Consider the following 226237-nt stretch of genomic DNA (forward strand, 5'->3'; position numbering starts at 1 on the left):
AGCTGGACTTCGGTCAGTCGCTGCGCACCGGGGAACCCGCCGCCGAGATGGCGCTGCGCGCCTTCCCCGCCACCCTGCAGCTCGCCGCGGCGACGATGATCCTCGCGATCGTCATCGCCATCGTGCTCGGCAGCTGGGCGTCGCTGAAGCCGAACGGCATCGCCGACCGCATCGTGAGCTTCTTCTCGATGACGGCGGCCAGCGTGCCCGACTTCTGGGTGGCGATCCTCGGCATCTGGATCTTCGCGATCACCCTCGGCTGGCTGCCGACCTCCGGAACCTCCGGCGCTCTCGTCTGGATCCTGCCGGTCGCGACGCTCATGCTGCGACCGGTCGGGGTGCTCGCCCAGGTGATCCGCGGGTCGATGGTGACCGTGCTCGGGCAGCCGTACATCCAGGTCGCCCGCAGTCGCGGCGCCGGCCAGATGCACATCGTCTCGAAGCACGCGCTGCGCAACGCCGCAGCACCCGCCCTGACCGTCGCCGGCGACCTGACCGTGGGCCTCATCAACGGCGCGGTCGTGGTGGAGTCGATCTTCGGCTGGCCGGGCATCGGCAAGCTCATGATCGACTCGATCCTGCAGCGCGACTTCGCGGTGCTGCAGGCCGCGGTGCTGATCACCGCTCTGGCGATCTTCGCCCTCAACATCATCATCGACCTCGGTTACGCGCTGCTGGATCCCCGCGTGCGGCCGACCTCGGGAGCCAAGGCCCGTCGCCGCGGTCCCGGGGCACTCTCCGACACGAAGGCAGAGGTGCTGACGAATGTCTGACAACGCATCGACCGTCACCGTCCTCACGCAGAAGGCGCGCGGAGCCCGCTCGTCGGGTCGCGCCAACCTCTGGCAGCTGCTGCTGAAGGACAAGGTCGCCACCGCCGCCGCCATCGTGCTGTCGTTCATCGTGCTCACCGCGATCATCGGTCCGCCGCTGTTCGGCGAGATGGCCCAGCGACAGGACCTCGGCGCGCGCAACATGCCGCCGTTCAGCTTCCAGCTCGGCTGGGAGTACGTCCTCGGCAGCGACTCGCTGGGTCGCAGCCTGCTCGCCCGCATCATCACCGCGGCGGGGACCACGCTGGGTGTCGCGGCGGCCGCCGTGGTCGTCTCGGCGGTCGTCGGCTCGATCTGGGGCATGTGGGCCGGATTCCACCGCGGATGGCGCGAGTCGGTGTCGATGCGCATCGCCGACGTCATCATGAGCTTCCCCTCGCTGCTGCTCGCCGTCGTGATCCTGTACGTGTTCAACCCGAGTGCGGCCAACATCGTGCTCGTGCTCGCGATCACCCGCATCCTCTCTACCTGCGCACGGCGCGAGCGGATGCCGCCGAGCTGCGCTCGAGGATGTTCGTCGACGCCGCGACGAACTTCGGAGCCACGAACAAGGCCATCGTCTTCCGGCACATCGTCCCGAACGTCCTGCCCACGCTGGTCACGCTGGCGACGCTGGAGTTCTGCTACGTGATGCTGGCGGAGTCGTCGCTGAGCTTCCTCGGCATCGGCATCCAGCCGCCCGATGTCAGCTGGGGCCTCATGGTTTCGCAGGGACGCCAGTACCTCGCCGAGGCGTGGTGGCAGTCGGTGCTCCCCGGTCTCGCGATCGTCATCACCACGGTGTGCGCGAACGTCCTGGCCGCGTGGCTGCGTCTCGCGACCGATCCCGGTCAGCGCTGGCGTCTGCAGAGCAAGAAGCGCCGTCGCGTGATCGGCTCGATCGCCCCGCGTCGCTGAGTCCGCGGTGACGCCGCTCGAGTTCGTGCTGCTGGGGGCCGTCATCCTCGTCGCCGGCTGCCTGCAGGGCTCGATCGGCTTCGGAATGGGGATGCTGGCCGCACCCTTCATCGCCCTGATCGACACGACGCTGCTGCCGGTGCTCGTGATCATGCTCGCCATGGTCGTGACGCTGATCGTGGCGGTGATGGATCGCGCGGCGCTCGACCTGCGCGGGGCCGGCTGGGCGTTGGCGGGGCGGGTGCCCGGGACCGTCGTCGGCGCGGGTCTCGTCACCGTGATGTCGACGACCGTGCTCTCCTGGGCGGTCGCGGTCGTCGTGCTGCTCGGAGTCGTCGTCTCGCTGCGGGGCTGGCGCCCGAGAGTGACGAGGACGACGCAGGCGGTGGCCGGGGCACTGTCGGGTGTCATGGGCACGACCACGTCGGTCGGAGGGGCGCCGATGGCGATCATCTGGCAGGGCTCCGACGGGCCGCGGCTGCGCGGCACGATGTCGGCGTTCTTCCTCGTCGGATCATCGCTGTCGCTCATCGCCCTGTTCCTGTGGGGGGCGGTGCCGACGCACGCCCTCGCCACGGCGGCCTGGATGGCGCCGTTCGCCGTGGGCGGGGTGGTGCTGTCGCGCTTCGTGAACCGGTTCCTCAACCGTCGGCGCACGCGCGCGATCGCACTCGGCGCATCCGCTCTGGGCGCGGTGACGCTGATCGTCACCCGCCTCGTCGAGCTCTTCTGACCGGATGCCGCCGCGCTCCGCCCACGGCCAGCCGCCTCAGCGCACCTGACGCTCGAGTGGGAGGCCCGCGTCGAGCAGGTCGATGTTGCGGGCGATGTCGGCGGCCCGCGCCGTGAAGACCTCGCGGGCATGGCCCGAATGGTGCGGGGTGAGCACGACCCGATCGAGCGTGGCGAATCTCTGCACGACGGGGAGCCTGCGCGCCCTGCGGCGCCTCCCACCAGACGTCGATCGCCGCTCCTCCGATGCGTCCCTCGCTGAGGGCCGAGAACAGCGCGTCCTCGTCGATGAGCGCCCCGCGGGCGACGTTGATGACCAGAGCGTCGGCGTTCAGCTGCGCGAGCGCGTCGGCGTCGATCATCCCTCGCGTGCTCTCGGTGAGCGGCGCGGTGACGACGACGACATCGCTCTCCCGCAGCAGCGGATGCAGCTGATCCTCGCCGTACACCTGATCGAGCAGCTCGGTTCCGGGGCCGCCCGCGTCCGGATGCCGGCGCATCGCGACCACGCGCATGCCGAAGGCCTTCGCGAGGTGGGCGACGGAGCGACCGATCTCGCCGTAGCCGACCAGTCCGAGGGTGCTGCCGGCGAGCGAGCGATGGTACGGGGCGCCTGCCGTGGCGATCGTGCGCCACTCCCCGACGCATCTCGGCATCGGCGTCGATCGTGCGACGGCGCAGCATGAGTGCGGTCATGATCACGTGCTCGGCGATCGCGGCGCCGTGGTGACCGGTGTTGCACAGCGGCACACCCTCGGGCACGGCACCGGCTTCCACCCGGTCGACGCCCGCACCCGTCGCATGCACGAGTCGCACGTGATCGGCGCCGACCATCTCGGCGACCGTGAGTCGCGAGCAGATCACCACGTCGGCGCCCTCGATCGCCACTCGCGTCGAACCGGGCACGTCGAGGTCGGCGAACACCCACTCGTGCGGGCGCGCTGTGCGGCGCAGATCGTCGGCGAACGCCGACATGATCGGATCGGTGACCGCGATGCGCAGCGGCGCGTTCACCAGCGGGGCTCTCGAGCACGTATCCGGGATCGACGCGCTGCATGTAGCCGGTGTCGTCGCGCTCCCGGATGCCGCCGTCGAGGTACTGCCTGTGCAGCCGCGCGAGCGCCTCGGGGTCGAGCTCGACGCCGAGTCCTGGCGCGGTCGGCACCGCCAGCGATCCGTCCCTGAAGGTCAGGGCGCCGGGGGCGATGACGTCTTCGTCCTCGCGCTTCCACGGCCAGTGCGTGTCGCACGCGTAGCCGACGCCGGGGGTGGCACCGGCGAGGTGGGTCATCGCGGCGAGGCTGATGCCGAGGTGCGAGTTCGAGTGCATGGAGAGCCCCCACCCGAGAGTCTCGGCGAAGCCGGCGAGCAGCCGGGATCGTTCGAGACCTCCCCAGAAGTGGTGGTCTGAGAGCACGATGTCGATCGCACCGAGGCGCACGGCATCCGCGATGTGCGAGAACGCGACGACGCACATGTTGGTGGCGAGCGGCAGGTCGGTGTGGCGGCGCACCTCGGCCATGCCCTCGAGACCCGGGGTGGGGTCTTCGAGGTATTCGAGCACGTCCTTCAGCGCATCGGCGACCCGCAGCGAGGTCTCGACGGTCCAGGCGCCGTTCGGATCGATGCGCAGGGGGTGGTCGGGGAACTCCTCGCGCAGCGCGAGGATCGCGGCGATCTCGTCGTCGGGCGCGAGGACACCGGCCTTGAGCTTGAGCGCTGTGAAGCCGTAGGCGTCGACGATGCGACGGGCCTGCGAGACGATTCCGTCCGGCGTCAGCGCCTCGCCCCATTCGTCGGATGCCTCACCCGGATGGCCCGCCCACTTGTAGAAGAGGTAGCCGCTGAACGGCACGGCATCCCGCACGCGTCCGCCCAGCAGCTCACTGGCGGGCATGCCGAGCAGCTTGCCGCGGATGTCGATGGCGGCCACGTCGAACGGCGAGAGCACGCGGTCGCCGGTGCTCGTGCCGGTGACCATGCCCGACATGCCATGTCCGCCCTGCACCCCGTCGCCGGCCACACTGCGCTCGACCCGCGCTCGCAGGTCGTTCGTGGCGAACACGTCGCAGCCGAGCACGGCGTCGGCGGCGACCCGCAATCGCTGCAGGTGCGCGCTGTCGCCGTAGGTCTCGCCGAGTCCGACGACGCCCGATTCGGTGGTCACCTGCACGATGGCGCGCAGCGCGAGCGGCTCGTGCACGCCGACGGTGTTGAGCAGCGGCGGGTCGTGGAATGCGACCGGCGTGATGCGGACGGACCGCACCGCGTTCTCGGACAACCGCGTGGCAGCCGGGACAGACAGCAGGAGCTCTTCGGACATCACGCCTCCGTTGGTGAGACTCCGGGACTCCGCTTCGACGGATTCCGCGTCATCGAGTTTCTCCGACACTATGGTGGGGACAGATGCGCTGACAAACCAAAACTCGCACTGATTGATGTCGGGAGTGGATCGATGATCTCGCTGGTACAGCTCGAATGCTTCATCGCCGTCGCGGAGGAACTGCACTTCGGTGCGGCCGCGACCCGGCTCAAGATGACGCAGCCGCCGCTCAGTCGGCAGATCCAGCAGCTCGAGCGCGAGCTGTCGACGAGACTGTTCGATCGCACCAGCCGTCGCGTCGCGCTGACCCAGGCCGGGCGCGCGCTGCTGCCCAACGCGCGGCGCCTGATCGACCTCGCGGCGAAGGCGGTCTCGGACGTGCGCTCGGTCGGCGAGGGCGCCGCCGGAACCGTCACGATCGCCTACACCGCGATGGCCGGGCAGGCCGTGGTGCCCGATCTGCTGCGGCGCGCGTCGGCCGAGCTGCCCGGCGTCACCCTGCTGCTGCGCGAACTCGTCTCGCTCGACCAGGTGGAAGAGCTCGAGAAGGGCACGGTCGACATCGGCCTGATGCGGCCACTGCTCGCCCGACCGCAGATCAGCAGCCGCGCGGTGTACCGCGAGCGGCTGGCGGTGGCGCTCCCCAGCGACTCGGCACTGGCGCAGCGCGCCGAGCCCGTGAAGCTCATCGACCTCAAGGACGAGTCGCTGCTCATGTACTCCCCGAGCGGCGCGCGCTACTTCCACGACCTGCTGCTGTCGATGTTCGTGGCGAGCGGGGTGCATCCGCACATCGTGCAGTACGCCGGGCAGGTGCCCGCCCTGCTGGCGATGGTCAGCGCCGGCATCGGGTTCACGCTCGTGCCGCAGTCCGCCGAGCGGATCTCTCCCGACACCGTGACCTTGCTGCCGATCAGCGAGGCCGATCCGTCGTCGCGGGTGAACAGCGTCGAGCTCGACATCGCGTGGAACTCCGAGTCGCACAATCCCCTCGTCGAGCGTCTGCTGAATCTGATCGACGACGTGGATCACGACGCCTGATCCATGCAGTGGGCGCATTGCCCAATGCCGATGTAGTGCTTGATCGGGATGAATCCCCACGCCTAGCGTGAACGAGAAGATGATCAGTGCTGATGACACGACCCGTGCTCGACGAGGAGGACGCATGCCGAAGGACATCGCCGCGACCGCCGATGAGTCCGCCCGACCCAGCGAGGCCGTGAACCCGACACCCGGCGGCCGACCCGCCGCGCGTGACGACATCCTGCGCGTCGAGGATCTGCGCGTCGCCTATCGGATCGGCGACCGCGAGGTCGATGCGGTGCGTGGGGTGAACCTCAGTGTGGGCCGCGGAGAAGTGGTCGCGATCGTCGGCGAATCCGGATCCGGCAAGAGCACGGTCGCGCAGTCGATCATGAACCTCCTCGCGCCGAACGCCGAGGTCACCGGCGGGCGCATCGAGTTCGACGGCGAAGACCTGATCCCGCTGAGCGAGCGCCGCTGGCGCAGCATCCGGGGCCGTCTGATCGGACTCGTGCCCCAAGACCCCGCGCTCTCTCTCAACCCGGTGCGACGCGTGGGGGTGCAGGTGGCGGAGCCGCTGCTCGTGCACGGACTCGCGACCAAGCACGACGCGCATGATCGTGCCGTCGAACTGCTCGAGATGGCGGGACTGACGTATCCGGCCGAGCGGGCGAAGCAGTATCCGCACCAGTTCTCGGGCGGCATGAAACAGCGTGCGCTGATCGCGGGAGCGCTGGCCGCGCAGCCGAGCCTGATCATCGCCGACGAGCCGACGAGCGCCCTCGACGTCACCGTGCAGAAGCAGATCCTCGACCACCTCGCGAACCTGACGCAGGAGCTGGGCACCGCGATCCTGCTCATCACCCACGACTTGGGCATGGCGGCCGAGCGAGCCGACCGGGTCGTCGTCATGAAGCAGGGCGAGATCGTGGACTCCGGACCGGCGGCGCAGGTGATGACCGCGCCGACGCACGAGTACACCCGCAAGCTCATCGCCGCCGCACCACGGCTGAGCGCGCATGAGCGGCGGACGGCATCCACCCAGGCCCGCATCGAGTTCGGCGGCGAGCCGATCGTCCGCGTCTCCGAGCTCACCAAGGTCTTCCCGCTGCCCAAGGGCGAGGGCGAGCGCCGCTCGCTGACCGCCGTCGACGCCGTCTCTCTCGAGGTGCGGCGCGGCGAGACGCTCGCCGTGGGCGAGTCGGGGTCGGGCAAGAGCACGCTCGCGCGACTCGTGCTGCGGCTGGAGGAGCCGACTTCGGGATCCATCTCGTTCGCCGGCGAAGACATCACCCACCTCAAGGGCGAGAAGCTGCGTCAGCTGCGGCGGCGGTTCCAGATGGTCTACCAGAGCCCGTTCGACTCCCTGAATCCGCGCATGACGATCGAGCAGCTCATCACCGAGCCGCTGCTGTCGTTCGGCGAGGGCGATCGGTCGTCGAGGTCGAAGCGCGCCGTCGAGCTGTCGGAGCAGGTCGCTCTTCCCGACGGGATGCTGGGTCGGTTCCCCGACGAGCTGTCCGGCGGCCAGCGGCAGCGCGTGGCCATCGCCCGCGCTCTCGCGCTTGACCCGGAGTTCCTCGTGCTCGACGAGGCCGTCTCGGCGCTCGACGTGTCGGTGCAGGCGCAGATCCTCGCGCTGCTCGACGAACTGCAGCGCGAGCGCGAGCTGAGCTACCTCTTCATCACGCACGACCTCGGTGTCGTCGCCGAGACCGCCGACCGCGTCGCCGTGCTCAAGCACGGCAAGCTCGTGGAGTGCGGCGATGCCGCGCAGATCTTCACGAGCCCGCAGGAGGAGTACACGCGGATGCTGATCGAGGCCGTTCCGGCGTTCTCCGCCTGACGCTCGCCCTCGGTTCGACCGCGCGTGAGTGGTCACTTTCGCATCCCGTACGGCCACTTCAGGTGCATTACTGACCACCCACGGCACAGGCATCAGGCGCCAGGCGAGGCACAGCGGCGACAGTTCACTTCGCGCTCCCCGCGCGTTCACCTCGGACGCCTATCTTGAGTGCGGTCGCGCGAACGCGGCTAAGAATCAGACAGATCGTTGTACGTAAACCACAACATCGCGGTAAAGTCGGATCAGACATACCTCGATGACGAGAAAGGCGACCATGGTCGACATCCGAAAGAAGCGCTGGTCTCTCCTGGGAATCGCTGCGGTGGCGGCCGTGACCCTGACCGGCTGCGCAGGCGGCAGCACCGAGACCGATGGCGGCTCGAGCGACGGCGGGTCGGATGCGACCCTCATCGTCTACACCAACTCGAACAGCGACGGCCGTGGTGAGTGGATCACCGAGAAGGCCGCGGATGCCGGCATCGACATCGAGATCGTGGGCCTCGGCGGCGCCGACCTCACCAACCGCATCATCGCCGAGAAGAACAACCCCGTCGGCGACGTGGTGTTCGGTCTGAACAACATGTTCTTCGAGCAGCTCAAGGCCGAAGAGGCGATCACGGCGTACGAGCCCGAGTGGAGCGGCGAGGTTCCGGCCGATGCCGGCGACCCCGCTGACGGCGCGTTCTGGCCGCTCGTCGAGCAGGCCATCGTCACGGTCTATGACGAGAACACCATCACCGACGCCCCCTCCGATGAGGAGGACCTCTGGACCGACGAGGAGTACGCGGGCCGCTACGAGGTCAACCCGGCGCTCGGCCAGGCCACCCCGCAGCTCGTGCTCGCCAGCATCCTGTCGCGTTACCTCGACGAAGACGGCGACCTCGGCGTCAGCGACGAGGGCTGGGACCTGGTGAAGTCGTACTACGCCAACGGATCGCCCGCGGTCGAGGGCACCGACCTCTACGCCCGCATCACGCGTGGCGAGATCGACTACGGCGTGCTGCCCTCGAGCGGCATCGCGGCGCGCGACGAGGAGTACGGCACGAAGACCGGCATGATCGTGCCCGACTACGGCGTGCCGTATGTCACCGAGCAGATCGCGCAGATCAACGGCACCGGCAATGAGGAGAAGGCCCAGGAGTTCATCGACTGGTTCGGCAGCGCCGAGGTGCAGGGCGAGTTCGCGGCCGAGTTCAACTCGATGCCCGTCAACGAGGGTGCGGTCGAGCAGGCCAACCCCGAGGTCGTCGAGCTCATGGGCACCCTCGACCGTCAGGACATCGACTTCGGCTTCGTGAGCGAGAACCTCGGCGCCTGGGTCGAGAAGGTCACGCTCGAGTACATCGGCTGATTCTGCACGACACCACCCTCCTCTCGCACTAGCCGGAAAGACACCATGATCCGTTTCGAAGATGTCGAGGTCGCGTTCGGCGATCACCGCGCGGTCTCGCACCTCGATCTGGAGATCCAGGAGGGTGAGTTCTTCACCCTCCTGGGTCCGTCCGGATGCGGCAAGACCACCGCCCTCCGCACACTCGCCGGGTTCGTCGAGCCGACGGGCGGTCGCATCCACATCAACGGCCGTGATGTCACTCGCGTGCCGAGCGAGAAGCGCGGCGTGGGGATGGTGTTCCAGAACTACGCACTCTTCCCCAGCATGAACGTGCGCGAGAACATCGCGTTCGGCCTCTCGATCCAGAAGACGTCGAAGGCCGAGCAGCGTCGCCGCGTCGACGAGATCGCCGACCGCACGGGGCTCGCTCCGTCGCAGCTCGAGAAGAACGTCTCGGAGCTCTCGGGCGGGCAGCAGCAGCGTGTGGCCATCGCCCGCGCTCTCGCGCTGACCCCCAGCATCCTGCTGCTCGATGAGCCGCTGTCGAACCTCGACGCGAAGCTGCGCGTGCAGCTGCGCGAACAGCTGAAAGACCTGCAGCACGAGGTCGGCGTGACCACGGTCTACGTCACGCACGATCAAGAAGAAGCGCTCACCCTCAGCGATCGCATCGCCGTGCTCGACGCCGGCACGCTGCAGCAGGTGGGCACTCCCGAGGAGATCTACGACCGCAGCGCGACGCCGTTCGTCTGCCGCTTCATCGGCGAGAACAACCGTCTCAGCCCGGCGCAGATCACGAGCCTCGGCGGCGGACTCGACGCCACGGCCGAGAGCTACGTGCGGCCCGAGAAGCTGCACCTCGCCGAGGCGGGCGACAGCTCGACGGCATCCGCGTCGCTCGCCGGCACGATCGTCGATCGCACGTACCACGGCAGCCACAGCGTCTACACGGTGACGGCAGAGGATGCTGCGCTGCGCGTCAGCGTTCCCGCTGCGGCGAGCGCGCGCCAGTGGGACCCCGGCGACGCAGTGCGGGTCGACGTGGACCCGCGCTGGATCCTGCAGTATCCGGCGGCGTGACATGTCGGATGCTCGGAACCCCCAGAACCCCTCACACCCCGCGGTCCCGCCCTCAGCGGCCGTGACCGGAGAAGCCGGCTCCTTGACGACCAAAGCTGTCGTCGAGGGTCAGACGGCGGGACCGCGGCTCAACAAGAGAGGGCGCCCCGGCAGCGTGAAGGCGATGCTCCGCTCGCCCCTCGCGTGGATCACGGGCATCATCGTGATCTGGTTCGCCGCCGCGTTCCTCGTACTTCCCAACGCCGCCCTGCTCGGGGTCACGTTCTTCCCCGACGGGCAGTTCAGCATCCGTGCCGTCGAGAAGCTGTTCGGCAGCGAGCGTGCGCTGAAGACCCTCGGCAACAGCTTCCTGCTCGCGGTCACGCTGTCGATCACGGTCAACGTGGTCGGTGTGTTCATCGTGCTGGTGACGAAGTACTTCCAGGTGCGCGGGGCGAAGATCCTCTGGCTCGGCTATGCCACGACCCTGATCTACGGCGGCATCGTGCTGGCCGCCGGCTACAACTTCATCTACGGCCGGTTCGGGTTCTTCACGAACATGATGGTCAACTGGTGGCCCGACATGGACCGCGACTGGTTCTCGGGATACTTCGCGGTCGTCTTCGTGATGACGTTCGCGACCACGACGAACCACATGCTGTTCCTCTCGTCATCCCTCGGCAAGGTCGACTACGCGTCGATCGAGGCGGCGAAGCTCATGGGAGCGTCCACCTGGACGATCCTGCGCCGCATCGTGCTGCCGGTGATGAAGCCGATGCTGTTCGCCGTCACGGTGCTCACATTCCTCATCGGACTCGGGGCGCTGACGGCTCCGCTCGTGCTCGGCGGACCCGACTTCCAGACGGTCGCGCCGCTGATCATCGACCTCTCGCGCAGCCCCATCACGCGTGATATCGCAGCTCTCCTGGCGATCGTGCTCGGCATCGCGACGATCATCCTGCTCGCGGTCATGAACCGCTTCGAGAAGTCGGGCGTGTACTTCTCGGTCGCGAAGGTGGCGACGCCGATCCAGAAGCAGAGGATCCGCAACCCGTTCGCGAACGTCGTCGTGCACGTCATCGCCTACCTGCTGTGGGTGATCTACCTGATCCCGGTCGTGCTGATCGTGATCTTCTCGTTCGTCGATGCGCGCAGCATCCTCGCCGGGTCCATCACCCTCGACAGCTTCACGCTCGACAACTACATCACCGTGTTCTCGAGCGCCGAGGCGATCCGTCCGTTCATCGTCAGCGTCGTCTACAGCGCCGTGGCCTCGCTGGTCGTGGTCGGCGGTCTGCTGTTCGTGGCGCGGATGCTGCAGAAGCACCGCAACCTGCTGACCACCGCGATCGAGTACGTGCTGCACATCCCGTGGATCCTGCCGATCGTGCTGATCGCGCTCGCCCTGGTGACCGCGTTCGACGAGCCGCGGGCGATCGTGGGCGGATTCGTGCTCACGGGCACGCCGATCCTGCTGCTCATCGCGTACATCTGCGTGAAGATCCCGTTCACGCTGCGCCTGCTCAAGGCCGGGTTCGCGTCCGTTCCCGATTCGCTCGAAGACGCCTCGCGCATCCTCGGTGCGAAGTCGCTGACGACGTTCCGCAAGGTGCTGGTGCCGCTGGTGCTGCCGACGGCCGCGGCGATCACGGCGCTGAACTTCAACAGCCTGCTCGACGACTACGACGCGGCGATCTTCCTCTACCACCCGCTGTTCAAGCCGCTCGGTGTGGCGATCCAAGAGAGCACGCGCGGCGAGAACAATCTCGACGCGATGCCGATCACGTTCGTCTACACAGTTCTGCTGATGATCATCATGGGTGTCACCATGTATCTCGTGTATGGACGAGGTTCGCGCGCCGGAGCGCCCCGCAAGGCCAAGAAGGCGCGCGCGTGAGTGGTGCATCGCCTTCGGATGCTCCGGGGCTGCGTGTCACGGTCAGCGATGTCGCGGCGGCCGCCGGGGTCTCCCGGGCCACCGCGACCAGGGCGTTGAAGGGCGAGGGGCGCTTCGCTCCTGAGACGCAGGAGCGGATCCTCGCCGAAGCCGAGCGCCTCGGATACGTGCGCAACACAATGGCCGCCGAGCTCGCCGCCGGCCGCACCGGAACCGTCGGACTGATGCTGCGCGACGCGAGCAACCCGGCCTACGGTCTGCTGTTCTCGCGGCTGCAGGATGAAGCACACAGGCGTGGCCTCGACCTCGTGACCGTGACCATTGGCGCCGACGAGCAGGGCGCCGAGCAGGTCAACGCGCTGCACCGGCTGCTCGGCATGCGCGTCGCCGGACTCATCGTCGCGACCGGTGGCATCACGGCCGCGCAGCTCGAGCCGTTCGCCGACCAGGTGCCGATCGTGCGCGCGGGGCGGGTGGAGACGGCCGAGGGGATTCATACCGCGCACTACGACGATCCCTCGCATGGGCGGATGTTGGCGTCGCATGTTCTGCCGTTGGGGCACCGTCGGGTCGTCGTGCTCTCCGGCGCGGAGGACGTGTCGTTCGCGGAGCATCTGCGGGCGTCGGCGATGGAGTCGACGTTGGTCGCTGGTGGGGCGTCGGTAACTCGGGTGTCTGCGGGGGCTGCCCCGACCGATGGAGTGGATGAGGCGCTGGATGCCGTGCGCTCCGGAGCGACCGCCGTCATGTGCGCGTCCGACTATCGGCAGCTCGCGGTCATGCGCGCTTTGCGTGCTGCGGGGTTGTCTGTGCCCGGCGATGTGAGCGTGACGGGGTGCGACGGCATCCTGCCCGGTGCCGACCTGCTGGGGCTGACGACACTGCGGATTCCGGTCGAGGCCGTCGCGGCTGCGGCTGTGGAGACGATGCAGCGGTTGCTCAGTTCTGATGCTGATTCGGATTCGTCGGAGACCGTGCGGCAGCCGTTCGTAGGAACCCTCGTGCCCGGGTCGACTGCCGCTCCCGTCTGACTTCTGTCCTGTACTTGTTCGTCGTCTCACTGGAAGAGAAATGATCCTCACCGAGCACTCTCGCCCATCGCACACCTTCGTGCACATCTCCGATACGCACCTTCCCGGTGAACGCGCGCCGCTGTATGGCAGCGGCGCGGATGCCGATGCGAATCTCGCTTCTGTGTTGTCGCGGTTGGTGTCTTCGGGGCTTCGCCCTGACGCTCTGTTGTTCACGGGGGATCTGGCTGACCGGGGCGACGCGTCGTCGTATCGGCGGTTGCGGGAGCTGGTCGCGCCGGCGGTGGAGGCGCTGGGGTGCGAGGTCGTGTGGGCCATGGGCAACCACGACGAGCGCGGGGCGATGCGGGCGGAGTTGGGGCTCTCTCTGGAGACGCCGGTTTCCGGTACCGCAGGTGCCGGTTCGGATGCCGTGGTCGAGGTGCGGTGGTTTGGCGGGATGCGGGTGATCGTGCTGGATTCGACGGTTCCCGGGCAGCACTGGGGTCGGGTCGATGAGGCGCAGTTGGAGTGGTTGGCGGCCGAGCTGGCTACGCCCGCGCCGGCGGGTTCACTGCTGCTGATCCATCACCCGCCACTGCCGACGGTGCTCGACCTTGCGGTCACTGTGGAGTTGCGTGAGCAGGCGGCGCTGGCCGAGGTGCTGGCGGGGTCGGATGTGCGCGGGATCCTGTCGGGCCACGTGCATCACCCGTCATTCGGGACGTTCGCGGGGATTCCGGTCGCGGCCGCGTCGTCGAGCGCCTACGGGCAGGATCTGGCACAGCCGGTCGGAGCGACGCGTGGCCAGGATGCTGCGCAGGGGTACAACCTCGTGCACGTGTATGACGGGACGATCGTGCACTCGGTCGTGGGGCTCGAGGTCGGAGCGGATGTGGGGGAACCGGTGGCGGCGGAGGAGGCCGGGAGAAGGATCGCTGGGCGGGGGATTAGCTGGCGGGAGCGACCCCTCGGTCGTTGAGCGGGTCAGATGTGTCACGGGACGCGAGGCGGTCAGAGCGGTTGGGTCATAGTCGCACTGATGGCAGGGCCCGTGCCCTGGTCAGTCTTCCGTCAGCCGCCAACAAACCCGGACATGACAACAGCGAAGCCGGCGGCTTCGCACGCAGCCGCGAGGTCCGCGGTGGGGTCATGCGCTCCTAACGCGAAGGCCCCGAGAAGCGATTGCCCATCAGGAGCCGCCTCTTTCACGGCGTCGACCGCGTCGGCTATCGGCCCGTGGTCGGCACTAGGGGTGTTGCTGAGAACCCGAGAGGCGAGGTCCGCCCACAGGTCCAGCTCGTCCTGACTCATGCGATCGGTTTCGAACGCGGCTCGCGAGTTGTAAAGAATGGTCCGCACGTCGCCTAGCGCCGCACAGGTTGCTTCATCATCTGCGGCAGTCGACGTCGGTGTGGGTGTCGGCGTTGCTGTCGAGGGGTGCGCCGTCGAGGTCTCGTCCCCTAGGTTCGGGGACGAAGCGCAACCGGTCAGACTGCCGAGCACCAAGACGACGAAGGCGGCGCCATAAAGCGGGAGGCGGCCGGTTCGAAGGAGCGACATGGCTTCAACTTACTCGTCCGGCCGGCAGCGGCAGGACGCCATGAGGGTAGAGGATGTGCGGTAGCTGGTGTCGTAGTGCAGGCATTGGATAGCGTGCGGTCATGTGGAAACGCACAAACGTCCTCACGGTCGCCCTCGTCTCTGCCTTCTGCACTGCAGCGCTCGTCGGGTGCACGGCCTTGGCTCCAGAAGCTGTCGAAAAACCAGCGACGGTCACAACAGCGGATGGTGCAAGCGCGGAGCCAGGGCCCAGCGGGACGCCAGTGCCCGAAGAATCGCCAGAATGCCGGCTGCCCCGCGGCGATTCCACGATCTTGAGCGATGAGCTGCTTGATGTGGACCTATACGCGGCCATGGCCGATTTCGGCGCGCGGGCGGGAGCTGAAGGCACAGTGAGCTACGCGGAGGATGGGACTCTCGCTTCGTACTTGGTCGCACCGGGGATTCCAAGGATGCAATCCGCGATCGGCTCTGCGTTGGGCACTACTCGTTCGAGGCGCTGAATGCGGTTCGACGCGGCAGCTTGCACTCGGTGGAGCCGACGAATCAGGCGTACCTGACACCGCTGTATGCGGGCGACACGCTGAATCTCAGCCCCTACACGATCACGAGCGTCGGAGACGTCAACGGTGAAGTTCACTCATACGACACCATGTTGATCCTGCCCCCACAGCGTTGAGACTCCAACGGCCCTGCCCCGCAGCGGGCGGTAACAGGCAGATCAGTGGCCCCAAGACCGCGCAGAGTCAACCACCTACGCATCACTTCGAGCCGTGCGAAGTGCTCCCAACGCGCGCAGTGACTCCCGAAGTCCCGCCACTCCCGTGAAGTGATGCGTCAGCATCCCGAGCTCCTCCGCCCCGACGAGCTTGCTCGCCGAATCATCGGTGAAGAACACCTCCTGCGGTGCGAGCTGCATCTCATCGAGCACGTGCTGGAACGCCCGCGCGTCGGGCTTCGTCCACCCGATCTCAGCGGAGTTGAAGACAGACTCGAAGTGAGAGCCGAGGTTGATCGAAGCGACCTCGTCCGGAATAGTGTCGGTCCCGTTGGTCAAGATCGCAGTGCGGATGCCGTTCGCTCGCAGTTCATCGACAAGGTCGAGCACCTCCTCGTCGACGCGGAAGGGCTGACTCCCCCATCCATCGGCAGCCTCAGCGTTGCCGAGCTCTTCACCGATCCGCTCAACCCACTCGCGGCGAGAGATGCGGCCGGTCGTCACCTGCTCGAGATGGTGTGGAGCGAAGGCGATGGCCTCGATGGAGCCTGGTTCGAGTTCGTGAGCTCGCTCAATACTTGCGACGTTCTCCGACTCGAAATGACGGACGACGCCATCGAGGTCGAAGAGCACGGTACGGATGGAAAGCACCGGATCACCATAGCTGTCCGCCAATCCGCGCACGACAGCTCTCAGATGGACCGAAGTTGCTGAAGCTTCGCCGAAGCGAGGCTATACGCCTCTTGCCCTGACAACTTCGGCGCGGGGACGCGGATCAGCCGGTACCCCATTGCGGGTGCCACGAGATCTCGCAGAAGGTCGTTGTACGCGCGCTGGCGCGCTCTCCCGAAAGGTCCCGGGAAACCCTTCGCAGTCTTGGAAGCGCGGTACTTATCAGCCACCGATCTCCACTCCCGGCAGAGTTCGAGGTACTCGGTCTCGATGTCGCTTGCAGCGCCTAGAGACTCCCGAATAGTCAGTGCTCGGAACGACGTGAAGTGCTGGACTTCGTCGACCTCAACCATCGTTCCTGACGCCACATGGAAGAGGTCGCTCGGAAGAGTGCGGAGTTGCTTTGATCGCTGTTCTCGTTCGTCGCCCCCGAGTTGTTCGAACACTCGCTGCAACGCGGGCTGAACAGCCGCAGCCTGCGGCGGGAGTTCGAGGTGGCCGTGCGTGTTCAGCCATTCGACCCGCGGCGTGCGGACGAGTGCAATCCCGTCAGCACTTGCCATCGCAGATACCGCAGCTTCGACTTCACCGACGGGCATAGCGTTCCTTCCTCGTTCTCACTGCTCGGAGTGAAGCGAAAGGCTCCGACCCGGTTGATCGCGGGGTCGGAGCCTTTTGACCGTAGAGACGAATTACGGCTGAATGAATGCCTCATCAGCGAGGATGCCAGGCTGCACCCGGACGAGGAAGGTCTCCCCGTCCGGCACGAGGAACGCCTGCGATCCGGTGGCCGAAGCGTCGGTGTACAGCTCGTCGAGGCCCATACCGTCCGTAAGCACCACGAGAGCGTCATAGCCGTTGACGACGTTCCCGGTCGAAGTGACGAGGTCGAGCATCACCTCGGCCGCGTAGCTAGAGTCAGCACCCTTGTACGTCACCGTGTAGTTGACGATCACGTAGTGCGAGCCTGCCGGAGCCGGCTCGTTGAACTGATTCGCCTCGGACACGACGGCGTTTCCGTCGGGGTTCACCGAGTTGACGACGACACTCCAGTCGCTGTTACTGATCTCCGTCCCCACCGGAGCCGGGTTATCGCGAGAGCCCTGAGCGGCCTCCGCAGGTGCCTCTTCGGCCGGCTCCTCGGCTGCGTCCTCCTCGGGCTGCTCCGACTCGGCGGGCTGGCTGACCGTGGTGTCACCACCTCCGAACGCGTCATTCGCCGCGTTCGCGATGACTCCGAGGAACACGACGACACCCACGATAGTTCCGATGATCGAAACGATGAGTCCGACGATGCCGAGCCACTTCTTGTCCCCCTTGAGGAACAGAGAGACGATGCTCAGCACGAAAGCGATCGGCAGCAGGATCCAGCCGACGATGAGCGCGCCGGGGATGCAGGCGAAGATGAAGCCAACGGCCGCGACGATTGCGGACGCGAGGGCAAGCACGTTGAGCTTCTTCTTCGTCGGAGGCTCAGCGGAGGCAGGGTCGAGGGTCGCGACGGGAGCCCGAGTCTCGGCCTCGTCGGCGAAGTTCCCCCATTGCTGACCATCCCACCAGCGCTGACGGCCAGAGCCGTCGTCGTACCAGCCGGCGGGAGTTTCAGTCGGTGTTGTCATGCGCTCATCCTGGCAGAATGCTGTGAGCGATTCGGCTCGCGTTGCAGGTTCGTTACGAGCGAATCGGTCGATCCCCTGAACCGTGATTGAACCTAAGGGCAAGCGGCGGAAGCTCGGCCCGTGCGATAGGAATCTCCCGTCCTCGTGAGGCTTGTCGAGCGAATCAGCCAAGATCGAACCATGACCAACCTCCCCTACCTCAGCCTGTTCGCCATGCCGAAGCCTGTCCGCATCACCGGACGCAGTTCGAGCATCACGAACTCCTTCGTGAACGGCGTCATTCCCGTCGTGGTTCCGACGGAGGCCGAAGTGCGGGAAGCCCTGAAGATTCTCGGGATGCTCGAACGCGTGACCTGCTCCTACTGCGGCGACACGAGTACCGAGTGGGATCACCTCCGCCCACTCGTGGAGCGCCAGCGGCCCACGGGGTACATCTCTGAGATCCACAATCTTGTGCCCGCGTGCGGGAAGTGCAACCAGAGCAAGGGCAACAAGCATTGGCTCACCTGGATGCGCAGCACCGCTCGGCTGTCGCCTACGGCTCGGGGCGTCGCTGACGTCGAGGAGCGGATAGCGCGACTGCAGGAGTATGAGGACCGCGGCGTTCCTACAAAGATCGACTTCGAAGCAGCCGCTGGCGCTGACCTGTGGGAGAAGCACTGGGCCCACCACAAGAAGCTGCTGGCGCTCATGCGCGTGGCCGACGAGGAAGCTCAGGAGATCCGAGTGCGAGTCCGAGCAGCCTACGCCGAGCAGCGCGCTGCGCTCGACTGACGCAGCCACCCCGATCGCTCGCGGCTTGGCCCCGGATGCGCGAACAATGTGCGCTCGGGACCAATGCGGCGATCGAAGTGCCGATCGTTACGGGAGGACGATGACCTTGCCTGAGATCGGCCCCTCAGCCGCTTCCGCGTGAAGCGCCGGAAGCTCAGTCAACGGGATGCGACGAGTGACCTCAAGCGCGAGTACCCCGCTATCAACCAGCGCCACGAGCTCGGCAAGCTTCTCCGCATCGCTCCGTACGAACACAACCACAGACCGCACTCCCCGGCTGGCATCATCCGGCGCCGGCATCCAGGCCGTGGTGCTCACCACGACTCCCCGTCGCGCACGAGTCGCACCAGAGCGGTGAACTCGTCCGGCTCGATGGGAGCCAGGTTGAGCAGGAGGTCAACCTGCTCGGTGACGGCTTCCAGAACGTCGGTCTCGGTGTGGTCGATGATCTCGTCGGCGCCCGCCGCACGCACGGTATCCGTACTCCGCGGGCTGGCCGTCGCGATGACGTATGCGCCCGCACGCTTCGCCAGAGCGATCGCGTACTTGCCGACCACTCCGCCGGCACCGACGACGAGCACTCGCTGACCGGCATCGAGGCCGCCGTCGTCGAAAAGAGCCTGACGCGCGGTCAACGCGACCGACGGGAACGCCGCAGCATCCGCGAGCGGCACACTGGTCGGTGCCGCGACGAGCGCGTCCGCCGGGGCGATGACGTACTCCGCCGCTCCGCCGTCGGTTGCCATCGGCAGGAAGGCGATCACCGCGTCACCCACAGTCAAGCCTTCGGCTCCGTCACCCAGGGCGTCGATCGTTCCTGAGACGTCGTATCCGGGGATGTGCGGGAGCACCACCGGGATCGGCAGGAAGCCCGCGCGCATGCCGTTGTCGGCGGCACTGAACGCGGATGCTGCGACGCGCAGCCGCACTTGACCGACGCCCGGGGTTGGCTTGTCGATCTCCTCGTACTGCAGAACCTCGGGGCCGCCCACTTCGTGGAACAGTACTGCCTTCATAATCTTCCCTCTCGTCAAGTACTTCGAATTCGAAGCACTGGGTTGAAGGTAGCACTGCTTCGAATTCGAAGCAATACGTATACTGGAACCATGAGCACACGACCCCCTCAGCTCTCCCCGACGGAGCTCGCGGCCTACTTCGCCTTCACCGAGGTGAGCAGCCTGCTGCGGCATGCGGTCGAGAAGCAGCTGCGCGACGTCGGCAAGCTCAGCTACGTGCAGTTCCAGCTGCTCGCGCGGCTCGGCGACGCTCCGGATGGGTCACAGAGGATGACGGATCTTGCGGATGGAGTCGTGTACAGCCGGAGCGGGCTGACGTATCAGGCGCAGTCCCTGGAGGAGCGCGGGCTCGTCCAGCGTGGACCGTCACCGGAGGATGAGCGCAGCACCATCGTCGCGATCACGGACGAAGGGCGGGATGTGCTGGCGAATGTGTTCCCGGGGCACATCGAGGCCGTGAAGACGCATCTGTTCGAGTCGCTCAGTGGGGCGGATGTGGAGATGCTTGCGCGGGTGATGACTCAGGTTAGCGGGCACCTTCGGGCGGAACCGCCGCGGAGTGCTACCCCGCGAACTCGCACCACGAAACCGAACTAGCCGGCGGCGCGTCGTGAGTGGCAACGGGCTTCGCGAACACGCTCTCCGGAACCTTCGGAGGCATGGGCGGATGCGCCGTCAGCGGAAAGAGTCACTGAACTTCATCTTTCGGCTTGCGGGATCCCTCATCTTCGGCGTAGCGGGTTCTGGTTGTGGAAACCACCGCCCTCAAAGTCTCAACCACGCGAATACCGTACGCAGCGACTATCCGCAGCAAGAGGAACGATCCGACCACAAGGAAGATGATCACGAGAGTGGCCATCACTTCGCTCGTTGCCCCGAACTCACTTGCCAGGATCAGAGCTTCTTCGTGAGTGGCAATCGTCACCGCGCCGGAGTCGGCGATCGGGTTCTGGAGCAAGTCCGCCCGAACCTCCAAGGTAGTCTTGAAAGCATTCAAAGCTACGGCCGACAGGCTCAACGCTATTACCGGCAGAACTGATCTTGCGCTAACCCCGCGGGTAACCCGGTTGCGGTCCGCGATGCTTACATCCGCTAGTCCGGCCTGAAGCGAATTCGAGTCTCGGCTGACGTTGCGTGCTCGCCAAATTTCCAGCCCGATCGATAAGACAGCCGCCAGTAGGGAAGCCCAAGCACTTATCTCCGCCATCACAAATGTGATCCTATCTTCGTGTCCAGCGCAATCATCCACTACCCCGCTGCCCTGCCCCCCCCCCCCCCGCCAGGGGTGCGGCAAGATAGGGCAGAGACCACGAACAGCATCGGGAGCAATCAGATGAATGTCTGGGGCGTGCACAACAACGTACTCACGAATGAACTCATTGATGAGGGGTTCATCAGCATCGGTTGGGATGAGCTCGGCTCACTGACCGACATCAGCGGCGGTCGAGAGGGGATCAAGTCCAGGCTCAGCGAGCTCACCCCCGATGCGAAACCGCGTTCGATCGCAGGGCAGGCGGGGGTGCTCGTTCGCTTCCGTGATGAAATGCAGGTCGGCGATGTCATCGTGGCTCCGTTCAAGCCAAACTCCACGATCAACATCGGCATCGTCACGAGCGCGTACTACTTCGAAGCCGATGCGACGGTCCATCGGCATCGTCGCAAGGTCGCATGGAAGCAGCTGGGTCTGCCGCGGACCGTCTTCACACAGTCCGCGCTCTACGAGATCGGTTCCGTTCTCGCAGTGTTCCGCATCCGAAACCACACCGATGAGTTCCTCGCGGCACTCAACAGCACCGGCAGGTCACTCGAGCAGGTCTCTCAGGCCGTCGAGAGGAAGATCATTGAATCGCAGACGGCAGACGACACTGACGATGAGCCGCGGGCGTCTCGCATCGAGCGCCACACGCGCGACTTCGTCCTCGAAGCGCTCCACAAACGACTAACCCACCAGGAGTTTGAGGACTTCACGGCAGCTCTTCTCCGCGCCCTGGGCTACCAAGCCCGCGTGACGCAATACTCGCAGGACGGTGGTGTCGATGTCATTGCACATCGTGATCCGCTCGGCGTTGAACCGCCTCTTATCAAGGTGCAGTGCAAGCACCATACGGGCACGGTCGGCTCACCTGAAGTACAGCAACTCATCGGTACACAGGGCCTGGGCGAGCTGTCGCTCTTTGTCACCTTGGGCTCTTACACGCGTGACGCTTTGGCGATCGAACGTCAGCGTCCTGGACTTCGGCTGCTCACCGGCGAGGACCTCGTGACGATGGTGCTGGAAAACTACGAAAAGCTTCCGCAGCGTTGGCGGGCGGAGATCCCGTTGACAAGCGTGCTGGTTGTGTCGGATAGCGCCGAAGCCTGACCGTTCGTGACAGAAGCTTCATCGAGCCGCGAGACCGCGGCTCGGACGTAGCTCCTACGCTTCCACGGGCTCGTTCACTTAAGTCTTTTGTTGACCTTGATCGGATTCGATGTCCTGTCGAAGCTGGCGACTATGCCCTTCGAGTAAAGCGCATCGAGAAGCGCGATGCTTGCCGATGAACTCGGCACCTTGGGTTTGTCGCGTCCGACGTATGTGAGCTTCAGGTACTCGCCACCGAGCGCACGCAAGACGACGAACACTTGTTCTGCTGTCGCGTTGATCAAGTACGGCCGCAGGAGCGTCAGTACCTGATCCGCCGGCGCGTGATTGGCGGCCATCTGAGCCACAACTGCGTAGCTAATGGTAATCCCGAGGCCGGCCGCCAGCCGTGCCAATTGAAGGAGCCCCGCAGGACCGCCATGCGGTGCGTACTCGTCGGCGTGTTTGACGATTTCACGCTTCACCGCGTCGCTGACGGCAGAACTCGCGAGCAGCGGTCCGAGATCGCCCTGCACCAGCTCTGGGGTTATCCACTCTCGAAGATTCGGGGAGGAGCGAAGCACGCCCTCTCTTGTCACCCAGTCGGTAGCGGCGAGGTGCTGATACGTGGCGGCACTGGCTGAGATGACGTTCCGAGACCGTAGCTCTGCGAACAACACACCGCGCTCAGCGGCCAGACTGCTGGCAGCGATGTAGTTCTTCAGATTCAGACTCTCAGCAAGCTTGGCACGCAGAACCGGCCGGAGCGTCGTAGCCGCAGATATTAGCGTTTCGGCCAGGTCTCTCTTCACCACCTCGTCGGCGTCGTCGAGTTCGGTGATCGCCCCCGCGTCGAGGACAATCGCCAGCGCAGCATCCACTCCTCCGATGTGAGCCACGTAGGCCGTCACATTCGCGAGGGTCGCCGGGAAGCGGTTCGCCTGCGCAAGTGACACCCACGTCTCAGTGGGAACGTCGTCGAGGTCCAAGATCTGACTCTCAGGTGACGCGGCAGCGACAACCGCATCGACGAACGTCGGCGCCGCGTCCTGTATCTCGACGATCACCGCTGCGAAACCTGCCTCCGTCGCGTTTGAAGGAGATTCACCTCCGATGGCAGAGAGATAGGCGGGGAGTTCCGCAAGCGCTTTGCGAAAGACGTACTCTCGAGACTTCTCGCGGATCTCGTCCAGCCCGAGTCCAACATCCTCGCCGAGGGCGGCGTGTAGGTTCCCCGCGTTCATCTCGTAATTTCCAAGCCGAACAAATGCCGAACGCATGCGGTCGCTCAGTGGCGTCAGGTCAGGGATGACGATCCCAGCTTCTTTGAACAACGACGCGATGCGGCCCGCCGCTTGCACGGTGAGCTCGTCGGAGACGGCGGCCGGGAGCTCCGAATAGTTTGCCGCCAAGAACTTCTTGGCCGCGTCATCAACTCGCTGTTTCGGCCGATCCGCGAGGCGTGCCAGGCACCCGCTTACAAGGGCGCTCCGCGCTTCGTCGTCGAGCTCGGCTTCACCGATGAGGTAGGTGAGCACGCGTGGACTGACACCGGTGAGCCGGGCAATCAGTCGGTCGGCGTGGGCGCCACTGGCTAGGTAGCTCTGCAAGAACCGGATGCTGTCAGCGTCGAACCGCGCGAGCGCTGCGATCATGACGCGCGCCGAGGGTTTCTTAGTGCCGAGAAGGTGATCGAGGATGTGCACGTTGTAAAGGGCAGGGTCGGAGAGAGACGGCTCACCTCGTTCCCTAATGACCGCGTCGACATCGGCGGGATCGAGCCGGAAGTGCTCATCCATGAGACCGCTCTCGACATGATGAATGATGAAGTTCGTCGCTGCAGGGCTCACTCGGTCACCGTGGAATGTCGACGTGTACAGCGTGAAGTTGCGGTCGATGAGGCCTGCCTTCAAAAGCTCAAACGCGAGGCCACGAGTCAACAGCTTCTGAGCGACCGTCTCAAGCGAAACTTGCTCCCCCTCGAAGCCCCCGAGAAACTCGGGACGCTTGATAAGATCGGCCATGTCCGCTTTGCGCAGGAACGCCAGATTTTCCTGCAGCTCTGCGATCTTCTCGTTCGCGGCATCGCGGTCCGCTTCTTTCCAGGCAGTCGGGTCGAGCTTTTCCCCGACGAGCGCCTCGATATCCGCCTTGTTCAGGGTGATCTGATTCCCGCCGTAATACGGGTTGTGCCAGATGACGGCAGCGGACCCATCTCCTTCGGCGAGCGACTTCCAGAACCCTGCCGAGTGGAAGTAGTCAGCCGTGCGCGCGCTGCCGGCGAATTGGTAGGCAGCGTTGGCTGGCTGCATTGCCGTCGCCCTCACCATCATCCCGATGCGTTCGATCAAGTGCTGGCCCAGGCGCGGCGCTCTCGCCGTGGCACTGCCGGCCCGCGTGAGCTCTTGGCGCAACGCGCGGAGCTCGCGCTCGACCCGGGCTACGTTCACGCCGACGAGAGACCGACTGATTCCGTACAGCCGGTCGAGCTTGCTCTTGCCGAGGCGGATCACCTCGAAGTCGCTGAGGTGGGTGCTCTTGTAGAGCATCATTGCGAATAGGTGGGTCTCGCTCAGATCTAGCTTGTCGCCGTCACCAGAGAAGATCCGGCCGCGGAAAACCACGAACTCGTTGCGGACGTTCTTCAGGAGGCGCATGTCTGGGACGAAACGACCGGCAAGATCGATCAGGTCGTTTGACACTTCGTGCGTGATGCCCCGAAGGATCTGCGTCGTCAGGTTGCGCGCGCTACGGTGCGTGATAAATGGCACCACTGGGATAACCAGGTCGAAGAACTTCGTCCGATTCGCGCGCACCGATTCCGCCTGGGCCGGATCTTCGAGGCCCGTGGCGGCGGCGTCGGGCTTGCGCCCCTCAAGTTCGAGGCCGATGCGGTCAAAGATGCTGTCTTTGATCGCGTAGATGAACCGGACCGGGCGGTTCTCGATCTGCGGCGCAGTGTTCAGAAGCGTATTGAGGGAACGGAGGGTCTCAAAGATGTGCGAGTCGTTGAAGCGGTCGATGTCCTCAAAGATGACCACGCGATGCTTCGAGGTCTCGAAGAAGTACACGATCTCGTCGAGGTACTGGTCGAAGTAGGACACGGACTTCTCATCGAGAGTCACCGCAGCGGGCCCGGCGGAGAACTGTCTAATGTGGACACGGCCGTGCAGCAGCCAGCGGGTGAGGTAGGCTGCCCCGCTCGAGACGAGAAAGGCCCCGGGGTAAACCCACAGTCCGATCTCACCCAGCGGCTCGAGAGTCGTGGCGGTAATTGCACCCCATCCGGCAATGAGAAAGATGAGCGTGAAGACGAGCCCAGCTAACCCGGCGAGTGCGGCCTCGCGCCGCTGGTTGAACCGTTCGATGCGGCGGAAGCGCGAGCCAGCAGCGTTGTCGGGCTCCTCCCGGTAGAGCAGCTGCTTGACGATCTCCTGTTGAATTCGGTTCGTCGGAGTTGTTGCTTGTCGCGGCACCGATTCATCGAGGTCTGACTGCTCAATCGGAGCGAGCGTCGACAAGGACAGCTCGACCACTTCATCACCTTTGAGCCTCGAGACTTCCTGGATAATGCTGCTCTTGCCGACACCGTAGTTACCTGAGAGCGCGATGTTACGTATGAGGGGGCTATCCAGCGCCTTGACTATGGCGTTCGCATACTGTGAGTGTTCCGACTCCATGAAGTTCGGCGTGAGCGCGACCAGGTCCCACTCGTCGAGCCGCCGAGCCCCGTCACCTACATTTGTACTATCAGCGGCGGTCGATTCACTCGCTGTCATGTTTTTCCTGATTCGCATAGGTAACCCCGATTGTGACAGCGAAGTCCGAAACGACAGTCAAGCAGGGTAGAGCCGAACGCGGACTTGTTGCTCCGGCTTGCGGTCCTGCGTCACGCGCGGAGGTGTCGCCGGACAGCCATTTCGATGATCATGATCGCCCGCATCGATCGGTCAGTCTGTTTTAAAGACCGTCGAACCCAGGCAGCCCGACTGCGCCGAACTGCGCAGCACGCAGCTCCTCCTGCGTGGACCTGGTATGTGTAACACTCTGGTCTGCGTATGGGTCCGGCACCAGTCCATCGATCAGTTGCCCCGCGAGTACCTGCTCGAGCGCGCCTGCCTGCTTCGGTTCAAGATCCACTAGGAGACCGATCACGTTCAACAAGTCAATGAGATCTGCGGTGTACTCGGGGAGCCAGGTTGTCGGTTTGAATCCGTCAAGCACCGATTCGCGTCGATTCTGCATGGTGGGCTTTGTGCGATCGTACTTTCGGCTGGAGAACCACCTGTCGATGATCCGCGTTCCATCAATCTCGTATCCGCGGATGGCAGGTGTCACGTTCCCGATCGCACCGGCACCCACATAAAGCGTGCTGGAGGATTCATCGAACGAGAGTTCGTTCGGAAACTCCTCCGCTTGCGAAGGCATCGGCGAAGCAGCGAGTGCGTATGGCGCGCGATCCGCGGGCAGGCGGGGCGCCCCGCCGCTCGACGTGAAGTGGTCGCCCTTCGCTCCACGAGTTCCGTAGGTGTGCAGGAACACCACCTCGCGTCCCAGCGCTGCCACGCGCTTAAACAATCCGACGTCAGCCGTGAATGGAACGCGCACGCCTGGCCTCGACAACTGCTGCTTAAAGCGATCTACGTACGCTGACTGACTCGAGATCCCGGCAGCGTAATAGAAAACATCGTCGGGCGCCACGTCCTCCCCGTAGACATCTTTGAGGGTGGCAAGGAGGTCCGGGCGAACGTTGCTCGTCCAAGGGTTCGGGAACCTAAGCGGGTAGACGCGGCCGCCGCGATTGCCGTAATGATGCATGTCGGGCGGCGTTGCCGCGATCGATACGGCAGGACCGCCGCGCGGCGGCTCCTCATTGGGTGCCGTCATGAACGCCTGCTCGTCGCCCGCAGATGCCCATAACGAAGGATTCGGCCGGTTGATGACTCGCTTGTCCGGAATGATCCACTGCCGATCAAGCGATCGGAAGCTGTAACGGATTGGCGATTCCAGCGAGTCTGATTCGCGTACTGAATCGTGTTGGTCTGCAAAACCCGGCAACCCACCAACGTTTCGCTTGTCGACTCGCCGATCGGTCGGGTGCTCGAGAAAGAGCTCTCGCTGCACGTTCACCTCCACAGCCGACAGGAGATGCTTGGTCCGCTCGTTGAGCGTGTACGCGTCCGGGGCAACCGGCCAGGTGCGGCCGATCATCGCGCCGGATCCGTCGTACGTGAACAGATCGCCCAGCGCCGGATAGTTAGCCCAGTCTGAGTTATCGAGCGGGGCGAACGGAGCTCTTGAATGCTCTGAAGCCTCGAGCCACCCGTCGTCATCCAGCCGAACCTCGAGAAGCTCAGCAAACTTTTGCTTCCTCTGTCCGGCGGCCAGCGAACGTACGAGCACTCGACCAACGCCAGGATCCGAGTCAGGTCGGCGAACGGCCATGACAATGCAAACCGCGTGCTGCACCTGCTGGAAGACTCGGGATGCAACTGGCGCCTGATGTCCCTCCGGAGAACATTCGATCACGTAGACGTCGGTTGCTTGCTCCCGCAGTTTCGCGCGCATCTGCTGGAAACCCTCGCCGTCGAGCCAGCCGGCAGCGGTGATGAAGCTGACAATCCCCGGTTTGTGGCGCGGCACCGAATCAAAAGCTTTCCAGGCAGCCCAGCGCCAAAAGTAGACGTACAGGTTTCGGAGATTCTTAACGTGCGGCCCCACGCCCCATGACGGCGGAGGTGTGTAGTCGCGGAGAGGCGCGGCACCACTTACCCCACCGGTCTCAATCCAGCCCCCGAGCCCCGCTGCCTTCTCCTTGTATGGGGGATTTCCCAGAATCACCATGATCTGCTCGTCGCGCTTGATCTTGTCTGCTGCGCGTCGCGAGGCCGCAATGGGCTCGTAGAACTGCCCGAGCTGCCCAAACAACTCACTCTCTTGGTAGGGGTTCGACAGCGTATCTGCGACATAAGTGCGCAGATCGCCGGCCAAGGCGGTGCTCCCGAAGGATTCCAGCTCTGCAAGCAACCGGAGCTGCGCGACGGCGAAAGGGCCGAGCTGAATCTCGAAGCCAATGACGCGGGAAAGCAGAGCTGTGACTGCTGGCCCTTGTCCCCCAATTCCATAATCGGTGGCGTATCGTTCGGCGACGACACGAAGGACCTCGAGGAGGTAGGTCCCAGTTCCCATCGCGGGGTCGATGAGACGAACGGTGGGATCCGCGAGACCGCCAGTGAGGTCGACGAGATCACGCAGAGCCTCATCTGCAAGGTTCGTCATGGCACGCACGACCTCGGGCGGGGTGTAGTAGGAGCCAGTTTTTTTCGGAGAGCAGGGTCATACTCTGCGAGGAAATGCTCGTAGAAGTACAACCATGCATCGGTGTTTCCACGCTCCAGCAGGTGCCACTTCACGGCCGAAAAGACGCGCTTCATCGTGTCAATCGCTCCGACCAGACTTGACGTCTTCTCCGCGGCGTCACCGAGAATCAGAAGGGCACGGCCGATTAGCGAGTTGGAGTCGCCAAGCTTCTTGGCGACCTGATCAGTCGGTAGCTCAAGCGAGATCCCCTTCGCCTGCGCGATTAGGAGTCCAAACGTCACCGCCTGGGCGTACCCATCCGCGAACTGCTTGTCGGTTGCATCGGGGAAGAGGAGGTGGCGCCAGTCTTTGGCTGTCTTCTTAAGAATCGCGTCACCACCGGAGAGTTCAAACTCAACATCGTCGCGAAGAAAACGGCACAGCCGTGCGGATACGGAGGCGAGTTCAGACGCCGACTTCGGGGCAATCGGCGCCCAAGAGTAGAACTTGTACAGCAGTGACTCAAATTCCGTTGGCGCGGCAAGTGAAGCCCCGGCCACCTCGACGTCATCGTTGAGAGTCAATACCGACCCAACTCGCTCACCGTTCTGCCAGAGACTCCACTGCTGCCCATCCGTGTAGATCACATTTGGAAGCAGTCTCAATCGTTCAAACTGAGCTACGTCGTGCTTCGTCTTGAATCGCCGTGGGTCCGCGCCCTTGCCGAGTGCCTTAACCTCGACGAACCCGACCAGCAATCCAGCCCGATCGACCGCGAAGTCAGGTCTCGACGCTACTTCGGGCATCTTCACTTCGCCTACGACAGCGACGTCATCGAACCCGAGCGCGGCGGCGCTGGAAATGAGGAAGGCTTCCACCGGTGGACGGAGCTGTTCTTCGGGCTCGCCAGACACCGCATGTAGGGCGAGCTTTGACTTGAGTCCGGCGCCGAGCGCTGATACTGATTCCCCGAATGTCACCACAACTGCAAACGTAGCGGGCGGTCCCGACACGGCCTTCCATCGTGCTCGGGCGTGTCCCCTGAGCCAGCTGCCTTCGAGTAAACCTTCTTAGCGTCGAGGTGGCACACATGCCGATCAGCCCGCGTAATCAAACGGCCGAATCGACTTTGTAGGCATAAAACGCGATTCGGATTTCTGGATTCGCGGGCGATCGTTGGAGTTGAGGACAGGTGCTGCCCCATCAACCACATGGGATCGGACGGCGTGCAAGCTGGCGACGCCATCGCCATCCGCCAACCAGGCCGACACCGCCGTGGACAACGCCCGCAGGTCAGCGCCAAGATCATCCGAGAGGGCACGGCAACATCCGCTCCGGGCAGACTACCGTCAACAAGAGCTTCCCCGAGGATAGCGACCTTCGACCCACACCCCCGTTAGATCGTCTGCTTCGACACCCCGGCGGACCCCGCGAGCCCTTCGATGGTCACGGCCCCGTAGCCACCGGCCGTCAGGGCGCGCGCATCGCATCCAGAACGAACCGGCGCGCTTTTCTGCTGCGAGGACGAGGCACCTTCCGAGCGCACTCAGGCGTACACTGAGACATAAGTAGACGCACCGTTGCGTAACCCAAGTCTCAAGGAGCTCGACCATGGCCCTCACCGCACACTCCACCATCGGCGACTGGATGAACGACCCGACCGGCGGGCCACTCATCCGCGGACTCTTCGAGCAGACGGGCGCCGACCCCGAGCTCCTCACCCCCGTGCTCGGCCTGCCGCTGCAGCAGCTCGTCGCGATGAGCCAGGGCCAGCTGCCCCAGTCGGTCGTCGACGACCTCGTGCGCGCTGCCAACGGCGGCGAGATCCCCGAGGCCGACGAGTCCGAGGGCTGGACCGAGAAGCCCACCAGCGGACGTTTTGCCGGCAAGACCGTGATCGTCACGGGCGCAGCATCCGGAATCGGCAAGGCCACGGCATCCCGCGTCGCCCGCGAAGGCGGACGTGTCATCGCATCCGACATCGCCGCCGACAAGCTTGACGCCCTGAAGGCCGAGCTGCCGGATGCCGACATCACCACCGTCGCGGGCGACCTCACGAAACAGGAAGCGATCGACGCCGTCATCGCCGCCGCGGGCGACCGCATCGACGCCCTAGCGAACGTCGCCGGCATCAACGACGACTTCTCCCCCGCGGGCGAGACGACGGATGCCGTCTGGGACCGCGTCATCGCCATCAACCTCACCGCCCCGTTCAAGCTCATGCGCGCGGTGCTGCCGATCATGGAGAAGGCCGGCCGCGGCTCGATCCTCAACGTCTCGAGCGAAGCGGGTCTGCGCGGCAACTCGTCGGGCAACGCCTACACGGCCAGCAAGCACGGCATCATCGGCGTCACGAAGTCCGCGGCGTTCATGTACGGACCGAAGGGCATCCGCGTGAACTCCGTCGCACCGGGCGGCGTCGCCACCGGCATCCCGATGCCCCCGCACATGTCGGAGTACGGCTCCGGTCGCCTGGCCCCGTTCCAGCAGGCGATCCCGACGGTCGCAACCGCCGAGCACCTCGCGGCGTCGATCACATTCCTGCTGTCAGACGACGCCGTGAACATCAACGGTGCGGTTCTGGCATCCGATGGGGGATGGTCGGTGCAGTAAGCCGGCCGGCCGCCCCTCGGCGGCACGCATGCCTGGCTGCCGTGAGTTACGTGCTGACGTCGGTACTGTGACTGAGGGGAAAGGGGTGCTGGATGGCCGGAGAAGTATTGGATGACAGCTTCGCCAGTGATGACGTAGAGCTGCTGGCTCATGGATACGCTTTCGTTGGCGCAGTACATAGCCTCGTTCAGGCCTCGAAATCTGCCACGAAGCCGGATCTGATCTTGGCTGCTGCGTGCCACTCGTTGCGCGACGGAGACAAAACCACCGATGAGCTTCGAAGTGTGGTGACTCGTGTTTGGCCAGGCGCTCGGGTTGGGGTCGAGGACGTTGAGACGTCGCTCTCGATGGGCGCTGAACTCGGACTACTCCACCTCGTGACGGGACTCGACGAAGCAAGACTTTGGCAGCTGACCCCGAGGGGCGTGGACGACGTACAGCGTCAAGTGGATTGGGTTAGCTCACTCCGCGAGCGCACCGCCGCAGCGCTGCGGATAAAGGCGAAAAGTGATCTCGGCCTCAATATCAATCCCCCGCAGGCAGAGTTGTGGCTGGAGCGTATTGTCGGTGCACTGATTGCTGGCATCACCGCGTCCCAGGACGCGTATCTCGGTCGAGTGGACCATCTCGTGGGTAAGCGACTCTCGCCTCGCAAAGTGGACCGAAACCTTGTCTTGTCTCACCTTGATGACGTCCAATCCGAAGCGAGCATCATCGAGTTCTTGAAGGCGTGCACCGTCTCGGCGCTGGACCCGCTCGATCCGTTTGGAGACGAACTGGTCTCGCACATCACCACTGGGTGTGTCCTCCATTCCTACGTGGCGGGTCGTGAGTCAGCCGCAGTGCTGGACGCGCTCGGATCTCCCGTAAACCAGAGGGCCCTAATTGACACGCCTGTGCTGATCGAGCTCATTGGACCGTCTCGGGTGAGCCAATCTGTCACCGTCACCATCACGACCGCGGTGGAAGCGGGATGGGATGTCGTGGTCTGCCAACACTCCATCGATGAACTTATCGGCGTCATCGAACTCGAGGTGCCGCAGATCCGCGAACAGTTCGCTCAAGCTCATGCCCGCGGGATAAAAGAAGAGTGGTACGCGAGTCTCGCGCCGAACCAGCTTCCATCGTTTGCGATCGAGGTGCTCCGAGACGGCACATACAAGTCGATCGACCAGATGGTCGGCGCGGCCAAGTCGATCGCCCAACGACTTCAAGGCTTGGGTGTAACCGTCCGTGAGCACTTCAACGATAACGATCGTCCCAACGTGGACCGTTGCAGGGTTGCTCTCGAACGAGAGGTGGCGGGCACCCATAGAAGTAACAACGCCATCCAGCGCGACGCTGAGTCCATGGCCCTCATCTGGCGCCGTCGCCGACGACAAGAAACCGGCAGCCGCTGGCCCGGCGGATGGATAATCACCCCGGACCGGCACCTCTCAGCTCCGTATGCCGAGATCGCCCGCGGGGATCGCGTCGCACTCACGCTGAGCGTCTCGCAGTGGAGCACGCTCCTGTCCGTCACGGTTCCCCCCGTTGACGTCGTGGGTCTGGCCGAAGCGGCGGCTTCGCAACTAGTAGAAGAGGCGATGTGGCTGCTCCCATCTCGCTTCCCAAGCGACGTCGCGCTTGAGCTTGCGGAGCGTCTATCCCCTGAACGCGGGGGTTCAGAGACGGATATTAGGTACGCACAGATGACCCTCGATCTTGCTCTCGACGCGGAACACTCAGAGCGAACAGCCAATGCCATCGCCGCCGATGTGCTTGCTGCAAGGGTTAAGCGGCAGGAACGAATCGCCAGGCTTCAGGTCGAGGGTGCCGATGCAGCGGTCGCTGATGCGGAAGCGTCGCGAAAAGCAGCGGAGGCACTCGCGGAGGCACATGCAAAGGATGCGCGCTCTGCACGCGAGGAAATCCAGTCATCGAACACTCTGGTGTCGAACCTCGAAGTTGAGCTTGCTTGGCATCGCCTCCGACTAAAACGAGTACTCGTATCGGTCGGGATCGTCGTTCTAGGGGTGCTTGCGATTGCGACTGCTTTCTTCCTAAAGGCGTGGCCTTTGGTCATCGTGGTGATGGTTGGGGGACTCGCGTTCGGGTGTTGGGTTCTCTACCAGTGGTGCCGCTCGGAGACGGCTAAGCTTGGTCGGATCATCTGGGCCGCCATCGTTCAAGGGCTCGGTCTCGTCTCGGCCGTAGTGGGACTCGTCGCGGATCTCGGCGGTGGGAAATGACGGGTCGTCGGCTCGCAGCGCGGCGTCAGCAGTCCCCTGCGAGCGGTTGTTGTAGCGTTATTTAGAGGCGTCCGAGACGCTTCCATGACAACCACGACGAGACAAATCTGGTTACGAACGTTCGCCGAACATCATTATCGTGCAGAGTGCGCCGCCGATCTGCTCGGGCATTGCCCGGTCCCACCAATCGGCGCGGCAGACGTCGCCCGGCTCGACGCGAGCTGCCAGCCTCTCTGACTGGAACCATGACGACAGTTCGAGGGCGACCTGGTCACTCGCGAACGCCTCGAGGGGCTACTGACGATCCCGATAGTCTCGCAACAACCGGTGAACATAGCTTCGGAGACTCTGCTCCCCAGCCAGTTTAGGTAGTACACCTTCGTCGTACTCGACCCCTGGCGACCCGGCAAGCAACGCAATGGCAGACGACTTCGCGATGGTGCAAACGAACGCTTGTGCCTTCGCCGAGGAGTCTCGCTTCAGCCCGAGGAACTCGCGGCCAGTGCCAAGCTTCACCGCCTTAGTCCAGTACTTGGCCTCGATGACCAATAGCGCCGATTTGCTTTGAGGGTCGACGCTGGCCGCGCGACTCCGGTCGGCGTCCTTCTGCGGGATCACCATGACATCTGCCTCGTGCAGAACCTTCGATCTCCCTACGAAACGGATTCCAGTGTGGACCTCCAACGGGGGCCTGCTCCCGACTGTCAGAACGGCGTGAGTGAAGGGCCCGACTGACGATCCGACGGAATAGATCCGCCCTGGGCTGCGTCTGAGGTGGAACCGCTTCGATGGTCCAGCATTGTCTCTAATCTCGACGGTGTACCCCGCGATCTTTGCAGCCTGCAGTATCAGCCCGAAAAGGTACGCCTCATACAGGTCGTCTCCAGCCGTCGTCGAGGCGGACATCGTCGTGGGGAGAGCCGCAGGAAGTTGATCGCGCAGATTTTTCAGTAGATCTCTTGGGGTTGAAGGCGTCGGAATCGCTGAAGCCACGATCAGCGCCTCCGTCGACGAGAACGCGAACTGAGTCGTTCGTCCTGCGGTTCGAGCCACTCAGCCCGAGAGACACCGGAAACCTCTCGTAGCTCTCGAAGCGTCTCGAGAACCTGTGTTGCCGCGCTCACTCGAGCCTGGTCGGGCTCAGTCACGGTGGAGTATGAATCGGCAGCCGCCTCAGGAGGCAATCTCTCAGCGAAGTCTGCGACGTCGTCGCTGAACAAGATCGTTGAACCGCCGTCTCTTGGCAGGAACTCGCGCGCCATATCTACAGCGCCCTGTTCGACGTCAAGGGTTCCAACCACCGCCATCTCCACGAGATCCAATAGGCCGGAGAGCTGTTCCGTAGCCGTGAGACTGCGTCGACGAACATCACCAGGCAGGAGTTTCTCGGTCTTACGCCGGCGGGCTCCGCTTGACGGGTCCTCCGTAGCGACTTCGACAATCCGACCGTTTGCCACGTCGTCGAGGTGCTGTTCGACGATTGCGCTCAAACCCACGTCGGGTGTTCTCAGGAGGCGCACCAATTCGTTGACCATCTGACGGGCTTCGTCTTCGCCCATCACTCACCCCTATCCCGCTGCCCGAGCGGTCGCCTTACGAATATAATCACTGCGGCGGTCGCTCTCCTAAGATTCATCCCGCACCCGCTCCGACCGTAGCGCCCAAACGGCAAGTCGACAACAGGTGCGCAGCTGCAGCATGCGATATCGCGTAACAGCTCCTGCCTACTGCTATCCGGCTCCCCGCCTAAAGTGGCTCGCATGAAGAAACTCCCCGCGCTCGCGACGCTCGCCGTCGGCATCCTCCTGCTCTCCGGATGCTCTCAGGCGTCGACCATCGCTGCCTGCGGCCAGGTCGCCGCTCAGGCCGCGCAGGTCACCGGCGTGATCTCTAGCGTCAGCTCGCCGACTCCCGAGGCCGCGCAGGCAGCGCTCGACGAGGTCAAGAACGTCGCCGAGAACATCCGCGGTGTCGACGGACCCGAGGAGTTCGTCGCCCTCCGCGACTCGTGGACGACTAGCATCGACGCATTCGCCGCCGAGGGCGAGAAGGCCATCGCGGGCGATATGACGGGCCTGGACACAGCGACAACAGAGATGCGCACGGCGACCGATGCGATGCTCGCCTACTGCACCCCGTAACCGGAGCCCGTCACTCTTCCTGCTGAACGCTCATAGCGATCTCGAAGCTGTCACCGATCACGCGACCTCCGTCGAAGACGGGGTCTTCATCGAGCGTCTCGAGCACGCGAGGATCGCTCGTGACGGCAGCGGTTCCGCGGTCACGCGCCTCGCGAGACGGCCAGGTCGTCACCGTGACCACGACGGACTCCTCGGCGTTCGTGCCCGCGAGATCAGCGATGCTCTTCAGCTCCCCCGGCTCGTACGATGCCCCGTCTGCGTGAAAGTCACCCGGGTCGGCCGAGTCGCTCGACTGCCAGTAGTCCACGACACTGATCGCACCGTGATCGCGGTAGACCTCCGCCATGCGCTTCGAGAAGTCCAGGTATGCGGCCTTGCGTTCCGTCGGCACCGGAACGACGGTGATGTCAGCGATGACCATTGTCTGCTCCAGTCCTCAGCGGTGAGTGTCCGTCGCCAGGGTATCCACCGTCGGCCTCATCCGAACAGACGTGTCCTACCGCGCGATGCCTCGCAGCAACCGCGTCACTGTCTCATCGACGCGCTCGGCGCTCAGCGGCTGACCGATGAGCGCGGCGTACGACGCCATGGCGATGAGCTGGTCGGCGATCGCGTCAGCATCCACGTCGGCCCGGATCTCGCCTGCCACCTGTCCGCGCGCGATCCGTTCAGCGACCCACGAGCGGATCGGTGCCGCGAGCCTCTCGTTGAGCGCCAGCCCGAGTTCGTGGTCGGTGGCGGTCACCGCGATCAGCGCTCGGGCGAGTGCCACACCCTCGGGCTTCGCGAGACCGGCCGACATCGCCGAGAACCAGGCGTGCAGGTCGGCCCGGATGTCGTCGCTCATCCCGACGGCGGGGTCGGCTCCTGGCAGGTCTCCCTCGAGCAGCGCCTCGCCGAGGATCGCCGCCTTCGACGGCCACCACCGGTAGATGGTCTGCTTGGCAACTCCCGCGGTCTCGGCGAGCCCCTCGATCGTCACCGCTTCGTAGGTACCGGCCACGACGGCTGCGCGCATCGCCTCGAGCACGGACTGGCGCGCGGCTTCACTTCGGGGACGGGGCACCTGAACAGGCTACTCACTACGAAACCCACTGAGCCGCGTCTACTAATGGGGAGGTACGAACTCGCGAAGTGTGGACTAGAACTCCGCATCGCGCGCGATGCGCGCGATGCGGCGCTGATTCCCTTTGGTTGACTCCCAGGGACGAATAAAATTGCTCGCGTCCATGGCGTCTGTCTCGGGCGCGCTCGATTCGAACTGATAGCCCGAGCGCTTCCATGGATGCCGAGCTCGGTGGAACGCGTAGAGCAGGGACGGTCGCGAATACCACCGTCCACGCGCCCTAGAAGATCTCCAGAGGGCGCGTCTGACAGGACTCCCCATGTGCCGTTCAACTCATCTGCCAGTTGGGAGACGAACCAACTGTGCGTATCGCCGCGTCGGCATTGCTCCGCTCTGAGCAAGAACGCGAGGACGACTAGAGCATCCTGCGCGTCGCGAAAGTTGCCTTCAGGGAGTTGATCGATCGATAGGTTCCAACCGCCCTCTTCGCCAGGGCTGGCAAACATGACTTGCTCAGCTGGCAACCGGCCGGCCAGCCACAGAATGCTCTGGTAGTGCCGCGCGACATCTGGACCAAAGAGCGCATATGCCTCCCTGAGCGTCCACCTTCCAGTGAGGAGCGCATCACTTGCGTAAGCAAGAAATCGAGCGGTCTTGGATACCGTGCCGCGCTGATGACGAGTCCACTCCCAGGAGTCTGCGAAGATCTTGTCTCTCTCACCCGATCGATAAGACTCGAGCCGACGCGTGTGTTCGGCGCGTTCTTCTGGAGTCGCCTCGTGATAATAGTGGCCCGAACCGAGCACAAACATGAGTGCGCGGTTCCACTCTGGGCGCATGTCCTCCCATTCGCGACGAATACCCAGCAGGAAGCTTTCCTTCTCTGTTCGGTGAGTGCCGCGCGCAACATAAAATGCGGCAAGCGCCACTAGGACGGTGGCTAGACCAACACCTGCCTGGACGAGAAGCTCCACGACTGCGAACTCGCTCGCCGGATTATCATTCACGCGGATAAAGCTATCGCCTAGACCCGCGAACGTCGACTCGCGATTGGGCCCCGAAATCATGCGGTCGTTCGGATCGCCTCGTGGACGCGCTTCGCGGTCTGATCCGCGGGCCATGAGCTTCAACGGCGTGGAGTCGTTGGCCGGTCGTTACGCCGCGCTCTTAAGCGCCAGGTTGAGCCAACCGATACCGGTTCGCGACCGCTCCCGAACCGAACTCACGGCGGTCGATGAGCTCGAGCCGGGTGCGTTCGCTCAGTCCGTCGAGGAGTCTCGGGCCGTGGCCGGCGATGATCGGATGCACCACGAAGGTGTACTCGTCGATGTGCCCCCACTCGGCGAGTGCCAGGGGAAGAGTCACCCCGCCGACAGACAGCCCCTCACCCGGCTGGTTCTTCAGCTCACGGACAGCCTCAGCCAGGTCACCCCGAACCAGCTCGGCGTTCCAGTCGACGGCATCCAGCGTGCTCGAGACGACGCGCTTCGGCACGCGGTCGATGGCCTCGGCGAACGGGATCTCCCACTCGCTCATCCAGTCGGGCCACTGACCGGATGCCGGGCGACGCCACGCGCCCTCCATCATCTCGTAGGTCGTTCGGCCGTAGATGACGGCATCCGCCCGCTGCATCTCGGCGGTCCAGAAGCCCATCAGCTCCTCGTCGGGAGCGACACCCGCCTCGTGGTGAACACACCCGTCGAGCGTGACGTTGATCGAATAGCGCAGTGGTCTCATCTAGCCGATCTCCTTCGATGCGGGCGGTGGATGGTACGGGGTGGGACTCAGAGTACCGACGGGCTGCCGCTGAGGTAACCGTGCTGTCGCCGAGGTGGCCGCCGCGAATATGGTGAACGCATGCCCTCCAGCCAGCCTCGCGTCATCTCCGTTCGGGGCGGTCGCGTACGTCCCACTGGGTCGTGGCTGTACGTCTGGCTCGACTCCGCCACGGGAGAGATCGTTCACGTGGGTGGCACAGGGTTCGATCCGGAGTTGCGGGCGCATCTGCATCTGACGGGCGACGACCCGCAGCTCGGACGAGTGCGTGTCACAGTGCCTCGATCCAATGAGCGCGACTTCGACGTCCTCGCCTTCGAGCTGAGTGAACGAATCGACCGGCCACGTGCGAAGGAAGCCCTCACCCTCCGCCTCCTGGACTCCTTCAACGAGGTCGAACACCGAGAGCAGCCGTCGAGCGAGACGAGCGAAGTCATCGATTCGACTGCTCAAGAGGTGGAGAAGTATGTGGACAGCTTGCCAGGGAGCACGGACGGCTGATTGCTCGTCGCCGCGAGCTCCACTGCGTCAGTGATCCACTTCAACCCCCTGTTCAGCACGCGTCAGTCGCCTAACCTGACCGGCATGTTGAAGATCGTGTCGATCGTGATCCGCGTGGACGACCTCCCAGCGCAGTCGCGCTTCTGGCAGGCGGCCCTCGACTATGTCGAGCGAGACCCGGCATCCGATGACTGGGTCGTGCTCAAGCCTCGCGATGCCGACGCTCCCTGCATCGCCCTCGACGCTCACCACTCCGAGCGGGTGCTGCCTCCGCGCATCCACCTCGACATCTATGCCGAGGATCAGGATGCCGAAGTGCGCCGCCTCACCGAGCTCGGCGCCAGCGAGGTGCATTGGGACAACCTGCCGGACGATGCCGACTACGTGATCATGGAGGACCCCGAGGGGAACCGGTTCTGCGTCGTGGACCGGCCGGACTGGGTGGGCTGGGAGCGCCCGACGGCGTGACGCGGCTTCTCGAGCTGTGATGCGACCAACCCCTGTGTGCCGTTGCTGCTCGGCGCCCTACCCGGACAGGCCATTGTCACGTTTCAGATTCGGCTGTTGCCGCCCGGCGATCCGAACCGATATACAGGTCGAGGCGCTCTGGGGGCGCCGGCGATTCGTCGCCTCATCGTCGAGGGGAACTCTCATGTCACAGCCGCCTGCCGCCTGGCATCCCGATCCGGAGAATCCGCATCAGCTGCGCTGGTGGGACGGCCATCGTTGGACCGCCTCGACCGCTCCGTCCCCGGCGGCTGTCGCGACGACGCAGATCGCGTCCGCCACCGCGCCGGCACCCGCACCCGCACCCGCGAAGCGCAAGACCGGTTGGCGCACTGCCGGGATCATCGTCGCCGCACTCGTCGTCGGCGGCGTGCTCGCCCGCCTGTCGCCGATCGCGATCCTGCTCGTCGCCACCGCCGTCGTCGGCATCGCTCTCTATGTCATGATCGCGCGCCCCTCCCGGCTCTAGGACTCCGGTCGCGGATGTCGGGCGTGATCGCCCTCGGCCTGGCCGCTCTGCTCGTCACCGGCGGCGGAATCGCGAGTGCCAGCAGCGGCACTGCCCCGACGGCATCCGAGCCTCAGACCTTCGCCGCGGTGACGACGTCGGCTCCGACGCCGACGCCGACGCCCACTCCCACGACGACGACGTTCGAGACCGCGACCGAAGAGGTGCCCGTGCCGTTCACGGCGACCACGGTCGACGACCCGCAGCTCGACCAGGGCGCCACGGCGCTCGTCGCCGCGGGCGTGAACGGCGTGAAGGTGATCACCTATCGCCTGACTCTGGTCGACGGCGTCGAGGTGTCGCGCGAGGTCGTCAGCGAGGCGATCTCCGTGCAGCCGGTGAACGAGGTCACGGCGATCGGAAGCAAAGCGCCGGCACCGGTCGCGGCTCCGGCGCCCGCTCCCGCCCCCGTGCCGCTCGTGCAGCAGGGTGGCGGAGGGTGCGACTCGAACTACACGGGAGCGTGTGTTCCGATCTCGAGCGACGTCGACTGCGCCGGCGGCAGCGGAGACGGACCCGGATATGTGCAGGGCCCCGTGCAGGTCGTCGGCTCGGACATCTACGACCTCGACCGCGACGGAGACGGCATCGCCTGCGACTGAGCGCTAGTCCACCGGGCCGAAGACCTCAGCCCAGGCCTCGAGGATCTCGCCGTCGAGCCCTGCCGCGTCCGACCCCGAGAGGGTCGTGACAGAGACCATTCGTCAGCGCCCGGAGTAGCGCTGCGCCGGTCGTCCCTCTTCCGCCAGCGCCTGTCGATGAGACGTCAAGGCCGACCGCACGGCCGTGTAGATCACGAGCCACAGGATCAGGATGCCGATCAGGAACCCGGCGACGTAGAAGAGGACGATGGTGAGGAAAGGATCCATGGCGTCAGGATAGCCACCGGGGTGCGCGGCGCCTCTAGCCCCGGCAGCTAGTCCCCGAGCTCCAGCGACCGATAGAAGTAGAACGCCCGCTCGCCGGAATCGGGGTCGACGCCACTGAATCCGTGCCGTTCGTAGAAGCGCATCGCCGCGGCATCCGATTCATCGACGTTGATCTCGATCGCCGCGACGCCGAGTTCCCGGCAGATCTCGACCATGTGCCGGAGGACCGCGCCGCCGACACCACCACCGCGGCGCGCGGGCTCGACGTACAGCTCATCGAGCAGCGCGACCGGCCCCTCCGACCACACATTCGGACGCAGGGTCACGAGCGCGAGACCGACCGCAGGATCACCGCCGAGCACTGCGAAAGTGGAGGTTCCGCCCAGCAGGGTCCGCAATCGCCCGGCGAGCACCTCGACCCCCGGAGTCTCGGTGTCGAACTCCGTGTTGAAGGCGTGCAGGAGTTCGGCGAGACGGGCGGCGTCGTGCGGGGTGGCTCGACGTGTGGCGGCGGTCATCGGATGCCTTTCTGGGGTCGAGGGCTTCGGCTCGGACGGACGGCGGCAGTTCCGCCGGTTCACAACTCCGGAAGAGCGAGCGGGCCGACGCATCGGTTCCCCGGGTTCCGGGGCCGAGCCGCCGGACGCACCCGCTTCTTCCGGAGTTGTGAACGTGAACCTCCGTGGGCCACGCTCGACGATCCGCGAGAAGGCGATCAGGCGCTGTCGGAATCCGCCTTCCGCGATCCGGCCTCGAGCACATCTCCGGCCGGCAGCTCCTGGTGCCCGCCGAACTGCAGACGCATCGCCGACAGCACCTGGTTGGCGAACTTGTCTTCATCGCGTGAGGCGAAGCGCTCGAACAGCGACGCCGCGAGCACCGGCACGGGCACGCCGACATCGACGGCGGCCTTGACCGTCCAGCGACCCTCGCCCGAATCGGAGACCCGGCCGGCCAGACCGTCGAGGTGCGGATTCTCGGCGAGCGCGGCAGCGGTCAGGTCGAGCAGCCACGACGAGATGACCGATCCGCGGCGCCACAGCTCGGCGACCTTCGACGTGTCGATCGGGAACTGGTAGAACTCCGGCTCTTCCAGCGGAGCGATCTCCGCCGAGTGCTCGGCCTCGCGCACCCCGGCATCCGCGTTGTGCAGCAGGTTCAGCCCCTCGGCGATCGACGCCATGATGCCGTACTCGATACCGTTGTGCACCATCTTCACGAAGTGCCCCGCACCCGACGGTCCGCAGTGCAGGTAGCCCTGCTCCTCGGGGGTGAGGTCTCCGGTGCGGCCCGGCGTGCGCTCGATCTCGCCGACACCCGGAGCGATCGTGCGCAGCACCGGCTCGATGCGCTGCACGGCCTCGTCGGGTCCGCCGACCATCAGGCAGTATCCGCGGTCGAGTCCGAACACCCCACCGCTCGTGCCGACATCGACATAGTGGATGCCGCGCTCGCGGAACGCCTTCGCCCGACGGACGTCGTCGCGGTAGTTCGAGTTGCCGCCGTCGATCAGGATGTCGCCCTCGTCGAGCACCTCCGCCGCCTGATCGGCCACCATGCCCGTGAGCGAGGCGGGCACCATCATCCACACGGCGCGCGGCGCCTCGAGCTTCGACGCCAGGTCGGCCATGCTGTCGGCGCCGGTGGCTCCCTCGGCGACCAGTGCCTGCACGGCGTCCGTGTTGACGTCATAGACCACGCATTCGTGCCCCGCCCGCATGAGGCGGCGCACGATGTTGGCGCCCATCCGGCCGAGTCCGATCATCGCCAGCTGCATGAGAATCCCTTCGTCTCAGCCCCGGTGGGCCGAGTCGGGGCAATCCTGGCACGGGTACTGATGACGCTCAATGGTGTTGCGGAGTGGCGTGGGGTCGTGCCGGGGTCGTGCGAAAGTGACCCCGCTCCCGGCTCGACTCCATGCGGGGTCAGTTGTGCACCCGAAACGGTGGTTTCGGATGCGGAAGTGACCCCGCTCGCGGTTCGACTCCATGCGGGGTCAGTTATGCACCCGAAACAGCGGTCTCGGATGCGGAAGTGACCCCGCTCGCGGCTCGACTCCAGGCGGGGCCAGTTGTGCACCCGAAGCGGTGCCCGCTCCCAGCATCCGGAGCCGCGCGCGAGCCCGGTGTCGCCGACGGGTGGAAGGATTGAGACATGACTTCCCCGCGTTCGACCAGATCACGCAAGACGACCTGCGCGCTGCGGGCAGCGTCAAATGGACGGCCTTCCCCGACACGATCGGCGCGTTCGTCGCCGAGATGGACTTCGGCCTCGCCCCCGCGATCACCGGCGCGGTGAAGGATGCCCTCGACCTCGGCGTGACCGGGTACCTGCCCGAGAAGCTCGCGAAGGACCTCTCGGCGGCCACGGCGCGCTGGTACTCCGACTCGTATGGGTGGGAGATCCCCGCCGAGCGCGTGCACCACGTGCCCGATGTGATCGCCGCCTTCGAGCTGGCGATCAAGCACTTCACCACCCCCGGCTCGGCCGTGATCGTGCCGACTCCTGCATACATGCCGTTCCTGCTGGTGCCGCCGATGCACGACCGTCGGGTCATCGAGGTGCCGAGCATCGAGGTCGACGGACGCTGGGTCATGGACCTGGATGCCGTCGCCCAGGCCTTCCGCGACGGCGGCGAGATGCTGGTGCTCTGCAACCCGCACAATCCGCTCGGCACCGTCGCGACCCGCGACGAGCTGCTCGCCATCGCGTCGGTCGTGACGGATGCCGGCGGACGCGTGTTCGCCGACGAGATCCACGCGCCCGTCGTCTACACCCCGGCCCGGCACATCCCCTACGCCTCGGTCTCGGATGCCGCCGCAGCCCACACCCTCACCGCGACCTCCGCCTCGAAGGCGTGGAACCTCGCGGGCCTCAAGTGCGCGCAGATCATCCTCTCGAACGACGCCGACGCCGAGCTCTGGGAGAGCCTGGGATTCTGGGCCGGACACGGCACATCGACGCTCGGCGTCATCGCGAACATCGCCGCTTACACCGGCGGGCGCGAATGGCTCGACGACGTGGTCGACTACCTCGACGGCAACCGGCGGACGCTGGCGCAGCTCGTCGACGAGAAGCTCCCCGGCGTGCGGATGGTCGTGCCGGAGGGCAGCTACATCGCCCTGCTCGACTTCCGCGAGACCGGGCTGACGGGCGATCTCGGCGAGTGGTTCCGCGAGCACGCCGGAGTCGCGATGACGGACGGCGCCGCATGCGGTGTGGCCGCGATCGGGTACACGCGATTCGTCTTCGCGATGCCCCGTCCGGTGCTGGTCGAGGCGGTCGAGCGGATCGCCTCGGCGCTGCGCGACCGAGGCTGAGCCGCAGTTCGGCCCGCCGACCCCGGCGCGTGCGGGGTCAATAACGCATCGGAACTCAGCGTTTCCGGTGCGTTTTTGACCACTCACCCGCCAGGAGATGCGGAACCGACCACGTATCCGCTGGGCAGCGTTCTGCTCCCACTCCCCAGGACGCCACGAGGAATACATATACTTATTCGCACGCAAGACAGCGCCGCAGGACGCGAATCCACCCGCTACTCACATAACTAAAGATATAAATAGATTTAATCTGCATTCCGGGCTACACTCGGCGATGTCGCCCAGAGCGGGGCGACCTCAGGTTCACCGAGGAGCATCGTGGCTCAGACCCATTCGGACTTCATCCATTCCGTCGCAGAGCGCGTACGAGCGCGGACGGACGAAGCGACAGCGGCGATGTTCGAGCGTTGCTTCGAGAACACCCTCGGCACGACCCTGCGCGAGATGCCGGACGGCACGCTGTTCATGCTGACGGGCGACATCCCCGCCATGTGGCTGCGCGACTCGACCGCCCAGCTCGGCCCCTATCTGCACTTCGCTGCGGAAGATCAGACGATCAGCGACATGATCACCGCGGTCTCGCGCCGACAGATCGAATACGTGCTGCTCGACCCCTACGCCAACGCCTTCAACGCCGAACCCGACGGCAGCGGACATCAGAGCGACCTCACGGAGCAGTCGCCGTGGATCTGGGAGCGCAAGTACGAGGTCGACTCCCTCTGCTACCCGGTTCAGTTGGCCTACGACCTGTGGACCACCACGGGACGCACCGACCACCTCGGCGACTCCTTCGCCCGCGCCGCCCGCACGATCATCGGGCTGTGGCGCACCGAGCAGGATCACGAAGCCCGATCGACCTACCGGTTCGAGCGCTTCGACTGCCCCTCGACCGACACGCTCGTGCGAGAGGGCCGCGGCAGCGAGACGGCGCCGACCGGCCTCACGTGGTCGGCGTTCCGCCCCAGCGACGACGCCTGCGAGTACGGCTACAACGTGCCGGGCAACATGTTCGCGGCGGTCGAGCTGCAGCACATCGAGACCATCGCGACCGAGGTGCTGCACGACCCCGATCTCGCGGCGAGCGCCCGCGACCTGCGTGCCGACATCCAGCGGGGCATCGAGCAGCACACGATCGTCGCGAGTCCATCGGGCGACGACATCTACGCCTATGAGGTCGACGGTCGTGGCGGCATCCTTCTTCTCGATGACGCGAACGTGCCCAGCTTGCTCTCGCTGCCGCTGATCGGCTGGTGCGGCACCGATGATCCGCTTTACCTCGCGACCCGAGCCTTCATCCTGAGCACCGCGAATCCGGTGTACTTCACCGGCATTCTCCCCTCGGGCACCGACGCGAGCGGACTCGGCAGCCCGCACACCCCTGTCGACCACGTCTGGCCGATCGGCCTCTGCATCGAAGCGCTGACCACCGACGACCGAGCCGAGAAGGAGCGCATCCTGCGGCTGCTGCTCGAGACGGATGCCGGGACCGGCCTCATGCACGAGTCATTCCTCGTCACGGATCCGACGGTGTTCACGCGCGAATGGTTCTCGTGGGCGAACGCGATGTTCTGCGAGCTGGTGCTCGACATGACAGGACTCCGCACAGTCGAACGGCGACCCGAGCCCCGCGCGCCCCTCACGGAAGCGCGGCCGGCATGAGCGCCCCGACCGCGGCTGCTCCGGCATCCGTCGACGAGCCGCTCCTGACGAGCGACCCGGAACCGCGCACGCGCCGCAAGTCGCGCAACCCCAGCGCAAAGCAGATGACGTGGAACGCCTGGCTGTTCCTTCTCGTACCGGGTGTCCTCTTCGTCGTCTTCATGGCGTTGCCGATCGTCATGGCGCTCGTGCTGAGCTTCACCGACTACGCGATCGTCGGCGACTTCGAATGGCTCGGACTGGAGAACTACTTCCAGATCGCGGTGGACCCGTTCTTCTGGATCGCACTGCGCAACACCGCCTATTACACGCTGCTCTACGTGCCGGCGGGACTCGTCGTCGCGCTCGGGACCGCCCTGCTGCTCAACCGCCGCCACCGCGCGGTGCGCCTGTTCCGCACGCTCTTCTACATCCCGGTCGTCGCCTCGACGGTGGCCACCGCGACGATCTGGTTCTGGATGCTGAACCCGCAGAACGGTCTGCTCAACGTGGCTCTCAGCTGGTTCGGCATCGACGGACCCGCGTGGCTCTACGAGTCGCAGTGGGCGATGATCGCGATCGTCATGATGAGCGTGTGGGCCGGGTTCGGCGCCAACATGATCATCTTCCTCGGCGGCCTGCAGGGAGTGCCCGGCGAACTCTATGAAGCGGCCCGCCTCGATGGCGCGAACGCCTGGCAGCAGTTCCGCTTTGTGACGCTGCCGTCGCTGACCCGCACGACATTCCTCGTATCGACCCTGCTCATCATCGGGGCCTTCCAGGTCTTCGACCAGGCCTATGTGCTGACCAAGGGCGGGCCGGGCAACTCGACCGTGACGATGGTCTATTACATCTACAACAAGGGCTTCGGCGCGCTCGAGATGGGCTACGCCTCGGCTCTGTCGTTCGTGCTCTTCCTGATCATCCTCGTGTTCTCGCTGCTGAACGCGAAGCTCAACAACCGGAAGGGCGCCTGATGACGAACACGCTCAGCGGTGGCCGTGCCATCGAGACCGCACTCGCCGCCGGCACCCCGGTCGCCCCGCCCCTGCCGTCGCGCCGCAAGCCGACCACGCGCAAGCGCGTCGCGACCGTCGGCTGGTACATCGGCGTCATCCTCATCAGCGTCGTCACCGTCGCCCCGCTCGTGTGGACGATCTCGACCTCGTTGAAGCCGGCCACCGAGATCCTCTCCGGTGCGCTCAACCTGATCCCCGCGAACGCGACGCTCGACAACTACCTGCAGGTGTTCGACGAGGTGCCGTTCGGTCGCTACTTCGTGAACTCGCTCGTGCTCGGCATCGGCGGCGCGGCGACGAACATCTTCTTCGGCGCTCTCGGCGGATACGCCCTCGCCAAGCTGCAGTTCAAGGGACGCGCTGCGGTCTTCGCGGTGTTCCTCTCGTCGCTCATGATCCCCGGCATCATCACGATGATCCCCTCGTTCCTGATCCTGCGCTCGATCCCGTTCGCCGGCGGCAATGACGTCTTCGGACAGGGCGGACTCGGCCTGATCAACACCTATTGGGCCGTCATCATCCCCGGTGCCGCCGGAGCCTTCGCGGTCTTCTTCATGAAGCAGTTCTTCGAGACGCTGCCAGACGAACTGGGCGAAGCCGCCCGCATCGACGGCGCGAGCGAGTTCCGCATCTTCGCGATCATCTACTTCCCGCTCGCGAAGGCGGGGCTCGCTGTGCTCGGAATCATCAGCTTCCAGGCCGGATGGAACAACTTCCTCTGGCCGCTGATCGTGCTCAACAGCCAGGACATGATGACCGTCCAGGTCGGCCTCGCCTCGTTCGTCAACAACTACGAGACCGCATACGGCCCCCTCATGGCCGGCACGGTGATCGCCAGCCTGCCCGTGCTGCTGGTGTTCCTCTTCGCACAGCGCTACATCATCGAGGGCGTCGCCCACGTCGGCTCGAAATAGCCCACCAGCCGTCCCTTCCCACCGCACGCATCCCACTCGTCACACCCACCACACCAAGGAGATTTCAATGAAGAAGCACCTGAGAATCCTGACCGTGTTCGCCACGGCATCCCTCGTCGTGACCGTCGCCGGCTGCGCGTCCGGCGGAGACGCCGGTGGCGGAGACGGCCCCGAACCCGTCGTCATGTGGGGCTCGTGGTCGGGCGACCAGGTCGACCAACTCGAAGCCCAGGCCGAGCGATTCAACGAGTCGCAGGACGACTATGAGGTCTCGTACGTGCCGCAGGAACTCGTCGAAGAGAAGCTGCTCACGTCGCTGGCCGGCGGTCAGGTTCCCGACGTCGTGCTCTGGGACCGCTATCAGACCTCGCTCTACGCCCCCAAGGGAGCGCTCGCCCCGATCGACGAGTTCATGGAGAAGGATGCCGTCGACACGAGCATCTTCTACGAGCCCGCGCTCGGCGAGATGGAGGTCGACGGCGAACTCTACGGACTGCCGCTGCTCGTCGACAACCGGTCGCTGCTGTTCAACCAGACCCTGCTGACGGATGCCGGAGTCGAGGCGCCGACCAACTGGGACGAGCTGAAGACCGCAGCCGAAGCCCTCACGGTGAAGGACGGCGGCAAGCTGACGCAGGCGGGTCTCGACCTCAGCGACCCCGGTCTGTTCAACATGTATCTCGCACAGGCGGGCGGCCAGCTGCTCAACGACGACGAGACCAAGACGGCGTTCAACAGCCCCGAGGGCCTCGAGGTGCTCAACTTCTGGCAGAGCCTGCTCGATGCCGGCGTCTACGAACAGGGCTTCGGCGACACCGGAGACTCTTTCGCCGAGAGCCGCACGGCGATGAAGCTCGACGGCCCGTGGGCGCTCTCGACGCTCGACCAGGTCGACGGTCTCGAGTACGGCGTCGTGGAGCCGCCGGCCGGGCCGAACGGCGACAAGGGCGCGTACATGGGCGGCTTCGGACTCGTCATCCCTGAGGGTGCGAAGAACGCCGAAGGCGCATGGGAGTTCATGAAGTGGTGGACGACGGAGGCCGAGAACGGCGTCGCATTCGGCGAGATCTCGGGCTGGATCCCCGCGAACATCGACGCTGCCAACGACCCGTTCTTCACCGAAGACGAGCACTACGCCGCCTTCATCGAGACGATGAACTACGCCCAGACCCGCCCCAACGTGCAGGGCTTCTCCGACGTCGAGGGCAAGGCACTCGTGCCCGCGCTCGAGCGCTTCCTGTCCGGCGAGATCTCGGCCGAGCAGGCCCTGAAGGATGCCCAGGAGCAGGGCGACCAGCTGCTCGAGCAGAACCGCTGAGCCGGCGCCCTCCCTCTGTTTACGAATCGACCTCAGGAAAAGGACACATGATCAGCACTTCCGCGCAGACCTGGTCGGCCCGTGCCGACATCGCGCAGCAGAGCCTCGACCACTTCTTCGGTGCCCCCGGCATCCAGTTCCTCGCGAACAGCCACCCGCGCGACCGCGGCAACACCGAGGTCTTCAACTACTGGTGGTTGGCCCACGTGATCGACGCCCGCGTGGACGCGTGGCTGCGAACCTCGGACGACGCCTGGATCGATCGGGCGGTCGCCGCCCGCGACAATATCGTGGAACGCAACGGCGAGCAGCTGTTCAATGACTACTTCGATGACATGCTGTGGTTCGCCCTCGCACTCGAGCGGGTGCACCGGGCGACCGGCGAGCAGCGATACCTCGACGAGGCGGTCGCCATCTGGGATCACGTCATCGCCGAGGGCTGGAACGAGACGCTCGGCTGGAGCCTCGCGTGGCGCAAGCAGCAGCTCGCGTACAAGAACACTCCGGCGAACGGACCTCTCGTGATCCTCGGGGTGCGGCTGAGTCGTCTCGACTCGACACGCGACTACCTGTCGTATGCACGGCGGGCCTTCGACTGGCTGACCGCGACTCTTGTCGGCGACGACGGCTTCGTCGAAGACGGCATTAACCGCACGGGCGACGGCACCGTCGACACACAGTGGCGCTTCACCTACAACCAGGGGCTCTACGTCGGCGCCGCAGTCGAACTCTTCGGCGCGACCGGTGACGACGCGTTCCTGCAGCGGGCCGTGCAGACGGCGACCACCGCCGTGCGGGAGCTGAGCGACGGAACCGTCTTCCCTGACGAAGGTGACGGCGGCGACGAAGGCCTGTTCAAGGGTGTCTACTACCGCTACCTCGGGGAACTGCTCGGGGTGCTCGCGGGGGTGGAATCGTATGAGGTGGAGCGGGTCGAGCTCGAGCAGTTCCTGCGCACCGGAACCGATGCGTTGTGGCAGAACGGGGTGGTCGACGGGTACTTGCGACCCGGCAATGACTGGTCGCAGCCGCCGGTGGAGTGGATCCCCTACTCGACCATGGTCAGCGCGATCTTCGCCGTCGAGCAGCGGGCACGACTCGATGCCCGAGAGGCCGGTACAGCTGATGTGGGCGGAGCGGCTGCGGCGGGTGCGGGCGTCGCAGCGGTGAGTTCGGCGAGCGTGGCGCGCTGACGGCATCCGATCTGAGACCATCTCGGTGATCCGCCCGTGAGCTTCGGCCTGCGGGCGGATCTTCTCGTCTGGGACGGGGCGGTCCTCCGCGTCGGCGATCCACAACTCTGGAGATCCGGGCAGGATTCACCCCGAATGGCTCGATTCAACCGCCCCCGGCGCTTTCCTCCGGGGTTGTGAACGCGCAGTCGGCGAGACGCGATGAGTCAGGAGCGCGGAGCAGCCGACGAGGCGCCGACCACGAGCTCTGTCGACAGCACGACCTTCTCGATCTCACTCGGGGCGCTGATCTGGCGCCGCACCGACTCGACCGCCTTCTCGCCCAGCGTGCGTTGCTCCTGACGGATGTGGGTGTAACGGAACAGCCGGGTGTCGAACGTCGCATCCGGGTGGTCGAAGCAGACGATCGAGATGTCGGTCGGCACTTCGAGGCCGAGGCGATGGCAGGCTTCGCGGAGCATCAGCGCGATGTTGTACTCGGCCGCGACATATCCGGTGATGTCGGGATGCTGCTCGACGAACTCGACGAGTCGCGCGATGTCCTGCTCGATGGTGTCGTCACTGCCGGGCACGGTCGAGCCGATGGTGCGCAGCTCGGCACTGTTCTCGAGAGGCAGGTGATTCGAGGCGTGCGCGTGGATGTAGCCGTTGCGCCGATCGTCGCTCGACGAGACGTGGCTGGTCGAGCTCACGAAGCCGATGGTCTTGTGTCCGAGTTCGAGCAGGTGCTCGGTCGCGGCGCGACCGCCGGCGAGGTTGTCGGAGCACACGGCCGAGACCGGGATGCCATCGAACAGCCGATCGAGGATGACGACGGGGAACTTCTTCGCGACCAGTTCGAGAGCGGCCGGAGGAATGTACTCCGACGAGCTGGGGAGCAGGATCAGGCCCTCGACTCCGGCGCCGACGAGCGCGCGGATGCAGGCGTCCTCCTCGGTGAGGTCGCCTCCTGAACGCTTGAACACGACGTGCGTGTCGGCGCCGGTGGCTGCCAGGATGCCCTCGATCACCTTGTTGCCGAAGGTGTCGTCGAAGCTCGTGATGACGCAGCCGATGAGCGACGGGATGCGGTCCGATTCGGTCTGCGCGCGGGCGGATGTCAGAGGTGTGGGCGCAGTCGGCTTTGCGCTCGTGACGACCGTGCCGATGCGGGGACGGCGCATGATCATGCCGTCGCCGCGCAGCAGTTCGAGGGCTCGCTTCACAGTGATCGGGCTCACCTCGAACCGACTCGAGAGCTCGGCCTCGGAGGGCAGTCGATCACCGACCGCGTACTCCCCCTGCGAGATGGACTCACGCAACGCTTCGTACACCCGCTTGTAGAGCACGCTGGTCCATTCGTGTCAGTCAATAGTTATATTTAATTTACAGGCTGTACGGGGCGAATGTCCCTCACTTCGTCCAGCGCGGACCTCGGAGACGCCGGACCGATGGCCCAGCGCACGGCAAAATCCTCGTCTCGTCGTGGGAACCGGTGCGGGTAGGAGGGCGCTTGCGACGGCGCGAGCGCCCTGCGGGGTCAGTTCCGCACCGCAAACCGACATCTCGCATGCGGACCTGACCACTCACCCGCCAGGAGATGCGGAACTGACCCCGCACCCGCCGTCACGAGGCGACGAACGACGCGTCACCGAGTGCGAACGGCATCCCCCATCGCCGCGAAGGCCTCTCGCAGGACCGGCCGAGGTGTCGCGAACACGATCCGCACGAAGTTCTCGTATCCCCGTCCGAGCAGCGCGCCCTCGGTCAGCACGACGCCGGCCTCCTCGCGGAAGTACGCGGCCGGCGGGCCGGGGATCTCGAGCGCCGTCGTGTCGATCCATCCGATGTAGGTCGCCTCGGGCTCGCGATACACCGCGCCGGGCAGGTGCTCCGCGATGAGGTCGCCGACAAGGCGGCGTGATTCCGAGAGATACCCGAGCACGCCGTCGAGCCACGGCTTACCCTCCCGATATGCCGCCGTCGACGCCACGACACCGAGCGTCGCGGCACCGTGCTGCACCGAGAACCCGAAGCGGCGGTACAGCTCCTGGTCGGCGTCGTTCGAGGTGATCAGTTGCGCGGTCTTGAGGCCGGGGATGTTCCACGCCTTCGACGCGCTGGTGCCGGTGACGGTGTGGGCGGCGGTCGCCTCAGACACCGACGCATAGGGGATGAACGGTCTCCCGTCGAAGCGCAGCGGCGCGTGGATCTCGTCCGCGAACACCCGCCCGCCGTGGCGTTCGACGATCTCCGCGAGCGCCTCGAGCTCGGAGCGGTCCACGACGGTGCCGGTCGGGTTGTGCGGGTTGCAGAGCACGAGCGTGCGGGCACCGGCGGCGAATGCCTCGTCGATGCGCTGCAGGTCGTGGTGCCAGCGCCCGTCGATGTCGACACCGGGGATCTCGATCACCGGATGCCCGACGGTCGGCAGATATGTCAGGAACGGCATATATGCCGGAGTCGGCACGATCACGGGCGATCCGGCGGGGGCATACTCTTCGACCGCAACCCTCAGGGCCGCCATCACGTCGGAGACCGGATGCACGCGTTCCGGATCGACGGCCCATCCGTATTCGCTGCGCATCCATTCGGACGTCGCGTCGCCGAGTCGGGCGGCGAGCGGCGGCGACAGGTATCCGAGGTTCTCCTCGTCGATCGCGTGGTGCATGGCGTCGGCGATCACCGGCGCGACGCCGAAGTCCATCTCCGCCACCCATGCGCCGATGTGGCCGGGGTGCAGGCTCCACTTGCGGCTTTCGGGCCGGTCGAGGTCGAACCTCGTGCGGGAATCGAACGGATGCGGGTCAGTGGGCGCGCGGTGGTCGGTCATGGCAGGCGTTCCTCAGCCCGCGAGCCAACATCGAACGGCACCGGCGCGGCGGGTCTGGATCTCGGACACGCGTACTCCTTCTCAGCGGGAGCTTCCACCCTAAGGAAGCGACGGATCGGTCGCGAGTCGCATGACGGCGGGTGACGATGAGGCTGCAGGGCGAGCCGGCTCCGGACCCCGACTCAGGCGTTGAGGAAGGCCACAGCCGCTCGCACCAGTGCCGCGTTGTCGGGTGCCGTCCGTCCATCGGGCAGCTGCAGGGTGTCTTCGAGGCCGATGCGCGAATCGAGGCCGAGCTCGACGGCCAGGGTGAAGGCCGGCCAGGCGGACCGCTGCTCGCCGTGCAGCAGGATCGGAATCTCCGGGTCGTCGAGGCGCACGTGCGCGATCAGCCCCTCGGCGTGCCGCCGCACGACATCCGCCGCCTCGTCAGGCAGCTCGACCAGCACCCGCAGCGTGTCGTCGTGAACGGGCGAGCGCTGCCAGGCGTCGAGTCCGGTGGCATCCCAGATGCCCGCCTCCACGCGGATACCGCGGCTCACGAGCAGCGCCGCGACCTCGTCAGCACCGGCTTCGTGCCAGTTCACCGAAGCGAAGTCGGGCACGACGCTCCATTCGCGGATCGCCGCGAGGCGCTCCCCGACATCGGGCTCGATCCATGCACCGGTCGTCACCCCGACCTGCACGCCAGGGCACGCCGAGCGCAGTGCTCTCACCCACCGGTCGACATCGGCGGCACGCAGACTGTCGTCGCCCGCGGCATCCTTCGGGTGCACGTGGATCTCGCGGGCACCCGCCGCGACGGCACGCGCGGCGTCGGCGCCGGCGAGGGTCGTGTCGGCGGTGAGGGCAGGATGCTGCGCCGCGGGTCGCGCACCGTTGAGGCACGCCTGCAACAGCATCCGCCCGTGTCTGTCGTTGCCGGTCACCGGCCCTCAGTTCATGAGATCGCGCGGGTGCCAGTCGTAGAGGTTGCCCGTGCCCGACGGCCCCTCTTCGACACGCACGGTGTGCTTGACCTGACGTGCCGTCGCGGCACCCCGACCGACTCGAACCGCCTCGGCCTCGGTCTCGAAGCTGGACCCCAGAGTGCGGGATTCGCCCTCGATGCGGTTGAACCAGATCCCGTCTCGCTGGAACGTCTCGATGTCACCTGCGGCCATGCCACATCCTTTCGATCTGACTCTTTTCTACCCGAGGCCGCCGACGCTCGAGGAGGGCCTTGACAGCCTCCGCGCACGCGCTCGCCCGGCGCGAGAGCACGCGAATCATCGACCGCATCCACTTCTTCGTCCATACGTCAACCCCGATGACGCACTCCCGTCAGCCGTGGTTATGTCGAACGATGCATGACCCGGGTGCATCTGCAAGGAGCAAGTGATGACGCTGGAAGTGATGTCGCCGACGGCGGCACTGCTCGACGGACGGTACGTACTGCACGACCGCGTCGGACGAGGCGGCATGGCGACCGTGTACCGCGCCGAGGACACCCACCTCGGACGCATCGTCGCGATCAAGATGATCCACGAGAGCGACGGTCCGGTCGCCTCGATCGAGCGCGCGCATACCGAGAAGGCGCTGCTCGCCTCGCTGAGCCACCCGTCGCTCGTGACGCTGTACGACGCGCAGCTCGTGCCCGGTCGACCGCAGTACCTGGTGATGGAGTTCGTCGACGGGCCCACCCTCGCCGCGCGCATGGCCGAAAGCCCGATGACGCCGCGCGACGTGGCCCGCATCGTCCGCGATCTCGCCGAGGGACTCACCGCCGTGCACGCGGCCGGGATCGTGCATCGCGACATCAAACCGTCGAACGTGCTGCTCGCGCACGCCCGGTCCGGCCGCCCGGTCGCGGCGAAACTCGCGGACTTCGGCATCGCCTGCTCCATCGAGGACACCCGCCTCACGACGCCGGGGATCGTGCTCGGCACACTCACTTATATGGCACCGGAGCAGCTGCGCGACGCCGACCCCGGAACCCCGGTCGACATCTTCTCGCTCGGACTCGTCGCTCTCGAGGCGCTCAGCGGATACCCCGGCTACCCCTCCCTCGCTTCCGGACGCGCGGCTGCAGTCGCTCGCCTGCTCAACCCGCCGACCATCTCCGACACGGTTCCCGACGAATGGCGCGACCTCCTCACCCGCATGACACGCCTCGAGCCGGAGGAACGCCCGACCGCCGTCGAGGTGGCGCGCGCCGCCCGGGCTCTGCTGCGCGACTACGCCGCGAACAGCAACGGCACCGCCGTCGCCGCGGCGGCTGCGGCCATCGTCGCATCGGCCGGCACGGAGCCGGCGGTCGACGCGACACCGGGGGCGGCGGGCGCGGAATCGGATGCCGTCGCCGCCGCGCCAGACGCGGGCGCCGGAATCCAGCCGGCGCGTCCCGCATCCGCTGCCTCATCGGCGAGCGTCGACGCGGAGTCGTCGGCCCTCGACGCTGATTCCGCGCCGACCGGAGCGACCGCTGTGATCCCCGCGACCGAGGTCGCGGATCCCGCACCCCGCTTGCGGACCCGCGACCGCACCCGCCCCGGCACACGCACCCGCACCCGCGTGATCGCCGGCGCCGCCGGGCTTCTCGCCGCCGGAGCGATCGTCACCGGCATCGCGGCGTTCAGCGCGCCACCGGCATCCGAGCTGGGACGCACCGCGTCAGGCCTCGTCGCCCGCACGGCATCGACCCCGGCGGAGACTTCGCCCATCGACACCCCCGCAGTGCCCGTCGAGGTGGTCACGGAACCCGTGGACCCGGGCAACAACGGGAACTCGGAGAACTCCGGCAACTCGGGAAACAATGGGAACTCCGGGAACTCCGGGAACTCCGGGAACTCCGGCAAGGGCGACAAGGGCAAGCCGGACAAGGGCTAGGCGCGTCGCGCTCCGCAACTCCGGAAGAACGTGACCGATCGCGCCGAGACCCCCGGTCTCGGCCCGATCGAGCGCACATCTTCCTGAGTCCTGAACGGCGCCCGCCTCAGCCCGCGTAGGCGGCGCGCACGTCGAGCACCCAGGTGACGCCGAATCGGTCGGTCAGCATGCCGAATCCGGGTGACCACGCCGATGCGGCCAGCGGCTCGACGATCGAGGCGCCGTCTGCGAGGGCGTCCCAGTACCCGGTGAGCTCGTCGAGCGAATCGGCGCGCAGCGACTGGAAGAACGTGCGGTCGGTGACGGTCGTCCCGTTCTGCCTCGAGGTGGTTCCCGCGGTGGCGTCAGCGTCGTCGGCGCCGGGGATGTCGTATGCCATCAGCCGGAAGCCGTCGGCGTTCTCGACCTGGCCGAACACGATCTTGTCGGCGCCGGGAACTCCCGCCGGCATGCCGAAATCCGCGTAGGTCGCCCGCGTGACCTCGCCGCCGAAGACGGACTGGTAGAAGTCGAGCGCCTGGCGCGCGGTGCCGCGGAAGTTCAGGTGGGTAGTGGTCGCGATGGACATGGGATCTCCTCGATCTGTGTGGGCGGCGGATGCCGGTGAGACCAACACTCACAGCAGAAGAGGTCAGTTTCGGTCCTCTACTCGGAGCACAATGGAGTCATGACCGGCAGCTCCTCTCGCATGCTCGCCCTGCTGTCCCTGCTGCAGACGGCTCGCGATTGGCCGGGGCAGGTGCTCGCCGACCGCCTCGACGTCACACCCCGCACGGTGCGACGAGACGTCGACCGACTGCGCGAGCTCGGCTACCGCATCAGCGCGATCAAAGGACCGGATGGCGGATACCGCCTCGCCGCCGGTTCCGAGCTGCCGCCGCTGCTCTTCGACGACGAGCAGGCCGTCGCGATCGCCGTCGCGCTGCAGAGCGTGCCGGCCACAGGGATCGACATCGACGAGGGCGCGGCTCGTGCGCTGGCCACCGTGCGCCAGGTGATGCCGTCGCGCCTACGGCACCGGGTCGACGGCATCCGCTTCGCCGGGGTCGAGAACGAGACGCGCGTGGATCCGGCGGTGCTCGAAGCCGTCAGCGGTGCGGTGCGAGACCACCACGTGCTGCGCTTCGATTACGGAGAGAACCATGACCGCCCGGCGCGGCGCACCGAGCCACACGCAGTTGTCGCCCGGGAGGGCCGCTGGTACCTGCTCGCGTGGGACCTCGAGGCCGATGACTGGCGCACCTTCCGACTTGACCGGATGACACCGCGCATCCCGACCGGCCCCGCTTTCACGCCACGCGAGCTGCCCGCCGCCGACGCCCAGACCTACCTCGCAGCTCGGGCGAAGGGATCGGATGCCGCAGACCGCTGGCCGTGCATCGGAGAGCTCGTGCTCGATCTGCCCGCCCGCGAGGTCGCGCACTGGATCGGTCGCGACGGCACCGTCGAGCCGATCGACGACAGCTCGTGCCGCGTGACCGTCGGATCGTGGTCGTGGGTCGGCATCCTCGCGTCGATCGCCCGCTTCGACGCGCCGTTCCGCGTCGTAGCACCGCCCGCGCTGGCGGACGCCGCGACCGCCCTCTCGCGACGCCTGTCCGGCGCGGGCGAGGCCCGCTGACCCGGTCAGGCCTGACCGTATCCGAGACCCCGCACCCCGAGTCGCCGAGTGCTCACAGATCGATCTGCGTACGCCGCGCCGCCCCCGCCCCGCGGTGCGCGGTCACCTCGATCTCGGCCTTGTACTCGCCCGCGAGCGGGCTGCGCGTCATGGTGAGCGCCGGGTCGATGCCGCGGAACGCCTCGCCGAGCACTTCGATCGTCTCGTCCTGATCGGACGCATCCGGAACGAAGACCTGAATCCGGACGACATCGGAGAGCGATGAATCCACGGCGGCGAGCGCCCGCGCGACGGTGGCGATCGCGAGACGCAGCTGCTCTGCCGCCGTGTCCGGCAGGGTCCTCGTCTCGTAATCGATGCCGGCGGTGTTCGAGACGAAGATCCAGTCGCCGATCGCGACGGCCCGCGAGTAGCTTGCGAGGGTCTCGAACTTGCTGCCGCTCTTCACGCTGGTGATTATCAACGGTTCCGTCTTTCGTGTCAGTGGCCCTGGAGGACCGGATAGTCGTCTGCGAGGACAAGATCGTCGGCGCGCGCCTGAGCACGGCGCCGGTGGTGACCGAGCGTGAACAGGGGGTGCTGCAGCGCGCTCGACCCGCTCTCGGCGAGTTGCGCCAGCACTCGCCCGTAGGCGGGCGAGAACTTGAAGCCGTTGCCGGAGAACCCGGCTCCGATGATGGTCCGGCCCGACTCGGAGACGTCGAGGATCGGGACATGATCAGCCGTCGCCGACTCCGGGTGGATGGACGACCGGACCACCTCGGGCAGGATGCCGGGGAACATCCGGGTGGCGATCGCCGTGCATCTCCGCAGTTGCTCACGCGACAGTTCGCGGGGATCTGTGTCGGGGTCCTCGATCGTGTCGATGCGGGTCGTGGGGGCGATCTTGACCGAGTAGCCGTCGAGTGTGGGGACGCCGAAGGCATGATCGCCGTCCAGGTCCCGCATCCAGCATGGGAAGCGGTCCGGGGTGAACTGGCTGATGTCCTCCGGCATGAACCACGTGAGCGGTATGGCGATCGCGCTCACCAGATCGCGCACCTCCGGCACGATCCTCGTCGTCCACGCACCGGTCGTCACGATCACCTTCTGCGCGTGGACGATCCCCTCGGATGTCGAGATCACGACACCGCTCTCGCGCTCATCGATGCCGAGCACCGGAGTGTTGTACAGGATCTCCGCCCCGCGCCTGATCGCGGCCCGCTGCGCGGTCGCCACCGCCAGCTCCGAGCGCAACCCGCCGCCCAGCAGGTCCATGATCCCGATGTCGCCGTCTTCGACGGTGAACTGCGGATACTCCCGGCGAAGCTCTGCGGCGTCGAGGAACCGGTGCGGCAGATCGCCCTCCACGATCGACCGCTGCGTGGACTCGAGGAATGGATGACCCTCCGGCGCGATCGCGAGGACGCCGGTCTTCAGCAGCAGCTGGCGGCCGGTCTCCCGCTCCAGCTCGGTCCACAGCGCCCTGGCCTCGAGAGCAGCGGCCGTGTAGAGCGCGCCCTCCTTGTTCGCCGCACGGAACAGACGCGACTCGCCGGCGAAGGCCGCGTGGCCGTGCGCCGGTCCGTACTGCTCGATGCCCAGCACGGACATCCCCGTCGATCTCGCGAGGTGCCACAGCGCCATCGATCCCATGGAGCCTGCACCCACCACCGCGACGTCGACGGTCCGGATCACCTCTGCCGCACTCATGCGAGAGCCGGCTCGGTCCACAGGTTCAGCTTCTGGCCGATGCCGCGCTCAAGGGCGTTGCGATACACCTTCGTCCCCCACGCGACGTCCTCCACCGGCATCCCGCCGACCGACATGATGACGATCTCGTCGTCGCTCTGCCGACCGGGCCGCTTTCCGGAGACGACATCGCCGATGTCGACGAGCTCGTCACGTGAGAGCTCCCCGGCCTTCACGAGATCCATCCACTTCTGCCCGACCATCGGAATGTACTCGAACGACGGCTTCGGGAACTCCTCGTACCAGGTCTCGTACAACCCGTACGCATCGACGACCTTCGTGATGTCGCTGTCCAGCAGCGAGTCGTCGGTGTTGCACAGGGACGGCATCGCGAAGAACGCCCCCGGCGTGATCCACTCCCGCTGGATCGTGGGGTAGCTCTCCGAGCCGCCGGCACCGGTGCCCGTGGTGCAGAAGCTCACCAGGTCGCTGCCCCGGACGACGTCTTCGATCGAGTCGACGACTTCGATCGTGGTGATCGTCGGGAACTCCTCGCGCACCCACTCCTGGAAGCGCGCGAGGCTCTCCGCCCCTCGCCCCTTGATCTTCAGCGTGTCGATCAGCGGGCACGCATCCATGAAGGCCAGGAGCACCGTACGTGCCATGACGCCGGGCCCGGCGATCCCCGCGACGCGCGAGTCCTTGCGGGCGAAGTGCCGCGCACCGACCCCCGGCACGGCGCCGGTCCGGTACGCCGACAGCAGGTTCGCCGACATGAACGCGAGTGGCGCCCCGGTGTCGGTGTCGTTGAGCGTGAACATGAGGATCGACCGCGGCAGACCCTTCTCGCGGTTGGCGATGTTGGATCCGTACCACTTGACGCCAGTCGTCTGGAAGTCTCCGCCGAGGTACGCCGGCATCGCCATGAACCGTCGATCCTCAGTGGGCACCGGCATGTTCGGGAACGGCGACGCCTCAGGGAACGTCATCATCGCGCCGTGCGAGTCGTTGCTCTCACCGGTCATGCGGTAGTCGCCGGCGGCGAACAGTGCGAACATCTCCTCCATGGTGTCGACGCACTGATGCATATCGGTCACTCCGGCCGCGATCATGTCGGCTTCGGAGAGGTAGAGGAAATCCACGTGGGGCAGGGGCATGACGGTCCTTCTCGTCGAGGGGGTGGGGGAGAGTGTGTCGGTCGCGCTCATGGTGCGCCTCAGCCGGCGATGGCGTCGGTGAGCTTGACGTATGCCGCGGGCCTGCGGGCTCTGAGCCACGCGGCCTGGGCGTACCCGATGAGGGGGAAGACGATCACCAGCCCGAGCAGACTCCAGCTGACCGCGCCGAACACCGGGGCGCCTGTGGCATCCGCATCGCCGACCATGATCGGGAAGTAGACGACGATCATGACCACGGAGAGCACCAGGCCGATGAAACCGAGCACGGGGGCGATCACGGTGTTCCAGATCCTCCGGTCCTTGCGTGTCCTCGCGAAGTAGACGATGACTGCGATCGAGGTGACCGCCATCAGGAGGGCGATCGCCACGGTCGCGACCCCGGCGAACCAGGTGAACACCTGCAGCACCGGGTCGAGCTGCAGAACGGCGAACAGCGCGACGAGGACGATCGCGGTGATGCTCTGCACGAGCGAGGACACGTGCGGAGACATGTGCCGGGGGTGCACGGCGCCCACCCGGTCGGGCAGCACGCCGGCGCCTGACATGGAGTACTGGTAACGGGCGACGACATTGTGGAACGACAGCACGCAGGCGAACATCGCGGTGATGAGGAGGATGTTCGTGATGATCTCGCCGGTGGCGCCGAGGTACGCCGACATCGTGCGGAGGATGAGCGTTCCCGGGTCGGCCGCGGCCTCCTCCAGGATGTTCGAGGGACCCCACGCCATGACGAGGCCCCATGAGGCGAGCGTGTAGAACACGCCGACGCCGATCACGGCCATATAGGTGGCGCGGGGGATCGTGCGGTCGGGATCGCGCGCCTCGCTGCGGAAGACGGCGGTCGCCTCGAACCCGATGAAGGCGGCGATCGCCATCATGAGGCCGACGCCGGGGGAGCCGCTCGCGACGTTCTTCGGCTCGAACGGAGCCAGGCTCAGACCTTCAGGGCCGCCGGAGATCACGACCGCCGCTACGAGAAGGAGGACGATTCCGACCTCGGCGCAGAGCAGGACGCCGAGCACTTTGCTGGACAGATCGATGTGGCGATAGCCGAGGAACCCGACGAGCGCGACGACGGCGATCGAGTACAGCCACCACGGGAGCGTGATGCCGAACCCCTCGAAAGTGAAGCTCAGCACGTAGCCCATGTACCCGTACACGGACACCTGGATCGTCGTATACGTGAGCATCGCGATCCAGGCGGACGCGAGACCGGTCGAGCGTCCGAGGCCGTATCCGACGTAGGTGAAGAACGCCCCGGGGTTGGGGACGTGCTTGGCCATCGCGGAGACGCCGACGGCGAAGAGCACGAGAACGACGGCGCTGATCGCATACAGCGCCGGGAAGCCCGCCCCGTTGCCGAGCAGGATGCCGAGTGGGGCGGACCCGCCGATGACAGTCAGGGGCGAGGCGGCGGCGACCACCATGAAGACGATCGCGGTAGCACCGAGCGATCCCGACAGGACCTTCTTCGGGGAGGTCTCGGTGGCGCTGGGTTGAATCTGGACCATGTGCAAACCCTTCTGAGAGAAGCGGAGTGGAGCGGTTCCCCCACCCTGCCGCGGCAGGATTTCCCACCCGTCTCGCCGGAGTGACGTCTGCGTTCGCCGCGAACGGGACGCCGGAACTCCGGCCGTCTCATTCGGGTGACATCTGCGTGAAACATCGCAGACGCGCTCCGGCAACAGGCCGCTCGTAGCCTCCTCCCATCACGAGACAGGCGGAGGCCCCATGTCTGCACTGGAAGAGGCGATCGAGCGCCCGCAGACCGTGCGCTCGTTCGCCGCCCGCTCGCCGTTGCACGGACTGGACAGACACACCGTGGGTTTCGCCGACATCCTCGCGCAATCGGTCGCGGCCGTCGCCCCAGCCGCCGCCTCGGCGATGGCGGTGCTGCTGGTGGCGGACCTGGCGGGCGGCGCCACCGTGCTCGTGATGGCCCTCGCCATGATCATCACGTTCCTGGTCGCTCGGACGATCAACCAGTTCACTCGTCGGTTCGCCGCCAGCGGCTCCCTGTACACCTACGCGGCGCGCGGACTCGGCGCGGCGGGCGGACTCGCGACCGGTGCAGCGATCCTCGTCGGGTATGCCTTCATCTCGATCTTCGCTCTTCTGGGCGGCGCCCATTATGCGACCATGCTCGTGACCCGACTGTGGCCTCAGCTCGCCGCGACGCCGATCGCCCTGGGCGCTCTCGTCGTCGAAGCAGCGGTGCTCACGATCGTCCTCGTGCGCGGCATCCGCCTCTCATCCCGGGTCGCGCTCGTCGTCGAACTCATCTCCGTCGCGCTGATCCTGTCGCTGATGATCGTGCTCCTCGTGCACATCGGGCCGCTCCAACCGGCGGCGATCTTCTCGGCCGACGGCATCTCCGTGGCCGGCGTCGCCGGCGGTGCCGTTCTCGCGATCACCGCGTTCGTGGGGTTCGAGAGCTCCGCGACGCTCGGCGTCGAGGCCCGCTCGCCGCTGAAGAACATCCCTCGCGCCATCGTGTGGAGCGTCGGCGTCGCCGGAGTGTTCTACCTCATCGCCGCCTACACGCAGATCGCAGGAGCCGCCGCGATCGGGGGACGGCATCGGTCGCGCTCCTCGACGATCTCGCGTCGCGTTTCGGCCTCTCCGCATGGGCCGCCGTGGCGGACGTCGGCATCGCCACCTCGGGTCTGGCCTGCGCGATCGCCTCGACGACCGCCCTCACCCGTATCGTGTTCGCGCTCGCCCGCGACGGCGTCCTCCCCGCCCGACTCGGCCGCACGCACGGGCGCCACCGCACCCCGATCGGCGCGGTCGTCGTCGCGGTCCCGCCGATCGTCCTCGCACCGCTCGTGATCGTCGCGGCCGGCGTGTCACCGTGGGACGCGATGAAGGCCGTCCTGCTGATCTCGGCAGCGGGCTACATCGTCGCCTACGTGCTGGTCTGCATCGCCGCTCCCCTGTTCCTGCGCCGTATCGGGGAGGTCACCGTCGGTTCCATCATCGCCGCCGTCAGCGCGGCGGCGGCGCTTGCGGCATGCCTGACGGTCTATCTCGTCGCGGAGGCGGCCGCGGGAAACCCCGGGGTCTGGTTCGCCCTCGGCTTCGCCCTGATCGCCGCGGTACTGATCCGGTGGCGACGGCGCTCGCCTCTCGGCGAGGTCGGGCGCTACGACGAGCCGGTCGCCGCCCACGTTCTCGGCGGCGTGGCCCGCACCGGCGGCGGCAGCGCACACGGGGGCGAACCGGGGGACGCCGACGGATGACGGCTGGCGACGCGGTATCGATCACGGCCCGACAGCCCGCCGCCATCCACAGCGCGCTGTCGATGCTGGAGGCCGTCGCTGCGATGGGTGCCGGCGTCACAGCGCGGCAGCTGGCCGACCGGCTCGGGATGCCGCGTGCGACCACCTATCGCCTGCTCAACCTGCTGGTGCAGGACGAGTACCTCGTCCGGACGCCGGATCTCACCGGATTCGCCCTGGGCACAAAGGTGGCGCTGCTGGCCGGCAGCATCGGCGTCGAGCGCATCCCGCGCGCCGCACGGGACGTCCTCGAGCGCACCAGGGCGAGCGCGAGGGCGGCATCCACCTCGTGCTCTATCGTCACGACCGGGTCGTCGTCGCCGATGAGGACCCCGACTTCCCCTCTCGAATCGGCAGGGCCTGCAGCAGGAGCCCACCCGCTACGCCCTCGGCCTGCTGCCCCTGGTCGTGCGCGGGGAGACCGTCGCCGGCGACCTGGTCTCCGAACTCCGCTCGCAGGGGGTGATCCGCGCCCGCGACGGTCAGCGTGGCTGCCTGGTCGCGCCGATCACCGATGCCTCCGGCACGCTCGCCGGAGCGCTCTCCTACTCGGGCCCGCGCCGGCAGATCGACAGCTCCGACTCGATCGCGCTCTCCCTCATCGCGGCCGCACGGGAGCTCGGGCCGCTCCTGACGTAGACCCCGCTGTCCGCCCGGGCCGATGGCCACGGCATCCCCCGGTAGACTGGCCATGCCCCGCCGGCCCCTCATCTAGGAGTGCGCGTGACCACCGCCCCTGCACCTGCCCACAAGCACGTCCCCGACTCCGTCGAGAACGCCACCGCGACTCCGGAGAAGGAGCAGCCGTACGCAGCGCTGGGCCTCAAGGACGACGAGTACGCCCGCATCAAGGAGATCCTGGGCCGCCGCCCGACCTCCGGCGAGCTGGCGATGTACTCGGTCATGTGGTCGGAGCACTGCTCGTACAAGTCGTCGAAGAACTACCTGCGCCGCTTCGGCCAGAAGGTCTCCGACGAGATGAAGGAACGCCTCATGGTGGGCATGGGCCAGAACGCGGGCGTCATCGACGTCGGCGAGGGCTGGGCCGTCACCTTCAAGGCCGAGAGCCACAACCACCCCAGCTTCATCGAGCCGTTCCAGGGCGCCGCGACCGGCGTCGGCGGCATCGTCCGCGACATCATCTCGATGGGCGCACGTCCGGTCGCGGTCATGGACGCCCTCCGCTTCGGCGCGATCGACCACCCCGACACCGCTCGCGTCGTGCACGGCGTGACCAGCGGCATCAGCTTCTACGGCAACTGCCTGGGTCTGCCGAACATCGGGGGCGAGACGGTCTTCGACTCCGTCTACCAGGCCAACCCGCTCGTCAACGCGCTCGCGGTCGGCGTGCTCCGCCACGAGGACCTCAAGCTCGCCAATGCGACCGGCGTCGGCAACAAGGTCGTGCTGTTCGGCGCCCGCACGGGTGGCGACGGCATCGGCGGTGCCAGCATCCTGGCATCCGACTCGTTCGACAGCACCGGACCCACCAAGCGCCCCGCGGTGCAGGTGGGCGACCCGTTCGCCGAGAAGGTGCTCATCGAGTGCTGCCTCGAGCTGTACCGTGACGAGCTGGTCGAGGCGATCCAGGACCTCGGTGCTGCCGGCATCTCGTGCGCGACCAGCGAGCTCGCGGCCAACGGCAACAGCGGCATGAAGGTCTCACTCGACAACGTGCTGCTGCGCGACCCGTCGCTCACGGCCGAGGAGATCCTCATGTCGGAGTCGCAGGAGCGCATGATGGCGATCGTCGCTCCCGAGAAGCTCGACGCGTTCCTCGCCGTCGTTCAGAAGTGGGACGTCGAGACGTCGGTCCTCGGTGAGGTCACCGGCGACGGCCGCCTCATCATCGACTGGCAGGGCGAGCGCATCGTCGACGTCGACCCCTCGACCGTCGCGGTCGACGGCCCGGTCTACGACCGCCCGGTCGCGTACCCCACGTGGATCGACGCACTGCAGGCGGATGCCGCTGAGAACCTTCCGCGGTCGAACGACCCCGAGGTGCTTCGCGAGCAGTTCCTCGACCTGGTCGCCTCGCCGAACCTCGCCGATACCCGCTGGATCACCAACCAGTACGACTACTACGTGCTCGGCAACACGGCCCTGTCGTTCCCCGATGACGCCGGCATGATCCGCGTCGACGAGGAGTCGGGACTCGGCTTCGCGATCTCGACCGACGCCAACGGACGCTACTGCCAGCTCGACCCGTACGCCGGTGCGCAGCTCGCACTCGCCGAGGCGTATCGCAACGTCGCCGTCACGGGTGCCGTTCCCACCGCGATCACCGACTGCCTGAACTTCGGCTCTCCCGAGAATCCCGAGGTCATGTGGCAGTTCGGGCAGACCGTCGACGGTCTCGCCGACGGATGCTACGAACTCGGCACCCCGGTCACCGGCGGCAACGTCTCGTTCTACAACCAGACCGGCGACGTGCCGATCCACCCGACCCCGCTCGTCGGCGTGCTCGGCATCATCGACGACGTCTCGCGCCGCATCCCCTCGGGATGGCAGGACGAGGGTCAGAACATCTACCTGCTCGGCACGACCTCGACCGAGCTCTCGGGTTCGGCGTGGGCCGAGACCGTGCACCAGCACCTCGGCGGACTGCCCCCGAAGGTCGACCTCGCGGGCGAGAAGCGCCTCGCGGGTCTGCTCGGAGCCGCCCGTGACGAGTGGCTGATCTCGTCGGCGCACGACGTGTCGGAGGGTGGCCTCGCGCAGGCCCTCGCCGAGGGCGTCTCGCGCTTCGGCGTCGGCGCACGCGTCTGGCTGAACGAGATCATCGAGCGCGACGGTGTGGATGCGGCATCCGCCCTCTTCTCGGAGTCGACGGGCCGCGTCATCGTGACCGTTCCGCGTGAAGACGACGTCAAGTTCCGCGGACTCTGCGAAGGCCGCGACTACCCGGTGATGCGCATCGGCGTGACCGACTCCGAGGGCGACAAGCTCGAGGTGCAGGACGTCTTCACCGTGCCGATCGCCGAGATCCGCGAGCGTTCGCAGGCCACCCTGCCCGCCGCCTTCGGCCCCACGGTCACCGAGCCGGTCAGCGCATGAGCGGCGACGGTCTGAGCGAGGACTACGGCGATCTCGGCGAGAAGCGCAATCGCCGTATGCGCATCGTCGCCTGGACCGTCATCATCGCCCTCATCCTGGGTGGCGGCGGCGCGACAGTCATCACGCTGATCCTGGGCTGAATCGAGTTCTTCTCGGGTCTCTTTCCGACGCTGGTTCGGGGTGCCCGGCGGCACTCCGGCGAACCCGGCCCTGTGGCTGCGTGTCGGCGACCGGGTCCGAACCTGCGCCCGGCCGGCCTCGCGGCATCCACTTCTGCACCGGCATCCGTCATCCGGGTTTCTTCACAGTCCCCGGAACTCGGCCTCGCAATGTAGGTACCCCCGCGAAGGATCCGAGGCATCACAGATCCATTGGGGGATGCCATGACCGAAGCCAAGCTCGACCTGATCGCCAAACTGCTCGCCAAGGCCGAGAGCACGACGCCCGAAGAGGCCGAGGCTCTGACCGAGCATGCCGAGCGCCTGATCGTGAAGTACGGGATCGAGCAGGCGCAGATCGACGAAAGACGGGGACTCCTGGGGCAGACGCGCGAGCAGATCGTCACCGAGAGGATGCTGTTCCGCGGCGTCTACGCGAAGGACCTTCGTGAGATCGGCATCGGCGTGGCCTACGGGCTGGGTGCGGTGCGCCCGATCCTGGCGGAGTACCCGCCGATCGCCGGCCTGCTGCTGGTCGGGCACTCGTCGGATGTGACGCAGGTGCAGACGCTGACCGCCAGTCTGCAGGTGCAGGCCACGGTCGCGATGCGTGCGTGGTGGATCGCGCATCGCGATCTGTATGCCGGCCATCGCGAAGGGGTGAGACGTCGAGCGCGCAGCGGCTTCCTCCGGGGGTTCGCCGCGGGTGCCATGAACCGGATCGAGGAGAGTCGCCGCGCTGCGGTCGAACAGAGCGGCTCGGGGACCGAGCTCGTTCTCACCTCGCGCCGGAGCCGAGTGGACGAGGCGGTCGACGAGATGGCGACGACACACGCCCGGCGACGCCGCGGCGCGGATCCCGGCTCCTTCGCGCACGGCCACCGTTCGGGCATGGAGGCTCAGACCGGCGGCGACAGAGCGGTCTCGGCGCGATGACCACGCACGCGCCCGCTGCTGCTATCGCGAGAAGAGGAAGCGCGTCAGCCGAACGATCGCGTCGGTGTCGTGCTCGTCTCGAACGAGGGACTCGACGATGATCGCCCCGAGGATCGCCCGTCCCAGCTGCTCGACCGGTGCGTCCGGGGCGAGCTGCCCGTCGCGGATGCCGCCGCGGATGCGCTCGGCGAGGTACTTCTCGACGCCGAGGCTCTCACCGAGGTGCGCGCCGACTCCGGCGTCCTCGGTGGCGGCCGCCACGAGCGAGCGGAGAAGTGCCCCTCCCTCCGGCGCTTCGAGGATGGACAGCACGCTGCGCAGCCAGGTCTCGACATCGTCGGCGAGGTCTCCCGTGTCGGGAACCACGAAGTCGACGGGGATCAGGCGGCCCTCGGCGAGGCATTCGCCGATGAGGGCTCCGCGCGACGGCCACCACCGATAGATGGTCTGCTTGCCGACGCCGGCCTCTTTCGCGATTCCCTCGATCGTGAGACGGTCGTACCCCTGGTTATGGAAGAGGCGTGCGGTGGCGTCGAGGATCGCTTCGCGGGCAGCCGTGCTGCGCACGGGTCCGCTCCGATGCTCGTTCACCACACGTTCAGGATAACCACAGAACACTAGACGAGACGCCCCGTATGATCTATTCGTCTGAAGGAGATCGTTTTGGCTTCACTGCTGTTCCGCCTGGGTTCGTTCGCTGCACGCAAGGCGTGGACGGTGATCGTCTCGTGGGTCATCATCCTCGGCCTGGGTGTCGGCGCGTTCCTCACGCTCGGCGGCACGCTGAGCAACAGCTTCGACATCCCCGGCACCGCCTCCGGCGCTGTGACCGACCAGCTCGCCGAGAAGCTGCCCGACACCGCCGGCGGCACGGGCACGGTGGTCTATCAGACGACCGACGGCTCGGCTTTCACGGAGCAGCAGAAGCAGGAGATCTCCGCGCTCGCGAAGAGCGCCGAAGACCTCGACGGCGTGGCATCCGTGATCGACCCGTTCGACGCACAGCAGCAGCAGGCCGTGCAGGCGCAGGATCTCGCCGACGGCAAGGACCAGATCGAGGGTGGCCGGGCGCAGCTCGACGCCGGTCAGGCGCAGCTCGATGAGGGTCGCACGCAGCTCGAGGCCGGTCTCGACCAGCTGACCACGGCTCGGTCGCAGGCAGAAGCGGGCGGCGCTCCGGCCCAGCAGCTCGCAGCACTGGATGCGCAGATCGAGGCTCTGAACGCGCAGGCAGCCCAGCTCGATGCGCAGCAGAAGACCATCGACGACTCGCGCGCCGAACTCGATGCGAACGCCGAGAAGGTCGACCTCGGTTCCACGCTCCTCGACCTCACGAACGGCATCGGCGTCGTCTCGGAGGATGGCTCGACGGCCATCGTCAACGTCTCGTTCGAAGACCCCCGTCTCGAACTCTCCGAAGAGGTCAAGCAGGGCACGATCGAGCACTTCGAGTCCTCGCCGATCGAGGGCATCGAGGTCGACTTCGGCACCGACATCGCGCAGGGCGTGCCCGAGATCTTCGGCGTCGGCGAAGCGATCGGACTCGCATTCGCCGCAGTCGTGCTGATCGTCATGCTCGGCACACTCATCGGCGCAGCACTGCCGATCGTGACGGCCGTCGTCGGCGTGGGCGTCGGCGTGACCGCATCTCTCGCCTTCTCGGGCGTCGTCGACATGGCATCCGTCACCCCCGTGCTCGGCGTCATGCTCGGTCTCGCCGTCGGCATCGACTACTCGCTCTTCATCGTGAACCGGCACCGCAAGCAGCTGCTCAACGGTGTTCCGGTTCGCGAATCCATCGGCCTCGCCACCGGCACCTCGGGAACGGCCGTGGTGTTCGCCGGCACCACGGTGATCGTCGCGCTGCTGGCCCTCAACGTCACCGGCGTTCCGTTCCTCGGACTCATGGGCACGGTCGGCGCGGTCTGCGTCGGCGTCGCCGTGCTCGTCGCCATCACGCTCGCCCCCGCGATCCTCGGCCTCGTCGGAACACGACTGCTCAGCGGCAAGGCTCGCTCCACGATCGGCCAGCCGCACGCCGCGGGCAAGCCCGTGAAGCGGATGTCCACGCTCCGCGCGATCGTCACCGTGCTAGTCAGCGTGATCGCACTGCTGATCGTCGCGATCCCGTCGATGTCGATGCGCCTCGGACTGCCCGACGGCGCGAGCGAACCGTCGGATTCGACCAGCTACCGCGCCTTCCACATCGTCGACGAGCAGTTCGGCGAAGGGGCGAACGGTCCGCTGCTCGTCACAGCCACCCTCGACGACGCGGTGAGCGACGACGACCTGCTCGCCACGCAGGTCGAGATCGCCCAGAAGATCGCCGACCAGGACGACGTCGTGGGTGTCGCCCCGATCGCGAACTCCGACGACAACACTCTGCTCGCGTTCCAGGTGCTCCCCGCCGAAGGCCCGAACAGCGCATCGACCGAGAAGCTCGTGCAGGACATCCGCGCGCTGCCGCAGCTCGACGGCGGCATCACCCTCGGCGTCGCCGGGCAGGCCGCGACCAACATCGACATCTCTGAGGCACTGGCCGCCGTCCTGCCGCTCTACCTCGTGGTCGTGGTCGGGCTCTCGCTGCTCATCATGATCGTCGTGTTCCGCTCGCTGCTCGTGCCGATCATCGCCACCGGTGGCTTCGTGCTCTCGCTGTTCGCGACCTACGGCCTGATCGTCGCCGTGTTCCAGTGGGGCTGGGGCGCCGACCTCATCGGCCTGGACAGCCCGGGGCCCATCCTCAGCTTCCTGCCCGTGATCCTCGTCGGCATCCTGTTCGGGTTGGCGATGGACTACCAGCTCTTCCTCGCCTCGGGGATGCGCGAGGCGTACGTGCACGGAGCCTCGGCACGGGATGCCGTCGCGCAGGGCTTCCGGGCCGGACGTTCGGTCGTCGTCGCCGCGGCACTCATCATGGTGTCGGTCTTCGGCGGATTCATCTTCTCGGAGTCGACCATCATCCGCTCGATCGGCTTCGGCCTGGCGTTCGGTGTGCTGCTCGACGCCTTCGTCGTCCGGATGCTGCTCATGCCGGCGCTCATGCACCTGCTCGGCCGGTCGGCCTGGTGGCTGCCGCGGTGGCTCGACCGCATCCTTCCGAACGTCGACATGGAGGGCGCAGCGCTCGAGCGCGAGCACCCGGGCGTCAGGACCGACACGGTTCAGGTCGTGGCGAGCTCGGAGACGCCTGAGGCGCGCTGACGTCGCGGCGGTGACTGTCGCTCGGATTGCCGCTCGGCGTCCCTGCGAAGGAGATCTCGCACAACGAAGGAGCCCATCCGAGGAATGCTCCTTCGATGCGTGAGATCTCCTTCCGCGCCTGAGATCCCTTCGGTATGTGAGATCCCTTCGGTGCGTGAGATCTCCTTCCGCGCCTGAGATCCCTTCGGCGCGTGAGATCTCCTTCCGCGCCTGAGATCCCTTCGGCGCGTGAGATCTCCTTCCGCTGACGTCGCGGCGGTGACAGCCGCGCGGCGTCCCTGGGAAGGAGCTCTCGCACAACGAAGGAGCCCATCCGCGGAATGCTCCTTCGGTGCGTGAGATCTCCTTCGGCGCGTGAGATCCCCTGAGGGCGATGCTCCCGCCATTCGTGACGCAGCCCGCCGTCTGCATCACCTCACCCGGATGCCCGGGTGGGTCCCCGGGACGCGTGGGTCAGGCGACCATCCCGCGCCAGATCGTCTCGACCGCAGCCCGCAGGCGAGCGGCCACCGCAGGGTCGTCCATCCGGTCGCCGCGCACGACGATCTGGTAGTACGCGGTGCCGGCTATCGCATCGAAGCACGCCTCGACATCGAGGTCGGCCCGCAGCTCGCCACGGGAGATCCCCGCGCGCAACGCGTTCAGGAGCGGCACTCGCCGCCGCGACACGTGCGACTGCCAGTACGCCTTCTGCAGTGCGCGATCCGACATGACGAGTCGGATGCGCTGCCGGAATCGTTCCTCCGCATAGCCGGATGCCGCGACAGACAGCGCCACCCCGGTGTCACCGAGCCCGAACCCGTCGAACAGCGCCTCGCGCAGGTCGACATGGTCCGGGTATTCGGGCGGAATGGTGCGTCCGACGTCGAGCGCCGCCGCGATCAGCGTCGTGAGCGACGGCCACCGCCGATACAGGGCAGCGCGACTGACTCCGCTCCGCGCGACGACGCGACTGACCGTGACGTCCTCGCCCGCATCGATGATCTCGAGCGTCGCGGCGACGATCTGCCCGTCCATGTCCTCATCGCGCGGACGGCCGGGGCGGCGGCGGACGGCAGCCCCGGCATCCGACGCGCCCGCAGACTTCGAGCCCACAGACTTCGCGCCCGCAGACTCCGAGCCCGCAGTTCCGACGGCGACCGGAGCGGCACCGACAGCGTCACCCGCGCTCGCGACGCGAGCCTCCAGCTCCACGGTCGTCACGCGGCGAGCGCCCGCTCACGGAGCCGCGCGACAGTCGCATCCGACAGTCCCGCCGCTCGCAGCGGAGCGAGTGCATCGCCGTGCTGCGCGCGGAGGGTGTCGAGCAGGGTGCGCATCGACACCTCCATCGAACCCTCCAGCAGCGACGACGTCGCACCGGCGGCATCTGCGTCGAAGCCGAGCGCCTTCCACATCGCGCCCATCACGGGTGCGGTGCGCTGCATGATCGCGACCATGTTGCCGCCGGTGAGGGCGTAGTCGGCGACGATGTCATCATCAGCCGCGCCGAGGGCGAGCAGCAGCATCGCCGCCACGACTCCGGTGCGGTCGCGCCCGGCCGCGCAGTGGAACGCCGCGGTTCCCGGCGTGTAGGCGATCACGTTCAGCGCGGTGACGAGCTGGGGTGCGGCGACCTCGACCATGCGCAGGTACATCCGGCCCATGGCGTCGTGGCTGAGCTCGGGAGCGTCGCGGTTCATCGACTCCCCGACATCCGCGATCAGCGGCAGGTGGTGGTACGCGACCGGGTAGTCGGCGAGCGGACCCCGCCCCGTGACCGAGACCTCGAGCGGCGAGCGCAGGTCGATGATCGCGGTGAGCCCTGCGGCTACGAGCTGCGACGCGATCTCGGTCGTGACGTAGGCGAGGTCATCCGTGCGGATCGCGAGACCATCCCGCAGTACTCCCCCTCGATCGGGATGCCGCCGAGGTCGCGCAGGTTCACGGGGGCGCTGAGCACCAGGTCGATGTCGGCGATGGTCATGTGATTCTCCTTCGGATGAGGGCGCTGCCCTGGTCGATCGCCGTGACGAGCACGATGATGCAGATGATGATGGCGCTGAGGTGGCCGTAGTCGTACATGCGCATGGCGGTGGTCAGCTCGAGGCCGATGCCACCGGCGCCGACGAGGCCGAGGATGGTCGCGCCGCGCACGTTGCCCTCGAACAGCAGCAGCGTGTAGGACGTGAGCAGCGGTGCGCTCTGCGGCAGGATGCCGTACTGGATGACCTGACGCTTCGAGGCACCGACCGCCTCCATGGCGACGACGGGTCCGCGGTCGACCTGCTCCATGGCCTCGGCGAAGATCTTGCCGATCGACCCGATCGAGCCGAGGGTCATGGCCAGGATGCCGGCGAACGGACCGAGTCCGACAGCCGAGACGAACATGAGCGCGAACACCAGGTCGGGCACCGAGCGGATGATGTTCATGACCCAGCGCGTCGGGTAGTAGACCCACTTCGGCGCGATGTTCGACGATGCCCCGAAGGCGACGAGCAGCGACAGCACGGCTCCGAGCACGGTGCCGACCACCGCCATCTGGAAGGTCTCGAGCAGCAGCGCGAGGATCGTGCCGATCTTCGAGAAGTCCGGCGGGAACAGGCGCGACAGGAACTCGCCCATGTTGACCGCGCCGTCGCCCAGCTTGATGAAGTTGAACTCGGCGCCGTTGAACGACCAGATCAGCAGCAGGGCGGCGATCGGCAGCCCGAGCAGGAACCTCGCGCGCGGCACCCGGAACGCCCGCTCGAGCCGCGAGCGCTCGGCAGGGTCGAGGGTCGGCCTCGAGATCGAGCGGTCGGTCGTGCCGGCGGCGGGGCCGGCTGAGCCTGCCGACCCTGCCGTGGAGCGGGGGTCAGTGGTGAGCGTCATCGTCGTGCTCCTCGTCGTCGTAGAGCGGCGCAAGGGCCGCGTCATCCAGCTGCGAAGTGGCGCCGGCGACCAGCATCCGTCCGTGCCGCAGGCCGATGATGCGGTCGCTGTGCGCGAGGGCCAGCGGCAGCACGTGCAGGCTGACGAGCACGGGGATGCCGTCTTCGGTGGCGATCTCGCGCAGCAGACCGAGAACGGAGTCGGCGAGCTTCGGGTCGAGCGACGCGACCGGTTCGTCGGCGAGGATCACCTTCGGCTGCTGCATGAGAGCGCGGGCGATCGCGACGCGCTGCTGCTGTCCGCCCGACAGCGAGCGAGCAGGCTCGTTGGCCTTGTGCGCGATGCCGACGCGATCGAGCAGCTCGAGTGCGCGGCGACGGTGCGCGCTCGAGAAGCCGCCGACCAGATTGATAGAGCCCGCGCCGTGCAGGGCTCCGGCCAGCACGTTCGTCATGACGCTCAGACGCGGGATGAGGTTGAACTGCTGGAACACCTGGCCGACATCCGACCGCAGGGTGCGCAGCTCGCCGCGCGCGAGATTGGTGACGTCGTGGCCGGCGACCCGCGCCGACCCTGCCGAGATCGGCGCAAAGCCCGTGAGACTGCGCATCAGGGTGGACTTGCCCGACCCCGAGGCGCCCAGCAGCGCGACCATCTCGCCCGGGAACAGGTCGAGATCGACGCCGTCGAGCACGGTGGTGGTGTCATACGCGACGCTGAGGTCGCGCACCGTGACGAGCGGCAGGGCCTGGCGCAGCTCGGCGGTCGGGGTGCGGAGCTCTTCCGCCGTCGGCGATCCCAGACCATCGGATGCCGTCTCGGCGCGTCGGGCGGCGACATGCCGATCGGCGGACGCACCGCGCGCGTTCTCCAGTGAAGCGACGACGGGTGCGGGACTCGTCACTTGAGGTCCTTGAGTTCGACACCGGCGACCGCGGCGATCTCGGCGAACGAGGCGAACGACGCCCCGTCGGGGTCGACGGTCTGCTCGGCGGCGGCGAAGGCGCCGTACGCTCCGAGGCGCTCGGCGTTCTCGGGCGAGAAGACCTCGGCGATGCCCTCCTGGATGACCTTGCGGGTCCCGGCGTCGAGCGACTGACGTCCGAGCACAGCACCCTGGATGTCCATCGCCGGGCTCTCACCCACCGCACGCCACTCCCCGTCGGCGAACGGGAACATCGGCGCGCCAAGCTCGGTCAGCATGACGGCGGTGCAGGCGGCATCCACCTGTCCCTGCTCGAGCGCGGCGAAGCTGCCTTCGTGTCCGCCGGCGAAGATCGCCTCGTAGTCGGTGCCCTGCTCGAGACCCGCCTCATGCAGCATGTACACCGGCATGAAGTAGCCCGAGCTCGACGCCTGGTCGGCGAAGGCGACGGTCTTACCCTCGAGGTCCTCGACGGTCTGGATCGGCGAGTCGTTCAGCACCACACAGGTCGAGACGGGCTTGCCGTCGCCCTGGAAGGCGACGAGCGCGTCGACCTCGCCCGTGTTCACGGCGAGCGCCGAGGGGAAGCCGCTCATGATGCCGATGTCGACGTGGTCGGCGCGGATCGCCTCGACGACGCTGAGGTAGTCGGGAACATCGGTGATCTCGACGTCGCGGCCGGTGGCGTCTTCGAGCAGCTCGGCGAAGACCTCGACGGGGTTCTCGGCTGTGGGGTCGTCACCGACCGGGATCGTCGCGATCGTGAGAGGAGCGTTCGGGTCGGCGGGGGCCGCTTCGGCGGACGGGCTCTGGCAGCCGGTCAGGGCGAGGGCGGCGACGCCGAGGAGGCCGACGGCGGGCAGGGTGAGGCGGCGCATGATGACCTTTCGGGAGGAGGCGTTCCCGAATTCCGAGAACATGGGTATTCCAACTCGCGAAGGTGACAGGCAATTACGAGACCGCCGTACTCGAAACGGAACGCTGAGTGAACGGCTGGTGTCGGAGGTGCCGCCTAGAGTGTGCGGATGACGTCGGATGCCCGCTCACGCCTCGAGATGCTGCGCGCCGAGGCGACGGCGCGGGTCGCATCGACGGCGGCGACCCTCGCCGAGCTGATGCACGATCGCGAAGGCTCGAACGACGACGACGAGCACGACCCCGAGGGCGTCACGCTCTCGTCCGAGTGGTCACGGCTGACCGGGCTCGCCGACGCGGCGGCATCCGAACTCCAGCAGGTCGACGACGCGATCGCACGACTGGATGCCGGCGCCTACGGCGTCTGCGCGCACTGCGGCAGGCCGATTCCCGAGGCGCGACTCGAGGTGCGCCCGTTCGCCACGCACTGCGTCGCCTGCGCGGAGAAGCTCGGCCTCTGATCGGCGCCCCGCAGAACTGGACGCCGCAGACCCTTACCCGCCGACGACCTCGGCGATCGCCCGACCGAGCTCGACCGTCGTGGCGGTGCCTCCGAGGTCGGGGGTGAAGGGCGCAGCATCCGCTCCCCTGCTGAGCACGTCTTCGATCGCACCGAGCACGGCGGCCCCGGCATCCGGATACCCGAGGTGCTCGAGCATCATCGCACCGCACCAGATCTGGCCGATCGGGTTCGCGATTCCCCGCCCGGCGATGTCGGGCGCCGAGCCATGCACGGGCTCGAAGAGGCTGGGGAACAGCCCCTCCGGGTTGATGTTGGCGCTCGGTGCGATGCCGATCGTGCCGGTGCATGCCGGTCCGAGGTCGGAGAGGATGTCGCCGAACAGGTTGCTCGCCACCACGACGTCGAACCAGTCGGGATGCAGCACGAAGTTCGCGGTGAGGATGTCGATGTGGAACTGGTCACGCCGCACATCGGGGTAGTCCGCGGCGACCGCGGCGACCCGTTCGTCCCAGTAGGGCATCGAGATCGAGATGCCGTTGCTCTTCGTCGCGGACGTGAGATGGCCGCCGCGCTTCTGCGCCAGGTCGAACGCATACCGCAGCACGCGGTCGACACCCGTGCGAGTCATCACCGTCTCCTGCAGCACGAACTCCCGCTCGGTGCCCTCGAACATGCGCCCGCCGATAGACGAGTACTCGCCCTCGGTGTTCTCGCGCACCACGTAGAAGTCGATGTCACCGGGCTCGCGGCCGGCGAGCGGAGAGACGACGCCGGGCATGAGACGGCACGGTCGCAGGTTCACGTACTGGTCGAACGCACGCCGGAACTGGATGAGGCTGCCCCAGAGGCTCACGTGATCGGGCACGACATCGGGCCAGCCGACGGCGCCGAAGTAGATCGCGTCGAACCCGCTGAGCGTCTCGAACCAGTCCTCCGGCAGCATCCGCCCGTGCTTCTGCCAGTAGGCGGCGCTCGCGAAGTCGAACTCCTCGAACTCGAGCGCGATGTCGAAGCGGGATGCCGCGGCACGCAGCACCCGCAGCCCCTCGGGCATCACCTCGGTGCCGATGCCGTCGCCGGCGATCACGGCGATGCGGTGCGTGGTGGTCATGGGATTCCTTCCGGGTACGGACAGAGGGGACGGAGGAGCGAACCTCAGAGCACGTCCCGCTCGGCGGGGTGGTGGCAGGCCACGCCGTGGGTGTCGCCGTGGTCGACGAGCAGGGGCACGACCTCGGCGCACACGTCGGTGGCCTTCCAGCAGCGGGTGCGGAAGCGGCATCCGGACGGCGGCGAGACCGGACTCGGCACGTCACCCGTCAGCACGATGCGCTCCCGCGCCCGCTCGGCTCGGGGGTCGGGCACGGGGATCGCCGACAGCAGCGCCTGGGTGTACGGATGCAGCGGCCGCTCGTAGAGCTCATCGACCGGTCCCTCTTCGACGAGCTTGCCGAGGTACATGACCCCGACGCGGTCGCTCAGGTGTCGCACCACCGACAGGTCGTGCGCGATGAAGAGGTAGGTGAGACCGAGGTCGCGCTGCAGATCGTCGAGCAGGTTGAGCACTCCGGCCTGCACGCTCACATCGAGGGCGCTGACCGGCTCGTCGAGCACGATGACCTCGGGCTCCACCGCGAGAGCGCGCGCGATGCCGAGCCGCTGGCGCTGACCGCCTGAGAACTCGTGCGGAAAGCGATCGGCGTGGGCCGGGTTCAGCCCCACCTGCGCCAGCAGCTCCTCGACCCGCTGCTCGTGCCGTCCACGGTGCAGCCCGTGGATCACGAGTGGTTCGGTGATCGTTGCCCGCACGGACTTGCGCGGGTTGAGCGATGCGTAGGGGTCCTGGAACACGAACTGCACCCGACGCCGCAGCGCCCGCAGCCGCCCGCCCTCGAGGCCGGTGATGTCGTCGCCGCCGAGCCGGATCGTGCCGCCGTCACTCGACTGCAATCGGGCGACGCTGCGCCCGAGCGACGACTTGCCGCACCCGGATTCGCCCACGAGGCCGAACGTCTGGCCGGCATCGATCGAAAGGCTCACATCCGACACGGCCTGCACGACGTCGCGCGTGCGTCCGAACAGCCCTCCGCCGACCTTGTACTCCTTCACGAGCCCCTCGACGGTCAGACCGGTGCCTCCTCGAACGACCTCGCTCACGACGCGATCACTCATGACACGACCTCCTTCTGCCATTCGTCGACCCGCACGCATGCGGCCGTATGCCCGGCGCCCACCTCGATCGGCGGTGGCACCACGGCATCGCAGAGCCCCTCGACCGCATGGGCGCAGCGCGGTGCGAAGCGGCATCCGCCGGGCCAGGCTGTCGCCACCGGCGGTTGCCCGGCGATCTGATAGAGCCGCTCGTCCCGAGACGAGCGGCGGTCGAGCCGAGGCAGCGAGGCGAGCAGCCCCGCCGTGTACGGATGCGCGGTCTCGTAGAACAGCGGGTCGACGTCGGCCGTCTCGACCAGCCCGCCCGCGTACATCACCAGCACCCGATCGGCGGTGCCGGCGACGACGCCGAGGTCGTGGGTGATGAGCAGCACGGTCGTGCCCGTGCGCCGCTGCACCTCGCGCAGCACCTCGAGCACCTGCGCCTGCACCGTGACGTCGAGGGCGGTGGTCGGCTCGTCGGCGATCAGCAGGTCGGGCTCGTTCGCGATGCTCATCGCGATCATCACACGCTGCCGCATGCCGCCCGAGAACTCGTGCGGAAAACGGTCGACCCGCAGTTCGGGCGAGGGGATGCCGACGACGTCGAGCAGCTCGACGGCCCGCGCCCTGCGCTCGGCCGCCGTCGACTCGGGCCGATGCACCCGCACCGCCTCGATCAGCTGCTCGCCCACCCGCATGACCGGATTCAGCGCGGTCAGAGCATCCTGGAACACGATCGCGATGTCCTTGCCGCGGATCTCACGCAGCTCGGCATCCGAGAGTCCGACGAGCTCACGCCCGCGGAGCTTGATCGATCCGGTGACGACGGCCTTCTTCGGCAGCAGCCCCATGATGGCCATCGCCGTCATCGATTTGCCCGATCCGGACTCGCCGACGATGCCGACCGTCTCTCCGGTGCGTAGAACGAACGAGACACCTTCGACGGCTCGAGCGAGGCCGGCATCCGTCGGGAAGCTGATCGCGACGTCGTCGACCTCGAGGAGGATCTCTGCGGTGCTCATAGATTCTTCCCCTGCGGGTCGAGGGCGTCACGGAGTCCGTCGCCGATGAAGTTGACGCACAGCACCGTGACGAGGATGAACAGGCCGGGGAAGTACAGCAGGTACACCTGGGGTGTGCCCACATAGCCCGCGGCCTGACTGAGCATCGAGCCCCAGCTGGTCTGGGGCGGCTGCACACCGAACCCGAGGAAGCTCAGGGTCGACTCGGCGATGATCGACGACGCGACGGCGAGGCTCATCGCCACGACGATCACGCCCGCGAGGTTCGGCAGGAGGTGCGAGACGACGATGCGGAATCCGGATGCTCCGATGCCGCGCGCCGCGTCGATGAAGTCCTTCTCCCGCAGCGACAGCACCTGGGCGCGCACGACGCGGGCGATGTACGTCCACCCGAGTGCCGTGAGCGCCAGGACGATCGTCGTCGGCGAGGGCCCGAGCCCCTGCAGGATCACCGCGAGCAGCGCGATGGCGGGGACGATGAGGAACAGGTCGGTGATGCGCATGATGAGCTCGCCGACCCAGCCGCCGACGTACCCGGCGATCGCCCCGAGGGCGGTGCCCACGACCGTCGCCAGGAGAGCGACGGCGAGGCCGATCGCGAGCGAGATCTGCCCCGCGAAGAGGATCTCGCTGAGGTAGTCGCGGCCCAGTTCGTCGGTGCCGAGCCAGTGCTCGCCCGACGGGGGCGTCGGGCCGAGCAGCAGATCCTGCTGGCCTTGCGGGTACGGGGCGATCCAGCCGGCGCCGAAGCACGCGATCAGCAGGATGGTCAGCACGACGAGACTCGTCACCGCGAGTCGGTGATGCAGGAACCCTCTGAGCAGCTGGCGGGTGGGCGCCTTCTGCGGATCCTGCTCGGCGAGGATCTCCTCACGTCCGGCGATGCCTGCACCGCTCATGACAGCCTCACTCTCGGGTCGAGCACCGCATAGGCGATGTCGGCGATCAGGTTGCAGACGACGACCGCGACGGCGACCACGACCATCCAGGGCAGCAGCACGTAGACGTCGCCGGCGACGAGCGACTGCAGGAACAGCCGCCCCATGCCCGGGATCGCGAAGATCTGCTCGGTGACGACGAGACCTCCGATGAGGATCGCGGCGTCGAGGGCGACGACGGTGACGAACGGCGCCATCGAGTTCCGCACCGCGTGCCGCCAGATCACCTGACGACGCGGCACCCCTTGGCTCTGGCCGTGCGCACGTAGTCACTCGACAGGGCGTCGAGCATCGCCGCCCGCCCGAAGCGGCTCCACGATGCGACGAGCGCGATCATGAGGGCGGCGACGGGCAGGATCAGGTGCCGGATGTAATCGATCACGCCGGTCTCGCCCGGCGAGTGCAGCCCGATGAAGAAGAGCGGCGGCTCGCTGAGCCCGAACGCCTCCTTGGGCCATACCGCGAACGTCTGGATGAGGATGAGTCCGAACCAGAACGCCGGCATCGCGATGCCGATGTACGAGGCGCCGGTGAGCAGGTTGTCACCGAGCGAGTACTGGCGGACGGCCGAGTAGACGCTGATGCCGCCGGCGATCAGCACCGCGATGATCAGCCCCCAGAAGGCGAGTTGCACTGTCGGCCACAGCGCATCGCCGATCAGCGGCAGGACCGGGGTTCCCGTGCGGGTGCTGAGGCCCCAGTCTCCGACGATCAGCGACCGCAGCCACAGGAGATACTGCTCGGGGATCGACCGATCGAGACCGAGCCTCTCCACCTCGCGGGCGATCACGGCCGGGTCATGCGCCTGGCGCAGCTTGGCGAGCGGATCGAACGTCGAGCGCACCGCCCAGAACAGGATGAACGAGGCGACGATGATCACCGGGATCGAGTACAGCACCCGTCGTGCGATGAAGGTGATCACGTCGCCCCGTTCCTGTCCTGCTCTGCCTGTCCGAGCCGGCTCAGCCGGCCAGGCCCCACTCGGCCAGGTTCCAGAACGGGCCCTCGACCGGGTTGATCTGCAGCGGGCCGCCGACCGTGTCGCTCCACAGGAGCACGTTGGGCACGGCGTCCAGCGGCAGTGACGGCACGTTCTCGGCGATCAGGGCGTCGGCCTCGTGGGAGGCGGCGATGCGCGCATCCGGGTCTACCTCGCTGTCGACCTGCGCGAGCAGGTCGTTGAGGCCCGGGATGTCGGTGCGGTAGAAGTTGATGCCGGAGAAGCCGTTCGCCTCGCTCGGGATGTTGACCGATGAGAACGTCGAGCTGAGAGTGGGATCCGGGAACGTGTCGACCAGAGCCCAGATACCGGCCTGGAAGTCGCCCTGCGGGGCGATCGTGCCGAACAGGTCCGCGGGCGTCACCTGGTCGATGGTCATCTCGAATCCGGCATCCGCGAGCTGCGACTGCAGCACCTGAACCGTGAGGTCGCGGCGCTTGTTGCCGGCGAGGGTCTTGATCGCGAACGTCGCCGTCTCACCGTCCTTCGCCCAGACGCCGTCGGAGTCCTTCGCCCAGCCGTCGCCCTCCATCAGCTCGTCGACCTTGTCGAGGTCGAGTGAGTACTGCGAGAAGTCGTCGGCCGCGAACGGTGCGACCATCGGCGAGTTGAAGCTCTGCTGGGCCTCGTCGATGCCGAGGCTGCCGAACAGGCGCTTCACGATGGCATCGCGGTCGATCGAGTAGGCGAGTGCCTGGCGCACGGCGACCGAGTCGAAGGGAGCGGCCGAGTTGTTGAGCCAGATCGCCTCGAGGTTGCCGCTGCGGGCATCGACCTGCGACTGGATGCCGGGCAGCCCTGCATCGATCTGGTTCAGCGCATCGAGCTGCGGCGAGGGGTAGAGCGCACTGACCTGGCCGCTCTTGAGCGCCTGGAACGCGGCGGTCGTGTCAGGGAGGAAGAGGAAGGTCACCTTGTCGAGGTGCGGCTTCTCACCCCAGTAGTTCTCGTTGGGGACGAGCGTCACAGAGGTGCCGCGCGTCCATTCGTCGATCTTCCACGGACCCCCGCTGAAGTCGTAGCCGTCGGCCATCAGCGCGTTGCGGTCCTGGCCCTCGAGCAGGTGCGCGGGCATGATGCCGTAGACGCTGAAGAGGGTGCGCCATCCGGCGTAGGGCGAGCTGAGGGTGACGACCGCGGTGGACGGGTCGGTCGCGTCGACCGAGGCGATGCGGTCGTAGCCGGTCTTGTCGAAGATGTCGTCGCCGTCGCGGATCTGCAGCGCCGTGTACTCGAAGTCGGCCGACGTGATCGGCTCCCCGTCCGACCAGACCGCGTCGGGATTGATCGAGTAGGTGATCGTCTGGGTGCCGTCGTCCGCGACCTCGACCTCGGGCTCGGCGGTCACCAGGTCAGACGGCACCGGCACCCATTCGTCGTCGACCTGCCGCGTCTGGAAGACACCGGGCAGCGTCGGGATCTGCATGATGTACGTGCCCCAGATCGACCCGCCGCAGGTGGCGATCCAGTCGGCGCAGTCGGGCTCCTGCTCGGCGCCGATCACGATCTCGCCGCCGTCGACGACCGCGACCTCACTGGGCTCCGGCGTGGTGCCCGACGACGAGCAGGCGGTGAGCGAGCCGATGAGCGCGGCGACGGCGAGAGCGGCGACGAAGCCGCGACGGGAGGCGGGTGCAACAGAGCGAAGGGGCGATTTCGACATGGTCGGATCTCCTGTGATCGGGCTACTGAGGGACACTTCGGGCGTGCTGTCGTGCTGTGGTGGTCTGACTCTAGGACTGCCCAGAACAGATAGCAAGCCTTTTAGTCAATGTTCGTGACTAGAGGTGAGATCAGTGATCCCAGCGCCCTCCCGAGAGCGTCCGCAGAGCGAGCTGGTGCATGCGCCGCTGGTCGACCCCGGCCGCTTCGAGACCGGTCGGCTCGTGCCCGCCCTCGAAGATGTCGAGCACGACGTCGCCGCCCTGCGCGCCCAGTTCGTCGACGTAGCGCTGCACCCCGATGATGGGCGTTCGGGTGTCGATGGATCCCTGGTTGATCCAGACGGATGCCGTCACGTCATCGAGGTAGGAGATCGCCGAGAAGCGCTCGACCATCTCGGGCGGCACCCATGAGCTCCACACCGATCGCACCGCCGGATTCATCGCCGCGATCGCGGCCGTCCAGTCGGCGACGGCGACGTGCGCGAGCCCGCCGGCGAAGAGGTCGGGCAGACGACCGACGCTCAGGAGCGTCATGTGACCGCCGTACGAGGCGCCGGTGATGAAGGTCGAGACCGGGTCGGCGAGCCCCTGCTCGCGCAGCCATGCGATCGCCGCCGCGACATCCTCGATCTCGCGGTCGCCTCCGGCTCCCCAGAATCCCTCGCGGAACGCCCGACCGAAGGTGACGGAACCGCGGTAGTTGAGCGAGGCGTACGCGAAGCCGGCATCGAGCCACGCCTGCGCAGACGGGTTGTACGAATCGACCGTCACGAGCATCGGTCCGCCGTGGATCTCGAGCACCGTGCCGCGCGGCTCGGCACCCTCGGGTCGCGCCCACCAGAGCTGCACGCGGGTGCCGTCTGCGCTCTCGACCATCGCCGAGGCGAGCGGATGCCCCGCCGGAGCGGGCGCGGGTTCGATCAGACGCGCGGTGCCATCGGCGGAGACCTCGTCGATGTGCAGTGGCACGTCCCATGACGACCGGACGGCCCGGATCGCGCCGTCGGGTGCGTAGTACGACGCCCACTGGAACGGATGCAGGTCGGCGACGTCGGGGTCGGCGAAGCTGCCTCCCTCGAGGACCGTCCTCACCAACCCGTCGCTCTCATGGATCTCGATCAGGCGATGGATGCCGTCCTCGACGTGCACCGCGAGGATCCTGCCGGTCGGCGAGTGCCAGTCGACCGGGATGACCTCGCCCGCGAGTTCAGGGAGGTCGAAGTCCTGGCGCTCGCCCGTGCGGACGTTCCAGATCGCCGATCGCGAGAAGCCGCTGCGCTCGGTGTTCAGAAGCAGTCGGTCATCACCCGCATCCGCGGCGAAGCGCACTCCGCGCACGGGGCCCGCCGGGAGGTCGTCGAGCGTCGCCACCGTCTCGCCGGTCGCGCCGTCGACGACCGTGAGCATCGGGCGCCGGATGCCGGGGTTGTGCGCCGTCGTATCGACCGAGACGAGCGATCCGTCCGGCGAGATCTGCCCGTACCAGGCCTCGATCGGGTTCGAGTAGACGACCCGTGGTTCGCCCCAGGGTGCTGCGGGGATCACGAGCACGTGGAATCCGTCTTCGTCGACCACCGTCACGACGAGGTGCGAGCCGTCGCACGACGACTCGAGCCCTCTGACCACGTAGGGCGCACAGCCGGGGGTGAGGGCGACGCGCTCGGAGCCGTCGACGGCGAAGGCGACGAGACCGCCGACCTCAGACCCCCCATCGTCGTCGAGGTCGATCACCCACTGGCCGTCGGCGGTGAGGATCGCTCCGACGCTCACGGGGAAGGGCAGCAGGTCGCCGGGTGCCGACGGCGCCCGCCAGACACGGCCGCGCGCACCGTCGGGGTGGTTCTCGACGAGCAGCGCCAGGTCTGTGTCGCCGGGCACCGGCCGCGCCGTGAGGAGGTAGGGCACGGCGAATCGTGCGTCGAGCACCTCATCGGACGGAATTGCGGGGACCTCGAGCATCCTGACTCCTTCTGACCACGTTGCCAATGGCGTTGACTATAACAGTGGCTATCGGGCACCGCCAGGGTTGTCGCATTGTCGATGCCACTGACAGACTGGCTGACAGCGGTGCGGTACCGTGATGTCTGCGCGGTCGACAGGGCCGCGGACTGCGAACGGAGTTCTCGATGGCGACGACACGGAAGGCCGCTGATTCAGCGAAGGCGAAGGCCCCAGCGAAGACAGCCGCCCGGCCGCGGCGAGCGCGGGACTCGCTGAGCCGGGAGATCATCGTCGCCGCCGCGGATCGCGTGGTCGAGCGCGAAGGCCTCGACCGACTCACCTTCCAGTCGATCGGCGAGGAGCTCGGCGCGCACCCGACGTCGATCTATCGGCACTTCCGCGACAAGGACGAACTGCTCCTCGCCTTGATCGACACCCTGCGTGCCCGCTCGTACAGCGGAGGCATGGTGGCGACCGACGACTGGCTCGCCGACCTCCGCACCCAGGCGCACCTGATCCACGACCACTACATGCGCTATCCCGAGTTCGCTCTGCAGATGGCGCTGCGCCGCCCGACCGACTTCGCGTCGATGGAGTTCTCGATCGGCGCTCTGCGCCGCGGCGGCTACGACCGCGAGCAGTCCGCCCTCTACGCGCGGGCGCTCGGCCAGCTCATCCGCTCGGCATCCAGCATCCAGGCCGCCCTCACCGCACTGCCGGCCGACGTGCAGGATGCCGATGAACTGACCTGGCAGATGGACTACCGCCGGCTCGACCCCGCCGAGTACCCCGAGATCGTCTGGGCCGGCGACGCTCTGCCCGGCATCCGGGATCCTCGCGCCTGGGAGACCGCGCTCGACCTGCTGCTCGAGAGCATCGAGCGGCACGCACCAGGAGCCTGACTCAGCGCCGTTCTCGCGGCGGTCCCGCGGTGCAAGGAGTGGGCTCGCGCGTGGCGAGTCGTGGGCTCGCGCGATGCGAAGGAGATCTCACGCAACGACGGAGCTCCTTGCTCTGATCTGACCTTCAGATCGGGAGATCTCCTTCTGAACGCGCGGGTGACCGTGCGGATGCGGAAGCCGCCGCCCGGGAGGAGGACTCGTCCTCCGGAGGAGCATCCGGGCGGAACCCTCCTCCCGAAGCGCAGTTCTCCTCCCGAAGCGGCGACGTGACCCAGAACGGATGCTGCGTCAGCCCTCGCGCGCACCGACCAGGTCGTCGAGCATGCCGGCCAGCAGGTCGACCCGTTCGAGCATCGACGAGATCGACACCCATTCGTGGTCGGCGTGCGCCCCGCCGCCCCGGGGACCGAGTCCGTCGAGGGTGCGGGCGCCGACGGCCGCGGTGAAGTTGCCGTCCGACGCACCCCCGGCCGAGACCGCCTCGACCTCGGGGTGGCCGAGGGCATCCGCGACGCGGCGAGCGCAGGCGAGCAGTTCCGCCGACACGCTCTCCTCCATCGGCGGACGATTGATGCCGCCGAACACCTCGACGCCGACGTCCTCGGTGTGGGCGCCGAGCGACTGCATCCGCTCGTCGACGCGTTCGAGCTCATCGAGGGTCCACGCGCGCACATCGACGCGCAGTTCGGCGTGCTCGGGGATGACGTTCGTGACGGTTCCCGCCTGCGCGACGGTCGGACTCACGGTGGTTCCCCGCTCGTCGTCGGCCAGCAGCGGCAGCGCGAGCACCTGGTGGGCGAGCTCGACGAGGGCGCTGCGGCCCTTCCACGGTTCGAGTCCGGCGTGCGCCGCACGACCGGTGATCGCCAGCCGGTAGATGCTGCCGCCCCGGCGAGCGATCTTCAGCGCGCCGTCGAGGCTGGGCTCGAGCACCAGCACCGTGCCGGCCCGCGCCGCCTCGCGTTCGATCAGCGCACGCGAGGTGGTCGAGCCGACCTCCTCGTCGCTCGTGAGCAGCACGGCGATCTCGCCGCGGCGCGCGACCTTCTCGAGCGCCGCCGCCATGATCACGATGCCCGCCTTCATGTCGAAGACGCCGGGTCCCGTGGCGCGGTCGCCATCGAGGCGGAACGGACGCTCGTCGATCGTGCCCGCCGGGAACACCGTGTCGAGGTGTCCGATCAGCAGCACCGAGGGCGTCTCGCCACCGGGCCACAGCAGATGCGGGATGCCGTCGACCGTCTCGATCACCCCCGTCTCGCCCAGCACCGGGTCGAGCCACGAGCGCACGAGGTTCTGCGCGGCGGCGAGGCCGTCGGCATCCCCCGTCGGAGTCTCGATCATGACGAGCTCGGCGAGACGCTCGGTCTCGCGGTCGCGGGCGGTCACGAGGCCATCTCCACGCCGGCGAGGAAGCGTCGGAGCGCCGCCGTCGTGGCCGTCGGCGCTTCTTCGGCGAGGTAGTGGTCGGCCTCGATCGGTTCTCCCTGACCTGCTCGGCATAGTGCGACCACGTCTCGACCACGTCGAAGTTGCGGCCGACATAGCTGTGCGCACCCCAGAGCGCGAGCACCGGGCAGGTGATGCGTCGCCCGTCCGCCCGATCGGCACGGTCGTGGTCGAGGTCGACCGTGGCGGCGGCGCGATAGTCGGCTCCGCTCGCGAAGACGGTGTCGAGGTCGAAGCAGCGCAGGTACTCGTCGAACGCCTCGGGCAGCGCATCGCCGTCATGCCGCCGGCCGGTGAAGCGGCTGCGCAGCCAGGTCTCGCGCTCCGCGGCGATCAGGGCCTCGGGCAGACCGTCCGAGCGGGCGAGGAAGAACCAGTGGAAGTATGCCGTCGCCATCTCTCGGTCGACGTTCTCGAACATGTGCAGCGTGGGGACGATGTCGAGCACGGCCAAGGAGGTGACGGCATCCGGATGATCGAGGGCCAGTCGGTGTCCGACGCGCGCTCCCCTGTCGTGCCCGACAACCGCGAACCGCTCGTGACCGAGCTCGCGCATGAGGGCGAGCTGGTCGTGGGCCATGTCGCGCTTGGCGTACGAGGCACCGCGCGGCTTGGCCGAGTCCCCATAGCCGCGCAGGTCAGCCGCGACGACGGTGTGATCGTCGGCGAGCGCGCCGGCGACGGCATCCCACATCACCTTCGTCTCGGGGTACCCGTGCAGCAGCAGGACGGCCGGGCCGGTGCCGCGGATGTCGGCGGCGATCCGGATGCCGTCGCAGTCCACCGCGACGGATGTCGGCGTGCGGGAATGGGTCATCTTCGTCCAACTCTCGGAACTCACTGCACAAGTCAATTGCATTGACTATAGCAATGACCAAGAATTTGGGAAGAGATGTTCGCCGCCGATACCCACACCGCCACACAGCCCGAGAAGTAGGCTGAGGGCATCATGGACGAGTTCATCCAGGGCTTCTGGAACTTCGCGGGGCACTACTGGTGGCTCGTCTTCCCCATCATGGGCATGGCCGGCGGCGCCGCGAAGGCGTGGGAGCGCAACTCGAAGCGTCGCCACGAACGTCGCATCGAGACCCTGCGACTGAAGGCCGAGATCAAGACGGCTCAGCTCGAAGCCCGCACCGGAAGGGCGAGGCAGGCGGGACCGGCGTTCGTCGACACTCGTGCTTCCGTCGCACCGAACACCCTGCTCGAGCGGCTCTTCTCCGAGCACGACGAGATCACCGCGCGGTGGCTCGACTACGAGCTCGACGTCGCGAAGCTCATCGCCTTCCCCGCCATGAGCGACGGACGCCAGCCTCTGGTCGCGGCGTTCCTGCGGGCCAAGAGGACGGCGGATGCGCTGCGCCCGCTCTCCGCTGACGCAGCCGTGACGGAGCAGCAGGTGTCGGAGTACCTCGACGCCGTCGGCGCGTACGCCGTCGCATTCGAGATCGCCGAGAAGGATGCCCGGCGGCTGCGCGACTCGACCTTCACCGAACCCGAGCGCAAGCGCCTCGACCGCGCGCAGCAGCTGCTCAAGGTCGCCGTCGACGAGTCAGCCACCCAGGCCGAGCGCAACGTCGCCTACCGACGAGTGCGCGACGAGCTCGAGGGCCTGATCCTGCTGAGCGACGAGGCCGTGCAGGTGCTCGAGAAGCAGGTCGCACGCGAGCTCCCCGCACATCCGTCGACCCCGGCCGAGAGCGCGAGCACCGCGGCATCGACGACACCCGCCCGCGCCGGGGCCGTCTCGGATCCGGAGCCCGAGAAGATCCGGCTGCCGTCGCCGACGACGGCTCCCGACTCCCCGGCCCGGACTGACGCGTCTGCACCCCTGCGCGCGAACACGAACGACGATGGCGAGAATCCCCGATGATCACGAGATTCGAAGAGCTCGACTGGCAGGAGACCCCGATCGGCGAGCTGACGCTGCGTCGCCGCACCGAACCCGCTGTCGGCCAGGAGATCTACGAGGTCAAGCTCGGTGACGAATACCTGATGTCGAGCCTGTTCACGGTTGCGGAGGAGGAGCTCTCGAATCTCGGCCTGGCCGCTGTCGCCGGCGATGACCTCTCTGTGCTGGTCGGCGGCCTGGGTCTCGGATACACGGCGGTCGCGGCGCTGCGCGACGACCGGGTGGCGTCGCTCACCGCGGTAGACCGGCTCGACGCGGTGATCGGATGGCACCGACGGAAGCTGCTGCCCGTGTCGGCGGAACTCGTCGACGACCCGCGCACGAGCCTGGTCGAGGACGACTTCTTCGCCGTGGTCCGCGCAGCGCCCCGGAGGACCACCGCGGCTACTCCGCGATCCTGCTCGATGTCGACCACTCGCCGCGCCACCAGCTCGACCCCACGCACGCCGACCTCTATACCGCGGCCGGCCTGCGCGCACTCGACCGGCACCTCGCCTCCGGTGGCGTCTTCGCACTGTGGTCGGATGATCCGCCCGACGATGCCTTCATGGACGAGATGCGTGCCGTGTTCGACGACGCCGTCGCCCACGTGGTCGACTTCGCGAACGCGGTCACCGGGGGGACGTCGTCCAACACCGTGTACGTCGGGCGCAGCCGCGGCGCGGCGGAGCCGACGTCGTGACCCCGAAGACGGTGGTCCTCACCGGCGCATCCGACGGGATCGGTGCGGCATCGGCACGCCAGCTCGCGGCATCCGGCCACCGACTCATCGTCGTCGGACGATCGGTCGAGAAGACACGCGCTGTCGCCGCGGACACCGGGGCCGAGTGGTTCACCGCCGACTTCGCGCGACTCGACGACGTGCGCGAACTCGCGACGAAGATCGCGGATGCCGTGGGCGACGGCGGCATCGACGCGCTCGCGAACAACGCCGGCGGCATCTTCGGCGATCAGACCCCGACGGTCGACGGCTTCGAGAAGACGCTGCAGGTCAATCACCTGGCGCCGTTCCTGCTGACGAACCTGCTGCTGCCGCAGCTGCGCACCGGTCGCGCGGCGATCATCAACACCTCGAGCGTCGCGCACCGGCTGTTCGCCAAGCTCGACATCGACGACCTCGACAACCGCAAGGACTTCAGCGCGAACCGCGCCTACGGCGATGCGAAGCTCGCGAACGTGCTGTTCACGAAGAGCCTGCACACGAAGTTCCACGGCGAGGGACTCAGCTCGGTCGCCTTCCACCCCGGCACCGTGCAGACCAACTTCGCCTCGGACTCGAACACGCTCATGCGGTTCGTCTACCGCACCCCGCTCAAGCGCCTGCTGCTCATCAGCAGCGAGAAGGGCGGCAGCACGCTCAGCTGGTTCGTCGAAGGCACCCCGGATGACACCTGGATCTCGGGCGAGTATTACGACGAGCGCGTTCTGACCCGGCGGGTGAACCCGATGATCGAGGATGCCGCACTGGCCGAGGCCCTGTGGCAGAAGAGCGCCGAACTCGTCGGGATCGACGCCGCCTGACCGCATCCTGATCGCCGGCCGTTCGCCCCGCTGTGTTGCGACCGGAACCACGAGCGGACGCAGCCGGACCGGTGGATCGACCCCCAGCAGGCAGGAGTATGCTGGCACACCGGGTCACATGACCCCTTCAGAGCGCGAGAGGCGGTGATGGCGATGTCCGGTGATAGTTGCGACGCCGCCTTCGTTGCGTCGCGTCTGACGGCATCCGTGCGTTGAGCTCCGGCTCCGCACCTGCACGTCCTGCTCCGCAGCCGTCGGCGGCGTCTTCCGCCCCCTGACGAATACTGCGCACGCCCCTCTGACCCGGCGTGCGCCTGCGAGAACGGAGCCAGCCATGGCCCTCATCGACAACGGCGTGTACGTCCACGGACGTCGCGTGGAGACCCCGAAGAACCTCGACGAGACCTACCGGTCGCTCGATGCCCACGGCGGCATCGCCTGGATCGGCCTCTACCGCCCGAGCCCTCAGGAGGTCGCCTCGGTCGCGCGCGAGTTCGACCTGCATCCGCTCGCCGTCGAGGATGCCCTCTCGGGTCACCAGCGGTCGAAGGTCGAGCGCTACGGTGACACGCTCTTCGCCGTGCTGCGCCCCGCCCGTTATCGCGACGAGCAGGAGTCGATCGAGTTCGGCGAGCTGCACCTGTTCGTCGGCCCCGACTTCGTGGTGACCATCCGGCACGCCGAGTCGCCCGACCTCGTGGGCGTGCGTCGTCGCATGGAGGCGCACCCCGACCTGCTCGCGATGGGCCCCGAGGCCGTGTTCTACGCGATCCTCGACGAGGTCGTCGACGGCTATGAGCCCATCGTCACGGGCCTGCTGAACGACATCGACGAGATCGAGGACCAGCTCTTCGGCGACAGCGACGACGACGCCCTCTCGCGGCGCATCTACGAGCTCTCGCGCGAGGTCATCAACTTCCAGCGCGCGGTGCACCCCCTCGCCGGGATGCTGGAATGGTTGCGCCGCGGATCCGAGAAGTACCGCATCGATGAAGAGCTGCAGCGCTCACTCCGCGACGTGCTCGACCACGTCATCCGCGTGAACGAGCGGGTCGACTCGTTCCGCGCGATCCTCGAGAACGCCCTCACGGTGCAGTCGGCTCTCGTCGCACGCCGGCAGTCGGATGCGAGCCTCGCCCAGAACGACGAGATCAAGAAGATCTCGTCGTGGGCGGCGATCATCTTCGCGCCCACCCTCGTCGGCACGGTCTACGGCATGAACTTCGACGTCATGCCCGAGCTGCACTGGGCGCACGGCTATCCGATGGCGATCGGCGCGATGGCCGCCTTCGCGGTCGCCCTCTACGGGGTGTTCAAGTACAAGAAGTGGCTGTGACCCCCGGCGGGCTCAGCGGTCGTCGCCGCTGAGCCTGTCGAGCAGCTCGTCGAGATCGTCGAACTCCAGGACCTCGACGTCAGCGGCATCCCGGTCGCGCACCTCGATGTTCGCGACTTCGAGGTCGTCGTCGAGCTGCACCAGGATCCGCGAGTCCGGGAACTGCTTCGGCGCATCGAAGGCGATCAGCACGGCATCGGCGAACACCACCACCGAGGTGGCTTCGAGGTCGTCGCGCAGGTCGACCTGCTCGATCACCGGCTCGTCGTCGACGGCCTCGTCGATGTCGTCGGCGACCTCGTCGATCACCGCCCGCCACCGGGTCTCGGACACCGACAGGATGCGGGTGATCGCCGCGATCAGCGCGTCGTCGTCGAGGGTCTCCTCGTCGTCCTCCAGCTCGGGGTCGACGTTGACGGTGACGACCGCGCCGGCGGCATCGATGGTGGCCCGCCCGTAGACGAGACCGTTCTCGGCGACCGGATCATCGAGCAGTCCGCTGTCGACGATGCGGGCGAGGAGAGTGTCGAGCAGTGGGGAGGACATGGCACCAGTCTTCCACTCTCGCCGCCGCTAGGCTCTAGGGCGTGCCGAATGCTGACTCCGCTGCCTCCGCCGCATCCGACCTCCGCCGCATCGCGGCCTCCCTCGCGGGAGCCGAGCCGCTGAACTGGGTCATCACCGGAGACTCCATCACGCACGGCCTGCTGCACACGCAGGGCGGGCGCAGCTACTCCGAACATCTGCACGAGCTGATCCGCGGCGAGCTCGGGCGTGTGCGCGACATCGTGATCAACACCGCGATCAGCGGCAACCGGATCATCGACATCCTCGACGACTGGGACCGCCGCGTCGCGTCATGGCGACCCGATCTCGTGACGCTGATGATCGGCACGAACGATGCCTCCGACGGCGGGCCCCGTGTCGTCATCGGAGCCGACGACTACGCCAGCTCACTGCGCGAGTTCGTCGCGCGGGTCAGGGCGCTGGGGGCCATCCCCGTGCTGCAGACCCCGCCGACCATCGACACGGCGAACGCGCCCGAACGCGCCCGGATCGCGGAGTTCGCGGATGCCGTGCGCACCGTCGCGGCATCCGAGGACGTGATCCTCGTCGACCAGCACGCGCGCTTCACCGAGCTGGGCAACGGCGGTGTTCCGTGGGGGCTGATGGGCGACCCGTTCCATCCGAACGCCGCCGGTCACGCCGCGCTGGCTCTCGAACTCGCGAACGCCCTCGACATCTGCCCGCAGCCCGACGCCGATCGCACCCTGCCGCTGCTCGAGGCGCAGGTCGCGATGGCGCGCCTGAACGGCTGATCGCGGCGGTCGCCCCGCCCGGGTGAGATCACCCCCCGCAGCGCCCCGAACCCCAATACGCTGAGCGCATTCGCAGACGACAGCGGGGGTGGCGACGTGTCTCATGTGGTGGCGACGGGCGCAGGCAAGGCCATGATGGAGCGGCGGAACGATCCGACGCACGACTACATCCTCGGGCTCACCCGCAAGGAGAGACCTCGAGTGCTGTTCGTCGGCACGGCGACGGGCGATGACGCGGCATACATCGTGAGCTTCTACGCGACGTACGACTCGGACCGCTGCGCACCGCATCATCTGCCCCTCTTCCACCGATCGGTCGACGACCTCGCCGGTTTCGTGAAGGGGTTCGACGTCATCCATGTCGGCGGCGGCAACACCGCGAACATGCTCGACGTCTGGAAACGCCAGGGCCTCGACGAGATCATGCGCGAGATGTGGGAGGACCCGAACTCGAACGTCGTGTTCACCGGAGGCAGCGCCGGCGGCATCTGCTGGTTCGAGGGCGGCACGACCGACAGCTACGGTCCGACCCTGCAGGTGCTGCCCGAGGGGCTCGGATTCCTGCACGGCAGCTTCTGTCCGCACTACGACGCCGAGGATCAGCGGCGACCGCTCTTCCACGCGTCGCTGCTCAGCGGTGAGCTCGCGACCGGATACGCGGTCGGCAACCTGCAGTCGCTGCACTTCGAGAACTCCGACTTCGTCACGGCGATCAGCCCGGTCGAGAACCCGCTCGCGCTGCGCGTCGAGGCGATCGGCGGCAGGATCGTCGAGACCGAGCTCACGACCGAGATCCTCACGGCATCCGCCCCGATCACGAAGGGGCCGTCGACGTGAACGACAACGTGTGGATCCTGATCGCCCAACTGATCGTCGTCATCCTCGCGATCTACATGGGCACCCGCACCAGCGGGATCGGCCTGGGCGTGTGGGGACTCGTCGGCGTCGCCGTGCTCATCTTCGTGTTCAGAGAGGCTCCCGGCAACGCCCCGGTGGATGCCGTCTTCATCGTGATCACGGTGATCACGGCCGCATCCACCATGCAGGCGGCCGGCGGCATCGACTGGATGGTGTCTATCGCCGCCAAGGTGATCAGACGCAAGCCGAAGTCCGTGGTCTTCCTCGCCCCGGCGATGTCGTTCCTCTTCACCGTCGGCGCCGGCACGGGCAACATCTTCTACCCGCTGCTGCCCGTGATCTACGACGTGTCGTACCAGCAGAAGATCCGCCCCGAACGAGCGCTCTCCGTCTCGGCGGTCGCGTCGCAGGTCGGCATCCTCTGCTCCCCCGTCTCGGCGGCGACCGCGTCGATGGTGGTGCTCCTCGCGCCGCAGGGAGTCGATCTCGGCGGACTGCTGCTGATCATGTGGCCCGCGTCGATCGCCGGGCTCTTCGTCGCCGCGCTCGTCATGATGCGCCACGGCAAGGACCTCGAAGACGACCCCGAGTTCCAGCGGCGCCTCGAGAGCCACCAGATCCAGCCACCCACGGTCGACGCGCACGACAGCAGGCTTCCGCGCACCGCAGTGCTGTCTGCCACGCTCTTCCTGATCGGCGTCGGCGTCATCGTGCTCTTCGGGCTCTTCGAGGGGCTGCGCCCCGTGATCGGCACCGACGACGCCGGCGACCCGGTGCGTCTGAGCGTGACCGTGATCATCGAGGTCGTGATGGGTGTCATCGCCGCTCTCATCTTCGTGTTCTGCAAGGTCAAGGCCGCGGATGTGCCGAAGCAGCCGACGTTCCCCGCCGGCATCGTCGGCGCGATCGCCCTGTTCGGCATCGCGTGGCTCGCCAACACCTTCGTCGCCGCCAACCAGACGCTGATCGTCGACGGCCTCGGCTCGGTGGTGTCGGGATCGTCGGCGTTCCTCGGAGCACTGCTGTTCGCCCTCGCGCTGTTCGCTGTCGCGATGCTGACCACGAGCCAATCGAGCGCGACCAACGCGATCGTCCCGATCGGCATCACCATCGGGCTGCCCGCACCGCTGCTCGTCGGGCTGTGGCCGTCGACCATGGGCATCTACACGCTGCCGGCCAACGGCAGTCAGGTCGCCACCGTCGCATTCGACCAGACCGGCACGACGAAGATGGGCAGGTTCGTCTTCGACCACTCGTTCCAGCTGCCCAACCTCGTCTACATCGGCGTCGCGATCGTCGTCGGCGTGACCCTGTCGTTCCTGTTCTCGTGACGTGAGCGCGCGCTGACATGCCGGACGTGCTCGACCGCTCGGCCCTGCGCCAGTTCCTTCTGGGAGTGGCGCAGGGCATGAACGCCTCGGCCGAGTCGGTCGACCGCATCCGCGACACGATGACAGAGGTCGTCGAGGCCTATGGCGGCGACGACACCGACTTCGTCGTGCTGCCGACCATCATCCTGGTGGAGACCGGCGACGACGAGGAGTCGCGAGTCGCGATCCGGTCGGCGACCAATGCCTCGTTCCGCTTCGACCAGATCGCGGCACTGTACGAGCTGATCGCGCAGGCGCGCACCGCCTCGGTGTCGCCGCTCGACGGCATCCGTCGCCTGAACGAGATCGGGGCGATGCGTCCACGGCTGGGCTGGGTCACCCGCACGTTCGGGCATGCCGTGCTGACGACCGGCTTGGCGCTGCTGCTCGCCCCCACCTGGCAGGGCGCGATCGTCGCCTTCGTACTGGGTGCGGGCATCGGGCTGCTCAAGCTCGTGCGCTCGCCCACCCTGCAGCTCGTGATGCCGATCGCCGCGGCGTTCGTGTGCGCCGCCGCGGTGTTCCTGCTCGCGGAGGTCATCGAGATCGGCGATCCGATCCGGCTGCTCATCGCCCCGCTGGTCACCTTCCTGCCCGGAGGCGTGCTGACGACCGCGACCGTCGAGCTCGCGGCGGGGCAGATGATCTCGGGCGCCTCGCGTCTGATCTACGGCTTCGTGCAGCTCGCCCTGCTGGCATTCGGCATCCTGGCGGCAGGCACCGTCGTGGGTGTCGAATCGCGCTCCTACGAGCCGCTCGAGGCGGCATCCTTCCTACCGTGGTGGGTCGCGCTGATCGGCATCCTGGTGTTCGCGCTCGGCAACTATCTGCACTTCTCGGCCCCCACCTCGACATTCGGGTGGGTGCTGCTGGCGCTCGTCGTGGCGTACATCGGACAGTGGGTCGGCACCGCGCTGCTCGGCGCGACCCTGGGCGGATTCGTCGGGGCCGTGGCGATGGCACTCGTGGTGTTCTGGATCGCCTCGCTGCGCCGCGGCGTCCCGGCGCAGATCACGTTCCTTCCCGCGTTCTGGCTGCTCGTCCCGGGCGCTGCGGGACTCGTCGGACTCACCGAGGCCGTCGCCACCGACAGCGGCCTCGCCGACTTCATGGCGGCGCTGCTGTCGATCATGTCGATCGCGCTCGGAGTGCTCATCGGCACCGCGCTGTATCGGGTGGTGCACCACGGGGCCGAGGAGATCGTGCAGTTCGCCGTCGCTCCGCCCACGGTGGTGTCCGAGGCGCCGCGGCGGTTCCTCGACCGGCTGCTGCCCTGGCGGCGCGCTCGCGACTGAGCCGCGCTCGCGCTCAGCCCGCCCGCGGATCGCTCAGCCACCCGGGCGGCAGCAGCCCGCGCAGCACGAAGCGCGACCGTCAACGCGGCCACCGGGAGGCTTCCGAGAAAGTTCAGTATTCGGTGTTGCTAAGTACCGGTACTCAGTGTTACTTTGTACCGGTACCCAGCAACACTGAGTACCGAACCAACGAAAGGAGGCTCTCATGGGCAAGCAGATGACCGAGATGCTCAAGGGCACACTCGAGGGCATCGTCCTGGCACTCCTCGCCGAGCAGCCGGCTTACGGCTACGAGATCACCAGCCGCGTGCGCGACCACGGATTCACCGACATCGCCGAGGGCACGATCTACGCACTGCTGGTGCGCGTCGAGCAGAAGAAGCTCGTCGACGTCGAGAAGGTGCCGAGCGAGAAGGGACCGCCCCGCAAGGTGTACTCCCTGAACGCCGCAGGCACGCAGGAGCTCGAGGAGTTCTGGAAGACGTGGAGCTTTCTCTCCGAGCACATCGAACAGCTGAACACGAACAGCACGAACACGAACAACAAGGAGAACTGACATGGCCGCCAAGTGGATCGAAGCGCTCACCGGATCGCTCGAGCAGAAGAAGCAGTACCGCGATGCGAAGAAGCGCATCGACGCCCTCCCCGAGCCGTATCGCACGGTCGCCAACGCCCAGCACCGCTACACGATGTACTACGGGGGCATCACCGACGGCGACATCCTCGTGCAGATCTTCCTCGACCTCGCCGATCTGTGGGAGCGCGCCGCCATAGACGGCACCCCGATCGACGACATCGTCGGCGACGACCCCGTCTCGTTCGCCGAGACCTACGCCGAGGCGTACGGCGGAACCCACTGGATCGACAAGGAGCGCGCCCGCCTCGTCACGGCGGTCGACGACGCGAAGAAGAAGGAGTCACGATCATGAACGCACCAGCGATCGCCGTTCGCGGCATCGAGAAGTCCTACAAGGACCTCCACGTGCTGCGAGGCGTCGACTTCGAGGTCGAGAAAGGGACGATCTTCGCCCTCCTCGGCTCGAACGGCGCCGGCAAGACGACGATGGTCCGCATCCTCTCGACGCTGCTGAAGTCGGATGCCGGCGCAGCCACCGTGCAGGGGATCGACGTGGCCGCCGACCCGCTCGGCGTGCGTCAGCGCATCAGCCTCACCGGGCAATTCGCCGCAGTGGACGAGATCCTCACCGGACGCGAGAACCTCGTGCTCGTCGCCCAGCTGCGCCACCTGCACGACCCCGGAACGGTGGCCGACGAACTGCTCGCGACGTTCCGGCTGACGGATGCCGGGGGCCGCAAGGTCGGCACCTACTCCGGCGGTATGCGCCGCCGACTCGACATCGCGATGAGCCTCGTCGGGAATCCCGAGGTGATCTACCTCGACGAGCCGACCACCGGTCTCGACCCCGAGGCCCGCATCGAGGTGTGGGACGTGGTGAAGAAGCTCGCGAACACCGGCACCACCGTGCTGCTCACCACGCAGTACCTCGATGAGGCCGAGCAGCTGGCCGACCGCATCGCGATCCTGCACGAGGGTCGGATCATCGCCAACGGCACCCTCGCCGACCTCAAGCGGCTGCTGCCCGCGGCGAAGGTCGAGTACGTCGAGAAGCAGCCCACCCTCGAGGAGATCTTCCTCACTCTCATCGGACCGAAGTCGGGTTCGACCACCGGAAAGGAGAACGCAGCATGAGCACGCACTTCGCCGCCGATACGGCGACACTCACCGGCCGCTCGATGCGGCACATCTTCCGCAGCCCCGACACGATCATCACGACGGCGGTCACCCCGATCGCCCTGATGCTGCTGTTCGTCTACGTCTTCGGCGGGGCTCTGCAGACGAGCACCGGGGTCGACAATTACGTGAACTATCTGCTTCCGGGCATCCTGCTGATCGCGATCGCGTCCGGCATCGCCTACACGGCGTTCCGGCTCTTCACCGACATGCAGAGCGGCATCTTCGAGCGCTTCCACTCCATGCCGATCGCCCGATCGAGCGTGCTGTGGGCGCACGTGCTCACATCACTCACCGCGAACGCCATCACCCTGGCGATCATCTTCGCGGTCGGGTTCGTGATGGGATTCCGCACCGGGGCGAGTGTCTGGGCCTGGCTCGCCGTCATCGGCATCCTGATGCTGTTCACCCTGGCGCTCACGTGGCTCGCGATCATCGCGGGGCTCAACGCCAAGACGGTCGACGGGGCGAGCGCGTTCTCGTATCCGCTGATCTTCCTGCCGTTCATCAGCTCGGCCTTCGTGCCGACCGACACGATGCCGGGTCCGGTGCAGTGGTTCGCCGAGAACCAGCCGGTCACCTCGATCGTCGACACCATCCAGGCGCTGTTCGCCGAGCAGCCGGTCGGCACCGACATCTGGGTCGCTCTCGCCTGGTGCGTCGGCATCCTGGTCGTCGCCTACGTGTTCGCGATCATCTCGTACCGCAAGAAGGTCAGTTGAACGTCTGCAGTGAGACGGAACGCTCCGTCCGGGCCCCGCGCCCGGCCGGAGCGTTTCGCCGCGCTCGGCGTCGGCCTCATGCGGGAGGAGATCTGCGATTCGGAGGGTGAATCTCGGCAATGTGCCCTCCCGATCGCAGATCTCCTCCGGAACGCCGAAGGGAAGGAGAGACGGAAGGCCGGACGGAGGATGCCGGGGATCAGCGCCGCGGCCGATCATCGACCTTGACCAGCGTCCGCCCGCGGAGGGTGAACACCGCGCCGTCCTCATCGACGTTGAGATGGGGTCCGCTGTACCAGCCGCCGTTGATGCCCGGCACGACCGTCGTCACCTCGAAGGTGCGAGGGTCGATGCGGAACAGGTTCGTGTCCGAGATGCCGTAGACCACGCCGCGGGCCGCCTTCATCGCCGCGAATCCGGGCACGAGGGCCGCGAGGTCTCCGGTGTGGACGATCGCCCGCCGCGGTCGATCGATCACCACCAGTGCACCCTTGATCGAGAGCGCAAAAAGGTACCGCCCGTGAGCGGCGAGCGCGGCGATGCCGTGAGGCGCGCCCGTCTCAACCCGCCAGAGCTCACGGTGCGCCAGCGGGTCCCACGCGACGATCGTCCCGCGTGGCCCCGTCTTCTGCGCGTTGTCGCCGCCGAGGTACGCGACACCGTCGACCGCGACGACCGCGCGCACCAGCTGCATGTCGTCGATCGGATTGATCGCATGCGTGCTCGCTCCCGTCCGGGGGTCGAACGTCCATAGCGAGCCACCGCCCTCGGTATCCGCCTGGGCGGCGACGAGGAGCAGCCGATTACGGTCGTCCCAGTGGGTGTCGAGGGGGCGATTCTGGGCTGACGGGAACGCCGCGACACGGTGGATCGACTCCCCGGTCCGCGGGTCGTAGGCCCAGATCCCCTGGGCGTTGTACTGCCCCGTGTAGAGCACGCCACCGATGACCTCGGCATCCTTCGCCTCTCCCGGCGCTCGCAGATTCACCGCGCCGCCTCGGCGCAGATCGTGCCGCGCGATGCCCCCGTTGCCTCCCACGTAGGCGAACCCGGCACCGACGGCGATTCCCATGCAGGTCTGCGCGCTCACCGGGGCGCCCGCCTCGCCCAGGTCGTACTCGGCGCGCACACCGCCGTCGAGCTCGAGAGCGGCGACGAAACCGTAGCCCGAGACGACGACGAGCCCATCGTCGTGCACGTCGAGTCCCCAGATCTCGCCCAGGTCGACGGGCACCGGAAGCTGATGCACCGCATCCTCGCCCGGCGTCCACCGCAGCACCCCCGCGTCGTTCGCGCAGTAGACGTCGTCGCCCACGACGGCGAAGTTCTTCGCCGTCGTCCCGATCGCCGTCACCGCGCGGTACGAGGTGTGATCGGCGAGGGAGATCTCCGCGATCTTCGTGGGCTCCACCGCGCCCGCCGTCGACGCCAGCAGCCGGTCCCCGGCGATCGTGAGCTCGCGGATGCTGGGGTCGTTCACCATCTCCGTCGGCGTGATGTCCGTGAAGGTCGCCGCCCTGCGGTCGAAGGCGTAGAGCGCTGCCCTGCTCGTTCCGGAACCTCCCCGAGCGTGCTTCCGGCCCCGAAGAACACCGTCTGATCGGTCGCCGCGACGGCGCGCGCGAGCGTCGCCTTGGCGTCGGGCACGCCGAGGTTCGTGATCGCTCCCGTCGACGGGTCGTACTGCCACAGCGCCGGAGCACCTGTGCCACCGCCGCCGACTGCGAACAGGGTGCCGTCCGGCGCGACGGCGAGATCGCGCACGTCGCGGTCGCCGATACGGCCGATCGCCACAGCGGGAGCGGCGAGATCGGTCAGATCCCAGCGATAGAGGTTGTTCGCGCTGGGGGCTTTCTGCAGGATGCCGGCATAGAGCAGCTTTCGCGCCGGATCCACCGTCAGCGCCTGAATACTGTGCCCGGTCGCGAGCGTCGTCGAGTGAGTCACAGCGGCGGAGGCGACGTCGAAGGCCAGTATCCCGGTCGGCTCGAGGTTGCGGGATCCGATGTAGCAGATGCCGTCGAGCAGCACCCCGCTCATCAGGGAGTACTGCATGATGCCCGGCCCGATCTCGGTGATCGTGGTGCCTGCGCGCCCCGTCGGGAAGAGAGTCGGGGAGGCCTGCGCAGACTGCGCGGAGCCGACGCCTGCGGCCGCGGCGAGCAGCCCTCCGGCCCCGGCGAGCAGGACTGTGCGGCGGGTCAGCTTCAGGGGTTCGGACATGGGGACTCCTTGCGTTCGTCGTCGAATGTCGGGGAGGAGGCGCGCGCGGTCAGGCGGTGATGGCCAGCAGTTCGGGTTCGACCTCATACGCGAGCGGTTCATCGCGAGTGATCCGTCCGAGCTCGTCGAGCATCGCCCGCGACAGGCGCTCGAGCTCCACTCCGTACGACCCGGCGATGTGCGGCGTGAGCAGTGCATGGTCGGACGAGTACAGCGGGTGGTCGGATTCGAGGATCCACGGCACCGTGACGTCGAGTATCGCGAACAGCTCGCCGGCGAGCACGCGTCTCGTCAGAGCCTGCTGGTCGACGATCTCTCCGCGAGCCGTATTCACCAGGGTCGCCCCGCGCGGCATGGAGGCGATGCCCGCGGCATCCACCAGATCGAGCGTCGACGGCAGCGACGGCGCGTGCACCGAGACCACTCGGCTGGTACGCAGCAGCTCGTCGAGCGACACCGACGTGACGCCCAGGGCCGCGGCGTCGTCCTCCGTCAGATACGGGTCGTAGACGACGACCTCGAACGAATATGCACGCAGCATGTCGATGACCATCCGACCGATCTTCGACGCGCCGATGATGCCGACGCGCTGACCGAAGTTGCCCAGTCCGGGGAATGCGGCCTCGATGTCGAACTCGTCCTGCACCCGGCCATAACGGCGAGCGATCGGCAGCACCTGCTTGCCCGCGAGCACGATCATCGCGACGGCGTACTCGGCCACCGGCACCGCGTTCGCCGCGGCGGCGGAGCTCACGCGCACACCGCGCTCGAGAACGACGGGATCGAGATACGGCTTGACCGTGCCCGCCGCGTGCAGCACGGCCTCGAGGCGAGGGGCCTGGTCGAGCACCGAGGCGTCGATGCGCGGCGCTCCCCACCCGGTCACCAGGACTTCGGCCTGCGCCAGCACGGCGCGGGCCGGGTGGGAGGTGAACTCGGTGAGGACACCGGCGACATCGGCGATGGTCTCGTAGTCGCGCATGACCCTCTCGGGGAACACCCGCTCGCGCACCGACGCCGTCATCGCGAAGGCGATCACGGGGCGCCGAGCGCTCACTTGACGCTCCCAGCCGAGAGGCCGGATCGCCAGAACCGCTGCAGCATCACGAACGCGATGATCAGGGGGAGCACGGAGACGAACGAGCCGGCGATGACGAGCGTCGAGAACTCGGGGTTCTGCTGCACCTGGCTCTGCCACAGCGCGATGCCCACGCTCGACGGGAAGAGATCGCGGTTCTGCAGCATGATCAGGGGGAGCATGAAGTTGTTCCAGATGGCCACGAACTGGAACAGCGCGATCGTGACGAAGCCCGGCACCAGCATCGGCATCCCGACCTGGAGGAAGCTGCGGATGGGCCCCGCCCCGTCGACCCTCGCCGCCTCGAGCGTCTCGGCGGGCAGATAGCCCGAGGAGAACACGCGGGCGAGGTAGACGCTGAAGGGGTTGCACAGTGTCGGGATCAGCACAGCCCAGATCGTGTTGGTCAGGCCGATCGATGCGGCAAGCAGATACAGCGGGATCACCGTGGCCGTGTTCGGGATGAGAACGCCCACGAGCACCGACGCGTACAACCCGCGCTTGCCGCGGAACTCGAACTTGTCGAACGCGTACCCGGCCATCAGTGAGACGAACCCGCCGACGACGGCTCCGATCCCCGCGTACAGGATGCTGTTTCCCAGCCACCGCACGAAGATGCCGTCATCCTGGGCGAGCAGTCGCTGCAGGTTCACGACGAGATCGCTGCCGAAGGCGAAGGCGTTGCCCGAATAGAGCTCCCCGCATCCTTCGTCGCCGCGAACACCAGCCAGAGCAGCGGCAGCACCATGTAGGCGGAGCCGAGCACCAGCAGTCCGTTGACGCCGACCTTCGCGGCGGTGCGACGTCCGCTATGCCGCGGGCGTGTGTCTGTCGAGGTCGTCGAGCGACGAGAGTGCGATGTCGGACGATCGATCACGGCGGTCATCGCGTCGGCTCCTTCGAGGTGAATCGGGTGACGACCCACGACAGCAGACCGGCGAGCAGGGCGAGGATGATCGAGGCGGCAGCCGCCTGCGGCAGGTTGTTGCGGTTGAACGCCGCGTCGTAGGCCCACATGTTCGGCACCCAGGTGCTGGTGACCGCGGTCGTGGCGGACGAGAGGATCTTCGGCTCGGTGAACAGCTGCAGCGAGCCGATCACCGTGAACAGCAGCGCGACACCGAGCGCGGGCCAGACCAGAGGCGTCTTGATCGAGAGCGCGGTGCGGATCTCCCCGGCACCGTCGACCTTGGCCGCCTCGAGGATCTCACGGGGCACCGCCTGAAGCGCGGTGAACAGGATGATGACGTTGTAGCCCGCCCACTCCCACACGGCGATGTTGACCATCGACGGAAGCACGAGCTGCACCGACAGGAAGTCGATGCCGATGCCGCCGGACTCGAGCGCCTTGACGATCGGGCTGACGCCGGGCGTGTAGAGGTACGCCCAGATGAGTGCGGCGATCACACCGGGAACGGCGTGCGGCAGGAAGAGCAGCAGCTGGAACGCCCGTTTGGCGTAGGCGACTGCCGAGTCGAGCAGCAGCGCCAGTACGAGAGCGACAGCCAGCAACGTCGGCACGTACAGCAGGCAGTAGATCGCGAGCCGACCGAAACCGTCCGTGAACGTCGAGTCGCTCAGCACCTCGACGTAGTTGCCGAGCCCGACGAACTCGACCGTCGCGCCTCCGAAGCCGAGTCCGCTGCGCTTCTCGGCGAAGAGGCTCATGCCGATCGCATAGATCACCGGAGCGATCATCGTCAGCGCGAAGAGGACGAAGAAGGGGATCAGGAAGACGGATGCGGTGCGTCCGCCCGTTCCGGGTATCGTCTTCCGCGCGGTGCGCCGTGCGGTGCGTTCCGCGGTGCGCCTCGTGGCGGATGCCTGAGTCGTCATGGTCTGTGTCCTTCGATCCGTATCGTCGGGCGGGCGTGCGTGGACGCCCGCCCGACGATGCACCGGCTATTCCGTGATGTCGAGGCCGAGCTTCTCGAGCCCGTCGACCGTGGACTTCTGCGTCGAGGTGAGCGCGTCAGACAGCGTCGGCGACGCCGTGACCGAGTCCTTCAGCGCCGTGGCGGTGAGGTCGTACTTCGGCCCCCACGCCCACTCGCCGAGGTTCTCCGACGCCTCATCGAAGACCTCGTAGATGTCGTTACCGTAGTAGTCCGTCGGTGCGACGGATGCCGCGACATCGTTGAGTCCGGGGTAGGCGAGGTAGGCGGTGCCCACGGCACCACGCGCCTCGATCGCATCCGGCGAGGTGACGAGCCACTCGAGGAACACGGCCGCAGCCGCTGCGTTGTCGGAGTTCTCGGGGATCGCGAAGCTCGTTCCGCCGCTCAGCGCACCGCTGGGCTCGCCGTCCCACGAGGGAGGGGCCGCGGCGATCCACTTGCCCTCCTGACCGGAGGCTTCGGTGCGTGTCTTCAGTGCCGAGGCGCTCCACGATCCGCCCACCCACGCGTTGACCACGCCGGTGTTCAGATCGGCTGTCCACTCATCGCTGAAGCCGAGCTGCTTCTTCACCAGTCCCTCATCGATCAGGCGCTGCCAGTAGTCGGCGACCTCCTGCGACTCGTCGTCGTCGATGGCGACCTTCCAGCTGTCGTCCTCGACGGAGAACCACTCGGCGCCCGCCTGCCACGACATCGGCGCCAGCTGAGGCTCGTTGGTGAAGAAGCTCGTGAGGTAGGCGTCGGGGTTCACGGCCTTCACCGCGCGTGCCGCGTCCTCGAACTCGTCCCACGTGGTCGGCACGTCGACGCCGGCGGCCTCGAGCACGTCCTGGCGGTACCAGATCACCATGGGCGGTGCGTCGTAGGGGAGTGCGTAGGCGGCGTCGCCGAACGAGACGAGGTTGCGCACCTGCTCGTCGTACTCGCCGAGCACGTCGCCCGAGACGAGGCCGTCGACCGGCGCGAGCTGTTCAGCCGCGACGAAACCGGGCAGCCGGTCGTACTCGATGCCCACGACGTCGGGACCGCTGCCCGATTCGATGGCGGCGGAGAGCTTGGTGTAGCCACCGTTCGTCCCGTTCGGGATCTCCTCGAAGTTGACGGTGATGTCGTCCTGGCTCGCGTTGAACGCGGCGGCCACGTCGGACATGCCGCTGAGAAAAGACCAGAACGTGACTTCGCCCGTCGGGGTCTCGGTGGCGACGGGGTCTGCGGCGGGGCCTCCGGCCGCGCATCCTGCGACGAGAGCGGAGGTGGCGGCGAGAGCCACCACAGAGAGGGAAGTTCGATGCAGGGACATCGCGGGTTCTCCTTTGAATCGTTGACCGTGCGAGTTCGATCATTCGTCACGCCGAACGATTCACCAACCGAAGTGGGCGGTTTCTAACAGAACCTAACAATCAGACGGGGCGCACGGTCGATTCCCTGACGACCAGGGCGGGCAGCAGCGCCATCCGCACCGGTGTATGCGCGGCCCCCTCGGGCTGCTTGAGCCGATCCACGCACAACCTCACCGCGGCGTGGCCGAGCTCGTGCTTCGGTGGCGCGACCGCCGTGAGCGGAACCGTCGCGAAGGCCGCGACCTCATCGTCGTAGGCGACCACGGCGAAATCCTCGGGCACCCGCAGGCCCTTCTCGATCACCAGATCGAGAAAGGCCATCGCGTCGGCATCGCCGAGGAGGATCGCTGCGGAGACCCCCTCGGACAGACAGTCGTCGAGCAGATCGCCGAGCTCGGCGATGTTGGCATTGTCGCCGAGCTGCGGGTGCGACAGATCGCGCCGGAGGGCGCGTGTGGAGTGCTGATCGAGCGATCCCATCGCCCGCCGGAACCCCGCGTCCAGCCCGGCGACCGTCGCAGACGGCCTGGCGGCGAGCGCGATCCGGAGGTGCCCCTGCTGCACGAGGTGGCGCACCGCGACCTCCGCGCCGTGGGCATGATCCGTGCGGACCCACTCGAGTCGTCCGGCGAGAGGATCCTCGACGGAACGCTCGACCATCACCACGGGAAGATCGGTCTCAGCCAGCATCCGCTGCAGTCGCGAGTCGGGGGTGAGGGTGTCCTGCGGGGTGATCATCAGGGCATCCACTCCGCTCGCGATCAGACGCTCGGCCTGGCGGAACTCCTCCTCCTCGGAGTAGTTCGTCGCGCCGACGACCAGTCGGCAGTTCGACTCATGCGCGGCCTGACTCGCTCCCCTGATCACCTCGGGGAAGTAGTACTGCGTCGTCGGCACGATCATCCCGATCGTCGCGACGGGTCTCGGTCGCGAATCGCCGCGCTCACTGTCGCGGGACTGCTGCTGCGCCACGGCGAGAGAGAGCGCGCCACCATGGACGCGCACCAGCAGCCCACGATCCTCGAGTGCGACGAGATCACGCCACACGGTCATGGTCGTCACCCCCAGCCGCACGGCGAGAGCGGCGCTCGACAGCGAGCCGCGCATCTCGAGCTCGCGGAGGATCGCATCGTGACGCGCGGCGGCGGGCATCAGACCTCCGATGGGCATGCTCGAATCCAACAGAATCCAACATAGCCCGCGTGGATCGCTCCTAGCGTGCGAAGGAGATCTCGCGCTCCGACGGAGGGGATCACCGCATCTGTCCTTCGTTACACGTGATCCCCTTCGCTGCGGATGCCGGATGCCGGATGCCGGACAGCGGATGCCGGATGCTGTGCGCCGCACCCTACCGCAGCCCGAGGGGACCGAGCACGACGGACTGGCGCGTGCGCACCCACACCCCGGCGCCGTCGCGCCGTTCGGCCCGCGTCGCGAAGCGGTAGCGGTATGACACGGCGCGCACCCACCGCGGCGGCTCACCCTCGAACGGGTCGGACCGCAGCAGAGCGAGCGTCGGAGCATCGGCCTCGAGCAGTCGCAGCAGGAAGACCGTGAACCAGTCGTCGAGCGAACGGCCGAGCGGCAGGAACCACATCAGCCAGTCGAGGCGCAGGTGGTACGGCGCGAACTGCCCCGGGATGCGTCGCACATCGCCCGGCTTTCCCTTGAACTCGTACTCGCGCCACAGCAGACCGTCGTCGTCGACCGATCCCTCGACGACGATCTCGACCCGCTGCTTCGTGACCGTGCCGAACGCTCCGTAGGCGTTGCCGATCTGCCACCGGTTGAAGCTCGCGTTCATCAGCTGCCGCCGCGCGAACAGGTTGCGCAGGGCGGGCCCACTCAGCGCCACGACGAGCACGCCCACGGCCGCCGTGAGCACGAACCAGTACAGCGGGATGCCGGGCCACAGCGTGTCGTCCATCGCATCGTCGCGCGGTACCGCGCCCACCCCCGGCAGTCCGATCGCCGAGAAGGCGATCACGATCGTCACCCAGTTCAGCCAGGCGAAGTTGCCTGTCGCGACGAGCCACACCTGGGTCGCGATCATGATCGTCGCGGCCACCGCCCCGACGATCTGGGGCACGGGACCGGGAATCCAGACCGAGAGCAGCGGAGCGAACACGAAGAAGGGCACGACGAGCTGCGCGACGTGGTTGCCGACGACCTCGGCGCGATGGAACCACCGTGGCAGCAGATGGGCCTGCCTGCTGAGCGGCCCCGGCATGGGCTGCGTCTCGTGGTGATACATCAGCGCCGTGAGGTCACGCCACTCCCGCCCGCCGCGGATCTTGATCATGCCGGCACCGAACTCGACACGGAACAGCAGCCACCAGAACAGCACGATCACGACGGTCGGCGGAGGCTGATCGTTCGAACCGAGGAAGGCGGCCAGGAACCCCGCCTCGAGCAGCAGCATCTCCCAGCCGAACGAGTAGAAGGTCTGACCGATGCTGACCACCGACATGTATCCCAGCCACAGCGCGAGGAAGCACAGCATCGGCACCCACGGCGGACCCCACTGCGGGATGCCGACGACCAGCGCCGCGGACACGACGATCCCTGCCCCGCACAGCAGTCCGAGCCTGCGGTCGGAGTACCGGACGCGGAGGAAGAGGGTCGGATGCAGCATCCGCCGCCGTGACTCCTTCTGCCCGATCCAGTCGAGCAGCGCCGGCGCCGGCAGCAGCCCGTGCTCGCCGAGCAGCGGTCGGAACTGGTTCAGGGTCGAGATGAACGCGACGAGATAGAGCGCCGCGACGCCCCGCTGCAGGACCTCGCGGGCGAGCCCGAAGTCGACCGCCGCGAACCCGTCCACGGCCACAGGCTAACCCCGGGTGTGACAGGTCGAAGAGGGGGTTGCGCGTGCCGGGTGGCGCCGTGTCGGGAGTCGCCGTGTCGGGAGACGACCAGCGATCGGGAGGAGAACGGCGATCGGGAGGAGGATCCACCGGGGACCCCCTCCCGAGTGCAGATCTCCTCCCGATCGCAGACGACTCGACCCGGGTCAGCTGACGGCGTCGAGCACTTCCTCGCGACGCCCACGCCGTGCGCGACGGATCTCCAGCGCGACCACGCCCGCGATCGCGAGCGCGATCAGCAGACCTCCGGTGAGCGTGAAGCCGTGCGTCCCCGTTCCGCCCGCGGCCGGCAGCTCGAACACCGGCACGTCCCGCACCGACACCGTGCTGCCGGCGAGGGTGACCTGCGGACTCGACTGGCCGTCGGCGATCGACAGCACACCGGCCGCCGACACGATGATCTTCACCGGCTCGGCGAGGAGTGAGAACCCTTCCGGCGCCGTCGTCTCTTCGAGCCAGTACGTGCCAGGGCGCAGGCCCGCGGCGGTGAACAGCCCGACCTCGGCCCCGGCGATCAGCCCGGGAGTCACCGGCGCACCGGGAAGCCCCGCGGCGTCGGCGAGCAGCCGGAACCCCGACCCGTCCATACGCACCCAGTCGCCGTTGACGTCTTCGCCGAGCTTCTCGACGATGAGCGAGGCCAGCACCTCACGCGTGGTCGCGTGGGCCGGATCGGTGTCCGTGACCCGAGCCCCGCCCGACGCCGGCTGCCCTGAGGCGGTCGCCGTGTTCTTGTGCAGCACGCCGCCCGTGGTCGGGGCGGGGTAGGTCGCGGTGAACACGACCGACTCCCCGGATCGAGCGTGCCGTCCCACGCGCCGACGGGAAGGATCGAGGCGGCCGCGATGACGTCATCCGCGAGCTGCACGGCGGTCAGCACGACATTGCCCGTGTTCGTGACCCGGAACTCGAACCTCATCGCCGATCCGGCGTCGACGGCGACTCCCGGCGCGGTGTTCGCGTCGTCGCCGTTCACGAGCTTGACGACCTCGATCGCGGGTGCCGCCGCGGCGAGGGTGAGGATGTAGTCCTCGACCTCACCGGACTGCGAGATGCCTCGCGGGTCAGCCACTTCCGCAGCGGTGAACGACGTGCGCAGACGCAGGTACGTGTCACCCACGACGGCCGTGCCCGGCACCGTCCACGAGAGGTTCACCGAGGTCGCACCGGCGAGGAAGGCGGCCTGCACCCGCTCGGTCGCATCGAAGATGCCGTTCTCGTTGAAGTCGATCCATCCGGCGACCGTGCCGGGCGACGTGGTGCCCGACAGCGGGATCGGCAACGAGTACGCGGTGCCGCGGATCGCGCGCGGAGCCCGGATGCCGTCGGCGATCGCGTCATCCGTGTCGAGCGAGGCTCCTGCACCGGCGTTCGGCGAGAGCGTCGGCTTGGCCGTCGCGTCGGCATCCGACGTGATGCCCGCACCGAGGCGCAGCGGACCCTGGACGTGCACCGCGGCCTGAGCGGCGTCGTAGCTGCTCGGCGCGTCGCCCATGTCCTCGTGCAGCCGGATCGAGAGTCGGATCAGGTCGCCGAGGCTCTTGCCCGGGTCGTAGGTGTTGTACCCGTTCGCCCAGCCATCCGCCGCCGGCGCCCGCTGGATGTGCGTGCCGAGATTCATGGTGACCGTCTGGAAGGTGCCCTTCAGCACGACGGAGCCGCAGCCGGCGAGCGCGGTGCTGGTCATCGTCCGCCCAGCCAGCTCGGCCGCAGTGGGGAGCATGGTGTTGCACCGCGAGCTGCTCGTCTTCGTCGCAGCGGTGAGCGTGGTGGGGGTGACGCTGAGGTTCTGCGCGCCGGCGATCGGAGCGAAGGTCACTCCGGGTGTCACGATGTCCATCTGCATGGCGATCCAGCCCGCGGCTGTGCGGTCACCATCGGCATCCGTCTTCATCGTGAATCCGTTGCCGGTGATGATCTCGCAGAACGTGTCGGCTGTATTGCGCTCCTCCACGCACTGGGCGTAGCCGCCGAGACCGGAGATGTCGATGATCGGATCCGTGACCGCGCGGCTGAATGCCACGGTGAGGGTGCCGTTCTTGTTCGCGCAGTAGCCGGAGAAGTCCAGGCCGTCGCACATGCCGGCGCCCGCCTCGAGTCCTACCGTCGGCGTGGTCGCGACGTCCAGGCCGGGCGCGAACATCGCGTTGGTCGCGCCGTATCCGTTGTGGGGCGTGGTCGCCAGGAACTGCACGCCGGCCGAGCCCGACTTCGTGGTGGCCGGGTTCACCGTCAGTGTGGCCGTGACTCCGCCGCGGTAGTTCATGGTCGCGCTCGTCGCGGTGCGCGTCGTGCTCAGCGCTTCCTCGATGGCCTCTGCCGGCTGCTGCGTCATCGGCAGCCCGCCGGCGAGCAGGATCGCACCCATGAGCGCGACTCCGAGGATCGTTCGGAGGCGACGGCGCCCTCGGGGTACGCGTGCGGATGCCGGTGCGGGTGCTGTCATGAGGTCCTCGAATCACAGGGACATCTCGCAGGAGTTCCGGGATCCGAGCAACGGACCGATGCGCATGGCAATCAGCCCCGGCGAAGCATGTCTGGGGTGTCGTCGATCTTTCGACGGCACTCACAAGACGTGGGGCTCGCGACATCGTGACGGGGGTGCATGGCCGCTGTTTCGGTACATCAATACACCCGCCCAGACACAGCGATGGGCGGAGGATCCGTGACAGATCCTCCGCCCATCGGAGGGGAGTCCACCCGCGTGCGGACGGACTCGTTCCCGTGAGTCAGGTCAGCTGACGACCCAGTCGAACTGGTCGCCGTTCTCCTCGAGCCACGCGTCGATGGCATCCGCTTCCTTGCCCTCGCCGTACTCGTTCACGACCATGTCCTCGAGCGAACCGTACTGCTCGTCGTCGAGCTTGATCTGCTCGATCAGCTCGGCGGCCTCGGGGAACTCCTCCGCGAAGCCCTTCGTGCCGAGGAAGTGCAGGGCCTCGGACTCGCCCATCGCACCCTTGGGGTCTTCGAGGTCCTTCACGGGGAAGGCGTCGTTGGCCCAGAACGGACGCCACAGCGTCACGACGATGTCCTCCTGCTTGTCGGTCGCCGACTTCAGCTCGGTGAGCATCGCCGCGGTCGACGAGGTGACGAGCTCGTACTCGCCGTCGAGACCGTACTCCGGCATCATCTTCTGGGTCTGCGCGGTGAGGCCGGCACCCGGCTCGATGCCGTAGATCTTGCCGTCGAGCTCTGCGCCCTTGCCCGCGAGGTCCTCGATCGAGTTCAGGTCGGAGTACTCCGGAACCGCGAGGGTCAGCTTCGCGTTGTCGTAGTACGCGCCGAGGTCCTCGATGTCGTCGCCGTACGTCTCCATGTACTCGGCGTGGGTCAGCTCGGGCCAGGCCGACGGGTACATGTCGACATCGCCCTGCGCCAGGCCGGTGTACAGCGGACCCGCCTCGGTCAGCGTCTTCATCTCGACCGTGTAGCCGATCTTCTCGAGCTGGTCCTGCAGCAGGTATGCGGTGCTGAGTCCGTCGGTCCACGAGGGCAGGAACCCGAGGGTGATCGTGCCCTTGTCGCCCGAACCGGACTCGCTGCCGCCGGTGTCTCCGCCGGTTCCGCCCATGCCGTCACCGCTGCAGCCGGCGAGGGTCAGTGTCGCTGCGGCGCCGATCGCCGCGATGGTCAGGATCTTCTTCTTCATGTGTATGTCTCTCGTTCCGTATATATAGGTGCTGTGTTGCTGTGTACTGCGTGTTCTCTTGTGCGGAAGGGATGAGTCAGTGCACGCCGCCGCCGACAGGGGCGCGGCGCGGGGAGGCCTTCAGTCGCTCGGCCTCGGCGTCGGCATCCTCCGCGTCGGCTGCCTCGGCCGATGCGGGAGCGGATGCCGTCGCCGTCGTCTCCGCCTCGGCGGATGCGGCATCGAGACGCTTCTGCGTGCGGCGACGCGCCAGCATCCCGAGCAGCGACGAGCGGTTGCTGCCCAGGTCGCCGAGGGCCGCGGTGACGCGGTCGAGGAAGACGGCGATGAGCACGACGCCCAGACCGGCTTCGACGCCTTTGGCGATGTTGATGGTCGAGATCGCCTCGACGACGATCTTCCCGAGGCCGTCGGCGCCCGCCATACCGGCGATGACCGCCATCGACAGCGCGAGCATGATGACCTGGTTGACGCCGGCGAGGATCGTCGGCATCGCGAGCGGGAGCTGGATGCCGCGCAGGATCTGACCCGGCTTGGCGCCGAATGCCTGACCGGCCTCGACGGTCTCGGAGTCGACTCCGCGGATGCCGAGCTCGGTCAGTCGCACACCCGGAGGCAGCGCGAAGATGACGGTGGCGACGAGACCGGGCACGACGCCGATGCTGAAGAACACGATCGCCGGGATCAGGTAGACGAACGCCGGCATCGTCTGCATGAAGTCGAGCACGGGCTTGAGCACCGCGCGCACGGTGGCGTTGCGGGCCGACCAGATGCCCAGCGGCACGGCGATCAGCACGGCGATCACCGCGGCGACGAGCACGAGGGCGAGGGTCTGCATCGCGGGGACCCAGAGGCCCATGGCCACGATCAGACCGAACGAGACGATCGTCCCGATCGCGAGCTGCCACGAGCGCACGAGCCACGCGATGAACGCCGCGATCAGGATGATGACCACGAAATGCGGGCTCAGCAGGGCGCGGGTGAGGCCGTCGACCAGGAAGCTGACCACGAACGAGATGACGTCGAGCAGACCGTCGAGGTTCGTCTTGATCCAGTCGACTCCCGTTGCGACCCAGCTGCCGAGAGGAATGCGGAAACCATCCATCAGCGCACCTCCTCCGTCGTCGTCGCGACCGGCAGCGGCTCGGCCGTCCATCCGTCATCGAGCACGGCATCGATCTCGGCCTGCGGCATCGGAAGAAGCGGCAGGGTGAGCTCGCCCGTGGCACCGGGGCCGGGGCCCAGGGCTGCGAGCAGGGTGATGCGTGGGATCACGCCGACGAGGCGCCCCTCGGCATCCACCACGGCCAGAGGCAGCGGCGATTCGACGGAGGGGATGAACAGGTTCATCAGCACCTCGTCCTTGCTGACGCTCTGCGGCGCCGGCTTGATGATGGAGTCGAGGGTCGACACCCCCTGGCGCACGAGCTTGACGGCGTCCCGATCGGTGACGATTCCCAGCAGCTTGCGGTCTCGACCGGTCACGTAGGTGGCCGACATGAACGCGTCGCGCATCTGGCGAAGCGCCGTGCGGGGGCCGGCGGTCTCGGCGACGACCGGGCGCGGGCGCTCCATGACGTTCGCGGCGGTGAGCACGCGAGCGCGGTCGACGTCCTGCACGAACTGCTCGACGTAGTCGTTGGCGGGGTCCGTGAGGATGTCCTCGGGCGTGCCGATCTGCACGATGCGACCGTCGCGCATGACAGCGATGCGGTCGCCGAGGAACATGGCCTCGTTGAGGTCGTGGGTGATGAAGACGATCGTCTTCTGCAGCTTCTCCTGCAGTTCGAGGAGCTGCTCCTGCATCTCGCGACGGATCAGCGGGTCGAGGGCGCTGAACGCCTCGTCCATGAGCAGGATGTCGGAGTCGGCGGCGAGCGCACGGGCGATGCCGACGCGCTGCTGCATGCCGCCCGAGAGCTCGGACGGGAGCTTGTCGGCCTGGCCTTCGAGACCCACCAGGGTGAGGATCTCCTCGGCCTTCTTCAGTCGCTCGTCCTTGCCGACGCCCTTGAGCTCGAGCGGATAGGCGACGTTCGCGGCGACCGTGCGGTGCGGCAGCAGGGCGAAGTGCTGGAACACCATCGAGACGCGGTCGCGGCGGATCTCGCGGAGTCGTGACGACGGGATGCCCGTGATCGGGTCGCCGTTCACGATGACGGATCCGTCGGTCACATCGTGCAGGCCGTTGAGCATGCGGATGATGGTGGACTTGCCGGAACCGGAGAGCCCCATGATCACGAAGATCTCGCCGCGGTTCACGGTGAAACTGGCGTCGATGACGGCGGCGGTTCCTGCGTCGCCGACGGCGGATCTGCTCTCACCGGCCTTGAGTCGACGGACGGCACTGCTCGGATTCTTCCCGAACACCTTGTACAGATTGCGCGCTTCAAGAGCGATTTCGGACACGTTTCCCCTGCGGCTCTCCTTCGGGTGGCTGAGCCTGCTTCGGTTGCGCCCGGGTGATCCTCCCGGCCGTTTCGAGTTGGAGCTGTGGCGGCGCGGACGGCGGATTTCGGATCCACCGCGATAGAGCATCGACCGTACGTCCACGCCTCTTCGCAGCACAGCACATTCGAAAGAAGGACGTGGTCGCGGACTGGTCTTCGGGCCGTCAGGCCCACCAACCAACGTAACGAAATGGCCGGTCAGGGGCAAATCCACGATCCCTAGTGCCGTTCAGTTTCGTCGGCTGACCGGGGGATTGCGCGGGTTTCGGACGCGGTCGCGGCGCGGTTCTGGTCGGCGATTTCGGTCGGCCGTTCGCGCCTGCGTCGGCCCGATCCCGAGCATTCGGCCGCGGGAAGTGCGTGTGACCGAACGACGCCCAGTCGGCGACGGATCAGCGCCGGATGCTGCGCGTGACCGTGAACTTCGGGGTGCGCGCGAGCTGCTCGGTCGCCCCGACGAGCCGAGTCAGTTCGGCGCGGTACCCGAGCGACGAGTTGAAGACCGTGAAGAGCTCTCCGCCGGGGCGGAGGATGCGGGCGGCGGCCTCGAACAGTCGGGTCGCGGCCCCGGTGTGCACGCTGCTGCCGAGGTGGAAGGGCGGATTGAGCAGCACGATGTCGGCGGTCGCGTCGGCGATCTCCGAGCCGGCGTCGTCGTGCATGACGGCGACTCGATCGTCGACGCCGTTCGCGACCATCGTGGCGCGGGCCGAGGCGACGGCCGCCGCAGATCGGTCGGTGGCGATCACGCGGGATTCCGGGTGCGCGAGGGCGTAGGAGGCGGCGAGCGCGCCGGTCCCGCAGCCCAGGTCGACGACGATCGGAGCCGGGCTCGGCTGTTCATCGAGACCGAGCACCTCGAGCAGAACCCGCGTGCCGATGTCGAGTTTCGCCCCCGCGAACGCGCCGCCGTGCGCGACGAGCACGAGCCCGTCATGCCGCTCCACGACCGGGAACGGCGGCTCAGCGGGGGCCGGCCGCGGCTCGGACGCGACCACCAACCGCGACTTCCGCTCGGCGCGCTGCGCCTGCACCGTCTCGAAGCTCCGCGCGAGCACCTCGTTCTGCGTGATGGTCATGTGCTTCACGCGCCCGCCGGCGACGAGCACCACATCCGGGGCGGCCCAACGCGATACGGCATCCGCGATCTCCTCGAGCTCGGCGAGCGCCTTGGGCAGCTGCAGCAGCACGAGCCGCGCGCCGTCGAGCAGAGTGGAGTCGAGCTCGTGAGTGGAGAATCCCGTCAGCCCGAGCTCCTCGGCGTTACGGGCGAACGCGCGTCGCCCGGTCGCGAGGTCCTGATGCACGCGGATGCCGTCGAGTCCGCCGTCCGTCAGCGCGAGCGTGATCGCCCCGTATTCGTCGCCGATCACCGCGATCTCGCGCCCCGAGAGACCGGAGAACTCCGGCGCCAGCGCGCGCTCGACGAGCAGCAGGTCGGTCGCGTCGTGCGCCTGCAGATTGTCGGCCTCGACGTCGGGCCAGCGGCGCAGGCGGCTGTAGGGGAAGTCCACTCCTCCAGAGTACGAGCGACCCCTCTTGACCGCGGCTGAACATCTGTTTAGTGTGCTGTACATGCGTTCAGCTTCCGACGATCTCACCGCTCGTGCCCGCATCCGCGACACTGCCATCGCCGCTTTCGCGCGCAACGGCTTCGATGCCACCAGCCTTCGCGCGATCGCCACGGAGGCCGGAGTCAGCGCCGCGCTGATCGTGCATCACTTCGGCGACAAGAACGCCCTGCGCACGGAGTGCGACGACTACGTCGTCGGCGTCTTCACCGATGAGGAGCACGACCTCATCACGGCCCCGACCGGCGACCGCATCCGCACCGCGCTGAACGACCTCGGCCGATACGGGCCCTATATCGACTACCTCGCCCGGATGCTGATCGACGGCTCTCCGGCAGCGGATCGGCTGTTCGACAGCTTCCTCGCGAGGACGCGCGATGTGCTCGCCGAGCAGCGCGAGGCGGGGATGCTCGAGCCGATGAGCGACCCCGAGATGACGACGCTGACCCTCACCCTGATCGGCCTGGCGCCGGTCGTGATGCGCGCTCAGATCGCCCGGGCCCTGGGCACCGATCAACTGAGCCCGGCCGGGCTGCGACGCACGACGCTGCCCACACTCGAGCTGCTCACCCACGGCATCTATTCGACGACCGCGCTGCTCGACGGTGCGCGCGAAGCCCTCGGAACAGAGGGTCCCACCCCGGAAGGAGACGCATCATGACCGACACCATCGAGATCGAACGTCTGCACAAGCGCTTCGGCAGCCGCGTCGCGCTGCACGAGCTCGACCTCCGAGTACGTCCGGGAACCGTGTTCGGGCTCATCGGACCGAACGGCGCGGGCAAGACCACCACGCTCCGCACACTGGTCGACATCATCCGTCCGTCCTCCGGCACAGTGCGCATCCTCGGCGAGGACCCGCGTCACGGCGGTGCCGCTCTGCGGCGGCGCATCGGCTACGTGCCGGGCGAGCTGCACCTCGAGGGGCGCACGAGCGGACACCGGATGCTGGCGTTCTACGCCCAGGTCTCGGGTTCACGGGACTCCGCCGCGACCCTGCGCACGGCACGCGACCTCGGCGACCGTCTCAGCGTCGATCTGTCACGACCAGTGCGCACCCTGTCGAAGGGCAACAAGCAGAAGGTGGGGCTGATCCAGGCGTTCATGCATCGTCCGGAGCTGCTGATCCTCGATGAGCCCACCAGCGGCCTCGATCCTCTCGTGCAGCGGGAGTTCCTGCAGATGGTCCGCGAGGCGAAGGATGCCGGGCAGACCGTGCTGCTGAGCTCGCATGTGCTCAGCGAGATCCAGCAGACCGCCGACGAGGTCGCCGTCCTCGCGAACGGACGGGTCGTCGCCGACGGCGACGTCGCCTCGCTGCGACTGGGCTCGATCCGCCGGGTGCGCGTCGAGCTCGCGACGACGGATGCCGCGGCCGCGCGCGCCGGCTTCGACCGGGTGCCGGGGCTCACCGGCATCGACGCGCACGATGCCGACGGGATCCTGCAGCTGTCCGGCACGGTCGACGGCGCGATCGACCCGTTCATCAAGGCGCTCGCGCGGTTCGAGGTGCGCGACCTCACCGTCGAGGAGCCGGACCTCGAAGAGTCTGTGCTGCGGCTCTACGGATCCTCTGTCACTCCGGCATCGGCCCGACCCGCGACCCGACGATCGCGGCGCGACAGGGAGGAGCCGCGATGAACGGCATCCTGCCCGTGTTCCGACGCAGCCTGCGCGAGTCCTGGCGAAGCCTGCTCGGATGGACCACCGGCCTCGCCGCGGTGCTGTTCCTCTATCTGCCGCTGTACCCGAGCCTCGCCGGAGACGGCCAGCTCGAGGCCATGATCTCGTCGCTGCCGAAGGAACTCGTCGACACCCTCGGGTACGACCAGATCGCGACCGGCGCGGGATACGCGCAGAGCACGTTCTTCGGCCTGATCGGCTTCCTTCTGCTGACGATCGCAGCGGTGACGTGGGGGTCGGCGGCCATCGCCGGCGCGGAGGAGAGCGGACGGGCCGAACTCGACCTCGCGCACGGCATCGGCCGCGGCCGGTATGCGCTGGAGTCGGCCTTCGCCGTGCTCGTGCGACTGCTGTGGCTCGGCGTCTTCTCGGGGCTCATCGTCTGGGCGTTGAACGACTCGGCCGAACTCGGCCTCGACGGCTGGCGCATCGTCGGAGCGAGCGCCGCGCTCACCGGACTCTCTTTCCTCACGGCATCCGCCGCTCTGCTCGCCGGCGCAGCGACGGGTCGCCGCATCTGGGCGACCGGCGCCGGCGCGGGAATTGCCGTGGTCGGCTACGTCCTGCGGGCCCTCGCGAAGCAGTCCGATGACCTCGAATGGTTGAACGCGCTCTCGCCCTACGCCTGGGTGTACCGTCAGCCACCCCTCGCCGAGGGCGTGGATGCCGGTGGACTCGCGCTCACCTGGGGCCTGGCCGTGGTCTTCGCCGCAGCTTCGGCCGTCGCGCTGCGCGCCCGGGACCTGCGCGGCTGAGCCGCTTCGCACCGCACCAGCCGTGCGGGGTCAGTTTCGCACCGCACCAGCCAGGCGGGGTCAGTTCCGCACCGCAACGCGGCCTTTCGGATGCAGAACTGAGCCCGCGTGGCTGCGTGCCCGGAACAACTGTTGACATACCGGCGGTTCAGTGGTTACCTACTCTAGTAACTAACCGACCAACCAGCGGAGGACTCGTGATCGAAGAAGGCAAGCCGCTCTTCCTCCAGATCGCCGAGCAGATCGAGGACTCGATCCTCGACGGCTCTCTCGAGGAGGAATCGCAGGCGCCCTCGACGAACGAGCTCGCCGGCTTCTACCGGATCAACCCCGCGACGGCAGCGAAGGGAGTCGCCATGCTCACCGACAAGGGAGTGCTCTACAAGCGCCGCGGCATCGGCATGTTCGTCGCCGCCGGGGCGAAGGATCTGCTGCTCGGCGAGCGCCGTGCCGCATTCGCCGACCGCTACATCGAACCGCTCATCGCGGAGGCCCGCACACTGGGCCTCGGCTCCGACGACCTCGTCGCGCTGCTGCACGAGCGCGCGACCCAGACACAGCAGAACGACCAGACAGAAGGGAAGACCACCGCATGACCGCCGTCATCGAGGTCCAGAACCTCACCAAGCACTACAAGGAGAAGAACGCGCTCGACGACGTGTCGCTCAGCCTCGAGGGCGGCGCGATCTACGGACTGCTCGGCCGCAACGGCGCGGGCAAGACCACGCTCATGTCGATCCTGACCGCGCAGAACTTCGAGTCCTCCGGCACCGTGCGCGTCTTCGGCGAGCACCCCTACGAGAACACGCACGTCCTCAACCGGATCTGCTTCGTGCGCGAGAGCCAGAAGTATCCGGATGACGCCTACCCGCGTCACGCGTTCAAGGCGGCGAGCCTGTTCTTCCGCAACTGGAACCAGGAGCTGGCCGACGAGCTCATCGAGCAGTTCCAGCTGCCGATGAAGCAGACCATCAAGAAGCTCTCCCGCGGACAGCTCTCGGCCGTCGGGGTCATCATCGGCCTGGCGTCGCGCGCCGAGCTCACCTTCTTCGACGAGCCGTACCTGGGGCTCGACGCGGTCGCCAGGCAGATCTTCTACGACCGCCTGCTCGAGGACTACGCCGAGCATCCGCGCACGATCGTCCTCTCGTCGCACCTGATCGACGAGGTCTCGAACCTCATCGAGAAGGTCATCGTGATCGACAACGGCAAGATCCTCCTCAACGAAGACACGGATGCCGTGCGCGACCGCGCCGTCACCGTGGTCGGCGATGCGGTCAAGGTCGACGCGTGGGCGGCAGACCGTGAGGTCCTGCACCGCGAGGCGCTCGGCCGAGTGGCATCCGTCACCGCGCTCGGGGCGCTGTCGGCCGCCGAGCGCGCCGAGCTCACGGCATCCGGTCTCGATCTGGCTCCGGTGTCGCTGCAGCAGCTGATCGTCCGTCTGACCCAGAAGGCCGAGGCGGGCGCAGCCACCAGAGCCTCCGTCGCGAAAGAGGAGGTGCGCTGATGCGACGCACACTCAACGTCATCCGTCTGCAGCTCATCAACCGTCAGACGTTCATCTGGGTGCCGCTGATCATCCTCGGCTCCGCGGTCGTGATCTCGGTGCTGATCTACGCGATGATCCCCGTCGACACCCCCAAGTACGGCGGTGGCGGCCAGGCTCCGCTCTGGTACTTCTTCGCGATCGGCCTCTCGGCCATGACACTCACCTTCCCGTTCTCGCAGGCGATGAGCATCACGCGGCGCGATTTCTTCTTCGGCACGCTGCTCACCGCGATCCTCGGCAGTGCGCTCATGGGCGTCGTCTTCCTGATCGGCGGCGGAATCGAGACGCTGACGAACGGCTACGGCGTGAACGGCTACGTGTTCTACCTGCCGTGGCTGTGGGAGGCGGGTCCGCTCGGAGCGTTCACCGTCTACTTCACGCTCGCCCTGTTCCTGTTCGTGGTCGGCTTCACCGGTGCGACGATCTACAAGAGCTGGGGACCCACCGTGCTCACGATCGCGGGCGTCGGGCTCGGTCTCGTGCTCGTGGGTCTCGCGTTCCTCGCGACGAGGCTCGAGCTGTGGGACGAGGTGTGGCGGGGCATCCTCGACGCCGGAGCTCTCGGTCTCGCACTGTGGGGTCTCGTCGTGACCGCGGTGCTGGCGGGCATCTCGTTCCTCGCGTTCCGCCGGGCCATCCCCTGATCGCCCGCTGATCACTCGACGCCGGTCGCTCCGAAGAGGGGCGGCCGGCGTCGACGCGTCGCGACCGCTACTCGCCCTCGCCGCCGGACGCAAGCACATGCGTGAACGGATGCCGAGCGGCTAGCGTCACCCTTCGGGGAGGATGACGAGAGGATGCCGTGACGAACATCAGGACACGAATGCGCGCGCGCCGTCCCGGCATCGTGCGCTCACTGCGCGAGGCGGTCGACCCGGCCCGGCTGCTGCTCGTGGCCAAGACCGCTCTGGCTGTCGGACTCGCGTGGCTGATCGCCCCGCACATGCCCGGCGTCACCGACGAGTACCCGTACTACGCGCCGCTCGGCGCCCTCGTGAGCATGTATCCCACGCTGATGGGGTCGGTGCGGTCGGGGCTGCAGACCCTGCTCGGACTCGCCACCGGCATCGGGCTGGCAGCGATCGTCGTGCTCACCGTCGGCCCGACGTGGTGGACCATCCCGGCCGTGGTCGGCATCGGCGTGCTGGTCTCGGGAACGGGGTGGTTCGGCGTCGGCCGCGAGTACGTGCCCATGGCCGCGCTCTTCGTGCTGATCATCGGCGGCCAGAATGCTGACGACTACTCGATCGGGTACCTGGTGCAGACGGCGGTCGGCGTCGTCGTCGGACTCCTCGTCAACCTGGTGATCGCGCCGGCGCCGCTGACCCTCGCCGCCGCGGCCAAGGTCGACGCGTTCCGCACGCAGCTGAGCGAGCACCTGCACGACATCGGGTCGGCGGTCTCGGAGTCGTGGCCGCCCGAGCACCAGCAGTGGGCCGATGATGCGGCCTCGCTCGCCGACACGACGTCGGAGCTGCGCACGGCCCTGTCGGAGGCCGACGACAGCCGGCGAGGCAACCCACGGGCGCTGGGACGACGGGGGAGACGCGACACATCCACGCCGAGCTCGCCCGGCTCGACAGGATCGCGCATCTGATCCGCGACATCTCGGACGAGATCGCCGACACCATATGGGATCGCCCAGGGGCTCTGGTGCTCGACGCGGCGCTGCCGGAACCGCTGTCGAACGCGTGCCATGCCGTCGCCGAGGTGATCGCCCAAGAGGATCCCCTGTCGCCCGAGGATCACCGGGTCAGGGGTGAGGCCGCGCGCGCCGTGAGGCTGCTGCTCGAGACCGTCGACGACCGGACCATCGACGCCCGCCGCTCGATGGGGCCGGGAGTGCTCGCGGCCATGCACCTGCGGCGCATCCTGATCCTCAGCGGCCACCGCGACGAGGACGAGGACGAGTCGGACGACGAGGCGGGATAGTCGGATCCGGCGAGCGACCGGATCGACGACGGTAGCCGATGTCCGTGCCCCTGCGTAGGATCGGCGGCACGCACCCACGACCTGAGGAGACGACGATGTCCGCCGAGCAGATCACCGAGAAGCCCCTTCCCTACGTCCGCCTCGCGGCGCTGACCCAGAGCGTCGCCTCACAGCCCGAGGTCGCGGGGGTGGTGGGTCCGCTGTTCGATCAGGTGGCCGATGCGATCGTCGCGTCGGGCGGAGAGCCGGGGCTCCCGATCGCGGAGTACGACATGAACAAGCACGGCGTGCGCATCACGGTCGGCTTCACCTATGACGGGCCGGCGATCGACGGCCTCGTCATCGTCGAGCTTCCCGCCGTCGACGATGCGTTCACCGCCACGCACCTCGGCACCATGGCGACGATCGATGACAGCTGGCATGCGCTGAACCAGGCGATCGCCGCGCAGGGGGCGACGGCGCAGGGTGCCTGCCGTGAGGTCTATCTGCAGTCGGAGTCCGAAGATCAGGCCGACTGGATCACCGAGCTCCAGCAGCCGGTCGCCCGCAGCTGATCGTCAGAGCGCTCCGGCGAGCGCCGCGATGCCGACGATCACCGAGACGAGCGCGAGCACCAGGGCGATCGCGATCAGCACGGCGTGCACCTTGAGGAACGCCGTCGCCTTGCCGTCGGCATCCCGTGCCCGCGGGTCGGTCGCGACGCGCTTGTAGAAACGGGGCCACACCAGCACGTTGAAGGCGGCGTTGAGGAAGAGCACGACGGCGAGAGCGATCACCACTCCACGCTAACGCCCGCGGCACGAGTCGCCGGACACCCGGCATCCGTCTCCCCGGGACGGAATCCCGCCAGAACCCCGAAAAAACATACCGAGTCCATGTATCAGGAGCCTCTTGCCGTGCTCCTTACCGGTGTGATCACAATGGGACTCATGATCGACGGCGCACCCGACGGCGCCGCCCTCGATCCTGCACCGGACGACGGAGCAGCACGCTGGAGGCGTGCCGCCGAGTTCTTCGACGCATGGCGGGACGGCGAGAGCCGCGCGATGGACGACCTCGTGCGGCTGATGACGCCTGTGCTCTGGCATGTCGTGCGCGCCTACGGACTCGACCGCACACTGGCCGAAGACGTCGTCCAGACGACGTGGCTGCAGCTGGTTCGCGGGCACCGCTCGATCAGTGATCCGAAAGCGGTGTCGGCCTGGCTGACGACCACCGCTCGCCGCGAGGCCTGGCGGGCCGGGAAGGCCCAGAACAGGGTCGACACGACCGAGTCGGATGCTCTCGACGCACTGCTTCCCACGCAGCAGTCGGCCGAGCACCACGCCACCGTCGGCGACGAGAAGCGACGGCTGTGGGCAGCGGTTCACCTCCTCGCCGACCGATGCCAGCGACTGCTGCGAGTGATCGCCTTCGAGGAGCGACCGGACTACGCCCGCCTCGCCGCCGATCTCGCGATGCCGGTCGGCAGCATCGGCCCCACCCGCCAGCGCTGCCTCGCGAAGCTGCGCGAGCTGCTCGACGCACCGACACCACGAACGGAGGGCAGCTCATGAGCGAGAACGATCGCGCCAACGGCGGCGACAACCATGAGGATGCCGAGCTGTTCGCGCAGCTGCGTTCGCTCTGGCGCGACGTCGACCCGATGCCGGCCGCCCTCATCGACCGCATGATCGCGGCCGTGGCAGCCGAGGGGCTGTCGGAGGAGTACGCGCTGCTCACCCTCATCGAGGAACCGCTCGGAGCCGTTCGCGGCGACGCCGACGCGCTCACCCTGCAGTTCAGCGACGGCACCACCAGCATCCTGCTGCATGTCACGCGCACGGCGAGCGGTGCGCACCGGGTCGACGGCTGGGTCGACTCGATCTCGGGTGCGATCGAACTGGCTCAGGGCGAGAGCATCCGCACGACGACGGCGAACGACACCGGCCGCTTCCTGTTCGACGACGTGCCCGACGGGTTGACCCGCGTGCGCCTGAGCGCCACGGTCGGCGACCAGGAGCGCACCCTGTCGACCCCGCAGTTCGAGTTGTGATCGACCGCGGGGCGACCCGCGCATGACGGGGCGACCCGTGCACACCACCGCTGGGCGACTCCCGCACCACGCAGGACCTCACTCACCGGAAGCGGGCCGACCCGCACACACCGCGGGGTCCCCCGCACAGGACGCGGGCTCATCCCGCAGAGGACGCGGGTCCGCCCGCGAGGAGAGGATCGACGATGGAGCAGCCCAAGGGGTGGAGCTGGCAGGACCGGGCCGAGGGATCGATCAGACGGGGGACGGCGCTGGACCCGTCGGTCGAACCCGTCGAGGGCGTCAGGGCGTTCCCCACCGCGTATCTGCAGGAGCGGCTGCTGATCACGCAGGATCAGGAGAACGGTCAGGAGGAGTACGACGAGGAGATCCGCGAGCTGCGCGATGCTGCCGGCTCGTTCGGCTGGATGCTCGAGATCGATTCGCCGGATGCTCTGCGCGCAGCTGATCCGCTGGTCCCCGGCGTGCCGGGGTTCCTGCGCGCTCGCCTGACCACTCCCGACGAGCCGACCCGCGGCGAGTCCCCGGTGCCGCCGGACGCCTGGCGCGTGCTGCAGCGCGCGCGGCGCAGCTCCGGCACGTCGATGCCGCGAACCAGCCTCGAGCATGTGCTGTCGATCGACCCCGTCGGACTCAACCCGTTCAGCCGAACGAATCCCTTCAGCCGCACCAACCCGTTCAGCCGCACCAACCCGGTGCGCGGCGCGGGCGGAGGGGCCGGAGGCAGCGACGACTACCTCGAGCCGGGGCGCGGCGCGCGCCAGCCGGTGACCTGGCTCGGACCGGCTCCCCGGCGCACGGCGGCCCCGAAGCGCGGCCGACGTCCGGTGGTGGCGGTGCTCGACACGGGATGCGGTGTGCACGACTGGCTGCCGGACGACATCGTCACCCGCCACATCGAGATCGACGGCGTGCCGATCGGACTCACCGACGACGCAGACCCCGAGGTCTATCCGGATCTCTACGGGCAGCTCGACGGCGAGATCGACGCCGTCGCCGGGCACGGCACGTTCATCGCGGGCATCATCCGTCAGACGGCGCCGAATGCCGACATCCTGTCGATCCGCATGGCCGGCGCACTGGGCGTGATCGACGAGAGCACCTTCCTGACGACCGTCGCGCAGGTCGTCGAGCTGCTGCGGCGACACCGCGAGGACCCGTCGACCGGGCATCCGATCGACGTGCTCAACCTGTCGCTCGGGTACTACCACGAGACCCCGGTCGACGGTCAGTTCAGCCGGACCCTCGACGCGCTGCTCACCGCGGCGCGAGAGCTGGGGTGCGTGGTGGTGTGCTCGGCGGGCAACGACGCGATCGACCGGCCGTCGTTCCCGGCATCGCTGTGGCCGTGGCCCGGTGCCGACAACGGCATCCCCCGTGATCACGCTGCGCCGCATGTGTCGGTCGGGGCTCTCAATCCGTCGGGCCGCTCGGTCGCGCTGTTCTCGAACGTCGGCCCCTGGGTGCAGGTCTACGCCCCCGGCGCCGCCGTCGTGAGCACGTCACCGGCCTTCGTCGGAGGCGAGCAGGCGACGACCAGAGCGGACGTCGACGGACTGCGGCGCGAGACGATCGACCCGGACGACTACCGCGGAGGCTTCTCGATCTGGAGCGGCACGTCGTTCGCGGCTCCGTATGTCGCGGGGCGCATCGCGGCACAGTGGGGCTCCGTGCCGGCACAGGGCGTCACGGCGGACGCAGCGGCCAAGGCCGTCGCCTCCGTGCTCAAGACCCTGCCCTCACCTGTGACGGGAAGGTAGCCGCGCGCGTCTGATCACAGCACACCTTCCCTGAGGCCAGACATACCGGCATTCTGGTGCAATGCCCCTCTCTGCTCTCGAGCTGCATCAGCGCGGCGTCGACGCAGCCAACTCCCGACGGTTCGCCCAGGCGCGGCGTGCGCTGACCGCCGCATCGGCGCGCACGGACGACCCTGATCTGCGTGCACGCATCGACGGGACCATGGCCTACGTGCTCGCCCAGACCGGCCAGCCGGTGGAAGCCGAGCGACTGTCGCGCGAAGCGCTGTCACGGCCGGGCCTCAGCGACGAGACAGTCGCCCTCGCGAACGGCCAACTCGGCACATTGCTCATGCACGGCGGACGGCTCGACGACGCCGACCTGTTTCTCACCAGGGCGATAGACGGCCTCGACGAGGGCTCGATCGAGAGCGCCAACTGCCTGATGAGCCGGTCGATCGTCAGTATGCAGAGGCACCGGCTCGACGCCTGCACGGCCGATCTGCAGCGGGCCATCGCGGCCTATGAGGCCCACGGGGCCGAGGAGCCGCTGGCCGAAGCGCGCCACAATCTCGGCTACGCCGCGCTGCTCGGCGGCGACCTCGTCACCGCACTCGGGCTGATGACCCGATCGCGTCCGATCCTCGCCGCGACCAGCGACCTCGCCGCCGCGATCAGCGACCTCGATCGGGCCGAGGTGCTGCGCGATGCCGGCCTCACGACCGAGGCCGAAGAACTGCTCGGCACGGTCGCGGTGCGATTCGGCGCACAGCGGATGCGGCAGGCGCGAGGTGAGGCCGAGTTCCATCTCGCCCGATCGCTGCTGCGGCACGACGCCTCGTCGGCCGAGCGTGCCGCGGCGACCGCATCCCGTCGCTTCGCCACCCTGGGAAGCGCGAGCTGGGCCGCCCGCGCCGACGCGGTGCGGCTGGAGGCGCAGCTGCGAACCCGACCTCAGAAGCCGCCGGCCGCCGAGGACTTCTCGCGCACGGTGGACGCGCTCACCCGGGGAGGATTCCGCACCGAAGCGGCTGCGGTGTCGCTCACCGCTCGGCTGGCCGACGGAGGTCGCCTGCCCCGACTCACCCCTGACGCCCCGACGCCGCTGCGTCTGCGCGCGCACGAGGTGCGTGCGGTGCGTGCCGCCGCACGGGGCAGGGATGCCGATGCTCGCCGGGCCGCCGCCGAGGGCCTCGACCTGCTCACCACGTGGCAGCAGTCGTTCGGAGCGCTCGACCTGCAGGCGTCGGTGGCCATGCACGGCACCGAGCTGATGTTCGCCGGTCTCGCCGCGGCCGCGCGATCGCGCGATCCCGAGGTGCTGTTCGAGTGGTCCGAGCGTGCCAGGCATCTCAGCCAGCAGGTCGCACCGGTGCGCCCGCCGCACGATGCCGAACTGTCGGCCGACCTCGCCGAGCTGCGGATGCTGCGCGCCGACCTCGCGGGGTCGGACTGGACGACGGATGCCCGGGTGCGCGAGCTGCGGGATCGAGTACGTGACCGCCAGTGGTCGTCGACCGGCGTCGGCGAGAGCCACGAACGCCTGGGTCTCTCCGAGACCCGAGCGCGACTCGACGATGACACAGCGATCCTCGCCTACGTCTTCACGCGCGAGGAGCTGCTGTGCGTCGTCGTGACGACATCCGGCTCGTCGATCGTCGAGCTGGCGCTGCCGCGCATCGAGGCCGCGCTCGACGGACTCCGCGCCGACCTCGACGTGGCGGCTCTGACCCACGGCGGGCCGATGGCGCACGTCGTGGCGCGTTCGCTCGACGACAGACTGCGACGACTCGACGAGGCCCTCCTGGCACCTGCGCGCGCGGCGTCGGGAGGAGCGGCACGTCTGGCCCTGACGGTTCCCGGCATCCTGGGCGGCATCCCGTGGGCGATGCTCCCGGGAATGCGCGGAACTCCGTTCACCATCGCGACGTCGGTGTCTCGCCTGCTCGGCGGCTCCGATCGCCGCCCGCCACAGGCCTCCCGGGCAGGTTTCGCGACCGGCCCCCGCGTCGCGCGCGCCGAAGAGGAGGTGCGCCGGGCCGCCGCAGCGTGGGCAGGCGCCAGGATGCTGACCGGCGACAGCGCGCGGGTCAGTGCCGTCACCGAGCTCGCCGAGCAGGTCGACGTGCTGCACATCGCCGCCCACGGTCGTCATGCGGTCGACAACCCGCTGTTCTCAGGGTTCGAACTCGTCGACGGCACCCTGTTCGGGTACGACGTCGACCTGATCTCGCGCCCGCCCGAGACCGTCGTGCTCTCGGCGTGCGAACTCGGCCGCTCGTCGGTGCGCTGGGGTGAGGAGGCGCTGGGCATGACGCGCGTCTGGCTGCACGCCGGCACCGGCTGCGTCATCGCCGCTCCTGTCGTGGTCGCCGACGACGTCGCCTGCGAGCTGCTCGGGGCCGTGCACTCCGAGCTGGCGACCGGCGCCAGGCCCGCGGACGCGCTGGCCGCGGCATCGGAATCCACAGGCCTCAGCGCGCCTTTCCAGTGCCACGGAAGCGGACTCTGAAACTTTTCTCCAGTCGATGTATCAGAACATCGGTGACCCGCTCCTTATCTCCAGAAGGTGCCAGCGAAGGGCTTCGGAAACGAAGCGCGAGGGAGGCGCAGTCGAACTGGGGAAACCCTCGTGCACTGGGGAGTGTGAGGGGACGACAGGACACCATCTACTCCGGGGATGTCGCGAGAGGGGTCGCGGCATCCCCACCAGGAGTCCGGCACCGCGTTGCTTGTGAGGTCGGAGGACTGATCGGGAGGTCAGGCCGTCATGACCTCGTACCCCGCGTCGCGGAACGCGGCGAGCGCGGCGTCGTCGGAACCGTCGTCGGTCAGGAGAACGGGGAACAGCTCCGGGCCGCCGACGGCCGCGAACGCCACGGTGCCGATCTTGCTGCTGTCGGTGACGACCACGGCTCGGCGGGCTCGCTCGGCCATCATGCGGTTCACCGCGGCTTCGCGTTCGTCCTGCGTGGTGGCGCCGGCCGCGGCATCCATCCCGTTGACCCCGATGAAGGCGATGTCGAGTCGCACTCCGCGCAGCAGCTGCTCGACGAACGGACCCACCAGCTCGTAGCTGCGCGAGTGGATCACCCCGCCGGTCACGACGACCTTGATGTCGGGTCTGGTGGCGAGCTGGGCGGCGATGTTCACGGCGTTGGTGACGACCGTGATGCCCGGGCCTGCGGCGAGATCGTCCCGAGCGGCGAGCGCTGCGGCGATGGCGGTGGTCGTGGTTCCGCCCGAGAGCCCGACGACCATGCCCGGCGCCACGAGGGCGGCGGCGGCCTGGGCGATGCTCTCCTTCTGCTGCGAGCGCTGGTGGCTCTTGTAGCGGATCGGCAGCTCGTAGGCGACCGAGTGGGCGACCGCCCCGCCGTGGGTGCGTGTGAGCAGACGCTGCTCGGCGAGCGAGTCGAGATCACGGCGCGTGGTGGCGGCCGAGGCTCCGAAGCGCTCGACGAGCTCGTCGACGTTCACCTCGCCGTCCGCGGCCAGCAGGTCGAGGATCGCGTTCAGTCGGGCGGCGCGCTTCATGTCACCATCCTGCCCGGCATCGCGTGACTCACCCCGCCACCTCGGTGGACTCGAGGGCGAACAGGCGCAGCATCCGCGCCGCCTCCCCGGCGAGCGCATCGCGCGCAGGGTGAGGTACTTGCGCGAGTCGACGAGCTTCGCATCGGCGTCGAGGGTCGAGCGGATCGCCCGTGTGAAGAATCCGTTGAGGTGCGTCGAGACGTTGATCTTCGTCATGCCGGCCCTCACGGCGTCGGCGATCACGGCGTCGGCTACCCCGGATGATCCGTGCAGCACCAGCGGCACGTCGAGTGCGTCCCTCAGCCGCGCGATCAGCTCGAGGTCGAGGGATGCCGTGCGGTCCGTCATGGCGTGCGACGAGCCCACCGCGACGGCGAGTGCATCGACGCCGGTCGCGGTCACGAACGCCCGCGCCTCGTCGGGGTCGGTGCGCACGCCCGGTGCGTGGGCGCCGTCCTTGCCGCCGACCTCGCCCAGCTCGCCCTCGACGTAGACGCCTGCCGCGTGCGCCCGCTCGGCGACGGCAGCGGTCAGCGCCACGTTCTCGTCGTACGGCAGCGCACCGCCGTCGAACATGACCGAGCCGAAGCCGAGCGCGATGGCCTCGTCGACGAGCTCGGGGCGCTCGGCGTGATCCAGGTGCACCGCGACCGGGGTCTGCGCGCGCCGCGCGACGGCGAGCGTCGCCAGAGCGATCGGCTCGAGGCCGCCGTGGTAGTCGGCGCAGTTCTGCGAGATCTGCAGGATCACCGGCAGTCCGGCGTCGGCAGAGGCGCGTACGAGCCCCTCGGCGGTCTCGAGGTGGATCACGTTGAAGGCGCCGATGCCGGCGCCGCGGGCTGCGGCATCCGTCACGAGCTCTCGGGCGGAGACCAGGGTCACAGGGGTCCTCTCGAAGGGCGGAGTTGTAGGGGGCGACGACGAGGCGCTGCTCAAGCGCCTGCCAGTCGTCGGAGATCTCGCCGGCGAGCGGCATGAGCACGGCGGCGGCCGACCAGGCGGTGGCGCGTCGCAGAATCGTTGCGGGATCCCGGATGCCGTCGGCGTAGAGCACGGCGCACGCGGCCACTCCGGCGTCACCCGCACCGGTCGGGTTGCCGGCCAGCGGGGCATCGAGGCGCGCATGCAGCACGTCGGAGGCCGTGACGGCGAGCATGCCCTCGGCGCCGAGTGACAGCAGCACGAGATCGACACCGCGCTCGATCAGCGAGCGGGCACCGCCGACCGGGTCGGTGATGCCGGTCGCCTCGACGAGCTCGGCGGCGTTGGGCTTGAGCACGGATGCTCCGGCATCCGCCGCATGCAGGAGAGCCGGACCCGAGGTGTCGACGATCACGGGCACACCGGCGTCCCGCGCCGTGCCGATCAGCAGCGGAAGCAGCGTCTCAGGAGCACCGGGCGGCAGGCTGCCCGAGACCACGAGCACGCGCGCGCCGGGAAGGGCATCGACGACCTCGCCCAGCATCGCAGCCCACTCGGGGTCGGAGGGGTTCACGCCCCGCTCGTTCACGATCGTCGTGTCGCCGAGGGTCTCGTCGACCAGCGCGATGCTCTGCCGTGTCGCTCCGACCACGGGGACCAGGCGATGGGGCACGCCGCTGGCCCCGAGCTCTGCGGCGAGCTCGACACCGCTGCGACCGCCTGCCGTCGACACGGCGAGCACCGAGGCGCCCTGCGCGTGGGCGACCCGGGCGACGTTCAGGCCTTTGCCGCCGGCACGCACCGCACCGGCATCCGCTCGGTGGGTCTCGCCGAGGGTCAGTCGCTCGACGTGCCAGGTGAAGTCGAGCGCGGGGTTCGGGGTGACGGTGAGGATCATGCCAGCTCCCTTGCGCGCAGCGCCGCGCCCAGGATGCCGGCATTGCCCGACAGCTCCGCCGGCACGAGCTCAGGAAGGCGATGGAAGCTCAGACGCTCCGCCAGTCGTGCCCGCAGCTCGTCGAAGAGCGCTCCCCCGGCGCGGGATAGTCCACCACCGATCACGATCGCCTCGGGGGCGATGACGGCGGTGAGCTGCGCGAGCGACAGGGCGAGGGCGTCGAGCGCCGAGTTCCAGATCTCGGAGGCGACGCGGTCGCCGGCCGCCGCGCGGGCGATCACGTCCCTCGCGCCGTCAGGGCTGATTCCGGTCGCCTCGCGATAGCGGCGAGCGATGGCGCCGGCAGACGCGACGACCTCGAGGCACCCGCGCGCACCGCACGCGCACACCGGTCCGTCGGCGATCGGCGAGTGGCCGATCTCGCCCGCGTAGCCGCCGGCGGTGTACGGCTCGCCGCCCACCAACAGGGCACCTGCGATGCCCGTGCCGATGACCAGCACGACGGAGTTCGAGTAGGCGCGGGCGCCGCCGAGGCGGTGCTCGGCCCAGCTCGCCGCCCGCACGTCGTGATCGAACGCGACGGGCAGACCGAGCTTCTCCGACGCGAGGTCGCGCAGCGGCGAGTTCCGCCAGCCGAGATTGCTCGCGAAGACGCCGAGGCCGGCCTCCGCGTCGACGATCCCCGGCACCACGAGTCCTGCCGCCTGCGGCACGACACCTGGGTGGTCGGCCCGCAGTTCGGCGGCGAGCACGCCCAGGCGCTCGATCAGCACCTCCGTGCGGTCGCCCTCGGCGACGGGGGTCGGCGTGCGGCGGAGGCCGAGAGCCGTGCCGTCGGCATCGAACAGCGCCGACTTGATGTCGGTGCCGCCCACGTCGAACGCCAGCACCGGCGCGCCGTGACCGAGCGGGCGCGCGGCGGCGAGCCGCTCGCCCGACGCGTCGCTCACGACGTCGGCGATGCTCGCGGCATCCTCAGTGCTGGTCATCGATCGCTCCGCTGATGGGTCGGGTCATGCATCCAGGATGACGGATCGCGTGAGGTTGCGCGGCTGGTCGGGGTCGAGCCCGCGGGCGACGGCCCTATCGAGGGCGACGCGGTGCAGGCGCACGAGGTCGGCGAGCGGGTCGACCGGATGCTGCACGAAGCGGGCTCCGGTGGCCTCGACCTGCGCGGCCAGGCCTTCGGGCGCCTCGCCGAACTGCCAGGTGACGCGGCCGGGGGCGGCGATCGCGATCGGACCGTGGCGGTACTCCATCGACGGGTACGACTCGGTCCACGACTGCGACGACTCGCGCATCTTCAGCGCGGCCTCGTGCGCGAGGCCGACCGTCCACCCACGGCCGAGGAACGAGTACTGCTCGGCGTCGCGGAGCTCGTCGTCGTAGTCCGCCGTGAGCACGGCGGCCGCATCCGCGATCGCCGCGGTGAGGTCCTCACCCAGGGAGGCACGGAAGAGTGCCAGGGCCGTGGTCGCGAAGCGGGTCTGCACCACCGACTTCTCATCGGCGAAGGGCAGCAGCACGGCGTCGTCGACGAGCGAGACGAGCGGCGATGTCTCGTCGCCGATCACGCCGATCGTGGGCACGCGGCCCTTGATGCGCTCGACCAGCTCGAGCACCTCGGTCGTCGTGCCCGAGCGCGTCAGTGCGACGACCGCGTCGTAGCCGCGGTCGACGAACGACTCGGATGCGGCGAACGCATCGGTCTCGCCCTGGCCCGCGGTCTCGCGGAGGAACGCGTAGGACTGCGCCATGAACCACGAGGTTCCGCAGCCGACGACGGCGATGCGGGCTCCGGATGCCGGGAGCAGCGCCTGCGCGTCGCGGAGATCGGCCGCGCGGGCCCAGGTCTCGGGCTGCGAATTCAGTTCTTCGCGCATGTGTGCGCCGGGCAGAAGTTCGGTCATGTCGGGCCCTCCGGACCAGATGTTGCAAGTTTGTGATTGTTTAGCGGCTTATTCGATCATAGTATGTCGACATTAGGAATCGTTGCAAGGTTCCTCTTGATTTGTTTATTCTCCTGACAAATAATCGAACAAGTTCCACCGCCCCTCCGGAGATCCGGTCCATGGAGGGTTCCTCGAGCCGACCCGGCTTGAACCGATCGTCCCGCCACCGGGGGAGGCGATCACACGCACCGTCGCGTGCTGTGCTTGCGACTGTGCACCACCTACACAGTGAGGAATGCAATACACATGAAGAAGTCACTGCGATTCGGTGCTGTCGCTCTTGCGGCCACCGCCACGCTCACGCTCGCTTCGTGCGGGTTCGGCGGCTCGACAGGAGGCGGCGGAGACGCCGAGGGCGAGACGACGCTCAACCTTCTGGTCCCCAGCTACTCCGACGCCACCAAGGGCCTGTGGGAAGACGTGATCGAGGGTTTCGAGAAGGAGAACCCTGACATCACGGTCGACCTCGAGGTGCAGTCGTGGGACAACCTCGAGAAGGTCGTCTCCACCAAGATCCAGGCCGGCGAGGCTCCCGACATCTACAACGGCGGTCCGTTCGCCGGATTCGTCGGCGACGAACTGCTCTACCCGGTCGAAGACGTCGTCTCGGAGGAGACCTACTCCGACTTCCAGGACGCGTTCCTCGCGAACGCCGAGGTCGACGGCACGGCCTACGCCCTGCCGCTGATCGCATCGGCCCGTGCGCTGTTCGTCAACAACGCGCTGCTCGAGCAGGCCGGCGTCGAGGCTCCGACGACCTGGGACGAGCTGCTCGACGCTGCGACCAAGGTGTCGGCACTCGGTGGCGGCGTGGCCGGCTACGGCATGCCCCTCGGCTCCGAAGAGGCTCAGGCCGAAGCGGCCGTGTGGCTGTGGGGCGGCGGCGGATCGTTCGGCGACGCGTCCGAGATCACGATCGACACCCCCGAGAACCTCGAAGGCGCCGAGCAGATCAAGAAGATGATCGACGCCGGTGCGACGCAGGCCGACCCCGGCTCGACGCAGCGTTCGCCCCTGATGGACATCTTCATCCAGGGCAAGATCGGCATGCAGGTCGGCCTGCCGCCGACGGTCGGCCAGATCGAAGAGGGCAACCCCGAGCTCGACTACTCGATCGTCCCGATCCCGACGAAGGACGGCTCGCCCTTCACCCTCGGCGTCATGGACCAGCTGATGGCCTTCCAGAACGACGGCGACAAGCAGGAGGCGATCACCGCCTTCTTCGACTACTACTACTCGGCAGACGTGTACGTGCCGTGGGTGCAGGCAGAGGGCTTCCTGCCCGTCACCAAGTCCGGTGCCGAGCAGCTCGCCGGTGAGGAGGCGCTCGCGCCGTTCCTCGAGGTCCTGCCCGACGCGCAGTTCTACCCGTCGACGAACGAGAAGTGGTCGGCCACCGACGGCGCCTTCAAGTCGCTGTTCGGCCAGCTGCAGTCGAAGCCGGCCCAGGACGTCCTGGCCGAGATCCAGGCACAGGTCGACGCGGGCTGAGCCCCGCAGACGGAGAGGTTCGGGTATCCCATGAGCCAGACGAAAGAATCCTCGAACCTCGCGGGGGCGGCCACCGGCCGCCCCCGCACCCCGGGCCGCCGATCGGGCGCCGCCCGCGGCAAGCCGGGAGGGAAGGACCTGCTCCAGGCGCTGCCCTGGATCGCGCCCGCCCTGCTCCTCATCATCGGCGTGGTCCTGTTCCCCGCCGGGGTGATGTTCTTCAACTCCACCCGTGACATCTCCCTCTCGGGCCTCGACAAGGGCTCGGTGGGCTTCGACAACTTCGTGACCGTGTTCACGTTCGCCGAGTTCTGGCCGATCATGTTCCGCACGATCATCTGGGTCGTCGCGGTGGTGACCTTCACCGTGATGATCTCGCTCGGGCTCGCGCAGATCCTCAACAAGGCCTTCCCCGGTCGCCAGATCGTCCGCATGGCCGTGATCGTGCCGTGGGCGGCATCCGTCGTGATGACGACGATGGTCTTCTACTACAGCCTCGAGCCGTACTTCGGCGTCTTCAACAAGTTCCTCTACGACATCGGGCTCGCAGACGACGCGGTCGGCTACGGCTGGACCAAGAACCCGGCCACCGCCTTCGCCTGGTCGATCGTGATCGCGATCTTCGTCTCGCTGCCGTTCACGACCTACACGATCCTCGCGGGCCTCCAGACGGTTCCGGCCGACACCCTCGAAGCCGCGAAGATGGACGGCGCCGGCGCGACCCGCACTTACTGGACGGTCGTCGTTCCCCAGCTGCGCAGCGCCCTCGCCGTCGCGATCCTCATCAACATCATCAACGTCTTCAACTCGCTGCCGATCCTCAAGGTGATGACCGGGTCGATCCCCGGATACGGCGCCGACACGATCATGACGATGATCTTCAAGTACATCGAGCTGCAGAAGAAAGTCGACGTCGCGAGCGCACTCTCGGTCGTCGCCTTCCTCATCGTGATCGTGATCGTCGCGATCTACGTCAAGGCCGTCAAGCCCATGAAGGAGGTCTGATCATGACCCTGACCGAGACCGCCCTCGTCACCACCGCGGGCGATGACGCCGCCCCTCGCATCCCCGGACGCAAGCGCCGCTACACCGAGGACCAGGTCACGCTGCCCCGGGTCATCCTGCGCATGGCCGCCGGCATCCTGGTGCTCGCGATCTTCGTGCTGCCGTACCTGATCATGTTCTTCGGCTCCGTGAAGACGAAGTCGCAGATCCGCTCGGTCGACCCGACGTACCTGCCGATCGAGTGGCACTGGGAGAACTACATCTCGATGTGGTCGACCCCCGAGACGCCGCTGCCCTACAACCTCATCTCGACGATCATCATCGCCGTGTTCGCGACGCTGCTCGTGCTGCTGGTCTCGCTGCCCGCGGCCTACTACACCGCCCGCTTCAAGTTCCCCGGGCGCATGGTCTTCCTGTTCCTGGTGATCGTGACGCAGATGCTGCAGCCGGCCGTGCTCACCTCGGGCCTGTTCCGCCAGTTCACGGTGCTCGGACTCAGCGACACGTGGGCGGCGATGATCTTCATCAACGCCGCGTTCAACCTGTCGTTCGCGGTGTGGATCATGCACTCGTTCTTCGCGGGCATCCCGAAGGAGATCGACGAGGCCGCCCAGATCGACGGCGCGGGGCGCTTCACCGTGCTGTTCAAGATCAACCTGCCGCTCGTCTGGCCGGGCATCGTGACGGCCATCGTCTTCACGTTCGTCGCCTGCTGGAACGAGTTCGCCGCATCGCTCGTCATCCTCTCGACCGACAAGAACCAGCCGCTCTCGGTCGCATTGACCAAGTTCGTCGGTCAGTACGAGACGAGCTGGCAGTACGTGTTCGGCGTCTCGATCGTCGCGATCCTGCCCGTCGTCATCCTGTTCATGCTCATCGAGAAGCGCCTCGTCGGCGGCCTGACCGCCGGCAGCGTCAAGTAGACCTCGGGCCCGTCGCGGGGCGTCCGGTTCGCAGTTCGTGCCGCCGGGCGCACCCGCGAGCGGCACGAACTGCGACGGGAACCTCGACTCTGACGCCTACCGCGCAGGCAGCTCGACCCCGGTCGCGTCAGCGAGGGCCGCGAGGAGCCGCTCCTGGAAGGATGTGTCGTCGACGGCCGGGTGGGGTGTGCGCCGCTCGCCGTGGTGCCAGTATCCGCCGGTGACGTCGAGACGCGGCTCGGTCGCGAGGCGCTCCTGCGTCTCATGCCCGAGATCGAAGTCGTCGGGGGCGCCGGCACCGCCCATCTTGGTCGGCACCCATCCAGGATCGACCGAGTCGGCCGCGACGCGAGGCGCCCACCGTCGGGCGACCGCCGCCGACAGAGCCGTGACGAACAGCTTGCTGTCGGAATAGCCGGCCGTCGTCCGCGAGCCGTCCCAGTCGAGCTCCGTGAGATCGGTCGAGCCGCCGCGATGCATCCCGCTGCTGAGGTAGACGTGACGTGTGGGCGTGCGCAGCAGCGCGGTGAGCAGGTAGGGACTGACCACGTTGACGGGCAGGATGCCGGACCCCGAGATGACACCGGCGTTGTGGATGACCGCGTCGACCTCCGAGCCCCCGTTCAGCTCGTCGGCGACATCCCTGAGGGCACGGCGATCCGTGAGGTCGGCGATGACGAGATCGGCACCGCGATCCGTCAACGAGGAGACGGCGGCTGCTCGATCCGCGCTGCGCGCGTGGACGATCACCCGATGGCCCTGGTCGAGAAGTGCGGCGGCCGTCGCGCGGCCGAGACCGTCCGTGGAGCCCGTGACGAGGATGCGTGTCATGACCCCATCCTCTCGCGATGCTCAGCATCCTCTCCACCGACAGGAACCGACCGCTCCCGGTACTCTGGCACGGTCGACTCCGCCATCCGGCGCGGTGAGACGGGGGATCACATGACCTGGCAGGATGCGGGGCGCGTCGAAAGGCGGCCGACGGAAGACGCTCACCCCGGGTGGGGGTGGGGCGTGGTGCTGGTGCCCGTGGCCGTCGGACTCGCGGCTCTCGGGCTGTTCTTCATCCGTGAGCTCGACCCCGGGATGGGCACCGTGATCGGCGTCGCGCTCATCGCCTGGGCCGTGTCTCTCGCGATGCCGTTCTTCGTCATCGCCTGGTATGCCGTGCAGGCTGCGTGGAAGGCATCACGCGAAGAGCGCGGGCAGACGTTCGCCGCACCGTCGCACGCGCTGCGGCGCATCGGGTTCGGCATGCGCTGGAGCTTCCGCGCACGCGGCACGCTCTTCAATCCCGCGTCGTACGACGGACCCGACCTGCCGATGCTCGTCGTGGGCAAGGTGGTGCACATCCTCGCGATCGTCGTCCTGGTGATCGCCGGGCTCGTCGCCGCCCTCGTCGGGATCGCCTCGCGCTGAGCGGGATCCCGCATCCTCCGATGCGTCGTTGCCGATCCGCGAATCAGGATGCCGGAACGGATGCCGCGCGCAGCTGCGCGGGACTCCAGCGGACCCCGAGCGCGCTCGACAGCGCCACCTGTGCGACCCCGTCGAGATCGACGCGTCGGCATCCGCGAAACGCACCGGAACGTTCGCGGTGCCCGTCGCCGTGTAGTCGATCTCCGCCTGCACGAGGCCGAGGAACGGGTCTCCGAGCGCGCGCGCCGGCCCCCGATCACGACCTCTGCCGCGTCGAGCACTGCGGCGATGAGCTTGATGGTGCGCGCGAGTGCGCGTGCGCCCTCAGCCAGCTTCTCTTCATCGGCAGACGCGGCCAGCGCGGTGATCGCCTCGTCATCCATGGCGTCATCGAAGTCGTCGCCCAGCATCGCCGTCATCGACGACGCCGATTCCAGGCATCCCTGGCGTCCGCAGCGACACGCGCGCGCATTTTCGCCGAACTGCACCTGGACGTGACCGATCTCGCCCGCGCGATCGCGTGGGCCCGGTGCGAGCTCGCCGTCGAGAGTCACCGCCGCACCGATCCCGGTGCCGATGTGGATGAACAGCCGGTATCCGGACGACTCATCCTCTCGGGCCGCTTCGGCGATCGCCTCGGCATCGACGTCGTTCACGAGAAGGACGGGAACCGATAGCAGGCGCTCGAAACGCTCGGCGAGGGGCACGTCGGTCCATCCGAGCTGCACGCTCTCGAACACGCGGCGGCCGTCTGTCGTCCCGGGAAGCTGCACGCCCGCGACGAGCAGCCGTCCGGCGTATTCGGCGGCGATCTCCGTCAGCGCAGCGTCGAGCATTCGCACCCGTGATTCATCGGAGAACGCGACCCGCCGCGTCTCGACCTCGGTGCCGTCGAGCGCGACCAGAGCGATGCGCGCATCGGTCGGTCGGATCACGAGCACCAGGATGACGTGATGCTCGGCCTCGATGCTCAGCGTGGTCGCGCGTTTGCCGCCCGTGCTGGCGGCCTGCTCGCCGTCGACGACCAGCTGCAGCTCGATGAGCTCGGCGACCAGCGACGAGGCCGTCGCCGCAGTCAGGCCGGTGGCTCGGGCGATCCCCGCCCGGGTCTCGGAGCCCGGGTTGCGGAAGACCAGCTGCAGCGCCCGGCGCAGGTTCGCGCGGCGGACCGAGGCCTGGGTGTCGAGTGCGTCATCGCCGTTCAGCATGGTGCCGGTCCCGGTGCAGGAATCAGTTGACAGACCTGGTGGTTCTGCGTACCCTCGGTCATAGTTTATTCAATAAACTTAGTTCGGTCCCCGGGCGAGTGAGTGCTGCACACACTGTCACTCGCTCGGAAGGCCGGATCATCGTCCTTCGGCGGCTTCGGTGTGATGGCGGATCACTTCGGCCACGACGAAGTTGAACCACTTCTCGGCGAACTCCGGATCGAGATGCGCCTGCTCGGCGAGTGCCTTGAGCCGCGCGACCTGCTGCTCCTCGCGACCCGGATCGGATGCCGGCATCTCGTGCTCGGCTTTGAGCTGACCGACCTGCTGCGTGGCGCGGAAGCGCTCGGCGAGCATGAAGATGAGTGCGGCGTCGATGTTGTCGATGCTCGAACGCAGTCGGAGGAGTTCAGCTCGGGGGTCTTCGGCGGCGGTCATGCCCCCTACTCTACGGAAACACGCGGCAGAACGACCCCACCCTGAAGGGGGATGCCTCCCGGATGGACCCGCGCTCGGCCGCTATCGTGAGCACATGAGCCGAGAAGAGCAGGACCCGTCGAAGAGCGCGTCTGCTGCCGCATCCGAACCCTCCTCGGCACCCGACGTCGCAGCGTCGATCACCGAAGCATCCGCCGACACCCCGGGGTCCGCGAGCTCCCCCGCAGGAGACACCGCCGTTCCGGCGATCTCCCCACACACCCCGAAGACGTCGCCGGCAGTTCATCACGGGGTCGTCGAGCCGATGACTCCGAGCCGCTCGTTCTGGACGCGCATCGACCGGCCTTTCGTGTTCGGATTCCTGGTGACGATCGGCGGCCTCGCCGCCATCGTGCTCGGTCTGGCCGTCGCGAACCTGTCGACCGTGCTCATCTACATCGCCCTGGCACTGTTCGCCGCCCTGGGCCTCGACCCCACCGTGCGCTTCCTCGAGCGGCGCGGGCTGTCTCGCGCCATCTCGGTGGTCGTCGCGATCCTCGGGCTCGTGGTCGTGGCGGGTCTCGTCGTGTGGATGGTGCTCCCGGTCGTGATCGACCAGGTCGCGAGCTTCGTGCGGTCGGTGCCGGGGATGATCCAGGAGTTCACCCGCAGCGACATCTACGCGACGCTCGACGCCCAGTTCGGCGACCAGTTCCAGGACCTCGTCGCCGATGTGCAGACGTTCCTCACCGACCCGGGAAACATCGCCGCGATCGGCGGAGGAGCGCTGCAGGTCGGCGCCTCGATCGCCAACGCCATCTCGGGCATCATCGTGGTGCTCGTGCTCACGCTCTACTTCGTCGCGACGCTGCCGTCGATCAAGTCGGGGATGCTCCGTCTCGCTCCCGCACGTGACCGCGCTCGCGCAAGCGACATCACCGAGCAGATCACCGATTCCGTAGGCGCCTACGTGATGGGAATGGTCGTGCTCGCGTTCTGCAACGCCGTGCTCGCTTTCCTGCTCTATCTGTTCCTGGGCCTGCCTTTCCCGCCGCTCATGGCGACGGTCGCCTTCTGCATCACGCTGATCCCGCTCGTCGGATCGGTGATCTTCTGGATCATCGGCACGAGCCTCGCCCTGTTCACGAACCCTGTGGCAGCGCTCGTCTTCGCCCTCATCTACCTCGTGTACATGCAGATCGAGGCCTACGTCATCACCCCGCGCGTCATGAACAAGGCCGTCGCCGTTCCGGGTGCCCTCGTCGTGATCGGCGCCCTCGCCGGCGGCACGCTGCTCGGCCTGCTCGGCGCTCTCGTGGCGGTGCCGGTCGCGGCATCCATCCTCATCGTGATCAAACAGGTGCTGATACCCCGGCAGGACGCCAGGGTCTAGGCAGTCCCTGGACGCAGAAGTGCCCGGCCCCTGAAGGGCCGGGCACTTCTGCGAGGACGACTCAGGTCAGACGAGGTCGTTGTCAGCGAGCCACTTCTTCGCGATGTCCGCGGAGGACTGCTCCTCGACCGTGCTGAGCACATTGAGGGCGACGAGCTCCTCGCCGGTCAGCTTGGCGCTGATGGCGTTGAGGACATCGGAGACGTCGTCGGCGATGTCACTCGAGACGATCGGCACGACGTTCGACGAGATGATCAGGTTCTCGGGGTCTTCGAGAGCGACAATCTCCTCGGTCTCGAAAGCCGGGTCGGCGGTGTAGATGTCGGCGACCTGGATCTGCCCGGCGAGCAGCGACTCGAGCGTGGTCGGGCCGGTGGCCGAGAACGTCAGGTCGACGCCGTAGACCTCTTTGGCCTTGGCCGGGCTGTACGGACGCTGCTCGAACTCCGGAGCCGCACCGATCGTGACCTCGGAGGTCACCTTCGAGAGGTCGCCGATCGTCTTCAGGTCGTTCTCCTCGGCGAAGCTCTTCAGCACCGTGTAGGAGTCCTGATCGGTCGCCTCGGCGAAGTCGAGAGCGGTCAGGCTCTCGGGAAGAGCCTCCTGCAGCGCCGCGTAGACGTCGTCAGGGCTCGTGACGTCGACCTCGTCATCCGAGATGTACTCGAGCAGGCTGCCCGTGTACTCGGGGAAGACGTCGATGTCGCCCGACTCGACATCCGGCATGTACGCGTCACGCTGGCCGATGCTGAGCTGCTTCTCGACGTCGAAGCCGGCGGCCTCGAGCGCCTGGGCGTAGATCTCGGCGATGATCTCGTTGGAGTAGTACGCCTGCGAGCCGACGACGATCGTGTCGCCGCTGCCCGAGCTCTCACCGGAGGCGGACGGCTCGTCGAGCGGGTTGCTCGACGAGCAGGCGGACAGGGCGAGTGCAGCCGCGGCGACAAGACCGACGGCGAAGACAGAGCGCTTGCCTCGTGCTGTGAACATGGACTTCCTCTTTTCTGGAACTGCTGTGGGGGACTGCTGCTGTGTGGAACTGCGCGGTAGGGACGGAGGAGCCGGTGCGCGATCAGGCCGTGGCCGGAGCCGCGGCGGGAGCGAGGTCGCGCGACCGGCGACGGGTGGGACGGCCGGCACGGAGTCCCGCCGGCACCGCGGCGTGCTGGGCTGCGGCGAGGATCAGGTCGACGATCAGCGCCAGTGTGGCCACGAGGATCGCCCCGGCCAGCACCTGATCGAACTTCTGCAGGGGAATGCCCTGGATGATCGGCCAGCCGAGGCCGCCGAGATTCACGTAGGCGGCGATCGTGACGGTCGCGATGACCTGAAGCAGGGCTGAGCGGAGGCCGCCGACGAGCAGAGGCAGTCCGAGCGGCACCTCGACCTTCCAGAAGATCTGCCAGCCGGTCATCCCCATCGCCTTGGCCGAATCGATCACGCGGCGGTCGATCGCCTCGAGCCCCGTGTACGCGCCGGCGAGCAGCGAGGGGATCGCGAGCAGAACGAAGGTGATGATGGCCGCCTGCGGCACACGCAGCACGCCGAGCAGGAGGACGAGCAGGATCATCAGGCCGAACGCGGGAATCGCTCGCGCCGCGCCGGAGATCGCGACCGCGACCTCGCGCCCCTTGCCCGTGTGGCCGATCAGCCAGCCGATCGGCACCGCGATCACCGCGGCGATCAGCACCGAGATCACCGTCAGGGCGAGATGCTCGGCCAGCAGCTTGGGCAGCGCGTAGTTTCCCGTCCACTGCTCGGGAGCGAGCATCCAGGCGAAGGCCTCGGCGAAGAGATTCATGCCGGGGCTCCCAGCGCGATCGGCCGAGGCGCGACCTTCTTCGAGGCGGCGCGCGTCCACGGCATCAGCGCGCGACCGATCAGCAGCAGGATCAGATCGATCACGAGGGCGATGATGACCACGGCGACGACGCCCGCGAACACCTCGGCGATGATGCGCCGGTCGAGGCCGTTCGTGAACAGGTAGCCGAGGTTGGTCACGCCGATCAGGATGCCGACCGTGGCGAGCGAGATGGTGCTGACGGCCGTCACGCGGAGTCCGGCGAGGATCACCGGACCGGCGAGCGGGAACTCCACCGCCCAGAATCTGCGGAAGGCGGCGAAGCCCGTCGCCGTCGCCGCCTGGCGCACATCGTCATCGACCGAATCGAGACCGTCGGAGACCGCGCGCACCAGGATCGCGATCGCATAGATCGTGAGTGCGATGACGAGATTCGACTCGCTCCGGGCCGAATACCCGGCGACCGAGGGGAGCAGGATGAGCAGCGCGAGCGACGGGATCGTGTAGAGCAGACCGGTGAGCACGATGATCGGGCCGCGCACCAGGCGGAAACGCCACGCGACCCAGCCGAGCGGGAGCGACAGCACGAAACCGAGCACGATCGGGATGATGCTCTGACGCAGATGCACCAGAGTCAGATCGAGGATCAACCCGAGGTTGTCGGTGACCCAGTTCACGCGCCCTCGCCCTGCACAGCGCCGAGAGCGGCGGCATCCGGCCCCGCCAGGGGACCGTCGGACGTCTCGGCCGCCGCGACGATCGCGCCCTGCGTGCGCCCCTCGGAGTCGACCACGACGGTGCCGTGAGGGGTCTCTTTGAGGTGCAGGGCCCGACGCCCACGGTCGGCTCCGATGAACGAGGCGACGAAGTCGTCTGCCGGGTTCTCGATGATCTCGCTCGGGCTGCCCACCTGCACGATGCGCGCGCCCTTGTCGAGGATCACGACCTGATCGCCGAGCAGGAAGGCCTCGTCGATGTCGTGGGTGACGAACACGACGGTCTTGTCGAGCTCGTGCTGCAACCGCAGCGTCTCCTGCTGCAGGTCGGCGCGCACGATCGGGTCGACGGCGCCGAAGGGCTCGTCCATCAGCAGGATGTTCGGATCCGCCGCAAGACCGCGGGCCACGCCCACGCGCTGCTGCTGACCGCCCGAGAGCTGACTGGGATACCGGTCGGCGAGTGACTGGTCGAGCCCCACCGTCTTGAGCAGCTCACGCGCGCGCTCGTGCGCCGGACCCTTCTTCACGCCGGTCAGACGCAGCACGGTGGCGACGTTGTCGATCACCGTGAAGTGCGGCATCAGGCCGGAGTTCTGCATGACGTAGCCGATGCGGCGGCGCAGGGCGACGGGGTCGCCGCCGAGCACACTCTCGCCGTCGATCTCGACCTCGCCCGAGGTCGGCTCGACCATGCGGTTGATCATGCGCAACAGAGTGGTCTTGCCGCATCCCGAGGATCCGACGAACACCGTCGTCTTGCGGGACGGCAGCACCAGGCTGAAGTCCTTCACGGCGGTCGTGCCATCGGGGAACTGCTTGGTGACGTTGCGGAACTCGATCACGATTTACTACTCTCCGGTCGATCGATCGACGAGGCGCGCATCAGCGCCTCGACTGCGGCATACAGAGGTCATGCAGAGACCTCGACCCGCGGGTCGAAGGCGACGAAGCCCGAGAAGTCCTTGCCCACACGGTCGAAGGCGCTCGGATACGGCGTCGGATAAGACCAGGCGTAGTCGGTGTGCAGCTCGCCACCGGCCTGGACGGAGAAGTACTGGGCGGCGCCCTTCCACGGGCATGTGTACGGAGTGGGGCTCTCGACGAGCACGCCCTCCGTGATGGATGCCGGCGGGAAATACCAGTTTCCCTCGATGCGCGCGAGATCGCTCTCGTCGGCTTCGGCGATGACGGTTCCTGCGAGTACAGCCTTCATGGTCCTGCCTCCTCGGATGTGTGTTCGAGCGTATAAGACGTGTGCGACATTCGGCCGGGGGTTGTGCCGGAGGTCGTCAATGTGGGAAACAATCCTGCTCCGGGCGCGCCGATCGCGCCAGTCTCTCGTCGGTTGTTCGGAGCGGATGCCGAAACGGATGGGCCGCGCGGCGTCCGTCGTCGGCATCCGTCCGATGGGCTCAGGCCGAGTCCCTCCCGTAGGACTCGAGCAGCCGCAGCCAGATCTCGCTGATCGTCGGGTACGCCGGAACGGCGTGCCACAGGCGGGCGATCGGCACCTCGCCGACGATCGCGACCGTGGCCGTCTGCACGAGCTCGGCGACCTCGGGGCCGACGAAGGTCGCTCCGATGATCACGTCGCGCTCCTTGTCGATCACGAGGCGGGCCTGCCCCTCGAAGCCGTCCTCATAGAGGCTCGCGCCGGCGACAGAACCCAGGTCGTAATCGACGACGGCGACGTCGGTTCCGGCCTTGCGGGCCTCTGCCTCGGTATGCCCGACCGAGGCGACCTCGGGGAACGAGAAGGTCACCTGAGGGGCGCCCGCGCTGTCCGCGGTGGCGACGTGACGACCCCAGGCCGCATCGTCGACGTCCTCGCCCTTGGCGCGCGCCGCGATCACGTCGCCCGCTGCTCGCGCCTGATACTTGCCCTGGTGCGTGAGCAGCACACGACCGTTCACATCGCCGACCGCATAGAGCCAGTCGGATCCGGGAACACGCAGCGTGTCGTCGACCGTGATCCAGCGACCGGGCTCGAGACCCGCGACGTCGAGGCCGATGTCGCCGCTGCGAGGAGACCGCCCGGTCGCCACGAGGACCTCGGCAGCGGTGACCGTCGACCCGTCGTCGAGCACGATCTCGACTCCCTCGTCGCCTCGCGTCACGCTGGTCGTGCCGGTGTCGGTGCGGACGTCGACACCGAGCTCCTTCAGCCCGGCCGCGACGCGCTCCCCGGCGAACGGCTCCATCGAACCCAGCAGACCGCTGCGGGCGATGATCGTCACCGTCGAACCGAGGGCCGCATAAGCCGTGGCCATCTCGACAGCCACGACCCCGCCGCCGATCACGGCCAGCGACTCGGGCAGCTCCTCTGCGCTGGTCGCCTCGCGGCTGGTCCAGGGGGACGAGTCGCGCAGGCCCTCGATGGGCGGGATCACGGCATCCGATCCGGTGCTGATCGCGACGGCGTGGCGGGCGCGGAGCACGCGGGTGCCGCCGTCGGCATCCGTCACCGTCACCTCGCGCTCACCCGTCAGACGGCCGTGCCCGCGGGCGAGGTCGATGCCGGCGGAGTCGAGCCACTTCACCTGCCCGTCATCCGACCAGTTGCTCGTGAACGAGTCGCGGCGGTCGAACACCGCGCGCACGTCGAGCGACCCCGTCACCGCCTCGGCCGAGCCCTTGACCTTCTGCGCGGCTCGCAGCGCCTGGGCCGGACGCAGCAGCGCCTTCGACGGCATGCATGCCCAGTACGAGCACTCACCGCCGACCAGCTCGCTCTCGACGATGATCGCGGTCAGTCCGTTCTGCACGGCGCGGTCGGCGACGTTCTCGCCCACCGGCCCGCCCCCCAGCACGATCAGGTCGTAGTCGTCGGTCTTCTCAGCAGTCATGGGGTGCACCTCTCCGTCGCCCAGTCTTGCTCAAGTCCAACGTCGAGTCACGGGGTGGTTGTTCCGCGACGCGCCGTCGGGCGCGTTGCGACCTGAGTTGTGAGCGTCCGGTCAGGCACCCCGAGGCGCCACCCGAGGAGCGAGCACCGCCGCGGCGAGCGCGATGATCCCCGCGAAAGCGAACACCGCGACGAACGGGTCGCCCACCCCCGCGATGCCGGTGAACAGCACCCCGGCGATCGCGAGCGCGAGCGCGCTGCCGAACGAGTCGGCGACGGTCATCGCCGAGCTGTTGAAGCCCTGGTTCTCGGGTGCCGACATCTCGAGCGTCAGCGCGCTGGTCCGTGGGCTCATGAGCCCCATGCCCGCACCGGCGACGATCCAGGCGACGATGATCACGGCGACCGGCGCGGCGAGCACGGCGGCGACGAGCGCCAGCAGGACGCCTGCGACGACCAAGACCGTGCCGACACGCACGGCCACCGCACTCGAGAGCCGGACGCCCAAGCGTCCCTGAAGGGTGGCGGCCGCCGACCAGGCCAGCGCCCCGCCGGTGAGGGAGAGCCCCGCGATGGTCGGCGACACCGCGTAGCGGTCGGTCAGCAGGTAGGGGATGTAGACCTGAGCGCCGAAGAATCCGGCGGCGGCGAGCCCTCGCACGAGGAGCACGGAGGGAAGGCCGCGTCGGGCGCGGAGGGTTCCCGCGGGCAACAGCGCACGAACCGCGACGAGCGCCACGACGACCGCGACGGCCGCGAGAACAGGACCCGCTCCCGGCACATCGCCCACCAGATTCAGCGCGAGCACGGCGACCGCCGCGAGCACGGACCATCCGATCCGCCCGAAGGCCCATGGCGTCGTCGCATCGCCGTCGCCGTCGCCGTCGCCGGAGAGGCCCCGGAGCGCGGGGACGACCATGAGCAGCGCCGGCACCACGAGGAACACGACGCCGAGGAAGACCCAGTGCCAGCTCCACAGTTCGGTGACGGCACCCGCCACGGTCGGCCCGATGAGCGAGGGCACGACCCAGGCTGCGGCGAACCCCGCGAAGATCGCCGGATGCAGCTCGCGTGGATACACACGGGCGACGACCACATAGAGCGCCACCATCAGGCCGCCGTTGCCGAGCCCCTGTGCGAAGCGTCCCGCGACGAGCACCTCCATGCTCGGCGCGAGTCCGGCGACGACCAGACCGAGGACGAACAGCGCCACCGACGCGTAGAGGGGGCAACGGGTCCGCGGCGATCCGCCCAGTTGCCCGCAACCGCCATGCCGATCACACCGGTCGCGAGCGGACCCGCGAACGCGAGGGCGTAGAGGCGCTCGCCGGCGAGGTCGGCGCTCACCGCCGGCATGACCGTCGTGACGGCCAGGGACTCGAACGCTCCGAGGAACACGAGCGCGCACGCGCCGATCGTGATCCATGCGTAGGTGCCGCTCAGGATGCCGGTGCGGGCGTTGGCGGTCGGAACCGCACCCGTGTCGATAGTCATAGGCTCGACCGTAAAACCTCAACAATGGTTGAGGTCAAGCCGCGAACGGCGGGCGCGTCAGCGAACCGGCAGGATGTGCGTAGGCGCCGGGGCCTGCGCGAGGTGGCGGATGCCGAGCGGCGCGCCCGTGCGCTCGTCGAGGTCGATCAGCGCGACGGTGTCGGAGCGCTGCCCCGCGACCAGCAGCTTGCCGTCGTGCACGACGTGATGACGGGGCCAGTCCACGCCCGAGTCGGCGAGTGCGATCGACTCGAGAGCCTCGCCTCCCCGCGCACGCGGAGCGCGGCGATCGTGTTGCTGCCGCGCAGGGCCGTGTAGAGGAACTGCGCGTCACGGCTGCGGGCGAGTTCGGCGGGGAAGTCCACGCCGATCTCGGCGATCGGGCTCGCGAGCACCGACGACACGACAGCCCACGTGCCGTCGCGCCCGGCGCCGAGAGTGAACACCTCGCACGAGTACTCGGTCACCACGTGCAGGTGGCCGCTGGGGTGCACGACCATATGCCGGGGGCCGGTGCCGACGGGCAACACGACCTCGTGATCGAGCACCAGGCCACCCCGGTGGGTCGCCAGATCCGCACCAGGTCGAAGCCGAGATCGGTGGTCGCGATGCGCCCGTCGGCGAGGAAGGCTGCCGAGTGCGCGTGCGATGCGCGCTCCTCACCCGTCGCGGTGAGCTCGCCGGGGTACGGATCGGATGCCGCGACCGCGACTCCCGCCGGAGGCGCCGCCTCGAGCGGCTCGCCGAGGAGAGCGGCACGCAGCTCGGCTGCCTTGTTCACGGCATCCGGCACCAGGCGGCCCTGCGAGTCGATGCCGATGCGGACGACCCGGCCGTCGCCGTAGCAGCTCGCGACGAGGAACGATCCGCTCGACGAGACCGCCACGTGGCAGACGCCGTCGCCCGCGGCGACCGGCTCACCGAGCGGCTTCAGCGTCGAGTCGCCGCTGCGCGCGAACGCCTGCACTCCGGCATCCCCTTCGAGCGCCGCGTAGACGACGTCGAGCGACGGATGCTGCGCCAACCACGACGGGGAGGGGTCTGCGTGACCGCTCCCCGATACTCGAGTGCGGTGGGCGCGCTCTCGTCGCCCGCGAGCAGGCCGATGCCGTCGGCCGAGCCGTCCATCGCGGGTCCGTACCCGCCGAGCCAGAACCGGGTCATGTCAGCCTCAGTCGAGCAGGTCGTGACGCACGATGACCTGGTCGCGCTCGGGGCCGACGCCGATGACGGAGATGCGCGTGTTGCTCATGCCCTCGAGCGCGATGACGTAGTCCTGCGCGTTCTTCGGCAGGTCGTCGAACGTGCGTGCGGTCGAGATGTCCTCGCTCCACCCCGGGAAGTACTCGAGGATCGGCGTCGCGTGGTGGAAGTCAGTCTGGTTGACCGGCACCTCGTCGAAGCGTCGACCGTCGACGTCATATGCGACGCAGACCGGGATCTGCTCGAGTCCGGTGAGGATGTCGAGCTTGGTGAGGACGAGATCGGTGATGCCGTTCACACGCGTCGCGTAGCGGGTGATCGGGGCGTCGTACCAGCCGACCCGGCGCGGACGGCCCGTGGTGGTGCCGAACTCGAAGCCGCGCGACCGCAGCCACTCGCCCTGCTCGTCGAACAGCTCGGTGGGGAACGGACCGGAGCCGACACGGGTCGTGTAGGCCTTCACGATGCCGACGATGCGGTCGAGCGCTCCGGGGCCGACGCCCGATCCGGTGGACGCGCCGCCCGCCGTGGCCGACGACGACGTGACGAACGGGTAGGTGCCGTGGTCGACGTCGAGCATGGTGGCCTGACCGCCCTCGAACACGACCACCTCGTCGCGGCGCAGGGCCTCGTCGAGCAGGTATCCCGTGTCGGCGACCATCGGCCGCAGGCGCTCGGCGTACGAGAGCAGGTCTTCGACGACCTCGTCGGCGGTGATCGCGCGACGGTTGAAGATCTTCACCAGCAGGTGGTTCTTCTGATCGAGAGCGCCTTCGACCTTCTGGCGCAGGATGTTCTCGTCGAAGAGGTCCTGCACGCGGATGCCGACGCGGTTGATCTTGTCGGCGTAGGCGGGGCCGATGCCACGGCCGGTCGTGCCGATCATGCGCTTGCCGAGGAAGCGCTCGGTGACCTTGTCGAGAGTGCGGTGGTACTGGGTGATGATGTGCGCGTTGGCGCTCACCTTCAGACGGGAGACGTCGATGCCGCGGCCGCCGAGCGCCTCGAGCTCGCTGAAGAGCACCTCGAGGTCGATCACGACGCCGTTGCCGATCACCGGCGTGACGCCCGGCGACAGGATGCCGGACGGCAGCAGGTGCAGTGCGTACTTCTCATTGCCGACCACGACGGTGTGGCCCGCGTTGTTGCCGCCGTTGAACTTGACGACCCAGTCGGTGCGCTCGCCGAGCAGGTCGGTGGCCTTGCCCTTGCCCTCATCGCCCCACTGGACGCCGACGATAACGATTCCTGGCATGGGTATCCCCTTGCTTTCGCCGGGTTTGCACCGGCTGATGAGCTGGCCCTCTTCGGGCGGCTCCATCCTATCGAAGGTCGTTCGCCGACCCTCCGGGCTGTGGGCGGCGGACGCTCTCGAACGGACTGCAGCGACCCGTGGCGGAAAACGAGCGGATGCTGTCGCTCGGGCGCATCGCCGATGTCGGTGGCCGGTGCCAGGATCGAAGGATGCCGAAGACCGGTCGCGTGCGCCGCGACGACAGCCTGAACCCCGCGAAGCCCCGACCACAGGGTCCACTCGTGCTTGTCGCCGCACTGGTGACGGTGGTGCTGTGGGCCTCGGCGTTCATCGGCATCCGCGGCGCCGGTCCGCACTTCGACCCGGGCGCGCTGGCGCTGCTGCGCATGGCTGTAGGAAGCGCCGTGCTCGCGATCATCGCGGTGCGCCACGGCATCCGTCTTCCCGACCGGAGGAACTGGTGGCTCGTCGCGGTCTGGGGTGTCGGGTGGTTCTGCGTCTACAACCTGGCCCTCAATGCCGCCGAGCGCACGCTCGATGCGGGCACGGCCGCGATGGTGGTCAACCTCGCGCCGCTCATGGTGGTGGTCTTCAGCGGGCTCTTCCTGCGTGAAGGCTTTCCGAAGCCGCTGATCATCGGCGCGCCGATCGCCTTCCTCGGTGTCGTCCTGATCGGCATGAACTCGTCGACGAGCGAGGGTCCCGACATCACCGGGCTGCTGCTCGCGCTGCTCGCGGCCGTGATGTACGCCGGATGCACTCTGCTGCAGAAGCATCTGCTCAGCGCGGGGTCCGACGCGACCACGCTGACGTTCCTCGGCGCGGTGGCCGGCACGGTCGCGCTGCTCCCGTGGGCAGGCAGCCTGGTCGGAGCACTGCAGACGGCCCCGCTCGGCTCGACGCTATGGGTGGTGTATCTCGGCATCTTCCCGACGGCGATCGCGTTCACCACCTGGGCGTACGTCCTGCAGCGCAGCACGGCCGGCCAGACGTCGGCGACGACCTATGTCGTGCCCGCGATCGCGATCCTCATGTCGTGGGCGATCCTCGGTGAGGTGCCGACCCCGCTCATGTTCGTCGGCGGTGCACTGTGCCTGCTCGGGGTGCTCGTGACACGGATGAAGTGGGGACGCCGCGCCGCGTGACGTGACGGCATCGAGGCTAGCGTCAACCGGCATACTGACCGATAAAGTGTGCGCGGAGGCGAAATGACGACCTGGTGGCCCTACGCCCGACTGGCAGCAGCAGCGCTCGGACTCGCGGCGATCATCGCCCAGCTCGCACGCAGCGTCGAGAACGCTCTCGCGGCCACCACCGAGTGGGGCCAGCACCTGCCGACGGTCGCGGCGAACTTCCTCAGCTTCTTCACGATCCTGTCGAACCTGCTCGCGGCCATCGTGCTGATCGTCGCCGCGGTCTGGGCGCTGCGCCACCGTCACGACGACGAGCGGGAGCCCGGCTGGCTCGCTGTCCTCCTCGTCTGCGTCAGCACGTACATGATCGTCACGGGCATCGTCTACAACACCCTGCTCCGCGGCGTCGAACTGCCCCAGGGCGTCACGGTCCCCTGGTCGAACGAGGTGCTGCACGTCGTCTTCCCGCTGTTCCTGCTGGTCGACCTGCTGTTCGCTCCGCGGCGGCGCGCGCTGCGCTGGCGTGCCGTGGCGATAGCGACGATCTTCCCCATCGTGTGGGTCGTCTACACGATGATCCGGGCGAATCTCATCATCGCCCCCGCCACCGGCGAGGCCTGGTGGTATCCGTACCCGTTCCTCAACCCCCACATCGTGCCGGGCGGCTATCTCGGGGTCGCCGGCTACATCGTCGGCATCGCCATCGCCATCATCGGCGTGGCCTGCGTGGTCATCTGGGTGGGCCGCAAGCGCGGCGCCCCTCAGGACGTCGCCGACACGACGCACGTCGAGGAGTCCCCGCGCGCCCGAGGATGATGCGGCGAGAAGCCTGCCCCGAGGCGGAGCGGCTCACGCTGCGGCTATCGGGTTCCGCCCTCGGGCCTGAACGTCGCGAGCACCGCATCACTCACGTGCTGAGGAGTCGTGGCCAGGGCCTCACGCGGATCGAGGAGGCGAGTCGGAACACGGTCACCGCGAAGCTCCTCCCGCGTCGATGGTTCGAGTACGTAGAGACGAAGGGCGAGCCAGAGCAGTGTCCCGTCCAGCCCCAGCACTGCCGGGTCGATGTCGATCACGCCCCGCCTGCGTGAGAAAGGATGACGCCACCGTTCCCGATAGCTCTGGGCGTCAGGACGAACACCCACCTTCAGAACCATCGAGTTGTTCATGCCGACGCCGAGGTCGATGCTCTGGATGTCGTCCCAGTGCACTTCGGCATCCAGGTGGAAGGTCGCGGATCCGAGTCCGCGGGGATGCAGGAACAGTCGCCGAGGCTGCCGCAGTGAGATCAGGTGACTGACGACAGGACCCAGCAGCAGCACGGCGACCAGTGCCCAGATGATGCGCCACACACCGCTGACGGTCGCCGCCACGACCGCGAAGGTCGACGCGGCGGCGAGCGCCGCGACCAGCGTCATCGCGGGCACGAGCTTCGATCCGGGGAGGAGGATGCCCCCGGGGACGCTCGCACTCGCCCGACTGATGTCCTCCGCGCTGACGCGCCGGCGAGAGAGCGTGGTGAGCCAGAGTGTCACCGCGATCACCCACCACAGCGAAGGGACAGCGATGAGCACGCCGATCATGGATCGCATGGACCCGGTGTCGTGCAGGTACGCCCAGGCGCAAGCAGAGGTGGCGACGGCCGCAAGGATCACGTTCAGCACGACGACGGCCACCCACAGCGGTCGTCCGATCGAGTACTCGAGCGCACTGCGCGGCATCGTTCTGAGCTGCTTCATCGTTCCCGCATCATCCGAAGATCGAGCTCTCAGCTAAGCACGCGTCCGTCGCTCCGCCGATATACGCGTCGAGCCGGATCAGATCTCATGATGTCGAGTCACGGATGCCGTCCCCCCTGCTGCCCCGCCGCCGCGCCATCCGCGCCGGGGCCGGAGCCGCGCCGGCCGATGCGGTTACGCTGGTCGACGGGGGGTCGTCGACGCGTCCCCCGTGGGAACGAGGAGACACACCGATGAACGAGCCCTACGCGCCCGGCCCCTCCGCAGGTTCGACGCCGCCGCCTCCGCCTGCGCCCTCCGCCCAGGCCGCCGCGCCGGCTCCTCCCGCTCCCGCGACCCGCGCCGAATCGTCGGCCCCCGCGGCCCCCGCGGCCTCCCCGTCGGCGAGCAGGAAGTCCGAAGCGCCGACGGACGCCGAGCTCCAGCGCGCGAGCGCCGTGCTCAAGACCGTGTCCGACGCGTACTCGGCCAAGATGGTCGGCCAGGAGCGTCTGCGCATGAGCCTGCTGATCTCGCTGATCGCGGGCGGGCACATCCTGCTCGAGAGCGTTCCGGGTCTGGCGAAGACCACCGCGGCCAGCACCCTCGCCGACACCGTGAGGGCGCAGTTCAAGCGCATCCAGTGCACCCCCGACCTGCTGCCCAGCGACATCACGGGCAACCAGATCTACGACGCGGCGACCGGGTCGTTCCGCACCGTGCTCGGACCGGTGCACGCGAACTTCGTGCTGCTCGACGAGATCAACCGCTCGAGCGCCAAGACCCAGAGCGCCATGCTCGAGGCCATGCAGGAGCACCAGACCACGATCGGCGGCGAGGTCCACCACCTGCCCAAGCCGTTCCTGGTGATCGCGACGCAGAACCCCATCGAGCAGGAGGGCACCTACGAGCTGCCCGAGGCGCAGATGGACCGCTTCCTGCTCAAGGAGATCGTCGAGTACCCGAGTCCCGCCGAGGAGTTCGAGATCCTCGGCCGCATCGACTCGGGAGTGCTCGATCCCGACCGTCACGTCTCGAGCGCCATCAGCCTCGACGACGTGCACATGCTGCAGGACGTCGCGAGCCGCATCTACGTCGACCCCGCGATCCGCAACTACATCGTCTCGATCGCCTACGTCACGCGGAACCCCGGCCCGTACATCGGCGAGGAGCGCGCGCGCTTCATCAAGTACGGCGCGAGCCCGCGTGCGAGCATCGCGTTCCTGCAGGCGTCGCGGGCGCTGGCGCTGCTCAACGGCCGCGGCCACGTGATCCCCGAGGACATCCGCTCGCTGCGCCACCTCGTGCTGCGTCACCGCGTGCTGCTGACGTTCGAGGCCGACGCCGAGGGCATCCGCAGCGAGGAGATCATCGACCAGATCTTCGCGTCCGTTCCCACGCCCTGACCCGCCATGGCCAGCCTGATCGCCCAGGTGAAGAGCAAGCTCTTCATCCACTCGTCGCGCAAGTCGCTGCACGCGCTCGACGGCGCCTACGCGTCGCTGCTGCACGGCCGCAGCCTCGACTTCGAGGACCTGCGCAAGTACGAGTACGGCGATCAGGTGCGCGACATCGACTGGCGCGCGACGGCTCGACTGGGCACTCCTCTGGTCAAGCGGCACCGTGCGATGCGGATGCACACGGTCCTCTTCGTGGTCGACACGGGCCGCTCGATGGGCGCGCTCGCGCACGACGAGAAGTCGAAGAAGGACCTCGCGATCCTCGCCACCGGCGTGCTCGGCGTGCTGGCGCTGCGGCACGGCGACGACTTCTCACTGGTCTACGGCGACTCCGACCGCATCCGTCGCCGCGCGCCGGGCCGCAGCGAGGGCGCACTGGAACACGCGCTGCGCACGATCGACCGGTCGATCGACACGAGCAGGGCAGCCAGCGACCGCGACGCGCTGCTGTCGTACGTCACGCGCACGATCTCTCGCCGCATGATCGTCGTCGTCATCACCGACGAGGCTCCGGTCACGACGGAGACCGAACGGATGCTGCGCCGACTGCGCGTGCAGCACGACGTCCTGTGGCTGACCGTGAGCGACGCCGATCCGGTGCTCGACCACGCGACGGCCACCATCCGCAGCGATGTCGACAGCATGTGGGAGGTGCCGGACTTCGTGCAGGGCGATCCCGCCATCATCCGCGAGCTCTCCGCGCAGACCGAGGCCGACGCGGCGCGTCTTGCTGAGCTGCTCAAGCGCATGGAGATCAGCCACAGCGTGCTGGCGGGTCAGGACGACGCCGTCTCGCAGCTGCTCCAGCTGCTGAATCGGAGGTCGAATGCCCGACTCTGATGAGCTGTACCCGCCTTTCCAATACGGCTGGGGCTGGATCCTGGTCGCATTCGGCATCCTCCTGCTGCTGATCGCGGCAGCCTGGGTGGTCGTGGCGCTCACCAGGCCGCGACGTGACCTCACGCTGTCGCGCGACGCCCAGGGACCGACCCTGCTCACCACCGACGTGCTGTCGCAGCTGCGGGTCGAGTACTTCGACCGGATCCAGCGCATCGAAGACGACTACCGCGCCCGCACCCTGTCCGCCCGCAACGCGAACCTCGAGCTCAGCCGCGTCGTGCGCACGTTCGTGAACGAGTACAGCGGACTCGAGGCACCGGTGCTCGCGCTCGACGACCTCGTCTCTCGAGGGGTCCATCCCGCGCTCGTCGACGCCATGGGTCGCCACTACTACCCCAGCATCTTCCGGCCCGGTCCCGCGATCGACCCGATCGCCGGCGCCGAGGCGGCCCGAACGGTGGTGCGCACATGGCACTAGCGAACGGGTGGCTCATCCTCGTCGCCGTGGCCGTCGTCGTCATCGCGATAGCGCTCGGAATCGTCATCGGGCTGCGCAGCGGTGTGAAGACCGAGGCCCACGAGCGCGCCCGCGTCGCCCGAGCCGAGCGCCTGCGCGCGCTGCCGACTTTCCGCCAGGCGTTGAACCGCCGCGTGCTCGCACTGTCGAGCATCCTGCTCATCGGCGTGATCGCGACCCTCGCGGCCGGGGTCGTCTCGGCCCGGCCGATGGCGTCGCAGACCATCCAGCCCGTCAATACGAGCCGCGACATCATGCTCTGCCTCGACGTCTCGGGGTCGATGAGCGAGGTCGACGTCGAGGTGCTCACGGTCTTCGAGGAGCTGCTCGAAGGCTTCGAGGGCGAACGCATCGGCCTCACGATCTTCAACAGCTCGCCCGTGCAGATCTTCCCCCTGACCGATGACTACGAGTTCATCCGCAGCCACCTGCAGAGCATCCGCGAGAGCTTCGAGTTCACCGAATCGGTCCCCGAGCACTGGGTGGGCACGCTCAACGGCAACGGTGCCTCGCTGATCGGCGACGGCCTCGCGGCATGCGCGATGGCGTTCGACCACCCCGACGACGAGCGGTCGCGCTCGATCATCTTCGCGACCGACAACGAGGTCAACGGCGCCTCGATCGTGACGCTCGACGAGGCCGCCGCGTATGCCGCATCGAACGGCGTGCGCGTCTTCGCACTCAACCCGGTGCAGGGCAAGGACGCCGACGTCAGCGCCGAGCTCACGAAGGCGGCCGAGGCCACGGGCGGACAGGCGTACGGCCTCCGGGACACCACCACCGTGAGCGACATCGTCACGCAGGTGCAGGAGCAGGAGGCGTCCGCGCTGAAGGGTCAGGCGCAGGTCGTCTGGACAGACGCGCCGAACCTCTGGATCGTCGTGCTGATGATCTCGATGCTCTCGTTCATCGTCGTGCTGTGGAGGGTGAGACTGTGATCTTCCAGCCCGTGCTGAACGTCTTCCTCCTCGCTCTGCTCTGCGCGCCGGTGGCCGCCCTCGCCGTGATGGCGCTGGTCAGGGCGACCGGCCGCGGACGGGCGCTCTGGGCCATGCGGCTCGTCATGCTGCTCGCCTGCTTCGTCATGCTCCTGCGCCCGGGGATCCCCGGCGGTGCCACCGAGACCCTCGCGACCGACACCGACATCGTGCTCGTCGTCGACACCACCGCGAGCATCGTCGCCGAGGACTGGGACGGCGACAAGCCTCGCCTCGACGGCGTCCGCGCCGACGTGCAGGCGATCGTCGATGAGTACCCCGGTGCGCGGTTCGCGCTGATCACGTTCGACGCCACGGCCGATCTCCGCATGCCGCTCACCACCGACACCACCGCGCTCGTCTCGTCGCTCGAGGTGCTGCGCCCCGAGGTGACGAGCCAGTCGCGCGGCAGCTCCATCGGCATCGCGAACCAGCTGCTCTCGGATACCCTGTCGAACGCGGCCGAGTCGTCGCCCGATCGCTCGCGCATGGTGTTCTACTTCGGAGACGGCGAGCAGACCGTCTCGTCGGCCCCCGAGCCGTTCGACGGGAGCGCCGAGCTCACCGACGCCGGCGCCGTGCTCGGGTACGGCACCGCGGAGGGCGGACCGATGAAGCTCACCACGGGCGGCGTGGACGGTTCGTCGAGCGAATACATCGAGTACGAGGGTGCGAACGCGCTGTCGGTGATCGACGAGGGGAACCTCGAGGCGATCGCCTCGGATCTCGGAGTCGAGTACCAGCACCGGACCGCGGGTGCCGCACTCACCCTGCCCGAGGCGCCCTCGACCACCACCACCTACGCGGAGTCCGGAACCGTGGGCAACGTGACCGAGCTCTACTGGGTCGCCGCCCTCGTGATCGTGGCGCTGCTCGGCGTGGAGCTCACGAGGGCGAGCATGCTCGTGGCCCGACTGCGTCTGCTGCGAGCGCCGTCGACATCGCCGCGACGCCGGACGACCGACGGAGGTGCCGCATGACAGATCTGTCTGCACGCGCCGGCGGGACGCCGTCCGACAGCCCTGAGGACCTGAGGGCGTCGGCCGCCGCCGCGCTGCTGGCCTCGAATCGTCGCCGTCGCCGCATCCGACGGTGGATCGCGATCGGCACGCTTCCGCTGACGCTGGCCGCACTGCTGTTCGTCGGCAAGATCCTCAGCATGTACGCATTCGCGCACCAGTCGATCACCGCGTACGTGGCCGATGACTATGCCGGATCAGAGGCGTCGGCCCGCGGGCAGGAGTTCGTCAACTGGTTCGAGCCCTTCAAGGCGCCTTTCAACGTCGGCACCGCGCTGGCGGGCGCCGAGAAGCTGCCGGATGCTCGGGCGAAGCTCGAGGAATCACTCGACCTCGCGACCGGCCTCGAGGTGTGCACGGTGCGCATCAACCTCGCTCTCGTCCTCGAGCGCATGGGCGACGCCGCCCGCGCCGAGGGCGACGGCGCGGGGGCCGCGGAGTTCTACGGCGAGGCGCTCACCATCACGACCGAGATGCCCGAGGAGTGCAACAGCGACGAGGCGCAGGAGCAGTCGTCCGACCCCGACCGAGACATGCAGCAGAGCAGGGAAGACCTCGAGGACCGCCTCAAGCAGAAGCAGCAGAACGAGCAGCCGCCGCCGGAGGAGGAGGAGCAGGAGCCGCAGCCCTCCGACGAGAAGCTCGAAGAGCTCGAGGACAAGCTCGAGCAGGGCACGCAGGAGCGCGATCAGCAGCAGGGCGACGATGGCGGAGGCTCGGGAACGGACAAGCCATGGTGATGGATCACGAGAAGCAGCGGGCCCGCTACGTCGCCGGCACGGAGGGTGCGCCGCCCGTGCCGCCGCCCGGTGGCTATCGCAACGCCCGCCGCCAGGCCGGGCCGGTCGTGCAGCATCCCGGCGCTCCGGCGATGTCGGGCACGGCGACCGCAGGCGAGGTCGCCTCCGCCGAGAAGAAGCCGGCGAACGCACTCGGCTGGATCGCACTGATCGCCGGCATCCTGTTCGCCCTGATCCTCCTCATCATGCTCGCGATCGGAGCGACCGACGCGGTCTACGGCGTGACGATGCTGACGCTGCAGCTCGTCGTCGTCGCCGTCGTGATCGGCGCGCTGTTCACCGCCCGAGGACGCACGCTGGCCGCCGTCGCCCTCGCCGTCACGCTGATCTTCAACGTCGCCACCGTGGGCGGCATCGGTGCACTGCAGACGTCGGCCTCGGGCAGCTACGACGGCATGAAGACCGACGAGCAGAAGCACGAAGAGGCCTACCCGGGCATCAAGGGCACCGATCCGCAGGATGCCCTCAACCAGCAGTCGCTCGAAGAGGTGAAGACCGAGGCGGACAGCCTGTTCGCCGACATCCGCGAGCGCATCACCGCCGAGTACGGATACGACTGGGTGCAGGTCGGCGACGAGGATCTGCGTCCGGAGCGCAACGGCTACGGCGGCGAATCGATGCTCATCGAGTACACCTCCGCCGGCTGGGCCACCACCGAGCCGATCCAGGACTACAGCCTCAAGCTCGAGGTCATGTCGACGATCGACTCCGTCGTCGCCGAGCACGGTCTGCCCACGCTGTACTCGTTCAACGGGGAGTACTCGGGGATCGACCCGTCGATGATCGCGAAGCTCTACGGCAGCGAAGACCCGCGCGAGCAGCACACGTGGGAGTACTACACCGAGAACTACCCCGATCCGATGAGGTTCTACGCGAACATCTTCGACCTCTCGAACGACCCGTCGGGCGACTTCCTGACGACGCGCGAGGCGCAGAACGCCCGCACCGGCGAGCCCCTCGAGGGGCTGCAGATGGTGGTCATCGCGAGCGCCGTGCTCAGCGATGCGGACCGAGCCGAGTTCGAGCAGAAGCTGCAGGAGTACCCCGGGTTCTGAGCCCTGCCGAGTCTGCCATCCCCGACCGGCCGCGGATCGGTAGAGTGCGGTGATGAAGTCGGAGGATCGCGCCACGTGGACCATCACGACGCATGACTGGGCGCGAGATGTCGACGTCGATCACCTGCACGGCATCCGCGACGAACGAGCCATGTACGAACCCGGCGGACGCCGCCATCAGATCCTCGAAGTCCTCGCGTACGCGGACGACGAGGCCGCTGGGCTCGGGCGAATCGGCCATGTCGTCGTGAGCATCTCTCGCGACGGCTCGGTGTCGGTCGCCGACGATGGCCGCGGCACCGACACGCGGACCGACGGCGGGGGTAACATCGTGCGGAAGCCCGTCATGGCCACCCGGGATGTCCGCTTCTTCGAATCTGCCTCGGCACCGCTTCTGCCGGATGGTCTGCCGCGCCGCGGAATGTCGACAGTCTCGGCACTCAGCTCTGTCCTCGCCCACGAGAACCGGCGGGCTGACGGGCGGTGGGTGCAGGAATACCACCACGGAGTCCCGTCGACGGACCTGCGCATCCTGGCCGATCCGGCAGTCTCGCCCGGCGCCGGCGCGGGGACCGGGACGACGGTGACGTTTCGCTCCGAGCTCGGCGACCCGACGGACCTCAGCGACACGGATCTCGCCGCGTTCCGTTGGGTGAGCATCCGGGTCGTCCGCGAGGGCTGACCTATCGGGCGGGCTCATCGCGGTGATGCTAGCTCGCGAGCGAGAGCCCCGCGGCGAGCGCGAAGCCCAGCACGGTCGCGAGCCCGGTCACCTGCTTGGCCTTCTGCTGCGCGTCGGGCACCATCGAGTCGACGAGCATCACGAGCAGCGCGCCTGCCGCGAAGCCGCTCGCGCCGGCCCGGAAGTCGTCGCCGGTGCTGCTCGCCACCGCGAATCCGGCGACGGTCGCCAGCGCGCAGATGACCGAGATGCCGGCCCACAGCAGCAGCACGCGCGACTTCGCCATGCCGCCCTTCAGCAGGTCGGCGGCCGAGCCGATCGACTCGGGCAGGTTCGAGACCACGATCGCCACGACGAGCGCGATGCTCACCGGTTCTCCGGAGGCCAGTCCGATTCCCAGCACGAGCTGCTCGGGGATGCCATCGAGCAGTGCTCCGAGCGCGAGCGGGACGCCCGCTCCCCGTTCCTGGGACTTCGCGGCTCGCGCATCGAGGATCCGGTCGGCGATGAAGTACGCGAGCGCGCCAGCGACCACGCCGACGATGAGAGGGATGGGGCCTGCGAGGTCCAGCCCCTCCTCCCACAGCTCGAAGGCGATGGAGGCCATCAGGGCACCGGCTCCGAAGCCGAGCACGATGCCCAGCCAGCGCGGCGGCCAGGTGCGCAGCAGAGCGAGAACAGCGCCGACGATGAGGGGCGACGCCGCGACGACGCCCCACAGGATCGCTCCACCCATGCCGTCCTCCTTCACGGACACTCTGCCACCGTCGGGGCCGATCGTGCAGAAGCGGAGAGCTACGCCCGCGCGCGTCGGGCCGCGTCGCCTCAGTCGACCGCGACGCGATGGATGCCGAGGTCGGTGCGCCCGGGAAGCAGGTCCGATCGCAGCGCCCGGGTGCCGTGGTAGTCGCCATCGCGCAGCCGACGGTACGGGCGGCTCGGAGATTCGAACGCCACTCCGGAGAGCCTCTCGATCAGCCGTGCGCTCTCGAGATCGACGCGCTCCGCGTCCAACCCGTCAGCGTCGTGGACGACGTGCAGGTCGAGCGGCTCGATGCCCGTGTACCAGAGGGTGCCGTGGGTCAGCGGGAACAGCAGCGAGTCCAGATCCCCGCTGATGCCCCGTTCTCCGATCGAGCGCTCGTCCTCCCCTGCCGTCACGATCACGAGGGCTCGGCGCCCGGCGAGCGGGCCCTCTCCGTATCGCAGCGGCAGACCGGTCTCGGCATCCGCGGGGCCGTAGGCGAAGCCGTTGGTGAGCACCCGATCGAGCCAGCCTTTGAGGATCGCCGGCGGTCCGTACCACCACAGCGGGAACTGGAGCACGACGAGGTCGGCGGCCGCGAGCTTGCGCTGCTCCTCGGTGACGTCCGGCGGCAGCTGGCCCGCGGCGTACGCCTCGCCCATCAGTTCGACGACGCTGCCCTCACGCCCCCGGGGCTCGCCCAGATCCGGCGCTCCGAGAACCGGATCGAAGCCCTGAGAGTACAGGTCGGTGATCTCGACATCGTGGTCGCGCGCGAGAGCGTCGACGCCATCTCGGAACAGCCGCGCGTTGAACGAGCTCGATTGGGGGTGGGCATAGATCCAGTGGACGGTCGGGCGCGATGCTGACACGAGTGTCCTTCCTTCAGCGGGCATCGATGGCCGGGTTCTCGGCAGTGCTCACCGGCGAGCGTCTCCACAGCGGCAGGAGGGCGGCGGCGATGACCGCGACGGTCGCGACCAGCAGGGCGACGAGGAAGCCGCGCGAACCGACGATCGACGCGATCGTGCCGAGCACCGCGATGCCGAGACCGCCGCCGAGGGCGAACCCGACCTCCTGGATCGCCCCCACCTGACCGGCGTCGTCCTCCGTCGTGACGTCGAAGAGCGTGGTGGCGGCGAGCGTCGCCGCGACTCCGAACCCCGCGCCGACGAGCACGAGAGGGATCACGACCAGCTCGACGCCCGTCGACAGCCACGCGAGTCCCGCCCCCTGCACCACCAGGGCGAGCACGGTGAGCGTCGGCGAGGTCAACCACCGCAGGAACAGGGGTGCGAGCACCCCGCCGAGGGCGATCGCCACCGCCTGCGGGAGGATCGCGATACCGGCTTCGGCCGCGCTGAATCCCCGCGCATCCTGCAGGTGCAGGCTCACCAGGAGCACGGATGCCGTCGACACCCCGCTGCTCGCCAGGATGCGCACGATCGCAGGGCTGAAGCCGGGCACGCCGAACAGCCGCATGTCGATGAGAGGTTCGGCGAGGGCACGCTGGCGGCGGATGAAGAAGACGAGCGTCACGACGGCGACGACACCTGCGATGCCGGCGGCGACGGGAGCGGCGAGCACCTCGTGCAGGGCGAAGACGAGAGACCCGAGAGCGACGATCGACGTCACGATGCTGAGGATGTCCCACGACGGGCGACGGGAGCTGCGCGAATCCGGCACGAGCCAGATCGCGAGCACCCCGGCGACGACGGCGAGCGGCACGCTTCCGAGCAGCAGCCAGCGCCACCCCGGCCCCTCGGTGACCAGCCCGCCGAGCACCGGCCCGAGCGCGCTGCCGGCACCGAACGTCGCGGTCCACAGCCCGTAGGCGAGCACGCGCTGCCGTGCGTGATAGTGCGCCCCGATCGTCGCGACGACGCCCGCCACGACGAACGCCTCGGCGACGCCGAGGAGCGCCCGGACGACGATGAGCAGCATCCCGTCCTGAGCGAATCCGCCGACGAGGTTGAGCACCGCGAAGCCGGCGAGACCGGCGAGCACGATCCGCTTGCGACCGAACGCGTCTCCGATCCTGGCGGCGATGATCAGGGTCGCCGCCAGCGACAGCGCGTACACGTCGACGAGCCACAGCGCGCCGCTGTCGGACAGGACGAGATCGCCGCGGATCGCGGGCAGTGCGGTCGACATGCTGCTGATCGCGAGAGCCCCGATCAGGATGCCGAGAAGCAGCGGGATCATGGCGAGCCACGGATGCAGGGTCGTGCGCGGTCGAGCGGATGCCGTGGGAATCGGGAAGGTCACCGCATCAGTCTCACGGTCTGAGTACACTTCAGACAAGTACTGTCATTCGGGGTAGATAGTGACCGAATGGATACCATGACGACCAGGAGGCGGAGCCGATGAGGGAGAAGACCGAGCGGATCGTCCGGGAGTGGGGCGACGCGTGCGACGCGGAGATCTCGATCGCCGTCCTCGGCGGGGCCTGGAAGCCCAGCATCCTCAGCCTCCTCGGTGAGCATGAGGTGCTGCGTTTCGGGGAGCTCAGCCGACTTCTCGACGAGCCCACAGCCCGCGTGCTCACCCGTCAGCTGCGCGAGCTGGAGGATGACGGCCTGATCCTCCGCACGGTCTACCGGCAGGTGCCTCCCAAAGTCGAATACCGCCTCAGCGACCTCGGGCGCGGATCGATGCCGCTCGTCGAGGCGCTCACGAGCTGGGGTGCCGGCTACGCCGCGCATCAGCGACGCGAGTTGGTGCGGCTCGACTCCGAGCCCGAGGCACTCGACGCCGGCGTCGCCCGCTGACGGCCGACGCCGTCCGAAACAGCCGACACGCCGCCGATAGACTGGGAAGCATGTCCAAGGTCCTCCAGTCACTTCCCGTCGGCGAGCGCGTCGGCATCGCCTTCTCCGGAGGACTCGACACCTCCGTCGCCGTCGCGTGGATGCGCGACAAGGGCGCCGTCCCTTACACGTACACCGGTGATCTCGGTCAGTACGACGAAGACGACATCGAGTCGATCCCCGGCCGTGCCCTCGAGTACGGCGCCGAGGCCTCGCGCCTGGTCGACTGCAAGACCGCGCTGGTCGAAGAGGGCCTGGTGGCGCTCGCCTGCGGCGCCTTCCACATCCGCTCCGGCGGCCGCACCTACTTCAACACCACTCCCCTCGGCCGCGCCGTCACCGGCACGCTGCTGGTGCGCGCCATGAAGGAGGACGGCGTCGACATCTGGGGCGACGGCTCGACCTACAAGGGCAACGACATCGAGCGGTTCTACCGCTACGGCCTGCTCGCCAACCCGCGTCTGCGCGTGTACAAGCCGTGGCTGGATGCCGACTTCGTCACCGAGCTCGGCGGCCGCAAGGAGATGAGCGAGTGGCTCGTCGCCCACGACTTCCCCTACCGCGACTCGGTCGAGAAGGCGTACTCGACCGACGCCAACATCTGGGGCGCCACGCATGAGGCGAAGACGCTCGAGCACCTCGACGTCTCGCTCGAGACCGTCGACCCCATCATGGGCGTGAAGTTCTGGGACCCCTCGGTCGCGATCGAGACCGAGGACGTCTCCGTCACGTTCGAGGCCGGCCGCCCCGTCGCACTCAACGGCGTCGAGTACACCGACCCGGTGGCCCTGGTGCAGGAGGCCAACACGATCGGCGGACGCCACGGCCTCGGCATGAGCGACCAGATCGAGAACCGCATCATCGAGGCGAAGTCGCGCGGCATCTACGAGGCCCCGGCCATGGCGCTGCTCTTCATCGCCTACGAGCGCCTCGTCAACGGAATCCTGAACGAGGACACCCTCGCGACCTACCACGAGCAGGGTCGCCGCCTCGGTCGACTGATGTACGAGGGCCGCTGGCTCGAGCCGCAGTCGCTCATGCTGCGCGAGTCCATCCAGCGCTGGGTCGGCCTCACGATCTCGGGCACCGTGACGATCCGCCTGCGCCGCGGTGACGACTGGACGATCCTCGACACCACCTCGCCGAACCTGTCGTACGGCCCCGAGAAGCTCTCGATGGAGCGCGTCGGCGACGCCGCCTTCGGCCCGGTCGATCGCATCGGCCAGCTCACCATGCGCAACCTCGACATCGCCGACTCGCGCGCACGCCTCGAGCAGTACGCAGGCCTCGGCCTCGTGGGCGGCGCGACCGGCGAGCTCGTCGGACGCGTCACCGCCGGCGAGTCGGGCGAGATCACGGGCTCCGTCGAAGAGGTCGACGAGAACTTCGCCGACGCGGTCGACACCGCATCCGAGGGCGCTGCCTTCGACTCCGGCACCGACTGACGTCAAGGGTTCTGCAGAAGGGGGCGGATGCTGCGGCATCCGCCCCCTTCTCTGTCTGTGCCCGCCGCTCGCCGTTCACGATTCAGCATGAGCGCCGGGATTCGGGTCCGCATGGTGCTGATTGCGGCTTTAAGCGCCCATCCGTGCTGAGTTGTGAACGGCCCACCGTTCAGACCCTGTGAGTCCCCCGAGTTATCTTGCACACGGCTGTGCACAATACGTAGAATAGGGGCATGACAACCCGTGCTCCCCGCCGCGACTCCGTCGAGAACCGCGCCGGAATCCTCGATGCGGCCCGCGCGACCCTCGCCACCGACCCGCGGGCGTCCATCGACGTCATCGCCCGCGGCGCCGGCCTGTCGCGCCGCACCCTCTACGGCCACTTCGACGACCGAGAGGCTCTGATCCGCGAGCTGATCTCGGTCGGAGCGCAGCGCTTCAACGCGATCGCCGAATCCGTCACCGACGCCGACTCACGCATCGCGCTGGCCCGCCTCGCCGCACGACTCTGGCAGGAGGCCGCGCACGTTCAGGTCGCAGCCGCGCTCGCCCTCGACGAAGCCCACGTCGAGCACACCGCAGACGCCCTGGCCCCGCTGCGCCGCACCGTCGCCGCCCTCGCGCGTCGCGGGCAGGAAGACGGCAGCTTCCGCACAGACCTCTCTGCCCCGACCCTCGCCCGCCTCATCGAAGAGGTCGCCCGCACGGTCGTCTCGCGCACCGACGCATCGAGCACCGGGGCAGCCGATCTCGCTGTTCGCGCTCTGCTCAGCATCGCCGGACTCTCGTGGCGCGAGGCCGACGAGCTGTTGAGCGCGCACCCGGACATCGTCGAATCACAGGAGGTCAGCGCATGAGGGTCACCCTGCACGACGTGAGCAAGGGGCGCGGTGGTCAGGCGCTGCCGACGACGAGCCTCGAGTTCCACAGCGGAGCCGTGCGCTTCGCACTCGCCGAGACCGAGCAGCGCCCGACGGTGCTGGGCCTCATCGCCAGCGGTCGGATGCGGCCGGACACCGGGCGCGTGACGATCGACGGCGACGCGGACAACCGCGCGCTGCGCCGCACGATCGCGCTCGTCGACGCCCCCGACGTGAGCGATCCCCACGCCGACATCACCCTCGCGGGTGTCGTCGGCGAAGAGCTCATGTTCGCCGGCGTCGGCGCCACCCCTCTGCACGCACGGCGCTGGCTGAATCAACTCGGCTTCGGCGAGCTCGCCGGCGTGGCGATCGGCAACGTCGATCCCGCCGCACGGGTGCGCATCCTCTGCGAACTCGCGATCCTCCGCACGGGCACCGAAGGAATCGTGCTCGTCTCGCCCGACCGTCACGGCGGCAGCCCGGACGGCTGGTGGCGGATCGCGTCGGAGTTCGCCGACCGCGGGTACGCGATGCTCGTCGTCATCGGCGGATCCGCCGCGGTCGCCCTCGAGCGCATGCACGAACTCGAGGCGATCAACGCGTCCGGACCGGTCGAGCCGCTCGTGCTCGACCTGCCCGGCGGCTCTGAACCCGAGCCTGAACCGGATCCCGAGCCGGTGCCCGAACCGGATCCCGAGCCCGACCCTGAGCCAGAGCCGGCGCCCGAACCGGATCCCGAGCCAGAGCCCGAGGCGGAAAACCCGGACGAGCGCCCCGCGACACCGCATGCCGACGCCGAGCACCTGGATGCTCTCGGCTCTCCCCCGGCCGACGACGAAGACCCACCCGCAGAACCCGAGCCGAACACGACAGAGAACGGAGGCGAGCGATGAAGGTTCCCGCCATGATCGCCGCCGAGCTGCGGCGCCTCACCGCGAGCAGGATGGGCGTGATCGCCCTGATCGCACTGGTCTGCGTGCCCATCCTCTACGGCGGCCTGTACCTCTGGGCCAATCAGGACCCGTACGCGAAGTTCCCGGAGGTCCCCGTCGCGCTGGTCGTCGATGACAGCGGAGCCCCCGAGCCCACCACGGGAACGGATGCCGCCACCGGCGAGACCGTGAACTACGGCGAGGACGTCGCCGACAACCTCATCGACGGCAACGCGTTCGACTGGCAGCGGATGTCGGCCGACGAGGCCGCCGACGCATTGCGGGAGGGAACGGTCGACTTCACCGTCACGATCCCCGTCGACTTCTCGTCGGCCTTGACCTCGGCCGCGGGCGACGACCCCCACCAGGCGCGCATCGAGCTCGAGACCAACGACGCGAACAACTACCTCGCGTCGTCGATGGGCACGCAGGCGGTGGAGAAGATCCGCAGCTCGGTCGCCGAGATGGTGGGCAGCGAGGCCGCAGAGCGCCTGCTCACCGGCCTCAGCGAGGTGCGCGACAACCTCGTGACCGCGGTCGACGGAGCGACCCAGCTCGCCGACGGCGCCGACACCGCCGCCACCGGCAGTGCGACGCTCGCAGACGGAACCTCTCAGCTCGCTGCGGGCACGTCGCAGCTCGCGGGCGGCGCGTCCGAGCTCGCCGGTGGTGCGGCGACGCTGGCGTCGGGGGCTCAGCAGGTCAGTGACGGCAACCGGCAGCTGGCCGACGTCGCGGACCGGGCCGGATCGGCTGTGCAGCAGGCGACGGATGCTCTGCCCCAGGCGCGCGAGGACATCGCCACCGTGCTCACGGATCAGGGCCTGACGCCGGAGCAGATCGATCGGGTCCTCACGACACTCGATCCCCTCGCGACACGACTCCAGGAGGGCAACTCGACCGTGCAGAACGCGGTCGACAAGGTCGACCAGCTCGCCGCAGGAGCGGACTCGGTGGCATCCGGCGCCTCGCAGCTCGCCGGCGGCGCGCAGACCCTGGCCAGCGGCGCGCAGACCGTCGCCACCGGCGCGGCGGCCGCGAACGACGGCGCGGCCCAACTGCGCGATGGGCTCGGCACCCTCGCGTCAGGCACGGTCGAGTTGCGCGACGGGCTCTCGGACGGTGTGCAGCAGATCCCCGTGTCGACGCCGGAGCTCCGCACGCTGCAGGCCGACACGATCGCCGACCCGGTCAAGGTCTCGAGCGACAAGGTCGCCTCTGCCGAGGACTACGGCGCCGGTCTCGCACCGTTCTTCGCCGCACTGTCGGCCTGGATCGGCATCTACGCCCTGTTCCTCATCGTGAAGCCGATCTCCCGCCGCGCGGTCACGGCGCTGCACTCTCCGATCCGAGTGACGCTCGCCGGGTGGCTCACCCCGGCGATGCTCGGCGCGGTGCAGATGCTGGGGCTCATGGGCATCCTCGCGATCACCCTGGGCTTCACGTTCAACAACCCCATCGGCACCTTGGGCGTGATGATCTTCGCGTCGGCGACCTTCGCGGCGATCATCCTCGCCCTCAACGTCTGGCTCGGTTCCGTGGGGCAGTTCCTGGGACTCGTGCTCATGGTTCTGCAGCTCGTCACCGCGGGCGGCACCTTCCCCTGGCAGACCCTCCCCGCCCCGCTGGCCGCGCTCCACCACGTGCTGCCGCTCGGCTACGTCGTCGACGCCATGCGGCAACTGATGTACGGCGGCAACCTCGGCCGGGCGGGCTGGGATCTGGTGGTGCTGGGCATCTGGCTGGTCGGCGCGTTGCTGCTCGCCGCCATCGGAGTGACGCGCATGACGCACCGGCGCACGCTGCGCGACCTGCAGCCGAGCCTGATCGGCTGACGCCGCGGGCGGGGGCGAGAACACCCCCGCCCGCGAATGCTTTATGGGTAGTATTCCGGAAGCGTCTGTTGAGACGCGCTCTGGGACTCTCTGGGACTGAGTTCCGCCATGCCACCCGAAAGAGTTCTCGAAGATGACAACCCATTCGACCGAGATCGTCGACCCGTCGCGCCCTTCCCTGGGTGCTCGCATCGGCCGCATCGTGTTCCTCGTCGTCGCTGCGATCGTGGTGGTCGCCGTCGCCGGCGCCTTCTTCGTGACCTGGACCATCCAGCGCTCGTTCCCGCAGACCGACGGCACCCTGTCGCTCGACGGGCTGCAGGCCGAGGTCACGGTGCAGCGCGACGCCAGCGGCATCCCGACCATCACCGCCGACTCATCGCACGATCTCTTCTACGCCCAGGGCTTCGTGCACGCGCAGGACCGCTTTTTTGAGATGGACTTCCGCCGCCACGTCACGGCGGGACGCGTGGCCGAGATGTTCGGCGAATCGCAGGCCGGGACCGATGCCTTCCTCCGCACGCTCGGCTGGCGCAAGGTCGCCGAGGCCGAGGTCGAGGCCATGGACGACGTCACCCGCGGCTACTACGAGGCCTACGCCGACGGCGTCAACGCCTACCTCTCCTCCCGCTCGGGCGCCGAGCTGTCGCTCGAATATGCCGTTCTCGGAATACAAAACCCGGAGTACGCGCCGGAGCTCTGGGAAGCGGCCGATTCGGTGGCGTGGCTCAAGGCGATGGCCTGGGATCTCCGCGGCAATGTCGAAGACGAGGTCGAGCGCTCGCTCCTGGCCGCGCAGCTGGCGGAGACCTCCGACGCCGCCGGGATCACCACGACGCTCGACGAGCTGTACCCGCCGTATCCGTTCGAGGATCACCCCGTCATCGTCCCCGAGATCTCGACCGCCCCGATCACCGAGGCCGGTGCCGAGCCCGCCGCGTTCACGACCGATGGGAACGACGGCGAGATGCAGCAGGCGGCGACGACGATCGAGTGGCAGGAGGCATCGGACGTGATCGAGGCGGCGAGCCTGCTCGTCGGCGATGTCGGCGAGGGCATCGGATCGAACTCGTGGGTCGTGTCCGGGGACCTCACCGACACGGGCATGCCGCTGCTCGCCAACGACCCGCACCTGGGCGCATCACTCCCCTCGGTCTGGTACCAGGTGCAGCTCCGGTGCAGCGAGGTCACCGACGACTGCCCGTTCGACATGGGCGGTTTCTCGTTCTCGGGTCTCCCCGGCATCGTGATCGGCCACAACCAGCAGGTCGCCTGGGGCTTCACCAACCTGACCACCGACGTCACCGACCTCTACGTCGAGCGGATCGAGGGCGACCAGTACTGGCGCGACGGCGCGCTGGTGCCGATCGACGAGACCACCGAGACGATCGCGGTGGCCGGGGGCGACGACATCGATCTCACGATCCGGTCGACCGTGCACGGACCGATCATCTCGGGTCTCACCGACGACTTCACCGCGATCGCCGACGACCCTGAGCCGGGCCTCGCCGCCGGCGGCGCCGCAGGTCCGGCACCCACCGGCACCGCGCCGGAGGGAGCCGAGTACGCGGTCAGCCTGCGCTGGACGGCGCTCGACCCCGGCACGGCCGCGACCGCGATCTTCGCTCTGTCGACCGCCCAGGACTTCGAGGAGTTCCGCGCGGCGGCCGCGCTGTTCGACGTGCCGGCACAGAACCTCATCTATGCGGACGTCGAAGGCAACATCGGCTATCAGACCCCCGGACGCCTCCCCGTGCGCGGGGCCGGCGACGGATGGATGCCGCAGCCCGGCTGGGACAGCAGCTATGACTGGACCGGATTCATCCCGTTCGACGAACTGCCGGTGTCGTACAACCCGGCATCCGGGTACATCGTGACCGCGAACAACGCGATCGTCACCGACGACTACCCCTACTTCCTCTCACGGGACTGGGACTACGGCTATCGGGCGGATCGCATCGCCCACCTGATCGAGCGACGCGCCGCCGCCGCACCGCTCACCGCCCAGGACATGCGGGAGATCCAGATGGACAGCGAGATGTGGATCGGCAAGCGACTGGCAACGGAGATGGAGGATGTGGAGGTGACGGGTGCGGGGACTGCAGATGCCGTGGCGCTGCTGCGCTCGTGGGACGCACAGAACGACGCAGGGTCGGCCGCGGCCGCCTACGCGAACGTCCTCTGGTCGAACCTCGTGCAGAACCTGTTCGCCGAACGCGACCAGCCCCTGCCGATCGACGGCCAGGGTCGACTCTTCACCGTCGTCGCGGATCTTCTCGATGACCCATCCGACCCGCTCTGGACCAACCCGAGCATCGATGTCGCGGGCATGGACGAGATGCTCGCCCTGTCGGCCGAGGAAGCGTACGACGAGCTCACCGCGGTTCAGGGCGACGTCGTCACCGCATGGAGGTGGGGCGACCTGCACGCGATCACCCTCACGAGCGACACCCTCGGGTCCTCCGGCATCGCCCCGATCGAAGCCCTCTTCAATCGCGGCCCCTACGCCGTCAGCGGCGGCGCGTCCGTGGTCAACGCCACCGGCTGGGATCTCGGCACGTCGTACGCCACGACCACCGTGCCGTCGATGCGCATGGTCGTCGACCTCTCCGATCTCGACGCCTCGACCTGGATCCACCTCACCGGCGCATCCGGACACGCGTTCGACGAGCACTACGTCGATCAGACGTCCGACTGGGCGGCGGGGATTCAGCGGCCGTGGGCATTCACCGACGGGGCGGTCGATGCGGCGACGCGTCACACTCTGGTGCTGGCGCCGGCCGGTTAGCCCGGAACGGCTCTGCGGGCTCAGTCTGGAGCAGGCGTGGCGGATGCTGCGGCGCGGCGTGCGATGAGCCAGATGCCGATCGCTGCGGCGAGGAAGATCGCGGCGAGGATCACCCAGCCCACGAAGCCGAAGGTGATCGCGGTGGCGTTCACGACGATCGGCGACGCCAGGGCTCCGAGCGAGAAGCCCATGCCGAACACGCCCTGGTAGGCGCCCGCTCGCACAGGATCGGCGAGCTCGAAGCTGAGACCCCAGGCTCCGGCCTGCGACAGGATCTCGGCGAACGTGTGCGCGATCATGCCGACGATGAGGATGACGATCGCCGCCCATGCCGGAAGCCCCGCGGCGAGCGCGTAGATCAGGCAGGCGGAGACCATCAGCCAGCCGGCGATCATCGTCACCCTGCCGGCGATCCGCAGGTCGTGCGTGCCACGGGAGGCACGCACCTGGAACAGCACGACCAGCGCGGTGTTGACGATCAGGAGCACTGCGAACGTGGCATCCGGGGCATTCGTGTACTCGCTGATCCACAGCGGCACCCCGAGTTCCGCGACTCCGAACTGCATGCCGAAGATCGCCGAGAGCGCGCTCAGCAGCAAGTACCTCGGGTCCCGCCACGGCGAGCGGCGGTTCCAGTCCCTGCGCTCGGCGGATGCCGCGGCCGTGGCGTGCGTGTCGATGGATCCCGTCTCGGTCAGCTGAGCCGCGGCCCGGTTGCGCGTCGGCGCGTCGACGGCCGATGTCAGCCGCAGGAGGGAGAGCGAGCCGAGCGCGCAGACGGCGCCCGCGCAGGCGATGACGACGCGGTAGGCCTCGGGTGTGCCGAGAGCCAGAGCGATCGCGCCGAATCCGGAGCCTGCCGCGATCGCGAGGTTCGTGACCGTGCGCAGCACCGCACGCGCGTGCACCCGCCGGTCCGGCGCGAAGCCCCGGGCGATGATCGCGGAACGAGCGGAATACCCCAGCGAGTCGAAGAAGCCCGAGAGGCTGGCGAGGACGAGCGCCGACACGAAGTCCCCGACGAACGCGTATGCGGCGAGCAGCACGCCACCCGCCATCTCGAAGCCGAAGGCGAGGCGTCGGGCGCTCCACCGGTCGGCGAGCCAGCCGCCGAGGAGCGACCCGACCACCCCGCATCCGCTCGACACGGCGAGCACCACCGCGGCGTGCGCGGGCGAGAGGCCGATGATCTGCGTGAAGAACAGCACGGTGACCGCGAGGAAGACGCCGCGGCCGATGCGTGAGACGGCCGTCGCGGCGACGAGCGCGCGCAGCACCGGATCGCTCAGCCCGTCGGCGATGCGCGCGATGACACCCTTGGTCGAGCCTGAGGTCTCGCCCTCCGACTCGATCTGATCGGGATCGGGGTTCGGCGAAGACACCCTTCATCCTCGCACGACGCAGGCTCGCCCCTCGTCGCACACCGGCATAAGGCGTGCGTGGATCCCGGTTCGTCCCAGGGGTCCCACTCGGTTAGCGTTGAGGTGTGGTCTCCAGCTATCTCGCCCCGAAGGGCACCCCCGTCACGCTGCTCGAGTTCGAGCACGCGGGCGCGACGCTGATCGCGGAGACCTTCGGCGAAGGACCGCACACCTTCCTCCTGCTGCACGGCATCGGCATGGGCCGCAGCGTCTACCTCGACGTCGTACAGCGGCTGAAAGGCCGGGTGATCGCACTCGACCTGCCCGGTTTCGGCGAAGCACCCGAGCCCGCTCGCACCTTCACCATGGAGCGTCACGCAGACCTCGTCGCCGCGTACCTCCGTCATGCCGACGAGGGCCCCGTCGTCGTCATCGGGCACTCGATGGGCAGTCAGATCGCCGCGGAGCTCGCCGCCCGGCATCCCTCCCTCGTCGAGGGCGTCGTGCTCGCCGGTCCGACCGTCAACAAGGCCGCACGGAACGTCGCAGCGCAGGCGAGCTATCTCCTCACGGACCTGGTCGGCGAGCGCCCGCTCGTGATCTGGCGAGGTGCCCGCGAATATCTGCGCGGCGGCCCCCACCTCATCCGCAAGATCCGGGCGACCATCGTGCACGAGCCGGAGAAGGCGTTCGCGCGCATCGATCAGCCTGTGCTGGTGCTGCGCGGGGAAGACGACCCGCTCGCTCCGATGACCTGGTGCCAGGAGATCATCGACGAGATCCCGGGTGCCGATCTGCAGGTCATCCCGGATCACGGCCACGGCACGTTGATCAGCGACTCCGAGCCGGCCGCGCGCCTGATCCAGAGCTTCGCCGACGGCCTCTGACCCGCCGCCCCGCACTTTTCCGTTCACAACTCAGCATGAACGCATGTGAGCCCCGTGATTCCGCTACTCGACCGCCGCTCCGCGGCGATTCCTGCTGAATTGTGAACGACGTGCGTCTACGAACCTCGGTCCGAGTGCAGCGATGACCTGCTCGAGAGCCTGCCTCACAGACGCCTGGTCACCGAAAATGTCTTTCGCAAGGGGCCGGACGGTCACGAAGCCGAGTCGGGCCGCGGCGATATCGCGCTCGCGATCCTGCATCTGCTTCTCCCACCCCTCGTGGAACTCCTTGCTGTCGCACTCGATGATCAACCAGCCGTCCACCACGAAGTCGACGTACCCGACGCCTTCGAGGTACACCTGGGTCTCATAGGCGACGCCCATCGTCCGGAGCAGCAACCGCATGAATGTCTCTGAGCCCGAGCCCGCCGACGGGTCGACCAGTGCGAGCAGCGGGCGGAATCGGGCGGGTAGAGCAGCGAACATCGTGACCAGATCGTCGCGGGTGAGGAGTCCGTGATGAAGCACACTGTCCAAGGTGGCAAGCGCCTCGCGCGGAGCCTGGCAGAGCACGGAGTGCGCGACGGCATCGACCAACGGAGCCGCATGAAGGCTCTCGCGAACGCTGGTCAGCGCCTTCCAATGGAGCACGACCTTTCCGTCCCTCGCCACACGTAGACGAGACGAACCCGGAGTCACGAGCACATGGAGCTCTCGGCAACGGAACACGAAGACACCGAGAAGGGCGAGGAGAGACAAGCATGAGACCCGCCCGCCGATGCGGACAGCCTCGACGATGTCCCGGTGCGTCGACGGCAGCGCATATCGATCGCGGCGCACGTGCTGGAGTTCTCCTCGGGCCACTGACTCGGCGATGAGACGCCCCGTGAGCCCTCGGTGCACCAGATCCGATCGACTGAAGACCGTGCGCGAATAGGTGTCTCTCGCGCGCTGAACGACCGTCTTCTGCTTATTCCCCATCGCAGAAGTGTGCAGATAAGGGACGGTGTCGATGTGCGTCGTCCAAGCAACAGTGGATGACTTGCACGGAATAGGGTTCCGTGTAGGAGAAGAAGCAATGACCGGTGTCGTTCACTACTCAGCATGGATCTCGTATCGAGCAGCCCTGAAGCCCCTTCGGCCCCACCGGCACAGGCTCATGCTGAATTGTGAACCGCAAGCGGCCCCGCACCGGCGTAAGACGTGCGATCAGCCGGCGGCCGGCGGGGTCTGCTTCGACTCGGCGAGCTCGTCCACGACCAGGCTGCGCTCGTCGGTGGTGCCGTTGCGATACGCCTGCCGCCCGACGATGTGCGCGGACAGCGGCGCGGTGGCGAACTGCATGAGCACGACCGGGGCGACGAGCGCGAGCCCGAACAGGATTCCGCCGACCGTGCGCTGAGACAGCGCGATCGCGAGGCAGATGAGGATGAGGCCGAGCACCTGCGGTTTGGTCGCGGCGTGCAGCCGCGACGGCACGTCGCGGAATCGCAGCAGCCCGACCGCCGCCGACAGGCAGAGGATCGCGCCGAGCAGGATCAGCACGAGCACGGCGACGTCGATGACCACGTCGGGAATGGCGAGACCGAACACGTTCATGGTGTCGTGTTGTCCCTTCTGGCCACGAACCGGGCGACCGAGATCGAGCCGAAGACGCCGACCGCGGCGATGATCAGCATCACCGGGATGTTGCGGGTGTGGCCGTTGATGGCCATCTCGGCGCCGAGCACGCACATGACCTCGGTGAGCAGCACGTCGGAGGCCACCGCCCGGTCGAGGATCGAGGGCCCCCGCACGATGCGGATGATCGTCAGGATGGCGGCGACGCCGAAGACGACCATGATCGCGAGCATCAGCACATTCATCGGGCACCTCCGCCGGCGCGCGCCGCACGTTCGTCGGCCTTGAGGGCACGGTACTGCGCCGGGGCTCCAAGCGCACGCACGACCCGTCGCTCCCAGCGCAGCACGCCTTCGCGCTGCTTCTCGACATCGGCCATGCTGCGCACCCCGATCACGTGCAGGTACAGCACCTGCCGGTCGCGATCGGCCTCGACGACGAGCGACCCGGGAACCAGCGACGACACCACGGACACGTGCGTCATCATCAGGTCGTCGGCATAGCGCAGAGGAACGGCGATGATCGCGGCGCCGGGCTGATGCCGGAAGTCGAACACCTGCACGGTGACCGCGACGGCGCCGCGGAGCACGGCGAAGAGGAACTGCACGATGAGCAACGCGGCGAACCAGATGTTGATGCGTCCGGAGAGCTCGACGGTGGGCAGCCGGAAGACACGGGTGACGAACACCGCGATGACCAGGCCCGAGACGAACGCCAGCACCGTGAACTGCCCCCACAGCAGCATCCAGAGCACGACGAGCCATGCCAGGAACGGCAGCTGCACGCGGATGTCCCGCCAGAAGTGGCGGCCGGTCTCGGTGGGGCTCATCCTTCCACCTCGTCTTCCAGCTGCACGAGGGTGACGGGGTCGAGCAGCGCCGCACCGATGCGGTCGCACAGGGCATACAGCGGGCCCGCGAACACGGTGAGCGCGATCGTCACCCCGACCATCCCGGCGGTCGCGATGGTCATGATCCGGGGGATGCGGCGGCGCTCCTGCTGCTCATCCGCGGCCGGGGCGTTGCCGAGGTACGAGATGCGCCCCTCGGTCTCGGTCGAGTCGTCCTCCTCGCGCCAGAACGCGAGGTTCCATGCTCGCATCAGCGCGTAGAGCGTGAGCAGCGAGGTGACGATGCCGCCGAAGATCAGCACGAGCATCAGCGGCGTTCCCACGGATGCTGCGGCTTCGAACAGCGCGAACTTGCCGATGAAACCGGAGAACGGCGGCAGTCCGCCGAGGTTGATCGCGGGGATGAAGTAGAGCACCGCGATCACGGGCGCGACCTTGAGCAGTCCCTTCACGCGCAGGATGGACGTGCTTCCCGCCCTGCGCTCGATGAGACCGACCGCCAGGAACAGCGTCGTCTGCACGATGATGTGGTGGACGATGTAGTAGACCGTCGCGCCGATCGCCGCGGGGGTCGCTATCGCGAGGCCGAAGATCATGTAGCCGACGTGGCTCACCAGCGTGAACGACAGGATTCGTTTGAGCTCGGCCTGTGCGACAGCGCCGAGCACGCCCACGATCATGGTCGCCAACGCGATGATCAGCAGCACCGTGTCGATGCTGTTCTCGGCGAACAGCTGCGTCTCGGTGCGGATCAGCGCGTAGACGCCGACCTTGGTCAGCAATCCCGCGAACACCGCAGTGACGGGCGCCGGTGCCGTCGGGTACGAGTCGGGCAGCCAGAACGACACCGGGAAGATCGCGGCCTTGATGCCGAAGGCGATCACCAGCATGAGGTGCAGCACGAGCTGCGTCTCCTGCGGGAGCTCGGTCATGCGCTCGGCGATCTGGGCCATGTTCACGGTGCCGAGGGCACCGTAGATCATCGCGATCGAAGCGAGGAACAGGATCGACGAGACCAACGAGACGACGATGTAGACGGCACCCGTGCGGATGCGGGACTCGGTGCTCCCGAGCGTTATCAGCACGTACGACGCCACGAGCAGGATCTCGAATCCGACGTACAGGTTGAAGAGGTCGCCCGCGATGAAGGCGTTGAAGATGCCGGCCGCGAGGATCAGGTACGACGGGTTGAAGATCGAGATCGGGGTCTCGTCGGTGCCGTCCGCGGCACCCTGACCGATCGAGAAGAGCAGGACCGCGAGCAGCACGATGCTCGAGATGAGCACGAGGAGCGCCGCGAGCCTGTCGACGTAGAGCACGATGCCGAACGGCACCGGCCACCCGCCGACCGAGACCGCGAGCGGCTCACCCGCATCGACGACGACCAGCAGCACGGCCGCGATGACCGAGACGATCGCGAGCGTGGCCACCGTGACGAAGGCCTGGAGGCGCGGATTGCGGCCGAAGATCAGGGTCACTGCGGCGCCGAGCAGCGGCAGGGCGACGAGCAGGGGGACGAGGGCGCTCATCGGCGGTCCTCCCCATCGTCGGTGTGCTCGGGTGCGCTGTCATCGGATGCCGTGTCAGCCGCCGTATCTCGAGCGGCGTCCGCCGCATCGGTCTCGTGGGCGTCCGACGCGTGCGTGTCGGCATCCGTCCGGAAAGCCGACGAGTGCGTCGAGTCCTCGGCGTCGTCGTCGGGCGGTGCCGACTCCCCGTCGAGGACGGCCGCGCCTGGACCGGCATCCACATCGGGATCCTGGTCGGACGCCGCGGACACGGCTCGAGGCGGGGTGGGCCGGTCGGTCGGAGCGTCGTCGTTGATCGCGGCGTGGTCGCGCATGTGCAGCACGGTGATCGGCGACGTCTGCACGCCGACGAAGTCCGTGGTCGCCTCGTCGTCCGCCGCGTCGGCCTCGTCGTCCATGAGGTCTTCGTCGGCATCGGTGCGCTCACGGAGAGCGATGTCGGCCTCGTCGTCCTCGACGGTGTCGGCCTGGCCCAGCTGCCACGAGCGGTAGATGAGGGCGAGGAGGAACGCCGAGACGGCGAAGGTGATGACGATGGCGGTCAGGGTGAGCGCCTGGGGCAGCGGGTCGCTGAGCTCGCCCTCGGTTCCGAAGAAGGGCGCGTTGCCGGGCACTCCCATGACGATGAGGAGCAGCAGGTTCGTCGCGTTGCCGAGCAGCAGGAAGCCGATCAGCACGCGGGTGAGACTGCGCTCGAGCATCGCGTAGACGCCGCAGGCGAAGAGCACGGCCATGATCACGATCAGGGTGAGGGAGACATCCATCAGAGGGTCACCCCTCGCTCGCGGAACTCCTGCGCCTGACGGTCGACCTCGGCACCGAGGCTGCGCAGCACGTCGAGCACGAGGCCGATCACGACCAGGTACACACCGACATCGAAGATGGTCGAGGTGACGAACTCCATGTGGCCGATGCCGGGGATCTCCCACTCCCAGAAGTTGCTGGTGAGCGGCGCCAAGCCGAAGAACAGCGGCACGACCGCCGTGCCGACGGCGAGGATCAGACCGGCACCGAGCAGTCGCCCGGCATCCGTGGGTGCGGCAGCGCCCAGCTCCCAGCGTCCGCCGGCGACGTAGCGCATGACGAGGGCCATGCCCGCGACGAGGCCTCCGGCGAAGCCTCCGCCTGGGAGGTTATGGCCGGAGAAGAGCAGGAAGATCGACACGACGATGATCGTGTGGAAGAGGATGCGGACGATGACCTCGAGCAGGATCGACCTGTTCTCGGGCTTCATCTTCGGGCCGCCGACGAGCCAGGCGCGGGGGCTGCTCTCGTTCTCGTCGGTCTGGAAGCGCACGCCCTCGGTCGTCTCGACGAGCGGGCGGCTGAGCGTGCGACGGCGGCGCGCCTTGGGCAGCGTCTTCGTCGCGGAGAGCATGTCGGCGCGGTGCGTGACGAACACGAGAGACGCGACACCCGTGGCGGCGAGCACGAGCACCGAGAGCTCGCCCATCGTGTCCCAGCCGCGCAGGTCGACCAGGGCGACGTTCACGACGTTCTTGCCGTGACCGATCTCGTACGCGAGCTTCGGGAACGCGGCGGAGATCGGATCCGCGACGCGGGACTGGGTCGCCACGATCGCGACCAGCGCCATGGTGAGCCCGACCCCGACACCCAGCAGCGCGCGGGGAATGCGCCCGACAGAGGCGTTGTGCTCGCCCATCCGCGCGGGAAGCCGACGCAGCACCAGTGCGAAGGTGACCATCGTCACGGTCTCGACGAGGATCTGCGTGAGCGCGAGGTCGGGGGCGCCGCTGGTCGCGAACAGCACGACCATCCCGAGGCCGGTGATCGACACGAGGACGACGCCCGTGTATCTCTTCTGCGCGCGCACGGCCATGACGCCCGCGGCGGCCATCATCGGCGCGACCACGAGCTGCGTGGGCGTGTGCCAGGCCGAGAGCTGGAAGCGATCGATGTCACTGGCGACGAGCGCCGTGATCTCGGCGGCGACGAACACCACGAAGATGGTGCCGACGTAGACCGGCAGAGAGCCGCGCTGGGTGAGCGTCGTGCTCAGCACCGAGAGTCGGTCGATGCCGCGCATGACCAGGTAGTAGACGTCTGCGGCAGTGAAGCGGATCAGTCGCGCCTTGCGGTCCCATCCGGTGCGCAGCGTGAGGAGGAAGACGGCGGCGCCGAGCAGGATCGACAGGATCGAGATGCCGAGCGCCGGCTCGAGACCGTGCCAGAGCGCGAGGTGCCCGGGTCCTTCCGCGGCGACCCCCTCGGCATCGAGGCCCGGGGTGGCTGTGAGCGCGTATCCCTGGAGCGCGACGTCGAGAGCCGGTGCTCCGATCCCGGCGGCGAGCGTGAGCCCGGCGAGGATGATCGGCGCCGAGAGGAATCCGACGGGCGGGTCGGGCCAGGCGGTGTCGGGGAGGCGATCGCCCGCCGCATCGCGCTTGGTCCAGAAGGCACCCCAGAGGAAGCGGATGCCATATGCCGCCGTGAGCATGGATCCCAGGCTGACGCCGATGATCGCGACGAGCCCCCAGGGCGAGCCGTGCAGTGCGTCGTCCAGGAGCGCCGTGAGGGTCGACTCCTTCGCCACGAATCCGAGGGTCGGTGCGATGCCGGCCATCGATGCGATGGAGATGAATGCCGCTGTCGCCATGACGGGAGCCTGACGCCCGACGCCACTCAGCTCGGTGATGTCTCGCGTCGACAGCTGACGGTCGATCACTCCGACGATCAGGAACAGCGCCGACTTGAACAGCGCGTGCGCGATCACGAGTGCGAGACCGGCCAGCGCGCTCGCCTGGGTGCCGTAGCCGATCACGACCGAGAAGAAGCCCAGCTGGCTGACGGTGCCGAACGCGAGGATGCGCTTGAGGTCGGTCTCGCGCAGCGCCTGGATGCCGCCGATCAGCATCGTCAGGATGCCCAGCGAGATGATGATCGGCCGCCACGGACCGGTGAAGGCGAAGATCGGGGCGAAGCGCGCGATCAGGTAGATACCCGCCTTGACCATCGCCGCGGCGTGCAGGTACGCGCTCACGGGAGTGGGCGCCGCCATCGCACCGGGCAGCCAGAAGTGGAAGGGGAAGATCGCGGACTTGCTGATCGCGCCGACGAGGAGCATCACGACGGCGGCGTCGACGATGGCGCCTGTGGGTGCGATCTCGAGGATCTCGCGGATGCTCGAGGTACCCGCGTCGACCACGAGCAGCACGACTCCGACGAACATCACGAGCCCGCCGAGAGTGGTGACCAGGAGCGCCTGCAGTGCTGCTCGTCGGCTGGCGGCGCGGCGTCGGTAGTGCCCGATGAGGAGGTACGAGAGGATGCTCGTCACCTCCCAGAACATCACGAGCATGACGAGGTCGTCGGTCAGGACGAGGCCGTACATCGCACCCGCGAACCCGAGCAGCACGCCCGCGAACTGGCCGATGCCGGCGGAGTCGTCATGGAAGTACCAACGGCAGTACAGCAGCACGAGAGCACCGACGCCGGTGACGATGAGCGTCAGCACCCAGCCGAGCACGTCCATGTTCATGGACAGATTGAGTCCGAGCTGCGGGATCCACGCGACCGAGACGAAGGGCGTCGGTCCGTCGAGCACCTGAGGGGTGAGGACGAGGGCGTGGATGAATGCCGCGGCGGGAATGAGAGCCGCGATGGCGAATGCCTGGGATCCCAGCCAGCGCACCAGAACGGGCATCAGGATCGACCCGAGGAGGAACACGGCGAGGAGCGTCAGCATATACGCGGCTCCTCAAAGCTCGTCGGCCGGGGGCGGCGCAGGCGGGCGGGCGGGTGTCGATATCGAGTTTACCTTGATATTCCGCGCTTCAGGGTCGATCATGTCGGCGCCCGACCATGCAAATGGTCGGTTTCCCCCGGATTTTCGGGCAATTTGCGCGATCTCGCACGCAGAATCAGCTCATTCGGATGCGTTCTCAGCCTGCCGAGCGAGCGCCGGACCGAGACGGTCGTACGAGTTCGCGATGTGCATCCTCATCGCCGCGGCGGCGGCTTCGGGGTCGCGTCGGCGCAGCGCGTCGAGGATGCTCTCGTGCTCGCTCACGGTGTCGTCTTCGAAGTCGTGGCGGAAGTTCAGCCGGTAGAGGTGCATGTGCGCACGCAGCCGCACGATGGCCTCCGACAGCAGCGGACTCTGCGCACTCTCCGCGATCAGGTGATGGAAGTGCAGATCCTCGTCGATGAACCGCCGGTAGTTGCGGAAGCGCTCGTCCTCATCGGGTGCCGACGCTGTACGCATCGTCACCACGGACTCCGCCAGCTCGGTCTCGGTCTCGTGGTCGAGATGCGCCGATGCACGCCGCGCCGCCTCCGGCTCCAGCAGCTCGCGCATGTCGTACAGATCGCGCAGGCCACCTGCGTCGAGCAGAGGAGCTGCGACATACCCCTTCAGCGCCCGCTTCGCGACGAGCCCTTCGGACTCGAGCCGCGTCAGCGCCTCGCGCACGGGCGTCGGAGACACGTCGAGGTCGCGGGCGACCGCGTCGATGTTGACCTTGGCTCCCGGTTCGATGACCTGGTCCATGAGCAGGCCGAGCACCGCGTCGTACACGTCGTCGACGAGCGCGCGCCGTGCCGGAAGCGGCCTCGGTCCGCGTGCCTCGTCGTCGCCGAACATGAGTCTCATCGTAGGGGGTGCCCTTCGTCGGCGATCAGACCGCGATCACGCAGATCGTCCCAGACCGCCGCGGCGACCGGGCGTGCGACGAGACGGCTGTTGCGCGCGACCTGCTCCGCGCTGGCACCGCCCATCACCACCGCGCCCACGGCGGGATGCGTCAGCGGATACTGTGCGGCCAGTTCGGGGAGTGTGGTGCCGTGATGCCGGGCGACCCGGGCGATCGCCTGAGCCCGGGCGAGCACCGAGCGGTCCGCGGGGCCGTAGTCGAACGTGGCATCGTGAGCGGGAGCATCCGTCGCGAGGATTCCCGAGTTGAAGACGGCGGCGGCGAGCACCGTCACCTCGCGCTCCCGGGCGATCGGGAGCAGGTCATCGGCGGCTGACTGGTCGAGCAGCGTCCAGCGCCCGGCGACCATCATGACGTCGGCATCCGTCTCCTGCACGAATCGCGTGAGCATGCCGCTCTGGTTCATGCCGGCACCGAACGAGCGGATGACGCCCTGGTCCCGCAGCTCGCTCAGGGCGGGGAAGGCACCCTCGAGCGCCTCGCGCTCGTCCTCATCGGGATCGTGCACGAGAGCGATGTCGATGCGGTCGAGTCCGAGGCGCTCGAGCGACTGCTCGACCGAGCGCAGCACGCCGTCGCGGGAGTAGTCGCGCACGCGCCGATGATCCGCCGGCACGTCGAACAGGTTGTCGAGGTCCGAGCGGCCCTCGGCATCCTGCGGAACCAGCAGGCGTCCGACCTTGGTCGAGACGATGTACTCCTCACGCGGGAGCTCGCGCAGGCTCTCGCCGAGGCGTCGCTCGGCGAGGCCGAGACCGTAGTGCGGCGCGACATCGAAGTACCGCACGCCGCCCTCCCACGCGGCCGGCACGATCCGCGGCCACTCCCGGTCGTCCAGCGCCCGGTAGAGATTGCCGAGCGCGGCAGCCCCATAGGCGACAGGCGGGGCGAGAAGCCCTCCGCGTCCGATCGCGACGGGCTTCGCTGCGGTGGAGGCAGGCGCACTCATGACACGATCAGCCGGCCCAGGGCGTCATCGTTCCAGGGGATGCCGAGGCCCGCCTGCGTCGGCGCCCACCCGCGACCGTTCTCGATGCGGATCTCGCCCGTCGTGACCGCTCGCAGCTGCGGGATGTGCTCGAGGTACAGCGCGTTGGGGATCGCGCAGACGAGGGAGACGTGGAGCTCCATGAGGAAGTGCGGCGCGACGGGGGCGTTGAAGGACTCGGCCAGATGCGCGATCTTGAGCCACGGAGTGATCCCGCCGACCCGGGCGACGTCGGCCTGCACGATCGACGCGCCGCCACGCTGCAGGTGCTCGCGGAAGTGACCGAGCGAGTACATGCTCTCGCCGACCGCGATCGGCACCGACGTCGAGCGCGCCAGAAGACGATGCCCCTCGACGTCCTCCGCAGGCAGGGGCTCTTCGAACCAGAAGACGTCGACCTGCTCGAACAGCCGGGCTCGACGCACGGCTTCGGCGACCGTGAACGACTGGTTCGCGTCGACCATGATGTCCATGCCGGGTCCGACCGCGTCGCGCACGGCACGCAGTCGCTCGAGGTCCTGGTGCCCTCGCGGCATGCCGACCTTGATCTTCACGCCGCCCATGCCGCGCTCTTTGGCGGCGACCGCATGGGCGACGAGTTCGTCGGTGCGGAAGTGCAGCCATCCGCCCTCCGTGTCGTACACGGGCACGGAGGGCGACGCGCCTCCGGCGGCGACCCAGAGCGGGAGTCCGGCGCGACGGGTCTTCGCATCCCAGACCGCGGTGTCGACCGCGGCGAGCGCGAGTGCCGTGATCGGCCCGACCGTGGTGGCGCGAGTGATGCCGAAGAGTGCGAGCCACAGCGCTTCGGGACGCTCGGCCTCGAGCCCGATCAGAGCGGGCAGCAGCGTCTCGCGCAGCATGCTGAGCACCGCCCCGCCGCCGGTGCCGATCGTGTAGCTGTAGCCGATGCCCTCGGTGCCGTCGGCGGTGCGCAGCCGCACGAAGATGGTCTCCTGCTTGACGAACGTCTGCAGGGCATCCGTGCGCTCGGTCTCCACGGGCAGGTCGCACAGCTGCGCCTCCGCGTGCACGATGCGGCTGCCGGCCGTCGCGTCCGCGACGGCCTCCCGCAAGGGCTTCGTGGTGTGGTGTGTCGTGGTCATCAGCGTCCTCCGAGTCCGCCCAGGGTGACCCCCTTGATGAGCTGCCGTTGCAGCAGCAGCACGAGGATCAACGAGGGGATGACGGCCAGTGTCGATGCGGCCATGAGCAGCGACCACTGCGTGCCGAACTGACCGGTGAACATGCCGAGCCCGAGGGGCACGGTGGCCATGTCCTGCGTGTTGATGATGATCAGCGGCCACAGGTACGAGTTCCAATAGCCGATGAACGAGAACACCGCGAGCACGCTGAGCGGGGCGACCAGCTGCGGCAGCAGCACCGACCACAGGGTGCGCAGTCGCGAGGCGCCGTCGATCAGTGCCGCCTCCTCGTACTCCATGGGGATGGTGAGGAAGAACTGCCGCATCAGGAAGGTGCCGAACGCGGTGAAGGCGAACGGGATGATGAGGGCCGCGTAGCTGTCGTTCCATCCCCAGCTGTTGATCATGATGAAGAGCGGGACGACGAGCACCTCCTGCGGCAGCACGAGAGTGAGCACGAACAGCAGGAAGAGCTTGTCGCGGTACTTGAACCGCAGTCGAGAGAAGGCGTAGGCCGAGAGCACGGCGACGATCACCGAGAGGGCGGCGCCGAGGATCGCGACGAACAGGCCGTTGAGGATGAAGCGTCCGAACGGCACGACGGTCCACGCCTCGACGAAGCTCGCCCAGCGGATCTCCGATCCGAAGATCTGCGGGGTGGCGGTGAAGACCTCGTTCTCGGGCTTGAGCGCCGTGAGGAACATCCAGATGAAGGGGAACGCGAAGATCAGCGCGACCACGGCGATGGCTGCGGTGTTGAGCCACTCCTTGAGCGACTCACGGCGCTGTCGCGCACGACGGGGCAGGCTCACGACGTCACTCATAGTTCACCCACCTGCGCTGGCCGACGAACTGCAGGGCCGTGATGAGCATCACGACGAGGAAGAGGATCCACGCGAGAGCGGATGCATAGCCGAGCCGATCGAAGACGAATCCGTTGCGGTACAGGTACAGCACGAAGGTGTTGGTGCTCTCTCCCGGCCCGCCCTGCGTGAGGAAGAGCGGCTGTACGAACACCTGGAACGCGCCGATCATCGTCATCGTGGAGCAGAAGAACAGCGACGGCGAGAGCAGCGGGAGGATGATGAAGCGCAGTCGCTGCCACGCCGAGGTGCCGTCGATGCGAGAGGCCTCGAGCAGTTCCTTCGGGATCGCGCTGAGTCCGGCCGACAGGACGATCACGTTGTAGCCGAACGACTGCCATACCGACATCGCGATGACCGAGGGCAGCGCCCACGCCGAGTCCGACAGCCAGTTCGGTCCGTCGACGCCGACGGTCGCGAGCATCGAGTTGACGAGACCGTCCTGCGAGAGCAGGAGTCGCCACACCAGCGCGTTGGCCACCATGGGCGTGATCACGGGCAGGAAGAAGATGACCCGCCACGCCCCGGCCGCCTTCATGCGCGTGCTGAGCCACAGCGAGATGGTGAGGGCGACGACCAGATTCAGCGCCGTGTACACGATCGCGAAGATCAGGGTGTTGCCGAGCACCGTGTAGAACGTCGGGTCGCGGAACAGCTTGACGTAGTTCTCGAAGCCGATGAAGTCGGGGCTGCCGAACAGCTTCCAGTCGAACAGGCTGATGAAGGCCGACCCGAACAGCGGAGTGAGGATGAAGAGGACGAACCCGATCATCCCGGGTGCGAGGAAGGCCACCGCCACCCAGGCTTGGCCGCGCCGTCGCGGGGGCGGGGAACCCGCGGGGCGGGAGCGCCGAAGGGCACTCCCGCCGCGCCGGGCACGGAAGAGGAGGCCGTGGCCTCTCTCCGCTCGCTCATGATCGCCATCCGCTCAGCCCGCGACGGAGTTCTGGATGGTCTCCATGATCTCCTCCGCCGTCAGCTCACCCCGGTAGCCCTGCACTCCGTACTGGGTCATCAGGGTCTCGACCTGGTTCCAGGTCGGGGTGGTGCGCTGCGGGGTCGCATCGGCCAGCAGAGCCTCGACGACCTCGGCCGCACCCTCGGTCTTGCCCTCAGCCCAGGCCGGGAGCGCCTCGATGCGCGCCGGAACGATGCCGCGCGCCTCGGCCTGCTTCTCCTGCACCGACACCGAGGTCAGTGCCTCGATCGCCGCGAACGCCTCGTCCGGGCGGTCGCAGTTGGCCGCGATGCCGAAGCCCGAACCCGCCGTCATCGCGGCGGCCTCGCCGCTGGTCGACGGGACGATCGTGACGCCGAGCGTGAAGTCGGCGGCGTCGGCGAAGCTGCCGTACATCCACGGACCTTCGATCAGCATCGGCACCTCGCCCGAGGTGAAGGCCTGCTGCGAGACCTCCGAGCCGTCCGCCGCCTCGGGGGCCTTGGCGACCTGCTCGACCGACACCAGGTCGAAGAAGCTCTGGATCTGGTCGACGAAGTCGGGGTTCGTGAGGTCGAGCTCGCCGTCCTCGGTCACGGCCGGAACGCCGTCGGCGAGCGACCAGGCGTTCGGGATGAAGATGCCGGGTGCGAGCGCGAGGCCCTTCTTGTCGCCGTCGGTCAGCGCCTTCGCATCCGCGATGAACTGATCGCGCGTGTACTCGGTGCCGGGCAGTTCGAGACCCGCGGCCTCGAACGCCTCGACGTTGTAGAACAGCACGATCGGCTCGGCGTCGTAGGGGATCGCCCTGATCGTGCCGTCGACCGTCATGCCGCTGAGCATGGATGCGTCGATGTTCTCGATGTCGAAGTCGGACTTCTCGATCAGGTCGTCGAGCGGCATCAGCAGGTCGCCGAGCTCCTGCGCGCGGGCCGCCTGCGTGGTCAGCAGGCAGGGCGGGTTCGAGCCGCTGAGGCGGGTCTTCACCTTGGTCCAGTAGTCCGAGAAGCTGGGCCCCTCGACGGTGATGTCGAGGTCGGGATCCTCGGCCTGGGCGCCGTCGATGAAGTCAGCCCACTGCGCCTGATCGCCCTCGCTGGCGGCCCACGTGTAGAGCACGAGAGGGCCGCCGGCGTCGCCGCCTCCTCCTCCTCCCGAGCCGCTGGCACAGCCGGCGAGGGTGAGAGCGGTGAGGCCCGCGACGCCTGTCAGGATGAGACGCTTCGCGCGTCGGGATGAGAGTGCATTCATTCTGTCTGCCTCCTTCATTGGATGCTGATTCGATGCGATGGGTGAGGGGGTGCTGCTCGGGGGTTCGGGTCGTGCTCGGGTCACTCGGAGAAGTCGATGGCGACGACGTCGATCAGGGCGCCGCTCGGTGCGGGGGCGACGATGCGCAGCTCGCCCAGGTCGTCGCCGGCGATCGAGGCCTCGTGCACCTCGAAGCTCGCGTCATGCTGCAGCTCGAGATCGTCGGCCAGGCGGTGCACCCGGGTGATGCGACGCACGGGCAGGCCCCGCACGATGATCTCGTCGACCGGCACCGCGGTCAGATGCAGGTAGAGGCGTCCGGCGCGCGCGGTCGTCGGCCCGTGGAAGTCGATGCCGACGGTGGGCTCGACACCGATCACGGACTCGGCGTGCGCGTGCATCCATCCCGCGAACTCGCCCAGCCGCTCCTGTTCGACCGCCGGCAGCGCACCGTCGGGACCGGGCCCCACGTTGAGCAGCAGATTGCCGCCGCGGGCGACGACGTCGATGAGGGTGACGAGCAGCGACCGCGCGGACTTCTCGTTGTCCGGCCCCGTGCGCCATGCCCAGTGATCGCCGATCGTGAGGCACAGCTCCCACGGACCGGTCGGCGGGGTGAGCGGGAAGCCCTGCTCGGGGGTGCGGTAGTCGCCCTGGCCGGGCAGGCGGTCGTTGATGACGACATCGGGCTGCAGCTCCTTGATCAGGCGGCGCAGTGCCGGCGCCGTCCACTCGACGGCGGAGCGCTCCCAGTCGCCGTCGAACCAGAGCAGATCGATCTGCCCGTAGTTCGTGAGGAGCTCGGTCAGCTGCGCCCGCACGTAGTCGAGGTAGCGCGACCACTCCTCCGGACTCGACCGCCGGTGGCGATCGGTCGCGTCGGGGGTGTCGGCGAACTCGGCGAGGCCCGCGGCGGGCCAGTGCTCGAGCTTGTACGGCCGGTCCTCATCGCGGAATGCCGGATAGTCGGGGTGGTTCCAGTCGGGGAGGCTGTAGTAGATGCCGACCTTCAGGCCCTCGGCGCGCACGGCGTCGACGAACTCACGGGTGATGTCGCGACCGAAGGGGCCGTGCTGCACGCCGAAGTCGGACTCCTCGGTGAAGAACATGTTGTATCCGGCATGGTGACGTGCCGTGAAGACGAGGTAGGTGGCTCCCGCTTCGCGGGCACGACGCGCGAGATCTGCGGCATCCCAGTTCACGGGGTCGAACGTCGGAGCCGTCGCCTGGTACTCGGCCACGGTCACGGCGTCTTCCACGGCATCCTCACCCGGGATGATCGATCGTCCGACGAGGGGCCAGGAGATCTCGATGCCCTGCTGCGACGCCTGGTCCCAGTGCACGAAGAGGCCGAAGCCTGCGCCGCTGAACCACTCCCCGCCGGGGATGCGCTCTGTGGGGCGTCGGAAGCGTGCGTCTGTCATCGAACCTCTCCTTTGAGTCCAAGATTTCCTATAGGATACGTGATAGACGAAACCGTTCACAAGGGTGTGATGAAAGGTGCCTACCGATGGCGATGTTCGAAACCGATCCTGTTCGTCCCGAGGCCTACCGCGAGTTCGAGCGACCGCTTCCCGAGTGGTTCCGCGGCGCCGCACTGGGGATCTTCGTGCACTGGGGGCCGTACTCGGTTCCCGCCTGGGCAGAGCCCACCGGTGAGCTCGGCGCCGTGCCACGGGACGAGTGGTACGCCCACAATCCCTATGCCGAGTGGTACGCCAACACCATGCGCATCGAGGGCTCGCCGACCCACCGGCATCACGAGGAGGTCTACGGCGGGGCTCCTTATGACGACTTCCTCGATGCCTGGAAGGCCGAGGAGTTCGACGCCGACGAGGTGCTCGCCGTGGTCGCGGCGACGGGCGCACGGTACTTCATCCCCACGACCAAGCACCACGACGGCGTCACACTCTGGGACGCACCGGGAACGGATGGGCGCAACACCGTCGCCCGTGGCCCAGGGCAGGACCTCATCGGAGCCTTCGCCGACGCGACGCGCGCGGCCGGCCTCCGCTTCGGCGTGTACTACTCAGGCGGTCTCGACTGGCACTTCTCCGACCTGCCGCCCATCGACCATGACGGCGCCCCCGCCCCCGATGACCTCGCCTACGCGGAATATGCGCACGACCACGTCATCGACCTGATCGACCGCTATCGTCCCGACATCCTCTGGGGCGACATCCGGTGGCCGGCTGCGGGAATCGAGCCGGGGCCGAAGAGCATCGCCCACGCCTTCCAGAGGTTCTACGCGCAGGTTCCCGAGGGCGTCGTCAACGATCGCTGGGGAGAGTCCCACTGGGACTTCCGCACCAGCGAGTACGTGCACGGCACCGCAGTCGAGGTCGGCGAGGCGTGGGAGAACACCCGGGGGATCGGACTCTCGTTCGGCCACAACCGCAGGGAGACGAGCGAGCACCTGCTGTCGGCGCACGAGGCCGTGCTTCTGCTCGTCGACGTGGTCTCACGCGGCGGCAACCTGCTGCTCAACATCGGCCTCGAGGCGTCCGGCCGCATCCCCGATCTGCAACGAGAGACCCTCGAGGGCATCGGCCACTGGAACAGGCAGTACGGGCACGCCGTGTTCGGTGCGCGACCGGAAGAGCGGATGCCGGCGTCCGACGACCCCTGGCTGCGCTGGACACGCACGGATAATGCGGTGCACGCGGTCGTCGACCGGAACGGACACGTCGAGCTCCCCGATCCGCACGGCCTGCTCGACGAGAGCAGCGCACGGATCGGCGAGCATCCGGTGATCGCGGAACGCGTCGATGGTGCCATCCTGGTCGAGGTGGCGGACGCGACGACCCCGGTCGCGATCTCGTTCCAGCCCAGGGACTGACGGAAGGACCCTCTCATGCGCATCGCTCTGCACTCCGAGATCCGCGACGGCGCGGTCGACGACTACCGCACGAACCACGCCCGCATCCCGGATGCTCTCGCCGAGACCTTCGCGCGCATCGGCATCCACGACTGGACGATCTGGAGGTCGGGCCGGCGCCTGTTCCACCTGGTCGAGTGCGATGACTGGGATGCCGCGGTCGCCGCGCTCGAGGACGATCCGGCCGACCACGCCTGGCAGGCCGACATCGGTCGCTTCGTCGAGCTCTTCCGCGACGAAGACGGCGCCGAGGGCACCGCTCCCCTGGAGCAGGTCTGGGATCTGAGGTCGCAGGTCTCCTGACCGCCCCGCTGCCCGGGTCTGCCGCGGGCTCGTGGCAGAGTAGCCCCGTGACTCGGACGTGGGTGCGCGAGCTGGCCGGCTGGATGTGCGCTGCCGCCGTGTCGATCGTCACCGCATCCGTGGTCGCGTCGTCAGCCCGGGCCGACCTGCTCTTCCGAGACGGCGATTCACTGGTCGTCGCGATGATCGCGCGGTCGCTGCTCTCGGGGGAATCGCTCGACTGGGCGATGTCGAGCGTTCTGTTCCTGCCCGAGACCGCGGCGTTCACCGCGATCGACGCCGCCGTGCCCACGACGGTGAACGGCCTCTTCGCGATCAGCGCGGTCGTCAATCTCCTCGCCCTCTACGGAGCCATCCGGCTCGTCGCCGGCCGCGGCCGCGCGGGTTCTGCGCCCGTCACCTGGTCCGTCGTCGCGCTCGGGGTGTTCGGCATGCTCGCGATGACCGATGTCTCGGCGTCGCGAGAGGCGCTCGACCTCGCATCCCTTCAGCTGACGACCACCTACTACGCGGCGACCGTGATCGGCGTCGTCATCACGGTCGGCATCGTTCGGCGCGTGATCGACGACGGCCGCCTCAGAGCCTCGCCGTCGATCGCTCTCGGCGCCGTCGCGCTCGTATCGGCGCTCTCGAACCCGCTGTACGCGGTGTGGGCGACCCTCCCCCTCGCGATCATCCTGGGCATCGCCGCCGTGTCTCCGTCGCGGCGTGCGCAGATCCTCGCCCTCATCGCGGTGCTGCTCGCCGGCACCACCGCGGGCTTCCTGGCTCGTATTCCGTTCGCGGCATGGATCGCGAACACCGGCGTCGGCTACGCGCAGCCCGACCACTGGCACGAGTCGGTCGGCTATTACGCACGACTCATCGCCGAACGCGGTCAGAGCCTCCCCGGGCTGATCGGGCTGCTGGTCACCGTCGCCCTCATCGTCTTCGCCGTCGTGAGAACAGCGAAACAGGGCGACCCGGGAACCCGTCTCGTCGCCGCGATGGCCTGGGCGGCACCGATCGTCGTCGTCATCGGGGCGATCGCGCTGGGCACGCATGCCGCGCGTTACCTGCAGCCTCTCGTCTTCGCTCCGGTGCTCGTGCTCGTCGCATCACCTCGCGTGCTTCGCCTCCCCGCCCGACTGCGTCGTTCGACAGCTGCCATCGTCGGCGTGGTGCTTCTCGTCGTCGGCGGCCTCAGCATCCCGCGCCTGACGGAAGCGACCACCCGGCCGGACCCTGATCTCGCGTGCGTGACGGACTGGGTCGGCGCCTCCGGTCGCACGGGCGCCGGACAGTTCTGGACCGTTCGTCTGCCCGCACTGCATGTCGCAGACCCCTCGCGCCTCGTCCAGGTCGATCATCAGCTCAACGGCTACGCGTGGCTGGTCAACCGCACGGACTTCGCAGTCGGCGAGGTGTCCTTCCTCGTCGAGGATTCGCAGACCGTGCCGTGGGATCTTCTGCAGGCGGTGCAGCCTGAGCGTGTGGTCGAGTGCGGCCGGTACTCGATCCTGGACTTCGGCAGTCAGACCCTGCCCCTGGGACCGCAGCGCAGCTGAGCGAGACCGCAGCGACCCGTGTCAGCGAGCCGGTGCCGCGGTGGTCGTTCCCTCGCGGAACCGACACGTGAGGTGCAGGGTCTGGCCGGGTTCTCCCGGAGCATCCGCGCGACCTGCTCTCCGGCGGCGCGCCCCTTCTCGACCGCCGGCTGCACGCTGGTCGTGAGCACGAGGTCGCCGAGCCCATCGGCGGCGATCCCGTCGAAACCCGCGACCGACAGGTCTTCGGGCACGCGCAGTCCCAGCTCCTCCGCGGCTCGGATGATGCCGACGGCGATCAGATCGCTCTGAGCGAGGATCGCCGTGGGCCGCGTCTCGGCATCCGCCAGCAGATGCCGTCCGGCGAGGAGCCCCTCGTCGATGAAGCTGCCTCCGGCCGAGATCGCGGGCGCGTCGGGAAAGATCTCGCGCATGCCGGCGAGGCGATCGATGGTCACATCCACCGTCGCCGCGTCGATTCGCTCCTGAGTGACCGGTCCCCGCTCGCGACGGGTGTCGAGCGGCAGCGTGACGAGTGCGACGTCGCGGTGCCCGAGGTCGCGCAGGTGACGAGCGACGTCCGCGGCCGCCGCAGAGTTGTCGAGCAGGATCTTCGGGATGCCCTCTCCCGCGTCGCCCTCGATCACGACGACCGGCAGGCCTCGGCTGCGCACGATGTCGAGCGACGCCTTGGCGCGCCCCGAGCACCCGATCAGCACGACCGCATCGACGGGTGCGTTCGAGAGAGACGACTCGTCGTCGCCCGGCTCGTCGCGCATCAGCAGTATGCCGGCACTGAGCTCGGCCATCCCATCGGTCAGGCCGTCCATCATGGCGGTGGTCACCGGGTCGAGGAACGCCGCACGCAGGTGGCCCTCGAGCACGACCGCGACGATGCCGCTGCGTCCTCGACGCAGCGATGCGGCGCGCGGGTCGGGACCGGCATACCCGAGGGCCGCCGCTGCGGCGAGCACCCGCTCGCGCGTGGCCGGCGCGACGTTGGCCTTGCCGCTGAAGACGACGGATGCCGTCGACGTGGCAACTCCCGCCTCGCGTGCGACATCGGCGATCGTCGCTCGGCGCGGGCTGTCGTGGCTCGTCATACTCCGAGGATAGCTCCCCGGCTTCCCGATCATCGAATCGATTCGATATGCTGATCCGCATGGACACGGCTCTCTCCCGATCGCAGTACGTGCGCTGGCGCACCGCGATCTTCGCGATCTTCCTCGCCAGCGGTCTCTCGATCGCGACCTGGGCGTCCCGTGTCCCCGACATCAAGCTCGCCCTCGAGGTCGACAAGGCTCAGGTGGGCATGCTGCTGCTCGGCGCGGGCATCGCCTCGATCATCGGCATCTCGACCAGCCCCGCGATCATGGCACGCACCGGCGCGCGCCTCGGCATGATGGTGTCGATCTTCACCTTCGCCTCGGGCGTGGCCCTCATCGGCATCGGCGCCAACGTCCTCGGCTCGTACTCCGTGGTGCTGATCGGTCTCGTGCTGTTCGGACTCGGCAACGGCTGCGTCGACGTCATGATGAACGTCGAGGCCACCGCGATCGAGCAGCACTCGGGCAAGACGATCCTGCCCCTCTTCCACGCCTTCTTCAGCTTCGGCACCGTGATCGGCGCCGGGCTCGGGGCGCTTGCCGCACAGCTGCACATCGACGTCTTCACCCATACGCTCGTGATCGCCGTCGCGATCGCTGCCATCGGCATCGCCAGCATCGCGAACGTGCCGCGACGCGAAGAGGCACTCGACCCCGCGGCCGACGACGCAGAGAAGCCGCGCTGGCGAGAACGGATGCACGTCGCGATGTCCGCCTGGCGCGAGCCGCGCACCTACGCGATCGGCGTCGTCATGCTCGGCATGTCGTTCGCAGAGGGCGGTGCCAACGACTGGCTCGCCCTCGGCGTCGCCGAAGACCACGGAGGCGGCACCGCACTGGGCGCCGCCGCGCTCGCGACGTTCTCGGTCGCGATGACCGTCGTCCGCGTCTTCGGAGGCCCACTGGTCGACAGGTTCGGCCGCGTCGCCGTGCTGCGCATCCTCGCGGTTGCCGCCGCATCCGGCATCCTGATCTTCATCCTCGCCCCCAGCCTTCCTCTCGTCTTCGTGGGCGCAGCGCTGTGGGGCGTCGGCGCTTCTCTCGGCTTCCCGCTCGGTATGTCCGCCGCCGCAGACGACCCCGCCAAGGCGGCCGCGCGAGTGAGCGCAGCCGCGACGATCGGCTACATCTCGTTCCTGGGCGGCCCGCCCGTGCTCGGCTTCATCAGCGAGCACATCGGACTGCTCAACACGCTCTACATCCTCGTCGGCCTGGTCGTGTTGTCCGGCCTGTTCTCGGGTGCCGCGCGCCCGCTCCGCAAGGACGAGATGTCGACGCCGCCGGTCACCGCGAAGTCAGCCTCGTAGATCAGCGGGCGACAAGCAGACGTGGCGCCGGGCCTTCGAGTCGGGCGATGGCGATCTTCACCTCTCCGAGCTCGACGTCCACCTTCTCGAACCTCGCATCCATGCGCTGCTCGACCTTCTCGAACCTCGCATCCATGCGCTGCTCGAACTTCTCGAACCTCGCATCCATGCGCTGCTCGACCTTCTCGAACCGCGCATCCATACGCTGCTCGAACATCTCGAACCGCGCATCCGTGCGCGTGATCATCCATCCGAAGCCTGCGGCAAGCCCCAGCAGCGTGGTCGCGACGGTCACGATCATGGTCACGAGCTCTATCGACACCGTCATCTCCTCATCCTTGACCTGTCCGCCCAGAATGTCAGGATCCAGTCCGATGGAATCGACGACGGGAGTCGATCCGCCGCAGATGTGGAAACTTCGGCGCTGATGCTGACATCAGCAGAACGAGTCGACCCGACGAAGTAGGCTCGACGGGTGCGTCTCGTCATCGCCCGCTGCTCCGTGGATTACACGGGCCGCCTCAATGCCCACCTCCCGCTCGCCACGCGTCTGCTCGTGCACAAGGGAGACGGGAGTCTGCTCGTGCACTCCGACGGCGGCAGCTACAAGCCGCTGAACTGGATGAGCCCGCCGTGCTCCCTCGCGGCCGAGGAACCCGGCGAGGAGGAGTCCATCGCCGGCGTCACCGAAGTATGGCGAGTGACGCACAAGAAGACCGGCGACGCGCTCCGCGTGCAGATCTACGAGATCCTGCACGACACCAACCACGACCTCGGCGTCGACCCCGGTCTGCAGAAGGACGGCGTCGAAGCCGATCTGCAGCGCCTGCTCGCCGAGCAGGTCGAGCGCATCTCCGACGGCGCGACCCTGGTGCGCCGCGAGTACCCGACCGCGATCGGTCCCGTCGACCTGCTCGTGAGGGATGCCGCCGGCGCGGCGATCGCTGTCGAGATCAAGCGGCGCGGAGACATCGACGGCGTCGAGCAGCTCACCCGCTATCTCGAGCTGCTGGGCCGCGACCCGCACCTCGCGCCGGTGCAGGGCGTCTTCGCCGCGCAGGAGATCAAGCCGCAGGCGCGGGTGCTCGCCGAGGACCGCGGCATCCGCTGCCTCGTGCTCGACTACGACGACATGAAGGGCATCGAGTCCGGCATCCCCCGCCTGTTCTGAGGCCATCTGCACAGATGTCCACCGCGGTCGGTCGCGTCGTGCACTGCCCATAGGCTGGAAGGTATGGCTTCTTCCCCTATTCGTGCGTGCTCTGGGACGTCGACGGCACGATCGCCGACGCGTCGGTCGGCATCCTGCGCCGTCTGAACGTGGCCCTCACGCACTTCGGTCACCCTGCTCCCACGCGCGAACAGCTCGTGCACTGGATCGGGCCGCCCATGTTCGAGTCGTTTCAGGCGCAGGCAGCGATGACCCCCGAGCAGGCGACCGAGGCGGTCACCTTCTATCGGACACTCGGCAAGGCCGACGGATACACGACCGATGTCGCGACCTACCCGGGCGTGCCCGAGATCATCCGCGATCTGCACGCGGCAGGGGTGCCTCAGGCGACCGCCAGCTCGAAGCCCGAGATCCAGGTCGATGCGATCGTCGACTTCTTCGAACTGCGCCCGTACTTCCTCACGACGGTGGGTGCGACGCCCGACGAGGCGACGCTCGCCTCGAAGACCGACATCGTCGCCGAGGCGCTGCGCCGTCTGGCCGAGCGCGGGGCGGACATCTCACGCCCCGTGCTGGTCGGCGATCGCCATCACGACGTCGAGGGCGGCAACGCCAACGGCGTGCCGGTGATCTTCGTCGAGTGGGGCTTCAGCGACACGCACGAAGGCGATGAGGCCGCGTTCCGCGCCGCATCCGCCGACGAACTGCGCGCGCTGCTGCTCCACTGACCTCGGCCGACCGGGGGCCCACCCGGCCGGGGTAATCCGGCCGGAAAGCACAGAACTCCCCGCCGGGGGTCGCAACGAGTGCAGACCTCCGGTCGGGGAGTTCTATGACGTCCGCTCTCAGAGCGGACGGATGTTCTCAGCCTGCAGGCCCTTGGGGCCCTGCGCCACGTCGAACTCGACTCGCTGGTTCTCTTCAAGAGAGCGGTAGCCGGATGACTCGATGGCGGAGTAGTGCGCGAAAACGTCAGCGCCGCCGTCGTCGGGGGAGATGAAGCCGAAGCCCTTCTCCGAGTTGAACCACTTAACCGTGCCCTGGGTGCTCATGTACTGCCTGTTCTGCTGGAAAGAAGCCGACGCAGGATGCCCCGACGTGCTCCACGCTAGTGGAGCACGCGCTGAGCGGAAGTCCTGATGTCAGCCCGTAACCCAAATGTTGCATGAGCGGTCGTCCGCGGTCACATGACAGGGCAGATGGAGACCCTCAGAAAATGGTGTGGCCCTCACCGCGGGGGAGCGATGAGGGCCGAAGACGACCGGAGGGTGCGTCAGATTCCAGCCTAACCCCTCGCGCCTGCTTTTGTCCCCCATTTGGGGGACAGATTCGAAATTTGTGAGATGGAGACAAACGACAGCGGCCCTCTCGAGCAGTCCGTTGGGGACAGAACTACTCGAGAGGGCCCAATCGCATGCACGGATCGCCTTTGCCTCTGGGGAAGGCAGCCCGTCTCTGGGGAAGACGGAGACGATCAATCCCCTGTGCATGCACCTTCACCATAGGGGAGTCCGTTCGATCCCGCCAAGGGGGTTGACGATCGTCGTCATCGGTGGCAGTGACGGGACGGACTGCGCGAGTAGCCTGGTGCGGTGACCATGCTGAACAAGGACATGACCCTGTGCATCTCGCTGTCTGCACGCCCGAGCAACAACGGCACGCGATTCCACAACTTCCTCTACGAGGAGCTGGGCCTGAACTGGATCTACAAGGCCTTCGCCCCGACCGACCTCGGCCAGGCGATCGCCGGCGTGCGCGGTCTCGGCATCCGCGGGTGCGCGATCTCGATGCCGTTCAAGGAAGACGTCATCGCGCTCGTCGACCGCATGGACCCTTCGGCGACGGCTATCGACTCGGTGAACACGATCGTGAACGATGACGGGGTGCTCACCGCCTACAACACGGACTACAGCGCGATCGCCCAGCTGATCGAGCGCAACTCCCTCGACCCTGCATCATCGGTGCTGCTTCGGGGCTCAGGCGGGATGGCCAAGGCCACCGCCGCCGCCTTCCGTGACGCCGGGTTCAGCCGCGTCACGATCGCGGCCCGCAACGAAGCGCGCGGTCGAGGGCTGGCCGACCTCTACGGCTTCGCCTGGACGGCGGATGCGGATGCCGCCAACGCCGACATCATCGTGAACATCACGCCGATCGGCATGGCGGGAGGCGCGGACGAGCACGCGCTGTCGTTCACCGAGGAGCAGATTGCGGCGGCATCCGTCGTGTTCGACGTCGTCGCCCTGCCGGCGGAGACGCCTCTGATCTCCGCCGGGCGCGCGGCCGGGAAGACCGTCATCACGGGCGCCGAGGTGGCGACCCTGCAGGCCCTCGAGCAGTTCGTGCTGTACACCGGCATCCGCCCCTCCGCCGCTCAGGTGCAGGCGGCCGAGGAGTTCATGCGGGCGCAGTGACCACTGCGCCCGCAGTCCGCCCCGAGGACCTCAGCCGTTGAACGCGGCGGGGTGGGGGCCGGTGCGACCGTCGCGCTCGAGGCGGTCGACCGCGGCCAGCTCGTCGTCGGCGAGCTCGAACCCGAACACGTCGAGGTTCTCGGCGATGCGAGCGGGGGTCACCGACTTAGGGATCACGATGCGTCCCTGCTGCAGGTGCCAGCGCAGCACGATCTGGGCCGGCGTCCGCTCGTGCCGCTCGGCGATCTCGACGACCGAGCGATCGGAGAGCACGGCGCCCTGGGCGAGCGGGCTCCATGCTTCGGTGAGGATCCCCCGCTGAGCGTTCGCCTCGGCGACCGCTCGGTTCTGCAGCGCCGGGTGGAGCTCGACCTGGTTGACGGCGGGCACGACGCGACCCTCGGAGGCGATGCGCACGAGGTGCTCGGGTTCGAAGTTCGAGACGCCGATGGCTCGTACGCGCCCGTCCGCGTAGAGGCTCTCGAGCGCACGCCAGGTCTCGGGGTAGGTCGCCAGAGCAGGCGTCGGCCAGTGGATCAGGTACAGGTCGAGGTGATCGAGGCCGAGCCGTTCGAGGGACGCATCGTATGCGCGCACGGCGGCGTCGTATCCGTGGTCGGAGATCCACACCTTCGACGTCACGAACAGCTCGTCTCGAGCGATGCCAGACTCGGCGATCGCACGCCCGACGCCGGCCTCGTTGCCGTAGATAGCCGCGGTGTCGATGCTGCGGTACCCGGCGTCGAGGGCGGCAGCGACGGCGGCCGTGGTCTCGGCATCCGGCACCTGGAACACGCCGTATCCGAGCTGGGGCATCTCGATGCCGTTGTTCAGGGTGAGTGTGGGGACGATGGGAGCGTTCATGCTCGTGCTTCTTCTCTCTCTGCGAATCGAGTGGTCACGCGGCGACGGTCTGCAGCGTGCCGGTGGGGGCGGGCGACGGCTTCCTGGCTGCGACCACGGCGATCACCATGACGACCAGGGCGGATGCGGTGATCGCGGCCCCGATCCAGATCGGCGAGGTGTAGCCGAGCCCTGCGGCGATGCCGAGGCCGCCCGCCCAGGCGCCGAGGGCGTTGCCCACGTTGAAGGCGCCGATGTTGGCGCCGGAGGCGAGGGTCGGTGCACCGCCGGCGTAGTGCATGATGCGGCTCTGGAGCCCCGGAACCGTGCCGAATCCGAACGCGCCCATCAGAACGAGGATCGCGATGGTCACGGGCTGCGACCAGGCGAAGAAGCCGAACAGCACGAGCACGACGACCAGAGCCGCGATGAAGATCAGCAGCGTGCGGTCGATCGATCGGTCGGCCAGGCGTCCGCCGATCCAGTTGCCCGCGACGAGCCCGGCGCCGAAGAGCACGAGCAGCCACGGCACCGTGGTGTCTGCGAAGCCCGTGACCCCGGTGAGCGTGTAGGCGATGTAGGTGAAGGCGCCGAACATGCCGCCGAAGGCGAGCGCGGTGACGATGAGCGACAGCCACACCTGTCCCGACCGGAAGGCCCGGAGCTCGCTGCGCAGACTCACCTGCTGGCCTGCCGTCTTCGGTGCCGTGACCAGCAGGGCGATGCCCGCGAAGGCGACGATGCCGATGGCGGAGATGACCCAGAACGTCGACCGCCAGCCGAACTGCTGTCCGAGGAAGGTTCCGAACGGAACACCGAACACGTTCGCCGCTGTGAGGCCGGTGAACATGATCGCGATCGCCCGCGCCTTCTTCTCGGGGGCGACGAGGTCGGCGGCGACGACGGATCCGATGCCGAAGAACGCTCCATGGCACAGCGCCGCGACGATGCGTCCGATCATGGCGGTCGTGTAGTCGGGCGCGAGGGCGGTGATCGCATTACCGACGATGAACAGCACGACGAGGCCGAGCAGCACCGGTTTGCGGGGCAGACGGGTCGTTGCGGCGGTGAGGCCGAGTGCACCGACGACCACGCTGAGCGCGTAGCCCGAGATGAGCCAGCCGGCCGTGGCCTCGGTGACCCCGAAGTCCGCGGCGACGTCGGGGAGGAGCCCCATGATCACGAACTCGGTGAGTCCGATCCCGAAGGCGCCGATGGCGAGTGCGATGAGTCCGAGTGGCATGGGTGTGCTCCGTGGTCCTCTGCTAAAGTAGTTGCAGACGCGGGATATTGCGTCACGAGGGATAATGATTGCACACGCACCTATCCCGCGCAAGCAACTACTTCGGAGGTCACTGTGGGCATCTCAGACGACGCTGTCGAGATCCGGGCACGCGGCTGGCGAACGCTCGCCGCTCTGCACGGGATCATCGAGGCCGACCTCGAGAAGGCACTGGGTGCATCCGTCGGCCTGTCCGTCGTCGAGTACACGGTGCTCGACGCCCTCAGCAGACAGGACGGTTGGCACATGCGCATGCAGCAGCTCGCCCGCGCGACCGCGCTGAGCCCGAGCGCCACGACGCGTCTCGTGACACGGCTCGAAGACCGCGGGCTGCTCACCCGCATCCTCTGCGCCGACGACCGTCGGGGCATCTACACCGAGCTCACCCCGGCCGGCCTGGCGCTCTACGAGAACGCGCATCCGATCCACGACGAGACCCTCGAGCGTGCTCTCGGCGAGGCGGTCACGCAGCCCGAGCTGGCCCCCGTCGTGCACGCGCTTCAGTCAGTGACCGCCGAGACCTGAGTCAGGCGAGCGCCCTCACGCGCTCGCGCGCGAGACCGTCACCTGGATGCTCTTCATCAGCGGCTGGTCGCTCTGGACGCTGAAGTCCTTGCGACCGATCAGCACGTTCATCTCCGGCATGTACCCGGCGGCGCTGCCGCGCGGCAGGTCGTACGGCACCGCGCGGAACGCCTTCAGCATCCGCGTCGAACCGTCTTTCGACGTCGACACGATGTCGACCGGATCGCCCTCGACGAGGCCGCGATCGCGCATGTCGTCCTCATGCAGGAAGACGAGCTCGCGCAGGTTCTTGACGCCTCGGTACCGGTCGTCGTTGGAGTAGATCGTGGTGTTCCACTGGTCGTGCGAGCGCACCGTCTGCAGCACGAGGGTGTCGGCGGACTCGGGGATGACGTTCGGCAGTGGAGCCAGGGAGAATTCGGCACGGCCCGACGGCGTCTCGAACACGCGGTCCCTGGCGGGCTGCGGAATGCGGAACCCGTGCCGGTCGCGGATCAGGTCGTTGAAGCCCTCGAACCCCGGCAGCACCTTCGCCATCACATCGCGGATGTTGTCGTAGTCGCCGACGTACCAATCCCAGGGCGTCGCCGTGTGCGGCAGGGTCGCCTTCGCGATGCCGGCGATGATCGCCGGCTCCGACCTCAGATAGGCGGATGCCGGCTGCTTGCGTCCCCTCGAGAGGTGCACCATGCTCATCGCATCCTCGACGGTGACGCCCTGCGGGCCCTGCGCCTGCTGGTCACGCTCGGTGCGGCCGAGACACGGCAGGATCAGGGCCTTCTCGCCATGCACGAGATGGCTGCGGTTCAGCTTCGTGCTCACCTGCACCGTCAGGCGGCACTTCTCGAGCCCCTGCGCGGTGAACGGGGTGTCGGGCGCAGCGAGCGCGAAGTTGCCGCCCATGCCGACGAACACCTTCACGCGCCGGTCATGCATCGCCTCGATCGTGCGGACGGTGTCGAGCCCCGGATGCCGCGGCGGCTCGATGCGACAGACCTCCGCGAGGCGGTCGAGCCACGCCTCCGTCGGGCGGTGATCGATGCCGCAGGTGCGGTTGCCCTGCACGTTGCTGTGTCCGCGGATCGGCGACGGGCCGGCCCCTTGCGGCCGATGTTGCCGCGCAGGAGCAGCAGATTGACGATCTCGCGCACCGTGTCGACGCCGTGCTCGTGCTGACTCACGCCGAGGCACCAGCTGATGATCGTGCGCTCCGAGGCCAGATAGACCGCAGCGGCGGCGCGGATCTGCTCTTCCGTGAGGCCGGACTGAACGACGAGATCTGCCCAGCTCGTGGCGTCGACCAGTGCGCGGTACTCGTCGATGCCGTTCGTGAGGGTGCTGAGGAACTCGCTGTCCAGCACCGACGGGTCGGTGGCGGCGGCTTCGAAGACGACCTTCGACATGCCGCGGATCAGCGCCAGATCGCCCCCCGGGCGCACCTGCAGGTTCATGGTGCTCGTGTCCGTCGCCGCGAAGCGCGCCATGTCGACGAAGTCGTGCGGCACGATCGTCCGGGTCGCCCCGGCCTCGACGAGCGGGTTGACGTGCACGACCTGCGCGCCGCGCTTCACGGCATCCGAGAGCGCGGTGAGCATGCGGGGGGCATTGGATGCCGCGTTGACGCCGAGCACGAAGAGGGCGTCGCAGTCGTCCCAGTCGTGCATGTCGACAGTGCCCTTGCCGGTCGCGATCGACGCCTTGAGCGCGCGTCCGGAGGCCTCGTGGCACATGTTCGAGCAGTCGGGCAGGTTGTTGGTGCCGTACTCGCGCACCATCAGCTGATACAGGAAGGTCGCCTCGTTGCTCAGACGCCCCGAGGTGTAGAACGCGGCCTCGTCGGGACTGTCGAGCGCCTGCAGCTCGTCGCCGACGAGCGCGAAGGCGTCGTCCCACGAGATCGGCACGTAGTGATCGGTGGCGGCGTCGTAGACCATCGGCTCGGTGAGACGACCCTGGTCCTCCAGGTCGAAATCGGGCCACGTCGCGAGCTCGGTGACCGAATGCTCGGCGAAGAACCGGCGGTCGACGCGCTTGCGCGTCATCTCCCACGTGACGTGTTTGATGCCGTTCTCGCAGATGTCGAGCTTCAGATTGCCCGGGTCGTCCGGCCACGCGCATCCGGGGCAGTCGTAGCCCGAGACGGGGTGGTTCATCTGCAGCATCGCGAGCGGTCCGGCGATGGGCTCTCGCTGATCCAGCACCACCCGCCCCACCGACACGGCGGCTCCCCACCCGGCGGCCGGATGCCGGTACGGCTTGCGCGACCACGGTCGATCGGTGCGAGGGCCGTATCCGCCCTGACGCGGCTCGGCGGGCATCAGCCCGAACGCGGTGCCGATGGGTCCCTGGCTATCGAGCATGGCGTGCCCCTTCTTCGGCGTGCGCAGACGGTGCGAGCCCGTCGAGGCGCACCCGATGCGCGTGCGAATAGATGTTCATCGAACGCCCTCGGACGAACCCGATGAGCGTCACCCCGGCCTCCTCGGCGAGCTCGGCGGCGAGAGACGAGGGGGCCGAGACGGCACTGAGCAGGGGGATGCCGGCCATCGCGGCCTTCTGCACCAGTTCGAAGCTCGCCCTGCCCGAGACCTGGAGGATCTGGCGACGCAGGGGAAGCCGGTCGTTCAGCAGCGCCCAGCCCACCACCTTGTCGACCGCGTTGTGTCGGCCGACGTCTTCGCGCAGCACGAGCAGCTCGCCCGAGTCGGCGTCGAACAGCGCGGCGGCGTGCAGACCACCGGTCTTGTCGAACGCCGCCTGCTCGGCGCGCAGCCGATCAGGGAACGACGCGATCTGCTCGGCCCCGACCTGGACATCGTCGACGGACACCGGATGCCGCGACACCGTGCGGACGGCGTCGATGCTGGCCTTGCCGCAGACCCCGCAGGAGCTGGTCGTGTAGAAGCGCCGAGCGGCCTCGGGGTCAGGAAGCGCGACGCCGTGAGCGAGGCCGATGTCGAGCACGTTGTAGGTGTTCTCCTGTCCACCGGTGCCGGGGCCACCGCAGTGGATCGCCGAATGGAAGTCTTCGGCCTGGGCGATGATCCCCTCGGACACGAGGAACCCCGCCGCGAGCTCGACGTCATGCCCGGGAGTGCGCATCGTGATGGCGAGCGGCGAGCCTGCGACCCGGATCTCCAGGGGCTCCTCGACGGCGAGCGTGTCGGCACGCCGAGCGGCTCCCTCCCCGAGAGTGAGCTTCAGTATCGGTCTCCGCGTCGTGATCCGCCCCACACGAGCGAGCGTACTCCGCGGTCACAGGATCGCCTCATACCCATCTCACCCGGTCGCCGGGTCCGCTTACCGCGTGACGCGACCGTCCACGAGGTGCAGCACCCCGTGCATGCGCGGCAGGTGCACGAGGTCATGGGTGACGAGCAGCGTCGAGGTGTTGCGCTCATCGGTGAGTCGGAGGATGAGGTCGATGATCCTCGCTCCGCGCTCCTGGTCGAGAGCGCTGGTGGGCTCGTCGACCAGAAGCACGCTCGGATCGTTCATGAGCGCTCGCGCGATGTTGACTCGCTGACGCTGTCCGCCGGAGAGCTGGTGCGGCCTCTTGTGACCGTGCTCGGCGAGGCCGACCGCGGCGAGCAGCTCATCCGCACGGGATGCCGCGGCGGCGCGATCGCGGCGGCTGCGCGGCGCACCGAGCTCGTTCATGACGCTCAGCTGCTCTCGGGCCGTCAGAGAGGGGATGAGGTTGGGCTGCTGGAAGACGATCCCGATCCGGTCCCGCCGCAGACGCGTCGCCTCGGCCGGACTGAGGGCCGTGACGTCGTTCCCGTCGATGAGGATCTCGCCGGAGTCCGGACGCAGGAGGGTGCCGGCGACGGCGAGCAGACTGGACTTTCCCGAGCCGCTGGGCCCTGTGATGCCGGTGACGGTTCCGGGGTGAGCCGTGAGTGAGACACCGTCCACGGCGGTCACCCGCGAGTCACCGTCGGGGAAGGTCAGAGTGATGTCGTTCAGGCGGATCATCGGTTGCTCCCGAGGGCGGTGAGAGGGTCGGCGGAGGTGACGGAGCGCAGGGCGAAGGCGGCGCCTGCGAGGCCGAGGGCGATCATGATGCCGCCCGGAAGGATGGTCGTGACAGGACTCAGCAGGAACGGGAGGGCGGTGCCCGCGAGCAGGCCGAGCGCGGTGACCAGGCTCAGCCCGATGCCGATGCCCGCCAGCAGGACGATCAGCGCCTGCCCCAACGCGTCTCGGATCAGGGAGCGCGTGCTCGCGCCGAGCGCTTTGAGGACGGCGACATCGCCCTTGCGCTGCATCGTCCAGACGGTGAAGAACGCCCCGATGACGAGTCCCGAGATGCCGAACAGCATGCCGACCATGAGCAGGAGCGATCCGATCTCGGAACGGAAGGCGCTCAGCGCGGTCAGGGATCCGAGGGTCGTCTCGGAGATCGTGTCGTTCGCCGTGTCCGCGGCATCCCAGTCGGGGGCGCCCGTGACAGCGAGGACCGTGGCGTAGGCGCCGGGGTTTCCGGTGGATGCCGAGTACGCCTGCCAATCCTGCAGGGTCATCTGCACGACCGGGGTGTGGCTGTACCAGGCATCTCCCTCGATCGACTCGACGTCGTAGGAGACGCCCGCGATCTCGATCTGCTCGCCGACCTTCGCGGCGAGCGCGTCCGCCGCGGGCACCGACAGGCGCAGCCGTCCGTTCTCGGAGGGGGCGGCAGCGTCGAAGCCGGGCTCGACACCGAACACCGCGATCGCGGCCCGGGTGTCGTCCGTCTCGGCGCGGGTCTGACTGATGCCGAGAGGGCGCGCGTCGGTCACCCCTGCCGTCTGCGCCCAGTCGTTCGCCTGCTGCTCGGTGATGGCGGAGTCCGCGAAACTGGCCGCACCGTCGCCGCCCGAGGGTGCGGAGAACACGATGCGGTCTGCGGGGAGCGCGAGCACGCCCGAGACGTTCTGGATGGCGAGTCCCCCCGTCAGTCCGCTGAGGAACCCGACGAGCAGGGTGATGAGGGCGACGACGGAGCCGATGAGGATGAATCGCCCCTTGGCGAAGCGGAGATCGCGTAACGCGACGAACATTGTGGTGCCTTTCCTGTCTCCGGTGCGGTGACCATTCCACTTTCGCCGTCGGCCCATTCGACGTCATCGGCCGCTCGACGAGCCTTTCGCGCCCGGAATGAGGACGCCTCGATCGTCCTTTCGGACGATGCCGTGGTGCGCTCGTCGGCGTAGAGTTCGAGCCATGGCGCATACCGCTCTGACCCCGGTGTTCGTGGGTCTGCGGACCGGTCTCCACGTCCTCTTCTTCGCCCTGACGGGGGTCGTCATCGCGCGGGCCGTGCTCGACCCGTCGGAGTCGAGCGCGTCCGCGATCGTCCTGGCGCTGATCGTCAGCGCGACGTATGCGTCGGGTGTGCTGCTCGCTCGTCTCTCCCGCGGACGACGGCGGACGTCACTGATCTGGCTCGCCCTGCTCTCGGCGGAGTGGTTGGGCCTGCTGTGGGTGAGCGCCGACGCCGCCTACCTCGTGTTCCCCCTGTTCTTCCTATTCCTGCACCTTCTGGGGCGCTGGGCGGGATCGGCGGCGATACTGACCGCGACGATCGTCGCCGTCTGCGCCCTCGGCATCCACAGCGGGTGGAGCGTCGGCGGCGTGGTCGGCCCGTTCGTCGGCGCCGGCGTCGCCCTCCTGATCGGCCTCGGCTACCAGGCCCTCGCGAGAGAGGCCCAGCAGCGCGAGGCTCTGGTCAGCGAACTGCTGGCGACCCGCGGACAGCTCGCCGCGCGCGAACACGAGTCGGGGGTCCTCGCGGAGCGCGCCCGGCTCGCCCGCGAGATCCACGACACACTCGCGCAGGGACTCTCCAGCATCCAGATGCTGCTGCACGCCGCGGAACGCGCCGATGACACCCGACCGGGCATCGAGCACATCCGGCTCGCGCGCGAGACGGCCGCCGCGAACCTCGTCGAGGCTCGGCGATTCATCCGTGAGCTGACCCCACCCCAGCTCGACGACCAGACCCTCGGCGGGGCGCTGCGCCGACTGGCGCGAACGCAGTGGGCGACGCAGGGACTCGATGTCCAGGTGCGGGTGTCCGACGCTGTCGTGCTGCCCATGCACCTGCAGACGGCGCTGCTGCGCATCACGCAGGGAGCCATCGCCAACGTCATCCAGCACGCTCACGCGACGACGGCGACGGTCACCATCGGCATCGAGAACGACCACCTGCGCTTCACGGTCGAAGATGACGGAGACGGATTCGACGCGGAGCTCCCTGCGCCGGGGACCGCTGAGAAGTCCGACTCGTTCGGTCTGCGCGCCACCGCCGAGCGAGTGGAGCAGCTCGGGGGAAGCCTCGTGATCGACACGGCATCCCGGCGGGGAACGACGCTCACCGTCGACCTCCCCTCACGGAGTTCGCATGATCCGCCTCGTGATCGCCGACGACCACCCCATCGTCCGTGCCGGTCTCCATGCCCTGTTCAGCCTGGAACCGGATCTCGAGGTGGTCGCGGAGGCGGCCACGCCTGATGAAGCGGTCGCCTGCGCGGAGCGCGAGAACCCGGACGTGGTGTTGATGGACCTCCAGTTCGGCTCTCAGACGGCGACCACGGGTGTGGATGCGACTCGACGCATCCGGGCGCTCGAAGCGCCGCCCTACGTGCTCGTGCTCACGAACTACGACTCGGATGCCGACATCCTCGGCGCCGTCGAGGCCGGTGCGAGCGGCTATCTGCTGAAAGACGCCCCGCCGCACGAGCTGACCGCCGCCGTGCGCGCGGCGGCCGCCGGAGAGAGTGCTCTCGCGCCCGTGATCGCCTCGCGATTGCTCGACCGGATGCGTGCACCCCGAGTCAGTCTCAGCAGCCGTGAGATCGAGGTGCTCGAGCGCGTCGCCGCCGGCCGGTCGAACAGCGAGGCCGCCGACGAGCTCTTCGTCAGCGAGACGACCGTGAAATCGCATCTCGCGCACATCTTCTCGAAGCTCGATGTCACCTCACGCACCGCCGCCGTCTCGGCGGCCCGACGAAAGGGCATTCTCCGCTGACACGGGCCGCACTCCGCGGTACTCACCTGTCGGACACGGTGCGACGGTGGGCGACTCAGCGGGAGTCGTCAAGCGGCGGAGCGGTCGAGGCGCGCACGATCAGCTGCGACCCGAGGGTCACGACGTCGTCGATCGCGGTGCCGTTCATCGCCTGAAGGAGCAGGTCGACGGCGAGCGCGCCACTGCGTTCGATCGGCATCCGCACCGTCGTGAGCGCCGGGGTGACCGCACCCGCGAGGTCGATGTCATCGATGCCGACGATGCTGATGTCGGCAGGGCACCGCTTGCCCAGCTCGAGCAATCCGGCCTCGAGTCCCAGGGCGACGAGGTCGTTGTAGGCGATGACGGCCGTGGCGCCGCTCGCCGCCGCCGGTGCGGCTGCGGCCCGTCCGCCCTGAATGGACGCGGCATGGTGGCTGAGCCCGGTGAGACGGATGCCGTGGCGCTCGCACGCTCGCGCGACGGTGTCGGCGCGGCGCACATCGGCCCATGATCCGCGCGGACCGGCGGCGTAGGCGATGTGCGTGTGCCCGAGGGCGGCGAGGTGCTCGATCGCCTGCGCAGGTCCGTGCTCGGTGTCCATGAGCACGCACGGTGCGCCGTCGATCTGCCGGTTGACCACGACGTAGGGGGTGTCTCCGACGAGGTCGAGCACGTCGGCGTCGGGCAGACGGGGTGAGCACAGCAGCATGCCGTCGAGCTTTCGGGCCTGCTCGATCTGCTCGCGTTCGCGGCGCAGGTCCTCGTCGGCGTCGAAGAGCACGATGCGATGGCGTCCGTGCCATGCCTGCCCCTGGATCGCCTTGAGCAGAGTGGCGTAGACGGGGTTCGCGACGTCGGGCACGACGACCCCGAAGGTGCGCGTGGCGGTGGCCGACTGCGACGCCGCGTAACCGAGCTCCCCCGCCGCTTCGAGCACGCGGCCGAGGGTGTTCGGGGCGAGGCGATCGGGCTCCCCGAAAGCACGCGATGCGGTCGCGATGGACACGCCTGCGCGTCGTGCCACATCCGTCAGCGTCGCTGCCATGTCGTTCTCCCGCCCTCGCAGGCAATCCTACGATCCTCCACCTCGATGTAAAACTGCTTGACAAGTTTGTACAAACACTGCACACTGATTTGCATGACGATCAACGCCGATCACCCTCAGCGGTGCGCGGCCCCGAGCGAAGGAGCCACCGCGTGAGCATCCCGGCACCGGCCCTGCGCCGCACGACCTCTGCCACCGCATCCCCGCTGGTCGCCCCGACGGCCCCGGGCATCCTGCACCTCGGCCTCGGCAGCTTCCACCGGGCACACCAGGCCGTCTACACGGCAGCCGCGCTGCAGTCCGCGGGCGGCGACTGGGGCATCGTCGGTGTCGCCTCGCGTTCGCGCACCATCGTCGACGCGATGCACGCTCAGGACATGCTCTACACGGTCGCGACCATCGCCCCGGGCACCACGTCACTCACCATCCCCGGTGTGCACGCCGACGCCTTCGTCGGCGCCGAGCAGCCCGAGCGCGTCGTCGCACAGATCGCCGACCCCGGCATCCGCATCGTGACCCTCACCGTCACCGAGAACGGCTACAGCTACTCCCCCGCCACGCAGCATCTCGACCTCGACGACGACACCGTGCGCTCCGACCTCCGGGGCGGCGCCGCCCGCTCGACCATCGGCCAGCTCGCCCGTGGCCTGCAGGCCCGTGCCGCAGCCGGTGGAGCGCCGATCTCGATCCTCAGCTGCGACAACCTCTCGGCCAACGGCGCCCACACCGAGAAGCTCGTCCGGGAGTTCCTGCACGAGCTGCCCGGATCCGAAGGCGCCGACACCCTCGCCTTCCTCGACCGCGCCGTGTCGTTCCCCTCGAGCATGGTCGATCGCATCGTGCCCGCGACCACCTCCGAGCTGCGCACCCGCGTCGACACCCTGCTCGGCGCCCGTGACGACATCCCGGTGCCCGCCGAGCCGTTCACGATGTGGGCGATCGAAGACCGCTTCGCCGGCGGACGCCCCGCCTGGGAGGCCGGCGGTGCCGTGTTCACCGACGAGGTCGGACGCTACGAGCAGATGAAGGTGCGACTGCTCAACGGCACGCACTCACTGATCGCCTACCTCGGCGCGCTCAGCGGAGTGGGGACGATCCCCGAGGCCATCGGGCTCGACGGCATCGAGAGCGCGGCGCGCGCCGTGCTGCGTGACGAGTACGAGCCCTCGATCGAGGTTCCGTCCGGCGTCGACATCCGCGCCTACGAGAGCGAGCTGTTCGAGCGCTGGGCCAACAGCGCCCTGGGTCACCGCACCAGCCAGGTCGGTACGGACGGCTCTGTGAAGCTGCGACAGCGCATCCCGGAGCCCGCGCTGCGGGCGCTGCGGCTCGGCGAGATGCCCCACCTGATCGCCCTCACGGTCGCCGGATACCTGTCGTGCATCGCCCCGCTTCCCGGATTCGACCCGGGCCTGCACGCCGCCGCGATGACCGACGGCGCCCGAGAGCGTCTCGCCGGCTATGCGGCGAGCGCCCGCACGGGTCGTGAGCTCGCACAGCGCGTGATCGGCGAGCTGCACCTGTTCGGTGATGGACTCGGATCACAGGATGCGTTCATCGCGCGCGTCGGCGAGCTCGTCGACACGATCCAGCGACGCGGCGTCGACGCCGCGATCGCCGATGCCGTCTCGGCATCCCCGACCACCACACCATCACTCACCCGCGCAGAGGAGTTGCAGCCATGAAGGCTCTCGCCATCCACGGCAAGGAAGACATCCGCTGGGAGGACCGCGAGGTCCCGACCCCCGGCGACGGCGAGGTCCGCCTCCGCGTGAACTTCGTCGGCATCTGCGGCTCCGACCTGCACTACTACTTCCACGGAGCGAACGGCGAGTACACGATCCGCGAGCCGCTCACCCCCGGCCATGAGCTGTCGGGTGTCGTCGACCTCGACCCGTCCGGCCGCCTGGAACCCGGCACCCCCGTCACCGTGCACCCCGCGCGCTACGGTGCCGAGGTCCCCGGGCTCGAAGGCCACCCGCATCTGCGTCCCGGCGGCGACTACTTCGGCAGCGCCGCCGCGAACCCCCACCGCCAGGGCGGGGCATCCGAGCTGCTGATCGTCGAAGACCACATGCTGCGCGTGCTCCCCGCATCCCTTCCGCTCGAGCGCGCAGCCCTCGCCGAGCCGCTGGCCGTGGCGATCCACGCCGTGAGCCTCGCCGGAGACATCACCGGCAAGCGGGTGCTCGTGATCGGCGCGGGGCCCATCGGACTCCTCGTCGTCGCTGCGGCACTCCACGCGGGCGCCGCGGTGGTCGGCGCGAGCGACGTGCGTGAAGAGCCTCTCGACCGGGCGACGTCCCTCGGCGCGACCGAGGTCTCGCTCGTCGGTCGCGACACCATCGAGAACGAGTCCTACGACATCGTGTTCGAATGCTCCGGCGTCGGAGTGGCCCTCACCCAGGCGGTGCGCGCGGCCCGCCGCGTCGGCACCATCGTGCAGGTCGGGATGCTGCCGAACGCCGACATCGGAGTGAACCTCGCGCCGATGCTCGCCAAGGAGCTCACCATCCGCGGCGCCTTCCGCTTCTCGACCGAGATCGACGACGCGGTCGCGCTGCTGGCCGAGTCCGACGCCCTCGACTCCGTCATCTCGCACGTCCTCCCGGCATCCGACGCCGTCCAGGCCTTCGAACTCGCTCGCGACTCGTCCGCCTCGGCGAAGGTCCTGCTGGCCCTCTAGCAACACCCTCCGCGCTCCCCGCGCACCCCACCCGATCCTGGTCCGAAGGAGTACCTCCCATGTCCGAACCGCAGACGACCGCCACGGTCGCCGATCCTGCCGCGAAGAGGTCGGTGCGCGACCTCGTGCGCGCCGCCATCTCCGGATGGCTCGGCACGGCCCTCGAGTTCATGGACTACCAGCTCTACTCGCTGGCAGCCGCCCTGGTCTTCGCCGATCTGTTCTTCTCGTCCGAGAACCCCGCCGTGGCCGTGGTCGCCGCGATGGCCACCTACGGCGTCGGCTACGTCGCCCGCCCGGTCGGCGCATTCTTCTTCGCCCGCCTCGGCGACAAGACCGGTCGCACGAAGGTCCTCTTCTACACGATCCTCCTGATGGGTCTCGCGACCACCCTCATCGGATTCCTTCCGACCTACTCGCAGGTGGGCGTCCTCGCCCCGATCCTCCTCGTGCTGCTCCGCATCGCGCAGGGCTTCGGAGCCGGAGCCGAGATCTCGGGTGCGGGCGTCATGCTCGCCGAGTACGCCCCCGCCAAGCGCCGAGGCATCATCGCCTCGCTCGTCGCACTGGGCACGAACTGCGGAACCCTGCTCGCCTCGGGCATCTGGGCGATCCTGCTCGTCGCGTACAGCGAAGACGAGGTCATCGCCTGGGCGTGGCGCATCCCGTTCATCGCCAGCGCCGTCATCATGCTCTTCGCGATCTGGGTGCGCTTCAACCTCAAGGAGACCCCGGTCTTCGAAGAGCGCGACGACGTGGTCGACGGCAAGGCGCTCTCGCGTGAAGAGGTCGTGAAGCTCGCCACCGAGACCAACGACATCCGCACGCTCGAGGCGATGAACCGCAAGCCCTGGAAGGCGTTCTCGATCGCGCTCCTGCTGCGCTTCGGCCAGGCCGGCAACTCGGGCATGATCCAGACCTACCTGATCAGCTACATCACCGTCGTGCTGCTGCTCGACCGCTCGATCGGCGTCAACGCCGTGATCGTCTCGTCGCTCGTCGCCTTCATCACGGTGCCCCTGTCGGGCTGGCTCGGCGATCGCTTCGGCCGCAAGCGCATGTACATGGTGTGGGCGATCATCGCGCTCATCATCATCGTCCCGACCATGCTCATGATCAGCAGCAAGGACACCGTGCAGGTCTTCGTCGGCTACGTGGTGCTGCACAACCTCGCGGTGATGAGTTTCGCGTCGCTCGAGAACCTCACGCTCCCCGAGCTCTTCGGATCCCGCAACCGCTACACGTTCACGGCCATGGCACGCGAGATCGCCGCCATCGTCGCGACCGGTGCGGGCCCCGTCATCGCCGCCGCGTGGGTGTCGGCCGTCACCGGCTCGTTCATCCCGATCATCATCATGCTGTTCATCTTCACGCTGTGCGCGCTCATCGCCTCGATCTGGATGCCGGAGGTCGCCGGTCGCGACCTCACCGACCCGCGCGACGCGATCTGATCGGACCGCTCTTCACGACCAGGGGTGCGGGCGCCCGAACGCCCGCACCCCACACCTCATTCCGCACCTCCAGGAGAGAACGACATGACCATCGAGATCGTCGACGTCAACATCACCAGCCCCGGACGCAACTTCGTCACGCTCAAGATCACGACCTCCGACGGCATCGTCGGCCTGGGCGACGCCACTCTGAACGGCCGCGAGCTCGCCGTCGCCTCGTACCTGTCCGACCACGTCGCCTCGATGCTGATCGGTCGCGATGAGGACAGGATCGAAGACACCTGGCAGTACCTCTACCGCGGCCCGTACTGGCGTCGCGGGCCCGTCACCATGGCGGCCATCGCCGCGGTCGACATGGCACTGTGGGACATCAAGGCGAAGAAGGCCGGGATGCCGTTGTACCAGCTTCTCGGCGGTGCCAGCCGCGAGGGCGTCCGCGTCTACGCGCACGCCTCGGGCACCGACTACGCCGCCCTGAAGAACGCGATCACCGGATACGAGGAGCTCGGCTTCACCGCCGTCCGCGTGCAGACCGGTGTTCCCGGCCTCGGGCAGATCTACGGCGTCTCTGCCGCAGGCCCCGGCGTGCGCTACGACTACGAGCCCGCCAAGCGCTCGGGCGACCGCCCCAGCGAAGAGACCTGGGACACCCGCAACTACCTCAACCACATGCCGGGGATCTTCTCGCAGATCCGGGAGGACTTCGGCACCGACCTCCGCATCCTGCACGACGGACACCACCGCATGTCGCCGATCGAGGCCGCGCGCTTCGCGAAGGACATCGAGCCCTACGACCTGTTCTGGCTCGAGGACTGCACCCCCGGCGAAGATCAGACCGCCCTGCGACTCGTGCGTCAGCACTCGACCACGCCGCTCGCGATCGGCGAGGTCTTCAACTCGGTCTTCGACTATCAGACCCTCATCACCGAGCGCCTGATCGACTACGTGCGCTCGGCGGTGACCCACACCGGTGGCATCACGGCCATGAAGAAGCTGCTCGACTTCGCCGCGATCTACGGCATCAAGTCCGGCATCCACGGGCCGACCGACATCTCGCCGGTCGGCATGGCCGCGGCGCTGCATCTCGACCTGGCGATCCACAACTTCGGCATCCAGGAGTACATGCCGCACAACGAGCAGACGCTCGAGGTGTTCCAGACCTCGTTCACGTTCGACAAGGGCTTCCTGCACCCCGGCGACCAGCCCGGTCTCGGTGTGGACCTCGACGAGGATGCCGCGGCGGGCCACGAGTACACCAAGGCGTACCTGCCGGTGAACCGTCTGCTCGACGGGACCGTCCATGACTGGTGAGGTGCGACGGGTCGCCCTTCCCCCGCGCACGGTCGACTCGCGCCTGATCGTCGTCGCCCGCGCGAAGCGGGCGGAGGACTACGACGCCGTGCTCGACGTGCTCGTCGATGCCGGCATCCGCAGCGTCGAGCTGACGCTGACCACACCGGGCACGTTCGAGCACTTCCCGCACCTGCTCGCGCGGTTCGGCGACGCGATCGACCTCGGCATCGGCACCGTCACGAACGCCGTGGACCTGGCACGGGCGATCGAGGTGGGGGCGGCCTACATCGTGACCCCGATCACCTCGCGCGACTTCGTCACACAGGCGACGGATGCCGGTGTGCCGATCGTCCCGGGCGGACTCACGCCGACCGAGCTGTTCGCCTCGTGGTCTGCCGGAGCATCCGCGGTGAAGGTGTTCCCCGCGGGGCAGGTCGGACCCGCGTACCTGAAGGATCTGCGCGGCCCTTTCCCCGACCTCGTCGCCGTGCCCTCGGGGGAGTCGACCTGGCCGGAGCCGAGGCGTGGCTGCGTGCCGGTGCGGTGGCGGTGAGCGTCGGCGGGCCGCTGCTCGGCGACGCGTTCGCCGGCGGTGACCTGCATGCACTGCGGGAGCGCGCCGCGTCATTCGTCGACGTCTGCGCGCGGAGCGGCGAGTGACCACCTCGTCGCCGTCCGTCGTCACGCTCGGAGAGACGATGGCGCTCGTGCGCACGACCGAGATCGGCTCGCTGCGTCATGCGAACTCGATGGCGTTCGGCATCGGCGGTGCTGAGAGCAACGTCGCGATCGGACTCGCGCGACTCGGAGTCACGACCTCGTGGCTGGGCCGCGTCGGCGACGACTCTCTCGGCGAGCGCATCGTCCGAGAGATCCGCGGTGATGGCGTCGACGTGCGCGCGATCGTCGACCCGGATGCCGCGACCGGCCTCATGGTGAAGGAGCGCCCGTCTGCGGCATCCACCGCGGTGCACTATTACCGTGCGGGGTCAGCCGGATCACGGCTGCGACCGGAGGACCTGCCCGACGGGTGGGTCGAGGACGCGTCGCTGCTGCACATCACCGGGATCACTCCGCTGCTGTCCGAGACGGCCCGGTCCGCCGTCCACTCAGCCATCGATCGTGCTCGGGCAGCCGAAACGATCGTGAGCTTCGACATCAACTACCGGTCGGCCCTGGCGTCGCCCGATGTCGCCGGGTCCGTGCTGCGCGAACTCGCGGAACGTGCCGACATCGTCTTCGGCGGCGACGAGGAGTTCGCCATCCTGCATCCCGGCACCTCGGCAGCGGATGCCGCGGAACGCCTGCGGGAGGCCGGATGCGCGACGACCGTGCTCAAGCAGGGACCTGACGGCGCCTCGGTCCTCACCGCCGGATCGGTGGTCGACTCGCCCGGGTTCACGATCGAGCCGGTCGACACGGTCGGTGCGGGCGATGCGTTCGTGGCCGGGTATCTGAGCGCTCTGCTCGACGGCCAGGCGGTCGATGCGGTCCTGCTCCGGGCGAATGCCTGCGGCGCCATGGTCTGCCTCGTTCCCGGCGACTGGGAGGCCGCACCGACTCTGCGCGACCTCGAGCGCTTCCTCGACGCCGACTCCGACCCGGTGCGCCGCTGAATCGGCGTTGACGCCGCCTCAAGACGCGTAGCCTCGAAGGATGTCCAAAGCCGTCACCTCCCTGTCCACGGCTTCCGCCCTCCCGGAGTCCGTGCCCCGTCGGACCCCGCTGTTCTCCCGCGCCGCAGTGAACTTCCGACCGGCCGCACTCGTCTACCGGGTCGTGGCGCTCGCCATCATCCTCACCGGTGTCATCCGGCACTCCGACATCCTGACCGGTCAGCCGGCATGGACGACCCTGCTGTTCTACACGATGGTCAGCAACCTCCTGTGTCTCGCGTGGGTGCTGCTCCTCCTCGTCCGCACGGTCGGCGATCTGCGTCAGCGCGGACGGTTCGGCACATCGACGCCCAGCGCGCGCGGCAGCGGAGCGGTGATGTTCGCGATCACCGTGACCATGCTGATCTACCTGATCGTGCTCGTTCCCTCGAGGTTCGCCGACGGCGACGCCGAGATCTTCTCACTCACCGACAACCTGATCCACATCATCACGCCCGTGCTCGTGATCGTCGACTGGCTGGTCTTCGTGCCGAAGGGATCGTTCCGGTGGATCGATCCTCTGCTGTGGACACTGCTCCCCTACGTTTATCTGACCTGGGCTTTCGTCTACGGCGCGCTCGGCGGCGAGTTCACACCGGGACAGGCGTATCCCTACCCGTTCATGGATGTCGACGTGCTCGGGGTCGCGGGCGTCGCTCAGTGGATCATCGCCCTCACGGTCGCTCTCGTCGCGGTCGGCTTCGTCTTCGTGATCATCGACCGCATCCTCGGATCGCTCGCCCGGCGGTTCGTCCGACACTGAGACGCCCCGCGCCGGCGCTCAGTTGATGATCTCCGCGCGGTCGTCTGCGCGGAGCGTCGCGAGCCGTTCACGCCATGCGGCGAGCGCCTCGGCCGAGAGGCGGGTCCAGTCGAGCACCTCGCGGACGACCCTCAACGGCTCCGCGCTGCGATAGGAACGTGTCGGACTGCCGGGGAACTTCTTGTCGGTCACATTCGGGTCGTTCTCGAAGTCCCCGGTCGGCTCGACCTCGTAGACCCGCGGCTCGCGATCACCCGGCGCGAGCTCTGCGGCGAGTCCCGCACCGTCGGCCACGGCGGTGAAGTAGATGTGGTTCATCACGATCTCGGGCCGGTAGTTCGATGGATATCCGGCGGTCAGCAGGTCGCCCGGTCGCAGGTCTGCCTTGGTGCCGTGGAAGAAGGGGCCGTCATCCAGTGCGTCGCTCACCCGCAGCATCCTATGACTGCGCGCACACGCAGGGAAGGAGATCTCGCAGTACGAAGGACGGATGCCGACGGCTCACCCTTCGTCGAGAGAGATCTCCTTCACTGCGGTCGTCGCACAGATGGCGACGGTCAGTGGCCCGAGCGTCGCGTTCCGATACCCGGTTCGTCGTTGTGGATGGACTCGTCCTGCACGGATGACTCCGACGACGGGTCGACGCGCACCGCACCGGAACCGCCCGAGTCGGCGCCAGCGTTTCCGGCGGGAGTCTCTCCGACCTGGTCGGGGTCGTCCGCGTTGCGGTCTTCGATCAGCGCGGCGATCCCTTCCTCGGAGGGTTCTGCACCGCCGAGATCCTGACCGGACTCCTCGCCGCGGCCGCTCACTCGGTGCCGTCCCGCAGGTCGGTCGGCGCGTCGCCGCTGTGCTGCAGACCCTCGTCCTCCGGAGCCAGGTCACCCTGTCCGTCGTCGCCCAGCTCGGCGTCGACCGGGTCGTCGCCCTGGGTCTCGGGCTGGTCGGTATCGGTGGGGAAGGTGCCGTCCGAGAAGTCGTCGACTCGGGGGATGCCGGGCATGTCCGGCGGGAAGCTGTTCGCGAAAGCGTCGATGTTCGACATGATGCCCTCCAGGGTTGGTGTCCGAGCTCTCATGATGCGTCCGATCCGCGGCGAGCGCAGGGCGGTTGACAGCCCGGCGGAGGGCGAGGATCATTCCCGCCCCGATCCCGACGGGTGACGTCACAGGCCGGGCCGATTCGGCGGGCTGCTCGATTGTGTCGACACCCGGTCGCCCCTATGGTGTGGTCATGAACCGCTCGCGCCTCCGTCCACTGGTGAGCGCGGCTCTCGCGCTCGGGGCGGTCGCGCTTCTGGCCGGCTGCGTCAACGCTCCGACGGTCGACCTTCTCGCCAGCGGCGAATCCGCCCGCCTGCCTGGGTCGGTCACGTCCGACCAGATCGCGACGGTGGTCCCCGACACGGCGCGCCTGCTCGGCGAGGACTCCGAAGGGCACACTTTCTACGCCGTCGAGGCGAGTGACGAGAGCGGGCTCGGAAGGGTCTGCCTGGTGATCGACGGCGTCGAGAACGGGCCGGTCATGGGATGCGGGGCGATGCCGATCGAGGTCGAGACCGCCGGCGTGCGCGCCCGACTCAGCGTCGAGGTCGTCCCCGAAGACAGCGGCGAGAAGATCGGCGACTACCTCCGCGTCTTCCTGTGATCGACGACCCCGCACCGCGCGCGACCGTGAGAGCATCGATCGCAGACCACGACTCGAGGGAGATCTCGGATGCTCGACACAGCAGACAGCGTCAGGCTCGGCCGTTCCGGAGTGAAGATCTCGAAGGTGGTGCTCGGATGCATGAGCTTCGGCGCACCGGACCGCGGCGCACACGGATGGTCGCTCGATGAGCAGGCGAGCCGCCCGCTGATCGCGCAGGCTCTCGAGGCAGGAATCACGACGTTCGACACCGCCGACGTGTACTCCGACGGCACGAGCGAGGAATTCGTCGGCCGCGCGCTCAAGGACTTCGCGCGCCGCGACGAGATCGTGCTCGCGACGAAGGTGCACGGGCGCATGGGCCCGGGCGCGAATCAGGCCGGACTCAGCCGCGGGCACATCCTGTCGGGCATCGACGCGAGCTTGACGCGCCTCGGCACCGAGTATGTCGATCTCTACCAGATCCACCGGTGGGACCCCGAGACGCCGATCGAAGAGACCATGGAGGCGCTGCACGACGTCGTCCGCTCGGGCAAGGCTCGTTACATCGGCGCATCATCGATGTGGGCGTGGCAGTTCGCCAAGGCCCAGGGTGTCGCTGCGCAGAACGGCTGGACGCGCTTCGTCTCGATGCAGGATCAGTACAACCTGCTGCAGCGCGAGGAGGAGCGGGAGATGCATCCGTTCTGCCTCGACTCGGGCGTCGGCGTGCTGCCCTGGTCGCCGCTGGCGCGTGGCAGGCTGACGCGGGAGTGGGATGAGACGACCACGCGCACGGCGACCGATGCCTTCGGCGCGACGCTCTACCACCGCGAAGAGGAGTCGAATCGGGCGATCGTGGATGCGGTGGCTCGCGTCGCCGAGGGACGCGGCGTCTCCCGGGCGCAGATCGCACTCGCGTGGGTCGCGCAGCAGTCGGCGGTGACCGCCCCGATCGTCGGCGCGACCAAGGCCGCCCACATCGACGATGCCGTCGCAGCCGTCAGCATCCGACTCGAGGCCGCCGAGCTCGCCGAGCTGGAGGGCGCCTACACGCCGCGGGATCCCGAGGGCTTCTGACCGCGCTTCGGCGCCTACTCGATCTGACCGATGGGCTCCCGCTTCTCGGCCTGGAACTGGTCTTCCGCGCGGCCTCGCGCCCAGTAGGCGGAGATCGACAACGACTCTCTCGGCACCTCGCGCTGCTTCAGCAGGGCCCGAACGGCCTTGATGGTTCCGCGCTCCCCGTGCGCGAACACACCGGGGTGCCCGTCCGACCAGGCCAGCTCCGCGAGGACGGCCAGCAGCTCGTCATCGGACTCAGTCCATCGCACCGCCACTCCGGATGGAGCATCGGGAAGGATGCGGTCGCCGGGGTCGGCGACGGTGAGGATGACGTGCCCGACGGCATCCGAGTCCATCGCCTCGACGGCTGACGAGATCGCCGGGAGGGCGGTGTGATCGCCGATGAGCAGATGCCACGGCGCTCCGGGCTCGGGCAGGTAGCCGCCGCCCGCCCCGCTGACGACCAGCGTGTCCCCGACCTGTGCACGTCGAGCCCACGGACCGGCGACACCCTCATCGCCATGCACGACGAAGTCGATGACGAGACGCTGGCGCTCGGCATCCGCTGCTCGCACCGTGTATGTGCGCGGAGTGGGCAGCTTCTCGGGGCTGTGCTCCCGCAGCTGAGCGAGATCGTAGGGAGGGGTGAGCCCGTGGCGAGGATCGGCGAACAGGATCTTGACGTACTTGTCGGTGTAGACGTTGTCGGTGAAGGCCTCGTACCCGTCGCCTCCGGCCGTGATGCGCACGAGGTCGGGGCTGACCTGCTCGACCTGCTGCACGTTGAGCACGGCTTGGCTGGGGGTTCGGCGAGGCTGTTCCGGCATTGCGTCTCCTGACGAAGAGGAAGGAGTCCTCTCCAGTCTGCCGGTCCTGTTCGGTGACCCGGGCCACTTTCCAATTTGGAAAGTCGTCGTACACCGCGCACGCCACGGAGGCGTGATGGGCGCGCCTCAGGCGGCGCAGAGGTCGGTGTCGGCGCTGCGGTTCACCGCATCCACCGGCCGCGGTGGCACCGGGGTGGCGCGGGGCTGCGAGGTGAGCGCTTCGTAGTCGGCGCCGAGCAGCAGCTGCACGCCGTCGACGTCTCCGACCTGGACGACGACCTGGATGCCGAGCTCTGCGGCGAGCGCCTGCGCCGTCTGCTGGGCGTCAGGGGTGTCTGCGGCCGTGATCGTCGTGAGGTCGACCGGGTCGGCATTGGCGATGCCGGCGACGGTGTATCCGTAGCCCGTCGCGTCATCGGAGACGCGGGACGCCAGACCGCTGACACCGGCACCGTTGAGGATCTGCACGGGCGCGGTGCGCACCGGCGCCTCGGGCTGCACCTCGTCGGTGGTGAGCACGATCGGCACGTCGTCGATCAGCGCCCGGAAGATGACGTCGGCGTCCGCGGTCGGCACGACTCGATTGGGGTCCTCAGGGGCCTCGGTCGTCGGCATGGTGAGGAATGTCACGCTGCTGAGCGGAACGTTCGCGACCCGCGCGGCGAGGCCGGCGAGATCGGTCAGGGCTCCGAGACCGGGGTCGACGGTCATCGACGAGGTCACGGCATCGAGGAACGCGTAGAGCCGGTCGGGGCGCACGAGCACGGCGGACTTGGTGGCCTTCTGCACGATCGCCGAGAGCACCATCTGCTGGTGCCCGAGGCGGGCGATGTCGCTCTCCTGGGCGAGCGCATGGCGCGTGCGAGCGAGTGCGAGTGCCTGGTCGCCGTTGATCGACTGGGGGCCGGCGGGCAGGTCGAGGCGTGCGTGCCCGTCCTGCAGCGGCTCCGGCAGGCACACATCGATGCCGCCCATCGCGTCGACCATGCCGATGAATCCCTCGAAGTCCATCTGCACGAAGTGGTCTATCGCGAGACCGGTCAGCTGCTCGACCGCCGCGACGGAGCAGGCCGGGCCGTACTGCAGTGCCGAGTTCAGCATCCCCCAGCCGCCGCCATACGACCCGCGCCCGTTGTCGTCGCACGCCGGCAGGTCGCCGACGGTGTCGCGCGGAAGCTGCACGGCGTCGATGCGGGTGTTGTCACTCGAGATGTGAGCGATCACCATCGCGTCGCTGCGCTCGGTGCCGTCGTCTTCGCCGAAGCCCTCGGACTCGAGCGCCCGGGAATCGGACCCGAGCAGCAGGATGTTCAGATCGCCCGTCGCGAGCTCAGGCTCACTCTCACCGTCGTCCGAGCGGATGGGCGCCGTGGTGACGTTGCCCTGCAGCTGCCCGTAGGCGATGGCGCCCACGGCGACCAGGGCGGCCACGACGGCGACGCTGATCCAGCCGATCACTCGACCGCGCCGACGACGTGGTCGAGACGCGGGTTCGGAGCCTGACGTGACGTCGTTCTGGTCGTCGCTGTGGGGGAAGCTGGCGATCTCACCTGCTCACACCATCACGAGTGGGGCCTGAGCGCCAACACGTGGAGGCGGCGAGTCCTGCGAGGGTGCTGTGAGCCCGGTCGCTCACACCGTGACATACCCCCGGGAGGAGTCGTCGTGGATGAGGCGGTAGTCGGGCGTGGTGCCCCGCCGGTCGGCCAGGCTCCACACCCGGGTCGCTCGCCCGTCGCCGGCGGACGCGGCGCCGTACTCGAGGACGAGCGCGCTCGGCATGGCCCCGTCGCGGTACTCCCCGACGAAGTAGCGCGGGCTGCCGAGACCACCCGAGTCCACCCGCCCGACGAAACGACCCGAGTCGGTCAGTCGAGGAGGAGTGGCGAGCAGGTCGGCGGGTGTGATGCGCTGGACGGCCTCGTGCTGTGCGAAAGCAGACAGGGAGAGAGGCATGATCGAGTCGATTCGCATCTCAGACCGCCTCCGCCTTCTGATCGCTGCGCGACGATCGTTCGCGAAGGCTCTGAGCCCAGTCCTTCGTGTCGGTGAACCGGTGCTCGTCGAGGTAGGCGCGGATGACGTCGTGCACGAGGCGGATCTGTGACTCCGTCCCCATCGCCGCCTGCATCATGTCGACCGTCGGCGCGGGCGCCCCGTCGATGCGCTCGAGCGCCTGGCGGATGATGCGCTCGCGCCCCTCCCGTCCGAGGGACTTCTCCATGGAGGGCGTCTGGCGTGGGTACTCTGGGGCGTGTTCGTGACTCATGCGAGCCTCCTCAGTCAGGGATGGTGGTGTCTCACGGACAGTGGTGCCGGGGCTGCAACCCCGGCACCACGTCGTCTCCCCACCGTACCTTATTTTTAGTCATTCAAAATAAGCGAGGGTTCTCGGCGCGTCGTCCGCACACCGTGAGTAGCCTTCATCCATGAGCTTCCACATCGAGCACACCCTCGACGGCCGTCGGGCGAGCGCCGGCGCCTACGACTCCCTCGGCGAGGCGGTGATGGCGGCGTTGGGCGTGAAGCGCCCGCCCGTTCTCGTCGTCGACGACTCCGCCGACGACGGCGCCGACGCCGTCGCCGCCGTCCTGAAGAAGGGCGAGGTGCTCACCGCGACATCTGAGCCTGAGTGGTGGGGTCGGGTGAAGAAGGCGTCGCAGGACAAGCTGCTCGCCGGAGGCCGGCTCGATGCCGCCGTGGTGACGGATCTCACCGATGCCGGTGGTGCAGTGGCAGCGACGGCATGGGAGAGCGGCCCCGTCGAGGAGTGGGAGCTGACGCCGGCATCCGACCACGACTGGGTGCGCTTCGAAGCCGCTCGGCGGTCGATCCGAGGCTGACGCCCCGCCGACACCTCTGCCGATGCATGAGAAAGGCCCGGCTTCCTCGAAAGGAACCGGGCCTGTCTCTCATTCACTGCTCGCTGTGCGCGAGGGGGGACTTGAACCCCCACGTCCATAAGGACACTGGCACCTGAAGCCAGCGCGTCTACCATTCCGCCACTCGCGCGAGTATGTCGGGCTCCGAAGAACTCAACTTCCCAAAGATATCACGCGTTTCGCCCATCGATGAAACCGGCGCCGCCGCGGTCTGCAGGAGTCCGGCACGGATGCCGGACGAGAGGATGTTCTTCGGTCCTGCAGACGTGCCGAGCTCCTGCATCCGGCGCATCCCACTCCCCCACTCCCCGGAATCTCGGCGTTTTCCCGCCTCGCGAGGGCGTTCACCCAGCACACCTCGCTACGATGTGCCTACCGGTCGGCATGCCAGAGGAGCCCAGTGGGACTACTTGACAGCTTTGAGAAGGGTCTCGAGCGCGCTGTGAACAGCGCCTTCGCGAAGACCTTCCGCAGCGGCATCCAGCCCGTGGAGATCGCTTCCGCCCTTCGGCGCGAAGCGGACACCAAAGCGGCTGTGGTGAGCAGGGACCGCATCATCGCGCCCAATAACTTCGTCGTGCGCCTCAGCACCGACGACGCCGAGCGCATGCAGGCGCTCGGTGGAGCCCTCACCGACGAACTGCACGCGCTTCTCACCAAGCACGCGAAGTCGCAGGGTTACAGCTTCTCCGGCCCGCTCTCGATCTCGCTCGACGGTGACGACAAGATCGCGACCGGCACGGTCAACGTCAGCTCAGGAACCGTCGAGGGGCGCGTCGAGTGGCAGGCCGTGATCGACGTCGACGGGCGTCGCCACTCGCTCACCCGCGCACGCACCGTCATCGGCCGCGGAACGGATGCCGACATCACGATCGCCGACGCCGGATCCAGCCGTAAGCACGTCGAGGTCCTCTGGGACGGAGAGCGCGCCATGATGCGCGATCTCGGCTCGACGAACGGCACCAAGGTCGACGGCCAGAAGGTGCGCGAAGCCGCCCTCCCCTCCGACACCACCCTGACCATCGGACGCACCGACCTGGTGTTCCGCATCGTTCCCGTCGCCACCCCGTCGCGCCCGCCCCGGCCGCGCGACGACGACGCGACCCGCGCGTTCGGGGCCATCTCGTGAGCACACCCAGTGAACTCGTCCTGCTGCTGCTGCGCGTGGGCTTCCTGCTGCTGCTGTGGTTCTTCGTGTTCGGCGTCGTCTACTCGCTGCGCGCCGATCTGTTCGGCATGAAGGTCCGCAAGCTCCCGGCCGAGGTCGCCGCGGCGACGCCTGCTCCGACGCAGTCGCCCGCATCCGCCCCGGCCTCCCGCCCCGCGTCGTCGAAGCCCAGCACCGGTCCCGCCACGGTCGCGACGGCCAAGCGGCTCGTCATCACCTCCGGTCCGAAGGCGGGGCTCGAGCTCCCCCTCGGCAACGAGACGTTGACGATCGGACGCTCCAGCGAATCCGCCCTCGTGATCCGCGACGACTACACGTCCAGTCACCACGCACGTCTGATGCTGCGCGGCGACAGCTGGGCCATCCAGGACCTCGACTCGACCAACGGCACCTTCGTCGCCGGCCAGCGCGTGACCGGCGGTCCCGTCGCCCTCGCCCTCGGCACCCCCATCAAGGTGGGCGCCACGACCTTCGAGCTGCGAGCCTGACCCCGGCATGGTCTTCGAAGGCTCGAGCGCCGCGATCTCCCACACCGGGAAGGTCCGCTCCAACAACCAGGATTCCGGGTACTCCGGGGCGAATCTCTTCGTCGTCGCCGACGGCATGGGCGGTCACGCCGGCGGTGACGTCGCCTCGAGCATCGCGATCCACCGGATGGAGCCGCTCGACCAGCCCTACTCGTCGGTCGACGACGCACAGGCCTCACTGCAGGCCGCCGCGACCACCGCGGCCGGCGATCTGATCCGCGCCGCCAAGGACCGCCCCGAACTCGCCGGCCTCGGCACCACGCTCAGCGCCGTCATCATGGTCGACGACTACGCGGTCATCGGCCACATCGGCGACTCGCGCATCTACCTCTACCGCGACGACGCGGTGACGCAGATCACGGCTGACCATACCTTCGTGCAGCGACTCGTCGACTCTGGCCGCATCACGCCCGAAGAGGCGCGATACCACCCGCGTCGCTCGGTGCTCATGCGCGTGCTGAGCGACATGGACGCCGATCCCGAGCTCGACATGTTCGTGATGCACACCCAGCCGGGCGACCGCTGGCTGCTGTGCTCCGACGGCCTCTCGGGCGTCGTCGACGAGGCGCACATCCTCAAGGCGATGCGCATGGGGATGGCGCCTGGCCGCACGGCCGACAACCTGCTCAAGCAGGCGCTCGACGGCGGAGCCCCCGACAACGTGACGATCGTCCTCGTCGAGGTCGGCGGTCAGCACGCGATGCACTCCGGCACGGCGACGATCGTCGGCTCGGCATCGAACCCCGCCAACGTGACCGTTCCTCCGGTGCGCGCGCCCCGCGGCAACTGGCTGCACCCGGTACGCCAGGCCGCGAACGAGCCCAGCCACTTCGAGCCGGCCCCCGAATACCTCGAAGAGCTCATCGAAGAGGACCGTCGACGCGCCAAGCGCCGCCGTCTCGGATGGATCGCCGGGATGCTGGTGGTCGTCGCGATGCTCGTGTTCGCCGCCTTCGCCGCCTACAGCTGGACGCAGACGCGCTACTTCGTCGGCGCCGACGACGACAGTGTCGTGATCTACCAGGGCGTGCAGCAGAACATCGGCCCGATCACCCTGTCGACTCCGCTCCGCGACACCGACATCCTGCTCGCCAACCTTCCGCCGTACCAGCGTGACTCCGTGGAGCGCACGATCACGGCGCGGTCGTTCTCGGATGCCGAGGCCATCGTCGCGCGACTCCAGGCCGGCGCCGACCGCGTGATCGGCGAGACCCCGCTGCCCACTCCCCTGCCCACCGCGACGCCGACGGAGGACG

Annotated in this window: 218 protein-coding genes, 1 tRNA gene and 10 pseudogenes (2 of these 229 cut by a window edge); 107 read left to right on the forward strand and 122 right to left on the reverse strand. The window is 68.0% G+C overall.

From position 1 onward, the window contains the following. The 4 genes and pseudogenes from ACZZ93_RS09870 to ACZZ93_RS09885 all read left to right on the forward strand — a co-directional run. Positions 1-773, forward strand: partial view of an ABC transporter permease gene (locus ACZZ93_RS09870; RefSeq protein WP_463510977.1) — the 3' portion only. The gene continues 217 nt to the left of window position 1, outside the view; 773 of the gene's 990 nt are visible here — the last part of the coding sequence; its start codon lies beyond the left edge, outside the window; it ends in the stop codon at positions 771-773. Continuing rightward, a pseudogene (locus ACZZ93_RS09875) lies at positions 766-924 on the forward strand (ABC transporter permease); the annotation flags it as partial. The gene ACZZ93_RS09870 and the pseudogene ACZZ93_RS09875, both read left to right, overlap by 8 nt. Before the next feature lie 419 nt (positions 925-1343). Further along, positions 1344-1730, forward strand: coding sequence for an ABC transporter permease (locus ACZZ93_RS09880; protein WP_463510978.1), 387 nt, complete (start codon positions 1344-1346; stop codon positions 1728-1730). A 7-nt stretch (positions 1731-1737) separates the two neighbouring features. Beyond that, complete coding sequence (locus ACZZ93_RS09885) at positions 1738-2463, forward strand: sulfite exporter TauE/SafE family protein (protein WP_463510979.1); 726 nt, start codon at positions 1738-1740, stop codon at positions 2461-2463. A 36-nt stretch (positions 2464-2499) separates the two neighbouring features. On the opposite strand, the gene ACZZ93_RS09890 is transcribed toward ACZZ93_RS09885, so the two are convergent. The 3 genes and pseudogenes from ACZZ93_RS09890 to ACZZ93_RS09900 all read right to left on the reverse strand — a co-directional run. Continuing rightward, the gene (locus tag ACZZ93_RS09890; protein ID WP_463511782.1) at positions 2500-2649 is read right to left on the reverse strand and encodes a hypothetical protein; all 150 of its coding nucleotides are present in this window, start codon (positions 2647-2649) and stop codon (positions 2500-2502) included. 70 nt (positions 2650-2719) lie between these two features. Next, positions 2720-3118 (reverse strand): annotated as a pseudogene (locus ACZZ93_RS09895) (NAD(P)-dependent oxidoreductase); the annotation flags it as partial. Positions 3119-3642: 524 nt separating this feature from the next. Beyond that, positions 3643-4785, reverse strand: a pseudogene (locus ACZZ93_RS09900) (enolase C-terminal domain-like protein); the annotation flags it as partial. 132 nt (positions 4786-4917) lie between these two features. On the opposite strand from ACZZ93_RS09900, the gene ACZZ93_RS09905 reads away from it, so the two are divergent. The 7 genes from ACZZ93_RS09905 to ACZZ93_RS09935 all read left to right on the forward strand — a co-directional run bounded on the left by ACZZ93_RS09905 (position 4918) and on the right by ACZZ93_RS09935 (position 13935). Further along, a complete protein-coding gene (locus ACZZ93_RS09905) occupies positions 4918-5826 on the forward strand; it encodes a LysR family transcriptional regulator (RefSeq protein ID WP_295100963.1) in 909 nt (302 codons plus the stop codon). Positions 5827-5950: 124 nt separating this feature from the next. Further along, a complete protein-coding gene (locus ACZZ93_RS09910; RefSeq protein ID WP_463510980.1) occupies positions 5951-7654 on the forward strand; it encodes a dipeptide ABC transporter ATP-binding protein in 1704 nt (567 codons plus the stop codon). Positions 7655-7928: 274 nt separating this feature from the next. Next, positions 7929-9005 carry an extracellular solute-binding protein gene (locus ACZZ93_RS09915; protein WP_463510981.1) on the forward strand — a complete coding sequence of 359 codons (1077 nt, stop codon included), beginning with the start codon at positions 7929-7931 and terminating at the stop codon, positions 9003-9005. Positions 9006-9050: 45 nt separating this feature from the next. Next, the gene (locus ACZZ93_RS09920; protein WP_463510982.1) at positions 9051-10067 is read left to right on the forward strand and encodes an ABC transporter ATP-binding protein; all 1017 of its coding nucleotides are present in this window, start codon (positions 9051-9053) and stop codon (positions 10065-10067) included. Between the two features lie 82 nt (positions 10068-10149). Next, positions 10150-11943 carry an ABC transporter permease gene (locus tag ACZZ93_RS09925; RefSeq protein WP_463510983.1) on the forward strand — a complete coding sequence of 598 codons (1794 nt, stop codon included), beginning with the start codon at positions 10150-10152 and terminating at the stop codon, positions 11941-11943. Beyond that, positions 11940-12974: a LacI family DNA-binding transcriptional regulator gene (locus ACZZ93_RS09930; RefSeq protein ID WP_463510984.1), complete on the forward strand. Its 1035-nt coding sequence runs from the start codon at positions 11940-11942 to the stop codon at positions 12972-12974. Before ACZZ93_RS09925 ends, ACZZ93_RS09930 begins: the two co-directional genes overlap by 4 nt. A gap of 40 nt (positions 12975-13014) precedes the next feature. Then, positions 13015-13935, forward strand: a complete 921-nt coding sequence (locus ACZZ93_RS09935; protein WP_463510985.1) for a metallophosphoesterase — start codon at positions 13015-13017, stop codon at positions 13933-13935. Between the two features lie 92 nt (positions 13936-14027). Here the strand turns inward: ACZZ93_RS09935 and ACZZ93_RS09940 are convergent, their stop codons facing one another. The 4 genes from ACZZ93_RS09940 to ACZZ93_RS09955 all read right to left on the reverse strand — a co-directional run bounded on the left by ACZZ93_RS09940 (position 14028) and on the right by ACZZ93_RS09955 (position 17525). Then, positions 14028-14516 (reverse strand): hypothetical protein, encoded by a 489-nt coding sequence (locus ACZZ93_RS09940; protein WP_463510986.1) that lies wholly within the window; start codon positions 14514-14516, stop codon positions 14028-14030. Positions 14517-15270: 754 nt separating this feature from the next. Continuing rightward, positions 15271-15885 (reverse strand): HAD family hydrolase, encoded by a 615-nt coding sequence (locus ACZZ93_RS09945; protein ID WP_463510987.1) that lies wholly within the window; start codon positions 15883-15885, stop codon positions 15271-15273. Positions 15886-15926: 41 nt separating this feature from the next. Further along, positions 15927-16505 carry a DUF7255 family protein gene (locus ACZZ93_RS09950; RefSeq protein ID WP_463510988.1) on the reverse strand — a complete coding sequence of 193 codons (579 nt, stop codon included), beginning with the start codon at positions 16503-16505 and terminating at the stop codon, positions 15927-15929. 93 nt (positions 16506-16598) lie between these two features. Next, positions 16599-17525, reverse strand: coding sequence for a DUF2510 domain-containing protein (locus ACZZ93_RS09955; RefSeq protein WP_463510989.1), 927 nt, complete (start codon positions 17523-17525; stop codon positions 16599-16601). Between the two features lie 180 nt (positions 17526-17705). Here ACZZ93_RS09955 and ACZZ93_RS09960 point away from each other — a divergent pair, with 180 nt between their 5' ends. After that, positions 17706-18299, forward strand: a complete 594-nt coding sequence (locus tag ACZZ93_RS09960; protein ID WP_463510990.1) for an HNH endonuclease signature motif containing protein — start codon at positions 17706-17708, stop codon at positions 18297-18299. Positions 18300-18386: 87 nt separating this feature from the next. On the opposite strand, the gene ACZZ93_RS09965 is transcribed toward ACZZ93_RS09960, so the two are convergent. Next, on the reverse strand, positions 18387-18599 hold the full coding sequence (locus tag ACZZ93_RS09965) for a zinc-binding dehydrogenase (protein ID WP_463511734.1): 213 nt from the start codon (positions 18597-18599) through the stop codon (positions 18387-18389). A 14-nt stretch (positions 18600-18613) separates the two neighbouring features. After that, positions 18614-19315 carry an NADP-dependent oxidoreductase gene (locus ACZZ93_RS09970; protein WP_463510991.1) on the reverse strand — a complete coding sequence of 234 codons (702 nt, stop codon included), beginning with the start codon at positions 19313-19315 and terminating at the stop codon, positions 18614-18616. Positions 19316-19405: 90 nt separating this feature from the next. Between ACZZ93_RS09970 and ACZZ93_RS09975 the strand changes: the two genes are divergently transcribed. Further along, positions 19406-19912 (forward strand): MarR family winged helix-turn-helix transcriptional regulator, encoded by a 507-nt coding sequence (locus ACZZ93_RS09975; RefSeq protein ID WP_463510992.1) that lies wholly within the window; start codon positions 19406-19408, stop codon positions 19910-19912. A gap of 91 nt (positions 19913-20003) precedes the next feature. Here the strand turns inward: ACZZ93_RS09975 and ACZZ93_RS09980 are convergent, their stop codons facing one another. Continuing rightward, positions 20004-20522 (reverse strand): hypothetical protein, encoded by a 519-nt coding sequence (locus ACZZ93_RS09980; protein WP_463510993.1) that lies wholly within the window; start codon positions 20520-20522, stop codon positions 20004-20006. 126 nt (positions 20523-20648) lie between these two features. Between ACZZ93_RS09980 and ACZZ93_RS09985 the strand changes: the two genes are divergently transcribed. After that, entirely contained in the window at positions 20649-21677 is a 1029-nt protein-coding gene (locus ACZZ93_RS09985) for a restriction endonuclease (RefSeq protein WP_463510994.1), read from the forward strand. Positions 21678-21751: 74 nt separating this feature from the next. Here ACZZ93_RS09985 and ACZZ93_RS09990 read toward each other — a convergent pair whose 3' ends face one another. From ACZZ93_RS09990 to ACZZ93_RS10000, 3 genes are all read right to left on the reverse strand, one after another. Beyond that, complete coding sequence (locus ACZZ93_RS09990) at positions 21752-25435, reverse strand: YobI family P-loop NTPase (RefSeq protein ID WP_463510995.1); 3684 nt, start codon at positions 25433-25435, stop codon at positions 21752-21754. 181 nt (positions 25436-25616) lie between these two features. After that, the gene (locus ACZZ93_RS09995; protein WP_463510996.1) at positions 25617-27935 is read right to left on the reverse strand and encodes a type ISP restriction/modification enzyme; all 2319 of its coding nucleotides are present in this window, start codon (positions 27933-27935) and stop codon (positions 25617-25619) included. Continuing rightward, positions 27932-28969 (reverse strand): hypothetical protein, encoded by a 1038-nt coding sequence (locus ACZZ93_RS10000; RefSeq protein ID WP_463510997.1) that lies wholly within the window; start codon positions 28967-28969, stop codon positions 27932-27934. Before ACZZ93_RS10000 ends, ACZZ93_RS09995 begins: the two co-directional genes overlap by 4 nt. 598 nt (positions 28970-29567) lie before the next feature. Between ACZZ93_RS10000 and ACZZ93_RS10005 the strand changes: the two genes are divergently transcribed. Both ACZZ93_RS10005 and ACZZ93_RS10010 read left to right on the forward strand, forming a co-directional pair. After that, positions 29568-30569, forward strand: a complete 1002-nt coding sequence (locus ACZZ93_RS10005) for an SDR family NAD(P)-dependent oxidoreductase (protein ID WP_463510998.1) — start codon at positions 29568-29570, stop codon at positions 30567-30569. A 92-nt stretch (positions 30570-30661) separates the two neighbouring features. Beyond that, positions 30662-32800, forward strand: a complete 2139-nt coding sequence (locus ACZZ93_RS10010) for a hypothetical protein (protein WP_463510999.1) — start codon at positions 30662-30664, stop codon at positions 32798-32800. A 294-nt stretch (positions 32801-33094) separates the two neighbouring features. Here the strand turns inward: ACZZ93_RS10010 and ACZZ93_RS10015 are convergent, their stop codons facing one another. Further along, complete coding sequence (locus ACZZ93_RS10015) at positions 33095-33421, reverse strand: hypothetical protein (RefSeq protein ID WP_463511000.1); 327 nt, start codon at positions 33419-33421, stop codon at positions 33095-33097. Positions 33422-33795: 374 nt separating this feature from the next. Then, on the reverse strand, positions 33796-34359 hold the full coding sequence (locus ACZZ93_RS10020; protein WP_463511001.1) for a hypothetical protein: 564 nt from the start codon (positions 34357-34359) through the stop codon (positions 33796-33798). A 201-nt stretch (positions 34360-34560) separates the two neighbouring features. Between ACZZ93_RS10020 and ACZZ93_RS10025 the strand changes: the two genes are divergently transcribed. Beyond that, on the forward strand, positions 34561-34941 hold the full coding sequence (locus tag ACZZ93_RS10025) for a hypothetical protein (protein ID WP_463511002.1): 381 nt from the start codon (positions 34561-34563) through the stop codon (positions 34939-34941). A gap of 10 nt (positions 34942-34951) precedes the next feature. Here the strand turns inward: ACZZ93_RS10025 and ACZZ93_RS10030 are convergent, their stop codons facing one another. The 3 genes from ACZZ93_RS10030 to ACZZ93_RS10040 all read right to left on the reverse strand — a co-directional run bounded on the left by ACZZ93_RS10030 (position 34952) and on the right by ACZZ93_RS10040 (position 37744). After that, positions 34952-35362 (reverse strand): DUF1428 domain-containing protein, encoded by a 411-nt coding sequence (locus ACZZ93_RS10030; protein ID WP_463511003.1) that lies wholly within the window; start codon positions 35360-35362, stop codon positions 34952-34954. A gap of 75 nt (positions 35363-35437) precedes the next feature. Further along, a complete protein-coding gene (locus tag ACZZ93_RS10035) occupies positions 35438-36007 on the reverse strand; it encodes a TetR/AcrR family transcriptional regulator (RefSeq protein ID WP_463511004.1) in 570 nt (189 codons plus the stop codon). A 1167-nt stretch (positions 36008-37174) separates the two neighbouring features. After that, on the reverse strand, positions 37175-37744 hold the full coding sequence (locus ACZZ93_RS10040) for a dihydrofolate reductase family protein (RefSeq protein WP_463511005.1): 570 nt from the start codon (positions 37742-37744) through the stop codon (positions 37175-37177). A gap of 624 nt (positions 37745-38368) precedes the next feature. Between ACZZ93_RS10040 and ACZZ93_RS10045 the strand changes: the two genes are divergently transcribed. The 3 genes from ACZZ93_RS10045 (at position 38369) to ACZZ93_RS10055 (ending at position 39901) form a co-directional block, all read left to right on the forward strand. Next, complete coding sequence (locus ACZZ93_RS10045; protein WP_463511006.1) at positions 38369-38752, forward strand: VOC family protein; 384 nt, start codon at positions 38369-38371, stop codon at positions 38750-38752. 184 nt (positions 38753-38936) lie between these two features. Continuing rightward, entirely contained in the window at positions 38937-39260 is a 324-nt protein-coding gene (locus tag ACZZ93_RS10050; RefSeq protein ID WP_463511007.1) for a DUF2510 domain-containing protein, read from the forward strand. Between the two features lie 23 nt (positions 39261-39283). Next, complete coding sequence (locus ACZZ93_RS10055; RefSeq protein ID WP_463511008.1) at positions 39284-39901, forward strand: G5 domain-containing protein; 618 nt, start codon at positions 39284-39286, stop codon at positions 39899-39901. 102 nt (positions 39902-40003) lie between these two features. Here ACZZ93_RS10055 and ACZZ93_RS10060 read toward each other — a convergent pair whose 3' ends face one another. From ACZZ93_RS10060 to gnd, 3 genes are all read right to left on the reverse strand, one after another. Continuing rightward, on the reverse strand, positions 40004-40168 hold the full coding sequence (locus tag ACZZ93_RS10060) for a hypothetical protein (protein WP_157534255.1): 165 nt from the start codon (positions 40166-40168) through the stop codon (positions 40004-40006). Positions 40169-40215: 47 nt separating this feature from the next. After that, on the reverse strand, positions 40216-40686 hold the full coding sequence (locus ACZZ93_RS10065) for a GNAT family N-acetyltransferase (RefSeq protein ID WP_463511009.1): 471 nt from the start codon (positions 40684-40686) through the stop codon (positions 40216-40218). A 197-nt stretch (positions 40687-40883) separates the two neighbouring features. Then, positions 40884-41945, reverse strand: coding sequence for a phosphogluconate dehydrogenase (NAD(+)-dependent, decarboxylating) (gnd, locus tag ACZZ93_RS10070; RefSeq protein ID WP_053098398.1), 1062 nt, complete (start codon positions 41943-41945; stop codon positions 40884-40886). 370 nt (positions 41946-42315) lie between these two features. Here gnd and ACZZ93_RS10075 point away from each other — a divergent pair, with 370 nt between their 5' ends. The 6 genes from ACZZ93_RS10075 to ACZZ93_RS10100 all read left to right on the forward strand — a co-directional run bounded on the left by ACZZ93_RS10075 (position 42316) and on the right by ACZZ93_RS10100 (position 49570). Beyond that, entirely contained in the window at positions 42316-43488 is a 1173-nt protein-coding gene (locus ACZZ93_RS10075) for a MalY/PatB family protein (RefSeq protein ID WP_463511010.1), read from the forward strand. A 318-nt stretch (positions 43489-43806) separates the two neighbouring features. Next, the gene (locus ACZZ93_RS10080) at positions 43807-45147 is read left to right on the forward strand and encodes a glycoside hydrolase family 125 protein (protein ID WP_463511011.1); all 1341 of its coding nucleotides are present in this window, start codon (positions 43807-43809) and stop codon (positions 45145-45147) included. Further along, positions 45144-46103: a carbohydrate ABC transporter permease gene (locus ACZZ93_RS10085; protein ID WP_463511012.1), complete on the forward strand. Its 960-nt coding sequence runs from the start codon at positions 45144-45146 to the stop codon at positions 46101-46103. Before ACZZ93_RS10080 ends, ACZZ93_RS10085 begins: the two co-directional genes overlap by 4 nt. Further along, positions 46103-47059 (forward strand): carbohydrate ABC transporter permease, encoded by a 957-nt coding sequence (locus ACZZ93_RS10090; RefSeq protein WP_463511013.1) that lies wholly within the window; start codon positions 46103-46105, stop codon positions 47057-47059. The genes ACZZ93_RS10085 and ACZZ93_RS10090 overlap by 1 nt, the downstream gene beginning before the upstream one ends. Before the next feature lie 67 nt (positions 47060-47126). After that, positions 47127-48377, forward strand: a complete 1251-nt coding sequence (locus ACZZ93_RS10095; protein WP_463511014.1) for an ABC transporter substrate-binding protein — start codon at positions 47127-47129, stop codon at positions 48375-48377. Between the two features lie 47 nt (positions 48378-48424). Then, positions 48425-49570 carry a glycoside hydrolase family 76 protein gene (locus tag ACZZ93_RS10100; RefSeq protein ID WP_463511015.1) on the forward strand — a complete coding sequence of 382 codons (1146 nt, stop codon included), beginning with the start codon at positions 48425-48427 and terminating at the stop codon, positions 49568-49570. 206 nt (positions 49571-49776) lie between these two features. Here the strand turns inward: ACZZ93_RS10100 and ACZZ93_RS10105 are convergent, their stop codons facing one another. The 4 genes from ACZZ93_RS10105 to ACZZ93_RS10120 form a co-directional block, all read right to left on the reverse strand. Further along, on the reverse strand, positions 49777-50898 hold the full coding sequence (locus tag ACZZ93_RS10105) for a GntR family transcriptional regulator (RefSeq protein WP_295104279.1): 1122 nt from the start codon (positions 50896-50898) through the stop codon (positions 49777-49779). Positions 50899-51197: 299 nt separating this feature from the next. Then, positions 51198-52382 (reverse strand): MalY/PatB family protein, encoded by a 1185-nt coding sequence (locus ACZZ93_RS10110; RefSeq protein WP_463511016.1) that lies wholly within the window; start codon positions 52380-52382, stop codon positions 51198-51200. 182 nt (positions 52383-52564) lie between these two features. Continuing rightward, positions 52565-53311, reverse strand: a complete 747-nt coding sequence (locus ACZZ93_RS10115; protein ID WP_463511017.1) for a 3-keto-5-aminohexanoate cleavage protein — start codon at positions 53309-53311, stop codon at positions 52565-52567. A gap of 6 nt (positions 53312-53317) precedes the next feature. Continuing rightward, positions 53318-53545, reverse strand: coding sequence for a DUF2188 domain-containing protein (locus ACZZ93_RS10120; protein WP_053098394.1), 228 nt, complete (start codon positions 53543-53545; stop codon positions 53318-53320). Between the two features lie 217 nt (positions 53546-53762). Here ACZZ93_RS10120 and ACZZ93_RS10125 point away from each other — a divergent pair, with 217 nt between their 5' ends. Next, entirely contained in the window at positions 53763-55250 is a 1488-nt protein-coding gene (locus ACZZ93_RS10125) for a serine/threonine-protein kinase (RefSeq protein ID WP_463511018.1), read from the forward strand. Positions 55251-55356: 106 nt separating this feature from the next. On the opposite strand, the gene ACZZ93_RS10130 is transcribed toward ACZZ93_RS10125, so the two are convergent. Then, a complete protein-coding gene (locus tag ACZZ93_RS10130) occupies positions 55357-55818 on the reverse strand; it encodes a VOC family protein (RefSeq protein WP_394194983.1) in 462 nt (153 codons plus the stop codon). Positions 55819-55917: 99 nt separating this feature from the next. Here ACZZ93_RS10130 and ACZZ93_RS10135 point away from each other — a divergent pair, with 99 nt between their 5' ends. Then, positions 55918-56871, forward strand: a complete 954-nt coding sequence (locus ACZZ93_RS10135; RefSeq protein ID WP_463511019.1) for a helix-turn-helix transcriptional regulator — start codon at positions 55918-55920, stop codon at positions 56869-56871. 52 nt (positions 56872-56923) lie between these two features. Here the strand turns inward: ACZZ93_RS10135 and ACZZ93_RS10140 are convergent, their stop codons facing one another. Genes ACZZ93_RS10140 through ACZZ93_RS10155 form a run of 4 tightly spaced genes read right to left on the reverse strand, consistent with a single transcriptional unit; the run spans position 56924 to position 61231 of the window. Continuing rightward, the gene (locus ACZZ93_RS10140; protein WP_230101071.1) at positions 56924-57319 is read right to left on the reverse strand and encodes a RidA family protein; all 396 of its coding nucleotides are present in this window, start codon (positions 57317-57319) and stop codon (positions 56924-56926) included. Positions 57320-57351: 32 nt separating this feature from the next. After that, a complete protein-coding gene (gene solA, locus ACZZ93_RS10145) occupies positions 57352-58563 on the reverse strand; it encodes an N-methyl-L-tryptophan oxidase (RefSeq protein ID WP_463511020.1) in 1212 nt (403 codons plus the stop codon). After that, entirely contained in the window at positions 58560-59750 is a 1191-nt protein-coding gene (locus ACZZ93_RS10150; RefSeq protein WP_463511021.1) for a tyramine oxidase subunit B, read from the reverse strand. The genes solA and ACZZ93_RS10150 overlap by 4 nt, the downstream gene beginning before the upstream one ends. 8 nt (positions 59751-59758) lie before the next feature. Next, positions 59759-61231: an APC family permease gene (locus tag ACZZ93_RS10155; protein ID WP_463511022.1), complete on the reverse strand. Its 1473-nt coding sequence runs from the start codon at positions 61229-61231 to the stop codon at positions 59759-59761. 436 nt (positions 61232-61667) lie between these two features. Between ACZZ93_RS10155 and ACZZ93_RS10160 the strand changes: the two are divergent. From ACZZ93_RS10160 to ACZZ93_RS10190, 7 genes and pseudogenes are all read left to right on the forward strand, one after another. Further along, a pseudogene (locus tag ACZZ93_RS10160) lies at positions 61668-62207 on the forward strand (APC family permease); the annotation flags it as partial. 149 nt (positions 62208-62356) lie between these two features. Then, positions 62357-62962, forward strand: coding sequence for an amino acid permease (locus ACZZ93_RS10165; protein WP_463511023.1), 606 nt, complete (start codon positions 62357-62359; stop codon positions 62960-62962). An 83-nt stretch (positions 62963-63045) separates the two neighbouring features. After that, positions 63046-63102 (forward strand): annotated as a pseudogene (locus tag ACZZ93_RS10170) (hypothetical protein); the annotation flags it as partial. A gap of 307 nt (positions 63103-63409) precedes the next feature. After that, positions 63410-63640, forward strand: coding sequence for a hypothetical protein (locus ACZZ93_RS10175; protein WP_463511024.1), 231 nt, complete (start codon positions 63410-63412; stop codon positions 63638-63640). An 84-nt stretch (positions 63641-63724) separates the two neighbouring features. Then, positions 63725-66058, forward strand: coding sequence for a phosphoribosylformylglycinamidine synthase subunit PurL (gene purL, locus ACZZ93_RS10180; RefSeq protein WP_053098386.1), 2334 nt, complete (start codon positions 63725-63727; stop codon positions 66056-66058). Continuing rightward, complete coding sequence (locus tag ACZZ93_RS10185) at positions 66055-66198, forward strand: hypothetical protein (protein WP_171821968.1); 144 nt, start codon at positions 66055-66057, stop codon at positions 66196-66198. Before purL ends, ACZZ93_RS10185 begins: the two co-directional genes overlap by 4 nt. A gap of 243 nt (positions 66199-66441) precedes the next feature. Further along, positions 66442-67152 carry a DUF2786 domain-containing protein gene (locus ACZZ93_RS10190; protein ID WP_463511025.1) on the forward strand — a complete coding sequence of 237 codons (711 nt, stop codon included), beginning with the start codon at positions 66442-66444 and terminating at the stop codon, positions 67150-67152. Between the two features lie 21 nt (positions 67153-67173). On the opposite strand, the gene ACZZ93_RS10195 is transcribed toward ACZZ93_RS10190, so the two are convergent. After that, a complete protein-coding gene (locus ACZZ93_RS10195) occupies positions 67174-67719 on the reverse strand; it encodes a TetR/AcrR family transcriptional regulator (RefSeq protein WP_463511026.1) in 546 nt (181 codons plus the stop codon). Positions 67720-67815: 96 nt separating this feature from the next. On the opposite strand from ACZZ93_RS10195, the gene ACZZ93_RS10200 reads away from it, so the two are divergent. Beyond that, positions 67816-70356, forward strand: coding sequence for an MMPL family transporter (locus tag ACZZ93_RS10200; RefSeq protein WP_463511027.1), 2541 nt, complete (start codon positions 67816-67818; stop codon positions 70354-70356). 453 nt (positions 70357-70809) lie between these two features. Here the strand turns inward: ACZZ93_RS10200 and ACZZ93_RS10205 are convergent, their stop codons facing one another. Genes ACZZ93_RS10205 through phnD form a run of 6 tightly spaced genes read right to left on the reverse strand, consistent with a single transcriptional unit; the run spans position 70810 to position 75054 of the window. Next, complete coding sequence (locus tag ACZZ93_RS10205) at positions 70810-71559, reverse strand: TetR/AcrR family transcriptional regulator (RefSeq protein WP_463511028.1); 750 nt, start codon at positions 71557-71559, stop codon at positions 70810-70812. Beyond that, positions 71556-72239 carry a tyrosine-protein phosphatase gene (locus ACZZ93_RS10210; RefSeq protein ID WP_463511735.1) on the reverse strand — a complete coding sequence of 228 codons (684 nt, stop codon included), beginning with the start codon at positions 72237-72239 and terminating at the stop codon, positions 71556-71558. The genes ACZZ93_RS10205 and ACZZ93_RS10210 overlap by 4 nt, the downstream gene beginning before the upstream one ends. Beyond that, positions 72167-72322, reverse strand: coding sequence for a hypothetical protein (locus ACZZ93_RS10215; protein ID WP_463511029.1), 156 nt, complete (start codon positions 72320-72322; stop codon positions 72167-72169). Before ACZZ93_RS10215 ends, ACZZ93_RS10210 begins: the two co-directional genes overlap by 73 nt. Continuing rightward, on the reverse strand, positions 72319-73209 hold the full coding sequence (phnE, locus tag ACZZ93_RS10220; RefSeq protein WP_072590474.1) for a phosphonate ABC transporter, permease protein PhnE: 891 nt from the start codon (positions 73207-73209) through the stop codon (positions 72319-72321). Before phnE ends, ACZZ93_RS10215 begins: the two co-directional genes overlap by 4 nt. Further along, the gene (locus tag ACZZ93_RS10225) at positions 73193-74113 is read right to left on the reverse strand and encodes a phosphonate ABC transporter ATP-binding protein (protein ID WP_463511030.1); all 921 of its coding nucleotides are present in this window, start codon (positions 74111-74113) and stop codon (positions 73193-73195) included. The genes phnE and ACZZ93_RS10225 overlap by 17 nt, the downstream gene beginning before the upstream one ends. Further along, the gene (gene phnD / locus ACZZ93_RS10230; RefSeq protein ID WP_463511031.1) at positions 74110-75054 is read right to left on the reverse strand and encodes a phosphate/phosphite/phosphonate ABC transporter substrate-binding protein; all 945 of its coding nucleotides are present in this window, start codon (positions 75052-75054) and stop codon (positions 74110-74112) included. The genes ACZZ93_RS10225 and phnD overlap by 4 nt, the downstream gene beginning before the upstream one ends. 105 nt (positions 75055-75159) lie before the next feature. Here phnD and ACZZ93_RS10235 point away from each other — a divergent pair, with 105 nt between their 5' ends. Continuing rightward, the gene (locus ACZZ93_RS10235) at positions 75160-75510 is read left to right on the forward strand and encodes a TraR/DksA family transcriptional regulator (RefSeq protein ID WP_187249062.1); all 351 of its coding nucleotides are present in this window, start codon (positions 75160-75162) and stop codon (positions 75508-75510) included. Between the two features lie 33 nt (positions 75511-75543). Here ACZZ93_RS10235 and ACZZ93_RS10240 read toward each other — a convergent pair whose 3' ends face one another. From ACZZ93_RS10240 to ACZZ93_RS10270, 7 genes and pseudogenes are all read right to left on the reverse strand, one after another. Beyond that, positions 75544-76623, reverse strand: coding sequence for a tartrate dehydrogenase (locus ACZZ93_RS10240; protein ID WP_187249063.1), 1080 nt, complete (start codon positions 76621-76623; stop codon positions 75544-75546). Positions 76624-76667: 44 nt separating this feature from the next. Next, positions 76668-77684: an ABC transporter ATP-binding protein gene (locus tag ACZZ93_RS10245; protein ID WP_463511032.1), complete on the reverse strand. Its 1017-nt coding sequence runs from the start codon at positions 77682-77684 to the stop codon at positions 76668-76670. Next, complete coding sequence (locus ACZZ93_RS10250) at positions 77681-78688, reverse strand: ABC transporter ATP-binding protein (protein ID WP_187249065.1); 1008 nt, start codon at positions 78686-78688, stop codon at positions 77681-77683. Before ACZZ93_RS10250 ends, ACZZ93_RS10245 begins: the two co-directional genes overlap by 4 nt. Further along, entirely contained in the window at positions 78685-79587 is a 903-nt protein-coding gene (locus ACZZ93_RS10255; protein ID WP_295102746.1) for an ABC transporter permease, read from the reverse strand. Before ACZZ93_RS10255 ends, ACZZ93_RS10250 begins: the two co-directional genes overlap by 4 nt. Further along, a pseudogene (locus ACZZ93_RS10260) lies at positions 79584-80548 on the reverse strand (ABC transporter permease). Before ACZZ93_RS10260 ends, ACZZ93_RS10255 begins: the two are co-directional and overlap by 4 nt. 40 nt (positions 80549-80588) lie before the next feature. Beyond that, positions 80589-82289: an ABC transporter substrate-binding protein gene (locus ACZZ93_RS10265; protein ID WP_187249068.1), complete on the reverse strand. Its 1701-nt coding sequence runs from the start codon at positions 82287-82289 to the stop codon at positions 80589-80591. Positions 82290-82419: 130 nt separating this feature from the next. Then, a complete protein-coding gene (locus ACZZ93_RS10270) occupies positions 82420-84249 on the reverse strand; it encodes a S9 family peptidase (protein WP_463511033.1) in 1830 nt (609 codons plus the stop codon). Positions 84250-84416: 167 nt separating this feature from the next. Between ACZZ93_RS10270 and ACZZ93_RS10275 the strand changes: the two genes are divergently transcribed. Next, entirely contained in the window at positions 84417-85133 is a 717-nt protein-coding gene (locus ACZZ93_RS10275) for a TetR/AcrR family transcriptional regulator (protein ID WP_187249070.1), read from the forward strand. A 288-nt stretch (positions 85134-85421) separates the two neighbouring features. On the opposite strand, the gene ACZZ93_RS10280 is transcribed toward ACZZ93_RS10275, so the two are convergent. The 3 genes and pseudogenes from ACZZ93_RS10280 to ACZZ93_RS10290 form a co-directional block, all read right to left on the reverse strand. Next, positions 85422-86522: a M20 family metallopeptidase gene (locus ACZZ93_RS10280; RefSeq protein WP_463511034.1), complete on the reverse strand. Its 1101-nt coding sequence runs from the start codon at positions 86520-86522 to the stop codon at positions 85422-85424. Then, positions 86519-86647 carry a hypothetical protein gene (locus ACZZ93_RS10285; protein WP_463511035.1) on the reverse strand — a complete coding sequence of 43 codons (129 nt, stop codon included), beginning with the start codon at positions 86645-86647 and terminating at the stop codon, positions 86519-86521. The genes ACZZ93_RS10280 and ACZZ93_RS10285 overlap by 4 nt, the downstream gene beginning before the upstream one ends. A 53-nt stretch (positions 86648-86700) precedes the next feature. Beyond that, a pseudogene (locus ACZZ93_RS10290) lies at positions 86701-87441 on the reverse strand (alpha/beta fold hydrolase); the annotation flags it as partial. A gap of 90 nt (positions 87442-87531) precedes the next feature. Here ACZZ93_RS10290 and ACZZ93_RS10295 point away from each other — a divergent pair. The 4 genes from ACZZ93_RS10295 (at position 87532) to ACZZ93_RS10310 (ending at position 91351) form a co-directional block, all read left to right on the forward strand. After that, complete coding sequence (locus ACZZ93_RS10295) at positions 87532-88455, forward strand: hypothetical protein (RefSeq protein ID WP_463511036.1); 924 nt, start codon at positions 87532-87534, stop codon at positions 88453-88455. A 304-nt stretch (positions 88456-88759) separates the two neighbouring features. After that, a complete protein-coding gene (locus ACZZ93_RS10300; RefSeq protein WP_463511037.1) occupies positions 88760-89176 on the forward strand; it encodes a hypothetical protein in 417 nt (138 codons plus the stop codon). Then, on the forward strand, positions 89173-90015 hold the full coding sequence (locus ACZZ93_RS10305; RefSeq protein ID WP_463511038.1) for an SDR family NAD(P)-dependent oxidoreductase: 843 nt from the start codon (positions 89173-89175) through the stop codon (positions 90013-90015). Before ACZZ93_RS10300 ends, ACZZ93_RS10305 begins: the two co-directional genes overlap by 4 nt. Positions 90016-90349: 334 nt before the next feature. Next, complete coding sequence (locus ACZZ93_RS10310; RefSeq protein ID WP_053098377.1) at positions 90350-91351, forward strand: magnesium and cobalt transport protein CorA; 1002 nt, start codon at positions 90350-90352, stop codon at positions 91349-91351. Positions 91352-91363: 12 nt separating this feature from the next. On the opposite strand, the gene ACZZ93_RS10315 is transcribed toward ACZZ93_RS10310, so the two are convergent. Continuing rightward, complete coding sequence (locus tag ACZZ93_RS10315; protein ID WP_053098376.1) at positions 91364-91897, reverse strand: hypothetical protein; 534 nt, start codon at positions 91895-91897, stop codon at positions 91364-91366. A 41-nt stretch (positions 91898-91938) separates the two neighbouring features. Between ACZZ93_RS10315 and ACZZ93_RS10320 the strand changes: the two genes are divergently transcribed. The 8 genes from ACZZ93_RS10320 (at position 91939) to ACZZ93_RS10355 (ending at position 98668) form a co-directional block, all read left to right on the forward strand. Next, positions 91939-92670, forward strand: a complete 732-nt coding sequence (locus ACZZ93_RS10320; protein WP_187249075.1) for an SGNH/GDSL hydrolase family protein — start codon at positions 91939-91941, stop codon at positions 92668-92670. 96 nt (positions 92671-92766) lie between these two features. After that, positions 92767-93507, forward strand: coding sequence for a Type 1 glutamine amidotransferase-like domain-containing protein (locus ACZZ93_RS10325; RefSeq protein WP_463511039.1), 741 nt, complete (start codon positions 92767-92769; stop codon positions 93505-93507). Beyond that, the gene (locus tag ACZZ93_RS10330; RefSeq protein ID WP_463511040.1) at positions 93504-94859 is read left to right on the forward strand and encodes an anaerobic C4-dicarboxylate transporter family protein; all 1356 of its coding nucleotides are present in this window, start codon (positions 93504-93506) and stop codon (positions 94857-94859) included. The genes ACZZ93_RS10325 and ACZZ93_RS10330 overlap by 4 nt, the downstream gene beginning before the upstream one ends. 17 nt (positions 94860-94876) lie before the next feature. Next, on the forward strand, positions 94877-96193 hold the full coding sequence (locus ACZZ93_RS10335; RefSeq protein WP_072590469.1) for a threonine/serine exporter family protein: 1317 nt from the start codon (positions 94877-94879) through the stop codon (positions 96191-96193). 205 nt (positions 96194-96398) lie between these two features. Beyond that, on the forward strand, positions 96399-96749 hold the full coding sequence (locus ACZZ93_RS10340; RefSeq protein ID WP_285363640.1) for a PadR family transcriptional regulator: 351 nt from the start codon (positions 96399-96401) through the stop codon (positions 96747-96749). A 1-nt stretch (position 96750) separates the two neighbouring features. Next, positions 96751-97122, forward strand: a complete 372-nt coding sequence (locus ACZZ93_RS10345; protein ID WP_053098372.1) for a DUF1048 domain-containing protein — start codon at positions 96751-96753, stop codon at positions 97120-97122. Then, positions 97119-97904 (forward strand): ABC transporter ATP-binding protein, encoded by a 786-nt coding sequence (locus ACZZ93_RS10350; RefSeq protein ID WP_285363639.1) that lies wholly within the window; start codon positions 97119-97121, stop codon positions 97902-97904. The genes ACZZ93_RS10345 and ACZZ93_RS10350 overlap by 4 nt, the downstream gene beginning before the upstream one ends. Then, on the forward strand, positions 97901-98668 hold the full coding sequence (locus ACZZ93_RS10355; protein WP_053098370.1) for an ABC transporter permease: 768 nt from the start codon (positions 97901-97903) through the stop codon (positions 98666-98668). Before ACZZ93_RS10350 ends, ACZZ93_RS10355 begins: the two co-directional genes overlap by 4 nt. Positions 98669-98867: 199 nt before the next feature. On the opposite strand, the gene ACZZ93_RS10360 is transcribed toward ACZZ93_RS10355, so the two are convergent. The 15 genes from ACZZ93_RS10360 to ACZZ93_RS10430 all read right to left on the reverse strand — a co-directional run bounded on the left by ACZZ93_RS10360 (position 98868) and on the right by ACZZ93_RS10430 (position 115687). Further along, positions 98868-100151, reverse strand: a complete 1284-nt coding sequence (locus ACZZ93_RS10360; RefSeq protein ID WP_463511041.1) for an outer membrane protein assembly factor BamB family protein — start codon at positions 100149-100151, stop codon at positions 98868-98870. After that, positions 100145-100891 carry a hypothetical protein gene (locus ACZZ93_RS10365; protein ID WP_463511042.1) on the reverse strand — a complete coding sequence of 249 codons (747 nt, stop codon included), beginning with the start codon at positions 100889-100891 and terminating at the stop codon, positions 100145-100147. The genes ACZZ93_RS10360 and ACZZ93_RS10365 overlap by 7 nt, the downstream gene beginning before the upstream one ends. A gap of 49 nt (positions 100892-100940) precedes the next feature. After that, positions 100941-101948: a hydroxyacid dehydrogenase gene (locus ACZZ93_RS10370; RefSeq protein ID WP_463498277.1), complete on the reverse strand. Its 1008-nt coding sequence runs from the start codon at positions 101946-101948 to the stop codon at positions 100941-100943. Then, positions 101945-102622, reverse strand: coding sequence for a carbohydrate ABC transporter permease (locus ACZZ93_RS10375; protein ID WP_463511043.1), 678 nt, complete (start codon positions 102620-102622; stop codon positions 101945-101947). The genes ACZZ93_RS10370 and ACZZ93_RS10375 overlap by 4 nt, the downstream gene beginning before the upstream one ends. Continuing rightward, complete coding sequence (locus ACZZ93_RS10380) at positions 102619-102855, reverse strand: hypothetical protein (RefSeq protein ID WP_463511044.1); 237 nt, start codon at positions 102853-102855, stop codon at positions 102619-102621. The genes ACZZ93_RS10375 and ACZZ93_RS10380 overlap by 4 nt, the downstream gene beginning before the upstream one ends. Further along, positions 102852-103805: a carbohydrate ABC transporter permease gene (locus tag ACZZ93_RS10385; RefSeq protein WP_372984814.1), complete on the reverse strand. Its 954-nt coding sequence runs from the start codon at positions 103803-103805 to the stop codon at positions 102852-102854. Before ACZZ93_RS10385 ends, ACZZ93_RS10380 begins: the two co-directional genes overlap by 4 nt. A 66-nt stretch (positions 103806-103871) precedes the next feature. Further along, on the reverse strand, positions 103872-105167 hold the full coding sequence (locus ACZZ93_RS10390) for an ABC transporter substrate-binding protein (RefSeq protein ID WP_463511045.1): 1296 nt from the start codon (positions 105165-105167) through the stop codon (positions 103872-103874). A 100-nt stretch (positions 105168-105267) separates the two neighbouring features. Further along, positions 105268-106377, reverse strand: coding sequence for a LacI family DNA-binding transcriptional regulator (locus tag ACZZ93_RS10395; protein WP_463511046.1), 1110 nt, complete (start codon positions 106375-106377; stop codon positions 105268-105270). 178 nt (positions 106378-106555) lie between these two features. After that, positions 106556-108028 (reverse strand): lipase maturation factor family protein, encoded by a 1473-nt coding sequence (locus ACZZ93_RS10400; RefSeq protein ID WP_463511047.1) that lies wholly within the window; start codon positions 108026-108028, stop codon positions 106556-106558. 189 nt (positions 108029-108217) lie between these two features. Continuing rightward, positions 108218-108715 (reverse strand): SpaA isopeptide-forming pilin-related protein, encoded by a 498-nt coding sequence (locus tag ACZZ93_RS10405; RefSeq protein ID WP_463511736.1) that lies wholly within the window; start codon positions 108713-108715, stop codon positions 108218-108220. Next, the gene (locus tag ACZZ93_RS10410) at positions 108598-110517 is read right to left on the reverse strand and encodes a GEVED domain-containing protein (RefSeq protein ID WP_463511048.1); all 1920 of its coding nucleotides are present in this window, start codon (positions 110515-110517) and stop codon (positions 108598-108600) included. The genes ACZZ93_RS10405 and ACZZ93_RS10410 overlap by 118 nt, the downstream gene beginning before the upstream one ends. A gap of 288 nt (positions 110518-110805) precedes the next feature. Then, a complete protein-coding gene (locus ACZZ93_RS10415; protein ID WP_053098368.1) occupies positions 110806-111723 on the reverse strand; it encodes a glycine betaine ABC transporter substrate-binding protein in 918 nt (305 codons plus the stop codon). A gap of 76 nt (positions 111724-111799) precedes the next feature. Continuing rightward, complete coding sequence (locus tag ACZZ93_RS10420) at positions 111800-112828, reverse strand: ABC transporter permease (RefSeq protein ID WP_295101654.1); 1029 nt, start codon at positions 112826-112828, stop codon at positions 111800-111802. After that, a complete protein-coding gene (locus ACZZ93_RS10425) occupies positions 112828-114132 on the reverse strand; it encodes a quaternary amine ABC transporter ATP-binding protein (protein ID WP_053098367.1) in 1305 nt (434 codons plus the stop codon). Before ACZZ93_RS10425 ends, ACZZ93_RS10420 begins: the two co-directional genes overlap by 1 nt. A 433-nt stretch (positions 114133-114565) precedes the next feature. Continuing rightward, complete coding sequence (locus ACZZ93_RS10430; RefSeq protein ID WP_463511049.1) at positions 114566-115687, reverse strand: class I SAM-dependent methyltransferase; 1122 nt, start codon at positions 115685-115687, stop codon at positions 114566-114568. Positions 115688-115748: 61 nt separating this feature from the next. On the opposite strand from ACZZ93_RS10430, the gene ACZZ93_RS10435 reads away from it, so the two are divergent. The 9 genes from ACZZ93_RS10435 (at position 115749) to ACZZ93_RS10475 (ending at position 122220) form a co-directional block, all read left to right on the forward strand. Continuing rightward, the gene (locus ACZZ93_RS10435; protein ID WP_320489487.1) at positions 115749-116405 is read left to right on the forward strand and encodes a TetR/AcrR family transcriptional regulator; all 657 of its coding nucleotides are present in this window, start codon (positions 115749-115751) and stop codon (positions 116403-116405) included. Further along, positions 116402-117385 carry an ABC transporter ATP-binding protein gene (locus ACZZ93_RS10440; RefSeq protein WP_463511050.1) on the forward strand — a complete coding sequence of 328 codons (984 nt, stop codon included), beginning with the start codon at positions 116402-116404 and terminating at the stop codon, positions 117383-117385. Before ACZZ93_RS10435 ends, ACZZ93_RS10440 begins: the two co-directional genes overlap by 4 nt. Next, a complete protein-coding gene (locus tag ACZZ93_RS10445; RefSeq protein ID WP_463511051.1) occupies positions 117382-118182 on the forward strand; it encodes an ABC transporter permease subunit in 801 nt (266 codons plus the stop codon). The genes ACZZ93_RS10440 and ACZZ93_RS10445 overlap by 4 nt, the downstream gene beginning before the upstream one ends. A 197-nt stretch (positions 118183-118379) precedes the next feature. After that, positions 118380-118778, forward strand: coding sequence for a GntR family transcriptional regulator (locus ACZZ93_RS10450; protein WP_072590463.1), 399 nt, complete (start codon positions 118380-118382; stop codon positions 118776-118778). Next, a complete protein-coding gene (locus tag ACZZ93_RS10455) occupies positions 118775-119692 on the forward strand; it encodes an ABC transporter ATP-binding protein (protein WP_400339552.1) in 918 nt (305 codons plus the stop codon). The genes ACZZ93_RS10450 and ACZZ93_RS10455 overlap by 4 nt, the downstream gene beginning before the upstream one ends. Beyond that, positions 119692-120378, forward strand: coding sequence for a hypothetical protein (locus tag ACZZ93_RS10460; RefSeq protein ID WP_053098360.1), 687 nt, complete (start codon positions 119692-119694; stop codon positions 120376-120378). The genes ACZZ93_RS10455 and ACZZ93_RS10460 overlap by 1 nt, the downstream gene beginning before the upstream one ends. Positions 120379-120536: 158 nt before the next feature. Then, the gene (locus ACZZ93_RS10465; RefSeq protein WP_463511052.1) at positions 120537-121331 is read left to right on the forward strand and encodes an FUSC family protein; all 795 of its coding nucleotides are present in this window, start codon (positions 120537-120539) and stop codon (positions 121329-121331) included. Positions 121332-121387: 56 nt separating this feature from the next. Next, positions 121388-121666 (forward strand): hypothetical protein, encoded by a 279-nt coding sequence (locus ACZZ93_RS10470; RefSeq protein ID WP_463511053.1) that lies wholly within the window; start codon positions 121388-121390, stop codon positions 121664-121666. 95 nt (positions 121667-121761) lie between these two features. Next, positions 121762-122220: a GyrI-like domain-containing protein gene (locus tag ACZZ93_RS10475; protein ID WP_072590461.1), complete on the forward strand. Its 459-nt coding sequence runs from the start codon at positions 121762-121764 to the stop codon at positions 122218-122220. A 3-nt stretch (positions 122221-122223) separates the two neighbouring features. Here the strand turns inward: ACZZ93_RS10475 and ACZZ93_RS10480 are convergent, their stop codons facing one another. Then, positions 122224-122442, reverse strand: coding sequence for an SCO4848 family membrane protein (locus ACZZ93_RS10480; protein WP_222839149.1), 219 nt, complete (start codon positions 122440-122442; stop codon positions 122224-122226). 153 nt (positions 122443-122595) lie between these two features. Here ACZZ93_RS10480 and ACZZ93_RS10485 point away from each other — a divergent pair, with 153 nt between their 5' ends. The 4 genes from ACZZ93_RS10485 (at position 122596) to ACZZ93_RS10500 (ending at position 127952) form a co-directional block, all read left to right on the forward strand. Continuing rightward, the gene (locus ACZZ93_RS10485; RefSeq protein WP_233277273.1) at positions 122596-123222 is read left to right on the forward strand and encodes an RNA polymerase sigma factor; all 627 of its coding nucleotides are present in this window, start codon (positions 122596-122598) and stop codon (positions 123220-123222) included. Next, a complete protein-coding gene (locus ACZZ93_RS10490) occupies positions 123219-123701 on the forward strand; it encodes a hypothetical protein (RefSeq protein WP_320489479.1) in 483 nt (160 codons plus the stop codon). Before ACZZ93_RS10485 ends, ACZZ93_RS10490 begins: the two co-directional genes overlap by 4 nt. Positions 123702-123886: 185 nt before the next feature. Next, the gene (locus ACZZ93_RS10495; RefSeq protein ID WP_463511054.1) at positions 123887-125461 is read left to right on the forward strand and encodes a S8 family peptidase; all 1575 of its coding nucleotides are present in this window, start codon (positions 123887-123889) and stop codon (positions 125459-125461) included. Between the two features lie 61 nt (positions 125462-125522). Continuing rightward, positions 125523-127952 carry a CHAT domain-containing protein gene (locus ACZZ93_RS10500; protein WP_463511055.1) on the forward strand — a complete coding sequence of 810 codons (2430 nt, stop codon included), beginning with the start codon at positions 125523-125525 and terminating at the stop codon, positions 127950-127952. A 248-nt stretch (positions 127953-128200) separates the two neighbouring features. Here the strand turns inward: ACZZ93_RS10500 and ACZZ93_RS10505 are convergent, their stop codons facing one another. The 5 genes and pseudogenes from ACZZ93_RS10505 to ACZZ93_RS10525 form a co-directional block, all read right to left on the reverse strand. Continuing rightward, positions 128201-128977: a DeoR/GlpR family DNA-binding transcription regulator gene (locus ACZZ93_RS10505; protein ID WP_053098352.1), complete on the reverse strand. Its 777-nt coding sequence runs from the start codon at positions 128975-128977 to the stop codon at positions 128201-128203. A gap of 28 nt (positions 128978-129005) precedes the next feature. Continuing rightward, positions 129006-129859: pseudogene (locus ACZZ93_RS10510) on the reverse strand (class II fructose-bisphosphate aldolase). A 139-nt stretch (positions 129860-129998) separates the two neighbouring features. Then, positions 129999-130796: pseudogene (locus ACZZ93_RS10515) on the reverse strand (1-phosphofructokinase family hexose kinase); the annotation flags it as partial. After that, positions 130793-131785, reverse strand: coding sequence for an ROK family protein (locus ACZZ93_RS10520; RefSeq protein ID WP_463511056.1), 993 nt, complete (start codon positions 131783-131785; stop codon positions 130793-130795). The pseudogene ACZZ93_RS10515 and the gene ACZZ93_RS10520, both read right to left, overlap by 4 nt. A 24-nt stretch (positions 131786-131809) precedes the next feature. After that, positions 131810-132706 carry an SIS domain-containing protein gene (locus ACZZ93_RS10525; protein WP_053098349.1) on the reverse strand — a complete coding sequence of 299 codons (897 nt, stop codon included), beginning with the start codon at positions 132704-132706 and terminating at the stop codon, positions 131810-131812. A gap of 288 nt (positions 132707-132994) precedes the next feature. Here ACZZ93_RS10525 and ACZZ93_RS10530 point away from each other — a divergent pair, with 288 nt between their 5' ends. Genes ACZZ93_RS10530 through ACZZ93_RS10540 form a run of 3 tightly spaced genes read left to right on the forward strand, consistent with a single transcriptional unit; the run spans position 132995 to position 136167 of the window. After that, positions 132995-134239: an extracellular solute-binding protein gene (locus tag ACZZ93_RS10530; RefSeq protein WP_056275906.1), complete on the forward strand. Its 1245-nt coding sequence runs from the start codon at positions 132995-132997 to the stop codon at positions 134237-134239. A 30-nt stretch (positions 134240-134269) separates the two neighbouring features. Next, positions 134270-135244, forward strand: coding sequence for a carbohydrate ABC transporter permease (locus tag ACZZ93_RS10535; RefSeq protein WP_053098347.1), 975 nt, complete (start codon positions 134270-134272; stop codon positions 135242-135244). A gap of 2 nt (positions 135245-135246) precedes the next feature. Further along, positions 135247-136167: a carbohydrate ABC transporter permease gene (locus tag ACZZ93_RS10540; protein WP_171821966.1), complete on the forward strand. Its 921-nt coding sequence runs from the start codon at positions 135247-135249 to the stop codon at positions 136165-136167. A gap of 96 nt (positions 136168-136263) precedes the next feature. On the opposite strand, the gene ACZZ93_RS10545 is transcribed toward ACZZ93_RS10540, so the two are convergent. The 3 genes from ACZZ93_RS10545 to ACZZ93_RS10555 form a co-directional block, all read right to left on the reverse strand. Further along, positions 136264-136998: an SDR family NAD(P)-dependent oxidoreductase gene (locus ACZZ93_RS10545; RefSeq protein ID WP_463511057.1), complete on the reverse strand. Its 735-nt coding sequence runs from the start codon at positions 136996-136998 to the stop codon at positions 136264-136266. Positions 136999-137159: 161 nt separating this feature from the next. Beyond that, positions 137160-138794, reverse strand: a complete 1635-nt coding sequence (locus tag ACZZ93_RS10550; protein ID WP_463511058.1) for an ROK family protein — start codon at positions 138792-138794, stop codon at positions 137160-137162. 138 nt (positions 138795-138932) lie between these two features. Beyond that, positions 138933-139232, reverse strand: a complete 300-nt coding sequence (locus ACZZ93_RS10555; RefSeq protein WP_053098343.1) for a chorismate mutase — start codon at positions 139230-139232, stop codon at positions 138933-138935. 94 nt (positions 139233-139326) lie between these two features. Between ACZZ93_RS10555 and ACZZ93_RS10560 the strand changes: the two genes are divergently transcribed. Beyond that, complete coding sequence (locus ACZZ93_RS10560) at positions 139327-140604, forward strand: AI-2E family transporter (RefSeq protein ID WP_463498298.1); 1278 nt, start codon at positions 139327-139329, stop codon at positions 140602-140604. 66 nt (positions 140605-140670) lie between these two features. Here ACZZ93_RS10560 and ACZZ93_RS10565 read toward each other — a convergent pair whose 3' ends face one another. From ACZZ93_RS10565 to ACZZ93_RS10620, 12 genes are all read right to left on the reverse strand, one after another. Then, positions 140671-141594 (reverse strand): ABC transporter substrate-binding protein, encoded by a 924-nt coding sequence (locus ACZZ93_RS10565; RefSeq protein ID WP_463511059.1) that lies wholly within the window; start codon positions 141592-141594, stop codon positions 140671-140673. 82 nt (positions 141595-141676) lie between these two features. After that, complete coding sequence (locus tag ACZZ93_RS10570) at positions 141677-142405, reverse strand: ABC transporter permease (RefSeq protein WP_463507212.1); 729 nt, start codon at positions 142403-142405, stop codon at positions 141677-141679. Then, positions 142402-143082, reverse strand: coding sequence for an ABC transporter permease (locus ACZZ93_RS10575; RefSeq protein ID WP_230101098.1), 681 nt, complete (start codon positions 143080-143082; stop codon positions 142402-142404). Before ACZZ93_RS10575 ends, ACZZ93_RS10570 begins: the two co-directional genes overlap by 4 nt. After that, positions 143079-143966, reverse strand: coding sequence for an ABC transporter ATP-binding protein (locus ACZZ93_RS10580; RefSeq protein WP_053098339.1), 888 nt, complete (start codon positions 143964-143966; stop codon positions 143079-143081). Before ACZZ93_RS10580 ends, ACZZ93_RS10575 begins: the two co-directional genes overlap by 4 nt. A gap of 68 nt (positions 143967-144034) precedes the next feature. Beyond that, positions 144035-144337 carry a DUF427 domain-containing protein gene (locus ACZZ93_RS10585; RefSeq protein WP_056275888.1) on the reverse strand — a complete coding sequence of 101 codons (303 nt, stop codon included), beginning with the start codon at positions 144335-144337 and terminating at the stop codon, positions 144035-144037. 199 nt (positions 144338-144536) lie between these two features. After that, entirely contained in the window at positions 144537-145970 is a 1434-nt protein-coding gene (locus ACZZ93_RS10590; protein WP_072590451.1) for a dihydrolipoyl dehydrogenase family protein, read from the reverse strand. A gap of 111 nt (positions 145971-146081) precedes the next feature. Beyond that, a complete protein-coding gene (locus ACZZ93_RS10595; RefSeq protein WP_463511060.1) occupies positions 146082-147182 on the reverse strand; it encodes an MFS transporter in 1101 nt (366 codons plus the stop codon). Then, a complete protein-coding gene (locus ACZZ93_RS10600; protein WP_463511061.1) occupies positions 147080-147463 on the reverse strand; it encodes a hypothetical protein in 384 nt (127 codons plus the stop codon). Before ACZZ93_RS10600 ends, ACZZ93_RS10595 begins: the two co-directional genes overlap by 103 nt. A 57-nt stretch (positions 147464-147520) precedes the next feature. Further along, complete coding sequence (locus tag ACZZ93_RS10605; RefSeq protein WP_463511062.1) at positions 147521-147688, reverse strand: hypothetical protein; 168 nt, start codon at positions 147686-147688, stop codon at positions 147521-147523. Beyond that, positions 147610-147963: a beta-propeller fold lactonase family protein gene (locus ACZZ93_RS10610; protein WP_463511063.1), complete on the reverse strand. Its 354-nt coding sequence runs from the start codon at positions 147961-147963 to the stop codon at positions 147610-147612. The genes ACZZ93_RS10605 and ACZZ93_RS10610 overlap by 79 nt, the downstream gene beginning before the upstream one ends. After that, entirely contained in the window at positions 147927-148487 is a 561-nt protein-coding gene (locus ACZZ93_RS10615) for a lactonase family protein (protein WP_463511064.1), read from the reverse strand. Before ACZZ93_RS10615 ends, ACZZ93_RS10610 begins: the two co-directional genes overlap by 37 nt. Positions 148488-148634: 147 nt before the next feature. Beyond that, positions 148635-149921, reverse strand: a complete 1287-nt coding sequence (locus ACZZ93_RS10620; protein ID WP_056275880.1) for an adenylosuccinate synthase — start codon at positions 149919-149921, stop codon at positions 148635-148637. Between the two features lie 209 nt (positions 149922-150130). Between ACZZ93_RS10620 and ACZZ93_RS10625 the strand changes: the two genes are divergently transcribed. Then, positions 150131-151066 carry a DMT family transporter gene (locus tag ACZZ93_RS10625; RefSeq protein WP_463511065.1) on the forward strand — a complete coding sequence of 312 codons (936 nt, stop codon included), beginning with the start codon at positions 150131-150133 and terminating at the stop codon, positions 151064-151066. A 63-nt stretch (positions 151067-151129) separates the two neighbouring features. Then, positions 151130-151870: a Pr6Pr family membrane protein gene (locus tag ACZZ93_RS10630; RefSeq protein ID WP_463511066.1), complete on the forward strand. Its 741-nt coding sequence runs from the start codon at positions 151130-151132 to the stop codon at positions 151868-151870. 44 nt (positions 151871-151914) lie between these two features. Here the strand turns inward: ACZZ93_RS10630 and ACZZ93_RS10635 are convergent, their stop codons facing one another. Next, on the reverse strand, positions 151915-152793 hold the full coding sequence (locus ACZZ93_RS10635) for a hypothetical protein (RefSeq protein ID WP_463511067.1): 879 nt from the start codon (positions 152791-152793) through the stop codon (positions 151915-151917). Between the two features lie 233 nt (positions 152794-153026). On the opposite strand from ACZZ93_RS10635, the gene ACZZ93_RS10640 reads away from it, so the two are divergent. From ACZZ93_RS10640 to ACZZ93_RS10675, 8 genes are read left to right on the forward strand one after another with little or no spacing between them, the layout of a single operon-like run. Further along, positions 153027-154178: an AAA family ATPase gene (locus ACZZ93_RS10640; protein ID WP_463511068.1), complete on the forward strand. Its 1152-nt coding sequence runs from the start codon at positions 153027-153029 to the stop codon at positions 154176-154178. 6 nt (positions 154179-154184) lie between these two features. Next, positions 154185-155072 carry a DUF58 domain-containing protein gene (locus ACZZ93_RS10645; protein ID WP_463511069.1) on the forward strand — a complete coding sequence of 296 codons (888 nt, stop codon included), beginning with the start codon at positions 154185-154187 and terminating at the stop codon, positions 155070-155072. Continuing rightward, positions 155059-155550, forward strand: coding sequence for a hypothetical protein (locus tag ACZZ93_RS10650; protein ID WP_053098330.1), 492 nt, complete (start codon positions 155059-155061; stop codon positions 155548-155550). Before ACZZ93_RS10645 ends, ACZZ93_RS10650 begins: the two co-directional genes overlap by 14 nt. Beyond that, the gene (locus tag ACZZ93_RS10655; protein ID WP_463511070.1) at positions 155541-156527 is read left to right on the forward strand and encodes a vWA domain-containing protein; all 987 of its coding nucleotides are present in this window, start codon (positions 155541-155543) and stop codon (positions 156525-156527) included. Before ACZZ93_RS10650 ends, ACZZ93_RS10655 begins: the two co-directional genes overlap by 10 nt. After that, a complete protein-coding gene (locus ACZZ93_RS10660; protein ID WP_463511071.1) occupies positions 156509-157546 on the forward strand; it encodes a vWA domain-containing protein in 1038 nt (345 codons plus the stop codon). The genes ACZZ93_RS10655 and ACZZ93_RS10660 overlap by 19 nt, the downstream gene beginning before the upstream one ends. After that, a complete protein-coding gene (locus ACZZ93_RS10665) occupies positions 157543-158325 on the forward strand; it encodes a hypothetical protein (RefSeq protein ID WP_463511072.1) in 783 nt (260 codons plus the stop codon). The genes ACZZ93_RS10660 and ACZZ93_RS10665 overlap by 4 nt, the downstream gene beginning before the upstream one ends. Continuing rightward, positions 158319-159440, forward strand: coding sequence for a hypothetical protein (locus ACZZ93_RS10670; RefSeq protein WP_463511073.1), 1122 nt, complete (start codon positions 158319-158321; stop codon positions 159438-159440). The genes ACZZ93_RS10665 and ACZZ93_RS10670 overlap by 7 nt, the downstream gene beginning before the upstream one ends. A 52-nt stretch (positions 159441-159492) precedes the next feature. Then, positions 159493-160122: an ATP-binding protein gene (locus tag ACZZ93_RS10675; protein ID WP_463511074.1), complete on the forward strand. Its 630-nt coding sequence runs from the start codon at positions 159493-159495 to the stop codon at positions 160120-160122. 28 nt (positions 160123-160150) lie between these two features. Here the strand turns inward: ACZZ93_RS10675 and ACZZ93_RS10680 are convergent, their stop codons facing one another. The 3 genes from ACZZ93_RS10680 to ACZZ93_RS10690 form a co-directional block, all read right to left on the reverse strand. After that, the gene (locus ACZZ93_RS10680) at positions 160151-160858 is read right to left on the reverse strand and encodes a ZIP family metal transporter (RefSeq protein ID WP_320489437.1); all 708 of its coding nucleotides are present in this window, start codon (positions 160856-160858) and stop codon (positions 160151-160153) included. A gap of 89 nt (positions 160859-160947) precedes the next feature. Continuing rightward, the gene (locus tag ACZZ93_RS10685; RefSeq protein WP_463511075.1) at positions 160948-161739 is read right to left on the reverse strand and encodes an NAD(P)H-dependent oxidoreductase; all 792 of its coding nucleotides are present in this window, start codon (positions 161737-161739) and stop codon (positions 160948-160950) included. Between the two features lie 13 nt (positions 161740-161752). Further along, on the reverse strand, positions 161753-163135 hold the full coding sequence (locus tag ACZZ93_RS10690; protein WP_463511076.1) for an MFS transporter: 1383 nt from the start codon (positions 163133-163135) through the stop codon (positions 161753-161755). A gap of 98 nt (positions 163136-163233) precedes the next feature. Between ACZZ93_RS10690 and ACZZ93_RS10695 the strand changes: the two genes are divergently transcribed. The 6 genes from ACZZ93_RS10695 (at position 163234) to ACZZ93_RS10720 (ending at position 171540) form a co-directional block, all read left to right on the forward strand. Then, positions 163234-163638 carry a winged helix-turn-helix transcriptional regulator gene (locus tag ACZZ93_RS10695; protein WP_187249111.1) on the forward strand — a complete coding sequence of 135 codons (405 nt, stop codon included), beginning with the start codon at positions 163234-163236 and terminating at the stop codon, positions 163636-163638. A gap of 50 nt (positions 163639-163688) precedes the next feature. Then, positions 163689-165122 (forward strand): argininosuccinate synthase, encoded by a 1434-nt coding sequence (gene argG, locus ACZZ93_RS10700; protein ID WP_056275848.1) that lies wholly within the window; start codon positions 163689-163691, stop codon positions 165120-165122. 233 nt (positions 165123-165355) lie between these two features. After that, positions 165356-165979 (forward strand): TetR/AcrR family transcriptional regulator, encoded by a 624-nt coding sequence (locus ACZZ93_RS10705; protein WP_463511077.1) that lies wholly within the window; start codon positions 165356-165358, stop codon positions 165977-165979. After that, positions 165976-166878: a hypothetical protein gene (locus ACZZ93_RS10710; RefSeq protein WP_463511078.1), complete on the forward strand. Its 903-nt coding sequence runs from the start codon at positions 165976-165978 to the stop codon at positions 166876-166878. The genes ACZZ93_RS10705 and ACZZ93_RS10710 overlap by 4 nt, the downstream gene beginning before the upstream one ends. Next, on the forward strand, positions 166875-168752 hold the full coding sequence (locus ACZZ93_RS10715; RefSeq protein ID WP_463511079.1) for a YhgE/Pip family protein: 1878 nt from the start codon (positions 166875-166877) through the stop codon (positions 168750-168752). Before ACZZ93_RS10710 ends, ACZZ93_RS10715 begins: the two co-directional genes overlap by 4 nt. A 133-nt stretch (positions 168753-168885) precedes the next feature. Next, positions 168886-171540, forward strand: coding sequence for a penicillin acylase family protein (locus tag ACZZ93_RS10720; RefSeq protein ID WP_463511080.1), 2655 nt, complete (start codon positions 168886-168888; stop codon positions 171538-171540). A gap of 20 nt (positions 171541-171560) precedes the next feature. Here ACZZ93_RS10720 and ACZZ93_RS10725 read toward each other — a convergent pair whose 3' ends face one another. Continuing rightward, positions 171561-172922 (reverse strand): MFS transporter, encoded by a 1362-nt coding sequence (locus tag ACZZ93_RS10725; protein ID WP_463511081.1) that lies wholly within the window; start codon positions 172920-172922, stop codon positions 171561-171563. Between the two features lie 104 nt (positions 172923-173026). Here ACZZ93_RS10725 and ACZZ93_RS10730 point away from each other — a divergent pair, with 104 nt between their 5' ends. Then, the gene (locus ACZZ93_RS10730) at positions 173027-173788 is read left to right on the forward strand and encodes an alpha/beta fold hydrolase (RefSeq protein WP_072590437.1); all 762 of its coding nucleotides are present in this window, start codon (positions 173027-173029) and stop codon (positions 173786-173788) included. 63 nt (positions 173789-173851) lie between these two features. Here ACZZ93_RS10730 and ACZZ93_RS10735 read toward each other — a convergent pair whose 3' ends face one another. The 14 genes and pseudogenes from ACZZ93_RS10735 to ACZZ93_RS10800 all read right to left on the reverse strand — a co-directional run bounded on the left by ACZZ93_RS10735 (position 173852) and on the right by ACZZ93_RS10800 (position 189068). Then, the gene (locus tag ACZZ93_RS10735) at positions 173852-174769 is read right to left on the reverse strand and encodes a hypothetical protein (protein WP_463511082.1); all 918 of its coding nucleotides are present in this window, start codon (positions 174767-174769) and stop codon (positions 173852-173854) included. 228 nt (positions 174770-174997) lie between these two features. Next, positions 174998-175387 carry a monovalent cation/H(+) antiporter subunit G gene (mnhG, locus tag ACZZ93_RS10740; protein ID WP_053098314.1) on the reverse strand — a complete coding sequence of 130 codons (390 nt, stop codon included), beginning with the start codon at positions 175385-175387 and terminating at the stop codon, positions 174998-175000. Continuing rightward, entirely contained in the window at positions 175384-175653 is a 270-nt protein-coding gene (locus tag ACZZ93_RS10745) for an MrpF/PhaF family protein (protein ID WP_053098313.1), read from the reverse strand. The genes mnhG and ACZZ93_RS10745 overlap by 4 nt, the downstream gene beginning before the upstream one ends. Beyond that, the gene (locus ACZZ93_RS10750) at positions 175650-176237 is read right to left on the reverse strand and encodes a Na+/H+ antiporter subunit E (protein ID WP_056275839.1); all 588 of its coding nucleotides are present in this window, start codon (positions 176235-176237) and stop codon (positions 175650-175652) included. Before ACZZ93_RS10750 ends, ACZZ93_RS10745 begins: the two co-directional genes overlap by 4 nt. Next, positions 176234-177787 carry a Na+/H+ antiporter subunit D gene (locus ACZZ93_RS10755; RefSeq protein ID WP_056275836.1) on the reverse strand — a complete coding sequence of 518 codons (1554 nt, stop codon included), beginning with the start codon at positions 177785-177787 and terminating at the stop codon, positions 176234-176236. Before ACZZ93_RS10755 ends, ACZZ93_RS10750 begins: the two co-directional genes overlap by 4 nt. Before the next feature lie 263 nt (positions 177788-178050). After that, positions 178051-178551: pseudogene (locus tag ACZZ93_RS10760) on the reverse strand (Na(+)/H(+) antiporter subunit C); the annotation flags it as partial. Then, positions 178551-181493 (reverse strand): Na+/H+ antiporter subunit A, encoded by a 2943-nt coding sequence (locus ACZZ93_RS10765; protein ID WP_072590435.1) that lies wholly within the window; start codon positions 181491-181493, stop codon positions 178551-178553. The pseudogene ACZZ93_RS10760 and the gene ACZZ93_RS10765, both read right to left, overlap by 1 nt. A 180-nt stretch (positions 181494-181673) precedes the next feature. Next, complete coding sequence (locus ACZZ93_RS10770; RefSeq protein ID WP_463511083.1) at positions 181674-182390, reverse strand: GntR family transcriptional regulator; 717 nt, start codon at positions 182388-182390, stop codon at positions 181674-181676. 5 nt (positions 182391-182395) lie between these two features. Continuing rightward, on the reverse strand, positions 182396-183409 hold the full coding sequence (locus ACZZ93_RS10775) for an aldo/keto reductase (protein ID WP_463511084.1): 1014 nt from the start codon (positions 183407-183409) through the stop codon (positions 182396-182398). Then, positions 183406-184554 (reverse strand): mandelate racemase/muconate lactonizing enzyme family protein, encoded by a 1149-nt coding sequence (locus tag ACZZ93_RS10780; RefSeq protein ID WP_082297937.1) that lies wholly within the window; start codon positions 184552-184554, stop codon positions 183406-183408. The genes ACZZ93_RS10775 and ACZZ93_RS10780 overlap by 4 nt, the downstream gene beginning before the upstream one ends. Further along, positions 184554-185417, reverse strand: a complete 864-nt coding sequence (locus ACZZ93_RS10785) for a carbohydrate ABC transporter permease (protein ID WP_463511085.1) — start codon at positions 185415-185417, stop codon at positions 184554-184556. The genes ACZZ93_RS10780 and ACZZ93_RS10785 overlap by 1 nt, the downstream gene beginning before the upstream one ends. Beyond that, positions 185410-186249 carry a carbohydrate ABC transporter permease gene (locus ACZZ93_RS10790; protein ID WP_363518750.1) on the reverse strand — a complete coding sequence of 280 codons (840 nt, stop codon included), beginning with the start codon at positions 186247-186249 and terminating at the stop codon, positions 185410-185412. The genes ACZZ93_RS10785 and ACZZ93_RS10790 overlap by 8 nt, the downstream gene beginning before the upstream one ends. Positions 186250-186384: 135 nt before the next feature. After that, on the reverse strand, positions 186385-187644 hold the full coding sequence (locus ACZZ93_RS10795) for an ABC transporter substrate-binding protein (RefSeq protein ID WP_232224505.1): 1260 nt from the start codon (positions 187642-187644) through the stop codon (positions 186385-186387). Positions 187645-187724: 80 nt separating this feature from the next. Beyond that, entirely contained in the window at positions 187725-189068 is a 1344-nt protein-coding gene (locus tag ACZZ93_RS10800) for an alpha-L-fucosidase (protein WP_295101228.1), read from the reverse strand. A gap of 86 nt (positions 189069-189154) precedes the next feature. On the opposite strand from ACZZ93_RS10800, the gene ACZZ93_RS10805 reads away from it, so the two are divergent. Genes ACZZ93_RS10805 through ACZZ93_RS10815 form a run of 3 tightly spaced genes read left to right on the forward strand, consistent with a single transcriptional unit; the run spans position 189155 to position 192372 of the window. Continuing rightward, positions 189155-190483, forward strand: a complete 1329-nt coding sequence (locus tag ACZZ93_RS10805; protein WP_463511086.1) for an alpha-L-fucosidase — start codon at positions 189155-189157, stop codon at positions 190481-190483. A gap of 15 nt (positions 190484-190498) precedes the next feature. After that, positions 190499-190825 (forward strand): L-rhamnose mutarotase, encoded by a 327-nt coding sequence (locus tag ACZZ93_RS10810; RefSeq protein WP_056275821.1) that lies wholly within the window; start codon positions 190499-190501, stop codon positions 190823-190825. 47 nt (positions 190826-190872) lie between these two features. Further along, on the forward strand, positions 190873-192372 hold the full coding sequence (locus ACZZ93_RS10815; RefSeq protein WP_463511087.1) for a hypothetical protein: 1500 nt from the start codon (positions 190873-190875) through the stop codon (positions 192370-192372). On the opposite strand, the gene ACZZ93_RS10820 is transcribed toward ACZZ93_RS10815, so the two are convergent. Then, positions 192339-193454, reverse strand: coding sequence for a LacI family DNA-binding transcriptional regulator (locus tag ACZZ93_RS10820; protein ID WP_463511088.1), 1116 nt, complete (start codon positions 193452-193454; stop codon positions 192339-192341). The two genes, ACZZ93_RS10815 and ACZZ93_RS10820, sit on opposite strands and share 34 nt — an antisense overlap. A 59-nt stretch (positions 193455-193513) precedes the next feature. Between ACZZ93_RS10820 and ACZZ93_RS10825 the strand changes: the two genes are divergently transcribed. Next, positions 193514-194764 carry an MFS transporter gene (locus ACZZ93_RS10825; RefSeq protein ID WP_431738926.1) on the forward strand — a complete coding sequence of 417 codons (1251 nt, stop codon included), beginning with the start codon at positions 193514-193516 and terminating at the stop codon, positions 194762-194764. Between the two features lies 1 nt (position 194765). Here ACZZ93_RS10825 and ACZZ93_RS10830 read toward each other — a convergent pair whose 3' ends face one another. Beyond that, positions 194766-195092 carry a response regulator gene (locus tag ACZZ93_RS10830; protein ID WP_072590426.1) on the reverse strand — a complete coding sequence of 109 codons (327 nt, stop codon included), beginning with the start codon at positions 195090-195092 and terminating at the stop codon, positions 194766-194768. Between the two features lie 147 nt (positions 195093-195239). On the opposite strand from ACZZ93_RS10830, the gene nucS reads away from it, so the two are divergent. After that, on the forward strand, positions 195240-195935 hold the full coding sequence (nucS, locus tag ACZZ93_RS10835) for an endonuclease NucS (protein ID WP_056275812.1): 696 nt from the start codon (positions 195240-195242) through the stop codon (positions 195933-195935). Between the two features lie 86 nt (positions 195936-196021). After that, positions 196022-196663, forward strand: coding sequence for an HAD hydrolase-like protein (locus ACZZ93_RS10840; protein WP_463511089.1), 642 nt, complete (start codon positions 196022-196024; stop codon positions 196661-196663). Positions 196664-196780: 117 nt separating this feature from the next. Here ACZZ93_RS10840 and ACZZ93_RS10845 read toward each other — a convergent pair whose 3' ends face one another. Continuing rightward, complete coding sequence (locus ACZZ93_RS10845; protein WP_042540947.1) at positions 196781-196987, reverse strand: cold-shock protein; 207 nt, start codon at positions 196985-196987, stop codon at positions 196781-196783. A gap of 540 nt (positions 196988-197527) precedes the next feature. Here ACZZ93_RS10845 and ACZZ93_RS10850 point away from each other — a divergent pair. Then, entirely contained in the window at positions 197528-198346 is an 819-nt protein-coding gene (locus tag ACZZ93_RS10850) for a shikimate 5-dehydrogenase (RefSeq protein ID WP_463511090.1), read from the forward strand. Between the two features lie 30 nt (positions 198347-198376). Here ACZZ93_RS10850 and ACZZ93_RS10855 read toward each other — a convergent pair whose 3' ends face one another. After that, positions 198377-199210 carry an aldo/keto reductase gene (locus ACZZ93_RS10855; protein ID WP_463511091.1) on the reverse strand — a complete coding sequence of 278 codons (834 nt, stop codon included), beginning with the start codon at positions 199208-199210 and terminating at the stop codon, positions 198377-198379. A 34-nt stretch (positions 199211-199244) separates the two neighbouring features. Further along, a complete protein-coding gene (locus tag ACZZ93_RS10860; RefSeq protein ID WP_230101122.1) occupies positions 199245-200432 on the reverse strand; it encodes an MFS transporter in 1188 nt (395 codons plus the stop codon). Positions 200433-200546: 114 nt separating this feature from the next. Here ACZZ93_RS10860 and ACZZ93_RS10865 point away from each other — a divergent pair, with 114 nt between their 5' ends. Further along, positions 200547-200996 (forward strand): MarR family winged helix-turn-helix transcriptional regulator, encoded by a 450-nt coding sequence (locus ACZZ93_RS10865; protein ID WP_463511092.1) that lies wholly within the window; start codon positions 200547-200549, stop codon positions 200994-200996. A gap of 15 nt (positions 200997-201011) precedes the next feature. On the opposite strand, the gene ACZZ93_RS10870 is transcribed toward ACZZ93_RS10865, so the two are convergent. The 5 genes from ACZZ93_RS10870 to ACZZ93_RS10890 form a co-directional block, all read right to left on the reverse strand. After that, positions 201012-201932 (reverse strand): molybdopterin dinucleotide binding domain-containing protein, encoded by a 921-nt coding sequence (locus ACZZ93_RS10870; protein WP_463511093.1) that lies wholly within the window; start codon positions 201930-201932, stop codon positions 201012-201014. Continuing rightward, positions 201914-203356 (reverse strand): molybdopterin-dependent oxidoreductase, encoded by a 1443-nt coding sequence (locus ACZZ93_RS10875; protein ID WP_463511094.1) that lies wholly within the window; start codon positions 203354-203356, stop codon positions 201914-201916. The genes ACZZ93_RS10870 and ACZZ93_RS10875 overlap by 19 nt, the downstream gene beginning before the upstream one ends. Then, a complete protein-coding gene (gene fdhD / locus ACZZ93_RS10880; RefSeq protein WP_463511095.1) occupies positions 203346-204230 on the reverse strand; it encodes a formate dehydrogenase accessory sulfurtransferase FdhD in 885 nt (294 codons plus the stop codon). Before fdhD ends, ACZZ93_RS10875 begins: the two co-directional genes overlap by 11 nt. A gap of 66 nt (positions 204231-204296) precedes the next feature. Further along, entirely contained in the window at positions 204297-204974 is a 678-nt protein-coding gene (locus ACZZ93_RS10885) for an ABC transporter ATP-binding protein (protein ID WP_295101248.1), read from the reverse strand. After that, entirely contained in the window at positions 204971-206041 is a 1071-nt protein-coding gene (locus tag ACZZ93_RS10890; RefSeq protein WP_463511096.1) for an FtsX-like permease family protein, read from the reverse strand. The genes ACZZ93_RS10885 and ACZZ93_RS10890 overlap by 4 nt, the downstream gene beginning before the upstream one ends. A gap of 163 nt (positions 206042-206204) precedes the next feature. Here ACZZ93_RS10890 and ACZZ93_RS10895 point away from each other — a divergent pair, with 163 nt between their 5' ends. Both ACZZ93_RS10895 and ACZZ93_RS10900 read left to right on the forward strand, forming a co-directional pair. After that, positions 206205-207494, forward strand: coding sequence for a sensor histidine kinase (locus ACZZ93_RS10895; RefSeq protein WP_463511097.1), 1290 nt, complete (start codon positions 206205-206207; stop codon positions 207492-207494). Beyond that, complete coding sequence (locus ACZZ93_RS10900; RefSeq protein WP_463511098.1) at positions 207385-208011, forward strand: response regulator transcription factor; 627 nt, start codon at positions 207385-207387, stop codon at positions 208009-208011. Before ACZZ93_RS10895 ends, ACZZ93_RS10900 begins: the two co-directional genes overlap by 110 nt. Before the next feature lie 55 nt (positions 208012-208066). Here ACZZ93_RS10900 and ACZZ93_RS10905 read toward each other — a convergent pair whose 3' ends face one another. Beyond that, positions 208067-209038: a LacI family DNA-binding transcriptional regulator gene (locus ACZZ93_RS10905; RefSeq protein ID WP_053098288.1), complete on the reverse strand. Its 972-nt coding sequence runs from the start codon at positions 209036-209038 to the stop codon at positions 208067-208069. A gap of 152 nt (positions 209039-209190) precedes the next feature. On the opposite strand from ACZZ93_RS10905, the gene ACZZ93_RS10910 reads away from it, so the two are divergent. The 7 genes from ACZZ93_RS10910 (at position 209191) to ACZZ93_RS10940 (ending at position 216886) form a co-directional block, all read left to right on the forward strand. Continuing rightward, positions 209191-210723 (forward strand): mannitol dehydrogenase family protein, encoded by a 1533-nt coding sequence (locus ACZZ93_RS10910; protein ID WP_463511099.1) that lies wholly within the window; start codon positions 209191-209193, stop codon positions 210721-210723. Continuing rightward, positions 210720-211724, forward strand: coding sequence for an L-idonate 5-dehydrogenase (locus tag ACZZ93_RS10915; protein WP_053098286.1), 1005 nt, complete (start codon positions 210720-210722; stop codon positions 211722-211724). The genes ACZZ93_RS10910 and ACZZ93_RS10915 overlap by 4 nt, the downstream gene beginning before the upstream one ends. A gap of 59 nt (positions 211725-211783) precedes the next feature. Beyond that, positions 211784-213175, forward strand: coding sequence for an MFS transporter (locus tag ACZZ93_RS10920; RefSeq protein WP_053098285.1), 1392 nt, complete (start codon positions 211784-211786; stop codon positions 213173-213175). A gap of 84 nt (positions 213176-213259) precedes the next feature. Further along, entirely contained in the window at positions 213260-214486 is a 1227-nt protein-coding gene (gene manD, locus ACZZ93_RS10925) for a D-mannonate dehydratase ManD (RefSeq protein WP_053098284.1), read from the forward strand. Next, positions 214476-215021, forward strand: coding sequence for a bifunctional 4-hydroxy-2-oxoglutarate aldolase/2-dehydro-3-deoxy-phosphogluconate aldolase (locus ACZZ93_RS10930; protein WP_463511100.1), 546 nt, complete (start codon positions 214476-214478; stop codon positions 215019-215021). Before manD ends, ACZZ93_RS10930 begins: the two co-directional genes overlap by 11 nt. A gap of 103 nt (positions 215022-215124) precedes the next feature. Next, positions 215125-216084, forward strand: a complete 960-nt coding sequence (locus tag ACZZ93_RS10935; RefSeq protein ID WP_463511101.1) for a sugar kinase — start codon at positions 215125-215127, stop codon at positions 216082-216084. A 40-nt stretch (positions 216085-216124) separates the two neighbouring features. Then, positions 216125-216886, forward strand: a complete 762-nt coding sequence (locus tag ACZZ93_RS10940) for a Pr6Pr family membrane protein (protein WP_463511102.1) — start codon at positions 216125-216127, stop codon at positions 216884-216886. Between the two features lie 18 nt (positions 216887-216904). On the opposite strand, the gene arr is transcribed toward ACZZ93_RS10940, so the two are convergent. The 3 genes from arr to ACZZ93_RS10955 all read right to left on the reverse strand — a co-directional run bounded on the left by arr (position 216905) and on the right by ACZZ93_RS10955 (position 217931). Further along, entirely contained in the window at positions 216905-217315 is a 411-nt protein-coding gene (arr, locus tag ACZZ93_RS10945) for an NAD(+)--rifampin ADP-ribosyltransferase (protein ID WP_463511103.1), read from the reverse strand. Between the two features lie 128 nt (positions 217316-217443). Further along, positions 217444-217698, reverse strand: a complete 255-nt coding sequence (locus ACZZ93_RS10950; protein WP_463511104.1) for a hypothetical protein — start codon at positions 217696-217698, stop codon at positions 217444-217446. Beyond that, complete coding sequence (locus ACZZ93_RS10955; protein WP_053098280.1) at positions 217695-217931, reverse strand: hypothetical protein; 237 nt, start codon at positions 217929-217931, stop codon at positions 217695-217697. Before ACZZ93_RS10955 ends, ACZZ93_RS10950 begins: the two co-directional genes overlap by 4 nt. Before the next feature lie 188 nt (positions 217932-218119). Here ACZZ93_RS10955 and ACZZ93_RS10960 point away from each other — a divergent pair, with 188 nt between their 5' ends. Further along, entirely contained in the window at positions 218120-218533 is a 414-nt protein-coding gene (locus ACZZ93_RS10960; protein WP_463511105.1) for a hypothetical protein, read from the forward strand. A gap of 69 nt (positions 218534-218602) precedes the next feature. Continuing rightward, on the forward strand, positions 218603-219592 hold the full coding sequence (locus tag ACZZ93_RS10965; protein ID WP_056275737.1) for an aldo/keto reductase: 990 nt from the start codon (positions 218603-218605) through the stop codon (positions 219590-219592). Between the two features lie 14 nt (positions 219593-219606). Here ACZZ93_RS10965 and ACZZ93_RS10970 read toward each other — a convergent pair whose 3' ends face one another. From ACZZ93_RS10970 to ACZZ93_RS10985, 4 genes are all read right to left on the reverse strand, one after another. Beyond that, positions 219607-220404 (reverse strand): siderophore-interacting protein, encoded by a 798-nt coding sequence (locus ACZZ93_RS10970; RefSeq protein WP_463511106.1) that lies wholly within the window; start codon positions 220402-220404, stop codon positions 219607-219609. Between the two features lie 126 nt (positions 220405-220530). After that, positions 220531-221862 carry an LCP family protein gene (locus tag ACZZ93_RS10975; RefSeq protein WP_072590408.1) on the reverse strand — a complete coding sequence of 444 codons (1332 nt, stop codon included), beginning with the start codon at positions 221860-221862 and terminating at the stop codon, positions 220531-220533. Between the two features lie 174 nt (positions 221863-222036). Next, on the reverse strand, positions 222037-222360 hold the full coding sequence (locus ACZZ93_RS10980; RefSeq protein WP_320489366.1) for a hypothetical protein: 324 nt from the start codon (positions 222358-222360) through the stop codon (positions 222037-222039). A 19-nt stretch (positions 222361-222379) separates the two neighbouring features. Beyond that, positions 222380-222673: a hypothetical protein gene (locus ACZZ93_RS10985; protein ID WP_053098275.1), complete on the reverse strand. Its 294-nt coding sequence runs from the start codon at positions 222671-222673 to the stop codon at positions 222380-222382. Between the two features lie 160 nt (positions 222674-222833). Here ACZZ93_RS10985 and ACZZ93_RS10990 point away from each other — a divergent pair, with 160 nt between their 5' ends. Further along, on the forward strand, positions 222834-223247 hold the full coding sequence (locus tag ACZZ93_RS10990) for a hypothetical protein (protein ID WP_463511107.1): 414 nt from the start codon (positions 222834-222836) through the stop codon (positions 223245-223247). A gap of 86 nt (positions 223248-223333) precedes the next feature. On the opposite strand, the gene ACZZ93_RS10995 is transcribed toward ACZZ93_RS10990, so the two are convergent. Next, positions 223334-223416: transfer RNA gene (locus ACZZ93_RS10995), tRNA-Leu, on the reverse strand. A 270-nt stretch (positions 223417-223686) separates the two neighbouring features. Here ACZZ93_RS10995 and ACZZ93_RS11000 point away from each other — a divergent pair. The 3 genes in view from ACZZ93_RS11000 to ACZZ93_RS11010 are tightly spaced (at most 7 nt apart) and all read left to right on the forward strand, a layout consistent with a single transcriptional unit that may run on beyond the window. Next, positions 223687-224415, forward strand: a complete 729-nt coding sequence (locus tag ACZZ93_RS11000) for an FhaA domain-containing protein (protein WP_463511108.1) — start codon at positions 223687-223689, stop codon at positions 224413-224415. Further along, positions 224412-224942 carry an FHA domain-containing protein FhaB/FipA gene (locus tag ACZZ93_RS11005; RefSeq protein ID WP_053098272.1) on the forward strand — a complete coding sequence of 177 codons (531 nt, stop codon included), beginning with the start codon at positions 224412-224414 and terminating at the stop codon, positions 224940-224942. The genes ACZZ93_RS11000 and ACZZ93_RS11005 overlap by 4 nt, the downstream gene beginning before the upstream one ends. Positions 224943-224949: 7 nt before the next feature. Then, on the forward strand, positions 224950-226237 hold the 5' portion of the coding sequence (locus ACZZ93_RS11010; protein ID WP_053098271.1) for a PP2C family protein-serine/threonine phosphatase. Its footprint extends 8 nt past the window's final position; the window shows 1288 of its 1296 coding nt (coding positions 1-1288); the start codon lies at positions 224950-224952; the stop codon falls past the right edge of the window.

The organism is Microbacterium sp. AC026 (assembly GCF_979258475.1).

What these genes read in the sequence shown, in the direction of transcription:
- ACZZ93_RS09880 (WP_463510978.1), top strand. Translation starts at nt 1,344, where the DNA reads ATGTTCGTCGACGCCGCGACGAACTTCGGAGCCACGAACAAGGCCATC.
- ACZZ93_RS09905 (WP_295100963.1), top strand. Translation starts at nt 4,918, where the DNA reads ATGATCTCGCTGGTACAGCTCGAATGCTTCATCGCCGTCGCGGAGGAA.
- ACZZ93_RS09910 (WP_463510980.1), top strand. Translation starts at nt 5,951, where the DNA reads ATGCCGAAGGACATCGCCGCGACCGCCGATGAGTCCGCCCGACCCAGC.
- ACZZ93_RS09915 (WP_463510981.1), top strand. Translation starts at nt 7,929, where the DNA reads ATGGTCGACATCCGAAAGAAGCGCTGGTCTCTCCTGGGAATCGCTGCG.
- ACZZ93_RS09920 (WP_463510982.1), top strand. Translation starts at nt 9,051, where the DNA reads ATGATCCGTTTCGAAGATGTCGAGGTCGCGTTCGGCGATCACCGCGCG.
- ACZZ93_RS09935 (WP_463510985.1), top strand. Translation starts at nt 13,015, where the DNA reads ATGATCCTCACCGAGCACTCTCGCCCATCGCACACCTTCGTGCACATC.
- ACZZ93_RS09940 (WP_463510986.1), bottom strand. Translation starts at nt 14,516, where the DNA reads ATGTCGCTCCTTCGAACCGGCCGCCTCCCGCTTTATGGCGCCGCCTTC.
- ACZZ93_RS09950 (WP_463510988.1), bottom strand. Translation starts at nt 16,505, where the DNA reads ATGCCCGTCGGTGAAGTCGAAGCTGCGGTATCTGCGATGGCAAGTGCT.
- ACZZ93_RS09955 (WP_463510989.1), bottom strand. Translation starts at nt 17,525, where the DNA reads ATGACAACACCGACTGAAACTCCCGCCGGCTGGTACGACGACGGCTCT.
- ACZZ93_RS09960 (WP_463510990.1), top strand. Translation starts at nt 17,706, where the DNA reads ATGACCAACCTCCCCTACCTCAGCCTGTTCGCCATGCCGAAGCCTGTC.
- ACZZ93_RS09965 (WP_463511734.1), bottom strand. Translation starts at nt 18,599, where the DNA reads ATGCCGGCGCCGGATGATGCCAGCCGGGGAGTGCGGTCTGTGGTTGTG.
- ACZZ93_RS09970 (WP_463510991.1), bottom strand. Translation starts at nt 19,315, where the DNA reads ATGAAGGCAGTACTGTTCCACGAAGTGGGCGGCCCCGAGGTTCTGCAG.
- ACZZ93_RS09975 (WP_463510992.1), top strand. Translation starts at nt 19,406, where the DNA reads ATGAGCACACGACCCCCTCAGCTCTCCCCGACGGAGCTCGCGGCCTAC.
- ACZZ93_RS09980 (WP_463510993.1), bottom strand. Translation starts at nt 20,522, where the DNA reads ATGGCGGAGATAAGTGCTTGGGCTTCCCTACTGGCGGCTGTCTTATCG.
- ACZZ93_RS09985 (WP_463510994.1), top strand. Translation starts at nt 20,649, where the DNA reads ATGAATGTCTGGGGCGTGCACAACAACGTACTCACGAATGAACTCATT.
- ACZZ93_RS09990 (WP_463510995.1), bottom strand. Translation starts at nt 25,435, where the DNA reads ATGACAGCGAGTGAATCGACCGCCGCTGATAGTACAAATGTAGGTGAC.
- ACZZ93_RS09995 (WP_463510996.1), bottom strand. Translation starts at nt 27,935, where the DNA reads ATGACGAACCTTGCAGATGAGGCTCTGCGTGATCTCGTCGACCTCACT.
- ACZZ93_RS10005 (WP_463510998.1), top strand. Translation starts at nt 29,568, where the DNA reads ATGGCCCTCACCGCACACTCCACCATCGGCGACTGGATGAACGACCCG.
- ACZZ93_RS10010 (WP_463510999.1), top strand. Translation starts at nt 30,662, where the DNA reads ATGGCCGGAGAAGTATTGGATGACAGCTTCGCCAGTGATGACGTAGAG.
- ACZZ93_RS10015 (WP_463511000.1), bottom strand. Translation starts at nt 33,421, where the DNA reads ATGGTGATCCCGCAGAAGGACGCCGACCGGAGTCGCGCGGCCAGCGTC.
- ACZZ93_RS10020 (WP_463511001.1), bottom strand. Translation starts at nt 34,359, where the DNA reads ATGGGCGAAGACGAAGCCCGTCAGATGGTCAACGAATTGGTGCGCCTC.
- ACZZ93_RS10025 (WP_463511002.1), top strand. Translation starts at nt 34,561, where the DNA reads ATGAAGAAACTCCCCGCGCTCGCGACGCTCGCCGTCGGCATCCTCCTG.
- ACZZ93_RS10030 (WP_463511003.1), bottom strand. Translation starts at nt 35,362, where the DNA reads ATGGTCATCGCTGACATCACCGTCGTTCCGGTGCCGACGGAACGCAAG.
- ACZZ93_RS10040 (WP_463511005.1), bottom strand. Translation starts at nt 37,744, where the DNA reads ATGAGACCACTGCGCTATTCGATCAACGTCACGCTCGACGGGTGTGTT.
- ACZZ93_RS10045 (WP_463511006.1), top strand. Translation starts at nt 38,369, where the DNA reads ATGTTGAAGATCGTGTCGATCGTGATCCGCGTGGACGACCTCCCAGCG.
- ACZZ93_RS10050 (WP_463511007.1), top strand. Translation starts at nt 38,937, where the DNA reads ATGTCACAGCCGCCTGCCGCCTGGCATCCCGATCCGGAGAATCCGCAT.
- ACZZ93_RS10060 (WP_157534255.1), bottom strand. Translation starts at nt 40,168, where the DNA reads ATGGATCCTTTCCTCACCATCGTCCTCTTCTACGTCGCCGGGTTCCTG.
- ACZZ93_RS10065 (WP_463511009.1), bottom strand. Translation starts at nt 40,686, where the DNA reads ATGACCGCCGCCACACGTCGAGCCACCCCGCACGACGCCGCCCGTCTC.
- gnd (WP_053098398.1), bottom strand. Translation starts at nt 41,945, where the DNA reads ATGCAGCTGGCGATGATCGGACTCGGCCGGATGGGCGCCAACATCGTG.
- ACZZ93_RS10085 (WP_463511012.1), top strand. Translation starts at nt 45,144, where the DNA reads ATGAGCGCCCCGACCGCGGCTGCTCCGGCATCCGTCGACGAGCCGCTC.
- ACZZ93_RS10090 (WP_463511013.1), top strand. Translation starts at nt 46,103, where the DNA reads ATGACGAACACGCTCAGCGGTGGCCGTGCCATCGAGACCGCACTCGCC.
- ACZZ93_RS10095 (WP_463511014.1), top strand. Translation starts at nt 47,127, where the DNA reads ATGAAGAAGCACCTGAGAATCCTGACCGTGTTCGCCACGGCATCCCTC.
- ACZZ93_RS10100 (WP_463511015.1), top strand. Translation starts at nt 48,425, where the DNA reads ATGATCAGCACTTCCGCGCAGACCTGGTCGGCCCGTGCCGACATCGCG.
- ACZZ93_RS10110 (WP_463511016.1), bottom strand. Translation starts at nt 52,382, where the DNA reads ATGACCGACCACCGCGCGCCCACTGACCCGCATCCGTTCGATTCCCGC.
- ACZZ93_RS10120 (WP_053098394.1), bottom strand. Translation starts at nt 53,545, where the DNA reads ATGGCCGCAGGTGACATCGAGACGTTCCAGCGAGACGGGATCTGGTTC.
- ACZZ93_RS10125 (WP_463511018.1), top strand. Translation starts at nt 53,763, where the DNA reads ATGACGCTGGAAGTGATGTCGCCGACGGCGGCACTGCTCGACGGACGG.
- ACZZ93_RS10130 (WP_394194983.1), bottom strand. Translation starts at nt 55,818, where the DNA reads ATGTCCATCGCGACCACTACCCACCTGAACTTCCGCGGCACCGCGCGC.
- ACZZ93_RS10135 (WP_463511019.1), top strand. Translation starts at nt 55,918, where the DNA reads ATGACCGGCAGCTCCTCTCGCATGCTCGCCCTGCTGTCCCTGCTGCAG.
- solA (WP_463511020.1), bottom strand. Translation starts at nt 58,563, where the DNA reads ATGAGTGCGGCAGAGGTGATCCGGACCGTCGACGTCGCGGTGGTGGGT.
- ACZZ93_RS10150 (WP_463511021.1), bottom strand. Translation starts at nt 59,750, where the DNA reads ATGAGCGCGACCGACACACTCTCCCCCACCCCCTCGACGAGAAGGACC.
- ACZZ93_RS10155 (WP_463511022.1), bottom strand. Translation starts at nt 61,231, where the DNA reads ATGGTCCAGATTCAACCCAGCGCCACCGAGACCTCCCCGAAGAAGGTC.
- ACZZ93_RS10185 (WP_171821968.1), top strand. Translation starts at nt 66,055, where the DNA reads ATGAGCGGCGACGGTCTGAGCGAGGACTACGGCGATCTCGGCGAGAAG.
- ACZZ93_RS10190 (WP_463511025.1), top strand. Translation starts at nt 66,442, where the DNA reads ATGACCGAAGCCAAGCTCGACCTGATCGCCAAACTGCTCGCCAAGGCC.
- ACZZ93_RS10215 (WP_463511029.1), bottom strand. Translation starts at nt 72,322, where the DNA reads ATGACCATCGCCGACATCGACCTGGTGCTCAGCGCCCCCGTGAACCTG.
- phnE (WP_072590474.1), bottom strand. Translation starts at nt 73,209, where the DNA reads ATGACGCTCACCACTGACCCCCGCTCCACGGCAGGGTCGGCAGGCTCA.
- phnD (WP_463511031.1), bottom strand. Translation starts at nt 75,054, where the DNA reads ATGTTCTCGGAATTCGGGAACGCCTCCTCCCGAAAGGTCATCATGCGC.
- ACZZ93_RS10235 (WP_187249062.1), top strand. Translation starts at nt 75,160, where the DNA reads ATGACGTCGGATGCCCGCTCACGCCTCGAGATGCTGCGCGCCGAGGCG.
- ACZZ93_RS10240 (WP_187249063.1), bottom strand. Translation starts at nt 76,623, where the DNA reads ATGACCACCACGCACCGCATCGCCGTGATCGCCGGCGACGGCATCGGC.
- ACZZ93_RS10245 (WP_463511032.1), bottom strand. Translation starts at nt 77,684, where the DNA reads ATGAGTGATCGCGTCGTGAGCGAGGTCGTTCGAGGAGGCACCGGTCTG.
- ACZZ93_RS10250 (WP_187249065.1), bottom strand. Translation starts at nt 78,688, where the DNA reads ATGAGCACCGCAGAGATCCTCCTCGAGGTCGACGACGTCGCGATCAGC.
- ACZZ93_RS10255 (WP_295102746.1), bottom strand. Translation starts at nt 79,587, where the DNA reads ATGAGCGGTGCAGGCATCGCCGGACGTGAGGAGATCCTCGCCGAGCAG.
- ACZZ93_RS10265 (WP_187249068.1), bottom strand. Translation starts at nt 82,289, where the DNA reads ATGTCGAAATCGCCCCTTCGCTCTGTTGCACCCGCCTCCCGTCGCGGC.
- ACZZ93_RS10270 (WP_463511033.1), bottom strand. Translation starts at nt 84,249, where the DNA reads ATGCTCGAGGTCCCCGCAATTCCGTCCGATGAGGTGCTCGACGCACGA.
- ACZZ93_RS10275 (WP_187249070.1), top strand. Translation starts at nt 84,417, where the DNA reads ATGGCGACGACACGGAAGGCCGCTGATTCAGCGAAGGCGAAGGCCCCA.
- ACZZ93_RS10295 (WP_463511036.1), top strand. Translation starts at nt 87,532, where the DNA reads ATGGACGAGTTCATCCAGGGCTTCTGGAACTTCGCGGGGCACTACTGG.
- ACZZ93_RS10300 (WP_463511037.1), top strand. Translation starts at nt 88,760, where the DNA reads ATGGCACCGACGGAAGCTGCTGCCCGTGTCGGCGGAACTCGTCGACGA.
- ACZZ93_RS10310 (WP_053098377.1), top strand. Translation starts at nt 90,350, where the DNA reads ATGGCCCTCATCGACAACGGCGTGTACGTCCACGGACGTCGCGTGGAG.
- ACZZ93_RS10315 (WP_053098376.1), bottom strand. Translation starts at nt 91,897, where the DNA reads ATGTCCTCCCCACTGCTCGACACTCTCCTCGCCCGCATCGTCGACAGC.
- ACZZ93_RS10335 (WP_072590469.1), top strand. Translation starts at nt 94,877, where the DNA reads ATGCCGGACGTGCTCGACCGCTCGGCCCTGCGCCAGTTCCTTCTGGGA.
- ACZZ93_RS10340 (WP_285363640.1), top strand. Translation starts at nt 96,399, where the DNA reads ATGGGCAAGCAGATGACCGAGATGCTCAAGGGCACACTCGAGGGCATC.
- ACZZ93_RS10345 (WP_053098372.1), top strand. Translation starts at nt 96,751, where the DNA reads ATGGCCGCCAAGTGGATCGAAGCGCTCACCGGATCGCTCGAGCAGAAG.
- ACZZ93_RS10350 (WP_285363639.1), top strand. Translation starts at nt 97,119, where the DNA reads ATGAACGCACCAGCGATCGCCGTTCGCGGCATCGAGAAGTCCTACAAG.
- ACZZ93_RS10355 (WP_053098370.1), top strand. Translation starts at nt 97,901, where the DNA reads ATGAGCACGCACTTCGCCGCCGATACGGCGACACTCACCGGCCGCTCG.
- ACZZ93_RS10360 (WP_463511041.1), bottom strand. Translation starts at nt 100,151, where the DNA reads ATGGTGAACGACCCCAGCATCCGCGAGCTCACGATCGCCGGGGACCGG.
- ACZZ93_RS10365 (WP_463511042.1), bottom strand. Translation starts at nt 100,891, where the DNA reads ATGTCCGAACCCCTGAAGCTGACCCGCCGCACAGTCCTGCTCGCCGGG.
- ACZZ93_RS10380 (WP_463511044.1), bottom strand. Translation starts at nt 102,855, where the DNA reads ATGACCGCCGTGATCGATCGTCCGACATCGCACTCTCGTCGCTCGACG.
- ACZZ93_RS10385 (WP_372984814.1), bottom strand. Translation starts at nt 103,805, where the DNA reads ATGACGACTCAGGCATCCGCCACGAGGCGCACCGCGGAACGCACCGCA.
- ACZZ93_RS10390 (WP_463511045.1), bottom strand. Translation starts at nt 105,167, where the DNA reads ATGTCCCTGCATCGAACTTCCCTCTCTGTGGTGGCTCTCGCCGCCACC.
- ACZZ93_RS10395 (WP_463511046.1), bottom strand. Translation starts at nt 106,377, where the DNA reads ATGCCCATCGGAGGTCTGATGCCCGCCGCCGCGCGTCACGATGCGATC.
- ACZZ93_RS10410 (WP_463511048.1), bottom strand. Translation starts at nt 110,517, where the DNA reads ATGACAGCACCCGCACCGGCATCCGCACGCGTACCCCGAGGGCGCCGT.
- ACZZ93_RS10415 (WP_053098368.1), bottom strand. Translation starts at nt 111,723, where the DNA reads ATGAAGAAGAAGATCCTGACCATCGCGGCGATCGGCGCCGCAGCGACA.
- ACZZ93_RS10420 (WP_295101654.1), bottom strand. Translation starts at nt 112,828, where the DNA reads ATGGATGGTTTCCGCATTCCTCTCGGCAGCTGGGTCGCAACGGGAGTC.
- ACZZ93_RS10435 (WP_320489487.1), top strand. Translation starts at nt 115,749, where the DNA reads ATGCGTTCAGCTTCCGACGATCTCACCGCTCGTGCCCGCATCCGCGAC.
- ACZZ93_RS10440 (WP_463511050.1), top strand. Translation starts at nt 116,402, where the DNA reads ATGACCGACACCATCGAGATCGAACGTCTGCACAAGCGCTTCGGCAGC.
- ACZZ93_RS10445 (WP_463511051.1), top strand. Translation starts at nt 117,382, where the DNA reads ATGAACGGCATCCTGCCCGTGTTCCGACGCAGCCTGCGCGAGTCCTGG.
- ACZZ93_RS10455 (WP_400339552.1), top strand. Translation starts at nt 118,775, where the DNA reads ATGACCGCCGTCATCGAGGTCCAGAACCTCACCAAGCACTACAAGGAG.
- ACZZ93_RS10460 (WP_053098360.1), top strand. Translation starts at nt 119,692, where the DNA reads ATGCGACGCACACTCAACGTCATCCGTCTGCAGCTCATCAACCGTCAG.
- ACZZ93_RS10475 (WP_072590461.1), top strand. Translation starts at nt 121,762, where the DNA reads ATGTCCGCCGAGCAGATCACCGAGAAGCCCCTTCCCTACGTCCGCCTC.
- ACZZ93_RS10485 (WP_233277273.1), top strand. Translation starts at nt 122,596, where the DNA reads ATGATCGACGGCGCACCCGACGGCGCCGCCCTCGATCCTGCACCGGAC.
- ACZZ93_RS10490 (WP_320489479.1), top strand. Translation starts at nt 123,219, where the DNA reads ATGAGCGAGAACGATCGCGCCAACGGCGGCGACAACCATGAGGATGCC.
- ACZZ93_RS10495 (WP_463511054.1), top strand. Translation starts at nt 123,887, where the DNA reads ATGGAGCAGCCCAAGGGGTGGAGCTGGCAGGACCGGGCCGAGGGATCG.
- ACZZ93_RS10500 (WP_463511055.1), top strand. Translation starts at nt 125,523, where the DNA reads ATGCCCCTCTCTGCTCTCGAGCTGCATCAGCGCGGCGTCGACGCAGCC.
- ACZZ93_RS10505 (WP_053098352.1), bottom strand. Translation starts at nt 128,977, where the DNA reads ATGAAGCGCGCCGCCCGACTGAACGCGATCCTCGACCTGCTGGCCGCG.
- ACZZ93_RS10520 (WP_463511056.1), bottom strand. Translation starts at nt 131,785, where the DNA reads ATGACCAGCACTGAGGATGCCGCGAGCATCGCCGACGTCGTGAGCGAC.
- ACZZ93_RS10525 (WP_053098349.1), bottom strand. Translation starts at nt 132,706, where the DNA reads ATGACCGAACTTCTGCCCGGCGCACACATGCGCGAAGAACTGAATTCG.
- ACZZ93_RS10530 (WP_056275906.1), top strand. Translation starts at nt 132,995, where the DNA reads ATGAAGAAGTCACTGCGATTCGGTGCTGTCGCTCTTGCGGCCACCGCC.
- ACZZ93_RS10535 (WP_053098347.1), top strand. Translation starts at nt 134,270, where the DNA reads ATGAGCCAGACGAAAGAATCCTCGAACCTCGCGGGGGCGGCCACCGGC.
- ACZZ93_RS10540 (WP_171821966.1), top strand. Translation starts at nt 135,247, where the DNA reads ATGACCCTGACCGAGACCGCCCTCGTCACCACCGCGGGCGATGACGCC.
- ACZZ93_RS10545 (WP_463511057.1), bottom strand. Translation starts at nt 136,998, where the DNA reads ATGACACGCATCCTCGTCACGGGCTCCACGGACGGTCTCGGCCGCGCG.
- ACZZ93_RS10550 (WP_463511058.1), bottom strand. Translation starts at nt 138,794, where the DNA reads ATGCTGAACGGCGATGACGCACTCGACACCCAGGCCTCGGTCCGCCGC.
- ACZZ93_RS10555 (WP_053098343.1), bottom strand. Translation starts at nt 139,232, where the DNA reads ATGACCGCCGCCGAAGACCCCCGAGCTGAACTCCTCCGACTGCGTTCG.
- ACZZ93_RS10560 (WP_463498298.1), top strand. Translation starts at nt 139,327, where the DNA reads ATGAGCCGAGAAGAGCAGGACCCGTCGAAGAGCGCGTCTGCTGCCGCA.
- ACZZ93_RS10565 (WP_463511059.1), bottom strand. Translation starts at nt 141,594, where the DNA reads ATGTTCACAGCACGAGGCAAGCGCTCTGTCTTCGCCGTCGGTCTTGTC.
- ACZZ93_RS10570 (WP_463507212.1), bottom strand. Translation starts at nt 142,405, where the DNA reads ATGAATCTCTTCGCCGAGGCCTTCGCCTGGATGCTCGCTCCCGAGCAG.
- ACZZ93_RS10585 (WP_056275888.1), bottom strand. Translation starts at nt 144,337, where the DNA reads ATGAAGGCTGTACTCGCAGGAACCGTCATCGCCGAAGCCGACGAGAGC.
- ACZZ93_RS10590 (WP_072590451.1), bottom strand. Translation starts at nt 145,970, where the DNA reads ATGACTGCTGAGAAGACCGACGACTACGACCTGATCGTGCTGGGGGGC.
- ACZZ93_RS10600 (WP_463511061.1), bottom strand. Translation starts at nt 147,463, where the DNA reads ATGACTATCGACACGGGTGCGGTTCCGACCGCCAACGCCCGCACCGGC.
- ACZZ93_RS10610 (WP_463511063.1), bottom strand. Translation starts at nt 147,963, where the DNA reads ATGGTCGTGCACCCCAGCGGCCACCTGCACGTGGTGACCGAGTACTCG.
- ACZZ93_RS10620 (WP_056275880.1), bottom strand. Translation starts at nt 149,921, where the DNA reads ATGCCAGGAATCGTTATCGTCGGCGTCCAGTGGGGCGATGAGGGCAAG.
- ACZZ93_RS10625 (WP_463511065.1), top strand. Translation starts at nt 150,131, where the DNA reads ATGCCGAAGACCGGTCGCGTGCGCCGCGACGACAGCCTGAACCCCGCG.
- ACZZ93_RS10630 (WP_463511066.1), top strand. Translation starts at nt 151,130, where the DNA reads ATGACGACCTGGTGGCCCTACGCCCGACTGGCAGCAGCAGCGCTCGGA.
- ACZZ93_RS10635 (WP_463511067.1), bottom strand. Translation starts at nt 152,793, where the DNA reads ATGAAGCAGCTCAGAACGATGCCGCGCAGTGCGCTCGAGTACTCGATC.
- ACZZ93_RS10640 (WP_463511068.1), top strand. Translation starts at nt 153,027, where the DNA reads ATGAACGAGCCCTACGCGCCCGGCCCCTCCGCAGGTTCGACGCCGCCG.
- ACZZ93_RS10645 (WP_463511069.1), top strand. Translation starts at nt 154,185, where the DNA reads ATGGCCAGCCTGATCGCCCAGGTGAAGAGCAAGCTCTTCATCCACTCG.
- ACZZ93_RS10650 (WP_053098330.1), top strand. Translation starts at nt 155,059, where the DNA reads ATGCCCGACTCTGATGAGCTGTACCCGCCTTTCCAATACGGCTGGGGC.
- ACZZ93_RS10655 (WP_463511070.1), top strand. Translation starts at nt 155,541, where the DNA reads ATGGCACTAGCGAACGGGTGGCTCATCCTCGTCGCCGTGGCCGTCGTC.
- ACZZ93_RS10665 (WP_463511072.1), top strand. Translation starts at nt 157,543, where the DNA reads ATGACAGATCTGTCTGCACGCGCCGGCGGGACGCCGTCCGACAGCCCT.
- ACZZ93_RS10670 (WP_463511073.1), top strand. Translation starts at nt 158,319, where the DNA reads ATGGTGATGGATCACGAGAAGCAGCGGGCCCGCTACGTCGCCGGCACG.
- ACZZ93_RS10675 (WP_463511074.1), top strand. Translation starts at nt 159,493, where the DNA reads ATGAAGTCGGAGGATCGCGCCACGTGGACCATCACGACGCATGACTGG.
- ACZZ93_RS10680 (WP_320489437.1), bottom strand. Translation starts at nt 160,858, where the DNA reads ATGGGTGGAGCGATCCTGTGGGGCGTCGTCGCGGCGTCGCCCCTCATC.
- ACZZ93_RS10695 (WP_187249111.1), top strand. Translation starts at nt 163,234, where the DNA reads ATGAGGGAGAAGACCGAGCGGATCGTCCGGGAGTGGGGCGACGCGTGC.
- argG (WP_056275848.1), top strand. Translation starts at nt 163,689, where the DNA reads ATGTCCAAGGTCCTCCAGTCACTTCCCGTCGGCGAGCGCGTCGGCATC.
- ACZZ93_RS10705 (WP_463511077.1), top strand. Translation starts at nt 165,356, where the DNA reads ATGACAACCCGTGCTCCCCGCCGCGACTCCGTCGAGAACCGCGCCGGA.
- ACZZ93_RS10710 (WP_463511078.1), top strand. Translation starts at nt 165,976, where the DNA reads ATGAGGGTCACCCTGCACGACGTGAGCAAGGGGCGCGGTGGTCAGGCG.
- ACZZ93_RS10715 (WP_463511079.1), top strand. Translation starts at nt 166,875, where the DNA reads ATGAAGGTTCCCGCCATGATCGCCGCCGAGCTGCGGCGCCTCACCGCG.
- ACZZ93_RS10720 (WP_463511080.1), top strand. Translation starts at nt 168,886, where the DNA reads ATGACAACCCATTCGACCGAGATCGTCGACCCGTCGCGCCCTTCCCTG.
- ACZZ93_RS10735 (WP_463511082.1), bottom strand. Translation starts at nt 174,769, where the DNA reads ATGGGGAATAAGCAGAAGACGGTCGTTCAGCGCGCGAGAGACACCTAT.
- mnhG (WP_053098314.1), bottom strand. Translation starts at nt 175,387, where the DNA reads ATGAACGTGTTCGGTCTCGCCATTCCCGACGTGGTCATCGACGTCGCC.
- ACZZ93_RS10745 (WP_053098313.1), bottom strand. Translation starts at nt 175,653, where the DNA reads ATGAATGTGCTGATGCTCGCGATCATGGTCGTCTTCGGCGTCGCCGCC.
- ACZZ93_RS10750 (WP_056275839.1), bottom strand. Translation starts at nt 176,237, where the DNA reads ATGAGCCCCACCGAGACCGGCCGCCACTTCTGGCGGGACATCCGCGTG.
- ACZZ93_RS10755 (WP_056275836.1), bottom strand. Translation starts at nt 177,787, where the DNA reads ATGAGCGCCCTCGTCCCCCTGCTCGTCGCCCTGCCGCTGCTCGGCGCC.
- ACZZ93_RS10765 (WP_072590435.1), bottom strand. Translation starts at nt 181,493, where the DNA reads ATGCTGACGCTCCTCGCCGTGTTCCTCCTCGGGTCGATCCTGATGCCC.
- ACZZ93_RS10770 (WP_463511083.1), bottom strand. Translation starts at nt 182,390, where the DNA reads ATGTTCGGCGACGACGAGGCACGCGGACCGAGGCCGCTTCCGGCACGG.
- ACZZ93_RS10775 (WP_463511084.1), bottom strand. Translation starts at nt 183,409, where the DNA reads ATGAGTGCGCCTGCCTCCACCGCAGCGAAGCCCGTCGCGATCGGACGC.
- ACZZ93_RS10780 (WP_082297937.1), bottom strand. Translation starts at nt 184,554, where the DNA reads ATGACCACGACACACCACACCACGAAGCCCTTGCGGGAGGCCGTCGCG.
- ACZZ93_RS10785 (WP_463511085.1), bottom strand. Translation starts at nt 185,417, where the DNA reads ATGAGTGACGTCGTGAGCCTGCCCCGTCGTGCGCGACAGCGCCGTGAG.
- ACZZ93_RS10795 (WP_232224505.1), bottom strand. Translation starts at nt 187,644, where the DNA reads ATGAATGCACTCTCATCCCGACGCGCGAAGCGTCTCATCCTGACAGGC.
- ACZZ93_RS10800 (WP_295101228.1), bottom strand. Translation starts at nt 189,068, where the DNA reads ATGACAGACGCACGCTTCCGACGCCCCACAGAGCGCATCCCCGGCGGG.
- ACZZ93_RS10805 (WP_463511086.1), top strand. Translation starts at nt 189,155, where the DNA reads ATGGCGATGTTCGAAACCGATCCTGTTCGTCCCGAGGCCTACCGCGAG.
- ACZZ93_RS10810 (WP_056275821.1), top strand. Translation starts at nt 190,499, where the DNA reads ATGCGCATCGCTCTGCACTCCGAGATCCGCGACGGCGCGGTCGACGAC.
- ACZZ93_RS10820 (WP_463511088.1), bottom strand. Translation starts at nt 193,454, where the DNA reads ATGACGAGCCACGACAGCCCGCGCCGAGCGACGATCGCCGATGTCGCA.
- ACZZ93_RS10825 (WP_431738926.1), top strand. Translation starts at nt 193,514, where the DNA reads ATGGACACGGCTCTCTCCCGATCGCAGTACGTGCGCTGGCGCACCGCG.
- ACZZ93_RS10830 (WP_072590426.1), bottom strand. Translation starts at nt 195,092, where the DNA reads ATGACGGTGTCGATAGAGCTCGTGACCATGATCGTGACCGTCGCGACC.
- ACZZ93_RS10845 (WP_042540947.1), bottom strand. Translation starts at nt 196,987, where the DNA reads ATGAGCACCCAGGGCACGGTTAAGTGGTTCAACTCGGAGAAGGGCTTC.
- ACZZ93_RS10855 (WP_463511091.1), bottom strand. Translation starts at nt 199,210, where the DNA reads ATGAACGCTCCCATCGTCCCCACACTCACCCTGAACAACGGCATCGAG.
- ACZZ93_RS10860 (WP_230101122.1), bottom strand. Translation starts at nt 200,432, where the DNA reads ATGCCACTCGGACTCATCGCACTCGCCATCGGCGCCTTCGGGATCGGA.
- ACZZ93_RS10870 (WP_463511093.1), bottom strand. Translation starts at nt 201,932, where the DNA reads ATGCATGACCGGCGCGTGAAGGTGTTCGTCGGCATGGGCGGCAACTTC.
- ACZZ93_RS10875 (WP_463511094.1), bottom strand. Translation starts at nt 203,356, where the DNA reads ATGCTCGATAGCCAGGGACCCATCGGCACCGCGTTCGGGCTGATGCCC.
- ACZZ93_RS10885 (WP_295101248.1), bottom strand. Translation starts at nt 204,974, where the DNA reads ATGATCCGCCTGAACGACATCACTCTGACCTTCCCCGACGGTGACTCG.
- ACZZ93_RS10890 (WP_463511096.1), bottom strand. Translation starts at nt 206,041, where the DNA reads ATGTTCGTCGCGTTACGCGATCTCCGCTTCGCCAAGGGGCGATTCATC.
- ACZZ93_RS10895 (WP_463511097.1), top strand. Translation starts at nt 206,205, where the DNA reads ATGGCGCATACCGCTCTGACCCCGGTGTTCGTGGGTCTGCGGACCGGT.
- ACZZ93_RS10900 (WP_463511098.1), top strand. Translation starts at nt 207,385, where the DNA reads ATGATCCGCCTCGTGATCGCCGACGACCACCCCATCGTCCGTGCCGGT.
- ACZZ93_RS10905 (WP_053098288.1), bottom strand. Translation starts at nt 209,038, where the DNA reads ATGGCAGCGACGCTGACGGATGTGGCACGACGCGCAGGCGTGTCCATC.
- ACZZ93_RS10915 (WP_053098286.1), top strand. Translation starts at nt 210,720, where the DNA reads ATGAAGGCTCTCGCCATCCACGGCAAGGAAGACATCCGCTGGGAGGAC.
- ACZZ93_RS10920 (WP_053098285.1), top strand. Translation starts at nt 211,784, where the DNA reads ATGTCCGAACCGCAGACGACCGCCACGGTCGCCGATCCTGCCGCGAAG.
- manD (WP_053098284.1), top strand. Translation starts at nt 213,260, where the DNA reads ATGACCATCGAGATCGTCGACGTCAACATCACCAGCCCCGGACGCAAC.
- ACZZ93_RS10930 (WP_463511100.1), top strand. Translation starts at nt 214,476, where the DNA reads ATGACTGGTGAGGTGCGACGGGTCGCCCTTCCCCCGCGCACGGTCGAC.
- ACZZ93_RS10940 (WP_463511102.1), top strand. Translation starts at nt 216,125, where the DNA reads ATGTCCAAAGCCGTCACCTCCCTGTCCACGGCTTCCGCCCTCCCGGAG.
- ACZZ93_RS10955 (WP_053098280.1), bottom strand. Translation starts at nt 217,931, where the DNA reads ATGTCGAACATCGACGCTTTCGCGAACAGCTTCCCGCCGGACATGCCC.
- ACZZ93_RS10960 (WP_463511105.1), top strand. Translation starts at nt 218,120, where the DNA reads ATGAACCGCTCGCGCCTCCGTCCACTGGTGAGCGCGGCTCTCGCGCTC.
- ACZZ93_RS10965 (WP_056275737.1), top strand. Translation starts at nt 218,603, where the DNA reads ATGCTCGACACAGCAGACAGCGTCAGGCTCGGCCGTTCCGGAGTGAAG.
- ACZZ93_RS10970 (WP_463511106.1), bottom strand. Translation starts at nt 220,404, where the DNA reads ATGCCGGAACAGCCTCGCCGAACCCCCAGCCAAGCCGTGCTCAACGTG.
- ACZZ93_RS10980 (WP_320489366.1), bottom strand. Translation starts at nt 222,360, where the DNA reads ATGCCTCTCTCCCTGTCTGCTTTCGCACAGCACGAGGCCGTCCAGCGC.
- ACZZ93_RS10985 (WP_053098275.1), bottom strand. Translation starts at nt 222,673, where the DNA reads ATGAGTCACGAACACGCCCCAGAGTACCCACGCCAGACGCCCTCCATG.
- ACZZ93_RS10990 (WP_463511107.1), top strand. Translation starts at nt 222,834, where the DNA reads ATGAGCTTCCACATCGAGCACACCCTCGACGGCCGTCGGGCGAGCGCC.